The sequence below is a fragment of the Prochlorococcus marinus str. MIT 9302 genome, from assembly GCF_000759975.1.
Classification (GTDB): domain Bacteria; phylum Cyanobacteriota; class Cyanobacteriia; order PCC-6307; family Cyanobiaceae; genus Prochlorococcus_A; species Prochlorococcus_A marinus_M.
Genome location: NZ_JNAM01000011.1, coordinates 55,635 through 286,320, shown reverse-complemented (window position 1 = coordinate 286,320; position 230,686 = coordinate 55,635). Strand labels below are relative to the sequence as shown.

The following is a 230,686-nucleotide window of genomic DNA, read 5'->3' as shown; positions in this document are numbered from 1 at the left end:
TTTCCAAGATAATTATTATTAAATAGTTTTCTTTCATTTACTTTGATATCGAATTGAAAGTTATTTTCTGAGCCGCCAACTTTGAAGTTGGACTTCTCATAAAAAAATTCATGTATATTTGAAATAGTTTTTATTTTTTTATTTATTACATCAAATTTCTCATTTTCTAAATCATTATCAAACCATTCGTCATAGATAATAAAGTTGGGTTTAGCAAAATAAGACAAAATTCTCATACAAATAAGTTCATTAAAAAGATAAATTAAAATAAAAAAAGAAAGTTATTTTTGTTGGTAAATTTCATAAATCATGTTTGAAAATCATCATCAATTGTCAATATCTTATTTAATACAAATTTATAAAATTCTTAGATAATAATTTTTTATTAGGTTTTGCAATTTTGTTGGGTAGATAATTTATCATTATTAATTCCTTGCCTCACAGCAAAAATATTTATTATGCTTTGAAAGAATATTCCAATTTGTATGAATTATGTATTTAACCCAGTAATGAAGTTTATCTGACTTATGAAATAAATCACAATTTTTTATTCATTTGAACTTTTCCTAAAGAAATTTAGAATTTTAACTCATTTAATTATATAGATTCACGAATAAGTTCGGATGATGTCATTATGGTAGAAAACTCCACATCATCTTTCTCAAAGCAGTTGTTTTGTAGAGTGTAATTCTTTTAAATTGTCATTTAATAAATTTTTTAATTTCAACTTATCATAATCTTGAATTTTATATTTTTGAAAAATGGAAATTCTTTAAATATCCTTTTTTATAAAAAATTTCCAATTATACATTTATATCTGAACTTTAAAAAGAAACTCACAAATATTATTTAATTGTTTTTAATATAAAATTATATACATAAGAAACAATGAACATCTATTTATTTTGGATATTATTTTTAGCTCTATGGGCCATAGTCCCTTTAATGATTATCAAAGGGAAAAAAGACGAATCGCCTAAAATTAACACTTCTCAAGAAGTTAAAACCAAGAAAAAAGGCTGGTTTAGTTAAAGATTGTTTTGATTTTATTAATAATTACTTGCAAGATCAATATTAAGGCTGTTATTAATCCTAAAATCTCCTTATGTTTTCTAATAAAATATTTGAGATTAAAAGCAAGAAATATTATTTTTAAATAGTGAGAACAATTAGTAAAAAATATCTTTTTTTGGTTGTTCTTGGAGGAAGAGCAAAAATGGCTAATGTTGAATTACATGATGTTAGATGGGTCGTGGGATCAAGAATTGAGGATACATTTGATGAACTAAGAAGAGATTGGTTTGGAATCTTAGAGGGGTTACATGTTGATAGCTATAAAAAAATAAATTACGTAGATGGATATAAGATAAATCTAAAAAATATTGAAAATAAGCAATTAAAAAATAACAAAAATTTTAATGAAAATACTTCCAAAAAGAATTTATGGTTTGTCAATATTGGAGGCTATAATCCAAATTCTATGCAAGAAAAACATGAATTTGGTTTGGTTGTGGCTTCTGATAAATTAGAGGCAAAAAATATAGCAAAATCCAAATGGCTTGTAGGCTGTAAAAAAAAGCATAAAGACGATATTGCCTCACTAAAAATTTTAATTGGATGTGATGATTCTAAACTTATAAAATCAATAGGTAATTGGGAAATAATATTAACTAAAGAGAATAATTTAATTAAAGAAACTAGTAATCCTGATTGGTATGGTTATAAAAGAATTGATAAGATTTAAAAAAGTATGGAATTTTTTAATTCAAAAATAATTTTGCTAATTTTTTCACTAAATAAAAATAGTCTAAATTATCTAAAATAGATTATATTTAACTTGATTTTCTTAAGAAATAAAATCCCCCACCAATAGAAAATACTACTGGAAACCAAGCTGCAATTATTGGAGGAAGTAATCCCTTAACGCCAAAAGAACTGCATATAAATGACATCACATAATATATTAATATCAGAATTACACTCAATCCAAAACCCTGACTTTTTGAAGATCTTAAATTAGATTTAGATCCCAATATACTACCTATCAGTCCAAAAACTAAACACGCACAAGGTAAAGTAAATTTTTCTTGAATTCGCACTTGAATTTTCCTGATCTGCTTAAGATCTCCTATCTTTTTATAAATCTTTTCAGCCTCTAAAGCTTCTTTTAAAGACATATCGCTCGCATCTTTTGGGACTTTTGCAAGATCTAATGGCCCTTCAACGAAAGGATATAAATATTGCTTGAAGTTAATACTTGTTGTTTGACCAATAGAGTTAGTTGAAACAATACTTCCATCTGTGAATACCCAAGAAGAATTATCTTTATCAAAGACAGCACTTTTTGCAGTAAGAATTTGCTTTATATTTACTCTAGAAAAGTCTAAAACTGTAACTTCCCTCATAGTATTGTTTTCAAACCGAGAAGCGTAGAAAATATGAGTTAGGTATGTATTTGTTTTCGTTGGTTTATTGTCAGGATCTGTTCTTGATCCTTTTCTAGAAAAAATAATGTTATTTTTAGCTTTTTCTTTATTAAAAGAACTTCCTACTCCTGATCTTAATGTAAATTCAGCAAGCTTATTACTATTGGGAACTAAATTATCATTGAAATAAAAAGTTAATCCTGTCATGAATATTGAAACTGCAATCGCTGGAGCTATTATTCGAGAGGTTGTAATTCCTAATGACTTTAAAGCTAATAATTCAGAATTAGCTGATAGCTTCCCATAAGATAATAGTGTGGACAATAATACAGCCATTGGAAATGATAAAACTAAAAAGCTAGGAAGGCTATAAATTAAAGCCTGTATAGCTTTTAATAAAGGTAATCCATACTCAACTATCTTTCTTATCAAATCAAACATTACACCTACTGAGAGAGAAATCACAGTAAAAGCGGAAATGGCAAATAACATAGGAGGTATTATTTGACCTAATAACCACCTATCTATTAATTCTATTGAATACCAAGGAGTAATTATTTTATTAATGGTTTTTTTTATTAGTGATTGCGTGTAAAGTTTCAAAAGGATTTTATTTAATTTGTACTATCTTTTCTTGCATTATAAAATATCAATGATTTATAAACCAATATGAGATTTATAGTTAAAGAAGAATATGTTTTGTTATTTATCATTCAAATAAATAAAAATATAATTAATTAATACTTGCACTAAAAGATATAATCTGGCTTCTTTAAAAAAAGAAGAAATTAATGAAAAACAAAACTTTATTAAACCAATCTAAGTGCATACATTGCCAACAAAAATTAGAGCAAATTAATAATTCACGATCATATTGGAGCAACTTAATTTTAAGTAAAAGTCTAGCCTAGGTTTTTTGCAAACTTTCTATAATTAACAAGTAACTCAAAATAGAGAGCCTTACAATCTATTTTTAATAGCTAATCAATTTAGCTGTTCGACCCTGACCTTGAATACTCTGGTAAAAGTTAGGAATTACTTAGCTTTTTGATTCTTTTTGTAGATTCTATTTTCTCTATTTAAAAGAAATAAAATAATAAAAATACAAAAAGGAATTAGAATAAAATCTAAAGACATATGCTTTAAGTAGTATATTTTCTTTTTAGCAAAAAAATAAAATTTCTACAGTATCTAATGTTAATGAGCAGAGGACTTTATACTTAAGGAGATTAACTAGTTATTTTTTACTTTATTTATAATTAAAAGAGCTTGCAAGTATCCCACGGGCAAGCTCATGACGACCTAGTTAAATTCAGATTTTCTGATTTTAACCAGTTAAGCACTTCCTAAATGCAATTTTATTCTACTAAGTAAAATTACTTATTGTGAGTATAAATGCTTACATTAGTAATTTGCAGGCAAATTGATTTAAAAAATTAATTTTTTAAATTTTAAAATTCAATTTCTTTGAACAAAAATGACACATATTGGCCTATAAGCTCCAATCGCTAAGTGTTTTCGGCCGTTTGATTTACAAAAATTAATATTTATGTTACGTTTATTAATAATTATATTTTTTTAAATGTCTAATTCAGGAGTTACAACAGAATCAGGGGGAAGACAGAATATGTTTCCATCAGAAACAAGACCATATATTGATGAATCTGTATCTTACGATAGTTACCCACAAAATGCAGAAAAAGTAAATGGAAGATGGGCTATGGTTGGTTTCGTTGCGTTATTGGGTGCTTACGTATCAACAGGGCAAATTATACCAGGAATTTTTTAATAAATATTTCTATTAATTTCCTATCTATATAAAAAAAATTAATTTAATTTAATTTAATTTTGAGAACAAAAATAACCAAATAAACGTTATTGCATTAAGACTAAATATTACTCCGAGAAATATGTATGCAAATTTTTTACCAATAAATGCAGTATCAGGTTCAAGCTTTACTCTCATGAAATCTTCAAGTTATCTTGATTAGGATATCATTATTTACTAAGAAAATTTTTTTTGTATTAAACAAGAAGAAAAAATGAAATGAATAATTTAATATTTAGTCTGTTTTAATTTAATTAAGTCATTATAAAATTTCTGATCTTTTTTATTAGAATCTTTTTTAAAATTGTTGTTTAAAACCTTTCTTAGTTTGAACTAGTTTTGCGACTATGTAAATTAGTAAAATAAACCAAAAAACTATTTCTAATCCTAAGTTCATCATGTGATTTACCTCCATTCAATAATATGATTTTAATTCTATTTTTTTTATTGCGATAGAGTTTTTATACTGATTTTTTATATAAACTATATGAGAATATTCAAATATGAAAATTTAATATCTTAATAAAAACAAAAAAAGAACCAAATTTAATTTGAAATCGGTTCTTTAAATAAATTTGAAGTTTTTTTAGATAAAACCTGGAATGATTTGACCTGTTGATAGATAAGCCCCAATAAGTGCAATAAAACCCAACATGGCGAATCTACCATTGAGCTTTTCAGCAACTATTTTTTCTTTTTCTACAATTTTGTTTTTAGTGTTTTTCATTAGAACCAACCTGGGATAATTTGACCAGTTGTTACATAGGCACCAACTGCTGCAACAAAGCCTAACATTGCTGCCCAGCCATTAAAACGTTCTGCTTCAGGAGTCATTTTTTTTTAAATTAATTTGTAAACAAATATAACATATTTATTTAAGTATGTAAAGAATAATATGAGAATTTACCAATTTTCCTTGATATTTATCAGATATGCGACAAATATGTATCAGTTAATACCTTATTTTTGGTATTAATTTTGGCGATATTATAAAAATTCATCACAGAAAATGCAATCTAGAGCTTTTTATTTTCTGGAGTAAATTCTCATTTAGAAGTGATTTAAATTAATATATAATTAAGAGTCAGCTAGTAGGGATACAGGCTGACTCTTTTAAATTAGTATTTTAGTTTTCAGAAAAAGTAGTTTTTAGTATTCAAATAATTGCTATTAATAAATTAGATATATATAAATTAATGTCATTAGCAACCTATTACATGCATTTAATTTTTGCAATAATTCCATCTCTATTTAATTCTGATTTAATACTTTATATCTTGCCTGCACTGACAATTTCAATATTATTCTTTAGCCTTAAAATAATGTTTTTTAAGACCCCAAAATTGAGAAAAGTAAAGTAAAGAAGATCTCAGAATAAATTTTCCTACTGCATTTCCCAATTCTTTTAATTTTGGATAATAGACTTTTTTTTTCGGCTACGCAAAGAAATAGAGATTTTATTGGAGATGTATTATCCAGAATTATAAAAAAAAATGGTTTAATATTGGAAATTGGTAGTGGCAGTGGTGAGCATGCAGTAGTCTTTCAAAAACGCTTTCCTGAAATAATTTGGCAAACAAGTGATCCAGATTTAATGCATAGAAAAAGTATAATTTCTTGGATTGAGTATGAAGAATTAAATAAGAAAATGCCCCAACCTCTTGATCTTGATGTAGAAAAAGTTCCTTGGCAATTACCTCTTAAATTAGCAAATTCTTTACAAGGTATAGTTTGTATAAATATGATTCATGTTGCACATTGGAATTGTACGATAGAGCTCTTTAAAGGTGCAAGAAAATTACTTAAGGAGGGACAATTTTTGATATTGTATGGGCCATTTAAAATTGGTAATAAGCATATAAGTCAAAGTAATTATTTTTTTGATAATTCAATAAAAATGAAAAATGATCTTTGGGGTATTAGAAATCTTGAGGAAGTTAGTGATGAAGCTAAAAATAATGGTTTTTGTCAAGAAAATATTATTAGGATGCCGGCAAATAATTTTTCATTAATTTATAAAAAAGTTTCTTGTTAAATAATATTTAATATCAATTAATTATGAGAGACTATTTTACTGATTTATCAACCTGAGAGTTTTCTACTCCATTCTTTATGCTTTTTATCTAAATCTAAAATCTTTTCTCCTAAACTCAACTGTCTTTCTAGTAACTCCACTTTTGTAAGAGTTATTTTCTCTGAATAAAATTTAATAGGCTGCTTGCCATGTAAGTTGTCACCACTCATAAAAAATTTAGTTTCTAGAATAATATTTTTAAGATGGAAAATAAGTTGATGCTAATTCTTTTATATTCTTTTCAGATTTGCGTAAACTAATGTGATTAAAAAAAAATTTATGATGTTTTAAATCATCTTTTATTGTATGAAGATTGCCAGATATATCTTCCTTCTATGATATCTGACCTAACAGCAACACAATTGCAAGCAATATTCCAAAGTGCTTTAGGAATAGGATCAGGATTAAAAAGATATGCCTTTTTAAAGGCTTTTTTAATTAAGACGGTAGCCTTCTTAGCATGATAATGAGGAATAGTAGGACAGACATGATGAACTACATGGCTCGAACCAATATTATGATGAAGAAAATTAAGGATTTTACCGTAAGGCCTGTCAATAGAAAGGAATGCTCCTCTAATAAATGAAAAATCCTTGTTTGAAAAATGGGGCACATCTGAATCTGTATGATGAAGCCATGTATAAACTACTAACCAACTATTAACTACTAATAGAGGGCCAATATACATCGCTAATACTGGATATAATCCAAAATTAAAAATAAAATAAAAAACACTTAATAATGTTAAAGCCACACCAATATCTGATATCCAAACTTTCTTAGTCCATATTGATGGCCATAATGCCTTGGAAAATGGTTTGATTGGCCAGAAATGATTTGAAGTTCCATATTTAACTCCTCCAGTACTACCTGTAAGTAAGTAAGCAGGCCAGCCAAATATTAGATGTAAAACAAGTTGAAGAATCCCATAATTTTTCTTACCTATGGAATTGGAAAAATGTAATTCTTTTTCTCCTCCAAGCTTTTCAGTAATACCATTGCCCTTAATGACTAAAGGAACGTGAGTTTCACCATTGGTTATATTATTTGTGAATCGATGATGAACTGCATGAGAACGCTGCCAAGAGAAATAAGGAACTAGTAGTAAAGAATGTAGTAAATAGCCCGTGATAGTCTCCAAAGTTTTGTTTTTAGAAAATGCTCCATGTCCACATTCATGGGCAATTACCCAGAATCCCATCGCAGTGGTACCTGACAGTAACGAGTAAATGATCCAAACTGGGATCATGTTTGGAGTAAATGGAATAGATAAACCTATTGCAACTACTAATGATTGAATTAAAGCTGTTTGTAAAAGATACCTCAAAGAAATTATCGTATTGCTTTTAAAATATTGATCTGGAATAACATCCTTAAATTTTTTTATGCTTGGAATATCTTCTTTCTTTATTTCAAGCGCTTGGCCTTTAAGACCTGAAAATTTTATATTAATCAAATTTTTGTTAGGTAAGAATTTAGTTTAATAAAAATCAATTTATGTATTCTATTATCCATCACAGAATATCATTATGAAAATAATGTATCATTTATCTTTTTCAATAGAGTTTTAAAAAGCTAAATTTCATCTTCAATCAAATTAATTTGGATCTAATATTTTTGATTTTATTCTTTTAAAGAAATCTCTTAATTTATTAATTCAGTGCGTTTGTTGAACTGTCTTTCTTTATTTTTATTTGAAGCTCTTTATAAATTAAAGACCGCGTATATACCTCTTGGGTTGACCTGATTGTTTACGTGGTTGTACTAAAATAGGTAAAACAATTACTCCTACCGTAAAAAGACAGATTGGAGCTACTACCATCAATATTGATTCTAATGACATGAAATAATTTTGAATTTATTAATAAATAGCAGGAATTTTTTTTAAAGTCATGCGTATTTATATCTATTGAGTGATAATTCTTTTTAAATTTATATAAATTATTAAGCAAAAAAGAAAAAAATATTAAAAATCAACAACTTTCTTATAATTTATCCTAATTAATTATCCAGTAGTTTTCTTAAAGTAGAGGTTATTTCTCATGGATGAAGAAAAAAAATGGATGTTAATGACCTATTATTGTCCAACTCATGGCGATTCAGGGATGGTAAAACCGATTGAAATAACAAAAAAAGAAATAAGCAAAAAATTCTTAAAGAAGGACAGAAGCTCTAAAAATTAATTATTCAGAATATACTAAAAATTTCAAGGAAAGATTTCTAATCTTAACTGCAATTTTACAAAGTAAATTATCAATATCATATAAATATCCCGCTAGCAGCTTTTTAATAAGGAGTATTAATAAAGTCTTATTAAAAAGATTATTTAAATCTTATTTTTCTTCATGTTGTTAAAATTCAGCTTGATTCAAAGTATTGTTTTATTGTAAAAGTAATTATTTATTATAATTTTTAAAATTGATCAGACTCGCATGTCAATTCACATTGATTAAGATCAGTAGATGATATTTTCTCTAAAATTCTTAGCATATCAAGTTCAGAAAGCTCTCCATTAGGGTTCCACTTTAAAGTTGTTTTCCTTTGTGGTGTATTTTTTTTATTCATTTTGGTGCCCTCCCTTTAAATGAATTTCTACACAACGAGTAATACATTCTTGATGACCATCTACAATACTACATTCAGTAATACATTCAAAATATGAATTAATAGAATCTATTTCCGTATTATGGTTGTTAGAAAGATCTGAATCATTCATGAATTTGGTAGATTTATTTGGAATAGAGATATAGCACGAAATAAGTGCTGATAATTTAATTTATTAAGTGAATTAGAAAAAATAAGTATTATTTACTAAATTAATATTTCATCGGATTCATCTGAAGAAAGGTAGTAATAATATTCTTTTTAATAAGAAAAAAAATAACAATTTTGATTGTTTAATATTAATTTTTTTACAAAACAAGTTTATAAAAAAGGAAATCAGCATAAAGACTGATTTACTTTTCAAATATTTAGTTAGATGATAAATAAGTACACTTGTAGATTTTCAAATGAAATCAGTAATTAATTGGCTTTCGAAAATGTTTGAGAGTATGGCAAATGCTTTTATGCATCCTCTAAAGAATGATTTGCCTCCAACTATAGGTACTCATGCATATAGCAGTATTCCTATTAAAAGAAAATTAAGAAGAAGGTTTAATTAGGTATTAAGTTATTGGAATCAACTTTTCATTTTTATTATCCCAAATAATATATTTGAAACAGTTTGCGAAATCGCTCAATTTTAAGAATGTTGACTGATGAAGTAAATGAATATTTGCTTTATGACAAGCCCTTAAGTTGTAATTTGGTATTCTCTCAGAGAGATGATGAATGCTGTGGAACGATATGTCTGCTAAGAACCAATTTAGCCAATTAGGTATATCTAAATTGCTACTACCTAAAATCGCTCCTTCAACAATATTCCAATTTTTTGTATTTTTAGCATATGAATTTTTATAGTTATGTTGTACGAAAAAAACACTTATTAAAATTGCTGCTGATAGAGTTAATAAAAGGGAATAAAATGATAAGAAAAAAATTAACCCAAACCATTTGCACATAAAAATCCATCCTATTATTACCACGATGTTATTTATTATTAGTTCAAATAGTTCGCTAAAATTATCTCCATAATCAGAAAAAGGTGGTTTAACTTTTGAATTAATAGCTAAAAGTTTAGAAATTTCTCTGTTTTTTATCTTGATATAAGTCTCTTCTGATATATCTTTAATGAAATTAAAAATAATAATAATCAGCCCTAATCTAGGTTTTAAAACTAAGTAATAAAAGCCACCAGGGAAAAGCATTATCCAATTACGACTTAATTTATAAAATATTTTCTCTCTTTTTGATAGAGAATTATAATCTTCAAGACTTAAAACATCTATAGGACCTTTGTAAATTTCCCAATTTCCATTATTTCTATGATGAAATGCGTGATCAATTGACCAGGATTTCTGGGGAATACCATTTACTAAACCAAGTAAAAATCCAAAGAAGCGGTTTAATTTACTTTGTGTAAAAAGAGAATTATGACCGCAATCATGCATTAATGAGAATGTCCTAGAAGAAAATAGCGTTAGAAGACAAATAATAGGTATTAATAAAAAAATCTTTATCACTAATAAAAAAGGATGATTGATTATTTGGTAAACAACCAACCAAATAGAAATTATTGGAATTAAAGTTGTAAAAATTTGATAGAAAGCTCTAAAATTATTTCTTTTTAGAAATGGCTTTATTAAAAAATCACTTCTTTTTACTTCGACCATATTCCATAGCTTTTTTAATGAACATAACAAATATTAAAAGGTTTTGATTATTAATTAAAAAAATTTCTTTTCTTCTGTAAAGAACTAAAGTATGAATTCTTTAGACATAGTTCTTAATTGATCTATATTTAATCTCTCTAAGTAATTCTTAAAATCACAAAGATTCTTAGTTGATTCAGAATCTTTACTCTCGTAAACAAGGCTATTAGAAATTAACTCAATAAGATGATCTTTATCCATAACTCCTTATAAACCATAATTCCTGTTTAAAAATTTAAGGTCTTGAATTCGAGATCATTAAGTCATTTTTAAAGGGAGCTATTTTTAAGAAATTTTTATGATTTAAATTGTTAATTTTATAAATTTTTTAAATCTTGTTCTATTTTTTCTAATCTTTCATTTAATTTCTTTCGTTCCTTAATTAAGGCTTTTTTCTTTTGTCAAAGCTCTTTGTTTAAAGGTGAATTAAAATATTTTTGATACGCTACAAAAAAAACTGCTATTGCAACTAAAATACCAAGAGCACCAATAATTAAAATAGGAGATGCAGGAAAGTCATAAAATGGGATTGATAATGTTCTTTATTAAAATTTAAGTTTAGCTATTTCTTAGACTAAAAAATGAGTAATAAATGCTTACTCTTTGAGAAATTTTATAGTTAATCATTTATCTATATATTATGGAAACCTAAAAATTAAATATTATATTTAATTTTAAATATATAAATGAGTAATTTTACAGCTGTCAAAAAATGAAAAACTCATAATGATTAAATTAATAAAAAAACTTTTATGAGGAAAATTATAAATAAAAAATATAATAACAATGAACCATGGTTTCAATGGTTAACTAGAGAACTTAATTCTAATGAAGCTTTTCAAGATTTCACCTCTAGTAAAAATCCAGAAGATGTTGCAGAGGATTTCATCTCACATAATAGCATTGCTATTTCAGAAATTTTCAAGAATTTTGATGCGGAAGACAAAGACATACTAGATCAGTTTCTGAAATTAACTGAATGCGAATGGCATGTGTTTAGAATTCTTGAAAAGCAAATAGCGCTAAGAAACAAGATAAGATATGTAGATTTTAAAAAAAGAAAAAAATAAAGAATTGAGTTACATTGAATTAGTCTATGAATATTTTTTTAGAAAAGGTTTAAAGAACTTAATTTAAATGTTTTTTATTGGATTTTTAATAATAAAGAGAAATGAATAAATTAGTTAATCCAAATTTTTTTAACCTTAAAAAGACCATCATGAAAATTATAGAAAAAACAAATTTTTTCAATAATGTAAATCCAACCAATATATTTACAGAATAATATTCTCTTCAATAATCTTTTAATTTCTAGATGAATTTATTTTTGCCATTGCCAGACTTTCCAAATCCTAACCAAATAAACCACAAAATCCAACCTAATATTGGTACGAAATTTATAAAGATCCATTTCCAATCCTTACCAAAATCTCTTATTCTTCTTATATCGATAGCTATTTGAGGAATGATGCAAACTATTCCATAAACATTGAAACCAAAGCTTTTTAAAAATATTGGTAAAGTAAATAAAGTAATTATTAGATTCGCTAAATTAACAAACCACCAGTCTGATCTCGATGTAAAGCCTTTGAATTCTGTTGCTTTAATCCAAAACTCTTGATATGCATTGAAAAAGTCTTTAAGCATAAATTAAAATTTCAAGAATTCAACGATATCAATTTAATCTTCAATTTAAAAAATATTATTTTTTTACTAAATAGGATCAAATAAATTCGTATTATTTGTATCTTGTTTTGAAATCTCTTTTTGATTTGGTAATGAGCAGAATCCGTTTTTGCAAATTATTTTTTCTTTCGCAATATTTCTAGTTTCTGAGAATGTTTTTTCATTATGGTTATTTGAAGATTCTTTTAGCATTTATATAGAAAAATTAGAGCCAATATTAAATTAATAACTTAATTTATTTTGATAGGCAATAAAATTAATATTTATTGTTTATTTACTTTTTTTGATTTGGTAAGTCTCTCCAAAATAGCGCCATTATGTAAATGAAAAAAAATATAGAGCAAATATAAAGTAAAGAATTTAGATGCATGTTTATTTAATAAAGTAATTATGAAGAATGAGCCTATTTCAACAAAAGGAATAACTATAAATTAATTATTAATTAATTATTTAAACTAATTCTAATATTAATTTAAGTTTTTTATGATTTTGCCAATTTCATAATTTAATACCCTATTTATTAGAAATGTATATATTTAAGTTCCTAAAACTTATAAAGCTTATGGATAGTTAGTTAATACTAATCAAAACTTCTACATTTTTAAATTTTGTTTGAAATATTTAATTTGAATCCTTATTTATTTCTTTAAGGGCTTTTCTGCCTTCTTTAAGAGTTCTTAAAACTAGCCAGGAGAGAGAAGTGGTAATAACAAATGTAAGTGTAATTAGGGAAATAAGTGTTGTATCAATATCTTTAATCATTTAATTGATTTTATTTCGAGGTTAAATTATTGAAAATTCGAATTCAAATTTAAACGTTAGACCTTGAGTAAGCAGGTATTAACATTCCACCGTCTTGATCATCATTATTATCATCATCGAACCCTCCTCCTAAAAGTAACTCAATAATTACTAATATAGCAACTGGGTAAAAACACCATAGGATTGCTGTTAATGGACTTATTGAAGAAGAAGCTGTGTACAATTCAGTCATAAATTTATACTAATCAAAAGAAACTTCAATTGTGGATTCTTTGGTTCGTGGCTTTCTAGATTTCTATAAATATTCTTAAAAACTTTTTTCTGTCATTCGAATAAATATGAGATTTGTTAATGATATTTTTATTCTTAAATATGAATTCGAAAAATAATTTATTTGTATCTACTAAGAAACTAATAATGACATAATGAATTGTGCAATTGTTATTTTTTATACTTAACAAAAATTGTACAATATTGATTCAAAAACTATTATTTATTTTGATTTTATAAATTCTATGTTTTCGTTCACTTTTGATCCTTTGGCTGCGATATTTGGTATATCAGGAATTCTAGGCTTCTTTTTCTTCGTTTCTGCTTCTAAGGGAACTTCAATCATCAATACTAAGCCAAAAAAGGAATTAAATTAGAACTTCTTCCTTAAGGAAATTAACTTGAGAGTTTAATTAGACTATTCTTAAAGGGTTTGTTAATTATTACTGATTCCATTGTCTAGAAATAAATTCAAGAAAATTTTTTAGATCATCTTCAGGACAATTTGTTTGTTTTTGTAGATTAATGCAAATTTGCTTAATATTTTCATAAGCTTCTTTTACTGTTTTGTTTTTCTCGATAACTTCAAAATATTCTTGATCAGTAAAAGGCATAATATTAGTCCCCCTTTTGAAAATGATGTATTAAGTATATTTTATCTACATTGACTTAATAATAAAATAAGAAAAAATCTTTTTCTTACATTTAGCTGCCCAGCCGATAATGTTTTTTAATACTCTTGGTTACCTCCCACTCGCAGTAAAGCCCAGCAGGGAACTCAACTAAATCTCCAGCTTTAATTGCATAAATGTCACCTTTTTGGGTACTTATAGTCGCTTGGCCTTCAATAATTAAGCAAATTTCCTTATCATTGTAATTCCATTGGAATTTGCTTGGCTCACATTCCCAAATAGGCCAACTTTTTATTCCATACTGAATTATTACGCTTGCACTACAGGGAGAAGTGATTAGAACTTTCACGAAATAGCTCGGATATATTTTTCTTTTATTTTACAAATAAAAGAAATTTTTATTTTGATAATGTGTATTTGTTTACGGTCTTTTATTTTTTTTCGTTTATTATTAAAAAAATTTTAATTTATGGATGAGCTTTCTGTATTATCAATTTCTTTATCTATAGCTTCTCTTGGGATATTTTTTTTATTTTTCGCCTCAAATGATGATGATGACCAAGATGGAGGTAAGTTGATTAAATCAGCCCAAAGGATTAATTAATTTCACGTAAATAAAACGTTCAATAAAGATTTATAACCTATAAAGCCTGCATAAATACAGCTTATAAAAATAAAATAAACTTCAAGAGTACCAAGTTTTTTCTTCTTTAAAATTTTCATTATTCTAAGTATTTATAGGATAATTTTATTTAATGTTATTTCTATTAACATGAGTATTTATTACATTAACTCCGGCATTAAAGAATTATTAATGTCAAGCCAAAAAATAAAAAACAAGTAAAAAATATTATTTTTTTGGTAATTTCTCTTTCCTCATTCTTAGCAAAAAATAAAGAAATTACTGGAGTTGTACTTAATAAAGCCCATCCTATTGCTATTGGCAGAGTTTTGAATACAATTTGTTGTAGTAATATTCCTAAATTGGTTCCAAGAAATATTGAAAGCAAAAATCTTTTTTGTTGATTTCTTTCTAAATTTTTAAAGAAAAAATTAATCTTAAATCTTTTCAAAGTAATCAAAAAAATAATTGCACCTAATAATCTAATCTCAGTTGTAAGGAAAGGAGATAAATTACTTTGAATGAAAACCATCCTTGAAAAAAGACCTCCTAAAACAGCACATAAAACTGAAAAAAAAGGAAATGTATAAATCTCATAGTTATTTTTTTCTAAAAAATGGGAGTTTCCCTCCTTAAATTCATTCCCTTTGTTCAGAATTATGAGAAGCGAAATCGATACTATTATTATGCCAATCCATGATTTGGGAGTTAGATTTTCATTAATAAAAATTTTCCCCGCCAAAGAAGCGATTAAAGGCGAAAGAGTTTCTACAGATAGAGTTTTTCTTGTACCAATTGTTTGTAAAGACTTTAGGTAGAAGGTATCTCCGAGACCAATCCCTATTATGCCACTAATTAGTAGTATAAATATGTAATTTAATTCAGTTGCAGAACTTAGATTGATAAAAGCAGGTATAAAAATTAAAAAAGCTATTATATTTTTTATTAAATTAATATCTATTGATTTATATTTTTGAGTTTGCGAGCGCCAAATAAAGCATGCATAAGTCCAAGATATAGAAGCTCCAAAAGCAGCAAGGATGCCAATCAAAACGAATAATTTTTAGAGAATTTTATTTTATAAATTGAGTTAATGCTAAAAAGAATACATAAATAAGAATCAAGATCCCAGGTAAGTACTGTATTAGAGATTTTAAATTATTTTTTTTCATATTTACTTAAAGATAATTCCTTAATTTTAAACTTTTTTTTTACTACTAGGGTATAAACTTTCTAATTTCTTTCTTCTTTGAATTTTTGCATTAATTCTTTCTTCTTTTTCTTTGTTCTTGATCTCATCGTTTATCTTATTTTGCCTATATCCAAACCAAAGTAGAACCCAAATAACAGAAGTTATTAAAAGAAGAGCTGTGTATTGGCCAGTCATAGGAAAGCTGGCTTCAGAATATTTAACGTAAGAAAATATTAGAATCATTCAATTAAGTTAAAGCATAAAAATTACGACTGTGTTCATTTTTTTTTTAAATCAAAACATCTTTAAAATGGAGCTATTTATTATGCAGTTTCTTATGTGTTTTTTTTAATTTTAAAGTTTTTTGGAATAATATTTCTTGGTATCTCCTTGCTATTATCAGATTAAGGAATATTGAAGGATAAGTTTTTGGACCCTTTTGATTTAGCAGTTGTAGGAGGCGGTGCTGCTGGTTTTATGACAGCAATAACCGCTGCCGAAAATGGAGTAAAAAGAATAATAATTCTTGAAGGTACTTCAAAACTTATGGAGAAAATAAGGATTAGTGGAGGGGGAAGATGTAACGTCACTAATGCTACATGGATACCAAATGAACTAGTTGAGAATTATCCCAGAGGTGGTTTTAAGCTCTTGGAATCATTTAATCGTTTTGCTGCTGGAGATGTATTTGATTGGTTTGAGAAAAAAGGGTTAAAATTAAAAATCGAAGAAGATCTAAGAGTATTCCCTGTTTCTAATTCTTCTTCGGATGTTATTGATTGTTTGAGAAAAAGTGCTTTATCAAAAAACGTAGAGATATTAACAAAATTTTTTGTAAAGGAAATTATAAAAACTCCAGAAAATATGTTTAATATTTTTAGTCTTAAAAAAGAAAAGATAATTACAAAAAATATTATTCTTTCTACTGGTGGCCATCCAAGTGGATATAGATTGGCTCAAAATCTTGGACACAGCATTGTTAAACCTGTACCATCACTTTTCACTTTTTCTACAAAAGAACGAAATTTGGATGAATGTAGCGGCGTATCGATAAAGGGTATACATATAGAAATTAAATTAAACAATAAAACCTTTCAAAATAGAGGAGATTTACTAATTACTCATTGGGGTTTTAGTGGACCAGCTGTTTTAAAACTTTCATCAATGGCAGCAAGGGAACTTTTTAGCCAAAAATATAAATTTAATCTAATAATTAAATGGTCTGTTTTAAGTTATGAGGATTTAAAAGAAAAAATTAAATATTTAAGATTTAATAAAGGTAAGGTTAATTTAATAAACAGTAGACCTGTTCCATTATTAACAAAAAGATTATGGATTTTTTTATTAAACAAAATAGGTATTGATAAAGAGAAGAAGTGGGCTGATTTGCTTGCGGATGAAAGAGACAAAATGATAAATACTCTTATGAGGGATAAATATATAATTTCAGGCAAAGGACCATTTGGAGAGGAATTTGTTACTTCCGGAGGCGTAAAAATTAATGAAGTTAATTTTAAAAGTATGGAAAGCTTAATTTGTCCAGGATTATTTTTTTCTGGCGAAGTTTTAGATGTTGATGGAATCACAGGTGGATTTAATTTTCAACATTGTTGGACAAGTGGATGGATAGCTGGGATGGCAGTCTCAAAGTTAAATAGTAAAGTAACAAATTAATAAGTTTATCTTTTTTTTATTAAGTATTAGACGGAAAAAGTTTTTTGAATAAACTTTAATTTTAAAGTTTTAATTACATTGGTGAAGATTAATGGATAATCTTGTATCAAAAAAAGAAGATGAGGAAAGAAGATTAAAAGCTTTAGCAGAATATAGAATTTTGGGAACTAAGCCAGAATCATGTTATGACGATATTACAAAAATTGCGGCTGCAACTTGTAGTGTGCCTATTTCTTTAATGACTTTGGTTGACAAAGATAGACAATGGTTTAAGTCTAAAGTTGGACTTCAAATATCAGAAACTAGAAGAGATTGGTCTTTTTGTACCCATGCAATAAAAGAAAATACTCCACTAATTATTCATGATGCTTTCCAAGATGAAAGATTTATAAATAATCCATTGGTAACAGGAGACCCAAAGATTCGTTTTTATGCAGGTTTTCCCCTTAAAACTAGTGATGGTAATAAGCTTGGAACTCTTTGTGTAATAGACAGAAAGCCAGGAAATCTAACTACACAACAATTCAACATTATGGAATTATTATCCAAGCAAATAGTTTCATTCTTAGAGCTTAGAAAAAAGTCATTAAACTTGCTAGATGCATTGTCTAATTTGCATAAACAGGAAGGGATTTTATCTGTATGTTCATATTGCAGAGAAGTAAAGAATAAGGAGGGAGATTGGATGCATTTGGAAAAATATCTTTCGAAAATTAGTGATATTAGATTTAGTCATGGGGTTTGTGATAATTGCATGGAAAAACATTTCCCAGATGTAATCGAAGTATGGAATAAAAAGGATTTTTTTGAAGATGGTCAAAAAAGGTATTTAGAGTCTTAGATTCAATACCTTGCTTTTAAGTTGTTAATCTATTTCTAAACAAATTCTTTATTTGGTGGTTAGTATTGTATAAATTTTGACTAGAAAATGTTATTAGGAACTTTATTAACAGGCGAAATAGCTAAAAGTGCATTGGTAGCATATGTTCACTATTTAGGTATTATTTTGTGTTTTGGTTCTCTTTTGTTTGAAAGATTGACTCTCAAAGTAGGACTTAATAGAAATGAGACGATCTCAATGATAGTTGCAGATGTGGTTTATGGTTTGGCAGGAGTTGCAATATTAGTTACTGGTATATTGCGTGTTAAGTATTTTGGTCAAGGCGGTGATTTCTATACAGGTAATCCTGTGTTTTGGATAAAGGTTTCTCTTTACATTTTGGTAGGATTACTTTCTTTATACCCAACAACAACATATATTTTATGGGCAATTCCATTAACTAAGAATAAATTACCTGAAATTTCTGAGAACCTTGTTAAGAGGTTTAGACTAATCATCACGACCGAGTTGGTGGGCTTTTCAATAATACCTTTGTTTGCAACTCTTATGGCTAGAGGTGTAGGTTTAGGTTGAAAAATTTATTTTTAGAAAGAAATTGTTTAATAAGCGAGAACAAAGAATATAGATGGAGTTTAAGTTATAAGATTTCTAAATCTACAAAAGAAATTATTTTTATTGGTTTAAATCCTTCATTATCAGATGCAGATTTCTTGGATAATACAACAAAAAAGATAATCAAAATTTCGAAAAACAATAATTATGGCAAAGTAAAATTAATCAATCTATTTGCTCTAATTTCAAGTAATCCAGAAAGACTTTTTAATCACAAAAACCCTGTTGGTTATCTAAACAATAATCATATTGATAAAAACTTAAAACTCTGGTCTGAAAATAATAATTGTGATTTATGGTTAGGTTGGGGCAACAAAGGGAAATTTCTAAATAGAAATAAAAGAATATCAAAAAAAATAATGCAATATAACTCAATTAGGAAAAATAATTTTGATAATCCTCTTGGACCGCTTTTAATTAAGAAAACAATCAAAGATAATCCAATACATCCTCTATACTGTTCCGATAATTCCATTCTCGAAGTAGTAAAAACAATTTGATGCCAAGGTTTATGAGGCAATTAAATTAAAGTTATGTTAAGATTAATTCAGGCAATGTTAAATTATGAGTAACACAAAGCAACTGCAAAAACTTAAAAACTTAAATGTAAAAGCAGAAAAATGCCTTACAAGGGATGAAGCAAAAAAAATATTGATAAAGGCTAATAAAGCTCAGAGTAAAATAAATTTTTAAATTCGATATTTACTTTTTTTTAGGAATAATCTATAAAAGAAATTTACAAATATTTTTCTAATTATTTAGAATTTTTCTATTCTAATTAAATTTTGATGGTTTTTAATATTATCAAACTAAGAAAATCCGATGATAGATTTTTATCAAGAAGAGATTGGCTGCATTCAATGCATTCATTTTCTTTTGCGGAGCATAGGGATCCAAAATGGGATAATTTTGGGAAAATTAGAGTCATCAATGAAGATACTATTTCTCCAAATTCTGGTTTTAATATGCATTCTCATTCCGACATGGAGATAATTACTGTTGTAACAAAAGGTGCAATTACTCATCGGGACTCATTAAATAATTCAGGAAAAATTTATGAAAATGAAGTTCAAGTTATGTCTGCTGGTACTGGGATTACTCATAGTGAGAAAAATGAAGAGAATAAATCCTGTAAGTTATTTCAGATTTGGATTGATCCCAAAAAAAGTAATCTTAAACCTGATTATAAGCAAATATCATTTAAAAATGTCATAGGAGAGAATCTCATTATTGATTACTTAGATGGGAAAAATAAACTTTTAATAAACCAAGACATCTCTTTATGGCGTTGTAAATATAAACCTATTAAAGAAAAAAAATTGCCATTAAAAATCGATAAATATAATTGGATACAAATAATAGAAGGTAATCTTTTATTAAAAAGTAAAGAATCTAATTCAAATGTATGTCTCTCATCTGGAGATGGCTTGGGATTTGAAATTAATTATTATGATGATATCTCTATAGATACTAAAAAAGAACTAGATTTTCTTTTATTTTCAATGCCTTCCTTATAGTTTATCTATTTCTATTAATCATCAACTCCTTTATTAAATGCATTTAAGGCTTGCAAAGCCATGTTAAGGTGAACTTCCATAGCACCAAGCGCAATTAAAGAATTAGGTGATTTATCTTTTAGTAAATTCTTTTTTCTTTTTGATAACTCATTAACTACTTTCTTCGTGGAAGATTCCCAATTGTTTATTAACTCGTCAAATTCTCTTTTTTCGGGGCTTTCTATTTCTGCTAATTCATTAGAAAAATGAGAATCCTTTTGTGCCTTCAGCATCAAGTAACTTAATTTTTTATGACTTATTGCTTGAGGTAAATTGTTAGATTCACTCATTGTTAGTAGTAAATTTATAGTCAAAATCTAACTAATTAAGTGAATATTTGCTAGTGGGGAGTCGGTTGTGATGACCGACCTGAAAAGAACTTAATGATATTTAAATAAAACCTTTATTAATTAACCTTTAATTTTTTACTTACTAGTTTCTTGAAATGATCTCCTCGCTCTTCATAATTTTTAAATTGATCAAAACTCGAACAGGAAGGTGAGAATAATAATGTTCCACACTTATTATTTTGTAAATATTGAAAAACAAAATTTAAAAGCTCTTTGAGTTCTGAAAATTCAAAAATATCTTTATTAAATCCTTCATTTATAAGTGCCATTTTTAGGACTTTTGAGCTTTCTCCAAAAAGAAAAACACATTTAACTTTTTTCTTTAAAACTTTTATCCATTCAGTGTATTTATTTCCTTTTAATCTGCCTCCAGAAATTATTATTATTTGACCTTCAATTGAATTTATTCCTGCAATAGATGAATCAAAATTCGTAGCTTTACTATCATTAATTATTTCCAGATCATTATTTTTGTAAATTGTTTCCATCCTATGCTGTAATTGTTTGTAATTAGATAAAGAATCTTTAATCTTCTTTCCAGACAATCCAACTTTTCTTGCTGCTGCTATTACTAATAGAAGATTTTGAAGATTATGCGTTCCTTTTAAAGAGAAATGTTCAAGTTTGAATAGTCTCTTTCCTCTCTCAATAATGAATGCTTGATCATCTATCCAATAATCGCATTGAATGATATTTGATTTATCTAAACTAGTTGTTATCCAAATCCCTTTTGATAGCGAAATATAGTGATTTCTTAGATTTTCATCGTCATAATTATAAATTCTAAAATCTGATTTTTCTAGCAAGCTTTTTTTTATGTTGAAATAGTTTTCAAGTGTTTTGTGTCTTTCAAGATGATCTTCTGTGAAGGTTGTCCAGATTCCAATATTAGGTTTTACTTCTGGAGATATTTCTATTTGATAACTGCTTAATTCAGCTACAATCCAGTCAATTTGTTCGTGTTTTTTGGAGTAAGCATATTTACATAAGGGTGTGCCAATATTTCCAGCAAAAGGTGCACATAATTCATTCTGGCAGAGAATATGACTTAGTAAATGAGTAACAGTAGTCTTACCATTAGTGCCAGTAATACCTATCCAATTTGTGTCTTTTAAAATTTCCCATGCAACATTAATTTCTCCAATTACTTTTATTCCCTTTTTTTTTAATTTAATAATAGTTTCATGTTCATAAGGTACTGATGGACTTACAACAACAGATTCAATCTCTTTTACAAAGGGATCAATTTCTTTAAATACAAATTCTTTATTAAGAGAAACTAATATATTAAGTTCCTCCAATTCTGTTTTTTTTTCTAAGAATTCTTTCCCATCTTTACTTTCCCAAACAATTACTCTCTTATCGATGCTTCTCAAATACTTGGCAGCCCAAAATCCAGATTTCCCTAATCCAATTACAAGATTAATATTTTTTCTTTTACTTAAATGATTATTATCTATCATTAAATTTATAATTGCATTTATATTAAATGTCTTTGATGGTTAATTCAATCATGAGATCACTATTTACTATTTCAAGAATTCCCAATATAAAAGTTAATTAATGGAAGATAATACTGCAAAATATTGGTTCTCTTGGTTTTATGAAAGGTGGGAGAAAAATGCTCCAGGTGAATTAATAGAAAAGGGTTTGACCCCATCTCAGATTGCTGAGCGATTTGTTAATGAAAACCATGATAGTTTTATTCAATTATCAAAAAAAATTGATGAAAAAAATTATGATGCCTTAACAGAATTTATGAAGCTCTCAGAGAGTGAGTTACATATCTTGAAGTATTTTCTAAAGTTAGTAAAAATGAAAAATTTATAAGAAATTACTCAGTATTTCAAGGCTTTTTTTCCATAAATTTTTTCTTTCTTTTTTATTAATTGCAAAAGGAGAAGTAGGGGATAGTTTTGGATGACCTCTAAAATTAAATTTAGGACCATAATGATCCCCGCCTTTTGCATCTGGAGAAGTAGCTGCAAAAAGTTGAGGTAAAGCACCCATTTCTGCGGATTGAAAAATAGGGCTAAATAATTCCATGGAGAATGTTTCTATTGGACTAGGTTTAGGTTTTTGAGCAGTAAAAAGATTTGTTTTTGCTATTCCTGGGTGAGCAGCTAAAGAAAGTATATTTTTGTGTTTTAAGTTCTCATTTAGTTCCAAAGCGAACATTACATTTGCCAATTTGCTATTGGAGTAAGATTCCCATTTGTTGTAATAGTTCTCTGCTCTCAGATTCCCCCAACCAACTTTGCCAAAAAATTGTGCTCCAGAAGTAACCGTTACTATTCTCGATTCCTCCTTTTTTTCAATAATTGGAAGAAGCTTAAGGGTTAAAAGCATATGAGCTAAATGATTAACTGCAAATTGTATTTCATATCCTTGGGCACTAAGTGTTTTAGGCGGATGCATTATGCCAGCATTATTGATTAGTAAATCTAGATTTTCAAAATCATCAATAATTTTGGGTTGAACTTCAACAACATTATTTAAATCTGATAAATCTAATTCAAGTGGAGTAAATATTCCTTCAGGATTTGAAGCTCTAAGCTTTTTAATAGATTGATTAGCTTTATCTAGCGATCTGCAAGAAACTATTACATGGGCATTTTTTTCGGATAAGGCCTTTGCCGTGTAATATCCAAGGCCACTATTTGCGCCAGTAATAAGTGCAGTTTTTCCAGTAAGATTAGGGATATCAGATGTTTCCCAATTAGAAATTGTAGGTCTAGAAATAGTGGCAGTCATTTAGTAATCCTGCAAATTGTTTTGAAATTTAATGAAAACTTGTTTACTTAGTTACTGTAAATAATTGAATTCAGTATCGTGAGCTAAATTTAACCTCTAAATTTTTAAAATTTCTTTCAATCAATAAAAAATATTTTTATAGTTATCAAAAAAATGTCATTTTTATTAGAAGCTCAAAATCTTTGGGAAAACTTTGCAAAATACAAAATTAATGATTATGCAAAGTTAAGAAATTTTGATTTTGGACCAAATAATGAAGGTTCAGTTTCAAAATTATCACCATTTGTCACTCACAGAATATTATTGGAATATGACCTGATAAATGATATTAAAAGTAAATATAAAGTCAACAATCCAAGTAAGTTTATCGAAGAAATATTTTGGAGAGTTTACTGGAAAGGTTGGATGGAAAATAGACCGAAAGTTTGGAAAAATTTTATTTCAGAAAAAAATCTTGATTATGATCATGACCTATATGAAAGAGCAATTAATGGTCATACAGAATTAGATTTTTTTAACTCTTGGGTGCTTGAATTAAAGCACTATAACTATTTGCATAATCATACAAGGATGTGGTTTGCGAGTACTTGGATATTTAATTTAGGTCTTCCATGGCAATTAGGATCAAAGTTTTTCTTTAAATATCTGTTTGACGGTGATGCTGCATCTAATCTACTTAGTTGGAGATGGGTCGCAGGATTGCAAACTAAAGGAAAGCAGTATCTTTTCTCACCTTCAAACCTCAGAAAATTTTCAAATAATAGATTTAATGTAAAAAAAATAAATAACAAACAAATTTTTCTTGAGGAATCGAGTCAAATTCCATTACAAGATGAGATTTACAAAAATAATATGGATCCGAAATCGGATAATTTGATTTTGTTTGAAAATGATCTGCACATTGCAACTCTTAAAAATTTACTTCCAAGCTATAAAAAGGTCTACATTATTCTTTTAAAAAATGAACATAGACAAATTAAATTGTCTGAATCTGTTTTGAAATTTAAACAAAAATTGGTCTCTGAATTTGTAGAGCAATTTGATAATGTTGTACAGATTGATCCTCATTCACTAGAACTTACTTTTAAGATTATTAATCAAATAGACATTATTTATCCTGGAGTGGGAGAAAATTATGACTTTATAATTGAGTTTAAAAATTTACACAATAAAAAAATAGTTAATCTCGTAAGGGATGAAGATTTATGCGCGTGGAAGTTTGCTACAAAAGGCTTCTTTAACTTTAAAAAAAACATTCCCAAAATAAATCAAATGATATTCGAAAATTATTCAAAAAATAATTTTTAACTTAGGTAAATTCTTCACTAGAAAAAGAATTCTTTAGCAAATTAAGTATAAATACTTAATTAGTTATGACTTTTGCTGTTTAATCCACGATGGAATCTGTGACTAGTTATTTTTACTTAAGGATAATTTTTTTATAGTGCTTTCAACAATTCTCACAAAGTCGTTTAGCAAAGATACAGCTTTATTAATTCTTAGAGTTATTACTGGTACTGTGCTCATTCACCACGGTTATGAAAAATTAGCAAATATAGAAAATTTTGCTGATGCATTTGTGAGACCACTGCATCTTCCATTCCCGATTTTTTTATCATACATGGCAGCATTTTCGGAGATAGGTGGTAGTTGGTTATTAATAATCGGTTTGGCTACAAGATTCGGAGCCTTAGCTATTGTTGGAACAATTTCTGTCGCCATATATCATGCACTTGTTACTTCAGGGTTTAATATTTTCCTACTAGAGCTTTTACTTTTGTATTTTGCTTCAGCAACTTCAATTGCTTTATCAGGGCCTGGTAATTTTTCTTTGGATGAAGTTATTATTAGAATCCTTAAATCAGAAGATACAGTAGAGAGTATATCTACAACAAAAGTAAAACCCTCTTCTAAGGAGTCTGAAATAAAAGATGGAACTAATAAAGGTGGTTTGATCAAATATCTTCAGTCAAATATTCTTTCAGATATTTCAAACTAACTTTTTGGGATAAAGACTTTTAATTAGTTCTATTTTTTTACGATATAAGTTCCTCTTCTCTAGTTTTATCTTAATCGTAGCTTCAGTAAGACTTATAAAAAGACCTATGGCTGTGACCCAAGATAAAAAAATAAAAGGGTTATCTGTAATTCTTGAGAAATTCATATCAATAAAACTTCTTTTTTTAAACTGACTGATCACTAAATCTTTTTCAACCTAAATATACAATTTAGAAATATTCTATGGATTAATTTCTTTTTTTTCCCATTTATATTTCTTTTCCCATAGATATCTTTTATGAATAGGCTTTTCTAATTTAAGAAGATCTACTGAATCTATTTCAAAATTTAGAACTATAAAATTTTCTGACTTGGGTAGATTGGATGATATCTCATAAGCAGAGTCCAATTTTTGGTTGATTTTCTCTCCAGGAGATCCCCAGAACCAAGAAGATTTTGATTTTTCAGATAATGTATCCCAATAATTTTTATTATCACTTAACTCACTTATTTTTCCTTTTAATCTATATTGTGATTTGGTTTTAAAAAAAAACCATAATATTTCTGCATTAGGGTTGGATTTTAAATGCTCAATTTTCTCACTTCTTCTATCTGAAAAGATAATCATTGAACTATCTTTATTCCATCCTCTGAATACAACTGTTCTTAATCTAGGCTCATTTCTAACGCTAACTGTCGCAAGCTGAATCCATCTATTAGAAGGTAATTTACCCTCTTTTTTTCGAGAGGATTTTAAATCTTGTCTCCAACTTGGTAAGTTGTTTTCAAGCATTTAATTTAGGTAGAAGAAGACCAGTTTTTTTCTTGTAATCTTCAAATGAATCGTATTTTGTGAGCGATTTATCCTTTTTTATCATTCTTGGCAGAAAAACTATAAAGAAAAATATTGCAAGAATTGCAAATGGAATGAAATTCATTGAAAGGATGGCGAATGATAGATAAATTAGTATTTCTCCTAGATAATTGGTATTCCTTACATTTTTGAAAAATCCTTCTTTAATTAAATCTTTTTTTAATTTAAGAGAAAAATATTTTTGAGCATCACTAGCAAAGTGTAAAAACACACCAATTATATTTATAGATATAGATGTAGCTATTACGATATTTGGAATAGACTTCTGAGATGAGATTAGAATGAAAGGAGCAATCCAGTAACTTCCTAGAAAAATAAAACCAGTAATTGAAGTTAAAAAATTTATTTTTTCTTTAAAATAAGGATCCGGAAATATCTTTTCTTTAAGCAACCAAAGTAATCCATATGTCCCATGAAGAGCTAAATAAACGTAAGGACCGATTGTAAAATTATCATAAAATACCATAAGTCCTAATACTACAAATGCAGTTAGTCCCTTATGAAGATTAATTATTTGATTAAGTTTCATTTTTTTTAAATAATCTAAAAAATGAAATTATTTTCTGTGGATATAAACTAAGTCTTCAAAAAGTTTGATGGGCGATACTGGATTCGAACCAGTGGCCACTACCGTGTCGAGGTAGTGCTCTACCACTGAGCTAATCGCCCAATTTGAGGATTTTTTAATCCCCCTTATAAGAAAATAGCAGGTTGAGTTTCATTTTCTAAGTAATTTAACTTTCCATCTTTCTCTTTTGGTGACTTCTAAATTTAGAATCTCGATAAATCCTTTGTTTTCAAGTTGTAGTTTATCGCCAATTTTTAGATTAATAGTTGGCTTATTAATTTTACTACCATTTAATCTAAGCATTCCATTTTTTATTCTTTCAATAATTTTGCTTCTTGATATCCTAAAGCCTGCTGAAGCTATAGCGTCTAATCTTGTTGAAGCTTCTACTGTGTTAATAATTTTTTTTAATCTTCCAGTAGGTATTTGTAATTCATCTATACCCAACAAATTGATTTTTACTTTTACGTCTCTCAAATAAAAAGACTTTTCATTTAGAAACTCAATATCTAAATCGTCAATTATTCCTTGCGCCCCCCTATCGCCAATAGTCCATATATCTCCTATTTTTTTTTCAGTTACCCCATTTTCAATTAATAGGGATCTAAAGTCGTCTTGTTTAGCATTATCAAATAAAAAATTACCAATAATTTTTATTCCTTGTGCTGGAAAATTGCTTTCTAGCGCATCCTCTTCAAGAATGTTATCTCCTCTAGAGCAAGCTATTTTCGATCTTTGAGAAGAGGAGAATCCTCCATAAACAAAAAATTTGAAATCATTTAAATTTTCAAAATCTTTTAAAATCTCTTCGCAAATATAGGTTGAATTGAATCCAGTCCAATAAGTTTCCCAGTTTTTGTAAGCATAGTTGGCGATATTTATTAATTCCTCAGTTTCTTTTTTGTAGTTTGAATTTATTAAGATTTCTTTTAAGTCAATCATTTAGCCTTCCAAAAAAATTATATCTTTTGCTTCTGATTGTTTTATTAAAGCCCAAGGTAATTCAGTCCCAATTTGATTTTCAAGCAGAACAAGCCATTTACCCTCTTTATTTAAGTTGATAATTGATCTCAACTCTTTATTTCTATTAATGTTAATACTTGCAGAAGAAACCACGCTTCCTAAATATCCTGAACCCATTCCCAGAAGACCTCCAATTAAGGATTCCCCGATGTTATTTAAACCAAGAAAGCTGAAAGTAGCTAAATTTGTCATATTGGAAAAAGCTATTCCAGTTATAAAACCAAATGGCATTAGCCATCTACTCATATCTTTTTGTCTAATCTTTCTATCAAGTTTAGGATTTAAAATTCTTATATCTTCAAATTTTTGAGATTTGAATAAAATATTTGCTTTTGTATTTAGCAATTCGGTTTCATCCGCTGATATTTTCTCACTTTTTGGTGGGATCAAAATAGCTTCAGAGAGCATTACTGATTTTTCTTGGAAAACATTAAATAGCTGGATACATTTATCAATGTCTTCATATATAACAATACTTTTAGTCAAATTTTAATCCTCAATTGTTTGTGTGTTATTCAAATTAATAAAATAAGATACATACACTATAGATTAAGTTAAAGTAAAAGATTAAAGAACCAATCTTAAATGACAAAAGTTCTCATTACAGATCCAATTGATCAAACAGGAATAGATATTCTTTCACAAGTTGCTCAGGTTGATCAGAGGATAGGGATCTCAAACTCTGAGTTAACATCAATTATTAAAGAATATGATGCCCTAATGATACGATCTGGCACTCAAGTGACTGAAGAAATTATTAACTCTTCAAATAAACTGAGAATTATTGGAAGAGCAGGAGTAGGAGTTGATAATGTAGATGTTAAAGCTGCTACACAAAAAGGAGTTCTTGTTGTTAATTCCCCAGGGGGAAACACTATTGCTGCTGCTGAACACACCATAGCTATGATGTTGGCATTATCTAGACATATTCCAATTGCTAATAGTAGTACTTTGTTAGGTAAATGGGAGAGAAAGAAATTTGTTGGGAATGAGCTTTATAAGAAAAAATTAGGAGTGGTAGGTTTAGGGAAAATTGGTGCTCATGTAGCGAAAGTTGCTAATTCATTAGGAATGGATGTTTACGGATATGATCCTTTTGTTTCCACTGAAAGAGCTCAGCAAATACAAGTTAAACTATCTGAACTAGAGGACTTATTCCAACAATCTGATTATGTAACTTTGCATTTGCCTCGCACACGAGAGACAGAGAATTTAGTAAATATGGAAGTGCTTAAAAGTATGAAAAGTAGCGCAAAATTAATTAATTGTGCTCGAGGAGGTTTAATTGACGAAGAAGCTTTAGCAGAAGCTTTAAATAAATCCTTGATTGGAGGAGCAGCAATAGATGTTTTTTCTAAAGAACCTTTGGAATCTAATTCACCACTTCTGAAAGTTGAAAAGAATCTTATTCTTACTCCTCATTTAGGAGCATCTACTAGAGAAGCACAAGTAAATGTAGCTGTTGATGTTGCCGAACAAATCAGAGACGTTTTACTTGGTTTGTCAGCTCGAACCGCTGTAAATATTCCAGGTTTGAGCCCTGATATTATGGATAGCCTAAAACCTCATTTGCAGTTGGCTGAAACAATGGGTCTGCTTATAAGCCAGCTTTCAGGCGGACAGATACAGAAACTAGAGGTAAAGCTTCAAGGTGAATTTGTTCAACATCCTTCCCAGCCATTAATAATAGCTAGTTTAAAAGGCCTACTAAGTAAGGCTTTGGGAGATAGGATAAATTATGTGAATGCTTCGCTAGAAGCAGAATCTAGAGGCATTTCAGTGGTTGAGAGTAAAGATGAGGCAAGACCTGAATTTGCTAGTGGATCTCTTCAGTTATCTACTTATGGAGATAATGGTGACCATAGCGTAGCAGGAAGTATTTTTGCTGATGGAGAATTAAGAATTATTAGTATTGATCAATATCCAGTTAACGTATCACCAAGCAGATATATGTTGGTTACTAGGCATAGAGATATGCCTGGTATTATTGGTAAACTGGGGTCTTTATTAGGTAGTAATAATGTAAATATTGCCTCTATGCAAGTTGGGCGCAAAATTGTTAGAGGAGAAGCTGTAATGGTTCTAAGTATTGATGATCCAATACCTAATAAGTTGCTTGATACCATTATTGAAGTAGAGGGAATTACTAGCGCTAATCCAGTTACTTTATAAAAAGTCTTACTCTATATAAATAATGGCAATTAAAGATTGGTATAAACTAACCTTTCAGATAGAAAGTGATGCAGAAGAAATTATTATTTGGAAATTAAATGAGCTAGGAATTTTTAGTTTTTCATTTGAATATTTTATAAAAACTGAAAATAAAAAAGAAGTGAATATATGGCTTCCAATTGATGAATGGGACGAAAGTTCTAGAAGTGATTTTGAAAAAATAATTAACAAGCTTCTAAACATTAATGACTCTAAGGATCAATTTTTTTGCTGGAGTATTATAAAAGAGGAGGATTGGTTAACAAGTTGGAAGAAATATTGGGCCCCTGAATTTGTGGGAAATAATTTTTTAATATTGCCTTGTTGGATAAATCTGAATGAAAAATATAAGGATAAACAAATCATAAAAATCGATCCCGGAGCAGCCTTTGGTACTGGTAGTCACCCTTCGACGTATCTATGTTTAGAAAAAATGGAGAATATTTTATTTTCTGATAAAAAGGTATTAGATATTGGTAGTGGTAGCGGTATTTTGAGCATCGCAGCAAGATTACTAGGAGCTAAAGAGGTTTATGCAGTTGATAATGATTATTTAGCTATAAATTCTACTAACTCTAATTTTCAACTAAATTTCGGAAATTTAAATAACCTAAACACATATTTAGGATCTTTTAATGAAGTATTTTTTAAATATCAACTCAAAAAATTCGATTTTGTTTTATGCAATATTCTTGCTGAAGTAATTAAAGAAATGATTCCAAATATTTATAAGTGTTTGAGAAATAATGGGAAAGTCGTTTTCAGTGGAATTTTGAATTCACAAAAAGATGAAATTATAAAAATATTAATTCAAAATAATTTGAAATTGTTGGATGTATCATCTAAAAAAGATTGGGCTTGCATTTCCGCGCAAAAAGCCAGCAATCCAATCTAAGTATAAGTTTTTCTTATGCATACTCTTTAATACATTTTATTGTGTCATTTTTTACTTCAAAAACCCCCATATCGACTAAATCAATGTTAAAAATGTATTTGATAGGTATTAACTACCAACAATTTTTTTATTTAAATGGCTTCTTACAAAGTTACACTCATCAACGAAGGTGAGGGTCTAAATTCAACTATTGAAGTTCCCGATGATCAATACATCCTCGATGCTGCTGAGGAACAAGGTATCGATCTTCCTTATTCATGCAGAGCAGGAGCTTGCTCAACATGTGCTGGTAAAGTCACTTCAGGAAGTGTCGATCAATCAGATCAGAGTTTCTTGGATGATGATCAATTAGAAGCTGGTTTTGTACTTACTTGTGTTGCTTATCCAACATCTGATGTAACAATCACAACTCATGCTGAGGAAGAATTGTATTAATTATAAAAAATTAACTTATTTAAGTTGATAATTTATTACTTATCTGCCACCCTCTATTAAGGTGGCATTTTTTTTGTGAAAATGGATAACTTTGAATTTTTTAAAACTGGAAGTGTTCAATCAAGTTATGGCGGTCAGTACAGTTACAGGGTAATTGGACCATGTTGCAGGCTTTATGATAGGGAAGAGTTACCTTGGCCATGTTCAAGGATTGCTTGGAGAAGTAAAGAGCCTAGTTGGAGAAGAATAGGTTCTAGATTTGTTGCAGATATGGCTTCAAGAAAATGTCCTTCTTACTCAGTTCAGATTTTAGAGCCTGGATCAAAACCTCTTGAAACAGTAATTACTCTTTTTTCAAAGAAATTTTCTTCTGATATCCAAGAATGGTGGTATAGCAAAAAACCAGGTTCAAAAGAACCTGGTAATGTGTTGCCAGAAATTACTTAATTATTTATATTTTAGCCTTTAGGAGTTGGAGGCATGTAGCCCTTTAAACCAGTACATTCAAGACTATCTAGAGTATCTACACCAGTTTTTGGATTAGTTCCTGTTGCCCTTGCACATAATGCTTTTCTCTGGGATAGATCAAGATTTGAATCAGTAAAATCTGTTCCATCTATGTTTGCTCCATCAAAATAACTTTTCAATAGATCGGAATTAGTAAGGATTGCATTTGAAAGGTCAGCGTTATCAAAACGAGTTGCATATGCAATTAGGCTGTCCATATTGGCACCTTTGAAACTAGCATTTGCTGCAGTTGTAACACTCATATAGGCACCTTGAAGATTAGTCTCACCTAAGTCTTGACCAGATAAATCATATTTTACATATTCAGTATTCTGAAGATCTTGTCCATGAAGATTACCTTTCAATCCATCTACTGATGAAGGATCACTGGGATAAAGTGCATTTGCAGAGATTGGATTAAGAAGTAAACCAATAATCAATGGAAGAAAAATAAGAAGTCTTTTGAAAGACTTGTTTAGTGATGAAAAAATAGAAACCATTTCGATCGACATCAAATAGATAAACCTATGAATATTATTTCATGGGTTGGTCATTTACAACGCTCCTGCTAACGAACTGTTGCAGTTTATTTAATTTCTACAGTTAGAAAATCTTTTGCAAGCTGAGTATTTGGAAAAACTTTTTGTGCCTCTTTAAGCAAATCGCTTGGGGTAATTGAATTTTTATTAGTATATCTTGGACTTAAATGGGTAATAAGTAATTTTTTTGCATTAGATAATAATGCTGTTTTAGCAGCCATTATTGTTGTGGAATGTAATTTTTCGTAGGCCATGCTCTCATCCTCCTCTGAAAATGTCGATTCATGTACGAGTAAATCGGCATTTTTTGATAATGATACTGCTGATTTGCTAAAGACAGTATCTGTGCAATAAACAAAACTTTCACCCTTCCTAGGAGGTCCACAGAACTCTTTCCCATCAAATGACCTCCCATCTGCCAACATGACTTTTTTACCTTGTTGTAGTTCTGAATAGATTGGCCCAGGTTCTATATTCATAGATTCTGCCTTTTTGATGTCAAATATACCCGGCTTGTCTTTTTCGCTTACTCGATAACCATAAGCAGGTATTTTATGTTTAAGACAGGCGCAATTTACTTTTATTTTGTTGTTTTCAAATAAAATTTTATTTTCTGATGCGAAATTTTCAACTTCTACGAAATGCAATGGAAACGACAATTTACAAAAACTACTATTAAGTGCAGCATTTATAAAACCTCGCAATTCTGAAGGACCATAAATTTCAATACCATTACTATTACCTGATAAACCTAGGGTAGCCAAAAGGCCAGGTAAACCATAAACATGATCTCCATGCATATGAGTAATAAATATCTTCTTGATTTGTGAAGATTTAATATTACTCTTCATGATTTGATGCTGTGTTCCCTCTCCACAATCAAAAAGCCAAACTTCTGAAGATTGTGATAGTTTAAGAGCTAATGAAGAGACATTCCTCGTTAAGGTTGGAACTCCAGAACTTGTTCCTAGAAAGGTGATGTTCACTTATAATGATATTGTTGTTTTTTTATCTGGATTAAATCTAGACTTTTAGTGAAACTAAGGCAATTTCAAAATTTGTTTTTCAAACAAAGTGATATTAAAGATCATAAAAACTACTCATAAATTTTGTTTAATAAGCATATTAATTTTTTGTTTTCCCCAGACCCGAACTGAATCAGCGATAAGAGAACCTATCATTAATGTTTTAATTTTAAAAGACCAAAAAATTAGAATTAGATCAGATAGATCAATTCCATTATCAATCAGCGGTCAAAGATTTTCGAATAAAAAAATTAAAGGCTTAACTTTAAAAAAACAAAATAATAGAACTACTTTAATTTTTGATAAGAATAAACAGAAAATCTTTGACTTGAAAAATGAAGAAAAATTTGTAGTTAGGTCCTCAGATAGAAGAGGTATTTGGGTTGGTCAGAAAAGATACGCAGGTAAGTTGAATATTTTCATACGTGATAATGACATAATGGTAGTTAATGTTCTTGGGATTGAGAAGTATCTTGGTAGTGTTGTTGGTTCAGAAATGCCCGCTAAATGGCCTTTGGAAGCATTAAAGGCTCAAGCTATTGCATCAAGAACTTATGCTTTGAAGCAAAAAGGAAATCCTCTATACGATATTGATTCGACAAATAATAATCAGGTCTATATCGGACTAGAGGCTGGGACATATAAAACTAAAAGGGCAGTAGATAGCACAAGATCATTAGTTTTGACCTATAAAAATAAATTAATCAATTCTTTGTTTCATAGTAGTTCTGCTGGTATGACAGAAAATAGCCAAGATGTATGGAAAAATAAATATCCATATTTATCTAGTGTTAAAGACTTTGATAAAAATAATCCAAAACTTCGATGGAATAAAAAATTCTCAAACTCTCAATTGAAAAAACTATTCCCAAGGATTGGAGGAATTAAAAAAATTGAAATTTTAAATGTAACAAGTACGGGTCGAGTAAAAAATGTAAAAATTCATGGTGATTTTGGGACTGATCAAATTTCAGGAGTTGATATTCGAAAAAGAATGAACCTTAAAAGCACTTTAGTAAGGTTTAAATTTATCGAAGATAATGAAACTAAATCTAGTGATGAGATCCCTAAATTATTATCAACAAATTCATCAGGGAATGAATCTCTTACCCATATTGTTCGAGTGGGAGATACCTTGATAGTAATAGCTGATCAATATGATGTAAGTGTTGAGGAAATAGTTGCCTTAAATAAGATTAAAAATTCATCAATAATAAATATAGGTCAAAGATTATTAGTTCCAAGAAATTCTCTTACTTCATCATCTTCAGAGAAGATTTTAGTAGTTTCGGGATATGGATCTGGTCACGGTGTGGGGATGAGTCAATGGGGTGCTAAATATATGGCGAATAAGGGACAAAAAGCAAATGCCATCTTAAAACATTTTTATAAGGGAGTTGAAATAAAACCGTTTAAAAAATATTTTTTATAAAAATTATTTTGCATTAAGGACCAATTTTGGATTTATATAAGTTTGTTCTTTATTAAAAAAACCTATACCAAGAAGAGCTTTTCTTTGGTCTACTAACTTTATAGGTTTCTTAAAATTAAAAGTTTTACTTTTATTTAAGTAATTAATATCAACTTTAATCGCTCTTCCAGTTTGCCAAAAATTAATTTCTTCTTCTTTTTTTAATTCTAATGTTGAAATGTGATTAAGAGCAGAAATTGTTGGAATAATAAGATTTGAAGTTTTATTTTTTTCTTTTTCCATATCTGATATTTTTATGGAATGTTGTTCATTAAAGCCACAAGCTGAAATTCTTTTTAGTTGAAGAAGGCAACCCTCGGAATTGAGAATTTTTCCTAAATCTCTTGCAATTGACCTTATATATGTACCACTGGAACATTTGATTTTTATTTCTATGATTCCGTTTATTTGGTCCCATTTTATTAAAATAAGCTCATCTATTTTTACTTCTCTTGGCGCTAATTCAAAATTTTCATTATTAAAAAACTTTTTATAAGCTCTCTCACCATTGACATGTATGCTGGATACTTTTGGGGGGGTTTGTTTAATTATGCCTCTAAATTTATCTAAATATTGATCTAATTTATCATCACTGATTTTGGGCCAATTTTTCTGATTGATTATTTCTCCATGAATATCATCAGTGTTAGTTCTTATCCCTAATTTAATTTGTCCAATATAAGTTTTACCTTGAGGAAGATATTGAATAAATCTTGTTGCACTTCCTATTGCGATTGGTAATGTTCCTGTCACCTCTGGATCAAGAGTCCCTGTATGCCCAACTTTTTTTGTATTTAGTAACTTCCTTATTTGTTTAACACAATCATGAGAGGTAAAGCCTTTATCTTTATTAATTACTAAGAATCCATCTTTAGTTTTCATTTTTAATATTAAGAATACTTTGAGAAAGATTTATTCACATCCTATGATTTTTGTATTGGAAATTAAAATTAAGAAATTGAAAAAAGATAGTTTTATATTAAGTGAGTTTTTAGATAATGCTTTTAATTTGAAATCACATTTAATGGAATTCTTATCTATTAAAGAATGTGATTTAGATGGATTCCTCTCAAATGCGAAGATGAATTTAGCAAATTTACATCCCGGAGATGCTCTAAGTGATGTTTCAGATTTTTATACTGAGATTGTTGGAGATAGGCATTTAGCTGATTTAGCTGCTTGGCATATTACAAGTAAGGATTATATCGCTGATACTTTAAAACTTCAGCAGAGATTTTCTACAGATTTGGTTTTAGATTTTGGAGGAGGCATTGGAACGCATGCCTTAGCTAATGCTATGTCCTCAAACGTTGAGCATGTTTTTTTTGTGGATATTAATAAAACAAATAGACAATTTGTCGAATATAGGGCCAAGGAATTAGGAGTTGAAAAAAAGCTTACTTTTTGCAGGACAATTAAAGATGCACAAATATCTAAATTTGATACGATAATTTGTCTTGACGTTTTAGAGCATCTTGCAGATCCAGCTTCTCAAATTGAGATTTTCAATGAGACCATGGATTGTAATTCTATCGCTTTGTTCAATTGGTATTTTTTTAAAGGAGAAAAAAATGAATATCCATTCCACATCGACGATAGCCAAATTATAGACAATTTTTTTAAGACACTTCAATCAAATTTTTTAGAAGTTTTTCATCCTATTCTCATAACCACAAGAGCATATAAAAAAATCAGATAACTATATTAACTCTTTTTCTATTTCTTAAATTTCTTTTAATGCTTTCGAAACTTACGGTTCCTTCTTTGAGTGCAAAAAGGGTATCATCTTTGCCTTTGCCAACATTGATTCCGGGTAAAAAGGATGTACCTCTTTGGCGAATTAAAATTGATCCAGCGGTTACTTTTTCTCCACCATAAGCTTTTACACCAAGTCTTTTGGAATTTGAATCTCTACCGTTTCTTGTAGAACCTGTTCCTTTTTTATGTGCCATTAGAAATTTTTAATTTTAAGATTTTTCAGATTTTGGTTTAGTTTCCTTTTTAACAGTTGCCTTTTTTGAAGGAGACTTAGGAGCACTCTTACCTACTGATATAGATTTTACCATAACTCTAGTAAGTTCTTGTCTGTGACCCATCTTTCGTCTTGTCTTTTTTTTCGGACGCATTTTGTACACAATGATTTTCTTATCTCTTTTATGAGAAACGACTTCTAATTCAATTTTTGCATCTTTAATATATGGTTTACCTATAGTAATAGAGTTTTTATCCTTTAAAAGTAAAACTTTCTCTAGTGTTATTTTATCTTTCTCTTTCGCATTGAGCCTGTCTATGTCATAGTATCTGTTAACTTCAAACCAAAATTGTTGACCTGAAGTTTCTGCTATTGCATACAATTCATCACTTTTAGAAGAATTGTTTGAAGAGTTTTTTGAATTTGTCATACGTTAAGGACGCTATTAGGCTCAAATTTATAATTTGATTAAGCCAAATGAGCAATCATAATAGTTTGTTTATTTTCTTATTTTGTAGTGTAATAAGTCAAGGGTTGTATTAAATCTTTTATATCAATTTGAGGAAATTTGATTATGGTAGCAAGAAAAACATACATCTTAAAACTCTATGTTGCTGGGAATACTCCTAATTCAATGAGGGCTTTGAATACTTTAAGAGAAATTCTAGAAAATGAATTCAAAGGTGTTTATGCCTTGAAGGTTATCGATGTACTTAAGCAACCTCAACTTGCTGAGGAAGATAAGATTTTGGCAACCCCAACCTTAGCTAAAATTTTACCTCCACCGGTTAGAAGAATAATTGGTGATCTTTCAGATAGAGAAAAAGTTTTAATCGGTTTAGATCTACTTTTTGATGAATTAACTGAAACTGAATATAGTGGAGATAAATAATATATGTAAAACTCTTATAATTGAAAATAAATTTATTGTTTTTTTTTATTTAATTTTATTTGAACAGAACTATGAAAGATAAGAAATTTGGCAAATCAAATAAAATGCAAGTACAAAAATTACCTACCGGTATAGAAGGCTTTGATGATGTTTGTAGAGGTGGGTTGCCGGTATCTCGAAGTACTCTCGTTAGTGGGACATCCGGAACTGGTAAAACTGTTTTTTCTACCCAATACTTGTACCATGGAATTTGTAATTTTGATGAGCCAGGTATCTTCGTTACATTTGAAGAATCCCCTTTAGACATAATAAGAAATGCTGCTAGCTTCGGATGGGATTTACAAGAATTAATTGATCAAAATAAATTATTTATATTGGACGCCTCTCCTGATCCTGATGGTCAAGATGTGGTGGGCAATTTTGACTTGTCTGGCCTTATTGAGAGAATAAGTTATGCAATAAGAAAATATAAAGCTAAAAGAGTTGCAATAGATTCAATAACTGCGGTTTTCCAACAATATGACGCTATTTACGTTGTTAGAAGAGAAATATTTAGATTAATAGCAAGATTAAAAGAAATAGGAGTAACAACTGTTATGACTACAGAAAGGGTTGATGATTACGGACCCATTGCTAGATATGGAGTAGAAGAATTTGTCTCTGATAATGTTGTATTACTAAGAAATGTTCTAGAGTCAGAGAAAAGAAGAAGAACTTTAGAGGTTTTGAAGTTAAGAGGTACTGTACATATGAAAGGGGAATACCCATTCACTATGGGAGTAGACGGTATTAGTGTGTTTGCTCTAGGCGCAATGAGACTAACTCAAGGATCTTCGAATATTAGAATTAGTTCTGGAGTTAAAGATCTCGATGATATGTGTGGTGGAGGATATTTTCAAGATTCCATTATCCTCGCTACTGGAGCTACTGGTACAGGTAAGACTATGCTTGTATCAAAATTTGTAGAAGATGCTTATAACAATAGTGAAAGAGCAATACTTTTTGCATATGAGGAATCTAGGGCTCAATTACTTAGAAATGCCACTAGTTGGGGAATAGATTTTGAAAAGATGGAAAGTGATGGGTTATTAAAAATTATTTGTGCATATCCTGAATCAACAGGTTTGGAAGATCATTTGCAAATCATAAAAACCCAAATTAATCAATTTAAACCAAAGAGAATGGCAATAGATTCTCTCTCAGCACTAGCCCGAGGTGTCAGTTTAAATGCATTTAGACAGTTTGTAATTGCAGTCACTGGTTATACAAAACAAGAAGAGATAGCAGGCTTTTTTACTAATACTGCAGAAGAATTCATGGGAAGTCATTCTATTACTGATTCTCATATCTCAACAATTACCGATACTATATTATTGCTCCAATATGTTGAAATAAAAGGAGAGATGGCTAGAGCATTAAATGTTTTTAAAATGCGAGGATCATGGCATGATAAGCGAATAAGAGAATTTATAATCACTAATAAAGGTCCTGAAATTAAGGATTCTTTTTCTAACTTCGAACAGATATTTAGTGGTGCCCCTCATAGAGTTGTTCCTGATCAGAATGTTCAGAATATTTTTAAAGGATTAGATAATAATTAGATGATTTCACTGACTTTAGAGCTGGAAAAATTATCTGTATTATTAATAGTTTGAGTCAATAATTCATCTTTATCTGATTGTGCCAACGCTAAATCAAACCAGAAGGTTGTTCCAACTCCTAATTCACTAGCCATTCGAATTTCTCCACCATGTTTTTCAATAATTCCTCTCACTATAGATAACCCCAAACCTGTCCCTTGCTCAGTATGAACGGCATTCTCTACTCTATAAAAACGATCAAAAATTTTCTCTTGATCCGTTTGAGATATCCCAGAACCTGTATCAGTAATCTCAATTCTTACTTTTGGTAATGGTGAAACTAACTCACATTGAGGTGCTTCATCATTGTTATTACTTGGAGGAAAAGCTGGACAGGAATCTGGCCAAGTATAAGCTCTTATAATTAAGTTGCTATTTTTCGGACTAAATTTTAATCCATTACCAAGCAAATTATCAAAAACTTGTAAAAGTAAATCAAAATTTCCAAGAATTGGAGGAATAGTTTCTTCTATATCATGTGCTAATGAAACATTTTTTTCTATAGCGTTAAGTCTGTAATTTCTAAGAGTCTGTTCTATTGCGGGTTTTATATCCATTTCCTCTAGTTGAATTATTTTCCCTGACTCTAATCTTGATAAATCTAATACATCATTAACTAGTCTTGTTAACCTATCAGTCTCTGAATTTGCAATACCGAGGAATTCGAGTTGCTCTTCATTTGAGAGCTGATCTTTTAAATCATGTAAGGTCTCCACGTAACTTTTTATGTTAAATAGTGGTGTCCTTAATTCATGAGAAACATTACTAATAAATCTGTTTTGTGCCGCATTTAGTTCTACTTCTCTTGTTAGATCTTGAATTGTGACGGCGATGCCTTTTAATTCAACTTTGTTTGTATCTAAGACTGATTGCAAAACTATTCTTAAAGTTCTTGCCGGTTCACCTAAGCTAAACCTTAAATCATCTTTTTCTTTTTCTCTGTTTAAGATGGATTCTATATTTGTATGTAAGTCATTAGATAAAATTTCGGGGATCTCATTTAAAAAATATTTTCCTTCTAAGAATCTTCCCTCCCAACGGAATAATCTTTTTGCTGTTGGATTAGTAAGTACAATCTTTCCTTTGGAATCCAATAATATTGCACCATCAGCCATAGTAGCTATTAGAGATTGCTGCTTTATTTGAGCAGCTTTAAGTTCTTCAATGTTTGCCTCTTCATAATTTTCTAACTGAGTGGCCATTCGGTTAAATCCATTTAAAAGTTCTCCTAAATCTCCTGTCATAGGTAAAGAAATTCTTGATTTAAAGTTTCCTTTTGAAATTTCCCTAACACCTCTTACTAACTCTCTGACAGGTCTAGTAATTGTTAGTGCATTGAATACAGCTCCAAGTATTACTAAAACCCAAATAGAGATAAAAACTGCTATTGTCACTTCTCTTGTTAGTGCGGCACTGGCCAATGCTTTTTTATTAGGCGTCACTCCTAAAGCTAAAGTTCCAAGATATTTCCCTTTCCACAGCATTGGGACAAATACATCTGTTACTTGACCCTGAGGTGTTACATGCTGCCTAACTAAAGGAAATTGCGGTCTTTTTTTTAATTCTGAGGGGATTTTTAATCTTCTAGTGAGCTGGAACTGACTATCTGAACTTGTAGGAGTGGCACTAATTGGTATTCCAAGTTGAACTATGTCTTCAGCGTCAGTAAAAAAGATGTAACGTAGATTTCGACTTGATCTCCAAAACTTTTCAGCTACATTTGAGATTTCTTTTTTTTGATTATTAGCAACTAATTCTGTGACATTGCCTGACAACAATAATCCAAGATCTCGAGCATATCTAGTATCATTCATTCCTGCATCTCTTTGAATACTATTAAGTGCAAAAAATGTTATTCCTGTCATTAGAAGACTTACAACGAGAGTTGCTATTGCTAACAATTTTGTTCTTAAACTAAATCCACTCCACCAATCAATAAGTCTATTAGTCCAATATTTGTTATTAATATCTTCATTGTCGGGGATATTATATTCTCTGATTTCTCGATTATTGGTATCTACCATAAGCTAATTCTCCGAAGAAAAGTTTTTTCTAACTTGATGACCAATATCATTTCTAAAGTAAATGCCATCAAAATTTATTTCTTTAAGATTTTTATATGCTTTTTCAAAAACCAAATCGAAATCTTTATCTTGACAGACAATACTCAAGACTCTTCCTCCATCAGTTAATAATTCTCCATTTTTATTGAAACAAGTACCTGAGTCGAAAATTTGACAATCACTTGAGTCAATCTTCCCTATTTTTATTGGAAATCCAGTTTTATATTTATGAGGATAACCTTTTGAGGTTGCTATTACACAACCACTAACTTTATCAGGAGTATCAATTTTTTCATCACCAGTTAAATTTCCCATAGAGCACTTTTCTAAAAGAAAAACAAAATTTTGATCCATTAAGGGCATTATTGTTTGGCATTCTGGGTCTCCAAACCTACAATTGTATTCTATAACTTTTGGCCCAGAATTTGTGATCATTAATCCAAAATAGATTACGCCTTTATAATCAATATTTTTTTTATTTAGTTCATCAATTGTAGGTTTAATTATCTCTTTGATTATCCTGTCAAGATAATCTTTTGTTAATAGTGGAGCAGGAGAATAAGCTCCCATCCCTCCTGTATTAGGACCTTTATCTTTCTCATTTAGACGTTTGTGATCTTGTGCAGTTGGAAGTAATAGGTAACTCTTTCCATCACAAAGAGCAAAAACTGAAACTTCTGGACCCTGAATTTTTTCTTCTAGAACTACAACATCCCCAGAATTACCAAATTTACCATTAAAGATTGATTCTGCTGATTTAAAACATTCATCTTTTGACTCGGGAATAAAAACACCTTTACCTGAAGCTAGACCATCTGCCTTAACTACCAGTGGCATAGATGATGAAAGGATAATTTTTTTGGCTTCTTCGAGAGAATTGACTTTCCAAAATTTTGCAGTTGGAATATTTGCGTCTTGCATAAATTCCTTTGCCCAAGATTTGCTATATTCCAATCTTGCTCCATCTTTACCAGGGCCAAATACTTTATAGTCTTTTTCGCGAAGAAAATCGGCTAATCCATTCGCCAAAGGTACTTCCGGTCCTATTACAATTAAATTTATTTTTAAAAAATCAAGCTTTTCGACTAATTCATTTTTATTGTTTATATCAATTCTTATTCTTTCGCATTTATTTATTCTTTCTGAGCCAGCGTTACCAGGGATTAAATAAACTTTTTTGACTAATTCATTTTTTTGAATAGCCCAAGCCAAAGAATTTTCTCTTCCGCCATTGCCAATTATTAAAACATTTTCTAATCTACTGTAGCCCTTAGAACTTGATGAATTAATACTCATAAATTTGTTTTTTGAAGGTTATGAGGTTTAGATGAATAATCAGTTAAAATGAAATAAACTATTCAAAAAGTTGATCTCTATTAAATATGTTAATTAAAAATTTATCTTTTAGTAATCAAATTAGGTCATAAATTTAATGAATAATAAATATGAATTAATTTATGAAGGAAAAGCAAAAAAAGTATTTTCTCATGATGATGTAGATAAAGTATTAATCGAATTTAAAGATGATGCTACAGCTTTTAATGCTTTAAAAAAAGCTAAATTTGAAGGGAAGGGCAAACTTAATTGTCTTATAAGTGCAAGTATTTTTAAACTTCTTAAAAAGAATAATATTCCAACTCATTTTCTTGAACTTAAAAAAGAACATATAATGATAGCAAAAAGAATAAAAGTAATCCCCTTGGAAATTGTTCTTAGAAATACTGCTTATGGTTCTTTATGTAAACAAACGACTATCAAATCAGGTACTATCTTGGTAAAACCATTAATAGATATTTATCTGAAAAATGATGAACTTAATGATCCGCTAATTACAAAAGACAGAATTGAATTAATGAATATTTTAAGCACTAAAGATTTAGATTTAATAATAGATTTAACTTTAAAAATTAATGTAATACTGAAAAGTTTTTTTAAAAATATTCAGCTTCAACTTGTAGATTTCAAGTTGGAGTTTGGCTATGATTCTAAAAATAAAATACTACTTGGGGATGAAATAAGTCCTGACAATTGTAGATTGTGGGATCTAAATCAGAAAAATGATACAATTGTAAGCCTAGACAAAGATAGATTTAGAAATGATTTAGGTGGTCTAATTGAAGCTTATAGTGAAATAAACCGAAGAATAAACGATTTCATCTAACTCAATTCAAAAATTAATGTTTCACATTCCATAATCAAAATTACTATGCAAAAACATTTTTTAAAATTTAGAAGTATTTTCACAAATGTTGCTTGTTCTCCTTTGATTTTGATATCAAATAATGCAGAACTGGCGGCAAAGTATTTGCCAAATGAAGTTGAACAATTAACAACAAAGTTTGAAAAAATCAACATTCAAAATGATTTATTTCAAGGAGTTAATCTTAAACAAGAGAATAATTTCTTTATTGCAGAAAATAAAAAAAATATCAATCAAGAAAGTGTCCTAATATCAGAAATAATTATCGAAGGCTGGGAAGATCATCCAGAGGGCAGAAAGCTAGAATTGGCAGCTTATGACTCTATGAGTATAAAGCCAGGAAGTATTGTTGATAATCGAATTTTAAATCAAGACCTAAATTCAATATATGCTAGTGGTTGGTTTTCAGGAGTTAAAATAAAGTCTCAGGATGGGCCATTAGGAGTGCGACTAATTGTAAATGTAGTACCTAATCCAATTTTGAAGAAAGTTGAACTTAAACCAATTAACTCAGTAATCTCTAATGCGTATGTAGATAAAGTTTTTAATAATTTTTACGGAACAACTCTTAACCTAAATGAATTTCAAAATAAGATAGAAATAATAAAAAAAAGTTTTGAAGATAAGGGCTATTCTTTAATTAGAATAAATAGCCCAGATAGAATTTCTGATGACGGAATAATAATATTAAATGTTTCTGAAGGTATTATATCTGACATAAAATTGAGATTCCAAGGATCTGACGGTGAAACCATGGTTGATGGAAAACCGAGAAAAGGGAAAACAAAAGACTGGGTAATAAAAAGAGAGCTAAAAACGCAACCGGGTACCGTATTTAATAGAAAGATTTTAGAAGCAGATATCAAAAGACTGTATGCCACATCGCTGTTTGATGATGTCAAGGTGTCTCTGGGTCCTGATAACTCGAATCCAGGTCAAGTCATAATTTTTCTAGACTTAAGTGAGCAAAGAACAGGATCATTAACAGGTGGCCTAGGTTATAGCACTAGTTCAGGTATTTTTGCCACAGTTGGTTTACAGGAAACGAATGCACTTGGTAGAGCATGGAATACAAATATCAACTTAAATTTTGGAGAATATTCAACAACCTATAATTTTTCAATATCTGATCCATGGATTAAAGGAGATAAACATAGAACTTCTTTTAGAACAAATGTTTTTTTAGGTAGAAATTATCCACAAGAATTTAAAAGTCAAGATAACGGAAAGTTATTCGCTGTAAATGATAAAACACCATCTAACTCTGATACTTTTTCATCAGTAGTTTTAGAAAAAACAGGAGGTGGATTTTCTTTCTCAAGGCCTCTTAATGATGGAGATCCATTTAAAACTTCTAAATGGAGAGTTCTTGCAGGGATGAATTTTAAGGAAGTAAACATGATTGATGGTGCTGGTAACAAAAGACCTTTCGCTGATAGGACTCCAACTACAATAAGAGGAAATGTAACAGATATTATTTGTATTGGATTCTCTCCAAATGATGGGTCATGCCCTGCAACAAATACATTGGTTAGTTTTGTTGCAAGTACATCTAGAAATAATTTAAATAATTCTGTAAACCCAACTTCAGGAGATAAATTAAAATTTGGAACTGAACAGTTTGTTTCAGTGGCGGAAAGCTCTCCAACTTTCAATAGAATGAGAGCCTCATATTCATACTTTATACCAACAAAATTGATAAAATTTACTAAAGGATGTAAGTCTAGTAAAGCTGGTAGTGAAGATTGCCCACAAACTATTGCTTTACAACTTAAGGCTGGAACTATTATTGGCGAATTGCCTCCTTATGAGGCATTTTGTATGGGTGGAACATCATCTGTTAGAGGTTGGGGATCTTGTGAATTGGGTGTAAGTAAAAGTTATGTTGAAGGTACGATAGAGCATAGATTTCCTATATGGAGAATGATATCAGGAGCTTTATTCGTTGATGCAGGAAGTGATTTGGGCACTCAAAAGGATGTCCCAGGAGAACCTGGTAACTTATTACAAAAAACAGGCTCTGGATATTCACTTGGTGGGGGAGTTGGAGTAAAGACGCCAATTGGTCCATTAAGATTAGATATTGCTAGTCAGGACCTGAGTGGAGACTGGAGATATACACTTGGAGTTGGATGGAAGTTTTAAGTGTTTTCTTGGCCTACTAATTATGATTCTTGCTATACCTTGGCTGGTGTTATCTCCAGAGAAGGTATAGGCCTTCATAGTGGAGAAAAAACAAGAGTTAAAATTTCTTCTTATGAAAAAGAAGGATATTTTGTTTCTTTCAGGGATAAACCTGACGAGATTTTTAAGTTAAGTCAAGATTTAATTGGAAGTACGATGCTTTGTACAGCGGTTAAACTGGGTGGAAGAAATTTATATACTATTGAACATTTATTATCTTCAATGGCTGGGTGTGGGTTAAGTTATATACATATTGAAGTTGAGGGGAAAGAGATCCCGCTTTTAGATGGATCAGCAATTCAGTGGGTTAGAGATTTTGAAGAGGTAGGAATAAAAAAAGCACCTAAACCAGATAATTTTTTTCGAGTGATTAATGAATCAATAATAATGAATAAGGAAGACTCTGTTATAGCAGCAACCCCTTCTGATAAAACTACAATTATATCCACTATAAGTTTTCCCTATAAAGCAATTGGAATTCAAAGTTTTGAGATTGATTTGAATCCAAAAAGTTTTGTTGAAATGATTGCCCCAGCAAGAACATTTGGTTTTAAGGATCAATTTCAAGAGTTAAGTGAACTTGGATTAATAAAAGGAGGAAGTTTGGAAAATGCCCTTGTTTGTGATGGTGAAAAATGGGTTAATCCACCATTAAGATTTGATAATGAACCAATAAGACATAAAATTTTAGACCTAATTGGGGACTTGGCTTTGGTAGGGTTACCTAAGGCACAAATTTTAGTTTATAAAGGATCACATTCTTTAAATGCTTTATTGGCCTTATCCCTAAAAAATTAACTTTATCTTTAAGAGTCTTGGAAAAGAAATTATCCAGTGAAAATAGTCAACTCTCCTCTGAGAACATTCTAGGTTTATTACCTCATAGATATCCTTTTGCTCTTGTGGATAAAGTCATAGAGCATATCCCAGGGGAGAGAGCTGTTGCAGTAAAAAATGTAACTATAAATGAGCCTCAATTTCAAGGACACTTTCCTGAAAGGCCCTTAATGCCTGGAGTTCTTATTGTTGAATCAATGGCTCAAGTTGGGGGAATAATAGTGACGCAAATGCCCAATCTTCCTAAAGGCCTTTTCGTTTTTGCCGGAATCAATAATGTTAAATTTAGGAAACCTGTTGTACCTGGAGATCAATTGATAATTTCTTGTGAGTTATTAAGTATTAAAAGACAAAGATTTGGCAAGGTTAAAGGTGAGGCTCACGTTGATGGCAAGTTGGTTTGTGCTGGAGAATTAATGTTCTCATTAGTTGATTAGGTAAATGGAGAAAAAAAATACTGAATTAAAGTCAGATTTAATTGGTGCGAAAGTGCACCCAAATGCTTATGTTGATCCCAGTGCAGTATTGCATGATGAGGTCATTATCTCCCAAGGAGCTATTGTTGGTCCTAATGTGACTATCGGGAAAGGAACTCATATAGGATCGAATGCTGTTATTACTGGAAGAACTCAAATTGGTGTTAATAATAAAGTTTTCCCTAATGTTTTTATAGGCCTTGATCCTCAAGATCTAAAATATAAAGGTGCATCTACTGAAGTAATTATTGGAGATAATAATACTTTTAGAGAATGTGTAACAATTAATAAGGCAACTAATGAAGGAGAACAAACTGTTATTGGCAATAATAATTTGTTAATGGCTTACACGCACATAGGACATAATTGTGAACTTGGAAATAGGATAGTCTTATCAAATAGTGTTCAAGTTGCAGGCCATGTAAAGATTGAAGATAAAGCTATTATTGGCGGGTGTTTAGGTATTCATCAATTTGTTCATATTGGATATTTATCAATGATAGGAGGAATGACTAGGGTAGATAGAGATGTACCCCCTTTTTGTTTAGCTGAAGGACATCCAGGAAGACTGAGAGGTTTGAATAGAATCGGAATTAAAAGAAGTGGTTTAATGGAAAATAAGGATTTTGATTTAAAACTTTTGCAAAGTACTTGGAATTTACTTTTTAAGTCCAATAATGTAATTTCTGACGCATTAGATATTGCAATAAAAAGTAATTTGGATTTTTCTTCAACAAAATTATGTAATTTTTTAAAAGATTCAATATCAAAAGAAAGGCGCGGCCCAATGCCTTTAGTAAATGAATGAATAGAAAGATATTTATCAGTACCGGAGAAGTATCTGGAGATTTGCACGGAAGTTTGTTATCAAAAGCATTATTAGATGAAGCTAAAAAAAAATCTATAGATTTAGAAATTTGTGGATTAGGTGGGGAAAGGATGAAGGAAGAAGGGGTAAAAATTCTTCAAGATACTACATCCATTAGTGCAATAGGCATTTGGGAGGCTTTACCTCTACTTCTTCCAACGATAAGAATCCAAAAAAGATTTTATAAATTTTTAAAAAAATATCCTCCAGATTGCTTAATTTTGATTGACTATATGGGTCCCAATATAAAAATTGGAACTAAATTAAAAAAAACGAAGACTAAAATTCCAATTTTTTACTATATTGCTCCTCAAGAATGGGCCTGGAGGGTTGGAAATAATACTACGACAAATTTAATAAATTTTTCTGATAAAATTTTTGCGATTTTTAAGAAAGAAGCAGCGTTCTATAAAAAAAGAGGTGGAAATGTTTTATGGGTTGGACATCCAATGATTGACTTAACAAAAAAACTTCCTCTAAAGAAAGATGCTCGAACTATTCTAAGCCTTCGCCCAGATCAAAATATTCTACTTTTAATGCCCGCATCAAGACCTCAAGAATTGAAATATATATTACCTACTTTTATGCTTGTGGCTAAAAAATTACAACAAAAATATCCAAGTTTAGTTGTCTATATACCCTCCTGTAGGAAAGTTTTTGATGAAAAATTCAAAAAGGCTTTCAGAAAATATCAAGTTAAAGGACAAGTGATTTCTCAAAAAGATAATGCAAGATTAAAGCCTTATATATATTCACTTACAAAAATTGCTCTTTGCAAATCTGGCACAGTTAATATGGAATTAGCTTTATATGGAATACCACAGATTGTTGGTTATAGAGTAAGTAGAGTTACTGCTTTTATTGCCAAAAAAATTCTCAATTTCAAAGTAAGATTTATTTCTCCTGTAAATTTGTTAGTTAATAAATTAATAATCCCTGAATTTGTACAAAGAGAATTTGACGAAAAGAAAATCTTTTATAAATCTTGTAGAATTCTTGAAGGGAAGTCAGAAAAAATAAAAATAAAAAAAGGCTATACTTTTTTAAAAAAAGAATTAGGCGAGGAGGGTGTAGTTCAAAGAGCTGCTAAAGATATTATTAATTCTATTATTTGAACTTTATAATAAAAAAATGAAATACTTTTTACCTCTAATAATTACTCTTTCAATATTAATAAACCCTGTAAACACTTATGCAGAGGAATTGATTCTAGCAGGAGGTTGTTTTTGGTGTTTAGAACATGATTTAGAGTCATTAAAGGGGATAAATTTTGTACAAAGTGGCTATTCAGGAGGGAATTTACAAAAACCTACCTATGAAAATCATGAAGGACATCAGGAAGTGGTTTTGGTAGATTATGATTCCAAATTGGTAACTTTACCCGAGATACTTAGGCTCTATTTCAGAAATATTGATCCTCTGGACGGCAATGGTCAATTTTGTGATCGTGGGGATTCTTACAGGCCAGTGATCTTTTTCAAAGATGCAACTGAGGAAAGTGATGCAATAAATGCAATTGTTTCCGCTTCTAATGAATTGGGTGTGCCATTAAAAAAAATATCTGTTGAACTAAAATCAAAAGGTAAATTTTGGTTGGCTGAAGAATATCATCAGGATTTTGCAGAGAGAAATGAATTAAAATATAAGTTTTATAGATTCTCCTGTGGGAGAGATCAGAGGTTGGATAAATTATGGGGCGATAACGCTAGATCAACAAATCTTTGGTCTGAATGATTTTAAATATAATTATTTATTTTTAATCCATTGAACAAGAGTTTTAACTCCAAAGCCGGTCGCACCTGATGGATGAATCCCTTTATTTTTATCAGTCCAACAAGTACCAGCTATATCAATATGAGCCCATTTAATCTTTTCATCAAAGAATTCTTCTAAAAATAAAGCAGCAGTTATTGAGCCACCTGCTCTGGGCCCCGTATTTTTCATGTCAGCTATATGTGACTTTAATCCTTCTTTATAGGATTTTTGTAAAGGCATTTGCCATAATTCTTCTCCAGACTGGGCTGATGCAGCTTTTAGCTCATTTGCTAGAGCATCATTGTTGCTCCAGAATCCAGCTACATCATTCCCTAATGCAACAACAATAGCTCCTGTTAAAGTTGCGAGATCTATTATTGAATCCGGTTTTAAATTTGATGCGTAAGTTAAAGCATCAGCTAAAGTGAGTCTACCCTCTGCATCAGTGTTATTTATTTCAATTGTCTTGCCATTAGATGCTTGAACTACATCTCCAGGATGTACTGCAGATCCATTTATCATATTTTCGCAAGATGCCACAATAAAATGAATTTCTAATCCCTTTGGTTTGATTGCTCCAAGTGCTTTTGCTGCTCCTAAAACTGCAGCACTTCCGCCCATATCATATTTCATCATTTCAATTTGAGATGCTCCTACTTTCAGATTGTATCCTCCAGAATCAAAGGTTAAACCCTTCCCAATAAGCGCAATCTTTTCTTTTATAGGACCCTCTGACTTTAAAGTAAGATGTATAAATTTAGGATCTAGATCAGAACCTTTTGCTACAGCTAAATATGCACCCATTCCTAAATCTTCACAATCTTTTGCCTCTAAGATTTTTACTTCCAAACCATGATCTTTAGCTATTTGAGAAGCTTGTATAGACATTTCCTGAGGCGTAAGACTATTTGGAGGGGCCGCTACGAGTCTTCTAGCTAGTTCTACACCTTCACATATTTGTGCTGTCTCCTCAAAGCAAATATTCTCAAATTTTTTTAAATTCAAAAACTCTATTTCTTTAAGAACTTTCTTTTCATTTTTTTTCTTATTGAATCTATTGTCCTTATAGGCAGATAATCTGGCAGACTCTGCTAATTCATTTATTTCTAGTTGTGAATTTATAAATTCCCAAGGTAGCAAGATGCTGATTTTTTCATTTTTATCAACAGTTTTCCTAACTAGATTTCCTATAGAGTTTTCTATATCACTTTTATTTAAGTCTTTTGATTTGCCAAGACCAACTATGATTAATGTTCCTAATTTTTGATCTAAAAACTCAAAGCTTAAAGTTTTTCCTTTTTCTCCTTTAAATTTTTTTTGAGTAACTTTTTTTAGTAATAGTTTTGGGTCAATAACAAATTTTATGTCTTCAAGTTGGCTTGCAATTTCTTCTTCTAAAACTCCAAAAATTAATGAAGCCCCTTGCCAGTTTTCTAGATTTTTTTGGAATGTGGAAAATTGCATTTGTTAGATTAATTTAGTTAACTTTTAGTTGTTTGTGAAAGTAGTTGCCCACCTATCTCTAGTTTCTTTATTAAAAGGTGGTAACCATAAATATATCAGTTGCTGTTCTAATTTACGTCTTAATTTCACTTCTTTAGGTACATCTAAGAAGAAACGAATATCTTGGTGACTTGAGAGTTTGTTATGAGCTAGGGCTTCTTTATAGTTCATGAGGTAATTTTTACAGTCATGTTCTCCCTTCCATCTTTTATTTGCTGAATTTGTTTCTCCTATATAAAGGATTATTTTAGAATTCTCCATTGAGTCAATTACAAAATACATTGCTGGACCATTGTGTATATATTGATTGGTTCTCCAAAAGTTCAATGATAATGGCTGCAAGGAAAACGGATCAATTTTTCTTTCATTGGTAATTGTATTTATAGGAAGACTTGTTTGGTGCAAATTTTTATTGTTATTATCTTTTGAAATTTTGAATTGGTGATTATATATTCTATTTCTCCATTCAGTTAGGATTTCGCCTTTGATTTTTAGATTATTTGATTGTTGAAAATTAATTGATGTATTTACATTTGAACCAAATAATTCAAATTGTCTATTTTGGTTTGAAATATTATTTACGTTAAATTTTTCCAATATTTATAAAACATGTCTTCTTAATTTAATTCTGAAAAAATATAAATCAAAGAATTATTTATAAACTAAAATTTATTAATGTTCTAATAAATTTAAAAGATTCTTGTTATCTTGTAATTAAGACTTAACCTTGCGAAGTGAAAAATAGAAATGGGATTTTTTGAGTCAGACATCGTTCAAGAAGAAGCTAAAAAGCTTTTTACAGATTACCAAGAACTTATGAAACTTGGCTCTGATTATGGAAAATTTGACAGAGAAGGAAAAAAAATGTTTATAAAAAAAATGGAATCACTTATGGATCGTTATAAGGTTTTTATGAAGAGATTTGAATTGTCTGAAGATTTTCAAGCAAAAATGACAGTAGAACAATTAAAGACACAGTTAAGCCAATTTGGTATTACTCCTGATCAAATGTTTGATCAGATGAATAAAACATTAATAAGAATGAAGGATGAACTTGATAAAACTTCTTAAATTTAACGGTTAAAGCTGACATGTCCGATCAATTAATATTGCCATCATGGCTTTCAAGAGGAATAGAGGAATATTTCCCAATTAAGGGGACAGATCACACTTTTTCAGAGATAATTGATAATGCGAAAAAAAATAATAAAAAATTAAGGGTTAAACTCGGAATCGATCCAACTGGAACCGATATACACCTCGGGCATAGCATATTGTTTAAAAAACTTAGGGCATTCCAAGATAATGGACACATTGCAGTTTTAATTATTGGTGATTTTACTGCTCAAATAGGTGACCCAACAGGAAAAAATAAAACAAGAGTGCAGTTATCGGAAAAACAAGTCAAGGATAATGCAAAAACATACTTGACCCAACTAGGAATGGGTAAGCCAGCTAATGAATCTATTTTAGATTTTGATTCAAAAGATAGAATAGAAATTAGATATAACAGTGAATGGTTAAAAGATTTAAATCTTAATTCGATAATTAAATTAATGGGTAGTGCAACAGTTAGTCAAATGCTAGCTAAGGAGGAATTTAATAAAAGGTACACTTCACAAGTTCCAATTGCTTTGCATGAATTTTTATATCCACTATTACAAGGTTACGATTCGGTTGTTGTTCAATCAGATGTTGAGCTTGGAGGTACTGATCAGAAATTTAATATTGCAATAGGAAGAGATCTTCAAAGGCATTTTAAACAAGAACCTCAATTTGGTGTTCTGTTGCCAATTTTGACAGGTTTAGATGGGACTAAGAAGATGAGCAAATCTGAATCTAATACTGTAGGTTTGACCGAAGATCCTCTTTCAATGTATTCAAAATTAGAAAAAGTACCCGATAATTCAATACCTACTTATTTTGAATTACTTACTGAATTAGATTTAAGTCTTCTTAATGTATCTAATCCTAGAGAGTTGCAGAGACTAATGGCTTTAGAAGTTACTACTTTATTCCACGGGGCTGAAGAAGCATTAAAGGCGCAATCAAACTGCGAAAAATTATTCCTTGGACATAAAGAAAAAGTTGGAGAAATTCCAGAGATTTCTTTAAAAGAAATAGTTTTTCCAGTAAAGTTTTTTTACTTGTTAAGTGCTCTAAAACTTTTCAAATCTAGCAGTGAATCCAAAAGATCTATTAAAGGTGGGGGTGTAAAAATTGATAGTCAGAAAGTAATAAATCCTGATTTAGTTTTTAATTCAAAAAATGATTTGGAAGGGAAAATTTTGCAAATTGGTAAAAAAATAATTAAGAGGTTTGAAAACTGAAAGTTCATGAATAAAAGATTTAATTCAGAAGATAAAATAATATTGGCAATTGATGGATTAGATGTAAGTCAAGCAAAATTACTTCTGGAAAAATGTCCCAATATTAAGTGGGTGAAAGTTGGTTTAGAGCTTTTCGTTAGGGAAGGTCCAAGAGTTATAGAAATATTAAAAGGTTTAAATAAAAAAATTTTTTTAGACTTAAAATTTCATGATATTCCAAATACCATGCGTGCAGCATGTTTCCAAGTTTCAAAATTAGGAGTTGATATAATTTCTATTCATGCTTCAGCAGGTCTAAAAGCCCTTAAGGATTCGAAAAAAGCATCTTTAGAAGGAGCCACTTCAGTAAGTGTTAAACCTCCATTCGTTGTGGGCATAACTGTATTAACAAGCTTTTCTCTTAAAGATTTTCAAACTGATCTTGATAGAAATAATTCAATTGAAGAAAATGTATTGAGACTTGCAAAACTGTCTTTTGATGCTGGATTAGATGGATGTGTTTGTTCCCCTTGGGAGGTAAAAATGTTGAGATCTACTTATAAGAATAAGTTTGAACTTATTACACCAGGCATCAGATTAAATATTGACAGTAAAGATGATCAAAATAGAATTATGACTCCTCATGAAGCTATAGATAATGGCGCTTCTAAGTTAGTCATTGGTAGATCAATATCAAAAGCTATAGATCCTAATAAAGCTCTGATAGAGATATTTAAATCTATTGATTCTGATTAATTTTGGATTCTTCTCCCTTAAGCAATCTTGTTATGTTTGTTCTATGTTTCCAGATTACTAATAATGCCACAATTAAACTTATAAAAAAATAAGAGTGTATAAATTTACCTAAGTAAAAAAACATAAAAATAGGAAGTAAGATTGCAGCTGAAATACTGGATAAAGATACAAATTTAGTTTTTGCTAGTACTATTAAAAAAATACCAAGAGATGCGAGTCCAACTTTCCAAGAAAGAGCTAAAAACATACCTAATCCAGTCGCAACAGCTTTCCCTCCTTTACCTCTAAGCCATATTGGCCAAATATGTCCTGAGATAGCTGATATCCCTGCTATAACTTCTATTAATCCTTGATCTGTATAATATTGAGCAATTTTTACTGAAATAAGGCCTTTCCCAACGTCAATGATAAATACAAAAAGTGCTGGCCATTTCCCAACATTTCTTAAGACATTTGTGGCACCTGTAGATCCAGAACCTATAGTTCTTAGATCTATATCTTTGAGATATTTCCCAACTAAAAAACCTGTAGGTAGTGATCCTAAAAGATAGCTAACAAGGATTATTAAAATATTCATAAAGATTAGTTAAGTTCAAGATCTTCATAAATTTCATTATCTGAACCAGCGAATGCAAGCCATAATGGAAATTGAAGTATTGGAATTTCAACAGATGTCTCTGCTGCATCAATAATAATAAATGGTAATTCTTCATTAGCTTCTAATCTATCAGCTCTTTCGATAACACCTTCAGGCCTTTCAAAAAGAACAATCCCACTATTAGGTCCAAAGTCATCTCTTGTGAGTCCAAGTGAATCTTGAAGGATTCTTCTCCATTCTCCTAATCGTTCAGGCTGAGAAGCTAAAATAAGAGTCTGAAACTGATCTCCATATAATTCGCCAAGAATAGATATTAAGCCAGCTGATAGTAAGGCATTTTTTTGTCGAGATCCTTTACTTTCAAGAGAACCTCTCCCACCCATATTAAAGAACCAATCATCCATAATGTCTATATCTGATGAATCAAGACTTCGTCTTAATTTCCAAGGTTCAGCGTAAAAATCTGGTTGTTCTCTGAAAGTTGAAAAGCAATTTTTTATAATCTCTTGATCTGGCTTAAATGTTTCGGAAAGAGCAGGAACATTTACAACTTTATTGGTTATGGTGTCTTGTTTTTTCTCATCAAGGGGAGATGGCTTTACGATTATTGGTTGAGAAACTAATTCAAGTTTCTCTACGTTTTGTGAAAGATTCTGTAAAGCCCCAGTTAAGTAATCTTGAAAACCTTTTACTCTTTTAGCGATATTATCTGTCTGTCCTTTGAAATTTGTCTCAATATCTTTTTCTAATTCATGCTTTTTTGTTTCTAACTCTTTTATTTCTTTAGCTAAAGAGTCTTTTTTTGTAACTAGATCGCTAAAAATCTCATTAGAAATTTGCTCAATAGATTTATTTGATTTGTCGTTTTTTAGGGCAATCTTTTTATTTTGGGTTGTATTTTTCTTACTAATTGGTTTGGTTTTATCATCTGAAATCGACTTAGCTATTATTAATTCCTTCTCAGGATTACTGTTTGAAATTTCTTTATTGGTCATTTAAATAATTTTTTGATGATTAAGCAAAAACTCAATTTTAGGATTTTTTAATTTCCAGAGAGTCAACTTTTTTTAAAAGTTCATCTTTTAATTGTTTTGGATTAAATAATATTGGTAATAAATGAGGACTTGACTTTTCTCTAAAATAAAAAATACCTGGGATTATAGGGAAAAAGAATTTCCAAGATATCCAGTTCTTGAATGGAAAAGTTCTAATCTCTTTCCCTAATTGTAAAACGATAAAATCATCACTTGTTATTTTTATTCTTAATGTAAATGCTTGCAGTAATAAAAAAAAGCTAAAAGATGCAGAAACTATTGTTGGCCAAGAACCAATATTTAGAAATAACAGCATAAAACTTAAAACTATTACGATGATTGGCAATTGAAATGATGGTGATATTATTACGGATTCTTCCTTTTTTGATTTAGTGTTAAACATAGACTTATCCAAATAAAATTTGTGTTAGGAATACATCCATTAAAGATACAGTAACAAGAGTCATTACAACCGCTCCTGTTGTACTTGTTCCAACTTCTTTTGGACCACCTTTAGTTGTGAGTCCATATCCACAAGCAATAATTGAAATAAGTAATCCAAATACTACAGATTTTATTAACATTGAAGTTAAGTCTGAACTGGTTAAGCTTACATTCCCTGATCTTACAGATGTCCAAAAAACTATTGGAGGAACTTTATAAAAAATTGTGCTCCAAATTTGTCCACTCCACAAAGACACAGATAAAAATAAAAGACACTGTATCGGAGCCATTATTACCATTGATAGCAACCTTGGAACTACCAAATATTGGACTGGTTCTGTTCTTAACATTGTTATGGCTTCAATTTGTTCTGTAACTTTCATAGTACCTAGTTGAGCAGCATAAGCTGTGGCAACCTTCCCAGTCATTAAGGTAGCAGTTAGAAGAGGTGCCATTTCTCTTGCCATTCCTACTGCTAATAAACCTCCTATTTCACTTGAAACACCCATACTGGTCAGTTGTGATGCAACTTGAATATTAAATACTGTACCTGCAGCAATTCCCGTAATTAATACAATTAACAAACTTCCCGGACCTGACTCCATTAGTTGATCAAAGAGATCATTCTTGGAAATTTTACCTTTAAAGATAAAATTAATTGCTTGCCCGCCAATGATTAGGCTGCTTAGGAGTCTTTTGAAAAACCTAGAATAATACATATTTCTATATTAGTTCGTAATTAATTCTTGATCCCATTTTCTCATAATTAATAGACCCCAGTAGACAAGTATAGAAGGTATTAAACCCATGCAAATCCTTACTGTTATTAATGCAGAATCTGGTTGTGTGATATCAATTATTCCCTGACAGGCCCCTTGCTTGAACCCAGTAAGAGTGAGAAGATAACCAAATAATCCTACGCTTAAAGCAATACCTAATTTTTGGCATAAAACCATCCAAGCAGTATAAATTCCTGCTGCCTTCTCTGGGTCATGATCAATAGCGTCTGGCAATAAAGACCAGGGTATTAAATATGCTGTTGACGCTCCAAAACCAACAAATAAAATTGTTAGAAATAAAGCTAACATTTTTATAGAATCTATATTGAAATTAGTAATTTCAAAATTATTTGACAATGGAGGTAATACCATTGCAATCAAGCAACCACCAATCCATATAAGTCCACCTATTTTTAATGCTTTAACTCTTCCATATTTATTAGAATAAAAGCTCCAGATTTGCAATCCTAACAGAGCACTTATTTGGAAAGGAATGATAATCCAAAAGGATATCCCTCTTGGGACATTCATGACTTGTTGCAAATATATTAATGAAACTGTTTGCATTAACTGAAGTCCACACCAGAGAAGTAAATAAAGATATATCACTTTTAAAAAAATTTTATTTTTTAAAATACGCTTGAATTGATTTTTTATTGGCTGTATTTTATTTATAGGTTTTCTTGCGATCTTTGCATATGGAGCTAGGCCCCAAGTAGAAAGTAAAGTTATTAGTGTAACGATCGTGCCAGATATTCTTCCCATAGTTAGGTAACCAGTATCTCCCTTTGTTAGAAATATTGCACCTACAGTTAATCCTGTTAAAGAAGCCAATATTGAGCCTGTAAATCTGGCGGCGTTAAGTCTAGTTCTTATATTTTCATCTTCACTAATTTCTGTGGATAATGCTCCATAAGGAAGATTTACAGATGTATACGCTGTCATATACAAAATTGATGTGCATATGTAATAAAAAGTTTTTTCTCTGAGGCTGTAATCATTTGGTATCCACCACATTGCAGCTAAAAAAATTCCCAAAGGAAGTGATGCTCCAATCATCCAAGGTAGTCTTGGCCCCCATCTTGATTGGGTATGGTCGCTCATCCAGCCAATCAAAGGATCATTAATTGCATCCCAAAGCTTGATTATCATCAAGATAGAACTCGCTATCCAAGGGGGCAATCCAGCCGCACAAGTAAAGAATGGGAAGAGGTAAAAACCAAATTGAGCATTAGCAAGCCCTGTTCCAGCATCTCCAATCCCGTAAGAAAGCATTAATCTTGTTCTTGATCCCGATATATTTTTTGAGTGTGAATTTTCCAATCTTTTTAAGTTGTTGATTGTTTGATAATGTATTATTGCAATAGTAATTCTAATACTTTTTGCGGGCGTGGTTTAGTGGTAAAACCTCAGCCTTCCAAGCTGAAGATGCGGGTTCGATTCCCGCCGCCCGCTTTTAGAATATATTATTTTTTGCCCCAAATACTTCTTCTGAAATGATTAATAAAGAGCTTCTACTCTTTATTGAAACAGATTTTTCATTAATATTTAATGGTTCAAAAATCTCAGACATGCTAGTGTCAATAACTTTTAACCAATTATATTTACATTTTGGCAAGGGGAAATCGATACTTTTTGAATATGCATTTAAACCTATCCAGACCAGAGGATTGGTTTTACCTTTGTTTATGCTAAAAGCAACTGTGTGAGACCAACTACTCCAATCGGGACTATCTAACTTTGTTCCATGCCAATGATATATTGGAATGTTTTCATGGTTTTGATTGTTAGGTAAGAATGATGGATTGAAAATGTTTATAAGTTTTTTTCGAATTTTAATAACGTATTTAAAATATTCTAATAATTCAAAATCTTGTTGATCATGATCCCAATTCATCCAACCTAATAAATTATTTTGGCACCAAGAATTATTGTTTCCTCCTTGGGACCTTCCTATTTCATCACCCATAAGTATCATTGGAACACCTTTAGAGATAAGTAAACTAAGAATAAGATTTTTTTGTTGTCTTTTTCTTAAATCATTGATTAATAAGTTTGTAGTTGGTCCCTCCTTACCATGATTCCAAGAATTATTATGGTTATCACCATCTCTATTTTGTTCTCTATTAGCAAAATTATGTTTACTGTTGAATGTTACTAAATCTTTTAAAGTGAATCCATCATGTGAAGTAATAAAATTTATTGATTTTGGGAAAATATTATCTTCTTTATAAATAGATGGAGTTCCTTTTATTTTATCGCTCATATTCCAAGCTGTATCTTTATCTCCCTTCCAAAATCTCCGCAAGTCATCTCTAAAATGACCATTCCAAGTAAAAGTATTCTTAGATGGGAAATCACCTAATTTATATAAACCACCACAATCCCATGGTTCACTTATTAACTTGATATCAATAAGTTCTGGTTCACATTCTATATCCTCAAAAATTGGAGGATTATCTAGTGGGGAAAGATTTTCTCCTCTTGATAGGGCAATTCCTAAATCAAATCTAAAGCCATCAACTCCTAATTCACTTGCCCAACATTTTAATGATTCAATTATTAGTTTTCTAACTAAGCCTCTGTTTGCGGCAATGGTATTACCACAACCAGAGACGTCCTGATAATTTTTATCTTTTCCAATAAAGTAATAAAGATTTTCATCTATACCTTTCCAGGATATTACTGGTCCTTGAGAATCTCCTTCAGAAGTGTGATTGTATACAACATCTAAGATGACTTCAATGTTTGCTTTATGACATTCCTCTACTAATCTTCTAAACTCATCTCTATTCTTTTCGGCGGATTCATTCGAAAGATATTCAAAATGGGGAGTAAACCAATTGATTGGACTATAACCCCAAAAATTTTTTAAACCATTTGGTGCATCAGTTGGATCAAAACAAAAAATTGGAAGTAATTCAATTGTCGTTATACCCAGTTCTTTGAGATATGGAATTTTTTTTAAAAATTTCTTAAAACAACTTTCATCTTTATCAGTTGATTCAGTGAAGGCTTTAATATGAAGTTCATAAATAATTGTTTCTTCCCAAGGATGTTTCGGTCTTGGAAAATCCTTAAAATTAAATAATTTCCTATCGCAAACAACGCTTTTAAGACAAGAATTTGTATTTGCTTGCGTTTTTAACGCATTTTCTCTTTTATAAATTCCCCATCCAGTAATACCTCTTGAACATGGATCAAGTAATACTTTTTTTTCATAGTTATTATTAATTTCATTATTTTTTTGTTTTATTCTAAAAGCATAAATACAACCTTCATTTAGATTTTTTATTTCCACATGCCAGTAGGGACCAGTATTATGGTTCTGATCTAGTTTCAATATAGTTTTTGGGGAAATAGAGTCCTCTTTCTCAAACAATAAGATTTCTACAAATTCTGCATTTGTGGCTATTAGGGAAAAATTAACTCCTTGTGAAGTTATAGAACTTCCTAAAGGGAATGGTTTACCTTTATTGATATCAGTCACTTTCTATTTATCATTGATTAGTTAAATATTGAGATAATTTATTCAAAATACTGATATTTGAATAATAGATGCAAAATTAAAAAAAAAACTCAAATTTAATGTTTCACTAATCAACTTTATTAGTTCTTGGAGAGTTTTAATTTTCTAATTAATTACAATTTATCCCTCCATCTGCTCAGTACATAAAACGATTTAGAGAGAAAGTTTAATTAATGAGTAAAACAGATTTTTCTTGATTTCAAAATACAAATTATGCTTTTTCATGTGATGAGAAGGAAATATATCTGAAAATTAATAAAATATAATAAATAGTTCTAATGATTAACTTTATTACCCTTTAACATTTTTCCCTTTGACGAATGAAGTTGAATTTATCAGGTCTTAATACAGTGCTACCAATGGTTTTGCCTGTTTTCTAGTTAAAGAGCCTATTTTTCATATAAGAAAAAAGTACGGATATAAAATTAAATAATTTAGCTAAAAATGTCCCTAAGATTTGTATAAAGCTTTGCGCCGCCGCGATTTTCGGTTGCCGTATTTGTATTTGCTCCATATGATATGCAAGTTCGAGGTTTTACGGCTTGATTAAAACTCTTGTCTTTAAATCTCTGCTTTACAAACAATTCAATGAACAAAGCTGATTTAGTAAATCTTGTTGCTGCTCGTACAGAGCTCACAAAAACGGATGTTTCTTTAGTTGTTGATGCAGCTATTGAAACTATTGTAGATTCAGTAGTGGAAGGCAAAAAAGTCTCCATACTAGGATTTGGTTCTTTCGAGCCAAGAGATCGTTCTGCAAGACAGGGATTAAACCCTAAGACAGGCGAAAAAATAGCAATACCTGCTAAAAGAGTTCCAACATTCTCAGCAGGTAAACTTTTTAAAGATAGAGTTCAAGGGTAATCTTTTTAATCTATTTCTTCCTCTAATACCAAGGGTGCTCTTTTAGGGCATCTTTTTTTTTAATTGCAATACAATGCTATTAGCTAAATGACTAAAACTTTTAACAAGTTATTCCAAATTCTGAAGTCTTAATAAGGAATGAAATTTTTAACTATTTTATTTTTAAAATTTTTGTTCTTATCTAATTTTGTTATGGCAGAAACAATATCATCAAAATCAAAGATTTTAAAGCAATCTAGTGATTGTATTAAAGATTCTCAAGCCCAGGTTTGTAAAGAGTTAGTTTCTGAAATAGAAAAACTTCAATATGTCGTATTCGATCAAAATAGATTCAAGTGTCAATCAAGTTTATTGGGTTTGCAGTCGGAACTTATTGAAGCTTATTTTTTTAAAAAATTGTCCAAGAAAAGAATTTCATTTATGATTCCATATGTGATTAAAAATTGTTAATTATTAAAATAATTTCTCTTTTTGGAATATTATAAAATTGCTATTTAAGTTTTAATGTCAAAAGGTTTCTCTGATAATGAAGTTAATAATGATACTGAAATAAAAGATGTAAAAAAAGAAAATAAATTCTTACCTTCTTTTATTAGAGACAAAAAAATTACTTATACTTTGCCAAGTAAAAAACAACAAAATATTCTTTCATCAATAGTATTTGGCTTGAATGGAATTTTATTACTCATAGTTATCTTGTATCTAAATAATCAAAAATTCCATGACTTTGTTTTAAATATTGGAAGTTGACTATATTTTTAGATCGAAAAATTTTTTTAGATGATATATTTAAATTTTAGAAAATTTTATGAAGGTCGTTAATTTAGTGTTCCAAATATTTTTTTTGTTAGCACTTTTTTTATTATTTATATATTATTTAACAGGTATTGACTCTGCTTTTGAGGCAGATCAGCATTGTCATTCCGATCTATCAATTTACGATAACTTATCTGGTAATTATGGTTGTGATCATGATACTGAAACACATCAGTGGATACTTTACGAGTCAAATGAAAACAAAGAATCAGCTAAAATTATTAAGAAATTTAGGTATAAATTTTTATAATTCAAATTTTTTATAAAAAAACTTTGCACATATTATGGTAATTATCCCTGTAATTGTGAAAGTCAGATACTGATATATGCTTCCTTCTAAGTAAATTTTATTTTTATATAGAGGATAATCTATAAAAGAACCTAATGTTCCCCATATTATTACCCATACAGATATGTATAAGAATACTTTTATTGGATTGGATTTTTTTTCTTCCATTTTTAATTGATGCCAAAAATTGAAGAAGTCACAGGTCTGCCGCTAAAAACCAACTCAGTTAATATTAGCATTAAGAATCCGATCATAGCTGCTCTACCATTCACAAGTTCAGCGCTGCTATTAAATCCAAAAACATTCTTTACTTCATCCCCCTGATTGTCTACCCATTTTGAGTATTCATTATCAGTTGATGATTTATTCGTAAAATCATCATTTTGATTTTCCATTGGAGAGTCTTTTTCTTCCATAGAGTCTTTTTTGTTTATATTAATAATTTTTAAACTAATTTATTATTAAATTAAACTCGAAATCATAAAAAAAATTAAGATAAAAATTATTATCCATAAAAATTGTAATCTCAAAATTAATTGACAAATTAATTTAATTTTCTCTCCAGTGCAATTATCTCCAGCCGCATTGATTATTGGTTTTTCAATAATTTCATTTTTATATTTACTTTTTCCTCCCAATTTAATACCGGAAATATAAGCAAATATAGCTTCTGAAATCCCAGCATTAGGCGAATCATATTTTTTACCATCAAGATAACTTTTTTTTATGATTGGTATATATTCATTAACTTTGGAACCAACTAAAGGTAATGTGATTAAAACTAATCTTGAAGGAACAAACGTAAAAATATCTTCGATTTTTGCACTGAAAAAACCTAAATATCTAAAGTAATCATGTTTGTAACCTATCATTGAATCTAAAGTACTTATTGCTTTATAAGAAAAACCAAGTGACAAAGGTCCTGGTAGAAAAATTGAAAACTTCATAAAAACAATTCCAATAAAAATCCAAAATAATGGCCCAAATATTCCATCAACAGAATTTTCGGTAAGACTTTCGGTACTTGATCTTAAAAGATGTTCTATAGAAGATGAACTTACATCCCTACTTACTATTCTTTGAACCTTCTCTTTGATTATTCTATTATTTTGATCATTAATTTCCTCGCGTTCTATTAGCTCTGCAATCTCTTTCACACTTGAGATAAGTCCATTAGTAGCAATACAACTTGAAAGTCCAAAAAAAATTAACAATCCACTAAAATAATTATTTCTTATTTGCATATAATTTAGTTCTATCAATTTCCCTAAACTAAAACTAATTCCAATAGTGGATATAGCCACTAAGAAACCGCCCCAAAATAATATTCTTTTATTTTCTCTAAAATTGTTTATGAGGTAATCAGATATTTTTTTTATGTATAAGCCAATTATTTGAACAGGGTGGATAAGTAATCTTGGATCGCCTATCAATAAATCAAAAAAAATTGATCCAAGAAATATTAAAAATAAATTTATTTCAGCCAACTGAACATCGAGCGCAGACCTTTACCTACTTTTTCAATTTCATGTTTTGAGTTCTCTTCTCTTAATTTTGTCATTAAGGGTTTATTTTTATCGCATTCTTCCACGAAATTCTTAGCGAAAGTTCCATCTTGTATATCTTTTAGAATTTTCTGCATTTCTTTCTTTGTATCGCTATTGATAAGTCTTTTGCCACTTACATAATCTCCATATTCTGCAGTATTTGAAATGGAATCCCTCATTTGTGATAAGCCTCCTTTTACCATTAGATCAACAATAAGTTTAACTTCATGTAAGCATTCGAAGTAAGCAAGTTCGGGCTGATATCCTGCCTCTACAAGAGTTTCGAAGCCAGATTTGACGAGTTCTGATAAGCCTCCACATAAAACTGCTTGTTCACCAAATAAATCAGTTTCTGTTTCTTCTTTGAAGTTTGTTTCAAGAATACCAGCTCTTGTTCCGCCAATCCCTTTAGCGTAAGCCATCGCCAATGATCTTGCACTTCCAGAAGAATCCTGCTCTACTGCAAACAATGCTGGAACTCCTTGACCATTCTGATATTCCCAACGAACAGTGTGTCCAGGTCCTTTTGGGGCAATCATTACAACATCCACAAAAGTAGGAGGCTTGATAAGTCCGAATCTTATATTAAAGCCATGAGCAAAACTTAATATCTTTCCTTCTTTTAAGTTTGGTTCTATTTCCTTCAGGTAAACATCTTTCTGAAACTCATCTGGAAGGAGAATCATAATCCAGTCAGCTTTTTCGCAAGCTTCAGAAACACTAAACACTTGTAGACCATCGCTAGTAGCTTTACTTTCAGACTTACTTCCTTTATATAATCCTACAATCACATCCATACCGCTATCCTTAAGGTTTAGGGCATGTGCGTGACCTTGTGAACCATATCCTATTATCGCTATTGTTTTATTATTTAAAAGACTTAGATCTGCATCTGTGTCGTAAAAGAGTTGGGTCATTAGTTGTAGCTTCTTTGCATTTGATAATTAATATTTTAGACATTAAACGTGTAAATAAACCAATAAATTATTAATTTAAAAATTAAAATTAAAATATTTATTTAGAAAATTGAAAACTAATTTGCTTCGCTTGGATGAGTAATTACTCTATCAATCAGGCCATAGTTTTTTGCCTCTTCTGCACTTAGAAAATAATCTCTATCAGTATCTTTTTCGATTTTTTCAAATGATTGGCCTGTCATATCAGCCATAGACATATTTAACATATCTTTAATTCTTAAAATTTCCTTAGCCTCTATTTCAATATCACTTGCTTGACGTTGAGATGTTCCCCCAAGGGGTTGATGAATCATTATTCTGCTGTGGGGTAAAGCAACTCTTTTACCTTTGGTACCAGAGCCCAATAGGAACGCACCCATGGAGGCTGCGAGGCCTACGCATATGGTTACAACATCACTTTTTACGTATTTAATAGTGTCGTATATAGCCAAGCCAGCAGTTACTGAACCTCCTGGGCTGTTTATATATAGATAGATAGGTTTGGAATTGTCATCAGAATCAAGATAAAGCATTTGTGCAACAAGGCTATTAGCAATTCCATCATTAACTTCTTGGCCAAGAAAAAGAATTCTTTCAACACCTAGTCTTGTATATATGTCAACCCATCTTTCGTATTGACTTCCGGGAAGTCTGTAAGGCACGCTTGGAGTTCCTATTGGCATGATTTTAAAGTAGTTGTTTGTGAGAGTTAAATTTTATTTGGTAAATCTTTTTGACTTGTGAGTATTCTATCGATAACTCCATAATCTAAGGCTTCTTGAGGGTTGAGATAACTCATCCTGTCTGAGTCTTTAGAGAGTTCTTCAATAGTTTTCCCAGTATTACGAGATAGAATTTCCAGCATTGATTTTTTATTTTTCAAAACTTCCTCAGCTCTTATTTGGATATCAGTTGCTTGACCTCTTGCACCGCTTATAGGTTGATGTAAAACAATAGAAGCATGTGGAAGAGCTGCCCTTTGCCCCTTAGTGCCAGATGAAAGGATAACCGCAGCGGTCCCCATTGCTTGTCCGATACAGATTGTATGTACTGGAGGCTTTATGTAATTTATTGTATCGCAGATAGCAAAAGCTTCTGTTTCGAAACCAACTGCATCACCCGTGTACCAACTTGTTCCTGTTGAATTGATATAGAAAAAGATAGGTTTTTCTGGATCATCAAACTCTAGATAAAGAAGTTGAGCAATGATTAGCTCAGTAACATCCATTCCTAGTTGTCTTTTCGCATCATCATCTGAAAATAATGGCAAACCAAGATAGACGATTCTCTCTTTAAGTAAAAGAGAGGGTAGATCAGGGGGCGGGGTCCTCATAACGGTGTTTTCGCCGTAATAAGGAGCAGATACAGTCATTTGTATCAAAAAGTAAAAGTTGTTTAGATTCTAGCTATATTTAGCCTTGTGTCGCTGGTGATTTAAAAGATTTGTTTGACTCAGGATTATTTATTAGTTTTCCAAAGACCATTCTTCCAGTGGGAGTTTGTAATGCTCCTGTGATTACAATATCTAACCTGCTTCCCACAAAATTCTTTGCCTCATCAATTACAACCATTGTTCCGTCATCTAAATATCCAATACCTTGCATTTTTTCTTTGCCTTCCCTCACGATTTTTATATTAAGTGATTCTCCTGGCTGCACTTCTGGCCTTAAAGCAATAACTAAATCACTTAAATTCATAACTTTTAATTCTTTAACTTCAGCAATTTGAGAGAGATTATAATCAGCAGTAATTAAAGTTCCTGACATATCCTCAGTAATTTTCAAGAGTTTTTCATCTACCCCATTACCTTCATACTTTGTTGGGTTTATTACAAGTCTTCTACCGTATAAATCTCTTAATTCTTTTAATAATTTTAGACCTCTTCTGCCTTTAGACCTTTTTTCATTACTGCTTGAGTCAGCTAAAGTTTGTAATTCATCAATTACACTTTGAGCAACAATTAATTGCCCTTCCAATAAGCCGCAACTTAATAATCCATTGATTCTTCCATCAATAATTACACTTGTATCTAGAATTTTTGGAGTTGCAGCAGGAAGTATCCCTTCATTGACTAGATATGCATCAGTATTATTTGGATTGAAAAATCTCAATAATGTCCTTCCATGGGTATCTGCCAACTTATAACCAAGCACACCAAAGAAAATGTTACTTAATATGGCTGCTAAGGGTTTTGCAAAAAAAACTTCTCTAGGGAAGGGAATTAATAATATTGGAGCGAGTAAGAGATTTGCAACAAGTAATCCTAAAATTAATCCAACTGACCTACTTATTAATAAGTCCGTAGGCATTGTTCTTATTTGATCAAGAAACGTCTTTCTAAGTTGAAGGAATACAAAACCAGCTGCTAATCCTATAAAAAGACCTATTATCGCTAAAACAATTCTAAAACCTTCTACATTAGACACTTGTTTGAGTATGTCTACTGGCAATAAATCAACCCCAAGCCATCCTGAAGCCGCACCAGACAATACAAATAAAATTAATACTAAGATATCTGTCATATCTATAATCTACTAGGATTTATTAATTGAGTAAATAAGGATTTTGTTTTTTTCGATCCTTAATACTTTATTTGGAGCTTAAAAATGTATTTAGATTATGAATAAGTTTCCAAGAAGTGCTTATGTGCACATTCCTTTTTGTCATAGAAGATGCTTTTATTGTGATTTTGCAGTTATTCCACTAGGAAACAAAGTTGAAACTATACAAGGTTATGGAAGCAAAACTGTTAAAGAGTATTTGCACTTTTTACATAAAGAAATATTGTCAATTAAGCATAAATCACCTCTTTCGACAATTTATATAGGTGGTGGTACACCATCAATTTTGGATCCTAAACAAATCAAAGAATTAATTGATCTCTTTAAAAAAAATTTTGGAATTGACTATGGTGCTGAAATTACTATGGAGGTTGACCCAGCTAGTTTTAGTCAAGATGATCTTTATGGATTCATAAATTCTGGCATAAATAGATTTAGTCTTGGAGTACAAAGTTTTAATAGTCATATACTTCAAAAGTCGGGAAGGCGGCATTTGAGAGAAGATGCTGAAAAATCTTGTTTATGGTTAAAAAGAGAATATGATTATGGGTTTATAAAAAGCTGGAGTTTAGATTTAATTCAAAATTTACCACTTAGTGGCTTTAAAGAATGGCAAGATGACTTAAAAAAAGCAATATCATTTTCACCACCACATATATCCATTTACGATTTAAATATTGAAAATGGCACTGTTTTTAAAAAATTAGTTAATTTAGGAAAATTAAAACTTCCAAGTGATGAAGAGGCTTTTAGAAACAGTGAATCAACTCATTTAATTTTAAAAAACTCAGGGTATTCTAGATATGAAATCTCAAACTATTGTCTACCCAATCATCAATCGAGACATAATAGGGTTTATTGGAGTGGTTTAGGCTGGTGGGGTTTTGGTCAAGGTTCCACTAGCTCACCTTGGGGGGAAAAGTTAACAAGGCCAAGAGTTAGTAAAGAATATAAAGAATGGGTAATTAGGCAAAACGAACTTAATTTAGATTCATCCCTCATTAATAAGGATTTTGTCTATAAAGAACTTGATGAGAAAATAATGCTGGGATTGAGACTTAAAGAGGGTATAGATATCTATGAGGTTTTTAAAGAACAAAACTGGGAAAACAAAAAATTTGAGAGTAACTTTAGTAAATTGCTTGAAGAATGGGAAGGATTTCTTGAAAGTGGATTATTAGTAAGAAAGGGGAATAGGTTCTTTTTAAGTGATCCAAAAGGTATGGAGCTAAGCAATCAAATCCTTATTTCGATGTTTAAATGGTGGGATAAGATTAATTAAGTCTTTCAAATTCTACCCATTCTTTTAATTTATCCTTAAATAATTTCTTCCCTTGAATAATAGGTTGGCAAAATGGTGGTTGATCATCATTAAGGCCTAATAAATCTGCTGTAACTCTTACTTGACCATCGCAATAATTACCTGCACCAATTCCTATCGTGGGAATTGTAAGGTTATTTTGTATTTCTTTAGCAAGTAACTCAGGAATATGTTCAAGAACTATCGAAAAACATCCTAAATTTTCTAGTATAGAAGCCTCTCGTTTAATTTTTTCTTGGCTTTCTAAACTCTCTCCTTGTTTTTTTAATCCAAGATTTAAATAGCTTTGTGGTGTAAGACCTATATGACCCATAACAGGGATTCCCATTCTTATTAACCTTGAAATAACTTTTTGTATTTCCGGCTCAGCTCCTTCGACTTTTACAGCTTTTGCATAAGTGCTTTGAATGATTTTCCCTGCATACTCCACAGCTTTATCCTCACCACATTGATAAGTAAGAAAAGGCATGTCAGAAACTACCAAAGGTTGTTCTTCAATTTTTTTTGTGAACCCTCTCGAAACAGCATTGGTATGATAAATAATGTTTTCTAAAGTTAACGGTAATGTAGATTTGTGTCCTAAACAAACCATTGCTAAAGAATCTCCTACTAAGACGAGATCCACATTAGCTTGTTCTGCAAGGGATCCAGATATAGAGTCCCATGCAGTTAATGCAATAATTTTTTGAGATTTTTCTTTATATTTAGCGAGGTCTGAAGGTAACATAAGAATTTATATATCTTTTTTAATCAAGAATTGCTATTATGATGATGACTCGGCCTTTCGCGGTTTTAACGCCTAAACCTGGTCAGGACCGGAAGGTAGCAGCCACAAGGGATGCTTGAGGCAGGCGAGATAACCGAGTCACTTTATTTTACTTGTTAATCTATATCTTTTTTATTTTGCCTCAATCTTAAAAACTCAGGAATACTGGCTCCAACATCTTTGTTGTCAGACATATTATATAAGGGTTGATTAGATAATCTGTTTTTTATTCTTTGTTGTTTTAAAGGTTGATTTGTTTCAAAACCGGTAGCAATAACAGTAACTTGTATTTCCCCTTCCATTGCTTCATCAACAACTGCACCAACAATAATATTTGCTTCTTGATCAACAACATCATAGATAATTTCGGATGCTGAGGTCATATCTTCTAAAGTCATGTCTTTGCCACCAGTAATATTTATAACGCACCCTTTAGCTCCATCAATTCTAGCTGCTTCTAGTAAAGGACTATTCATTGCTGCTTGTGCTGCCTCTAATGCTCTTGATCTTCCTGAGCCAATACCTATACCAAGAAGAGCAGTTCCTGCTTCTGTCATAACTGATCTAACATCTGCGAAATCAACATTAACTAATCCTGGACAAGTAATTATGTCACTGATACCTTTAACTCCCATTCTTAAAACATCATCAGCATTTCTAAATGCTTCTTGAAGGGGTGCTCCTGCTATAACGTCTTTTAATCGGTCATTTGGAATAACTATAAGAGTATCTACATTTTCAGCTAATCTAGCGATCCCTTCTTCTGCTTGTCGCATCCTTCTTTTACCTTCAAAAGAAAATGGTTTAGTGACTATTCCTACTGTTAAAGCACCACTTTGTTTTGCTACTTCTGCGACCACTGGGGCCGCTCCTGTACCAGTTCCGCCACCCATACCAGCAGCTATAAAAACCAGATCTGATCCCTCTAAAGCTTGTTGAAGCTCGTCCCTAGATTCTTCTGCAGCTTTTTGACCAATACTTGGATTGCCTCCTGCACCTAGACCTCTGGTAAGGTTTTGTCCAAGTTGCACTCTACGTTCCGCAGACGATTGAAGTAGTGCTTGTGCATCAGTATTTAGGACTCGAAATGATACACCCTCTAAATCACTATTTATCATTCTATTAACTGCGTTACTTCCACCACCACCAACGCCAATAACTTCTATTTTGGCATTTTGGCTTGGAAGGATTTCTCTCGATTGATCAAAGTTTGGATTGTTACCGAAGCTCATCTCTAAATAGGGATCTAATACTAGTATTGGGTGCATTATGAACTTACTAAGCCCATCTGTAGGAATTTGTTGAGGAAAATCCTAAAAATATTTATTTATTAAATATTTTGTTTTAAATGCTAATCCCTTATCAACACTACAATAATTAAAAAATATTTTTTTAAATCCATTCCCAATTATTAGGGTTTGAACACTTTTATTTTTGGTTTTTTGGGATTGGTAAGATCAATATTATCTATTTTATTAGAAAAGTTATTTTTCTTGAATTGATTTTTTAGGTTATTAATTATTTCTAATTGATAGTTGATTAAATTTGGATTAAATCCTAGGAATATTGTTTTTAAATCTTTCTCCTCAACAGTTAGAAATCCATTTGATGAAAAAGTTATTTTAACTACGTCAAATTCATAATTATCTTGAGCAACTAAGATTTCAGATAATATTTTTTTATATTTTTCTTTCCAACCAAAAACTTGTATTTTTAATTTGCTTAAATTTTGTTCTTCTGCATTTTCTTTATTAATAAAAATTCCATCTTTATCAATAAAGCCTAATATCTTTTCTTCATTTAATATCCTTTCAGCATAAGCTATTGGAATTCTTGTATTGAAATGAACCTTCAAACCAAAAGGAAATATTTGTCTACTTACTGAGATATTCTTTAGCGATAAATTTTGTTTTAATTCTTTTTCTAATAAATTAGTTTTAATAAAAATTAAACGGATTGGAAATGTAAAAGATGAATTACTTACCACATCATTTTGAGAGAATAATTCACTTCCAGAAATTCTAATATCCTGAACATTAACCTTTTTTAAGATTTTAAGGCTAAAAAAACTTGTTAAAAATAAAAATAAAATTAGAAATAAAAAACTTCTAGTGTTTATTTTTTTTTGGTTTTCACAAATCACATCTAGCTTTTTCCATCAATTGGTCCATCCATTTTCTTGCTTGCTCTGCATCTGAAAATGGTACATCCATCTCTTTCCCATCACCTACAAGTCTCAATCTGCACTTTCCTTGAGATTCATTTGTTAGAGGAGCTTCTCCTGAAGTTAGTGCCATTAATTCAACTAATTCAAGTTTCTTGATTGTAAAACAATCTTTTTCTTCAAATTTACCAGCTTCAAATGTGCTCCATTTTAATTTCCCATCCTTTAAGGATGCTGCCGCTGAACTATCTAACTTACAAAGTTCAGAACCATTCGCCCAGCTCCTAAAAAGGTTTTGCCTTCTTCTTTCTAACCATCCTAAGGCAGTTAACAAAACGAAGATTAAAAGTAGTGGTAACCAAAGAAGTCCATGCAACATTTGATTTTAATTATAAATCTTGAGATATATCTACCAGTTTAGCCACAAGTTGTTCAATATTTAAACCAGAAGCTCTCCACAGCATTGGAAACATACTTTTTTTTGTAAAACCAGGAATTGTATTTATTTCATTTAACAAAATTTTATTTGAAGACTTTTCTAAAAAGAAATCTACCCTGGCGAAACCAAAAATATTTAATGCTCTACAACTTTGAATAGCGGTTTCTTTAATTTGTTGGGTGATTTTAGAATCTATTTTAGCTGGAATAGTTATCTTATTATTTAAGTTATATTTTGTATCGTAATCATACCAATCACTTTTGTAATTTACTTCGCCTATCACAGAGGTTAAGAGTTTTGAATTCCCAATTATTCCGCATTCAACCTCCCTTACATCTAAACCTTCCTCTATTAAAATTCTTGGATCTATCTCCCGAGCCTTTTCTAATGCTTGAAATATTTCTGATTCATTTATGACTTTGGAGATCCCAAGAGATGATCCAGAGTTCGACGGCTTAACAAAAACAGGAAAATTTAATTTTTTTAAAATTTCATTAACTATCTTATTTTTAACTTTCTCATCGTTTAAATCTTCATTTTCAAAAACTAGATATTTAACTTGTGGAAGTTTAAGATTTGAGAAAATTGTTTTCATCAATATTTTGTCCATTCCAAGTGCTGAGCCTAAAATTCCACATCCTACTAAGGGTTTCTTTGTAAATCTCAGTAGGCCATGAATTGATCCGTCTTCACCATTAAATCCATGTAAAAGAGGAAACCAAACATCAATATTTTGAAATTCAATTCCTTCAAGGAAGTTAATTTTTTTTTGATTAAAAATTTCTTGTTTTTTTGTTTTATTGTTTTCAATTTCACCAATTAGTATTTTTTCTGAACTATCACTATCAAGCCATTCTCCATATTTGTTTATATAAAAGGCTTTAACTGTAAAGCGTTCTTTATTTATTTCTGAATTAAATGCTTGATAAACTGTTTTCGCAGAGGATATCGATACTTCATGTTCATTGGAATTCCCGCCAAATATTAACCCAATAAATTTTTTCTTACCTCCGATCATTTAGAAAAAAATCATAAATAAAGTTCGCCTGTTAAAGAAAAAGGTCTTGCTTCATTTATTCTTACATCTATCTCATCTCCCAATGAAAAATTAAAGCTAATGTTTTTGGGAATCTCTACGAAAGTTAATCTATTTGTTCTAGTTCTACCCATAATTTGCGAGGAATTTTTTGGATTTAAACCCTCAATTAAAACACTTTCGATATTATTGATATATCTTTGATTTCTACTCCTAGCAGTTTTCTCGACCAAATCATTAATTTCCTGCAATCTGGCTTTTTTCACCTCTTCCGAAAGTTGATTCGCCCAAACTGCTGCAGGCGTGTTTGGTCTTGGAGAGTATGCTGCTGTATTCACCTGATCAAAGCCAATTTCTGAAATTAACTTTAATGTATCTTGATATTGTTCTTCGGTTTCTCCTGGGAAAGCAACTATTGCGTCAGCTGTGATTGATGCATCTGGCATTAATGATCTTATATTCTCGATAATATTTTTATACTTTTTGATAGTGTATCCTCTGGACATTTGCTTTAAAATTTCATCATTTCCACTTTGGAAGGGGATATGGAAATGTTCACAGACTTTATCAAGTTCATAACAAGCTTGAATCAACCTTTTTGAAAAATATCTTGGATGACTAGTAGCAAATCTTATTCTGCGAATTCCTTTAACATCATGAATATAATACAAAAGATCAGTTAGAGTATTCTCTTTTCTCCCCTCTTTTGTAGTGCCTGGAAGGTCTCTACCATAAGCATCAATGTTCTGACCCAAAAGAGTAATTTCTTTAAAATTATCATCCGCTAATTTTTGGATCTCACTTTTTATCGCATTTGGATATCTTGATTGCTCTTTCCCTCTGACAGAGGGAACTACACAATATGAACATCTTTCATTACATCCATAAATGATATTAACCCAGCCACAAATAGAGCTTTCTCTTCTAGCACTTGTTATGTCTTCTGAAATGAAGGTTTCTTCTGTAGCAGCAACTTGATTTCCTAAATCAACTTTACCCAGAAGATTCTCAAGATTATTTACGTGTTGAGGCCCCATAACCAGATCAAGTTCTGGGACTCTTCTTAGTAAGGACTCTCCCTCTTGCTGAGCAAGGCAACCTGCAACAACAAGTTTTAAGCTAGGTGTTTTGTGCTTTCTTTTTGCTTGTTTTCCTAGAAAGCTATAAACTTTTTGCTCTGCATTATCTCTAATAGTGCATGTATTGTATAAGACCAAATCGGCATTTAATTCATTATCTGCTCTGATGTATCCCATTTTCTCTAATGTCCCAGCCATTCTCTCAGAATCAGCCTTGTTCATTTGGCATCCAAATGTGGTTATCCAATAACTGCTAGTAGTTGAATTCTTTTTAAATTTTTTTCCGTCTGGTTTTGTTTTTGTTAGCACTTTGCTAGGAATTTTTTATGATTCTTTAATTCAAAATTACAAGTTAAATAATTTTGCTGCAATTTTTTTGAGGGCGAGCGAGGGGATTCGAACCCCCGAATAGCGGCGCCACAAGCCGCTGCCTTAACCACTTGGCGACGCCCGCCTCACATTTATAAATTTAACAACTCAAGGGTAATTTTTCATAGTTATTTTTATCTTTTAGCGAAATTTGAATTATTTTCTAATTTGGTAATGTTTTCTTATAATTTAAAATAAAAGAAAATTTAAAAATTTGAGTAATTCCGGCACAGCTGAGGTTCTTATTCCCAGAAGCCTTTGTTTAATAGAAGATATTGATAACCTCATTATTGATGTAGAGGATTTATGTTCAGTTTCCATTAGTTGGGAGGATGGATTTGTCTCTGAGTTAAAACCTTCAGAAAATAAAGTTACAAAACCAAAAAATATTTTATTCCCAAGATTTGTTGAAACTCATTCGCATTTTGATAAATCATTTACATGGGCAGACTTTCCTAATCTGGACGCAAACTATGGAGGAGCATTATCAGTAAATCTTGAAGAACATAAAACTAGAACTACAGATAAGGTTCTTGAAAGAGTTGAAAAATCATTAAAACTTGCCATAAAAAATGGATACCGAGCTATTAGAAGTCATATAGATACATACAAAAGTCAATCTATTGATATTTGGATTGAACTTTTTAAATTACAAAAAAAATTTTCCTCTGAGTTGACTTTACAATTCGTTGCTCTAGCTCCATTGGAATTTTGGGATACTTCTAATGGAGAAGAGTTGGCAAAAAAATTTTCCTCTAATGGCGGCATTTTAGGAGGTGTTATTGTACCCCCTTTCAACAAAAAAAATACAAGCAAATTTCTTGCAAAGATGCTTCTTCTTGCGAGTAAATATAAATTAGAAATTGATTTGCATATAGATGAGTCAATTATTGAGCCTGGAGCAGGAATAAAAGTTTTATTAGAAACAATCGAAAATTTAAAAATTAATAGTATTCCGATCACTTGTAGTCATTTGAGTAGTCTTATTTCTCTAAGTCATAGAGAGATTTTAAATTTAGGAGAAAAAATGGCTGAGAAAAATATTAAGGTTATTGCTTTACCCCTAACAAATTTTTGGCTGCTCAATCGAAGTAATAAAACTACATCATTAAAAAGACCAGTTGCGCCATTAAAGCAATTACAAAAATCACATGTGGATGTATCTCTTGGTAGTGATAATGTTCAAGACCCTTGGTACCCATTTGGTAATTTTGACCCTTTTTATATGTTGTCTTGCTCGATACCTATGCTTCAACTAAATCCCTGGGAGAGAATGACTCTATCTTCTATTTTTTTAGCTCCAAGCAGATTATTAAATTTAAAATGGGATGGTTTAATTAAAAAGGGTTGCCCTGCTGACTTTGTAATTTTAGATGCACAAAGATGGGCAGATGTTTTTTCGACTACTTTAAAGAGAAAAGTATATATAAAAGGCGATTTATATTGCTAATCGACTAATTTATATATAAAACACAAGAAATTTTATTAATGACATCAAATAGTCTTAAATTTTTAGACAAATTTCGGGAAGTCAAAAACTTAGATATTATTGAAAGCCAATCCGACGTAAAAAGACTTTCAAAAGATTTTTATAACTACTCTCCAATCCTTACTGAAAGATTAGACGAATGTATCGCTGATTTGGTGGTAAGACCTAGAGATCATAACGCGGTGAAGAAAGTAGCTAAAATTTGTTGGGAATTTTCTATCCCTCTTACTTTACGGGGTTCAGGAACAGGCAATTATGGACAAGCTGTTCCATTGTTTAAAGGAGTTGTAATGCAGATGAGTCACTTTAATAAGTTAGAAGAATTTGATCCAGATACAGGTTTTGTGAAAGCACAGTCTGGATGTGTCATGGGAGATTTGAATAAAGAATTAGAAAAATATGGAAGGGAATTAAGGTTGATTCCTAGTACTTGGAAAACCGCTACAATTGGAGGCTTTATTGCAGGCGGGTCAGGAGGTATTGGGTCAATCAGGTGGGGATTTTTAAGAGATCCAGGCAATCTTATTGGTTTAGAGGCAGTGACTATGAATGAAAAACCTGATTTATTAAAATTTGATGCTGAAGAATCCGAACCTCTTAATCATGCTTATGGGACTAATGGAATAATTACTTCTTTATTAATTGCTACTGATATCAAACGTAAGTGGTATTCAATAGTTATCGACTGTGTTGAATTTGAAAAAACAATAGAAATATTAAAAACACTTACAAGCGCCGCAATTGATCTGAAACTAGGAGCAATTCTTGAAGATGAAATTGTAGATCAAATGCCAAAATGGTTTAACAGTAATTCTAGAAGTCACAAGATATTAATTCAATCTACTCTTGGAGGAACAAAAACGATCGAGTTGATTTGTAAAAAATTCAAAGTTGAATTTACCCTCCTTGGGGAAGAAGAAAAACTCGTTAATGGAATTTCTGAAGTCGTATGGAATCATACAACTCTACATATGAGGTCTAGGGATAAAAATTGGACTTATCTACAGATGCTTTTGCCACTTAATACTGAACTAGAAATGATTAATTTTTTGAGAAAAAAATGGGGTAGAAAAGTTCTTTGGCATTTAGAGGCAGTTTCTCAACAAGGATCACCGCGATTAGCGGCGTTGCCTGTATTAAGGTGGAATGGGATAAATGAATTAAATGAAATAATGGAAGATTGTAAGAAACTTGGGGCGTTTATTTTTAATCCCCATGTTTTAACTGTCGAAGGCGGAGGCCTAGGAGTTGTTGACGCAGATCAAGTAAAAGCGAAATTAAGATTTGATCCTAAAGGGCTATTAAATCCTGGAAAATTGGAAGGTTGGGAAGTAAAGGAAAAATTTAATATTTAACATTTCTGTTTATTTGTGAATTTAATAAATTCAGCAACTAAAAAAATAGAACCTGTTAGAACAGGATGATTATGTGGCCATTTTTCTAGGGAAATTAAATACTCAATGGCAAGTTCAAATGTTTTAAATTCAATTGTTTTTTGAAGGTCAATTTCTTTAACATGATAGAGATCGTTTAATTGCCAACTAGGTTGGTTTGGGACTGGCACAAGTAATAAGTGATCATTTTTCTTTAGAAGTGTTTTTAATATTGCGTAAATATCCTTTTGTCTTTGCACACCTAAAATCCAATAAATTCCTTTATCTTCATTCTCCCACTTGCTTCGCTCATCAGAGAGTGCTTTTGCCGCAGGATAATTATGCGCACAATCTACAAGAATTTCTTTGTTCAAATAATTTATTATTTCTAATCTTCCTTTCCAAGATGTCTTTTTAAGACCTTCAGATATGTGTTTTTCTTTTATATTAAATCCCAAATTATTCAGCGCTTCAATTGCTCCAACAGCTACTGAAGCATTTTGCTTTTGAAAAATTCCTTTTAATCCAAGCTCATAGCTGTTTGTGATTGAATCTTTCCAGATAATTTCTGCTCCAGTCTCTTGAACTTTTTTGTTTATTAAATTTTTAACTTGACTATTTTGTTTGCATGAGATGACAATTGAGTTTTTTTCAATAACTGCTAATTTTTCTTCGGCAATTTTTTCAATCGTATCTCCAAGAAATTCTTTATGGTCTAAGCCAATATTCCCAATAGCAATTATTGGTCTAGATTTATGGGCTGTTGTCGCGTCTAATCTTCCCCCTAAGCCAGCTTCAAGAATGAGCAATTCAACTTTTTTATCATCAAAAAATTTCAGTGCGCAGCAAATGATTTTTTCAAAAGGAGTTAATTCAAATGTTGAAATTTTTTTTTCTATTAATCTATAGATTTTTTCAAAATCAGTTTTGTTAATATTTTTTTTATTAACTCTAATCCTCTCGCACACGTCCAAAAGATGGGGAGATGTCGTTACACCAAAATTCCTTTTAGCTTCAAAAAGTATACTTTCTAAATATGTCGCGATTGATCCTTTCCCATTGGTTCCAATAATTTGTATCGCAGGGACATTCTCGCAAGGATTATCAAGTTCTTGAAGTGCTTTTTTAATTCTTGATAAACCTAACTTGATGCTATCCCTTTCATATTTAGGTGATAACAATTTAAAAATTTTTAAATCTGCATTTTTCAAAATTTAAATTGCTATAACTCTTCAAAAATTGAATTTAGCTTATCCAAAAGAATATTAATTTCTCTTCTAGATATAACTAATGGTGGGACAATCCTTACAACGTTTCCTCCTGCAGGAACTACTAGTAATCCTTTATCAAAAGCTTTTAATGTAATATTTTTTGCATCAGCATAATCATCATTAATCACAAGACCTTGTATTAAACCTAAACCTCTTTTTACTGAAATGATATTAGGAAACTTTTTTGACAATTCTGCAAATCCAGCACTTAATTGTTCCCCTCTTAGATAAACATTATTGATAAGATTTCTTCTATTTATTTCTTCTAATACAGTTAGGGCAGCTTTACAGGCGAAAGGGTTTCCCCCAAAAGTGCTTGCATGATCTCCTGGAGAAAAAATGTTGGCTTTTTCTTTTACTAATAATGCTCCAATTGCATGACCTCCTCCTAATCCTTTAGCAAGGGTGAATCCATCAGGTTCAATTCCTAAATTCTCATAACCCCACATTTTCCCAGTTCGACCTACTCCACTTTGGACCTCATCTAAAATTAGAAGAGAATTATATTCATCACATATATCTCTCAAGCTTTTAAAAAATATTTTACTTCCAGGAATTACGCCACCTTCTCCTTGTATTGGTTCAACTAAAACGCCGGAAATTTTTTGATTATTATTTTCACACTCCTCAAATATTTTTTTTACCGAATCAAAATTGTTAAATTTAAAAAATTTGAACCCTTGAATCATTGGTTCGAAACCTTTTTGATATTTGGACTGTCCAGTAGCACTTAAGGCTGCCAGCGTCCTTCCATGAAAGCTAGATTCTGCTGCGAGAATAATGGATTCTTTACCTTTATTTGTTGTATTACCATATTTTTTAATTAATTTAATTGCTGATTCATTTGCTTCAGCACCACTGTTGCAGAAGAAGACGCTTTCGGCACAACTCATATTAGTTAAAGTTCTGCTTAATTGTTCTTGTTCTTCAATGTTGTAGAGATTGGAAATGTGCTGAATCTTTTTTAGTTGACTTGATAGCCTTCTTCTTAAAACTCTATCGCTATGACCAAGACTACAAGTTGCGATGCCAGCAACTGCATCAAGATACTTTTTACCCTTGTTGTCCCATAGCCAACAACCTTTTCCTTTTTTGAAAGATATATCGAATCGACTATAGGTATTCATCAAAGTGGGAGCGGTCGGACTTGAACCGACATACCCGAAGGTGCCGCATTTTGAGTGCGGTGCGTCTACCAATTCCACCACGCTCCCAAGGCTTTTGAAAAAATGAACTTTTTTATTATAACAAAATTCAACTTATTGACTATTGTTTTAGTCAAGGAACAGTGATCAAGATAACGTTTGTTAATAGTTAATCTTTTCTTTAAAAACATAAAATTATATTTATTGAATTAGCTGACAATAAATAAGATTAAAATACATTATTTTACATAAATGGTACAATAATGTAGCAAAATTCCAGTAAAAACCTTTTTTCAAGAAAACAGCTTCATATTCAGTAATATTATGTTATATTTTAAAGAAAAAATTAAATGACTAAAATTAAAGCAAAAAAATTATCTTTACAATTCGTACCCTATCTTTTCATTGTAGTCACTATTTTGACAGCATTTGGATCTAATAGCGGAACATGGGCATGAATGATCTCAAGATTAGTGGTTTAAATAAAATTTGGTCTAGTCGCTTCCTAGTGGTATTCATCATATTTTTAGGTTGTATTTCACTCGTCAATATTGCTTACGTTTAAACAATTTACTAATTTTCATGCTTTTTGCAAATTAGGCAGCTCTATATCGAGGAATATCTGCAGGGTCTGAATTAGTCTTTAGTTCCTTATTTGTCAAAGTTTTTTTGTTAAATTCTCTGGTTATTTTTATACCTAATATTTTTAATTTTGATTCAAAATTTTCATAACCTCTATCCAAATGCTCTAAACCATAAACTCTACTAGTGCCTTCAGCTATAATCCCAGCAATTATTAATGCAGCTGAAGACCTTAAATCAGATCCAACTAGATCCATCCCCTTAAATTTTTTAACACCTTTGATAGAGGCTATATTTTTATTTAATTTTATATTTGCCCCCATGTTGTTAAGTAAATGAACATGGTTCATTCTGTTTTCGAAAATTGTTTCAGTTATCTTTGATTCGCCATTTGCGATTGCCATTAAAGTTGTAAATGGTGCTTGCAAATCAGTTGGAAATCCTGGGAAAGGAGCCGTTTCAATATCTACCCCTTTGATCTTTTTACCCTTGATTGTAATTGAATTACCTTTAATCGTAATTTTACTTCCACTCTCTTGAAGCTTATTCGTGACAGCTTCAAGATGATTAGGAATTACAGGAGAAATTGTTATCGAAGAGGAAGTCGCAGCAGCAGCTATTAAAAAAGTGCCAGCTTCTATTCGATCTGGAATTACTTTATGAGTACAACCACGCAGCTTATTAACACCATCAATAATTATTTTTTCTTTGCCAGAGTCGTAAATTTTTGCCCCCATTTTATTTAGCATTTGGCATAAATCCTGAATTTCAGGTTCTCTTGCAGCATTCTCAATCGTAGTTCTTCCCTCCGCTAATGATGCCGCCATTATTAAAGTTTCAGTAGCTCCTACGCTTGGGCACTTTAATTTGATATGAGTACCACGCAGTTTATTAGTCTCGTCCTTTATTCTTGCTTTGACAATTCCTTCTTCAATAATAATTTCCGCTCCTAAGGCTTGAAGTCCATTTATGTGCTCATCTATGGGCCTTAAACCAATATTGCATCCTCCAGGTAAGGGGACTTTAGCCTCTCCATATTTACTTAATAATGCACCTATACAAAAGAAACTAGCTCTTAATCCATTAACAAGTTCATATGGAAGATCTTTAATAGAAATATTTTTTGGATCTACCTCTAAGCGATTGTTTTTTTGTATTAATTTAATACCTAAACTCTTTAGGATATTCCCCATTTTTTCTATATCGGTAAGACGAGGCACATTCTCAAGAATTATCCTTTCATTAGTTAGCAACGATGAGGCCAATAAAACTAAGGCAGAATTCTTGGCGCCACTTATTTTAACTTTTCCATGTAAGTTACCTTGGCCAAAAATCTTTAAATTTTGAGACTTAAGATATGACTTATTTTGCTTACGCAAATCATTAAGGGTTAATTTATTAGATTCATCATGACAAACTAATATTAGTAAGTCCACCCTATGTAACGTGCTGAATATTAATTAAAAATAAAATGCTTTATTCTCTTTATAGAAAATATGTTTAAAAAAAACATTGATCAAAACTTTTATGGAATTAAAATATAAATTACAACTAAATATTTAAATTTCTCATAGAAAATACTTTTTTAAAAATAACTAGTAAAAACAATAATCTAGTTAAAAGATTTAGATCATTTAAAAGCGGATCTTCTCGCAAAGACAAAGACTTTTTTTGCATAGAGGGTACTCATCTCATTGAAGAATTGTTGAAGTCTAAAAATGCTCCCTCCAAAATTATAGTTACTGAAAAATGGCTTAGAAAAAATCTGAATCTTAGCAAAAAGCTTGATCAATCATTGATAACTATTGTCTCAGAGGATGTTTTGGCTTCTGCGATTTCAACAATTAATCCTGATGGGATAGCAGCTTTAGTAGAGATTTCGGCAATACCTAATTATCAATTTAATATAAAAGATGATTTTGTTCTTGTTCTCGACAGGATTCAAGATCCTGGGAATATGGGTAATCTCTTTAGAACTGCTTTAGCTGCTGGTGTTGATGCAATTTTTTTAGCTGGAGGTGCGCACCCATTAGGCCAAAAGGTATTAAGGGCATCCTCTGGTTCAGTTTTTCATATGCCATTTTTAAGATTTGATGGAACTGAAGAAGAAATATTAAATTCTTTACTTAAGTCTTTGTCTGAATTATCAAATGTAGGATTTAAGATTTTCTCTACTAGTAGCTATAATAAAAGTTCAAAAAAACCTTCAAAACTTTACTGGGAAGTTGATTGGTCTAGGCGTACCGCATTAATTTTGGGTAATGAAGGTCAAGGTATTCATAAAAAAATTCAAGAAGCTTTTAATGAAACAATTACAATTCCGCATAGTGAGCTTGTAGAATCATTGAATGTGGCTTGTGTTGCAGTTCCGTTATTACTAGAACGAAAAAGAGTCGCATACACCTCTAATAAATAAATAAAAAGTGACTGATTCAAGTTTTGATTTTGATTTAATCGTAATAGGAGCAGGATATGGAGGTTTTGATGCCGCTAAACATGCTGCTGCTAAGGGACTGAAAGTCGCAATAGTAGAATCTTCTGATATGGGAGGTACTTGTGTTAACAAGGGTTGTGTTCCATCTAAAGCTCTTTTGGCGGCAAGTGGAAAAGTTAGAGAAATAGCTGATTATGAACATTTAGCTAAATTTGGCATTCATGCTTCCCCAGTAAGGTTCGAGAGATCAAAAATTGCAGATCATGCAAATAATTTAGTTTTAAATGTTAGAGAAAATTTAACAAAAACTCTTAAAAGGAGTGGAGTTGAAATTATTTTGGGCATTGGCAGAATTGAAGGAAATCAAAAAGTAGGTGTAAGAGATAAAAACGGAATTGATAAAATTTTCACATGTAAGAATATTGTTATAGCAACTGGTTCTTCTCCTTTTGTGCCCCGTGGAATAACTTTGGATAATAGGACTGTATTTACTAGTGATGATGCGGTTAAACTTGAATGGCTTCCAAGATGGATAGCAATTATTGGAAGCGGATATATAGGACTAGAATTTGCTGATGTTTATACCGCACTTGGTTGTGAAGTTACCATGATCGAGGCTTTGGAAAATATTATGCCGACATTTGATCCAGATATCACTAAGATTGCTAAGAAGAACCTTATTCAAGCAAGAGATATAGACACAAAATCAAATGTCTTTGCGACAAAAATAACACCTGGATGCCCTGTAAAAATAGAACTGACAGATGCAAAATCTAAGGAAGTTGTAGAAACTTTAGAAGTTGATGCTGTACTAGTTGCAACTGGCAGAAGTCCTAATAGTAATAACTTAAATCTTGAGTCGGTTGGTATCGAAACAGTAAAAGGTTTCATTCCTGTAGATGATCAAATGAGAGTTAAGAATGGTGATGAAATAATACCTAACATTTGGGCTGTTGGAGATGTAACAGGCAAACTAATGCTTGCCCATACAGCTGCAGCGCAGGGTACTATTGCTGTTGATAATATTTGCGGTGGTAATGTCGAAATTAACTATAAAAGTATCCCTGCAGCAACCTTTACTCACCCTGAGATAAGTTCAGTTGGTCTCTCTGAAGCTGAAGCTAAAGAGATATCGGCAAAAGAAAATTTTACTTTGGGAGTTGTCAAAAGTTTCTTTAAGGCCAATTCAAAAGCATTGGCTGAATTGGAGAGTGATGGATTGCTAAAGTTGATTTTCAATAAAGATAATGGGAAAGTATTAGGTGCTCATATTTTTGGGTTACATGCAGCTGATTTGATTCAAGAAATTTCCAACGCTATTTCAAGGAACCAAGATGTAATTCAATTATCAACAGAAGTACATACTCATCCCACTCTTAGTGAAGTAGTTGAGGTCGCATATAAACAAGCTGCTTCTCAAATTAAATAACATCTAAAATTAATGGAGATAAGACGTAGGCCACCAAATCCAACAGTAAGGGTAGAAAATTTAGAATATGCTGTACCTCACAGAGAGGCACAAGCAAAAAATATTCTTGAAGAAATTGTATGGCATAAGGACATTGAAATTAAAAATTTTAAAAAAATAGTTTCTTTGGAAGATTTACTAAAGAAGATTAGTACCCTGCCTGCTCCAAAAGATTTTTTTCAAAATATCTTGGAGTCAAAAATAAAACCAGGAGTAATTGCTGAAATAAAAAAAGCTAGTCCGAGTAAAGGAGTTATTAGAAAAGATTTTAACCCTGAAAAGATAGCTTCTTGTTATGAAAGATTAGGTGCATCATGTATCTCAGTACTTACCGATAAAAGGTTTTTCCAAGGTAGTTATGAAATACTCGAAACTGTAAGGAAATCCACTAATCTCCCTCTACTTTGCAAAGATTTTATTATTTCTGCTTATCAGATTTATAAAGCAAGGGTATCTGGTGCTGATGCAATATTATTAATCGCTGCGATTTTAAGTGATGACGATTTAATTTATCTAAAGAAAATAGCTGATAATTTAAATATGAGTGTGCTTGTTGAAGTTCATAACGATAATGAATTAGAAAGGATTATAAAGTTAAAATCTTTTAATTTGATTGGAATAAATAATAGGGACTTAAAGACTTTTAAAACGGATTTAAAAACATCAAAAGAATTGATGCATAAATATGGTGATATATTTTTAAAACAAAATATTCTTCCCATTAGTGAATCAGGAATTAATTGTGCCGAAGATTTAGAATCGCTTAGATCTATTGGAATCATGGGAGTATTAATTGGTGAAACTTTTATGAGAGAAACTGATATTGAACAATCGTTCAAGAAATTATTTAACTCAATCTAATATTGACTTCAAATCGTGCTATAAAATTGAATAAACAGAGTTGTACTGAATATATATGCAGGCTGTAATTTTAACAGGTATAATCGCAGGATTTGTGCATGTAGTTAGTGGCGCTGATCATCTAATTGCAATGGCACCAGCAGCGATTAACAATCCCCAAAAAGCTCTTAAAAATAGTTTCTCATGGGGCTTGGGACATTCTTCAGGAGTCCTCTTGTTAGCTTTTCTAGCGATTTTTATTAAGGATATTACGCCATTAAACAAATTTTCCAATATTGCTGAATTTCTTGTTGGAATTTCACTTCTAATTGTTGGAGTATTTGCTATAAAAAATTCTTTTCAATTAAGTATCCACTCGCATTCCCATAAGCATGAGAATGGAATTGCCCATCGTCACTTTCACTTTCATGTTAAGGAACAAAAAAATAATAATAAGCACTCACATGCTTTGACTGGTTTAGGCTTGCTACACGGTATAGCTGGAGGTTCACATTTTCTTGCAGTTCTTCCTGCCTTAGCACTACCTTTAACAAGCGCTTGCTTATATTTGATTTCATATTTGATTGGTTCACTCATAAGTATGAATCTTTTTACTTGTTTAATATCTTTTACTACCTTTAAAGCAAGTCAAAAATTTATTAAAAGATTAATAGCTGTAGCAGGAGGGCTTTCCTTTTCTTTGGGATTATTTTGGATTCAAAGAAGTGCTTCTGTTTTTTTGAATTAAAAAATTTTTTAATTTAGGAATAATTAATTTAGAGGTGACAATCCCAATTATTTTTTCGTTATTGATTAATCCAAATTTATTACTTTCTTCGCTAAATTCAATATTGTCGCCAATAACCTCAACGTTATTTTGATTTACAGAATTTATCCTTTTTATTAGGTTTTTATTTTTAAATGGATGATTAAAAATAACTATTTGTCTATTTTTAAGTATTGATTTATTCTTTTTATATTTTTTAAAAAATACAATATCACCTTCTTTTAGGTAAGGAAACATCGATTCACCACTAATAATCGCAGTTTTTCTTAAACCTAAAAAAAATAAAATAAAATCAAAAAAACTTTTGAAAATAACTCTGATTAACTAGCTTTTACAAAAGCGTCTGATCTTCCTTTTGAAGCCCAGAAAATATTATGAATTTTTTCTACATAACTCATGAGTTCTTCAGCTTGGGCTAAGTCAATATTAACTTTGCATGCACTGCATAATTTGGCCGCCTTCCAAATGGTTTCATGTAAGTCTGGATAAGTTTCTAAGTGAACTGGTTTAAAGTAATCTGTCCACAAAATTAGAATCTCTTTCTTTGTTTCTTTTGCTTGCTCTTCTTTAACTGCAACATATCTAGAAAATGTATTACTGTATGCAGCCCACTCTGCTGAATCAGTGCTAGAAGGAGCTTCTAATGCAATAAGTTTTTTTGTCATTGATAAAACTGCTTCAGCTGCAACTCTAGTAGATGCTGGGTCGTAAACACCACAAGGACCATCGCAGTGAGCATGGACTGTCATTGGAGATTTTTTATCTAGAAAAGAATTGATGAATTTACTTAACATTTCAAATATTTGGTGTTGTATATATATTACTTGGAGATTAACTAAATTGAAAAGTCTTAGATATTTTTCTTACTTAATTTAATTGACTTTTAATAATTCAACTTCAAATATTAAAGTCGCATTAGCAGGTATTACATTTCCAGCTCCTCTTGATCCGTATCCAAGTTCCGGAGGTATTGTTAATTTTCTTTTCCCTCCAACTTTCATGCCTGCTACACCTTCGTCCCAACCTTTTATTACTCGTCCAGCACCCAAGGGAAAGCTGAATGGAGCTCTGCCAATACTGGTATCAAATTGTGTCCCGTCTTCTAGAGTTCCTGTGTAATTTACAGTAACTGTTTGCCCAGCACTGGCCTCATCTCCTTCCCCGTTTACGATATCTGCAATAATTAGACCACTTTCTGTAGTCCTTGAATTGTTGTCTGATGGTGTTTCTTCTGCCATAGCGAAAAGTATAGGATTTGGATCTGTTGGGTCTAGTTCAAATAAATTATTATTTGAGATATTTGATGATTTTGCAACAGGTGTTCTTTGAACTGACTGAGTTTCTGATTCAGCAGCATTAACAACTTGTGGTGAATTAAATTGACTGAAAAGAGTTAATGAAACACAAAAAACAAAAACTGCAAAACTAATAAAGACTTCTTTCACTTAAATTTTGAAAGTTACTAAAACTTAGTCTACAGAATGAAGGTACAATAAATGGGTGATTATAAATTTAATTTCGTAATTTTAGATTGTTAATCCCAACTCAAATTAAAAGTTTAAGACAATATTTTTACCCTTGTTTAGGAGGGATTTTAGGAGGAATTTCAGTTTCAACTCATTTTTGGCTGATTTTTATGCCGATATCATTATTTATTTTATGGAAGGGAAGTGAAAGGAGAATAGCAAATTTTTGTTGGGGTTTTTTCTTTATCTTGATAAGTCATTCTTGGCTTTATGATCTTCATCCATTGACATGGCTTGGGTTTTCATGGCTTGCAAGTTTAATTATTACCATTTTAATATTATTATTTTGCGCTTTTTTGGGTGGGATATTAGTTTATTTATGGGGATTGTTAGTTGAAATTATTCTCTGGAGAGAGGATGTTTTCAAAATGAAAATATTATCTTTAACAGTAAAAGTATTTTTTTTATCTTTGACTTGGGGTATTGGTGAATTGATACTTTCTCAAACACCTTTTTTTTGGATAGGTATAGGAGAGAGTCTTATCCCAGGTGATATTTATCTTGCTGGTTTAGCAAGATGGATTGGTGCAAGTGGTTTATGCGTATTACAAATATTGATTGGATTTTGGATTTTTTATATTCAAGGTAGATGGGAAAGAAAATTTTACTTTAAAAAAATATTTCTTTTAGGACTTTTGGTTTTTATTTTCTTACATTTATTTGGAGGTTTAACAACTCCAATAAAAAGAAATTATGAATATCCAGTAGCTATTTGGCAAACTAATATACCAACAAGAGAAAAATTAAAAATAAATGATGAATTTATTGAAGAAAAGCTATCTATCGCTCAAAAATATGCTTTATCAAACAAAGCGAAACTTCTTGTTGCTCCTGAAGGAACTCTATCTAATAATTTTAATCTAACTGAAGGCATTAAGGTTAATATGTTAGCTGGAGGTTTCAGAAATTCAAATAATGAGTTAAGAAGTTCTTTACTCGGATTTCAAATTGGAGATAAATCTTTTACCTCATTTATAGATAAAAATAGACTTGTTCCAATAGGTGAAAAAATACCTAGATTTCTAGATAGTTTTTCAAGAGGATTATCCGCAGTAGGAGGAATTCAACCAGGCTCTGATTCAAGATTTTTTGATCCTAAATTTACACCCCCACTAGCAGTAGCTATATGTTACGAAATTAGTGATGGACTAGAAATAAGAAAGGCTATTAATAGTGGTGCAAAACTAATAATAACTGCAGCAAATTTAGATCCATATCCAGCTAAGCTTTATAATCAATTCCTATCTTTGGCTAGATTAAGAAGTATTGAAAATAAGAAAAATAATTTACTAGTATCAAATACCGGCCCTTCGGGTTTAGTTCAAGATGATGGAAAAATAATTAAACTTTTAGATTATGATGTTGAGCAAAATGAAATAGTGTTCCCTAATTTTTCATCCGAAAAGACTTTCTATACAAAATTTGGAGATAAACCTATTTTGTTTTTGTTTATATTATTTATGGGATTAAATATCTTTTGGAAAATTAACTAATTAATCCACCACCTAATAAAATTTCTCCTTTATAAAAAACTGCAGCTTGTCCGGGCGTTACCGAACTTTGACTTTCTTCAAAAATTAATTTAAATGTTGTAGTTGTATTATCTAAATTTTTCAAAGGTATTAATGTACCTTTTACTGGATTACTTCTATATCTGATTTGTGCTTCTACTTCTATCTCTTTCTCAGGTTCTTCGATTGAAACCCAGTTAACCTTAATAATTATTGCTTCCTTATTAAATAGATCACTTTTGTCTGCTACATAAACTATGTTTTTTACCCTGTCTAAACTTTTTACATATAGTGGTTCCGGCCAAGCAATGCCCAACCCTTTTCTCTGACCTACCGTAAAGTGCTGAATTCCATTGTGCGTCCCAAGGACTTTCCCATTTACATGCACAATTTCTCCTTCTTTGGGTTCTATGTGTTTGTCGATAAATATCTGCATTGATCCATAATGTTCAACTAAACATAAATCTTGACTTTCTGGTTTTTGAGCAGTTCTAAGGCCTAATCTGAGGGCTTCCTTTCTTGTTTCTTCTTTTTTCATTTCACCAAGAGGAAATTCTAATCTGCTTAGTACTTCTTGAGAAAGAGAATAAAGAAAATAACTTTGGTCTTTGTTTTCGTCAGCACCTCTAAGAAGAAGGAATTCCTTAAATACAAGGCTCTTGCAATCAAGTGTTTTAGCATAAGATGATTTTTTTATCCTTGCGTAATGTCCGGTAGAAATATGGGTAAAGTCTTTTTTGCTTATTGCGTAATTGAGCATCTCTTCAAACTTCACATTCTTGTTGCACATCGAACATGGAAGTGGAGTGAATCCTTTCTCATAGCTTTCAGTAGTTTTTTTAATTACCTCTCTTTCGAAAATTTCTCTTGAGTCTATTATTTTATGGTTAATTCCCAAATCTTCACAAAGGCCAGCAGCATCTACTAATCCTTCAGAACAACAGGAGCCTTGTCCTTTCATTAGCCAAAGAGTTAGTCCCTCAACATTCCAGCCTCTTTCTACGAGAAGAGCAGCTGAAAGGGAACTATCTACGCCACCAGAAAGACCTACAATAATATTTTTCTTCTTTTTAGTTTTATTATTAGAAGAAAAAAAGTTCTCTAATTTTTTATCCTTTTGTGTCTTTAACATGGAAGTTTAAATTTTTGAACAGTACTTCAATTGCTTTGTACTCATTATGAATGAAATTGTATGGCCAACAATTGACTCTGAACATTTAATTGTTGATTCAAAGCAAATGTTGATATTAGAGAAAGAAATGTTTTCTGATGGAATGCCACAAGAAGCATTGATGGAAAAAGCTGGTATCCAAATTAGTAGATGGCTCTTAAAAAAGAAACCTCTTCTCAAGCATGGAATAACTGTTTTTATAGGTCCTGGGCATAATGGTGGTGATGGTGCAGTAATAGCTAGAGAGCTTTTTTTGAAAGGTTTTTATGTTCAGGTATGGTGTCCATTCCCGATCAAAAAAACATTAACAAATAACCACCTTAATTATCTTACATCTATTGGTGTCACAAAATTAGTAGAGCCTCCTGATGCAAATGGAAAAGAGCTTTGGATTGATGCAGTTTTTGGTAATAATCAGACAAGAAAAGTTGATGAAAAATTAATTAAAGTGTTTAATCAAAAATTTCATAAAAAATCTGGAAAAGTAATAAGTATTGATATTCCAACAGGATTATGTCCTGATAAAGGAGAGCCTTTTTTAGATGACGCAGTAAAGGCAGACTATACCTTGGCTATTGGTCTTTATAAGATTGGGTTGACTCAAGATTCTGCTTTACCTTTTATTGGAGAATTGCACCATATAGATGTTGGGGTACCTATTAGTAAATTGTCCAATGTTGATAAAAAGATTTTTAAGGTTACTTACAAAGATATAAAAAATATTGATTTACCTTCTTTACCAAAAAATTCGAACAAATATCAAAGAGGTAGAACATTACTAATAGCCGGAAGTGAAAAATATCCTGGTGCTGCATACTTGGCATTAAAAGGGGCCATAGCAAGTGGAGCAGGATTTATCTCTGCGGTCCTCCCTGGAATAGTTGCTGAATCTATTTGGCAAGTTGCCCCAGAAATAGTTTTAAAAGGAACTATGCAATGTAATCAAAATGGAAATGCATCATTATTAAGTGCATTAAAGAATATTGATTTAAGTGCATTTGATTCATTAGTTGTAGGTCCAGGAATAGGCATTGACAGTGATGATTGGCAAAAATCAAAAGACTACCTTATTGATTTTGAAGGATTATTGATATTGGATGCGGATGCACTTAACAGAATTTCCGAATCTAAATTAGGATCAAAATTCTTTTTAGAGAGAGAGTCTAAAACATGGATTACACCTCATAGCAAAGAGTTTTTAAGGTTATTCCCCAATATTAAATCTGAAAGTAGTGTTGGACTAGCTCTTAATGCGGCAAAAGAATTTAATATTAGTGTTTTGTTAAAGGGAGCAAATAGCATAGTTGCTGACAATAAAAAAGCTTGGCAACTTTTTGGGACTGATTCCCAGACAGCTAGAGCTGGATTAGGTGATCTTTTATCTGGATTTGTAGCTGGCAGTGCTGCGATTGATTTGACCTTTTGTAAAAATATAACGACTGATTTTTTTGCTAAATACGTACTTTTACATTCATTTGCTGCATCAAAGTCTAAAACTGGGTCAAATGCTTCTGCTATTGGTGATGAATTATCAAAATTAATGAGAAATAGAAAAATGAGACAAATATCTTGAAAGAAACAATTTAAGAGAGTTATTTTTAGTTTTAAACACATAAATACACAAATGTTACCTGAAATCTGAAGCGGGCATTAAATATTTGGCTGTTTACAAAAAAATGTAGGAGAGTTTTAGTACCTAATCAGGTCATAAAAATGGTTTCATCAATACCAGTACAATCAAAACCCCAAAAAAGGAGAAGTAATGATCCTATAAGTTGGTATTTGCAAAATATTGGGAGAGTCCCTTTGTTAACACCTGCTGAAGAGATTGAATTGGGTAATCAAGTCCAAAAGATGATGCTTCTTACAGAAGATGGCCAATTAAATGAAAAAACTAAAGAATTTTCAAATCATCAAAAAAGGACAATAAAAGTTGGTAGAAGAGCAAAAGAGAGAATGATGAAAGCAAATTTAAGATTAGTTGTAAGTGTGGCAAAAAAATACCAGGGCAAAGGACTAGAACTTCTTGATTTAGTTCAAGAAGGTTCTCTTGGTTTGGAGAGGGCTGTTGAAAAATTTGATCCGACAAGAGGATATAAGTTCTCTACATATGCTTTTTGGTGGATTCGACAAAGTATGACAAGAGCAATTGCATGCCAATCACGAACGATCCGTTTACCAGTTCATTTGAGCGAAAGATTAGCCTCTATACGAAAAGTTAGTAGGGATTTGGCACATAAGCTTGGTGCGATGCCAAGCAGAATTGAAATTGCAGAAGAAATGCAAATTGATGTGGAAGAATTAGATTCTGTTTTAAGACAAGCTCTATCAACAAGTAGTTTAGATGCTCCAGTTAATGGAGATGATGGTCGCAGCTTTTTAGGTGATTTGATTGCAGATAGTAATAATGAAGAGCCTTTAGACCAAGTTGAGCAGAAAATGCATCAAGAACAACTTGGGAAGTGGTTAAGTCATTTAAGCGAGCAAGAGCAACATGTTCTTAAATTAAGGTTTGGACTAGACGGAAATGAGAGACATACACTTGCTGAAATAGGAAGATTACTAGAAGTTTCTAGAGAGAGAGTAAGACAAGTAGAACTTAAGGCATTGAGGAAATTAAGAAATTTAACTAGAAAATTACCTAGCGGTATTTAATCTAATCTTCGGCCCAAATATATTTTGTTAATTCCTCTGAAGGAGGTTCAGGTGCTTCTAAAGCATTTTTAACGGACTCTGATATCTCTGCATCTATTTTCTTTTCAATACTTTTTAATTCTTCTTCCGTTGCGAATTTCCTATCAATAATTTCTCTAGCTAATTTCTTAATAGGATCTCTTTTTCCCCAAAACTCTTTCTCTTTCTCTGACCTTAATTCATCAGGATCTGCGAGAGAATGTCCTCTGTATCTGTAAGTTAAACATTCTAGAAGAGTTGGTCCTTCTCCAGCTCTAGCTCTCTCAATTGCTCTTTCTGCTGCTCCTCTTACTGCTAAAACATCCATTCCATCAACTTCCTCACCATGCATCCCAAAAGCAGAGGCTTTTCTCCAGATTTCCGGATTGCTGGTTGCTCTATCGTGAGCCATACCTATCGCCCATTTATTATTCTCCACAACAAAAATTATGGGTAATTTCCATAATTGGGCCATATTTAAGCATTCAAAAAACTGTCCGTTATTGCAGGTTCCATCTCCAAAGAATGCTGCAGTTACTGCATCACTACTTTTATTACCAGCAACTTCCTTTTTATACTTACTTGAAAAGGCTGCCCCTAAAGCAACTGGAATTCCTTCTCCAATAAATGCATATCCTCCCAACAAATGATGCTCTTTTGAAAATAAGTGCATTGACCCTCCTCTACCTTTACTACAACCTGTAGCTTTACCAAAAAGTTCACTCATCACTTCAAAGGAGGGAACCCCTGCACTTAATGCATGGACATGATCACGATAGGTACTACAAAACCAATCATGTTTCTTTTTCATGGCACCAATTACTCCAGTGCTAATAGCTTCCTGTCCGTTATATAAATGAACGAAACCAAACATTTTTCCCCTATAGTACATTTCTGCACACTTATCTTCGAATCTTCGTCCAAGGGTCATATCTTCATAAAGAAATAATCCGGTTTCTCGATCTAATTTGGCTTGTTTTATGTCTTGAAGATTTGAGATTCTCTCTACGTGTGTTTCCAAGAAAAATACCTTAATGAAGTTTTGATTTGTTGACATTCTAAGGCGTTAAGGTCGATTTTCATGAATTTTTTTAATAAGTCTCTATGACCTTATGAAAAATTTTTTTAACTTGATAAAATTTATCTAAAGAATTTTTTAATAGGATATTTGTTTGGAACTTCCTTTAGATCATTTTCGTTTAATTGGCGTAACCCCCTCTGCATCATCTGAGGAAATATTAAGGGCTTTTCAATTACGTTTGGACAAAACGCCTGATGAAGGATTTACTTATGAAGTTTTAACTCAAAGATCCGAGTTGCTTCGCCTTACCGCTGATTTGCTTACAGATCCAGAAAGTAGGAGAGAATACGAAAATTTGTTAATAAATGGAGCATCTGGATTAGAGTTTTCCTCAAATAGAGAAGTAGCAGGGTTAATACTTCTTTGGGAATCAGGTTCCCCAAAAGAAGCTTTCAAAATTACAAGAAAAGCTTTACAGCCCCCGCAAACTCCAGCTTTAGGAAGTAGTAGAGAAGCCGATCTTACTTTATTAGCTGCTTTAACTGCTAGAGATTCTGCAATTCAAGAACAACAGTTTAGATCTTATTCAAACGCTGCAGACTTTTTACATGAAGGTATACAACTTCTTCAAAGAATGGGAAAGCTTGGTGAATTAAGGAAAGAACTTGAAGAAGACTTGGCTTCTCTTCTCCCTTACAGGATTTTAGATCTACTTAGTAGGGATATAAGTGATCAGGAGTCACATAAAAAAGGTTTAAATATGTTGGAAAATCTAATAATTAAAAGAGGAGGTTTGGAAGGTAATAATAAATCTGAATATGGAGATTATCTAAATCAGCAAGAATTTGAAGTCTTTTTTCAGCAAATTAAACCATATTTATCAGTGCAAGAACAGATAGATTTGTTTCTTGAATTACAAAAAAGGGGATCATTAGAAGCAGGATTTTTAGCTTTTCTAGCATTGTCAGCAATTGGTTTCTCGAGAAGAAAGCCTGAAAAATTATTTGAAGCAAGGAGAATTTTAAAGAAACTAAATTTATCAGGCCTTGATTCTATGCCTCTTATTGGTTGTTTAGATTTGCTCTTGGCAGATATTGATCAGGCTTCTGCAAGGTTCTCAAGCAGTTCTGATGAAAAATTAAGAGATTGGCTTAATAATTATCCAGGAAATAAGTTAGAAGCTATATGTATTTTTTGTAAAAATTGGTTAGAAAATGATGTTTTAGTTGGCTATAGAGATATTGACTCAAAAGACGTAGATTTAGATTCTTGGTTTGAAGATCGGGAAATTCAAGAATTTGTTGAAAAATTAGAAAAGAAAACAAATAAAACTACAAGCAAATTAAATCTTCAGAGTCAACAGATTAAAAAAGAATCTTCTACAAAAATTACTGAAGATTTTGATAGTAATACAGCCAATTCTGATGAAAGGAGATTGCCCTGGCCAGGTGGAATAAAACAAGAATATGAAAAGATTGATGTACAAGAAAATAAATTTAATGAGGAAATATTTAAGAATAAATCAATAGAGTTTTATAGATACTTAATTGAAAAAATTGCTGAATTAAAGTTTGGTTTTGGGGAATTTTTGAAGGATCAAGAGTTTAATGGTTTCTCACCTTATTCAATTTATCTCTATTCTTTTTTGATCTTATTTGCATTTGGTATTGGGATTGGATTTTTAAGAAATAATTTCAAAAATGCAGTTCAAGATAAAACTCTTGAGGATAAACCATTAATAGCTGCAGATAAAAATCAAAAGGTTATTGAGAAAGTTATTATTAAAGAAATCAAAAAAGACTCTGCAAATGAATTGAAGTCTAGCACTAAGAAACCTATTGCTATCAATAGCTTTCAAGTCAAAGAAGTCACTCAAGCCTCACCTTCTTTAGAAGAGATAAGAAATTTAATTAATTTTTGGCTTCTAAGTAAAAGTAATTATTTGGCTGGAAAGAATCAACTTAATCTTTCCAAGATTGTGAGTAGTGGTCTGATTGATAGAACAATCGAAGAAAGAAAAAATGATATCAAGAAAGGAATCTATAAAGAAATTAATTCCCAAATACGGAAGATAGATTTGGAATCACAAACTTCGTCTAGGATAGTTGTTTCAGTTGAATTAAATTATTTAGAAAGAATAATAAAGAACTCTGGAGAATTTGTTAATGAAACATCATTGAATCCTTTGAAAGTTAAATATATTTTTGGTTTTTCTAATAAATCATGGAAATTGGTTGATTTTGTAAGCGGCCTGTAAGTATAAATTTCTAGATCATCTATAATAATTAAAATTACTTTTAAATAATGTTTGATGAACTCTCATCACGCTTTGAAGACGCAGTAAAGGGTTTAAGAGGCGAAGCAAAAATTAGTGAAAATAATATCAACGATGCCTTGAAGCAGGTAAAAAGAGCACTCCTTGATGCAGATGTTAGTTTGTCTGTAGTCAAAGAGTTTATATCAGATGTCCAAGATAAAGCTATCGGAGAAGAGGTAGTTAGGGGTGTAAACCCAGGTCAAAAATTTATAGAAGTTGTAAATAAAGAATTGATTAACATTATGGGGAATGAAAATTCTCCATTAAACGAAAATGAAAATAGTCCAACAGTTATTTTAATGGCTGGACTTCAGGGAGCGGGTAAAACAACTGCTACAGGAAAATTAGGCCTTTATTTGAAGGAAAAAGATAAAAAAGTTCTTTTAGTAGCTGCAGATATTTATCGACCAGCAGCTGTAGAGCAGCTTCAAACATTGGGAAGTCAATATGACTTGGAAGTTTTTTCAGCTCAAGAAAAAAATAGCAAACCAGAAGAAATAGCAAAGGACGCATTGAATTTTGCTAGTGAAAATGATTTTAATTCGATAATTATTGACACCGCAGGAAGATTGCAAATTGATGATTCCATGATGAGTGAAATGGTACGAATAAAAGAAGTTTCTAATCCTGATGAAGTTTTGCTTGTTGTTGATTCTATGATTGGGCAAGAAGCTGCTGACTTAACAAAGTCATTTCATGAAAAAGTAGGAATTTCAGGAGCGATACTAACTAAGTTGGATGGAGACTCAAGAGGAGGGGCTGCATTATCAATAAGAAAAATAAGTGGTAAACCAATCAAATTTATAGGAGTAGGTGAAAAAATAGAGGCACTGCAACCATTTCATCCAGAGAGAATGGCTAGCAGAATTTTAGGCATGGGTGATGTATTGACACTTGTTGAAAAAGCTCAAAAAGAAGTTGAACTTGCTGATGCAGAAGCTATGCAAAAGAAACTTCAAGAAGCGACTTTTGATTTTAATGATTTTGTTAAGCAAATGAGATTAATTAAGAGGATGGGATCACTTGGAGGATTGATTAAATTGATTCCTGGAATGAATAAAATTGATGATGGGATGATTAAAGATGGAGAAGATCAACTAAAGAAAATAGAATCTATGATTTCTTCGATGACTATTCAGGAGAAACAGAAACCTGAAGTTCTTGCTGCTCAGCCCTCAAGAAGACAAAGAATTGCTCAGGGTAGTGGTTATGAAGCAAAAGATGTAGATAAAGTATTAGCTGATTTTCAAAGAATGAGAGGCTTCATGAAACAAATGTCCAACGGAGGAATGCCAGGAATGGGAGGAATGCCAGGAATGGGAGGAATGCCAGGAATGGGAGGTATTAGTGGTAATAAACCAATGAAAAAACAAAAAAATAATAAGAAGAAAAAAGGGTTTGCTGATTTATAGTTTCTAAATTTTTACCTTTCAATGATATTATTATAAAAAACGCATTGATTTAAGATGATTAAACTGCGCCTTAAGCGCTTTGGAAAGAAAAAAGAGGCAAGTTTCAGAATTGTTGCATGCAATAGTACTTCCAGAAGAGATGGTAGACCTCTACAAGAACTAGGTTTTTATAACCCTAGAACTAAGGAAACTAGGCTTGACACAGAAGCTTTAAGAACAAGACTTACTCAGGGTGCTCAGCCAACTGATGTTGTAAGGACATTATTAGAAAAGGGAGGGTTATTAGAAAAGATAGAAAGACCTTCTATCGCTATTGGTAAGGCAAAGTTAGAGAAGGAAAAATTAGCTAAAGCTAAAACCAAAGACGAAGAAAATGATAGTAATGAAGCTGAAAGCTAGTGGTTTGATAAATTTTTATTCTTATACAACAACTAGATGAAGGAAGTTTCCAAAACTGGTCACTTCACAATAGATTTGCCGAGCTCAGATGCTGCTACAGCATTATCTGGACCAGGGAATTCTTTCTTAAAAAAGTTTGAGTCTTTAACGGGAGTTTCTCTAACTATAAGAGGCTTACAACTTGAGATGAACGGAGTTATATCTAAGATTGAGAGGGCATCAGCATTAGTAGAGCTGACAAGACCAATTTGGGAGCAAGGTTTAGAAGTGCCAGAGGTAGATCTTAAAGCGGCTTTAAGTTCTTTAAATATGGGAGAGTCATCTTCGCATGCTGCACTTGGGAAAAAAGTTCTTGCGCGTTCCAAAGAAGGAAGATATTTAAGACCAAGAACTATAAGGCAAAAAGAATATGTTGAATCAATTGAAAATTTTGATCTTACCTTCGCAATTGGTCCTGCTGGAACTGGTAAGACATTTTTGGCAACTGTTTGCGCAGCAAGACTACTGAACGAGAAAAAAATTGAAAAAATTGTTCTAACCAGACCAGCCGTAGAAGCTGGTGAAAGTTTGGGATTTCTGCCTGGCGATTTGCAACAAAAAGTAGATCCATATTTAAGACCCCTATTTGATTCTTTACATAGTATCTTTGGGTTTGATAGAACAAATTCGTTAGTAGATAAAGGAATTATTGAAGTTGCACCTTTAGCATTTATGAGAGGCAGAACCTTAGATAACTCTTTGGTTATCTTAGATGAAGCACAAAATACAACTTGCTCTCAAATGAGAATGTTTTTAACTAGATTAGGTGAGAGATCAAAAATGGTAGTTAACGGAGATATTACACAAATTGATTTAAAAAAAAATCAGGAAAGCGGTCTTATAGAAGCATCAAGAATTTTCTATGAAACTGAAGGGATAAAATTTTGTTATTTAACTGTTGAAGATGTAGTTCGTCATCCTTTAGTTCAAAGAATTATTGAGGGTTATCAATAAATTTATAACTCTGGTGATCCGTACCCTGAAATTTTAAAAATCAAGTAGAATAAAATCATATTTAATTATAAAAATGCCAGCAAGTAGTAATTTTAATCAAGCTATTCGTGAAGCTCAAACCAGCTCGATTGTTGGACCTAATGTTGTTCAAAAAGCTCTACCTTACGTGGGTGGGGGTATGGTGCTAACTTCCTTAGGTGTTTTAGCAGGTGTCTCACTGATAGCAACAAATCCTGGACTTTTCCAGCCTCTCTCAATAGTAGCTTTAATTGCAGAATTGATTTTGTTTTTTATAGCCACAAGCGCTGCTAATAATGCAAATAATGCAAAGGCATTGCCTTTACTAACGGGATTTAGTTTGCTAACCGGATTTACATTAAGCGGAATAGTTGCTCTAGCAATAGGAACAATAGGTATTGGTTCTGTCGGAACAGCTGCATTAGCTACAGGTATAACTTTCGTTATTGCCTCTTACACTGGTCAAAGAATGAGCGATAGTGTTGGTCAAGCATTAAGTGGAGTTGTTGGCCTCGGTTTAATAGGTCTTCTCATAGCAATGTTTGTCCAAATAATTGGAGGTTTCTTTGCTCCAGGAGTTTTTGGAGGTTCAGGACTTGAATTGATAATTGCAGGATTTGGAACTGTCTTATTTGTTGCAATGTCTTTTGTAGATTTCTATGTAATGCCAAGAAGATATAATGATGATCAATATCTAGCAGGGGCTTTAGGTATGTATCTGACTTATATCAATCTTTTTGTTTTTATATTGAGATTAATGATTGCACTGCAAGGCGGTGGAAGAAGAGACTAAACAAATTATTTAAATGTCTAACTCAAAGCGTAGAATTGTTTCTACGCTTTTTTATTGGGCGATATCAAGAAATTGTTTTTTTATAAATTCCTTTTGCTCTGAATCATATTTTATTGAATTATCAAAACTATTACCCATATTATCTAGGTCTTCAAGGACTTGATTAATAGCCTTTGTAACTAAATTTGTTTCCAGTAGTCTCAAAATAGCTTTACATCTATCTGAGATATTTTCTGATGTTATCTCATATTCATGATTATTTTCTCTTCGATGAATAATAATTTGAGCGGTACTCATAATTAAATTTTTTACTATTATTTCTACTACAGCATTTCCACCTTCGTTAAGTTTGAAAATTAGTGAAAAAGGAAGTTTATCTAACAAAAAACAATCTTTATCTGATAACGCGTACGCAAAAAATCCTCTGAGTCCATTTCTTGTTTTAATTAGCTCTGCAATTCTATCTGCTAAAACCTCTTCGCTAAGTAAATCTTCTCCCCACTCTTTACACCATTGTGCGGATATGTTTATTGCTTGCATAAAAGAAGCTTCTTTTAAATTTATGGTTTTTTTTTTCATTTTTGATCAGAATTTTATTATTGATGCATTAAAAGTCTTTGAACAATTATAGATCTGGGTTTGTAACTTTACTAGGAAGGCCAAATGTTGGTAAATCTACTTTAATAAATAAATTGATTGGAGAAAAAATAACAATTACTTCTCCAATAGCGCAAACTACTAGAAATAAATTAAAAGGAATACTTACTACAAACAATGGACAAATAATTTTTGTCGACACACCAGGTGTTCATAAACCTCATCATCGCCTTGGAGAGATATTAGTAAAAAATGCCAAATCTGCAATTAATGGAGTTGATATGGTAATTTTTGTTATTGATTCAAGTGAAGAACCTGGTAGAGGTGATGAATATATATTAAACTTTTTAATCGCGAATAAAACTGAGTTTATTGTGGCATTAAATAAGTGGGATTTGGTTAATAAAGAATTTAGGAATTTACGATTAGATCAATATAAAAGATTTTTTGGAGTTAATAGAAATTTTCAAATTGTAAGTGCTTCTAAAGGAGAAGGATGTTCTGAACTAATCAATATGGCACTTAATTTTCTTCCAGAGGGACCAAAACTTTATGGCGAAGAGATGATATGCGACCAACCATTAGATAATTTATTATCTGATTTGGTAAGAGAGCAGGTATTAATAAATACAAGAGAAGAAGTACCTCATAGTGTTGCAGTAAAAATAGAAAAGATAGAGGAAATGAAAAGAAAAAATGGCAAAAGTTTTACAGCTATTTTGGCTACCATTATTGTTGAAAGATCAACTCAAAAAGGCATTCTTATTGGAAAGAAAGGTTCAATGTTAAAAATTATTGGTCAGTCAGCAAGATCAAATATGTCAAAATTGATTGATGGTCCAGTTCACCTGGAATTGTTTGTGAAAGTTGTTCCAAATTGGAGAAAAAAAGAATCAAGGTTAATTGAGTTTGGTTATGAGGAAGATTTCTAGATGAGTAGTTTTAATTTTGATGTAATTACATTGTTCCCTAAAGCTTTTGAATTAATAAATAATTTAGGGGTTATAACAAGAGCTCTAGATAAGAATTTGATCGATGTGAATTTACATGATTTGCGAGAATATGGAGAAGGTTCTTATAGACAAGTAGACGACAAGCCTTACGGAGGAGGTTCAGGTATGGTTTTAAAACCTGAACCTATTTATAAAGCATATGAATCAATTAGAAAATCACCTAAAAGTAAAACTTTGTTGATGACCCCACAGGGTAAAGTCTTAAAGCAAAAGGATCTTGCGAAATGGTCCACTTTGGATCAAATAATAATTATTTGTGGTCAATATGAAGGTTTTGATGAAAGGATTAGATGTTTAGCTGATGAAGAGATATCGATAGGCGATTATGTACTTTCTGGAGGAGAAATACCCGCCATATCAATAATTAACGGTTTGACAAGATTATTACCAGGAACTCTTGGTGATCCAGACTCCTTGGTGGATGAGAGTCATAATTCTTCTTTATTAGAATATCCTCAATACACGAGACCGTTAACTTTTAAGGATATGAAAGTGCCAGATATTTTAGTTAGCGGTAATCATGAAGAGATTAAATCATGGAGAAAACGAAAAAGTATTGAAAGAACATTGGAGAGAAGAAGTGACTTAATTTCAAATGAAAACTACAAAAAATCCCCACAAAGTAAGAGAATAATAAAAGAATATAATCAATTCATGAAATTTAGAATAGGTAATGGATACGATATTCACAGACTAGTAGAGGAAAGAGATTTAATTATTGGAGGTGTAAAATTACATCATCCCGATAAATTAGGATTGGATGGTCATAGTGATGCTGATGTGTTAAGTCACTCAATAATGGATGCATTATTGGGAGCACTTTCGCTGGGAGACATAGGAAAGTATTTCCCCCCATCTGATGAAAAATGGAAAAATGCTGATAGCTTGTTTTTGTTATCAAAAGTAATTGACTTGATAAGACAAGATGGTTGGGAAATAAATAATATTGATAGTGTTCTTGTCGCTGAAAGGCCAAAAATTATGCCACATATAAAACTAATGAAAAAAAACATTTCTGAGATCTTAAATATTGATGAAAATCTAATTGGGATTAAAGCAACTACAAATGAAAAATTGGGACCTGAAGGAAGAGAAGAAGGTATAAGTTGCCATTCAGTAGTGCTACTTGAGAAAAAATGAAATTAAATTTAAATTTGGAAAAAAATTTTCAAAGATTTTTTTTAGTATTAATTTGCTTGGTAGTTTTAATTTTTCAATCTGATATTCCCAATTTAAAAGCTCTTACTATGGATAATTATCAAGGTGAAATGGTCATAGAGGAATTAAGACTTAAAGTCCCTGCCGATGCAAAAGGAACATGGTTGAATGCTGAAAAAGAAATTTGGGAGCCATGGTTATCTTCTCAAGAGGGTTTTTTGGGGAGACAATTATTTTGGGATAAAGAAAAAGAAGAGGCTTTAATATTAGTAAATTGGAAAAGTAAAAAATTATGGAAAAGTATACCATTGTCAGAAGTAAATATAGTACAAGAAAAGTTTGAAGATAATGTTAAAGCTGCTTTAAATGTTAGGAAAAATCCTTTTGAATTAATTTATGAGGGAGAGTTAGATAAGCAAAGATGAATTTTGATATTAGGTTTGATTTCCAAAGAAGAGAGAGGCTTGGACTCATTGAAGCAATTTGGGGACAAGACAAGAGTATTGATCAATTAAAGAGATTATCTGAAAATGTATTAGGTAAAAATGAGGTTGTTTTTATTACTAGGATTAATAGTGAAAAAGCTAATTATCTTTTAGATTTGTATGATTATGGACGATTCTATGAAGAAGCAAAATGCCTAATAATTGGCGATAATTTGAATAAACTAAATACAAATAAAAAAGTTGCCATAATTTCAGGAGGGTCAAGTGATTTGGCCGTAACACTTGAAGCTCAATTAGCACTTGAAATTTATGGAGTGAATTGTCAATCTTTTATAGATGTTGGAGTGGCAGGACTTCATCGATTAATCAGTCAGTTAGAAGAAATTAATAAATATGATGTATTAATTGTTTGTGCTGGAATGGAAGGTGCTTTGGCAACTGTTGTGGGAGGATTGTTGGCTCAACCGATAATCGCTGTACCTGTTTCAGTCGGCTACGGAGTTAGCAAGAATGGAGAAACTGCTTTAAATAGTATGTTGTCAAGTTGTTCTCCAGGTATTGCAGTTATGAATATAGATAATGGATATGGAGCAGCAATGGCAGCACTAAGAATTATTAAAAGTATTTCTTAAATACTTACTTTTTTTCGATTTCTAATAGGTTTTCTATCCATAAATTGAGTTGTTTTGAAAGCATTCCTTCTTCTCGCATTTTGATTGCCTTAATCACGACCTCAGTGTTTACCCACTCTGGAAATCTTTTCGGCATTTATTTTTTTATTCAGTAACTATAATTTGGTACAGATTTTTATAAAAACAAGATCTAATTAACAAATTTAATCTTTTATGTTTGATTTTGTACCTAATCTAGACAACTCAGAAGAGGTATGTTCGCTTTCTACATTCTTTAATCTTTCAATTAGCTCAAATAAATCTTTATGGGCTAACTCCCCATTCTGTTCCCATTTTAAGGACCTTGAATTGTTATCAGCTTTTTCTTTCATCAATTTATTTTAGTAATAAGAATATAAAACGAAAAAAGAAAAAAATGGGTTATTGTTTCAAGCTTAAACTTAAAAAATTATGAAGATTTTTAATATTCAAAGATCTTTTCTTTTAACCACCACCAACTATTGAAACGATTTCTAAATTATCTCCTTCTTTAAGTTTCACTTTTTCCCATTTTATTGAATTAATAATTAAACTATTTAGTTCGACAACAATTGTGTTTGGTCTATATCCCATGGAATCGAGAGCTTTAGATAGTAGAGCATTTTCTTGATCAAGTTCTATTGTTTTTTCCTCTCCATTTACTTTAATTTTCATGAGACAACTCTTTCAAGATCATAATAGCGTCTTCTTTTGGATCTTTAGAATTCATTAATTGCGAAACCAAGGCAAATTTTTTAAACCCATTGCTTTTTAAATATGAAATATTATTAGTAGTAACACCTCCGATAGCAAACCAAGGAATATTTAAATCTTTTGTTAATGTTTTGATTTTTTCAATACCTAAAGGTTTTTTCTCCTTTTTTGTTGCAGTTTCAAATACTGGTCCTATTCCTATGTAATCACAACCCTCTTTGATAGCCTTAGAAATATCAATTTCATTATTTGCGCTTATACCAATTATTTTTGAATACCCCAATAATTTTCTCGCTGTTCTTAAGTCTAAATCATCTTGTCCGAGATGAATACCATCTGCATTTGATGCTAGAGCTATATCAACCCTATCGTTAATGATGAACAATGAATTATATCTTTTACATAGATTTTTAATCTGAATTGCTTCTTGCAGATGATCTTTATCAGTTCCCGTTTTAAATCTATGTTGAATGATTCTTACTCCCGCAATTAAAATCTCTTCTATTATTTCTATTAAATTATCCTTTTGATCTGTGATTACATATAAGTCATTTTCTTTTAGTATTTCCTCCGACTTCTTAAACTTGCTTAAACTTAATAGGGCGATTTCTATAGTATAAATTTCATATCTAATTGCCGAAGCGATTTTTGAAAGCTCATGATTATGTAGCCTTGAGAATTCTTCTATGACTCTTAATGCTTCTTGAACTCTGCCTGCATTAGAACTAATAATTTGCTCAGAGGTTTTTCTTTTGATTTGCTCTTGATGAGTCAATCCTTTGCATTTGTCCTCAATATGATTTCTAGATTGTTTATAAACTTCTAAATGATTTTTTCCTAAAATTTGTCTAAAATTTTTTATCCTTTTAACAGAATCATTTTCCCCTAACCCAAATCTAGCCCAATCTTCAAGAACTCTTAAGCCTTCTCTAGCTCTGTCTAGATTAGCGTCAATAATTTGATAAATTCTTAAATCTTCAGCGTTTTTAGTATTGAAATTATGCATTTGTAAATTATTTTTTGATGTTTTTAAAAATTCTTAGTGCATTATTTCTATCTTTTTTAATTTGATTAGAAAGTTGATCTATATTCTTGAACTGGATTTGAGATCTAAGCTTTTCAACTGGTTCTACAGATAAATTTAAACCATATAGATCGATATCTTTGTTTATTAAATGAACTTCAACTGCAGATGGCAATAAAGGACTTATTGTTGGTTGAGGGCCAAGATTCATAATAGATTCAATTTTTTGGTTGGAATTTTCTATAGTTGTCCAAGCTGCGTAGACTCCTTCTCCAGGTAAAAATTTCCTGCCATCTATTTCAAGATTTGCAGTTGGCCATCCTATACTTTTTCCAATCCCTTTACCTTTACCAACCTTTCCATTAAAACTATAAGGCCTTTTAAGAATTTTGAAAGCATTTTTCAGTTCACTTTTCTCTAATAAATCTCTTATTCTGCTGCTGCTAATTCTACCTTCTTTATCTTTTAGAATTGGAGTAATTTTTAGTTTTATATCCGTATCTTTAATCGTGTTTTTGATAGTATTTATGTCTCCACTTCTTTTGAAACCAAATTTAAAATTAGCACCTACAGAAATGTTTTTTGCTTGTAATTGATTTATCAAAATATCTCTTACAAATCTTTCTGCACTTAATTTAGATAGTTCCTTATCAAAAGGAATCAGAACTAATTGTTCAATCCCTAGATCTTCAAGAATAGGTAGTTTTTCATAAGGGAGATCAAGCCTAAGACGCGTCTCTTTGAATAGAACTTCTCTGGGATGAGGCCAGAAGCTCGCAATTGTTGGGGTATATTGATTTTCTTCAACTACACTTTTTATTAATTTTCTGTGGCCAGCATGAAGGCCATCAAAACTTCCAATAGCTATTGAAGTAGGATTCTTAACTTCAGATGGCGATATTAAAGAGATCAAAAGATTACGTGCAATTTTATGATTTTGATGGCAAATTTGAATAGATAATAGTTTATGCAATCAAATGAATGTCTGACAAAATTGATTTTCAGTCGCTTTCATTTGGAATGCGGCGCATTGGATGGATACGCTTTTGGACTCAATCCATTTTAGGTGTTGTTGTGACAGCTGTTTTGCTTTTCTCAAATGTTGTAAATAATAGCGAAGGACAGCTTAGCTTGGCACCTGGCCTATCACTTACAACAATATCCTTGATTTTACTACTTTTTAGTCTTTGGCAAGGTTGGTTAATAGTTAGAACAGGAAGAGCAATCGCAAGCAACGCAAGACCCTCAAGAGGACAAACGAGTAAATTAATAAAAAGAGGTTTAGTCGTTGATTTATTGGGGATTTTGTTTGGATTAATTGGATATCAAGCACTTATGGGTGCTCTTTTTATACAAGCATCCTCTCAAACAACTGGACAATTGATAACAGCGACATCTGATATCCCAATTACTGGACTTGAGATTTTATCGGTGCTAAGTAACACACAAGTTATTGCTGCTCACTTCTTTGGACTTTGCTTTTCCTTATGGCTTTTAAGAAGGATTTACAAATGAATTTTCTATTTTAGGCAATAACTCCAAACCACCTCTCCAAAACAAGTCTGGTTCAACTGGTGTAAGTGATATTTTATTCTCTTGTATTTGAGATACATCACTGGGCCAATTCTTTGGACCATAACCTTTTGATTTAAGATCTAAAACTACCTCCCCTGCCAACCAATAATAATCATCACCTCTTGGGTCTTCCCGTTTAGAAAATTGATTTTTATATTTTCTGATTGATAATCTTGTCCAGGATAATTCTTTTATTTTATTTTTCTCGCAGGGCGGGATATTTAGATTTAAAAGGAGTGAGGATGGCCAACTATCTTTAATTGCTTGTTCGGCAATATTCATTGCAATTTCTCCAGCAAATTCAAAATTCTTCCATTTAAAACTTGCAACACTTATTGCCATAGAGGGAACATTTTCTAAAGTACCTTCCATTGCTGCTGCAACAGTTCCTGAACAAAAAATATCTGTCCCTAAATTTGGCCCGTGATTTATTCCAGATAGAACTAGATCAGGTTTATTATCCAATAATTCAGATAGTGCTAATTTGACGCAATCAGCAGGTGTCCCTGAACATCCCCATGCTTTGATACCTTTTCCAAATAATTCGTCAGCTCTTTCCACTCTTAGTGGAGATTGTAAAGTGAGACCATGTCCAGTAGCCGATCTTTCTTGGTCAGGACATACTACTGTTACCTTATGGCCTCTTTTTTGTGCTGATTTTGCTAATGCTCTTATCCCTTCTGCAAAAACACCATCATCATTACTAATTAATATATTTAATGGTTCCATTAATCAACACATTTTATTTATGGACGATATTTAAGTAAGATAAAACAATACCTATTTTTACTATATCAGTGAGTCAAATTGAATCATTAAGTCAAATTGAGGAAAAACTAAATAATCTTTCTTTAATAGCAAAAAATAATATAGATAATGCTAATACTCATTTAGAACTGGATCAATTGAGAGTATCTCTTCTAGGAAAAAAAGGTGATTTGTCAATTATCTTGAAAACAATGGGTCAATTATCTGCTACTGATAGACCAATTGTTGGCCAAAAGGCAAATTTAATAAAGATAAATTTGCAAGAATTAATAACTGAAAGAAAAAATCTACTAAACAGTGAAGCCTTAGATAATAAGATTAAAAAAGAAAAAATTGATGTAACTATCCCTTCAATTGGAACCCCCCCTGGAAATAAACATCCTTTGATTTCAACTCAAGATGAAATAATAGATATTTTTTGTGGTTTAGGATACTCAGTCGAAAGTGGCCCTGAAATAGAAACTGATTTTTATAATTTTGAATCTCTCAATATACCCAAAAATCATCCCGCAAGAGATATGCAGGATACTTTCTACTTAGATGAAAATCGACTTTTAAGGACCCATACTTCTCCTGTTCAGATAAGATACTTAGAGAAAAATCCTCCTCCAGTAAGAATTATTGCCCCCGGGAGAGTATATAGGAGAGATGCTGTAGATGCTACTCATTCACCTGTATTTAATCAGGTTGAGGTTTTATGTATCGATCAAGATATTAATTTTAGTCATTTAAGAGGAACAGTTCTTACTTTTTTAAAGACCTTTTTTGGAGATATTCCTGTAAGATTTAGAGCTAGTTATTTCCCATTTACTGAACCTTCAGCAGAAGTAGACGTTAAATGGAAAGGTAAATGGCTAGAAGTAATGGGCTGCGGTATGGTTGATCCGAAAGTCTTAGAAAAGTTAGGAATAGATTCTGAGAAATGGACTGGATTTGCAGCTGGGTTAGGAGTTGAAAGATTTTGTATGGTAAGACATCAGATTGACGATATCAGGAAATTTTATACAAATGATCTTAGATTCTTAGAACAATTCTAATAAAATTGAATTTCTAAATTAGGATTGTCCATCAAACTAGTTTAAGATAATTATAGTTTTAATTTTTTGATTGGTACGTAAAGCAGGACTAATCGTTAATGATGGGAAAGAACTTGCTGTTCAAACTGCAAATTCTGTTCAGGATAAATTGGAAAAATCCAATTTTGAGGTTGTAAGAGTTAGTAGCTCTGGTGGAATGGTTGGGTTCGCCAATCCTGATCAACATGTTCGTCCTTTGGGATATATGAATTGTGTTCCCGAGGGGTTTGATTCATCAATGGAATTTGCAATTGTTCTTGGTGGAGATGGAACTGTGCTTTCTGCAGCAAGGCAAACTGCACCTGCAAAAATTCCGATTCTTACAATAAATACTGGTCATTTAGGATTTCTTGCAGAAGCCTATTTATCTAACCTAGATGATGCTATAGATAAAATCATTGCTGGAAGTTGGGATATTGAAGAAAGAACTTGCTTGATCATTAGTGTAATGAGGAATGATCAGAGAAGATGGGAGTCTCTCTGCCTTAATGAGATGGCTCTTCATAGAGAACCTCTGACAAGTATGTGTCATTTTGAGATTTCTATAGGGCGTCATGCTCCCGTGGATATTTCAGCTGATGGAGTAATTTTATCTACTCCAACTGGATCTACTGCATATTCTTTGAGTGCTGGAGGACCAGTCATTACTCCTGATTGCCCTGTAGTACAATTAACACCAATTGCTCCACATTCATTGGCATCAAGGGCACTAGTTTTTAATGATTCAGAGCCAGTAACAGTTTTCCCCGCAACTCCTGAAAGATTAGTAATGGTTGTTGATGGAAATGCTGGCTGTTATGTTTGGCCTGAAGATAGGGTTTTAATAAGAAAAAGTAAACACGCAGTCAAGTTTATTAGACTTGAAGATCATGAATTTTTCCAAGTTTTAAGAAATAAACTAGGTTGGGGATTACCTCATGTGGCTAAACCAAACAAATAACTATTATTTAAATTTATTTTTTACCTTTTAATAAAAAAACAGGATTGTTAGGGTCTAATCTCATTCCCTCTGCGATGGTTAGGCTTTTGTATGTCTGAATTAAATTTAAATTTGTTTTAAAGTTTTTATTTTCTAATTCCTCTTTCAATTCTTTAATAGTTTGAAAGTCAATTATTGGGATTACGATAATATCTCCAATACTCATACTCTGAGCCAGAGTATTAATAATTTCAAGTTTAGTCTTTTTATTACATCCTCCAATTACTAATCTATTAGGTTTTTCAAGAGAACTTAAATATCCCGTATTCAAGGTATTATTTATGTCTTCCTCAAAAATGGATTTTGGTTTAACTCCAAGCCTTTTTGAGTTTTCTAGTATTAATGCTTTTGAACCAATCCTTTTATCGATACAGAACAAATCTAAATTAGGTCTTAGTCTAATTGCCTCTAAACCAATTGACCCACAACCTGCTCCTATATCCCAGATGACACCATTTTTAGGGAGCTCTAGATCAGCTAAGATTTGAACGCGAACCTCCCTTTTAGTTAATAAATTTGGTCTATCATCAAAAGTTTTAAAAATATGGTCACTGATTCCGAAAAGAGGGAGATTATTATTTGAGTAATTTTTCTTTGTTTTTGTAAGAACAACAATGTTCAAACTTGATATATCAGAGGGCAATGACTCTTTAAGATTTAATTTTCTTATATTCTCATTGTCGAAGCCTATCTCTTCACAGAGCCAAAAATCATAAAAGTCAATCAGATTTAATTCTGATAAGTTTTTCTTGATTATTTCTAAACTTTTTTTATTTGAATCTGTAATAATAGACAAAGTTGAAGGCCTTGCTTTAAGAGCCTCAACCAACTTTGTCGAATCTCTGCCGTGAATACTTACATTAACAGTATCTTTCCATGGGATCTTTAACTTACTAAATGCTAATTGAATACAAGTATTTGAAGGGTAGAAACTTAATTCATCTTTTGAAAAATTTTCTAGTAGTATTCTTCCAATTCCAAACCAAAGTGGATCTCCTCTCGAAATTAAAATAACATCAGTTTTTTGAGATCTAAGCCATTTTATGAGCTCTTGATTACTTTGGCTTGCAAAGAATAATTTCTTTTGTCCTAAATTATTTTCACTCCATAATTTAATCTCTTCAAAATATGAATTGGGAACTGCAATATTCCCTGTATTTATAAATAGATCTTTTAATTTGGAAGGTAAATCTTCAAATTTAAAAGAATTTATCCCTACTACATTTATTTTTCTATTTATTTCAGTCATGAATGTTTAAGGAAAAGAACCTAATTTATTTGAATGTTTTATTAAATTATCTTATTATTGTTCGAGTTATCATAGTAAATTAATTGTCTGAAAGGAGAAAGAGATTACATGATTTATTGTTAACTCTAATTAATAAAGATATTGAATTTGAGTTTATTGAAGAAGATTCTAGCGATTTAACATCTAGCTATTCTGAAAAAGACACTTTGAATTTATCTCGAGTTATAGAAAAAAATCGTAAAATAATTAAAAGGTACCAAGCTATTGTAAGAACAGCTGTAACTTTAGATGCCCTTATGGATTCTGAAAATGAGGAAAATTACAAAATCAAATAAAAATATTTTTTTAAAAGGAATATTACCTTTACTTTTACTAGTAGCATTTATTTTTAAACCATTAAAAGTATCTGCAGAAGTTGCAGAAACAGAAATAAATGGGGCATTAATAAATGCTAGTAGCGAGTTTTTAAGAGATTTGGACTTTGAAACTTGGCAATTGGTAGCTTATAAATCACCTCTTTTTGCAGATAAATTGATCTTGAGAGTAATAGGATATCCGGGGAATCTTAGGATTGATCATCCCACTGACTTGAGGGTTGAATCAGGGAGAAAACAGTGGTTTTTAGATGATAAAACATTACTTAACGTGGAATTAGCAAATGATGGAAGACAAGCTGCTGCAGAATTTGATCTTGATGAATTAATTAAAAATTTAGATAAAAATAGACCATTAAGATTATCTTTGTCAGGAGTTTTTTCTGAGTTACCTGTTCCACCCTTTGTGGTTAAAGAGTGGAGATCAATAAACTGAATTTGATTTTTGAGATGTCTGAAAAAAATGTAAGCCATACAAAATGGATGAAAAGAGCAATTTTTTTAGCTTCTTTAGGTAAAAATACAACGAGTCCTAACCCTAGGGTAGGAGCAGTGATAATTGATAAGAATGGGAACCTTATTTCAGAAGGATTTCATTACAAGGCTGGTATGCCCCATGCTGAGGCAATGGCTTTTAATAATTTAAAAAAAGATGCTAAAGACGGATCAATGTATGTAAATCTTGAACCTTGCTGCCACCATGGCAAAACACCTCCATGTGTAGATAAGGTGATATCCTCGGGGATAAAAAAGGTATATATATCTATTGAAGATCCTGATAAAAGAGTCTCTGGTAAAGGTATTAAGCTGCTAAAAGAAGCTGGAATACAAGTTCATTTAGGGTTGTGTAAAAAAGAATCCTTAGATTTAAATAAGACTTTCATTCATAGGAATATTACTAAAAAGGCATTTGGTGTTCTTAAATGGGCAATGAGTATTGATGGAAGAATATCTTTGAAAAATGGAAAAAGTAAATGGATTACTAATGAAGAATCAAGGTCATTAGTTCACTCTTTTAGAGCAGAATTTGATGCAATAATAATTGGTGGGAATACATTAAGGAAAGATAATCCACTTTTGACTACTAGAGGTTCAAAAAATCCTGAGCCTTTGCGAGTTGTTTTCACAAAAAGTTTAGATCTGCCTTCAAAATCTAATCTTTGGGATTGTAATAAGGCAAAAACTTTAATTATTTATGATTCTTCTACAGCAAATGAAAATTACCTCACAAGGATTCCAAAATGTGTGGAGGTTGTAAAGGTATCATCAGATAATCCAGAGTTGATTTCAAAAATACTTGCTAAAAGAGGTTGTAATAAAGTTCTTTGGGAATGTGGTCCTAGATTGGCTACCGCCGCTATCCAATCTAATTGTATTCAGGAAATTATTACTTTTATTGCTCCGAAAATTTTAGGTGGAGAAAATAATATGAATCCCTTTGGTGATTTTGAATTTAAAGAAATGCATGAAATTATTAAATTAACTGATTTTCAGTTTAGTTTGATTGGCAACGATATATGCGTTAAGAGTTCATTTGAAAAATAAATTTTTATACTTAATTTATATGGGTCAAAGTACCGTACGGTTCTCACCCAAAAAAAACAAAACAGATACGGAAACTTTTAGTTTAGTTTATAATTAATACAAAATTGATAACAACCATGCCAATAAGACAAGACGATAATCAACCTAATAAAAGATTTGGAATAGTAAATATCATTTTAATAGGAGTAGGAGCCTTACTTCTATTTAGTAGTCTCTTCCCGAATCAAAATATGCAAATCCCTAGGGTTCCTTACTCTTTATTCATAGATCAGGTGAATGATGGGGAAGTTAAGAGAGCATACATAACACAAGAGCAAATAAGATATGAATTAAATGGAGCTGAAGAAGGCGCACCTTCAGTATTGGCAACAACCCCAATATTTGATATGGACCTCCCACAAAGGTTAGAAAGTAAAGGGGTTGAATTCGCTGCTGCTCCTCCAAAGAAGCCTAATATCTTTTCAACAATCTTAAGTTGGGTTGTGCCACCATTAATTTTTATACTTGTGTTACAATTTTTTGCTAGAAGAAGTATGGGGGGCGGAGGTGCTCAAGGAGCACTAAGCTTCACAAAAAGTAAAGCAAAAGTTTATGTACCCGATGATGAATCTAAAGTAACATTTGCCGATGTTGCTGGAGTTGACGAAGCCAAAGACGAATTAACAGAGATAGTCGATTTTTTAAAAAAACCAGAAAGATATACAGATATAGGAGCACGAATACCTAAAGGAGTACTTCTTGTAGGACCTCCAGGAACTGGAAAAACACTTCTTTCAAAGGCTGTTGCTGGTGAAGCAGAAGTTCCTTTCTTTATCATTTCAGGCTCTGAATTTGTTGAACTTTTTGTAGGTGCAGGTGCAGCAAGAGTTAGGGATTTATTTGAACAAGCCAAGAAAAAAGCTCCATGCATTATCTTTATTGATGAACTAGATGCTATTGGTAAAAGTCGTTCTGGTTCAATGGGAGTTGTTGGAGGTAACGATGAGAGAGAACAAACTCTAAACCAGCTTCTTACTGAGATGGATGGTTTTGCCTCCGCAGATAAACCAGTTATAGTATTAGCAGCCACAAACCAACCTGAAGTGCTTGACGCGGCACTTTTAAGACCAGGAAGATTTGACAGACAGGTCTTAGTAGATAGACCAGATTTATCAGGTAGAAAAACCATATTAGAGATCTACACAAAAAAAGTTAAACTTGCAGATTCAATAGATTTAGATTCTATCGCGCAAGCTACAAGTGGATTTGCTGGTGCTGATTTGGCTAATATGGTTAATGAAGCTGCCTTGCTAGCTGCTAGAGCTAAAAGAAAAAGTGTTGAACAACAAGATTTAAGTGAGGCCATAGAAAGAGTTGTGGCTGGGTTAGAGAAGAAAAGTCGAGTTCTTCAAGATGATGAGAAAAAAGTAGTTGCATACCATGAAGTTGGTCATGCAATAGTCGGACATCTAATGCCTGGAGGTTCCAAAGTGGCTAAGATTTCAATTGTACCTAGAGGTATGAGTGCACTTGGTTATACTCTCCAATTGCCAACTGAAGAAAGATTTCTGAATTCCAAAGAAGAATTAAAAGGACAAATAGCTACACTTCTTGGAGGAAGATCTGCAGAAGAGGTTGTTTTTGGAAAGATTACTACCGGAGCATCAAATGATTTACAAAGAGCAACTGATATCGCCGAACAAATGGTAGGGACATTTGGAATGAGTGATATTCTTGGTCCTCTTGCTTACGATAAACAAGGAGGAGGACAGTTCTTAGGAAATGGAAATAATCCTAGAAGATCTGTTAGTGACGCTACTGCTCAAGCTATTGATAAAGAGGTTAGAGATTTAGTTGATGATGCGCATGAAACTGCACTTAATATTTTGAGGAATAATTTACCTCTTCTTGAATCGATTTCTCAAAAAATTCTTCAAGAGGAAGTCATAGAAGGGGAGGATCTCAAGACTCTCTTGGCAGAAACTAAAATGCCTGCATAGTAGAATCTAGATCTAACTAGAAATATTTATGCTAAAACCAAATAAGCTTGCTAAAAATAATTTCCTATCAAGCTTGGATTTATCAACAGATGAGGTTTTTCATATACTAGAGCTTGCAAGTAATTTTAAAAATAAAAAAATAAATATTGACCTTAATAATAAAGTTTTAGGATTGATTTTTGATAAGTCATCAACTCGCACAAGAGTTAGTTTTCAAGTTGCGATGTCAAGGCTTGGTGGAACAACTATTGACCTCAATCCGACAACATCACAAATAGGGAGAGGAGAGCCAATTAAAGATACTGCAAGAGTTCTAAGTAGATATTGCGATGTTATTGCAATTAGAACGTTTGAGCATTCAGATTTGGAGGAATATTCTAAGTGGTCTACGAAGCCAGTTATTAATGCTCTTACAGATTTAGAACATCCGTGTCAGGCCCTAGCTGATTTTTTAACAATTCACGAGGAATTTCTTGATTTTAAAGATGTAGTTTTGACATTTATAGGTGATGGAAATAATGTGGCTCATTCTCTAATTTTATGCGGAGCATTATTAGGGGTTGAAGTAAGGATTGCATGTCCCAATAGTTATCGTCCAAATCCCCTCGTTATCAAAAAAGCTCGTGAAATTTATAAGAATGATAATTTGTTGAAAATCACTAATGATCCTTATAATGCTGTAAAAGGGGCAAACGTTTTGTATACGGATGTATGGTCATCTATGGGTGAAGAAAATCAAAAGAAAGAAAAGGATAGGGACTTTAATGGATTCACTATTGATAGTGATCTAGTAGAAAAGGCAGAAAAAGATGCAATCATTCTTCATTGCCTCCCTGCGTATAGAAATAAAGAAATAACTAATGCTGTAATGGAAAGTGAAAAAAGTAGAATTTTCCAACAGGCTGAAAATAGAATGCATGCTCAACAAGCTCTTTTATCATGCCTTCTTTGTTGAAAAGTTTGCAATGTACACTATAAAGAGGTACAAATGTATTAGTGTACATTGGTTTTATGGAAACTTCTTCAGGGGATGATCTTACCCAAGCTCAAAATGAGCTTTATGGATGGATAAAGAACTATATGAAAGACTTTCAACATAGTCCATCCATTAGGCAAATGATGCAAGCTATGGGATTAAAATCTCCCGCTCCAATTCAAAGTCGCTTGAAACATTTGCAAGAAAAGGGTTACATCTCATGGCAAGAAGGTAAAGCAAGAACATTGCAAATAGTTGATGAAATTATAGAAGGTGTACCAATTATGGGTTCAGTGGCAGCTGGAGGTTTAATTGAAACTTATTCAGATGTTCAAGAGAATTTAGATATTTCTGATGTTTTAAAAAAGAAAAATGTTTTTGCTCTTACAGTTAATGGAGATTCTATGATAGATGCGTGTATTGCTGATGGAGATATGGTTTTGATGGAACCGATAAAAGATTCATACTTTCTTAGAAATGGAACTATTGTTAGTGCAATGGTTCCAGGTTTAGGAACAACTTTAAAGTATTTTGTTAAGAAAGGAGGGAAAATATTTCTTGAAGCAGCTAATCCAGCTTATGAACCAATTGAATTAAATTTAGATGAAGTCGTTTTTCAAGGAAAATTATTAGCTGTATGGAGAAAAATTAATTAATATTTATTATTATTTCTCTAAATAAATCCATCCTGCAAATAACTCTTTGTTTAGATTCACATATCTGTTGATATTAATAATATCTTTTTTAGTTATTTTTCCTTCTTCTATAAATAAAAAAATATTTTTATTTTTTTTGTAGTCTATTTCATGACATAACTTGATATCTTCAATTTTGATAATATCTTTAAAGAATATTTTAAAAACATCATTTTTCATTAATTTCGAGCCTTTTAAAAAAACAGATTCATTATTTGAAGTTAATTTAGTTAAAAAACTATTGTTGAAATTGAATTCCTCTCTATCCAATATTTCTTTAAATTCAATATTGATGAGTTTTTTTAGTTCATTTAATTCGAATACAATATTTGATTTGCGTTCTTTAATAATTGAAACAAAATAAAAAAATAAAATAGAAATAAGAAATGAAATTGCTACATTCTTCTTTCTCTTTGGAGAAACTCTATATTTTTCAATTGTAGGATTTGAAATAATATCCCAAGTTTTTTTATCTTTTGCTCTTTCTATTTTAAGGTTGATAAGATTAGATTCAATTGAAGTATAAATATTTTCATTTCTGCTTAGTGTCTTTTGAAGTTCTTTATATTTTACAAGGATTTGATTCGGTCTTTTAAGAGAAGACTCAAGGGTATCAATTTGAAGCTTTAAATTTCGCAAGTACTCTGATTCTTCTGTCATTAAAGATGAGTATCTTGCGTATTTAGTCTCTAATGTTTCTAATAAATCAAATTGTTTAGTATATCTTTGACCTGCAGTTTCATTATTATTAACCTGATTCTGTAAATTTGTGGCATTATTTGGATTTAATTGATTTTGAGGATTAAATGAATTATTTATACTTTGCCCACCAAATGTATTATTTCTGCTTTGATCTCCTCCTATTAAAGTTAAACTCCCATTATTAGTTCCAGATCTTTTGCCTAATTTTACAAATCCGTCAATATCCCCTAATCCATTTTTAATTGAAAATTTATTGAATGTTTTTAAAGAATCGAGATATTTTCTTTCATAAATCTTCTCTTGTTTAGATAAGAATTTTATTTGGCGATCTAAATCTTGATTAAGTTTACTTATTGAATACTTTTTATATTTTTCGGTAATTTTTCCTAATACATTTAATATAAATTCTTTATTCTCATCTTCATATGAAACTTTTATAATGTTGGAATCTTTTGATGCCTCAACTGAAATAGGACCAGTTATCCATTCATTAAACGTGTAGTCATTATTCAGCTTTTTTGTTTTTTTTATGTATTCAAATACTGGTTGAAGAACAAATGGAGTTTTTAGTAGATATGCCTCATCGCTAATATTATTCTGATTTTGTAGAATATTAACTATAGGATTACTAGACAAAGTGGATTTACTCTCTTGATTCTTGACAAGAACTGTGAAATTTCCAGACCAAATTGGCTTTGCTATTAAGGTAAAAATAGCTGTGCCAAAAGATATCAATATGGCAGGGAAGATAATTAGTTTTTTATTTCTTAGGAAAATTCTTAATAGAAAATTCAAATCAATTTCATCATCAAATTGATTTATATCTTTCGAATCTTTCATATTATTTTCTTTCATTATTAAACTAGAGTCCTAAAAGTTTAATTAGACCAATTCCACTTAAGATTGGGTTAGATATTTCGGAAAATACTTCCGAAGTTGTTTTTAAGGCAGTATTTTTTACATTAATAACATCACCATCTTTTAAAGTGGGATTTTTATAACTATTTATCACTGCATTTTTATCGTATCTAAAAATTCTCATATCAGATGAGCCATCATAGTTAAAGCTTAAATATTCAATATTACCTGTCCAATACTTGGTACCACCTGCAGAAGCAATTGCTTGGATTAAAGTAACACCTTTTTTAAGTTTAGTAGCTCCGCTCTTAGGGATGTTACCAGTAATATAAACGTTAATTTCTCCTTCGCTTATATTTGTTCGATTGATAGCTTGAAGTTGTTCTTGAATTATATTTTCACTTTTGCTTATAATAATATAATCATCATCCATAATTTCAATATTGGTTGATTGAGCTCCTTCAGAAAATAACTTAAGAAAATTTAGTTCAGTAGATATCTTACCTCCTCCTTGTGATAATGAATTTTTTCTAATAATCTTAATATTTGAAAGATCTGCAAAGTTAGTAAAACCCCCTGCCTTTCTTATTGCATTATATAAATAATATTTTTGATGAGAATAAACAGTACCACTATTTATATTAGTCATTTGAACTTCATAATTTGATGTAGGGTTGAAATCGTAAAGACCTGGCGTCTTAACTTCTCCACTAATGAAGTATTTGATAACTCTTTTTTGATAAAGGCTAATCTCTAAATCAGGATCTTTTATAAATTTTGTATATTCGGCTTCTAGTTTCTTTTTTAATTCATTAACGGTAAAACCTCTAACTTTAAATTTACGAATTTCTGGCAACAGTAAATAACCTTCATCATCAATAGTATAAAAATTATTAAAAATTTCTAGGCCTTTAAAGAAAACATTTACTGAATCACCACTATCTAAGATATATTCGCTTTTTTGAATTATTTGATTTGATGTATTAGAAATCTTTTTATTTTCAATATTATTTTCGCTTTTAACAAACTCTTGAATTATTAAAGGAGAAAATGAGGTAAATGTTAAAAAACAAACTATTATTTTATTTATTGCTTTAATTTGGTATGACAATATATAATAAAATATTTAGACAATAATAACACGTCATTTATCAATTATTAAGAAAAAAAATTATAATAAAGAATGTATTTAACCAAAACAAAGTCTGAATCTAAAAAGGTTTTTATTATAAAAAATTCAAAATTTTAATTTATAAATATATGAAAAAATTGATATTCTCAACAGTCCTTTATAACACACCTATAAAAGATATTAAGAACCTTATGGATTCAATTGAATCATTGATACTGGCATTTAAAGAAAAAAAAATAAATATTAAAGTTACTAAATTATTGATAAGGGATAATTCAAAAAATCCAATATATTCTAAAGATAATTTAAATTTAGGGAAATATTCATATAAAGTTGATCTTATCAGATCTCATAGAAACCTTGGTTACGGTTTAGGTCACAATCATAATTTACTAGAACAAAATTCAAATAAAGATATTTGGTTTATAGCTATTAATCCAGACGTATACTTTCAAGGAAAAAAACTAGTAAGTTTCTTTGAATTTGTAACCTCTTCTAATCTAATTTCTTGTGCTGCTCCATTAATCTATCTTCCAAATGGTAATATCCAATATTCAGCTAAAAAAAATCCTACAATGTTTTCACTGCTTATAAGCAGATTCTCATTTTTTCAGAAATTACCAATCCTCAAAAAATACTTAAATCAAAATCAAAATAGATATCAAAATTATGAAAAAGAATTTATAAATTCTACTTTTTTGTCGGGTTGTTTTCTTGCTTTTCCATCTGAAACTTATAAAAAAATTAAAGGATTTTCAGAAAATTATTTTTTGCACTTTGAGGATGCAGATATCGTAAGAAGAAGTAGTTTTGAGGGTAAAACAATGCATTGTCCATTAGGACAAATAACTCATATTCGCGGAAGAGGATCCCATAAATCATTATTTCAGCAATATCATTTGATTATTTCTTATATGAGATATTCTAGGACATGGGGTTTCAGATTATTTTAAGAATGTTTTATATAATTGATTTTTGAGGTATTATTTTAAAATGTAGGCAAAAAAACTAATAATGTTAAATATCATAATATTTGGAATATTAACTTTTTATATTACTTATTCAATAATTCCAATTTTAAAAAAATATCTTTTAGTTGAGCCTAATAAAAGAAGTTCCCATAACATAGCTAAACCTACAGCAGGAGGAATAATTTTTGTATTTTTAATATCTTTAATTGCTTACTTTAATAATGATTTTATCCCTTTAATTTGTCTTCCTTTATCTATCGTTGGACTTATTGATGATAAGTATGACTTGCAACCTTTTATAAGGCTATCGGCACAAATTTTTACCATAATTTTACTATTTAATATTTCTCCTTTAAAAGATATTCTCCTAAATTCTTATAGCGGATTGCCTTTCTTTTTGATTTTATTATTAATCATATTTCTATCATCTGGATGCATAAACTTCATAAATTTTTCTGATGGTTTAGATGGTCTTTTGGCTGGCTGCATGATTATAATTTTTGGATCTATTTCTGTATATCTTGATCTAAATTATTGGCCATATGTTTCATGTCTACTAGGATTTATTGTTCTTAATTGGCATCCTTCAAAAATCTTTATGGGAGATGTGGGAAGTACTTTTTTGGGATCACTTTTTGTTGGTGTGATACTTCAGAGTGGTAGTTTTACTGAGGCTTTGAAAATTCTTTTATTAGCAAGCCCTTTATTGGGTGATTCACTTATATCAGTTTCAAAAAGATTTCTTTCAGGTGAATCAATAATAATTCCTCACAAGTCATTTTATTTCAAAAGATTAAATGAGGGAAAATTTTCTCATGATCAAGTTTCTATGATATATATGTTGGCAACTTTTTTAATTTGTATGTGCCTATTATTTGGAAATTTATATTGGATGATAGGAGTCATAATTTTAGAATTAATAACTTTACTCTACTTAGAGAAAAAGTTTGCAATCCAAATATAAAATATATTATTTATGCTTTAATTTAAAACTTAAAATTTCTTAGATTCAAATGAAAACGCTAACAGACTTGAGGAAAAATATAAATAATGGAAAACCTTCAATTGGAACATGGATGCAAATTCCATCCCCAGAAATAGCTGAGATTTTGTCTGCGACAAAATATTATGATTGGATAGTTATTGATATGGAACATGGGACCTTCTCAAGGAGTGATATCGCATCTATAATTAGAGCTATTGAGGTTAATGATAGTCTGCCATTTGTAAGATTGCAGAAAAGTAATAGGACTTCTGTTAAAAACATAATTGATTTTGGATTTAAGGGCTTTATATTGCCAATGATTGAATCTAAAAATCAATTGATAGAAATTAAAAATGAACTACTTTACCCACCCTTGGGTAAAAGGGGAGTTGGATTCTCGAGGTCTAATCAATATGGCATTAATTTTGAAAAGGCTATAAAAAATAAAGAAAGACCTTTTTTAGTGGGCATGATTGAAACTAAGGGTGGGCTAGATAATATTAATGAGATTTTAAATACTGATTTTCTTGATGCTATCATAATTGGCCCTTATGATCTTTCTGCCTCATTAGGTGTTTGCGGGGATTTTGAATCAATAATTTTTAAAGAGGCTTATGAATTTATAAAGAATAAATGTTTCAAGAAAAATATTAATTTTGGTATTCATATAGTTGAACCTTCCAATGCAAAATTAGAAAAATCAATAAAAGAGGGCTGTAAATTCATTGCTTATTCAATTGATTCAGTTATATTACATTCAGTAAAACCGACAATTAATTAGAGTTATTTTGTATTAGATTTTCAACTACTTTTACATCCCCAAGAATGTCTACCGGATGAAAATATCCATCTACTGAAACCATTTTGACATCTTTACCATTCTCAATCACCCTTAACATATCTATAGATTCATTAATTTCAAGGGGAGTTGGCTCTAAATTACTATAAGTTTTTAGGAAATGAGTTTGGAATGGTATGACACAAATTTGTTTACCTACATTTTTATTAACTATTGGTTCCCAGGGGATTGGACTCCTGGACATGTATATTGCATTACTATTTTTATCTTTTAATACCTTTATACAATTTTTGTTGGTTAGTTCCTCCTCCCTAATTTGTCCATAACCATTAGCGCAAAGTATATTCTTATCTTTAATTAAAGAATATGTAATTTTATCAATTACATTATGTTTAACCATTGGCTCGTCACCTTGAACCATAGTACAAATATTATAAAAAGATCTTTGTTTTTCTAGATTTAGAATTGCTTCATGACATCTATCTGATGCTCTTTTATGTTCGTTTGATGTAAGAATTGAGTCTGCATTTATATGATTACAGAAATCAATAATTTCTTTATCTGGAGTAGCTATTACAACTTTTTGAAAAATAGTTGATTTTATACAATTATCGTAGACATGTTTGACTAATTCTTTACCATTTATTTTAAATAACGGTTTTCCTGGAAATCTAGAACTCCCCATTCTTGCAGGGATAATACATATATTGTTCATTATTTAAAAAGATAATTTTTTTTATTATTTGAAAAGCTAATAAGGCTTTTAAAGTAATTTTAAGACAGAGGATGTTAAGATTTCAAAAATGTATATTTAGTTAAATGAGTTTATTGGGTCATGTTTAATAAAACTTTTAAATTAGGAAATAGAATTATCGGAGATGAAAACCCTACTTTTATAATTGCGGAAATAGGGATTAATCATGAGGGCAATCCTACAAAATGTATGGAAATGATCGAATCTGCTGCGAGAGCTGGAGCTGATTCAATTAAATTGCAAACTCTACCTGCAAATGAGAATTATTTACCTGGGACAGAATCTAATGATATTTTTTCAAAAGGGTGGATAGATATTGAGACAACTGCTAAAGCATTTGAACTTGCAAGAGAATTAGGTGTGGAGCCAATGACCACATGTGGAGATTTGATTACACTTTTTAAAGTTGATAAACTTAAACCAGTAGCTCATAAAATTTCATCAGGATTAATTACTCATGAGCCTCTAATTGATGAGGCATCGAAGTTGGGCAAGCCTTTAATAGTTTCAACTGGCATGACAAAAATAAATAGTGCTAAAAAAGCTGCAAAAATTATATTAGAAAACAAAAACTATGATGCATGTTTTTTAAAATGCACATCTCTTTATCCAGCACCTTTAAAAGATTTAAATTTAAAGGGGATATTAGAATTAAAAAAAATATTGAAAGCTCCAATTGGATTTTCTGATCATTCCATTGGTATTGATGCTTCTTATTTGTCAGTTGCTATGGGAGCAAATATAATCGAAAAACATTATAGTTATGATACTTCTAGGAAAGGATTTGATCATCAAATTTCTGTTAATGAGAAGGGACTCTCTGAATTGGTTCAAAATATAAGAAAAGCAGAAATAATACTTGGGAACAATACAATGGAAATATCAGAGGCACAAAGCTACATGTCTAAGTGCAATCTTAGAAAAATAGTAGCTCGAAAAGAAATTAAAAAAGGTGAATTTTTGAATTTAGATAATGTAGGATTTATGAGGACATTACCATCAGTAGAAGGATTAAGCCCCGCATACTGGAGAAAAATCAAAGGTTATGCAACCAAAAGAAATTTTTCTAAATATGAAATCATTACAGAATCTGATTTAAAAAAATGAAAGTAAACACAATCAATTCAATTAATATTTTAATAACTTGTTCTGGAGGCCAATTAGCTCCAAGTTTGTTAAGGTCAATTTCAAAAAGCAAAAATATTAAAATTAATACAATTTCAACTGATTTAAATTCTGATGCAATAGGACGTTCATTTTCGGATAAATTTTTTACAGTCCCCTCAGGTTATGATGAAAAATATATTAATCATATGCTTAATTTATGTAAAAAAGAAAAAATAGATGTAATTTTTCCTTGGTCTGATGAAGAATCGCTAAATTTCGCTCTTAATAGAAATGTTTTTGAAAATGAAGGAATTAAAGTTTCTTGTCCACCAGCGGAAATGGTGCCTTTTTTAGTTAATAAGGGAGATATGTATGATTATCTTGCTAATCTTGAGATACCCTTGCCAGAATATAAAAGGGTTACTTCTAAAGATGCCCTTAAAAATGCAGCATTTGAGCTTGGTTATCCAGAAAATGAATTAGTTGTAAAGCCTACCGTAAGTAGAGGTGGTAGAGGTGTATGGATTATAAAAGAAAAGGATCTTAAGATGGATGAATTAAATAAAGAGATCTCGCTTGATTCATTTAACTTAGATTCTTTTTTAAACACATCGAAAGATGAAGATTTTCAAGAACTTATAGTAATGAAGATGTTACCTGGGGCTATGTATGATGTAGATATATTAGCTAATAAAGAAGGAACTCCCTTTTATATTGTTCCAAGAAGAAGATTTCATCCTAGAACTACCCCCTTTAGAGGATGTTATTTGGATAAAAACGAATCAGTAATTGAGTTGGCTTCTAAACTTCAAAGTAAGTTAATGATGCCTAATTTATTTGATTATGACATTATTCTCGACGAAAAAAATAAACCTTGGATATTAGAAGTGAATCCCAGAATGAGTGGAAGTTTGGCTGTTTCTGAAATTAGTGGTATTAACTTCATTGAAATGGCCTGTATGATGCTCCTAGATCTTCCTTTCGAGAAAGTAGATATTCCATGGGGCAGAGGTGCTAAGCCTTTTTTTGAATTATCTCAGATGGTGGTATCCTCAAGTGAATAATTTAAATATTCTAGTTCTTGAAAGTATTCATCCTTCAGGAATTAAATTATTAGAAAAAGTTGGTAAGGTAAATGTTAAATTTAATCTTTCTAAAGAAGAGATTTATAATTTCCTCAAAACAACACACATAGTAATTTGTAAAAGTGTAATTAATGTAGATAAGGAATTTATATTAAATGCACCAAAACTTCTCCTTGTAGGGAGAGCAGGTACTGGGATAGATAATTTTGATGTAGACTTTCTGAAATTTAAAAAAATTCCTTTGTTAACAGTCCCAACTGGTAATTCAATCTCAGCTGCTGAATTCACAATAATGTGTATATTAAATAGTATTAAAAATACTACTAAAGCAATAAATAGAGTCCAAAAAAGAGATTTCAGAAGAGATCTACTGCAAGGAAGAGAACTTTCACAAATGACAGTCGGCGTAGTTGGGTTAGGAAATGTTGGGAAATTGGTAGTTGAAAGATTACATCCATTCGGTTGCAAAATCTTAGCCTTTGATAACAAAAAAAATGGGAATCAAAATAACTTCAATAAATTTAAAAATACTTTTCATGTAGAAAGTTTGGAAAAGCTTTTTAGAGATTCTGATATAGTAACTCTTCATGTAACAGCAAATAACCAGTCTATAGGAATGGTCAATAAAGATTTATTATCTAAGGCAAAAAAAGGTTTAATTTTGATAAATACTGCTCGGGGAAGGCTTCTTAATAATGAAGATATCCTTGAAGCTATTGAGAAGGGAATCATAAAAGAGGCTTTTATAGATACTCTTTATCCAGAGCCTTCTTATAGTGAATTGCCAGAATCTTGTGCTTATAAACATCCATTTTTAAATCATTCTAAAATTACAATCTTTCCTCATATGGCGGCATCAACTGAAGATGCCCAAAAAAGAATTTCTCTTGATCTTGCTCAACAAATAAAATTATTTTTAGAGAAAAAAAATTACTTAGAAACAAGCATATGAACTTCAGAACCACATAAATTCTTATCAATTATTTCTTGGATTTGATTAATAAGGTCATTAGTCATAAATTTATTCTGAAATGTTTTTATTGTAAAGTCGGAAGATTTATTTTTATCTAATTCAATTAATAGGCTTCTTTTTAAATCCATAGAATCAGTACCAAAATGCCATTGAGATAATTTTTTTAATTTATATTTTTTGCAAAAATAATTTATAGATTCAAATGTATATAAATGAGTATGCCCAGCACCTAATTGTCTAGGAAAAATATTTTGAAAAGCATTTTCAAAGAAAACAGATAATGAGAATAATGGAACACTGAAAAACATATATTTGGCTTTGGATTCTAAAAAAGCCTCAATTGCATTATTAGGATTAGATAAATGTTCTAAAACTCCAATAAAGGAACTAACGTCTTTTTTTTTTTCTTCAATCTTTTTATAAAGTTCCTCTTCTGAGAATACTACATTAAAACAATTACAAGCATCAGAATTATTTTTGTATTTCCAATAATCTTTTGCTAAATCTATCATTACATTTGAAATATCATATCCAGTTGAATCAACCTTTAACTTCTGAAGAGAGTTAACAAAATGTCCACCACCACAGCCAAAATCTGAAACAACAAAAACATCAATATTTTCTATTAATTTTAGAGAATCTTTTAAGTACTTTGCTTTTGCTAGATAAACCTTTTCAATTCTTTGTTCATAATCCTCAAATAATTTTTTGAGTAACTAGTTCCTTTGTACATATAGTCTGTAAACTCTTTAGAGTCTTCATGCAATCCATTAAGGTGATTACAATTGCGGCAAATTTTATATTCAACTCCATGATTCCTAAAATCGAAATCATAAGGTTCTAAGCTTTTTTGACAAACTTTGCAAAACTTTCTAATTTCTTGCTTATTATAAAAATTATTTGAACTGCGAGACCTCTTCAATAATTGATCATTTTCAGCAAAAAACTTTTTTTTATATCAGTTATATCACCAAGATTTTTACTAAATTTGTATTCCATATTAAAAGCTTATTTCTTTTTTGTTATCTTACATAATACATCTCGCTGCAATATATCTTTTATCTTTCCAAAATATATATATTATTTTTTTAAATTTTAAAGTAGCTCTTCAATAAAAAGAAATGGTAAATATTTCATGTTTTATTCAAAATTATCAAAAACCGAAGATTCATTTCTCCTCTAAAACTTTAAATAAGGTCTCTGCGAATTCAAAATCTTCAGGAGTATCAATGTCTTGACATAAAATTCTTGGTAAAATAAGCCCAACCCTATTTGATATATCAGGAAATTTTTGCAAATTGTAGAAATAGCATTGACCTGCATCATGGAATGTTTCTAATAAATCTTGAGATCTTTTACCTTTGAATTCATTCCAAAAGAAATCTAATGTTGAGTCATCATTTTTCCTTAATGCTCTTTGTGGAGGGTAAGGGAATGAAGTTATTGTTAAAGAACAAGCAGCTTTTTTTTCTAAAAGAAGAGAGTAACATTTTTTTAAAGTTTCTTTTGTTATGAATGGCGCAGTTGGATATAGATAACAAAGTGTATCTGGAACATTATTGATAGATATCTCATGATTAATGTAGTGTTGGATTACTTCAATGTCTTTAGTGAAGTCATCTGACAATTTTGAAGGTCTAATAAAAGGTATCTCTGCACCGCAATTTTTTGCGATTTCTGCAATTTCTAAATTATCAGTACTTACAACAATTTTTGAAAATAAATTAGAATTTTTAGCACAATCAATTGACCACTGAATAAGAGGTTTGCCATTAAATATCTTTATATTTTTTTTTGGGATTCTTTTTGAACCACCTCTTGCAGGAATAAGACATATAGGCTTCATATTTTTTTCCTTGAAATTACATTTACCTTAATCATCTTAGGATTCTTCTTTAAGTTCTGTCTGAAAAACCGTTCTTATTTTTAAGAATAAATAATATGTTATATTTTAAGATAACTAAAAAATATGACTATTTTAATTTATGGCAATTATGAATTTCATAGTTAGAAAATAAATTAATTACTTATTCTAAATTTAGAAATGGATAATAAAAAAAATCCTGAATCTTTCTTAGTAACTGGAGGTACTGGTAGTTTTGGTAAAGCTTTTATATCTCATCTTTTAAAGAGCAATAAAAATATTAAAAGATTGGTTGTTTTCAGCAGAGATGAATTAAAACAATGGGAAATGCAGCAAAAATTTAGTCAATCAGAATATCCAGTTATGAGATATTTCTTGGGGGACGTTAGGGATAAAAATAGGATTTCTCGAGCTCTAGAGGGAATTGATTGCGTGGTTCATGCTGCTGCATTGAAACAAGTTCCTGCAGCAGAATATAATCCAATGGAATTTATTAAAACCAATATTGATGGAGCTAATAATATCATAGAAGCTTGTCTTGATAATAATGTAAAAAGAGTAGTTGCTCTCAGTACAGATAAGGCAGCGGCTCCAATAAATTTATATGGAGCTACGAAATTATGTTCAGATAAACTTTTTATTGCGGCAAATAACATTGTAGGAAAAAGAGATCTGCGTTTCTCAGTTGTTAGATATGGAAATGTTATGGGATCAAGAGGATCAGTTATCCCTCTTTTTTTGGAACAAGCAAAAAAAGGATTTATTACTTTAACTGATCCAAATATGACTAGATTTAATATTGTTTTGGAGGAGGGAGTGAAAATGGTAATTTGGGCGATAGAAAATTCATTGGGCGAAGAAATTTTTGTTCCTAAAATACCAAGTTATAGGATTACTGACGTAATAAAGGCTATTGCTCCGAATATAAATCCTCAAGTTAAGGGAATTAGACCTGGAGAAAAAATTCATGAAGAAATGATAACCATTTCAGATGGTTATAGTACTGTAGATCGTGGACCTTACTATGCAATAACCCCCAATAGAGATTTATATATTAAAAGATGTTTAGAAGAAAATATTGCCTACAAAAAATCTCCAAATAACTTTTTTTATAGATCAGATCTAAATAAAGATTTTCTTTCTGTTCAGGAAATAAGAGATTTAATTAGAACACATGTTAATAAAGATTTTACTTTTTAATGTCTACCAAAAAAAAAGTTTTAATTTTAGGATCTACAGGAAGACTTGGAGGGTTAATTAAAAATAAATATGAAAATATCCATAACATTGATGTTATTGGAGTTTCAAGTAGATTACTAAATGATTTTTATCATTGTGAATCGACAATTTATAGTGAATTAAGAGAATTTCTTATACTTCAAGATCCTGACCTAATAATAAATTGTGCTGCCATGACAAATGTTGATAAATGCGAAACTGAAATTGAAAAAGCTTATGAGATAAATCAAAAAATACCAGAGAATATTTACGAGATTATTATTAAACATCATTTAAAATGCAAAGTTGTACAAATATCAACTGATCAGGTATATAAATCAAAAAGTTTTACAGATTTAGGTGAAGAAGAACCTATTAATATTTATGGAAAAACTAAATTAGGTGGTGATAAATTAATTTCTAAAATATCTAAGAGTTTAATTTTTAGAACTAATTTTTTGTGGGGGTTTGGTAAATATAATCAAGTTAGTTGGCTTATAGACAATTGTTCCTCAGAAAATAGATTCTATTTATTTAAAGATGTAATTTGTAATCCACTTCATATGGATTATTTGGCAAATTTTATAATAAATAATTCTTTTAAAGATATAAATGGAATCTTTAATTTAGGTAGTTCAGATGCTTTAAGTAAAGCAGAAATATTTAAGAAAATAGCAAATAAACTACATTTAGATTTATCAAATGCAGAAGAAGTTTATATTGATGAAGTTAATATGGTAGCTCCAAGACCTAAAATAATGTCAATGAATATTAATAGAACAGAGTTAGCTTTCAACTTAAGGCTTCCTAATATGGATGAAACTTTAGATTCTCTTTTAATTGATTATAAATGAGAAATGATTTTGAAAAATTACTTATAGTAGCGGCTCATCCAGACGATGAAGTTTTAGGATGTGGAGGATTAATTAGCTTACTTAATAAGAAAGATTATCAAGTTAAGATTGTTTTTTTAGCTGAGGGAAGTTCAGTTAGATTTGATGAAGATGGATTTGAAAGTGAAATTATTGATGCAATAAAAAAAAGAGAATATTGTGCATTAAGTGCCTTAAAAAAATTAGGAGTAAACAAAGAAAACATTCACTTTAGTATGAGAAAGTGCTGCAAGCTTGATACTTACCCAATTTTAGAATTAACAAAAGAAATTGAAAACCATATCGCCGAATTTCAACCAACATGCTTAATTACTCATAATCAATATGATGCAAATATTGATCATAGAAAATGTTATGAGGCAATCCTACCTGCTTTAAGACCAGTTAAAAAAAATTCAATATCCTTAGCTATGAGTTTTGAAATTATATCAAGTACTGAATGGAATTATCATAATCCCTTCTCCGCTAATTACTTTATTGATATTACTGATGTAATTGAAGATAAGATTAAAGCATGCCTTGAATATCGTGGTGAGATTCTTAAGGCTAATCATTCAAGGTCTATTAATACAATAAAAACTTTAGCCGCTTATCGAGGTCATCAAGCTGGATATAAATATGCAGAAGCTTTTAATTTGATTGTTAAAAGATAATTGAAAAAATATGATTTTCTTAAACTTTTAATTTGAATAAATGTATATAAATTCTTTTATTTTTTCGATACTTACAATTATTTCATCTTTTTTCTTTTTATATAAAAGATTTGCAAAATTTAATTTAAAAATTTACGCTATTCTTTATAGTCTTGCTGCTTTTCTGAGACCATATTCACTTGAGGCAATAGATAATGAAAATCTCGCAAAATATTTAACAAGTAAATCTTTTTGGGGAGGAACTGAAAATTATACTTACCAATTAGTTTATTATCTTGTTCGTCCCTTTGAAGATTATAAGATTAAATTCTTTGTGCTTATTTTTTTATCTTTAATTTTGATTGCGATTGGCACTTCTAGATTGATAAGTTTCTTTAGAAATTCTTCAGAGCATAAAAATAAATGGAATTTATATACTTTTCTTATCCTAATTTATCTTCCAAGTATTAGCTCTGTATTGTTTCAGATTCATCTCCGACAATTTTTCTCATTTTCTATAGTAATTTTTCTGATTTCATTTCTTATAAAACCTTCTAAATATAATATTTTTATAATTCCAATATGTGGAATTTTGGTTTCTTTAGCTCACCCTATTTATTTAATTTTAATTGTAAGTTTCATACCATTTTATTTAAATTACGTATTCTCAATAAAACAAATAAATAGTTTTTTCAGATTCATTTTTAGTATTTTGTATAGATACCGTTTTGTTATTTTATGGCCCTTTCTATTCGGACTATTTTTTTTAGGTAATCAGTTATATCTAAATATATTCAGTTTATTGCCTATTTTAAAAGCTTATTCATATTTTAGAGATATAGAAATACAGAGTAATAATACGTTTATTATACCCATTTTCTTATTACTAATAAACCACTTTATTTCAGTAACTTTTTATTATAAATATGCCTTAAGGAATGCTTACATACCTATAAAAAATTTTTCATTGAGGCCAGTTTATACTTATAGTTTAATTCTCATAACTTTTGTTTTAATAATAATATCTTTGGAGATATTTGCACCATCAATTTACTCTGTAGGGAGAATTAAAAGTGCTATTTATCCTTCTTTATTTATAACTATACCTTTATTAGGTTATGCAAAAAAAAGGTCAATATTATTTTTTTCTACATTTAGTTTAGTAATTTGCTCATTGTCTATTTTTTATAGCTTCTTAAATAGATTAAAAATAACATTTTAATGATTTAGATATTGTGAATATTGCATATTCTTTTAGTTCTTAAGCTATTTTTTAAATTAAAGTGTAGAAACAAAAAATAAAGATAGCTGGTTTTCTGAACCTGATTTCATTTTTAGAGTTAGGTTAAAATTAAGAGAATTATTGAGAGGAACTCAAAGAGGTTCAGAAGGTGCCAATTACCCCTTATTCTGTTCCCTTTGTTTTTAAATAATTAGAATTCCCTAATCTATAACTAGGGGGTTTATTGATTTCAATAATATGCATACTAGGCAGGTGCACCTCTCCTCAAAGTGCCTTGCTAAGTTATTTATCCTTTACTGAGAAAAGTTTTAAAAGGATAAAAAGTGTTATTTAGTACCCTCCCTTGAATAGAAATTTATTTTCTCTGCGCACCTTTATGGAAAGCATATTCTCCCCATTACCTAGGATAGAAAGTAGGGGTATTTCTTCTTTATTCCTTCAATACCTAACCCATTACTAGTTTGACTTTTTAAGTAGGTGCCGAATTGCTTTAGAACAGATCCAGAAAGCATGCTACAACTTGTAAATCTCTAGGTGCATTTTAAGGTGCAGATTTCAATAATCAAACGCTATAAAGTACTATAGGAATTACGTAAGTTACGAAAGAAATCTTTGGATTCATTGATATGACTGACGTTTTGAAGCTTGGGGCCATAGCTCAGCTGGTAGAGCACCTGCATGGCATGCAGGGGGTCAGGGGTTCAAATCCCCTTGGCTCCATTTAAATTTTTCTAAAAATCTTTATTAAAGCTGAGCTGATATATATCAATTATTAATAATTTAAATTATTAATAATTTAAATTATGTATTAACTTTTATAATTTACAAATGAAGGAAACTATAAAGATTATTAAGAAGAATCTGTTAAAAAACAAATTTTTAAAAATCTTACAGAATAAATATTTAAAAATTAAATTTAATTATATAAGGTTAAAAGACAAACTTAGAATTGAAAAATATTCGTACGTTTATCTTAAAAAAGAAAGAATATTTTCAATTTTAGATATGGGCCATGAAACAAGAATGAGAGCATTTTCATTTGAAACTAAGGAACCTGAAACAATTAATTGGATTAATAATTTTGATAAAGATGATTGTTTACTTGATATAGGGGCAAATGTTGGTCTTTATAGTTTATATGCTGCATATAGAAAGCACAGTGTAATTTCTATAGAGCCTGATGCCTTAAATTATGCACTTTTAAATTTGAACATAAGAGCAAATAATTTTAGCAATTTCATAACACCTTATTCAGTCGCAATCCATGATAAAACAAAATTTTCCAAATTTAACATTTCATCTTATGTATGGGGAGGCGCATTAAATTCATTTGATAATAATATTGATTTTGAAAACAAGAAGTTTATACCTATTCATTTTCAAGGTGTTTTGGGCATTTCCCTTGATAAATTTCTACAAATGATTAATGTTTTTCCTAATCATATAAAAATTGATGTAGATGGAAATGAGAGATTAATTCTAGAAGGTGCTAAAGACACCTTAAGTAATTTAAATGTTAAATCACTTTTAGTGGAGTTAAATGAAAAAAATTTAGATTATGAAAGTACTTTGGATTTTATTTTTACGAAAGGATTTACTTTAGTAGAAAAAGCACATGCAGAAAAATATAATGAAGGAAAATTCTCATCTCTTTTTAATCATATTTTCAAAAGGCTTCAATGATAAAAATATTTGTTTTGTTAATTATGGTAACTCTGCGAGCAGCCCTGCGAGCGAAATGCCGAAAACACCTGCAAAACCTAGTTATAGCTTAGTTGGTGATCTGCATGGCATGCAGGGGGTCAGCGGTTCGAGTCCGCTTGGCTCCATTGAATTTTTCTTGTTATATCAAGCTTTTTTAGAGATAGTTTCGTGATAACGTTACTTTTATCAGTGCTTGTCCAAGCTTGATTATGTAATTCTGCTCTCTAAAATGCTCTTAGAATATATTTCTTTAAAAATAGATCCTATAATCAATAACAATTGACACTTAAAAAATAAATTCTTCAAATGAACTAATAAAAGCTTTAAATTTCCTATCTCTCCATAAATCATAGATTTTTCCTGAAGTAATCATATTATGAAGCTTTTGAAATTCATCTAATTTATAAGCTACTCCGAATTCATATAATTTTTGATACCAACATTTTGAATTTTTGTGTAAGGGAAAATTATCAATATCGCAGAATAATAAAAATGGAATTTTCATTGAGACTGCATCAGCTAAAGTAGTTTCAGGATATGTGATTATTAAACAAGAAGAGTTTATTAGTGCCATATTATAGTTATTTATTATTTTGAATTTGTTGTAAAAAGCTAACTCGAAGATTTGATCTTTGCTGACGCCAGACCTAGCATTTTTTGAAGGTAAAAAACCTACTTTGAAATGGTTATTTGATAAAAGTTTAAAAAGAGAAAAATACGAATTGTTTAGATAATCTGTATTTAGCAAATATCTATAATTAATATTTCTTAAATCATTAAGAATTTGAGGTCCAACTATAACTGGAAATTTTTTAGTAAATGATATCTTTCTTAAGATTGATATGGTTAATGGTATTTTTTGAGTGGTGATTCCAATTTCATATGGATTATTTTTTTTAAGAGGATAATTTCTTCTATAAACTGTTACTGCATTAAAGATATCTTCATCAAAAGAATAAATATTATGTGAAGTTTTAAATAGAGAGGATCCGTGTTCTTTAAAAAGTTTGATCTTACATTCTTTTTGAGACCTATTTCTTAAATGGTTTAATAAAAGTCTTACTTTTAAACTTGAAAAATGTAAAGATGAAATTGTAATATTTTTCCAGATAAAAGATATGCCTGCAATTTGTTTATATAACTTAATTAATAAATCTTTTTTAATTTGAGGCATAATGATTTTAAGTAATGAAAACTCAATATCATTTATTTCTATAGATAAATCTTCCCTAAAAAAAATATTAGTATCTCTTCTAAAATAATTTATATATTTTATTTCTATAAAATTTAATTTCTTTAAGATTCTTTCAAAAAAAGATTTACTATTAACTAAGTTTAAATTTAATTTATTATTAAATACCTTAGAATGAAATTCATTTTCATTAATATCTAAAAACTTAAAAGTTTTGATTTTCTTAATTTTTTCAATTAAAACTTTTACATCAAATTTATTATGATTTTGATCAATTACAGATACTTTATCTTGGAAAAAAGTACAGGATAGAATAAAGAGTACGAGATTAGTAATAGATGGTTTATTAGAAATTAAAAATGCATCATTATTTAACGAATTGATTCTTCCATTTAGGAAACTATGAGCTTCTAGAATTTCTTCATATGAAAAAAATAATTCATTAATTTTATTTTTATCTATTAAATTACATAAATAATTGAATTGTAAACTAAGTCTTATAGCTACAAATCCATAAGAAAATAATGTAGTTCCATAAACTAGAAGAAGATTTTTTCTTTTATTTTTAAAATATCCTAGTAATGAATCAAATTCATTGAAATTTAACTTTTCTATTAAAGCATCAATATTACTCGAATTTATTTTTAATACATTATTTATGAGATCAGAACCCCCATATTCTGGTTTTAAAGAATTCCAATATCCAAAAAATGAAGTTTTATTATAGAATTCTTTTGTTATGTTGATATATTTATCTTTATTAAAAATAAAAATTTGTCCCATAAATAAATTTCTAAAATATAAATTTTTTTTATTATCACATATTATCTATCTTTTGATCTGTTTGAACTTCTGAATATATAAGTATATTTTTAATATTTTATAAATATATAGATTTAATTGAGTTTGAATATTTTGAAAATCTTGTAAGTGTCAGGCCAAGTCTATCTGTTAAGTTTTGGATTGTTTTATAAACTAAATTGTCTTCACCTTCCTCATATTTAACTTCTAGAACAGAATATTCTGAGGGTATAGGATATAAAACTTTTATTTCTTTGTAATTGTTTAAAACACTATAAAAATTAATTGAGCTATCATATGTTATTCTCAAATTATCTTTTAAATAGTAATTTCTTTTGTAAGAGATAAGAGTTTTAGGAAAATAAAATTTATCTATTTTTGTTGGGACAAAATAAGGATTAGGACTATTCATATTTGAATTTGCAAAAGAAATTTTACTAAGTTCTTTTTTATCAAAATCAGAAATTGCATAAAAAATTTTATCTCCTAGTTCTGCATTTTTAATTTTATATTCGACTCTAGATGAAATCAATTCATCGTTATACCATCTTATTCTTATTTTTTGGCGAGAAGATATTCCATCTTCAGAAGCATAAAATAATTTTAAATCATTGGTATCATAATATAAACTCGAAATTTTTCTTTTTGGGAAACACTCTACAAAACTATTACTTGATAATAAAATTTTGAGAGTTGAGAATTGTGATTGACTAATTATGAATTTTTTTTCATTTCTCATTATCTTTGAGTTTTTGTGCCGTAAAAGTTTCCGTAAAGTTTATCTTCAACTTCAGATGAAAGTAAATCTGAAGTAAGCTTCTTTCCAGAAATAATTGCCTTAACATCTTTGCCAATTAAATAGTTATTTCCCAAATTTGGCTTGATATTTTCTATAAAAAGTTCAGGTGATTGAAATTCTGGTTTTTTAACAAAAGAGGCTATTGGAAGTCTTATATTTGAAAACGCATAATTTTTAATATTTAATTTTGAATAGTCTTTACTTACAATGCCTATTTCGCCATCTTTTAAGTTTACATTTTTCGCTTTTAATATTGATGCCTCACCAAGACTAATTGACTTATCACCAGTTAAATAACTTTCGATTTGATTTATTTTTGCCAAAGAAAATGAAAAGTCAACACAATCATTACCAACATTCGAGCATTTAACTCTATTAATATTTAAATTTGAGAAGTCAGAATCTAAAGCATCGGATTGAGAATTTATAAACTCTAAATAATTAGCCTCTAAATTAGAATCTATAAAATTAATAGCATCTTCAGAATTTGAAGAGACTATTCTTAATTTATCAATATTAATTTCTGAATTAATAAAATTTGCCCCTCCATATAATATCCGAAGTCTTTTATTAGGAGCGTTTAAATTATTTAGGTTTAAGTTCGATATTTTAATATTAGAATCTTGAAAAATTAAACTGCCCCCATTTGCATACTCTTTCTTTATATTGCAAGCACTTATTTCGACAGGATTTTTCTCTGTGCCTCTTATATCAATATTTGAATTCTCTATATTGATATAAGAATCATTTTCTAAACAAATAGAACTTCCAGAATGGAAAATCACATTGCTATTAAAAATATTTATTGAGTTTGATAACTTATGATCTCCAGAGATAAATTCAAATGTCTTTTTTATTGGAAGATTTCTAATGGGATTTATCAATTCTTTATCAAATGAGAAATTAGTTAAATTTGACGACTTAAATTCTTTTGTATTTTTGAAATTATCCAAAGTATATAAGAGTTGATTTAAATTACAATTACCAAAATTATCTAATTTAAATTTTGTTATCCCGCCTTTTATTAAAATATTTTTCTCGCTTTTGTAATTGCCACATTTAAAGCCTATCAATTGAGGAAAACGAGAATAATTATTTTTTATATATATAATATTTTTTTGGGAATCATAAGAAAAATTTGGTTCTTTTGTTTCGGATTCGTATATCAAATTCTCTATTTCTATTAATCGTTTTTCTAAGGGTTTCCATGCGGATATGTGAGGTAGTAATCCTTTATTCCACATTGAATCTTTTCCTGAAAATTCTCTGTATATACTTCTTCTCTCATTGCTAAGCTCATTCCATTCATTTTTTAGATTCCCTCTATTATCTTTAGAAACAATTTCTTTTAGATATTCTTTATAAGATTCATAAAATTTTAAATTAGGATTTTCAGGGGTACCTGTGAATAATCTATAGAAATATTCATTAGTACATGTCCATCTGCAATCTGGTTTTGAACCATCCATCAATAGATAATCTGATAAGTGGAAATTATCAAAATAACCCATACCTAAATGGCCATCAAAAAATATTGGTTCAAATTTACCAGAAGAGGGATTCAGATAAAATTTTAGATTTCCTGGTCTTGTCGCATGAAAGAGTTTTAAAGAATCCACATATGCAAAATATTTGGCCCATTTATCTAAGTCAAAATGAGTTTTTATAATCTCAGGATTAGATCTAGAAGCCTCTAAAACAGATAATGACTCTGATAAAAGGTTGCTATTATTATTTATCCAGTAATTTTTATTTAAGGGTTTAAAAATAGTATTCTCATATACATCTCCGTATTCCTCGTCGATACTAAAAATTGGTCCAAAACGTTTTTTATTTGACTCAATTAATTCTCTCGCAAATCCTTCCTCAACATGTCTTATTCCAAGATATTCTCCATTTAAAAATAGCTTTACATAATGATTCCTAGGAGAAATAATACCTGCCTTTCTTAATAAATTTGATGCATATAATTCATAAGTATAATTTCTAATAATAGGCATCTGTATTGAAAACTCTTCCATACCTTTATATCTTTGCTCCCCTCTGATATCAATTTTATAACTCATACTTTTAAAGCTTTCTCTATGAAGTCTTCTATCGCCTTTTGATCTAATTTTTATTGGATAATTAATATCACCTTCCAATAAATTACCCTTTAGCCATGGATCGTTTTTGCAGCCTAATTCTTGCTTCCTTGTACAATCTAATCCAACAATATTTTCAAAATCTAGCTGTATATCAATTCTTTCAATTTTATTATTAAAATTAAATGAAAGAATAAGATCTTTAAAATATCCAATGTAATCTTGAATATAAAGGCTGTCAAAAGTGTTGTAGATAACTGGTTTTAGTTTCTTATTAATATGTCCTTTATTATGGAAATAAAATAGAGATACTAATAGAATTTGCACATAAAAGATAAATAATGCTGGTTTATATAATTTTTTCTGGGATTTTATTAAAAATGTAATGAAAGACATTACTATCACTTTTAAATTAAATCTATTATTAATAAATCTTTTCATTTATTAAATATTTGGAGAACTGAAAAAAGTAAATTCAGAATTTGGAAAACTTTTTTTGATTTTTTCTCTTAAATCTTCAAGGCTTTCTAAGCTGTAAAGCCTTAGTTTTAATGTAATGCTTATATTATCTTTTTGATTTTCTTGCAAAGACTGAACGGCAAAATACTCTGTATTCTCTTTTAATAATTCATATAGAAACTTGAGGGAATTATTAGTTGGTAAATTTATAATCATTGAATCAAAGTCTGCACTACCTTTTTTAAAAAATCTTTCTTTTTTACCTGAATTGTTATAACAATAAACTACTGCAAAAGAACCAATTATTAATACTAAAAGTGCGAAAATAAATTGTGAAGCCCCTAAAGAAATGCCTACACATATTGATAGAAGTATAAAAGCCAAATTAAAAGGTTCCTTAATGGCAGTTCTATATCTAATTACTGATAATGCCCCGACTAGTCCTAAAGATAAAGCTAAAGAGGATTTAACGACTGCAATTAAAGACGCCACACTTATTGTGATTATTAGTAAAGTATTACCAAATTCTGTTTTAGATGAAAAAGTCGTTGAGAAACGCTTAAAAACATATCTTAAAACTATACCCGAGAGTAAAGATGAAAATAGTATTTAAAGCCCATCTAAAATGGTTAATTGCACAGAATTTGTAATTAAATCCTTTACAATAAAATCTTCCATTTAAAATTAATATTTAAAATTATTTAATCTTAAACTATTCTTAAACTATAAAATACTTGCTAATTGCAAAATTAACAAAATTTATTTTTGTGAAAGGAATATTCCATATAAAAACTTAAATAAGGTAAATTTTTCTGGCTAATAAGACAATTTTTTATTTAACTAGCTAAAGTTTATTTGTATAAAAAACTTTTTTAAAAAATATATGACTAAAATCTTTATTAATAAAAATAATTTTAAAATCACTTTTTTATATGAATAGAAAAGAAATTGCAAGTCTTATAGTTAAAAGAATTGAGGAAATATCAATTAAACAATTGCAAAATCAATATAGAGATTCATCTAAGATTAATCATATAGTTATTGATGATTTACTACCTTCAGAGATTGCTTTAAAACTAGATGATCATTTCCCTGAAAAACAAAACCTTTCATTACTTTCAGGTCCTCAGGAAAGAAAATATGTTGCTGTAGATTGGGAATCTAAAAGTAAGTTAGTTGAAGAATGTTTGTATGCCTTTCAAGATGAAAGAATTATCACCATCATTTCAAAAGTTTGTCAAATAGATGATCTATATGGAGACCCTGAGCTTTATGCTGGTGGTTTATCTTATATGAATAAAGGATGTTTTCTAAACCCTCACATAGATAATTCTCATGATCGTTTGAGAGAAAAGTACAGGAGGTTAAATCTTTTATATTATGTAAGTACATCCTTGAGTAAGATTTCTGACGGAGGAGATTTATTACTTTTTCCAGATGGACTAAAATTTGATGAAATTAAAATCCCAGCTAAATTCAATAGACTCGTAATTATGAGGACAGATAATAAATCTATCCATGCAGTGAATCCTATACAATCCTCTATTGCTATTAGAAAGTGTATTAGCAACTATTATTTTTCTTTATCTTCCCCATTATCCCATGATTACTACCACTCAACTTCATTTAGGGGTTTTCGTGGGGAGAAATATAAGGATTTATATTTAAGATTGAATGCGAAGTTAAGAACTTCAATAAAGTCAATTTCTGGAAATCTTTTTGGTAGATTTATAAGCACAGGTCACCACAGAAAAATAAAGAAATAAATAAATTAACTAATTAATTAATCTTTTCAACAATGAAATTATTGCCCTTTATCTTGATAAGTTTAAATACTTTAAAATTACATGATTGATTATTCAACAGATATTACTAATGTACTTGTCATTGGCTGCGGGTGGCAGGATTAAGAGCTGCTATAGAAGTTAAAAAAAATAATTTAAATGTGAAAGTAATTGGTAAACGTCCTAAAAATGATTCACATACTGTATTAGCGGCTGGTGGAATTAATGCTTCATTTGGCAATTTAGATAAAGAGGATTCTTGGAAACAACATTATGCTGATACCTTCATTGAAGGATATGAAATAGGAGATCATAAAGCGATTGAAATTATGGCAAAAAATGCAAAAAATGCTGTTTTTGAAATTGATTCATGGGCGCAGATTTACAGAAATTAAGTAATGGTAAATTTGATCAGAGGTTTTTTGGGGCTCATACTTACAGAAGAACATGTTATTCAGGTGATTATACTGGTCAATCAATAATTAAGGCCTTATTACGCAAGGCTAATTTAATTGGAATAAAAATCAATGATGAAGAATATGTTACCGATTTGTTAGTGGATAATAAAAAATGTTTTGGGGCAATATCTTTTAACATTAATAATGGTGAAAAAACTATTCATTATGCCGATGCAGTAGTTTTGTGTACTGGCGGGCATACTAGATTATGGAGAAATAGCTCTTCAAGAAAATTCGAGAACTTTGGGGATGGTTATTTTTTAGGTTTGAAATCAGGATGTGAACTCTTGGATATGGAGATGGTGCAATTTCATCCTACAGGTATGGTTTTGCCAAAAGAATATTCTGGTACTTTGGTTACAGAAGCTGTTAGAGGGGAAGGAGGCATATTAGTTAATAATATTGGGGATCGATTTATGAAAAAATACGATCAAAAAAGGATGGAATTATCAACAAGAGATAGAGTTGCTATTGCTAACTATACAGAAATTGTTGAGGGAAGAGGGACAAGAAATGGGGCAGTTTATTTAGATATTAGCCATCAAAGTAAAGACTTTATCCTTTCAAAAATTCCTAAAATTTATCGACAATTTGTTGATCTACAGTTATTAGATATTTCAAAAGAACCAATGGAGGTTGCTCCCACAGCTTATTATTCTATGGGGGACTGGTTGTCAATGCTTCTACTCATCAAACTAATGTTGAAGGTTTATTTGCTGCTGGTGAGGTAGTAGGTGGATTACATGGAGCAAATAGGCTGGGAGGTAATTCACTGGCAGAAATTCTAATATTTGGTCGAATAGCAGGAGATTGCGCATCACAGTATTCAAAAACTATAAATTACCAACCTAGATCAAAGGAGGTTGTTGATAATGCACTTTCCAATATTGAAGAAAAAATCAAAAATGGGGATAATCTTGTAATTTATCTTCAAAATGAATTGAGAGATATAATGTGGACTCATTGTGGAGTTATTAAAGATCAATCAAATTTAAAAAATGGTTTAAGAAAAGTTCAGAATTTAAAAAATCAATCTTTAAATGCAGATGTCAGCATAAATGGAAATAATTTTACTGATCTTATTAATATTTTTGACTTAGAGTCTTCCTTAGTTACTGCTGAAGCCACTATAAGAAGTTCTATTTCTAGATTAGAAACTCGTGGAGCACACGTAAGAAAAGATTATCCTAATCTCGATAAAAATTTTAAATATAATTTTAGAATATTTTTAAAAAACAATGAATTACAAGTAAAAAAAACAAAAGTCATTGATCCAAGTAATGAATTATCTACTTGTATTGACGAAACAAAAGAAATTTCAAATTTTGAAGGCAAATTAATTGAGTAATATTTAATTCAGATCTTTCTTGATTTCTATTAAACGATTACAAATAGAAGCTGATTCTTTTCTATGAGTTATCATAATAATTGCACTGTCAGTACAATAATTTTTAACGTTTTTAAGTAATTTTTCTTCAATATTTTGATCTAGTGCACTAGTGGCCTCATCTAGAACAATCAAAGGTGATTTATTTATTATTGCCCTGGCAATACCTATTCTTTGAATTTGTCCCCCACTTAACAAACTGCCTCTTTCACCCACTTTTGTTTCTATCCCATTTGGAAGTTTATTAATAAATTCGTCTAAACATGCAACATTACAGACTTCCTTCAACCTTTTTTCGGAAAATTTATTGTACTTATCATTCAAAATTATGTTCTGCTTAATAGTTTTATCAAGCAAATAAACATTTTGAGGAACATGAGTAATTGATTGCTGCCATTCTTTTAAATTAAAAAACGTACTGTCTTTGTAAATAAACTTGCCATCTACTTTTATGAAACCACTCTCAGGCTTTATCAATCCCATAATAATATCAATTACTGTAGTCTTGCCTGCTCCGCTTGGCCCCATGATTGCGATAAAGTCACCTCTTTTTATAGTTAAATTGAAATCTTTGATTGAATAGGATTGGGAATTTTGATATTTGAAATATATTGAATTCAACTCTAATTTATCCTTAAAAAGTCTTTTGTAAGGTTTATTAGGATATCTATTATCAGGTTTTTTGTACTTTGAAGTATTTGATTTAAGGTTTTCTTCAAGTATCTCAAGTAAAGTTTCTGTTTTGCTTTCTGAATGCTTTATCGCAGTAACTGAAGCATAAATTTGTTGAATCGATGGTAAAAGTTTCTGACCACCAAAAGCGAAAATAGAAAGTTGAGATAAATTATTTATAGAATTTTCATCATTATTAAGAAAATAAATTATTAATAATAGCCCTACTATTAGAAGAGATTCAAAAAGATACTTAGGATAAGTGCTTGTAAATTTTGCATTAACAACTGTATTTTTTAGAATTTTATCTTTTGATTGGAAATATCTTATTTCTTCACTTCTTCTATCATTAATAATAACATCCTTAATACCTTCAAGAGATTCTTTAACTATCTTGAAAGTGTTTAAAGTTTCCCTTTTCATAGTCTCTGAATTTCTCCTAATATGATTTCTAACTAAAGAACTATTTGTTGAGTAAGAAAGAATTAAAAGTAAGATTAAAAAAATAGATATTCTCCCATTTACCTTTATCAATGATATAGATAAGGCTATTGAGATAAATAATGAATTTATGATAAATAAAAAATTGTTTATTGAACCGACTGCTGATTTGGAAAATTGAGTCAATGTAGCAATTAAAGTTCCAGAATTTGTATTTAAATGTCTTTCATATGGCCAATAAATTATTTTAAAAAATATATTTCTACTTACTTCGTTTCCTACTTTTGCAGCAGTTTTACCACTATACCAAAGTGTGAAAATTCTTAAACAAGAAGAAAAAGATACTATAAATATGAATATAAAAATTGGATTTAATTCATATCCAAATAGATTACTTAATGAAATTTTTCTATCTAGTAATTCAAATTCGTTTGTTGAATTTGATTGGAGTTGAGAAATTACGTTTGTTATAGATAGTACGCTTAAAGCTTCTGATATTGAAGAAATAATCATCAGAAAAAGATTAAAATAAACTCTTAATTTATTTTTTCTCGAAATACTCTTTAATATCCTAAAAGGAATAACTAAAGCTCTTAAAGTATTTGAATTTTTTAAAATCATATTATTTAGACTTCTACTTCTTTAATAATATTTTACTTTCTTTTCTGTGATATGTTATTTCTATTAATTGATGTTAATTTAAATGACTTGGAAAGTTTATTGCCCGCATTGTAATAAAAATAATTTAAAATTTAGGCAAGAACAAAAACTTGAAGGTTATGATTTCCTTGTCCCTGATTTAAAACAAAATAAAAGGGAATGGATAGATTGTTTAGACTGTAATTTGTCTTTTAGTACTCCAAGATTAACAAAAAGGCAGCTTGAGTTTATGTATGATAACTACAGGTCTGAATCATTCAGAGGGGAGAGTCCAGATGAATATTTTGATAGAATAACAAATTATCCACCTGAAGAGAGTGAAAATTATCAGAAAATGGTTTGGATTAAAGATAAAATAAATTCAAAATTTAATCCTAATAAAATACTTGATATTGGATCAGGAGGTGGAGTTCTATTACACACTTTAGGTAATATTTTTTTAAAAGCTGATTTATTTGGAGTAGAACCTACTTCAAACTTTGCAGAACTATCTAGGAAAAGAACAAGAGCTAATATAATTAATGGATTCTTTGATAATAAAACATTTAGTGACTACCAATTCGATTTAATTACTTGTTGCCAAGTTCTCGAACATATAGATAACTTAAATAATTTTGTTGCAAATGTTTCAAAGCGACTCAATAGAGGTGGATATTTATATATCGAAGTACCAGATATAAGTGATTTTAAAACTTTGGAAAAAACCCATTCTAGATTTTCAGAGCCATCTCATTTGTGGTATTTTAATGCTGACTTTTTATGCAATAACCTTTTTAAAAATGTTTTACTTTTGATTGATTATTCAGTGCTTAAAACAGTAAGGAATAGAAATAATTTGATGATCTTATTTCAAAAAGATTGAACTTCAAAAATACATAAACCTGATTTCTTATTTAATATCTTTCAAATAATTTTTAAATCCTAAAGAAATTTCCTTTTTGCCAACTAAATAATAGTTATATTTAGATTGATCATCTAAATTTAGAATTTTATTTGAAATATTAAAACATAAATAATTTTTATCCAAACTTTTATTGATTAGATTATCAAAATTATCAGAGAAAGTATATTTATGTTGTATCCCAGCATCATTGCTTTTATGTATATTAAATAAAATAAAGTCTGAGAAGAGTAGCATTTCCTTAATAATCTTTATTGGCGAATCAAAATGATCAATATAATTTACGCAAATAGTAAGTTGGGACTTATTTTTTTTTCTAATATATTTATTAATTAAATTTACATTAGGGTTTAATGTTAACAGCCATTTTAATGTACTCTGTCCGCAAATAATAGAACTAGTTCCCCAACCTACAGAGGTTGGAATATCACAAAATTCTATATTGTTAATTTTTTTATTTAAATCTTCAAAAATCTTTTTTTCAGAATTATGTACTTCACCTTTTTTTAATAATTTTTTTAATATATTTTTTACGTGACCTATAAATTGATAAATTCTAATTATAAATATAGTAAATGACTCCTGGAAAAGTAAAATTGACTCATTCAAATTTACTTTTCTTGTTATGGAAGAAATATTCTTAAGAAGTTTTGGATTTGCGTTTAAAAAACCTACTCCCATAAGAGGAGAACCAATTTCTATTACATTAATTTTTCTTCCTAGGAAATTTGAAAAATGGATCATTAATTTTGAAAAACTTATCAAATGTTTATTTTTAATTTCTCCTTTTAGAAATTGACAAAACAATTGATAAGACTTCCAGTGAAGTGAGTGTTTTGTATGAAATATTTTATCTATTTCTAAAGACAATTCTGAATGTCCTCTCCATCCAGTATTACAATCTAGGCAAAAATAAAGTGGTATTATGTTTTGTATTTTATCTATATTTGACCTATTTAATGATTTTACACTTCCCCAATAATTAATACCAGCTTTTCTTCTAGAGGAATAACCTTTAATGCTTATTTCTGTATTTTTAGAATTGCATATTGGACATCTTTCAATCATTTAAAATTCAATTATTATTTATTATATAAATAATATTTTATAGTGAAACAAAATAATTAAAAAGGAATACTAAACTATGAATCTTAAAATAAAAAAATTATCATTAGTTATTAAATTTCTTCTAAGGATTTAATGATATTGTCCGAAGGCAAATTCTTAAGCCTTAGGGTTTCATCAAGTTTTTCTAAAACATCAAAATTATCATCGATGTATTTCTTCCTTCCATTTTTGGTACTGATTTCCTTGATTTTTTCGAAGAATAATTCCTTTGGAGGATTAAGATTTATATTTATGTTCAACAGATTTCCTGACATATTCCCGTATTTTTCTGAAATGTCTATTGGATAGATTACGTGTCCCAAAGACCCAAGTTGATAAAGTACTGTAGACCTTACCCCAACAATTACTTTTGCTTTTAAGGCATTTTCAATAGTTGAATATTTTGTAAAACTTTTTGTGAAAGATATTTGGCTATGATTATAAATATCTACTTTAAAGTTATCTTTACAATAATTAGCTATTTGTCTTATGTTTGTTTTGCTTTTCGTAGCTAGAAATAGACTTAAATTTTTATTTGTCAAGATATAAGAAAGTGAAAGATTTAGAGCATACCTTATATCCTTTTCAAATTTTGTATTGCATATAAAACAAATATCATATTGAAATTTATTAATATCACATGCTATTTTAACGTTTTTAATCCAATTCTCTGTAGATAAAGATCCCACGACAAAAGCTCTTTTTGCAAAATGTTTTAAAGCATTTTTAGATTGAAATTCTGAAATAGATAAAAAAATGTCAATATATTTAAGGTTTAAATCCTCTTGTAATTTTTGATGTAAGGCACCGTTTTGGATTTGAACTATTTTAAGAAATTCGAATTTTTTACTTAAATCTTGTACCCTTTTAGATAAATATGAATAAGAAATTATTGTATTTTTTTTGCGTAAAATTAGATTTAGTAGAAGATAAATTTGATTATGATTCAAATTTAATAATGGATATAAAATATTAAAAAAGAAAAAAAAATATTTTTTAAATCCTTTTAAAGGTAAATAAATGTATCCAAAAGATTTCTTTTTTAAAAATAATCTTGATTCAAACTGAATTCTATGATTAGAAACTAAATATAAAAATCCTTTCATATATTTTTTTCCTAATTTCTAAGGATTATTTAACTTTATTATATTTTAATAACTAATAAATCTCATAAAAAAAATCTAAATACTTATAACTCTAAAGATTTAGATAATCAAAATTTGTTATCAAATAAAAAATTTTTAAGACTTAAAAACAAATTCTCTTAATTCTTCTGAATGTTTTGAAATATCAAAATTTTTCTTTATAAAGTTCCTATGTTTAATTAGTAATTCTATATATTTATCGTGATTTTTGTTTAAGTTGATAATTTTTTCAACGCATTGTGATACGTTAGGATAATAATTGTAACCAAAATCGTTATATTTAGGAAGAAATTGAATATTTGAGTTATCGCTTTTTTTATTTTTTTTCATATCTATTAATAAATAGTTGCAATCTATTGGGTAAAGTTCTCGCAGGCCATCAACTTTTGATGAAAAAGTCAATATATTTTGTATTGCCATCTCTCCAGGAATTAAACCTAATGGTTCTCTGATTGATGGGACAATACAATATTTCCATTTGGATAATCCTTCTCTTCTGTCTTTTACTCGTCCCCAAAAAATAGAATCAATATTTTTTTCTTTGCAAAGATTTTGCAAATTATTTCTTTCCGGACCGGAACCTACAAAGTGTAGCTCAACTTTTTCTTCATATTTTTCTTTTAGCTGTAATGCAAGTGCAATCAAAAAAGAGGGATTCTTGTGAAAAGCAAGCCTACCAATATAGCCAATTATTAATTTATCTTTTTTGGTCTTGTCGACTTTCCTATCAACTGAATTTTTTTTGTTATTTAAAATCTCCTCATAAATAAATATTGGACTTCTTAATACCTTTAAATTAGTATCTACCTTATAAAAATTATTTAAAAGATACTTAGTAGCGTCGCTGTTTACAATTATCTTTTTATATTTGATTATTCTTTTATTATATCTATCTTTATTTTTCTGAGGATTAGACCAAGCTGATCCATGTTCATGGTAAATAACCTCACAACCTTTAATTCTTAATAGAAAATAAATTAATATCCATTTTTTGGACAAAATAAGATTGTGAACTATAAAAATCTCTCTAGTTCTATTAAAAAAAAACTTGAAAGAAAATAATTTTTTGTATTCAATAGATTTATTTCTGTATATATCTAGCACTTCACTACCTGAATTATAAATACAATAATTTTCTGGGAATTTATTGCATAATCCGTATATGTAACTCTGAACCCCCCCCAGCGAGGAGAAATCGGCAAGATGATTTATTACTCTCATTAAGCACTTTAAATTTTAATTTACTTTAACAAGATTAAATATATATATAAATTTTTTACTTCAATAGAATTAATATTTTTAATTCAGTTCTCCTTTGGGAAATAATAATATAGGATGATGTTTTAATTAATGTATTATTAATTATGAAAGATAATTATTTAAATTATTATAGATATCTTAAAACAACTTCAATATTAGGGAAAATATATAGAAAATTTTTTCTTTACCCTCTTTTATCAAGGTTTGTAAAAGGCAACTTTATTGATGTTGGCTGTGGTTTGGGAGATTTTCTCTTTTTTGGATCAAAAGGAAGTTTAGGTTTAGATATCAATAAATTTAATGTTGATCATTGTAGATCAAGGGGGTTGCACGCTGAATTGATAAAAGATGGAAAATTTCCTGTTGATGATGATTCTTTCTCAACAATAAATCTTGATCAAGTTCTAGAACATATTATTGAACCAGATATCCTTTTAAAAGAAATAAATAGGTGCCTTAATATAGGAGGCAGATTGATCATCGGAGTACCTTGTGAGAGCGGATATAAAAGGGATCCCGATCATAAAATGTTTTATAACTTAGAAAAAATTAAAAAAGTTTTAAGTAAGTATAACTTTTCTATTTTGGTTACTTTTTATACACCCTTACCTTTAAAATTTTTTGGAAAAATTTTACCTCAACAGTCTCTTTATGTTATTTCTAAGTTAGAAAAAAAAATGTAACTTTCCTATTCCTTATCAAAGAATTATAATTTGAAAGAATTTATTAAAAAATTGAACAAACTTATATCAATAATAATAAGAACAAAAAATGAGGAGGAATGGATTACAAAATGTTTGCAAGCTGTTTTTGCCCAAAAAGATGTAAGAATTGAAGTGATTATTGTTGATAATAAGTCAAGTGATACAACATTATCTAGAGCAAAAGAGTTTGATGTAAAAATTATAGAGATAGATAAATACCTACCTGGTTTGGCGTTAAATTATGGGATTTCAAATTCCAATGGAGAAATTATTTGTTGTCTTTCAGGACATTGTGTACCTACTGATGAATATTGGTTAACCAATTTAATAAAACCTTTATCTAACAAAGAAATCGCTGGTACGTATGGACGACAAGTCCCTACTGAGAATAGCGATCCTCTAGATGTTAGGGATTTGGTTATGCTTTTTAGAAATGAAAGTTTTATTCAAAGTGTTGATTCCTTCTTCCATAATGCTAATAGTGCTTTTTTGAAGTCAACTTGGCTTGAATTTCCTTTCTGTGATGAATCTACCAATATTGAGGATAGGATTTGGGGGGAACAAATAATAAAAAGTGGATATAAAATAGCATATGTTTCTGAAGCATGTGTTTATCATTGGCATGGAGTTAATCATGGATTGGATCGATCAAGAGCTAAAAATATCGCAAGAATTTTAGATAAAATTTCGAATCTAAAACCAAAGGAAGATAATTCAAAAAATTTAAAATTCACAACCTGTTTAGCAATTATTCCTATAAAAGGAGAGACAGTAAGTTTTCAGGAAATATCTTTGCTGGAAAAAACAATTAATTCCCTTAAATCTACTAATTTGGTAAACGAAATTATTGTTACTACAGACAATGAAAAAACTGCAAAAAAAGCAGAAGATCTTGGAGTAAGATTTCTTATGAGGCCAGATAGTTTGTCAACATCTAATACTTCATTGGCAGATGTTCTTAAATTTACCCTAGAAGAATTAGAAAATAAGGGTGAATTTTATGATATTGTCGCTGTTGCTGAGGAGATTTACCCTTTTAGGAATAAAGAAATCGTCAAAAACATGATTGAACTCATGTTGTCAGGTAAATCAGACACAATTTATGCGGCTTGGGAAGAAAAGCGTATTACTTGGTATGGTACTAATGATGAATTGGAAGTATTAGGAGGAAATTCTTGGGTAATTAAAAAAAATAAAAATGAGGATAATGTATTGACTTCTTTAACAGGTTATTTATTACTTGTTAAACCCTCTCAAATAAGGAAAAAGTCACTTTTTTCATCTGTTACAGAAGCCTACGTAATAAAAGATCCCATTGCAGTTCTTGCAATACATAGCCAATCTGAGCTTGAAAGAGTAATTAATCATTTTAGAAAAACAATTAATCTTTAAAATTTTATTATGAAAATCGGTATTATTGGTCTTGGAAGAGTTTTTGATCATTATGTGAAAAATTTTCTTGATACAAAATTCTTAAACCAAAATGAACTATTTATTTGTGATAGCAATATTAAATTACTTCATAAATATTCTGAAAAATTAAATTGCAAACCTTGTGAAAAGATTGAAGAACTAATTAGCCAAAAGCCTAATTTTGTAATAGTTGCCTCACCTTCAGGACTACATTTTCAACATTCAAAAACTTGCCTCGAAAACAATATTAATGTTCTATCAGAAAAACCAGCGTGCATGAGCATAAAAGAACATCTTCATTTAATTGAGTTATCACAAGAAATGAATTTAAAGTGTGGAGTTATCTTTCAAAATAGATTTAATTCAGCGATGAAAGCGCTTAAACAAATAGTAAATGAAAATCATTTAGGTAAAATTAATATCTGCTCTATGAAATTACATTGGTGTCGTGATCAAAATTATTACTCGGATGATTGGCATGGTAAATGGGTTATGGATGGAGGGGTTATTAATCAGCAGGCAATACATCATATTGATGCTCTTCAATGGATAAATGGACCAATAAAACAGGTTTTCTCCATGGAGAGCAATTTAATAAATATTCTAGAGGCAGAGGACACTATGATGGCTTGTATTAAATATCAAAATGATAGTTTAGGTACTATAGAAGCTACTACAGCTTTTAGACCTAAAGATTATGAAGCGTCAATAACTATTTCAGGTGATAGAGGTTTTGTTAAGGTTGGAGGAGTTGCTATTAATGAGATAATTGATTACTCCATAGAAGATGTCGACAAAGATGTAATTAGCTTAATAAAAGATTCTTCTGAAGATTTCTCAACAGGCTATGGGAATAGTCATAAAAAAGTGGTAGAAAGCTTTATCGACTCATTAATACTTGATCAAAAATTTTCAATAGATATTTTGGATACCTTAAACACTACAAAACTTGTACATGCACTATACAGGAGTACTGAAAAAAGTATGCTTGTTGATGTAAATAATAATGAGTCAATCAGGCTTGGAAAATGATTGAAAACAAAGCACCAGGTAAAGATGTATCTCTAGAGGATATAAAAACCAAATTCCCTTTAGCTGCTAAAAAGGATCCGCTTCACTTCTCTGAATTTGATATTGCTGGAATAAAATTTGGACCTGATTCTGCTCCTATATTTGCGGGACCAAATATGGTAGAAAGTGAAGAATTAATAGATGATTGTGCGAAAAATCTTAAGTCCAAAGGAGCATCTTTTTTAAGAGGTGGAGCTTTTAAACCATTAACTTTCCCATACAGAAGCGACAAATATAATGAGACAAGGGAATTAGGGATTGAATGGCTTTATAAGGCAAAAAATAAATACGATATTCCAGTAATAACTGAGATAATGGAGGAAAAATTCCTCCCAATCATTTCTGAAGCAGCTGATATTTTGCAAATAGGGACAAGAAATATGCAAAATTACCCATTATTAACTGCCTGTGCAAGAAGTGGTAAACCAATAATGATTAAAAGAGGGTTTGGATGCTCATTAAGAGACTGGTTGGGGGCTGCTGAATATATACTGTTAGAAGGTAATACTAAAGTTATTTTATGTGAAAGAGGAGTTGTAGCTCCCCATACTCATAGAGAAACATCAAGGTTCTTACTTGATCTTCAAGTAATTCCTGCTGCAAAAGAAATAACACACCTCCCAGTTGTTACAGATCCTTCTCATGCCACTTTTTGGAGGCCATGGGTAAGGTCCATGGCTATGGCTTCTATTGCAGCAGGTGCTGATGGAGTCATGTTAGAGGTACATCCAGACCCACCTAATGCAGCAGTTGATCCTCTTCAATCCATTGATTTTGAAGAGTTTTCAAAACTAATTCATGATTTGTCTCGGATTGGTAAAATTGTAAATAGAAAAACAGTTGGAGAAAAAATTGTCTAAAAAATACGCAGCAATCATAGGACTTAACCCAAGCAAAGGTGCAAGGTCTCCTAAATTATGGAATAAAGCATTTTCATTTCTCAATCAAAAAACAAAAATGATTTGCATAGACATAGGGAGTGAAGAAGAAGTTGAAAGAACAATAAAAAATCTCGAAGAAGATAGCTCATTTATAGGTGGATGTATTGCTTTTCCATACAAAGAAACAATATTTAAGATTCTAGATTTTGAAATGATTGATAAAGTTTCTCAACCTATTGGCGCAGTGAATTGTTTATATAGATCAAACGATAATCGTTTGAGGGCAACAAATACTGATGGATTTGCGGCTTTAAAATCTTTCTTAAATTTAGTAAAAGAAAAAGATGTATTCCCAAAATCAATTTTGATTGGTGGTTTAGGTGGTGCTGGCAAGGCAGTAGCTTCCTATTTCTCGTCTCACTTCCTCCCAAAAGATACTCAAGTAATCTGTAGTTCAAGGAAAAATAATAGTCTTTTTTGTAAAAGTATTAATGCGAATTGGATCCCATGGCAAGATATAGAAAAAGAATTACTTAACTTTGATACTTTTGTCAATTGTACAACTTTTGGAACAGGAGAATTAATAAAAAAATCTCCTATCAGAAATTTATCCAATTCAAATTTAAAGTATATTTATGATATTGTTTATGACCCCTCACAAACTGAGCTTCTTAATCTAGCTGAAAAAAATAATATCTCATTTACAAATGGATTAGAAATGAATTTGCTTCAGGCTGCTAGAGCATTCAAATTGGCTAGTAATGTAAGTTATAGCGAAAATAAAATTGTTGAAATGATGTCATCTTAGATATTTTTTAAATCATGAAAATTGTCACATTTATTCCTGCAAGAGGAGGATCCAAAGGTCTAAAGAGAAAAAATTTGAAGCTATTAGCTGGAAAACCATTAATAGCATGGCCTGTACAACATGCATTAAGAAGTAAATATGTAAATGATGTTGTAGTTACTACAGATGATAAAGAAATAGCAGAAGTAGCAAAAGAATATGGAGCTAATATCCCATTCTTGAGACCAGAAAGTATCTCTGGTGATTTAGCAACTACTGAAGATACATTGAAACATGCTTTGGAAGAGTATGAAAAACTTCATAGTAAAGTAGACTTATGCGTGTTTTTAACTTGTACTGACATTTTTAGAAAGCCTGAATGGATTGATGAAGCAATAGAAATAATGGTTAACGATAATAAAATAGAAAGTGTTTTTTCGGGTCATAAAACTCATAAAAATTTCTGGCAAAAAAACGAAAATGGTAAATGGGAAAGACTGAAAGATTGGATGGCAAATTATTCATCAAGACAAATAAGAAGATACATTGTCCGCGAAGATACGGGTTTATGCTGTGTTTCTAGATCTCACATATGGAGAGAGGGAAGAAGAATAGGAAATAATGTTAAGGTGTTGGAAAATAATGATTTTTTAACAGCCGTTGATATTCATACAAAAGAAGATTTAAAAATAGCTGAATTACTATTAAATATGCGTTTAGCTGGAGATATCTAAATATAATTTACAAAAATTATCCTTTTTTAAATAATTCTCTTTAAAAGATTTTTTAATTGGAGATAGTTGCAATTTTTATTTAAAAATGTGTTTTCACCATAAGTCATAAAATCAAGTCTCGAAAAAAATAAATCTAGCTCTCTGAATTTCTTTTTGCATAAATTGTTTATTATGGAAATTTTTATTAATTTAAATTTTATCTTTTTACTAATTACTTTTTGTAGAGAAGTTTTGAGAATGAGCTGAATATTATTTTCATTAACTAAGTAAGAGTCAAATAATATTTTAATTTCTAAATTAACAATTGATTCAGAGTCAAAACTTATGAAGTAAATAGGACAATTATCAATATTATTTACTAGAAATCTTTCTTCATCATTTTTGCGAAGAATTTGTTCTAGAGAATTAATGTTCGTAAACTTATCTACCCAAAATCTAAGAAGAGAATGATCAAATTCTCTTATTCTTCTAAATTTTAATGGTAAGTTCAATCCATTTAATAAAATAACAATCCTTTTTGCTCCATATCCATCTATGAATATTCCTTTTTTTTTATTTAAACTAAAGTTTTTTACTTCATTCAGGATTTCGCAAGATATTTTTTTTTCATCTACTTTATCAAAATGTCCCAAGTAATTAACTTTGCCAAATTTTTTTAAAGAATTAGACAAATTAATTTGATGTTGACTCAAGCTAATTAATAAAGTAGGCAACTTCATACATTCTCTTTCCCAAGAATTTATACCTCCACCTCCTACGGCAAGATCTGCTTTAAGCATCAAATTAGTTAAAGTTTTAATTTGTATATGAAGTTTGAAATTCTTTCTTCCTTTTGAAATTTTTTTAATATCGTTCAATTTTTTATTTTTAATACCTACAACAATATCTACAGTAAGATTTTTAAATTTTTTGTCACATAATAAATTCGCTAATTTTAAAGTAAGGTTATTTTTATCTACTCCGCTAAAAAAGATTAAAACTCTTTTTAAAGAATTTTTGTTTTTTATAAAATTTTTTTTGTGAATATATTCTTTAGAAAGGATTGCAAAGTAAGGTCCAAATATAAAATTTGTTCTGGGGGATGTTTTTGATATATATGGGTTACTTTCTTCAATAATATTTTGATCTAATAATAAATCGCAAATATGATTACGATTATATAAATCATCTATGACTACTAATTTAAAGTCATTGTGTTTCGAGTATTTTTTAATTAAAAAGTTTTCCCATTCTTCGTCAATCCCGTAGTGATCAATAATCAAAAATGATGGATTGATATTGTTTTCTTCCAATATTCTTAATGTATCATTTGCATCTTCAATTTGACTACATCCTAACCAGTGCAAGTATGGATAATCCTCACTTTTTTTAATTTTCTTTTCTGCTAATGTTAAAACTTGGAACTCATTTTTAATTAAATCAATAAGATTTCCATTATGATTTCTGCAAACAAAAAAAATCTTTAAATTTGATGAGCTGAAGGATCTTGCAAGATTAAGGCATCTATATAAATGTCCAGTACCAATTTCTATTGAAGAATCAACTCTGAAAACCAAACTATTCATTAATCAACTTCTGTGAAGGAGAAGTCAACTTTAGTATTTGATTTGAAATTTCTAATAAAAGGTAATTTATAATCTTTTGCTAATTCTAAATTATCCTTACCAACTTTCAATAAAAAGGGAACCTTATTTGAAATTGCTGCTTTTACATCAATTTCGGAATCTCCTATAAAAATAAAGTCATTAATTTTATTTGATGAATTTGACAATACTTCTTTGACCACAGCATATTTATCCATTTCAGCTCCATATATTTTATGAAAATAATTTTTTAAAGAAATTTTGTTTAAAATTTTATCAATATCTTTTTCAGGCGTAGCAGTTACTAGAATATTAAGTGAATTTAATGATAAAAATTTTACCATTTCGAATGCTCCAGGAATGGGTTTGCAATCTATTACTAGATTTATCGAATTATTAGAAAATTCTTCTAAATAAAGACTTATCTTCTCTTTAGTAATTATCTCGTCTGTCCAACTTAAATATAATGGAATTTTTTTAAACCTTGATACTCCTCCATTATCTAAGTGGTGCATCATTATCTTATTTGTTGTATTAAAGCCAAATTTTTTAAAAGTTTTTTTATAAGCTTCGCCCTTTATCAAAACTGAATCTTTTATAACTCCATCAAAATCCCAAAAAATTGTTTTGTACTTAATTAAATAATTTTGAATATTATTCTCGTGTGTAATCATCTATTACATTTCTCTTAACGGACTCGGTTATTGTAGGACAAGTAAAATTTGCACCGTGAATTAATTGATAAAACAATGTCAATGTAAGTACTTCGCTTGTATGGTATTCGTCTACATCCAAAATGACAGTATTATACTCCCCTTCAATATGAGGTTTTTGGGCAGAAATAAGTGTCGCTTTACAACCTAAACTCAGAGCATGATCTAGAGCAAGACAAATATTCTTAGAGTAACCAGAGCTTGAAACACCTATAAGCATGGTTTGATTAAGATGAGATTGATCGAAACCTCTAGTCATAATTGATAGCCAATTTTTTACCCATGCATTATGAGAAACATCATTTATTAGACTACTTGCCAATATTCCACTACCAGGAGCAGTAGCAGATTTATTTGTTAACCTTGCAATGTCAATTGCACCATGATCACAAACCGCTAAATTACCTCCATTTCCAACTGCAAGTATTCTGTTAGAAGAATTAAAATCAAGTTGGCATTTCTCCCAAGTTTCTGTGTTTATAACAGTATTAAATTTTTCTTGAAAGTTAGCGAAACCAGGAATAGGTTTTATTTTAGTTTTGATTTTTTCCAAATTTTTTTATTTTATAATAATCTAAATAAAATTTTTTTTCAAATTTTTGGTAATTTATCTTTTAATTAATATTTAAACCTTAAAAAAATAACATAAAATAAAACAGTGAGATTTTTCTACGAAGATTTTAATTTATGGAGTTAGTAATAATAGTTCCCTCATTAGATTTAACTGGTCCTGTAAAAGGAGCTTTTGCAATTTGTAACTTATTGAAAAGCCATATGAATGTAACATTAATCTCTTTAAAAGGTAAAAAAAATGTCTCGAGTCTATTTGTTGATCAAATAAATATTATTAGTCTTTGGGATAAAAACTTTATAAATAAAATTCTCTTTATCAACAAGTATTGTGCTCGAAAGAAAAATGTTAAGGTATTGTCAATTTGTTTATCTGCTGACATAACTAACATTTTATTGAATTCTAAATTGAAGAAATTTTCAAGCATTAGAGGAAATTTCTTTATGAATTATAGGGAATATCCTATCGCTGGTAATTTAATAGCTCTTTTTCATTATTTAATTCAGAAATTATTCGATTATTCAATCGTTATGAACAGAAAAATGTATGGTCAAGTGGAGAGGTTTTCAAGAAAAAAACCCATCCTTATTTATAACTTTATAGATGAAGGTCATTTGGATAAATTTTTTAAACCAAAAATCATTAAATCCCAAAGAGCAACTTTTATATTTATAGGAAGACTTATAGAAAGGAAAGGAATAATGGAATTATTAGAAGCCTTTAGCAAAGTTTTATCCGTTAAAAATGCTTATTTACATATATTGGGAGATGGTCCTTTGAGCGCTAAAATAAAAAATTTTATATCTAAAATGGGCATTGAATCAAATATTTCAATGCATGGATTCATAGATTCGCCATACGAGATTCTAAGCAGTGCCGATGTATTTGTCCTTCCTTCGTATTCAGAAGGTACTCCAAGATCTTGCTTAGAAGCCTTATATCTTGGGATCCCTTCAATTTTAAGAGATGTTGATGGTAACAGAGAACTTAAATGTGGAGAAAACATAAGCCTTTTTAATGATGACTCTAAACTGCCCGAATTGATGTTGCAAAAAGCATCACAATCAAGATCAAGAGAATTTAGAAAGAACCTTTTGCCAAATAAATTTAGTAGGAAAAATAACTTAGCCTTATATTTGAAATTTTTTAAAAACTAAAAGATTTAATAGCTTAGAAACTAATTAAGACTTTTTCTTGAAATAAACTCTATTTTATTAGATATTTTTTCACTTTTTATAAATTTAATGTCTGCCAACTGCGAGAGATTTACTGAACCGGGAAGATCAATTATCTTTACATCAAAGTTTAGTAAAATTGCTTCATAACCAATTGACGTGTAGGTACAAAAAACACTATTACATTGTCTAAGAAGATTTATAAAGTGTTCATTTGTAGTTTCTAAGTTATCTAGTCCTTCTATGAGACTTTTGGTTTCATTGCTCAAGTTACTACGAGGGTGAGGTTTAAAAATAAACTTGATATTTGTAGACTTTATATATTCTTCAAGTTCAATAAGAATACTGTTTGAATCATGAAGTCCTCCAAAAATCAAATTATATTTATTTTCAATGGAACCTTTGAAATTAGATAAATAATCTAATCTTGGAATTTTCTTCATAATACTAATATTTTTATATTTAGATTCTTTATATATTTGCATAGAATAATAGTCTTCACTTAATATTTGACTTGGAAAATAGTCACTATTTTTATTACTTAATTTCGAATAATGGTAAAGCTTTCTGGTTGATGATGGACCATGTTGCATTCCTATAGTTTTTATAAATCCTGAATTATTAAAAAAGTAAGAAACAAGTCTTCCATATGGGTATTCGAATATAGTATATATTATATTTTTTGAAAATTTGTTTTTAGAAATTCTTTCTATTTTTGGAGATAAAAATAATAATCTTATATTTTTAGACAAAGAGTAAATTTGTTCGATATGAATTGAAAATGATAAATTTATATTCTTATAAGAGTAATTTTTATTTATTAAAAATATATAAGTTATAAAGATTAAAGGCATTTTCATGAATATTAAAATATAGTCGTAAAAATTTATAAATTTATCAAGCAAAATAAACTTTGAATTTAATTTTAAAAGTCTTTTTATTGATCTTAAACACTCAAACAAACTTAAATTTTGGTGCACACCATCTGAAATGATATCAATTAAATAAACATTATTATTACAATCTTGGTCAAACATAAAACTATACTTTTCTTCTTTATTTGAATTATTAAAATGCAAAGGAAATCTAGTAAGATATAAGTTAAGTTTATTATTATATCTAAAATTTTTATAAGGAATAAAATTTATTATAAGATTATAAATTATATTTTTAATTGAGAAAATTATAATTTTTATAATAACTTTATTTAATAAAAATAATTTCTTTAATGTAGATTTAAATGTCAAATGAATATTATTTAATAAATAATATTTCTTAATGAGATTATGATAAATTAATTTTTCATATTCTATTGGAAGGTTTATTAATTCAATTGAAGAAGGTTTGTATTCTTTTTTCAATATTTTTAAATATTTTATATTACATAATGCATTAAAGGTTTGATATATTTCATTACGCATAGAAGCTAAATCGCCTAATAAAAAAAGATCAAAATTAATTAAATCACTTACTTTTCTATAAATTGGCATATTTCCGATTGAATAAATCCAATTGATGTATGATTTTTTTTCATTTTCTGCAATCTCATCTAATTTTGAAGGATTATTTAATACCTTAAATCTATAACTACTTTTTATTTTTAATGAAGATAATTTATATATATAAGCTTCACCATATTTTGAGATATCTAATTCATTTTTACCATAAATAATTAAAAGAGGTTTCTTCATTTATTATTGAAAATTTTTACGTCTAAGTATCTTAACCCACAATTATTTGCAAATCCTTCATCAGCTTTTGAATCGCCAATCATTAGACTTTGATCACGATCAATTGTGAATTTTTTCTCTAAGAAGTTGAACATCCCAATTTCAGGTTTTCTGCATTCACAAGTAAATTTCAGGAAAGGAATCTCTTCTTTATAGCCAGCATGGGGGTGATGTGGGCAAATGAGAAATTGAAAAATTTTTTCAAGGTTTCTTGCTGTTAATAAGTCCTGAATTTTGCAGTGAATTCTATCTAAGGTGTTCAAACTTAATTTTCCATGAGCAATTTGAGGTTGATTAGTCACCACTACTGGGAGAAAACCTTCAGAGGTATATTTTTTATAAATGTCTAAAATCGCTTCATTTAAAAAAACTTCTTCGGGGGATGTTATATAGATCTTTTTATCATTTCTGATTAGAGTCCCATCTCGATCTAAAAAAAGAATTTTTTGAGCTCTTTCATAATTTCTGGAATAAATTTTTTTTGAAATTATCTCATTTGAAACCTTTTTGAATCTTTCTGGTGTTCCACAATCTCTAATATATTCACTTGTTACGTATCCAGATATATTAACTATTGATTTTTCTTGATTTTTCTCTATTGATTCAAAAAGGTCAATTTCATCTGAATCAAATTTCAAATTCATCGAATTTAAAAGATATTTTTTATTCATAATGTAGATTCCTGTAGCTCCAAAAAGATCATTCTTTTCATAAGTAATATTTTTAGATCTTGTAACTTTCGAAAATAAAGTTTTTACATTAAATAAAGGGCACAGCTTCACTGTATCTGAATCTTCAGGATGCTCAGTTCTTCTTACTACCAAAGTTACCAATGATTGAGATTTGAGATGTTGATGATAAATTTTTTCCAGATTACAATCCCATATCAAGTCAGGATAAACAACAATAAACTCTTCAGGTAAATTTATTGTATTTTCGAGAATTCCACCAAAATTTCCCTTTAACTTAACTTCAGTCAATACATTTAATTTTATATTCAATTTACTGCATACCTTCAAACAGTGATTTTCTATCTCTTTATTACCTTCATTAGAAATTATAAATATCTGTTTGATTCCATATTTCGCAAGTTTTTCAAATGTATAGTCAATTAGTGGTTTGCCATTTAATTTAATAAGTAATTTTGGGATTTTTGAAAATCCCCTCATTCTTGTCCCTTTACCTCCAACAGGCAATAATGCTGTATTAAGCACTTATAGGATCCTCAATCCATCTCTACATATCTTAGGCTTCAGCATTAATTTTTTGAGATTAGGTGGAATTTCATTAGGCTCTTTTTCAAATAGACAAAAAATAAATCCACCGCCACCTGCTCCTAATTGTTTTGTATAAATTGCACCTGCGTTATTTAGTGAAGTCTCTAATTCTTCAACTAGCCTAGTTCTCACCTTAGTCGCTTTTGAGATTTTGGATGATTCCACCAATAATTCAATTAGTTTTTGTTCATTAAATCTTGAATCCGTGATGTCTAATTCCTCTGCTAAATTTAGAATCTGTTCGTATACTTTTATATTTTTTTCTAATAAATGCGCTGCGATAAAATCACTACTAAGTCCTACTCTAGATTCAGTCTTAAGCAATAAACCTCTTCTTTCTATTAAATCTCTCATCCCTTTCTCCCATTCTTTTGAAGGGTATTCAACCTCTATTTCGCCAGGTTTGTATACCGTTGAGGCAAATGAACCCCATATTGATGAAATTTGATCTTGAAAGCCTATATTTTTATTCCCACTATTTCTTTCAATTGATGAAGCTAATTCAAGCAATTCCTCCTTTGAATAAACTTCATTTCGTAGATGTTTTGCTATACATTGAACCAAGCTTGAAGTAAAGGCAGCAGATGAACCTAATCCGTTCCCACTAGGAATAGAGGCAGTTGAAAATATTTCCAATCCTGGGTAATTATTTACATCGTAGTTAAAGTATCTTAAAACCTCTTTAAATATTGGGTGAATAATTGAATCAATATCATCAACAATTTCAGTTGTTGAATACTTTAATTTAATTCCTTTAAAAAAAGGTAATGAAGTACATCCAACTGTCACAAATAAATTTATTGAAGCAGATATAGTTTTGCCTTTATTTAGTTTATTTATAATATGGGGTATGTCTGTGCCTCCACCTAGCAAAGATAATCTTAAGGGTGAACTAACTATAGTTTGAGTATTCATAATATTAAGAAACCTCGTTAAGAATTGTTCTTTTATAATATTTATTAGAATCTGATGTTTCTTGATAATCGCTACTATTAATTATTTCTAGATAAAGTTTTTGTTTTATATAGTGAAAAATTATTAGTTGCATATCTTCGGCTACCTCCATATCCCTTGTGGGGATGTGTAGAAATTCATCCGTTAATTTGCTAATTTTCCCACCTTCAAAAGCTGTTATGCTCCAAGATTCAAATTCTTCAAGACAATTAAATATTTTCGAGTTGCAACATTTAATGAGATTGATCGAATTGCCCGAACCACTTAAGAAAATAACAATTGAACTCTTTTCAAGGACAGAATCTAAATATATTTTAAAAGACTCACTGTAATCAACATCATTACTAGCAGCTGTTAGAAAACACAAATTATCAAATGGTGTTGAAATTCTTGGTTTTAAACCAAGTAATGAAAAAGTTTTCATGTAGTCTCCAGCTATATGTATAGCATTTGCTGCACTTCCTCCATTTCCTAAAATAATTATTTTATTACTTTGCTTTAGAGCAATTAATATCTTATTTGCAAGATTATCAATTTTGAGAGAATCGATTGACTGTAAACTTTCAGTAACTTCTTGGGAATATTTTTTAAAAGTTTTTAAAGATTCTTTCATATAACTTTTTTAGTTAAATTCTTATTGTTTATAAGCTTTATTTATTTTGTTAATTTAACTCATTTTTGAAATCTTTTCAATTATGATAAATATGTTTTGTTTTTAGAAAATTGAATAGAGAATTAAAAATATTAGTTACTGGAGCAGCTGGTTTTATTGGTTCATCTTTATGTTTAAAATTACTAGAAAATGGACAAAATGTTATTGGGATAGATAATATTAATGATTATTATGATGTAAATCTAAAAAAGGATCGTTTAAAAAATATTGAAAAGTTATCTTTCTTGAAAGAAAAATCATGGCAATTCTTTTCAATTGCATTAGAAAACACTTCTAAATTAAATGAATTATTTGATAACTTTAAATTTGACCTTGTTGTAAATTTAGCGGCTCAAGCTGGAGTAAGATATTCACTTACAAATCCTGCGGCATATATAAGTTCTAACCTTGTGGGCTTTGCGAATATACTTGAGGCTTTAAGGAAAAATGAAATTGAGAATCTTATTTATGCTTCTAGTAGTTCAGTTTATGGACTATCAAAAAAAATACCATTTTCAGAAAATGATTGCGTTTCTCACCCAATTAGTTTATACGCTGCGACAAAATCTTCAAATGAATTAATGGCTCATTCATACAGTCACCTATATGGGATTCAATCAATAGGATTGAGATTCTTCACAGTGTATGGCCCATGGGGCAGGCCAGACATGGCACCAATGATCTTCGCAAAATCTATATTTGAAAGAAAACCAATAGATGTATTTAATTATGGAGAAATGGAAAGAGACTTTACTTACATTGATGACGTAGTTGAAAGTATTTATAGATGTTGTTTAAAACCAGCAAATAATGATCTCTCTTTCGATATGGAAAATTCTAAACCTGCGACTTCATTCGCGCCACATATGATTCTGAATGTTGGGAATAAGAATCCTGTTAATCTTAATTATTTTATAGAAATTCTTGAAAAAGAAATTGGCATAAAAGCTATAAAGAATTTTAAAGAAATTCAACCTGGAGACGTAGTGAAGACCTATGCAGATACTGATTTACTTGAAAAATGGATTAATTTTAAACCAATAACAACTTTTGAAAATGGTATAAAGAAATTTGTTAACTGGTATAGGAATTACTATATAGGTTAGATTTCAGATTGAACCATTGCCGACTTTCCAAAGATTTAAATCTGCAGCTAATACTTTTTTTTCATCAATGACAGATCGCGCATCAAATACCCAAGCAGGTTTTCTCATTTTTTTTGAAATTAAATCCCAATCGATCTTAGAGTACTCATCCCACTCAGTTAAAACGATTATTGCGTCAGCGTTAGAAGCCGCTATTTCTAAATTATCTTCAGAACACCAAGATCCTTCATAGTTAAACAAATTTTGCGACTCAATGCTTTTGAGTGTTTTATTTTCGTTAACAAGTAAATCTTTTGATATTTGTTCTGGGACAACTTTGGGATCATTAATAAATAAAATAGCTCCTTCCTCTAATAGATCTTTACAGATATTTATTGCGGCTGATTCTCTAGTATCATTTGTGTTAGCTTTGAATGCGAATCCTAAAATACAAATTTTCTTGCCCGTAACAGTTCCAAAAAGATTTTTTACAACAAGTCTTGAAATTCTATGTTGATGCCAGTTATTAAGTGATACTACAACTTCCCAAAAATTAGCAACTTCGACTAAACCAAAATGTTTTGATAGATAGACTAGATTGAGAATATCTTTTTTAAAGCAACTACCTCCAAAACCTGGGCCAGCATCAAGAAATCTGGAGCCAATCCTACTGTCAGTACCAATAGCTCTAGCAACCTCTTTTACGTCAGCGCCTGTAGCTTCACATAATGCTCCAATGGCATTAATAGAACTTACTCTTTGGGCTAAGAAGGCATTTGAGGTTAACTTAGCTAGTTCACTACTCCAAATATTAGTATGCAATATTTTGTTCTTTGGAACCCAATTGCTATAAATTTGACTAAGAGCATTAATTGCAAATTCATTTTGACCGCCAATTAATACTCTATCTGGATTCTCAAGATCGTTTATAGCTGTCCCTTCAGCTAAAAATTCTGGATTAGAAAGAACATCGAAGGTTGCTTTGGCATTATCATTTGTACTAAACATTTGATAATCTTCAAGTATTGTTTTTATTACCTCGGCGGTCTTAACTGGTAAAGTACTTTTTTCAATAACAATTGTGTGTCCCTTAGCATACTTTGCTACTTGTCTTGCGCAAGCCTCAACATACTTCAGGTCACTTGCTTGACCAGCCCCAACACCTTTAATCTTTGTTGGGGTATTAACGGATATAAAGACCATTTGAGCTTCTCTAATCTTTTCTTCAATATCACAAGAAAAATTTAAATTTTTGCATCTGGTTCTTTTTATGATTTCATCTAAACCAGGCTCAAAAACTGGCAATTTATTTAAATCATCTGAATTCCAGGCTTCTATTCTTTCTAAATTAATATCAACAACATTTACTTTAATATGTGGACACTTGTCTGCTATAACAGCCATTGTTGGACCCCCAACATACCCTGCCCCAATACAACATATATTTTTAATTTGAGTCCTCATTGTCTTATAATTTTTTCAATAATACAGGATTCTATATTTCTTTTACAATTTCTTAAAATCTATTTAGTTTTATTTAATTATTTTGGCAAATAATTATTCCTAATTCTAAAGCTTGTTTAATTAAAGAAAAAAATGAAAAATATCTTGGTTATTGGTGGGGCTGGCTTTATAGGGAGTCATACTTGTTTAGTCTTACTTGAAAAAGGTTATAAAGTATTTGTTTTCGACTCTTTTGTAAATAGTTCAACTAATGCTCTTAAAAGAGTTTTAGAAGTTAGTAAGCTCAAAAACAAAAAAAAAGACCCTTTTCTAAAAATATATAATGGTGATTTACTAAATAAGAAACTACTTCAAAATACTTTTAATGATATTTATAAAAAACATAAATTTTTAGATGGCGTAATACATTTTGGAGGATTAAAATCAGTAGCAGAATCAATTTATAGTCCTATTTCATACTGGAGAACAAATGTATTAGGTACAATAAATTTATTGGAAATAATGTCAAGATACGAAAGTAAACATTTGGTTTTTAGTAGTAGTGCAACAATTTATGGATCTTCTAAAAATTCACTTTTAAAAGAAGATTCTGAATTAAAACCTATAAATCCTTATGGTAATACAAAATTAACAGTTGAGACATTGTTAGATGATATTTTCAAATCTGGTAGAAAAGAATGGCACCTAGCATCTTTAAGGTACTTTAATCCCATCGGAGCACATTTTTCAGGTTTGATAGGTGAATGTCCTATTGGGATACCAAATAATATTTTCCCTCTGATTACAAATACTGCATTGGGGTTACAAAAAGAATTAAAAGTGTTTGGTAATGACTGGCCTACTAAAGATGGGACTACTATAAGAGACTATATTCATGTAATGGATCTTGCTACTATACATACAAGAGTTTTGGAGCATTTAATTTCTAATAAACCAAATTATCTAAAATTAAATGTTGGGACAGGTAAAGGTACCTCTGTATTGGAACTGATTAAAATCTTCGAAAGAGTAAATAAAGTAAAGGTGCCATACGTATATGTAAATAGAAGAATAGGAGATAAGTGTTCTTTAGTTGCTGATAATTCTTTGCTTATTTCTAAATTAAAAATTGTTCCCAAATCATCAATAGAAGATATGTGTCGAGACGGCTGGAAATGGAAAAAATTAAATCCTAATGGTTATTGATCTTTATTAAAGGTTCCCACCATGTAATATTTTCTAAATACCATTTGACTGTGATTTTTAGACCTTCAGCAAATTTAATTTCTGTCTTCCAGTTCAGTTCATTAGATAATTTAGATGAGTCTATAGCATATCTTTTGTCATGTCCAAGCCTATCGTCTACATAGCTTATTAGATCACTACTTTTAGATTTGTGTAATTGAATATTTAAACTTGGGGCTAAATCATCAATTAAATGGCAAATTTGCTTAACAACCTCTATATTCTTTAATTCTTGATTCCCCCCAATACAATAAGTTGAGCCAGGATTTGCTTTTTGTATAACGGTTTCAATAGCACTACAGTGATCTAAAACAAAAAGCCAATCCCGAATATTTAATCCATTCCCGTATATAGGAATTTTTTTGCCTCTGAGAATATTAGTTATGGTTAAAGGGATTAATTTTTCTGGGAATTGAAAAGGACCATAATTATTCGAGCAATTTGTGATTAATGTTGGAAGTGAATAAGTATCATGCCATGCCCTAACTAAATGATCACTAGATGCTTTGCTTGCAGAATATGGTGACCTAGGTTTGTAGGGTGAATCTTCATTAAATGGTTTTTCTTCTAAATTCAGGCTTCCAAAAACTTCGTCGGTACTTATATGTAGAAATCTCCAATGATTTGGTTTATCATTTTTTTCCCAATATTTTTTGAAACTTTCTAACAAAAAATATGTCCCCAATACATTTGTATTTAGAAATATAGAAGGAGAACTTATAGATCTATCTACATGAGTTTCGGCAGCAAAATTAATTACATGATTTATTTCAAAATTATCAAAAATCTCATCTAAAAGATCATGATCACAAATATCACCTTTATAAAAATGAATGCTTTGTTTATTGATTAAAGATTTAATTGAATTAATGTTAGAAGCATAACTTAGTATATCTAAGGCAATAATTTTATCTTCTGGATATCTTTTTACCCAATAATTTAAAAAATTACTGGCTATGAATCCGGCTGCCCCTGTAATTAAAATATTTTTAGTTTTATTTTTCATATAAGATATAGATTAGATATCCCAATATTTTATAAATTAATTACTACTATAAAATATTATTGTTTATCTTTTATTTTTGAAATAATATTTTCTAATTCATGACGCCAATATTTGCATACAATGTTATTTAAACCATTTGAACCTGAGCAGTCTAATAACGAAAACATAGGTCTTTTTGCCAAAGTATTATAGTCTTTAGTTTTGATTGGGGTAACTTCAGCTGGATTTTCAAGTATTCCATATTTTGTTGCAATATCACCAATTTCAACAGCAATATCAAACCAGCTTGATACTCCTTGACAAGTCCTATGAAAAATATGATGCTTTTTAGAAATTATATTCCAATTGATTATTATTTCCCAGCATATCTTTGCAAGATCAAAAGTTGAGGACATTACTCCAATTTGATCAGATACAACTTTTAATTTATTTTTAGTTTGATGTAAATTAAGCATTGTTTGGAGAAAATTTTTACCCTGATGTCCTAATAGCCAACTTGTCCTGAGAATTACCAATTGATTATTTGGCGTCAATATCTCTTCTGTAATTTCTTCGCATTTTGCTTTTGAATAACCGTAACTAGAGATAGGATTTCTAATATCCTTTGTTTCATAAGGAGAACTTTTGCGACCATCAAAAACGTAATCAGAACTTATTTGCAATAAATTCCCACCATATTCTTTTATTGCATTTGCAAAAATAAACGGTGCTTCAGCATTAATTGCAAAACATAAATCAGATTCTTTCTCTGCTAAATCAACATTAGTAAAAGCTCCAGCATTAATAATAAAATCAGGCTTATGAAAGTTTATATAATTTTGACAATTTAACTTATTCGATAAATCTAATTCATTTCTTTTCGGTAAAAGAAGTTCAAAAGATAATGGTCTTTGATCAATTATCTCTTTACCTAGTTGTCCAGAAGAGCCTGTTAGCAAAATTTTCATTAGAACAAATCTTTTGTAATTAATAATTCTTGCAGGGACTTTCCTTCTAAGTCTTTTTTTGAAACGATAGGTTTTTTTAATTTCAATTTATTTAATTTCCAATTGATCTTTAAATCTAAATCATTCCAAATAAGTGTTCTTTCTAATTCTTTATTCCAAAAGTTATTTGTTTTATAATTTACCTCTGTATGTTTAGTTAAAGATATAAATCCATGTGCAAATCCCTCGGGAATCCAAAGCTGTTTTCTATTACGCTTGTTTAGTAGAATGCCTGCCCATTCTTTAAAGGTTGTAGAATTTAATCTTAAATCAACAATTACATCTAATATTGCTCCATTTATAACTCTTATGAGTTTAGCCTGTTCAAATGGTTTTTTTTGAAAGTGCAGTCCTCTTATAACTCCATAAATAGATCTTGAGTGATTATCTTGAACGAAAGAGATATCTCTTTGAATAGTTCTATTAAAAATTTCTTTATTCCAACTCTCGTAGAAAAATCCTCTTTGATCCGAAAATTTGTCTGGAATTAAAATAATTGGACCATCTATAAATAAATTTTTTGATGATTTAATTTTTTCTATTTTCACAAAGTTTTCCTTTCTTAGAAATTAAAACATATTTTTGGACTGAATAAGATTTTTCAGGTAATTACCATATTCATTATTTTTATATTTAATTAATAAAGAATTTAATTGATCTGAATTTATCCAACCCATTCGCCAAGATATTTCTTCAGGGCAACCTATCTTAAATATTTGTTTATTTTCAATTGACTTAACTAATGCACCGGCCTCATAAAGAGAATCAAAGGTCCCAGTATCAAGCCAAATTATTGCTCTAGCAAATAAATTAACCTCTAGTTCTCCTTTTTTCAAATAAATCATATTAAGATCTGTAATTTCTAATTCACCTCTTTTTGATGGTTTCAATTTTTTACTATATTCAATAACATTATTGTCATAAAAATATAATCCAGTCACTGCAAAATTTGTTAATGGATTTTTTGGTTTTTCAATAATAGATTTTACTTTTAAATCTTTATCAAAATCTACAACTCCATATCTTTCTGGGTCCTTAACCTCACAAGCAAAAATTGTTGCTCCTTTATTTTTTTTTGAAGCCTTAAGTAAATCTTTAGAGAGAGAATTGCCATAAAAAAAATTGTCACCCAGTATTAATGCTACATTCGAATCACCTATGAATTTTTCACCGATAGTAAAAGCTTGGGCAATTCCGTCAGGGCTTGATTGTTCTGCATAGCTTATTTCTATACCAAATTGTTCTCCATTTCCTAATAAGGACTTGAAATTATTTAAATCTTTGGGATTAACTATTATAAGAAAATTTCTAATTCCACTTAACATTAATGTTGAAAGTGGGTAATAAATTGCTGGCTTATTGTAAAGAGGCAAAAGTTGTTTGCTAACTCCAAAAGTTACAGGTGATAATCTTGTTCCTTTCCCACCAGCTAAGATTATTCCTTTTCTACAATTATCTTCCATAAATTTTAAAAAACTATAAAACTTATATCACGACAATTTAAATATACTACAAAGATCAATAAAAAATTTTTTAAAAAATATCTCATTTAATCAAACACTAATTTCTGATTTTACCCATTTTAAAATCATTAACAAATGTTTTTATTGTATGATCAATTCCTTGTTCTAGCGATATTGAGGATTCCCATCCAAGATTTTTTAATCTTGATACATCTAGTAGTTTTCTAGGGGTGCCATCTGGTCTTGTGGAGTCCCAAATAATTTCGCCTTTGTAATCAATTTTCTTAGCTATTAAGTAAGCTAAATCCTTAATTTTAATATCTTTTCCAGTCCCTATATTCAATAATTCTGGCATGTCATTTTTAGGGGAAGCATTTTTATTTAAAGAATAGTTTTCCAAAATGAAGATGCTTGCATTAGCAAGATCATCAACATGTAAAAATTCTCTTTGAGGGTTACCAGATCCCCAACATTTTACCTTTTTTTCTCCTCTTATCTTTGCATTATGAAATCTATTTATAAAAGCTGGTAAAACATGACTAGTAGATAGGTTGTAATTATCTCCTGGACCATATAAGTTTGTGGGCATTAAACTTATTGCATTAAAGTTATGCTGTCTGGTTAATGCAGAACATAATTTTAAACCGGCAATTTTCGCTATCGCATATGGTTCATTTGTTTCTTCAAGGGCTCCACTTAATAAATATTCTTCTTTAATTGGTTGTGGAGATAATTTAGGATAGATACAACTACTTCCAAAAAAAAGAAATCTTTTAACATTATTTTCCCAAGAATTTTCTATGACGTTAGTCTGAATTTTAAGGTTTTGTAAAATGAAATCAGCTGGATATTTATAGTTAGCCTCAATTCCTCCAACTTTGGCTGCAGCCAAAATAACTACTTTGGGTTTTTTCTTATTGAACCACTCTTTTACTGATTCATGATTAAGTAAATTTAGTTCTTTTCGAGTTGGTAAGTAAAGTTTATTATATCCTTTTTTCAATAATTCTTTTACTAAAGCTTTCCCGACCATTCCGGTATGACCAGCGACAAAAATTGTATCTTTTTTATTAATTAATTGCATAAATTTTTAAATAATTAAAAACTTGGTGGATTTTCTTTTGGAGAATTTATTTCAAAACCTTTTTCTTTAATATAAAGTTCTTTTTTAGCTATTGATAGATCTTCTGATATCATTTCTTTAACTAACTGTTCTAAGGAGATTTTTGCTTCCCATCCTAGCTCTTTTGCAGCTTTTGATGGATCCCCAAGTAATGTTTCCACTTCAGATGGACGAAAATATCTAGGATCTATTCTTACAACTATTTCACCAGAATCTGCTCTAATTCCAACTTCTTTAAGACCTTCACCCTCCCAGATGATTCCTGCACCTCCATTTTTATTCCAACCTAATGCATTTGCAGATAAATCTACAAAAGTTCTAACCGATTCTTGTCTGCCTGTAGCAATGACATAATCAGAGGGAGATTCTTGCTGTAGCATCCTCCACTGCATCTCGACATAATCTTTGGCATGCCCCCAGTCTCTAAGAGCATTAAGATTTCCAAGATAAATACAATCTTCTATACCAGCATGGATTCTGGAAAGTCCTCTGGTTATTTTTCTAGTAACGAATGTTGCTCCTCTTCTAGGACTTTCATGATTGAAAAGAATTCCATTGCAAGCATAAATCCCATAAGATTCTCTGTAGTTTACTATAATCCAATATGCATATAATTTTGATACTGCATAAGGACTTCTTGGATAAAAAGGTGTTCTCTCAGATTGAGGAACTTCTTGAACTAAGCCATATAATTCGCTTGAACTAGCTTGATAAATTTTTGTTTTCTGGTTTAACCCTAAAAGTCTAACCGCTTCAAGAATTCTTAGAATTCCAAGAGCATCGCTATTGGCAGTATATTCGGGAGACTCAAAACTTACTGCAACGTGACTTTGAGCACCAAGATTATAAATTTCATCGGGCCTAATTTCTTGAATTAACTTGAAAATGTTTGTGCTATCAGTAAGATCTCCATAGTGCAACATAAAGTTTTTTTTATGCACGTGAGGATCTTGATAAAGATGGTCAATCCTTTGAGTATTAAAGTTGCTAGCCCTTCTTTTCATACCGTGAACTTCATATCCTTTACTTAAAAGAAGTTCAGCAAGATAGCTACCATCTTGTCCAGTAATACCAGTAATAAGAGCTTTTTTTGTTAGATTATTCATTTTCAACTTTTTAAATAAAGAATTTATTTTTTAAAATTTTTATCTATTTTATTACGATTCTCAGTAAATATCTTTAATTATAAGAATATCACCTTTCCTAACATAAGGAACACTCTATAATCCTATATTTATAATAAAAATTTTCTAGATAAATTTTATTTATGTTTTGATTAAATCGATTGCAATATAATTTTATTTAATTTTGGGATAATTAAATATAAAACCTTATTTATATTTATGCGATAAAAATATTTTAATTATTATCTTAACTATCAATCATAAATCCTCTTAAATTATTTAATTATTTTTAGCTTAAAAGTTTTTAATGGTATTTAAATTTATTTTTTTAAAAATTTATTTTATTTATTAATTTAATTTTTTTAAAATTATCAATTTATGGCGATAGAATAAAATATTATTATTTTCTAAATTAATTCAAAAATTTTTTTTCATAAAGGTTTACTTTGAAAAACTAATTTCTAAATTTTTTTATTATTGATCTTAAATCAAGTGATGATGAAAAAAATAATACCTATTATATTATGTGGAGGAAGCGGTTCTCGCTTGTGGCCTCTATCAAGAGCTAGTTTCCCAAAACAATTTCTAGAAATTAATAAAGAAGAGCCAATTTCATTCTTTCAAAGAACTATTAGTAGGTTTAAAAATTATGAAAGCATAGGGGATCCAATTGTTATTTGTAATGAAGAGCATAGATTTATAGTAGCTGAACAGCTTAGAAAAATTAATATTAAACCTGAAGCAATTTTATTAGAGCCTGTTGGCAAAAATACTGCACCTGCTATTACTGTAGGATGTCTTAAAGCTATTGAAAATCATTTAGACCCCTGTCTTTTGGTTTTACCTTCTGATCATATTATTGAGGACATTAACACTTTTATAAAAGTTATAGATAAAGCTTTAGATGAGGTTAAAAGAGGTAAAGTAATTACCTTCGGAATTACTCCTACTAAACCAGAAACAGGATATGGATATATTGAGTCTGAAAAAGAATTAGATACTAACAAATTAAAAGGAGAGAAAATTGTAAATTTTATAGAAAAACCAGACTTAGAATTAGCAAAAAAACTTTTTTGTGATAAAAGATATACATGGAATAGCGGTATCTTTTTTTTTAAAGCAGAGGTTTTTCTCAAAGAAATTATTAAATATAAAGCAAATATATATAAAATTTGTAAAGAGTCTTTATTAAACAATACTTTAGACCTTGATTTTCAAAGAATAGAAGTTAATTCTTTCTCTTTGTGCGAAGACATATCAGTTGATAAAGCAATTATGGAAAAAACTAATCTTGGAGTAGTTTACCCTCTCAAATGTGGGTGGAACGATATTGGAAGTTGGCAATCAATGTGGGAAATATCTCATAAAGATGAATTAGGAAATTCTATCATTGGTAAAGTAATTACTGATAACGTAAAAAATTCCTATTTTAGGAGTGAGAATAGATTAATTGTTGCTTTAGGAATAGAAGAAACAGTTGTTGTAGAGACAATTGATGCTGTTTTAATAGCCAAAAAAGATCAGATCCAATTTGTTAAAAATATTGTAAAGAAGTTGGAAATTGATAAAAACCCCGAGGCTAATATCCATAAAACGATATATAGGCCTTGGGGTAATTATAGCTCTATCTCAGAGGGTAAAAATTGGCAGGTTAAGAAAATAATTGTTAAAGAAGGAGAATCTTTATCCTTACAATTACATAATCATAGATCTGAACACTGGGTTGTAGTCAGTGGGAAGGCTTTGATCGAAATTGAAGGAAAAAAGAAATTATTGAATAAGAATGAAAGTGCTTATATTCCCTTAGGTTCGAAACATAGACTTTCTAATCCAGGGAACTCGCCTTTAATATTAATTGAAGTACAAAGTGGCGATTATTTTGGAGAGGACGATATTATTAGGTTTCAAGATAAATATGGGCGATAAAATTTTTACATTTGTTTTTTCATCATTACTTTAAAATAATGACATTATTTAATAAATTTTTTCTTTTGAGATTTTTTCAAATGAGATTCATTTCTTATAAATTAATTTCCAGGGATAGAATACTTTGTCTTCATTTAGTATTTGGTAATCTTTAAGTTTTGTATTTTTATCAAACCTTTTAGTTGTCCAGGCATAACTTTCACGGCTCAATTCACTTAAATTATCTAATCTTCTTTCTCCAATCTTAGGTGTTTTAACCATTATTTTTATTATTTTGGATATTACTTCATCATCATTAATTTCAGGTTTTATTATCTCAATTGGTATATTTGATAAATTTTCATTTCTAACTAAATCTTCAATTGCAATTCTTAATTCTTTTGATTTATCTGTTATTAGTCCTGATTGCACAAGACATGAAATCAAAAGATAAGGTCCTAGAATTGCGTAATTTAATTTTCTTTTTTTATTTTTTAAGAGATTATAAGTCATCCATACTAAACTAAATAATCCGCCCCCAGCAAAAATAAAAGGTTTAGTTTTATTATCAAGAGATATTATCTCTGAAAAATTTATAATTAAGATAAATGCAATAGTTAATATAGGAATGATAAGGAAGTTAATTTTCTCAAGATAAAAGAAAATATTTTTTTTATTATTTTCAATAAAGTATTTAATTCCAATATATGTGTTGATAGAAGTTAAAGATAGAATCTGTAGAGGATAATAAGGGGTTTTAGTCGAGAAAAAACTCAGCAAAACTAAAATAAAAATTGGGTAATAATATAAAAAATATCTTGAAATTATATTATCTCTTGATGCTTTAAAGAACCCAATAAAAGAAGGAATAGTCCAAGGGAAGATATTAATTGAGAAGTTCCACAAATAGTAATAGAAAGGATTTGTGAAATGATTATTTTTAGAGAGAAATATTAATTTTTCAAAAAGACCACTATAAGTTGAAAAACTGTAAAGTGAAATGTATTTATAACTCCATAAAGCAAAAGGTAAGAACCCTAAAATAGTACCAATCCAAAAATTGCGTTTGTAAATTAATTTTGATCTAATAAGAAAAGGAAATATTCCTAATAAAGGTATTGCTGTTAAATAAGTTTTCATCATAACAGCAATACCTATCCATGATCCTGAGAGTAATATTTGATTTTTATTATTAGTTTTATAGGCTTTTATTGTAGATATTAAACCTAATGATACTAATGAAGAAAAAACCATATCTTGAGTCGCCATGTGTGCATAATTTATCCATAAAAATGTTGTGGATAAAATTAATGATGAATAAATTTCATTTTTATCTTTTATGAATTCTTTATGTAATTGATATGTACAATAAATCATTAAAATAGCAGCAAATATAATTGGTATATAAATTACAAATAATGAATCTCCAAAAAATTTTTTTGATAGGGCAATTAAAAACTGTATTCCAATTGTCCTATCCGAAATCACTTCATCCCACCAAATAGGACCAATCCAATTCGATTTTTCAATTATCCACCTAGCCTGCAAAGCATAAAATCCTTCATCATAAGCAATGAGACTTCTTTTGCCAAAATAAAATAGTAGCGGAAGGAAAAGTAAAAATTTAGGATTTATTTTTGTGTTTTTTTTATTCAAATTAGTAATTAGGATTATTCTTGGAAAGAAATTTCATTAGTAAAAAATAAAGAAAATGAAAATCTGATATATTAATTTATTTTATTTTGGTTTTCCCACTCTTTAACTAATTCACTTAATATCTTCAAGGTTTGATCTTTGTTCCTTTCGTCAATATTTTTTTTTAAATTTTTTAATTTTGGAAAAATTTCATCCATGATTATAAAATTTTCTCTTGCTCTAAATATCAAAGGATGATCAGTTTTTTCTGCCTCTGCATCAATTAGTAATTCTTCATACAATTTTTCACCTGGTCTTAATCCAGTAGAAATAATTTCAATGTCACCTTCTAAATTATTTTTGTTTTTTATGGATAGGCCGCTAAGGTTGACCATTTGTTTCGCAAGATCATATATTTTTACTGGATCACCCATATCTAATAAAAAGATATCCCCGCCTTTAGAAAGGACTGATGATTGAATAACAAGTTGAGCGGCTTCTTTTATTGTCATGAAATATCTAATTATGTTGGGGTCAGTTAAGGTAATAGGACCACCAGATTTTATTTGTTCTTTAAATTTTAAGACTACAGATCCTGAAGATCCGAGCACATTCCCAAACCTAACCATTGAAAAAAATGTTTTTTTGTAATTACTATTTTTATTGAATTTAGTAGACTCTTTTTCTGCATAGGCTTGAACAACTAATTCTGCGACTCGTTTTGATGCTCCCATGATATTTGTAGGTCTAACAGATTTATCAGTTGATATTAAAATTAGTTTTTCAATATGGTTTTCAACTGATGCCTCGCATACTGCAACTGTTGAGAATATATTATTTTTAATACCTTCTATTGGATTTAACTCTACTATAGGGACATGCTTATAAGCAGCTGCATGAAAAATAATATCAATATTATTATCTTTAATAGTTTTACTAACCAATTTGTAATTAGAACTTGAACCTAAGACAGATATCATTTCTATTTTGTCTATATTTATTTGTAAAAGTTCTTCATTGATTTTGTAAAGATTTTCTTCGCTTATTTCCAAAAGTACAATTTTCTTAGGCATATGCTGAATTACCTGCCTACATAATTCACTGCCAATAGACCCACCAGCACCAGTTATTAAAATTGTTTTGTTTTTAATAGCTAATTTCATTAAATCACTTTGTGCTTCAATCACTTCTCTTCCTAAAAGTTCTTCAATTGGTATTGGCCTAAGTGCATCAATCTTAGTTTTTCCTTTTGTGATTTCATCTATTGAAGGCATATCCAAAATTGGTAATTCTAGATTCTGCAAAATTTTAATTATTGTTCTTTTTCTCGAAATTTTGATGGAGGGAATAGCTAAAAGTATTTGTTTTAAATTGTCTTTAAATTTGTAAATTTGATGTGGAGGATAAATCTTGACTTCGTTAATTTTTGTACCCCATAACTTAGGATTATCATCAAAAAAAGCAATTATATTTAATCTTGAGAGTTTTAGGGAAGCTAATAGCTGAGTTCCAGCAGCACCTGCACCGTATATTGCTATTGAATTATTAATATTTTTATTTTTTGAGTATTTCATTACTAAATCTCTTATAAAGATTCTTATACAAAAAATTAAGGATGTTGAAATTATGTAAAGTTTAAAAAAACTGAAAATATTTAGTAATCTAAAATTAAAAAATTTACTGATAAAATATATTAAAAAAATCACAATTAAATTTATTTTTGCAAATTTATAATATGTTTGACTACCAATAAATCGAGTAATGTTTAAATAAAATCCAGAAAAGAAATTAGTTAAAGTAGAAAAAAAACTTAAGCTTATAAAAAGCAATTTGATAAGGTTTGAATTATTATGATCAAAATTAAATGTAATATTAACAGAAAAATAAATTATTAAAATATCAATAGATATAAGTAATAAAATTCTTGAAAATCTTGGAAAACTATAGATCTTTTCAAGTAAATTATTTATTTTCATATTGATCTTAATATATACATACTTAAGGTTATTTTTTTTAATTTAAAAATATACTTTATATTCTAGTACTAGATAGTCTTTGTGATAATAATCATGTCTTTATATAAATTTTGGTAAATCATTTTACTTATAAGTAAGTCACATAAAAATCAAACTATTTTGATAAAAAAAAATAAATCTTTTTTTAATAACAAAAGTCCTATTAGAATTAAAATAATAAGTTAAAAAAAAAGATTAATGCTTGTTTGGATACTTCAAACTGGGGAACCTTTAAATTGTGATGGTAACCAATTAAGACCAATGCGAGCTATTAATTTAAGTAAAGCGTTAGTTTCAAGGGGCCATAAAGTAGAAATTATTTCAACGAGATTTTTTCATCAAGAAAAGAGATTTAGAAAAAATATTAAAAAAAATAATATAACTGGAATAAAAGAAACTCTTGTTGATTCTCCAGGATATAAATCTAATATTAGTGTTAGAAGATTATTTGATCACCATATTCTTTCTTTTAACTTACTAATTAACCTTTTAAGTAGGGACGAGAAACCAGATATTATGTTTGTGGGTTTTCCTCCAATAGAATGGTCTTTAATATCAATTTGCTATTCTTTTTTGAAATCAATACCAATTGTTATAGATGTGAAAGATCTTTGGCCAGATATTTTTTGGGATAAAGAAAATATTAATCCAGTAAAAAAGGAATTTATTAAGTTTTTATTTTTGCCTTATAGAATTTATTCTATTTTAATAGCATCTTTGACTGACTTTATTACTGGCCCAACAGAATTAATTGCTAAATATTTCAAAAATAATTATCAAAATAAATTTTTGTCAAAGATTCTCAAGAATCAAGATCCAAGGACTTTCCCTTCTCCTATTGTGCCTCCAAAAGAAGAGGAAAGGATAAAACTTGATCTAATTAAATCAGATCCCAAAGAATGTTTAAATATTTTGTTTATTGGTTCATTAATGTCTGTATATGATTTTGAAACAATTAAAAAAAGTATTCAAATTCTTAACAATAAGAAAATAAAGATCAAATTATTTATAGCGGGAAGAGGAGGAAGCGAAAATTACATAAAAGATATTTTTAATCATATTGAAAATGTTTATTTTCTAGGCTGGATAAATAGGAAAGAAGCAATAGACATTTCTTTAAATTGTCATCTAGCCTTAGCTCCCTACAAAAATATAAAAAACTATGAATTAAATTTAGTTAATAAATATATTGACTATATGTCGTTAGGTTTACCAATACTTTCTCCTTTAGAGGGATTTCCTTATGAATTGATTAATAAGTATGAAATAGGATGGAATTATCCTCCTAAAAGTTCATCAACTTTGGTTCGAATTATTATAGATATAATTGAATCTCCTAATAAAATAAAACTAAGGTCTGAAAATGCTTTGAGATTATTTAAAACAAAGTACAACTTTGAAATAGTTTATGATCAATTAGTAAATAAACTTGAACAGATAACTAATAATCAATAAATAAACTTATTAATATTTGTTTCCCAATTTTAAAAAAATTAATATGTTTAAATTATATATATAAATATCTTTACACTTAATTTTATTGAAAGGAGGTAAAAATTATTTCTATAAATAAAGATGTTGAGGAAAGAGTTCTTTACGATCCTAATTATATTTTTTCAAAACTGAATATATCTCAAATTGAACATTCTTTTTTGGAAGATTTCCTTATGTCAATGAGTGTTATAAGAGCAGCAGAAATAAAGATTGCAGAAGCAAAAAAAAATGGTTTAATCAAGGGGCCAGTTCATTTAGGTGTAGGCCAAGAAGCTATAGCAGTAGGTGTTTCTAAAAATTTAAGAAATACAGATCGTATTTTCGGTGCACATAGATCCCATTCTCATATTTTAGGAGTAGATAATGATTTACATAAGCTATTCGCTGAAGTTTTGGGGAGAAATACAGGATTTTCCGCTGGTATGGGAGGTTCGATGCATCTTGCCAGCAAATCAAAAGGTTTTTTGGGATCTGTCCCAATAGTTACAGGAACAGTACCCTTAGCTCTAGGTGCAGGATTAGCATCCAAATTACAAAAATCTGGAGATATTGCAATTTCTTATTTGGGAGATGGAGCTACTGAAGAAGGTGTATTTCATGAGTCACTAAATTTTGCAAGAGTTTCAAATATTCCTATTTTATTTGTTGTAGAAAATAATTTGTTTTCAAGCCATATGCATATGAGCTTAAGACAACCTTTAAATACTATTAATAGATTTGCTAAAGCTCATGAAATAGAAACTAAACTAGTTGATGGTAATGATGTTTTGGAAATTTATAGAACATCATCAGAATTCATAAGAAGGATGAGATTAAAACCTGAACCTTATTTAATAGAAGCAATTACCTATAGATGGTTCGGTCATGTTGATTGGAGGGAAGATATTGATGTAGGTGTTGCTAGGTCAAAAAAAGATTTATTAAATTGGAAAAAAAGAGATCCAATTAAGAGGTTGAGTGATGCAATGATTAATAATAAAATTTGGACAATAGAAAATCAGAATACTTTAGATTCAAAAGTTGATGAGTTGATCGATGAAAATTGGGAAAAAGCTTTAAAAGATGATTTCCCTGATAGAAAATCACTTTTAGATAATGTTTTTAAATATGATTAAGACAACATATTCTGACGCTATTTTAAGTGGCTTTGATTACTTATTAAGAAATTATCCAGAAGTCTTTGTTTTAGGTCAAGGTTTATGGAGCCCTTGGTACGTCGGAAATACTATGAAAAATTTAGATAAAAAATATGGCAAGGACAGAATAATTGATACCCCAGTATCCGAATCTGCCTGCACTGGTGCTGCGGTTGGAGCTTCTATTTGTGGGATGAAGCCAATAATAGTTCATCCTAGAATGGATTTCATGCTTTATGCCATGGATTCAATTGTAAATCAAGCCGCTAAATGGTCATATATGTTTGGTGGACAATTAAATGCACCAGTTACGATAAGGTCCATTATTAATAGAGGTGGGTCTCAAGGCGCACAACACTCGCAAGCTTTACATAGTTGGTTCGCTCATATTCCAGGAATTCGAGTAGTCATGCCTTCTACAGTCGAGGATGCAAGAGATCTACTCATAGCCTCAGTTTTATGCCCAGATCCTGTAATTTATATAGACGATAGATGGTTATATGAGCAGACGGCTAATTTAAAACCTATTAAAGAAACACCATTAAAGTTTATAACTCCTAAATGTTTGAAGAATGGAGATCAAATCACTATTGTTGGATCTGGTTATTCAACAAATCTTGCATTAAAGGCCTCGACAAAACTCGATTCTGATGGAATAGGCGCTGAAGTTTTCGATTTAAGAGTTTTAAATCCTTTTAAGTCAGAAAATATATTAAATTCTGTATTAAAAACAAAAAGATTACTAGTAATAGACTCAGGTTGGAAAACATGTGGAATGGCTTCTGAAGTAATAACTTCAATTGTTGAGCATATTCCAACAAATACTCTAATTGACCCTCCGAGAAGAATCACTCTCCCTGATTGTCCTGCTCCTTCAAGTGAGGTTCATGAGAAAGATTATTATCCTAATGAAGAAAATATTATTAAATTTATAAATGATTCATACCATTTTTGAATATTATGCATTGAACCTTTTATATTTAATTAACTAAATTTCCCTTGAATAGATAATATCTTTTAAACCTGGAGGAGCCATGGGGGTTAATTTATTATTCCTTCTTGCCATTTCAATAATTTCTTCTGGAGTTTCGTAACTTCTAAGTATTCTTATAATCAGACTTAGAGTTTTTCTTTTATTAATAAAAGCGAAAATTGTAAGGAGTATTATTTTTAAATCTAATATGATTGATTTATTTTTAATGTAAGTTAGTGCTAAGAAATTTTTTCTTGGTCTAATCAACTGATTATATGCAATATCCGGGTTTTGGTGATCTTTTAAAATTTCTGATTCATCAGAAAATACTATAGAAGCAAAATCTGTTATCCCAGGTTTAACTTTTAGGAGCTCTTTTTCTTTATTGCTATATAAATTTGTTTCTCTCTCAACATTAGGCCTGGGTCCTACAAATGACATTTCCCCTTTGAAAACATTAAAAAGCTGAGTTAATTCGTCTAATTTCAGTTTTCTTATAATCGCTCCAACTTTTGTTATTCTTGGATCATTTGCACTTGTAGAATCTACTTTTGATTTATCCGCTTTTACTATCATAGATCTAAGTTTTATTATTTTAAATTTCTTAAAATTTAAACCAACCCTATCAGCTATGTAAAAAGGGTTCTCAAAGTCTTGTAACCAAATTAAAAATATAAAGGGAATTATTAATGGTATTACAAGTACTAATCCTATAAAACTAAAAATAATATCAAATATACGTTTTTTGAATGAATGAGTAAAAATCATTTTCGATAAAAAGAAATAATTTTATCAGCTATGTAACTTACTTCTTCATCCATTAAATAATCCCATATTGGTATCATTATGCATTTTTTGAAGAAATCTTCTACTTTAGGCAATTTAACTGTAAATCCTAATGATTCCCATTGATGTATCCCTTTACCATTCCACTGAATTAAAGTTTTGATACCATTTTCTTCTAGATATTTCTTTAATTCATCTCTATTATCCGCCATAAATTCGTAGTTTTGAAAAATATCAAAATTATCTGCGTCCTCAAGTGGCGGTGGTGGAAGCTTAAGCTCGTTTAATTGAGATAATCTATTGTGATAATAGGCAGCGATTTCTCTTCTTCTTTGAATTACTGCAGGATATTTCTGCAGTTGATATGAAAGTATTGCAGCCTGAATATTATCTAATCTACTATTTCTACCCCATGACTTTAGATCTCCATTGACATCTCTTCCTTGATCATGAAGCTGATGAGATCTATTAAAAATATCATAATTATTTGTTACCAAGGCGCCTCCATCTCCAAAACATCCCATAACCTTAGCTGGATAAAAACTAATAGCACCAGCAATCCCAAATGTCCCTGCATGTTTCCCCTTGTATCTTGCGCCTAAAGCTTGAGCAGCGTCTTCCACAACAAATAATTTATGTTTATTAGCTATATTAATAATCTTATCCATATCACATATTCTCCCATTAAGTTGGGTTGGCATTATTCCGACTGTTCTCGAATTAATTGCATCCGAAATTGCTTCTGTACATATTAAATTATCATCCCCTATTTCAACAGGTTTGGGGACTCCTCCAGCCATGACTATAGATGATGCTGTAGCTATAAAAGTATGTGAAGAGCAAATTACTTCATCACCAGGCCTTAGTCCTATCGATTGCCAAATTATTTCTAGACCATCGGTGCAATTTCCTACTCCTATTGCATGATTACAACCTGTAAATTCCGATAGTTCCTTCTCAAAATCTTTTTTTGCTTGTTGCATGATAAATCCGCCATTGCTTGCAACTTCATCAATTATTTGTAAATAATTTTCTCTATGATTAAGGTAAAGTTTTTTGTAGTCGCAAAAAGGGATATTTTTCAAAACAAAAAAAAACTATTATTAATTATATATTGTAGGATTATTTTTTAAAAAAATCATTTTATTAATATAGATAATGTATTTATCTATATATCTTTTTTGCTTCAATAATAAATTTAAAGGACATCCATTTTGGTAGGTTTTTATCAAAAAGATCAGATAAAATCTTAGTTTTTTTATAACCGATTATTTTTGATAAGGGATAGAACATCCAAATTAATTTTCCTGAAAAGTTTATTTTTGTAATCCCAAATTTACGCTTATAATCTTCTAGTAATTTCATATCTGGCATTCTTTTTAAAGTACTTCTTGTTCTATTTCCCTTTAAATAATGAATGTATCTATTTAATTTATAAATAGGATTTTCATTTAGGGAATCAATACCTATAAAAATTCCATTTGGTTTTAAAACTCTATGGATTTCATTTAAAACTAATTTATTGTTTCCGTAACTTAGACCTCCTGCACATGCAACAATATCAAATATATCATTATCAAAGGGAAGGAATTCCATATTACATTCCTTAAAACTAATAGATTTTGTTGAAAAAGAACTACAGTTTTTTTTAATAACATCAAGTGAATTTTTTGATATATCTGCAAATGTTATATCTTGATAATTTTCTAAAATTGGTAAACTACTTTCACCTTCACCACAGCAAATTTCTAAAATTTTAAATCCTTTTTTTGAATTTCTAATAAGGGATTTAAAATAAATTTCAATATAGGGTGCATCTATTAAATTATTCTTTCTTTTTTTTAATTGGGAATTTTTTGAATTCTGTTTATTTATTTTCGCCCTTTTTGAATATCTTTCACGTTCAATTTCAAAATCCGATTTTTTTATCACTTATAAAATAAAGTTAGTTAATAATTTGTACTTTAAATTAGACTTTATAATATGAAATAGCTGGGATTAATGACTTAAAAGTTTTTAATATTCATTCGCAATTTTAGTTGAGATTGTGAATCTAGCTATATTTGCGGAAATTATACCAATAGATAATATAAGAGTATTAAAGCGTAAGAAGATAAAAGAAAATAATAATAAAGATGAAATTATTAACATTTCTATGAAAATTGCTTTATATCTTTTTGCCCAAAAAATTCTTTGTTCTTGGATTAAGGAAAGAGAATTCAGCACTATACTTAATCCTAAAATTATTAACGTAAATATACTTGTGAGATTATTGTATAATCCATCGGAAATGTTTAAAAAAGCATATCCCAAGCATACAAATGTGATTATAAAAAAAGAGAATAAAAATATCTTAGAATTTTTCAAAAGTTGTTTTAATGTCTTGTTTTTTATTATTTCAGCTTTTTTATTTGAAAGAATTTGAAAATCTATAATAAATGTTATTAATTGGAATATTGCAACTGCAATATACATCTTACTAGTTTCTTTTGACCCTGCTGTTAAAGATGCAATCCTTTCGCTATAGGTTGGTAAAAGCATTGACAATGAAATTAACCAAGCTTTGAGAAGTGGTGGATTTATTGGTAATTTGAAGCTTGAATTTTTAATTAACTTATAATAATAATTTAAAGATTTCCATATTTTAAATGGTTTTATTATTAACAAGAATGGACTTAGAGTGGAAATAGGTAACATCATTAAAATAAAATTAAAAATGTATTGCTCTGAATATTTACCTGAAATTATTAAGGTAAAAAAGATTATGTTGTTTACTGGATTTCTCCAAATGCCAATGATATTCCATGGAAAATACTTCTTAAAAGTAAGAGAATATCTATGAAACTCATCGAATATTTTTTCAGAAAATAAGTAAAAAAAGATTAATAAATTTAATAAAAAAGAAGTTTCAAATTGATCTAAAAAATTTCTAATTAATATGCAGACTATAAATGATGAAAATAATAAAATTAAGAAAAGGGGGTAAAAATAATTTATAAAAATTTCCCTGAAATTATAAACCTTATTTTTGACAGCTTTGATATATATTTCTTTATGTAGGGGAGGTAGAGCATTATTAAATAAAGTACTAGTTGTAAATAATAAAGCCAACGCTCCCGCTGTTTCCAAATAATTAAATTTGGTTAAAATGCCTACAGTTAATACGCGTCCAATTAATGAACTTAACATTACTATTCGATACCACATATCAATAAATAATTAAATTTCTTACTTTATTTAAAAAAATTATTAAAGATATCTTTTTTCTCCAAAAAACATAATTCATGTTTTTAATTTTATAACATCATTTATGATTTGAAAAAAAATTAATACTCAAAAGTTATGGAATTCCTTTTTGATGTTATAAAGTTTCGCCAATTATTTGTAATTAGAGCCTTATCCCTTTTTATTTGAAAACAACTTTATACAAATCTGTATTAATCCCAATAAAAATTTATCCAATATTTTTTAATCAAATTAATTATTTATTTTTAGTTAAATTATATTTCTTGATCAATCTCAATCCATAACGTATCTGAAAGCATCAATGTCTTTATTAAGTGAATCAATATCTATTTTACTTTTTGAAGGAACTATAAATAAACATTGTCTGCCGCATTGATTAATACGTGAAACATATTTTTCAATAAAATGATAATAGGGTCGGTTTACATAATCATCAAAGATTATTTTTGTACCAGCTTCTGCAAATTTTAATGAAGTAAGAAAACAACAGACCCTAAATCTTCCATCAATTAATACTATCTTTGGCTTTTCTGGCTGTTTCCAAATATAGTCTGTATAATCTGAAAATTTATAGCTCTTTTCATAGCTTATTGGCCTTCCCCAACTACCAACTCTTCCTAAATCAACATGATTTATCAACAGTCTGGACTGATGCTTTTTATTTTCTTTTTTTACTTTTTTCACCCATTCTTTAGAAGAATCAACTGATATAACTTTAGAAGAAGTATTGCTAAGCACCCATTTTGAAGATAGTCCACAACCATACTCTCCATAAATTTTTATACCCTCTATTGATTTTTTAAAAAGAAAATCATCTCCATCGAAAAGCGAATGTTTTTTACTTGAAAAAATCTTTAAATTTAAATAATGAATAATAGGGGGTATAAATGATTTGATAATTTTTTTAAACATTGAGCAAAATTAATAATCTACTTTACTATAAATATCAAATTTGTTTATAAAAGATAATAATATGATTTCCTTCTGAATTTTTTTATAAATCACCTTTAAAGTAAATATTATTTGATATTTAAGAATTTTGATTAATCTAATTTTTATATTTAAATTGATTATCTTTGTAAATTTTATTTTTTATGGAGCATAACAAATTATTATTTCATTAACTTATTCCTTAATTATGTTTTATAGTTTGAATACGTTTTCATTATTTGGAAAGAGTTAATTTACCCAAAATAATTAAGAAATTAATTAATTTATTAATATTAATTTGGAGAATGAAGTTTAAAATTAAATTCAAATTACTTGTAAATTCAAAAAATATATTTGATGATCTTATATTATTGATAAATTAAATATTTTTTAAATGAGACTTAAGAGAACTAAAAGTAAATATAATATACCTTGGAAAATTAAATCTTTAATCTTTATTTTTATTGATTATCTGTGTCTACAAAAATTACTTTATTTTTTACAAAAATATATAACGAAGCGCTCAAGAATAAATTCATTACTATATTCTTCAGACTGGGAAATGCATAAAGATGCATTAAATAAATATAAAACTAAAAATGTTGTTTTTGAATTTGGGGCAGGAAAATCTTTAGCCCAGAATCTATATTTAAGTAATTTTGTTAAAAGGCAATTTGTTGTTGATTTATATCCAATGCTTGACTTCGAATTGGTTGATTATGAACGTCAAAAACTATTAGAAACGAAAAAGTTAAGATCAAGCATTAAGATAAAAAATCAAAATGATTTAGAGGCATATGGTATTTATTATATAGCTCCATATGATGCAACTAAAATACATTTATCTGATAGGTCCATAGACGCATGCATTTCTACAAATACTCTTGAGCATATACCTAAGTTTGATATTATTTTGATCTTTTCTGAACTTTATAAGAAATTAAAAGATGAAGGTATAGTTTCTTTAATAATTGATTACTCAGATCATTATGCTCATACAGACAATAATATTTCATTATTGAATTTCTTAAAGTTTTCGCACCATCAATGGAAAAGATATAATCATAAAATCCACTTTCAAAATCGTTTAAGACATTATGAATATATAGATATTTTTAAAAAGATAGGATTTAGAACAATTAAGGATGATTTGTTTTTTGCCGAAAAAAATATTCCAACCCAGATCTTGGATTCTTACAAAAATCTTAATTCATCTTGGAAAGCTACTTCCGCCCATATTATTTTAAAAAAATCAAATTAAACTTTTCATAATTAATTTATTTTTTAATATATAAATAAAAAATATTAATATAAATTTTCTTTTATTATGTTTAAGATAAAAAAAAATAGAAGGTATTTACTAAATATTCATAATTTCAATATCTTTTTAATTAAAGAAATATTTATAAATATTCTAAATTTCTTGTAAATTCTTAGCTTTTTTAACAGGTTCTTGAATCTTAACTATTAATCCGGATATAAATATCCAAAAAATAATATTTAGTCTCAGGTCGTAATACTGTATATCAAATAATTGACTGAAAAAGAAAGTAAAGGATGATGTCCACCATGCTTTTTCAAACTTGTTTAAGTTTATTTCTTCAAGATTCTTATCTTTTCTTTTGAAGAGGAAAATTTTCTTAAAAGATTTATAAAAAACAAAAATTAATATTGTATTTATTAATAATGAAAAAGGTAGACCATAATTTAAAGCCATTTCAAGTTGAATATTGTGCGTATGACCATACCATTGAAGATATGATTTATAACAGCATATATCATGTTGTGTTTCATATAGAATAGGAAAACTTGCTGCTCCCCAGCCTAGGAAAGGTCTTTCTTTTATAAACTCCAACGCGCTTAGCCAAATTGAGAATCTTGCATTAGAAGTGAAAACCTCAAGATTTTCGAATATTGAAAATCTTCCTATTACCTCTGAGGGTAAAATACTTATTGCAAATTCTTTAAGACTTATAGGAAAAATATTTGTTACGGCAGCTATTAATAAAGTTATCAATAAAATTAAAAAAAGAAATATCCAAATTGATAAAGAAGCTTTTAAGAATATGAAAGAAGATAAAAATAGATTAATTAATCCATTTCGAGAAAATGTCAAATAAATAGAAGAAATTATTAAAATACTAAAAATATAAATGTAAAATTTTGATCCATTTTTTCGTTGAGACAATATAGCCAAACAAATAGGCCACAATATTGTGAACCATAAACTTGCGTAATTTCTATTATTGAATAGTCCAGTAAGACCAGGTTCACCTTCTCTTTGGAACCATATTATTAATCCATTAAAAATATTGAAGGGCCCATGCATATCAAAAAAGACCTGAAGAAAACCTGAAATTATGAGAGGAACCGAGCCACTGAGTAAAAGTAACAAAATTATTTTTCTTGATTTTGAAGAACATAAGTAAGGTTTGAATGCCCATATGCAAAAAAACAATGGAAGCCAATTAAAAAGACTTACCCAGTTTAAATAATTGCTCCAGCCTTCAATTTTATTAGAGAAAGGATCTAAACTTGATATGGATACTGAAATTATTAGAAAAAGACTTGCTAAAAAGAATGGATAGTTCCATTTATCAAGTAAGAAATTTTTGTAATTTTTATAAGAGGATATAAATATCGAAAAAAGGAATAGAAATGAAGAAAATATAGGAGCAGAAACTAATAAAAAGATACCTGTTCGAAAAAGAAAATTTCCAGTTTTGAAATTTAATATAGTTTTCAAAAAAAATATTTATCTACTGAATAATAACAATAATGTTCATGATGAGAATTTCATTGAGTCATTTTGAGGATTGTTCATGTTAGAGCTGTTTTAAAAAAAGTTCAATTTACGCTTCCTGCAGGATTCGAACCTGCGGCCCACTGCTTAGAAGGCAGTTGCTCTATCCAGCTGAGCTAAGGAAGCTAGAAGTTCTTTGGTTTTATCTTTGAGAGCAGTTCCCATAGATGAAATTCCACCTTTTTTGACCGGCCTCTGTATAAATAAACTAAATAACCTTTTTATTTTAAAACAGCCCAGCACTCTCAACAAGTAAATTATCAAAAAGAAATACTATATATTTATAAAATCATTTTTATAATGATATCTATTTTTTTCTCTGAATTATTGTAAAATTGGGATTGAATATAACAATTAAATTTGGCTAAAAGACTTACAGAAAAACAAAAAAGTGAAATAGCCGAATATTTTAAAAATGGTAAAACTATTGAAGCTTTATCGGAAGAATTTCATTGTTCAATATTAACAATAACTAGAAACTTGAAGAAAAATCTTGGGGAAATAATATATAAGGAATTACTCGAAAAGAATAAAGATTTTCATGAGTTAAATACTTTATTAGAAAAGGGTAAAAATAAAAAAAATAATCTTGAATTGACAAAGAAAATTTCTAAAAATGAATTTAGCGATGAAAAAACTTTTGATGCTAATCAATCTGAAGATAATAATTTCTCAAATACAGAATTTGTTGAAATTTCTCCTTTGCATTTCGAAATAGAAAATGTTCCTCGCAAAGAATTGTCATCCATACCTATACAGGAAATTGATTTTCCTAATACTGTTTATATGATTGTTCATAAAAATATTGAATTAGAAATTAAATTATTGAAAGATTATCCAGAATGGGAATTCCTTCCCAATGAGGACTTACAGAGAAAAACAATAGAAATATATTTCGATTTAAAATTAGCAAAAAGAGCTTGTAGTAAGGAACAAAAAGTTATTAAGGTTCCTAATACAGATGTATTTAGAATTGTCTCTCCTATACTAATTTCAAGAGGGATATCCAGGATTGTAAGTGATGAGAAACTTATAGCTCTTTAAACTATTAATTTTTCTTGTTTAAATTAAGGTTAAAAAAACTTCCTATTAAAGAACCGCTGATAAAACTTGCTCCAACAATAAAACTTATTGGTAATTTAACCGTCTCGTTTATTAAAAAGTTAACCTTACTTTTATTAGAGCTATTTTGAATCCCAACTATTAACAATAGGAATAAGCAAGAATTGAAAGTAGTTGCAAGAATTATTTTTTTTATTATCAATGACATATATTTAATTTTTGTGAAATCTAATTTAAATTATAAATTATGCTTTTTTTGATGCCATATTTTTTTGCTAAATACTTTGAAGCTGCCGATAAACTTAAACCTGCCTTAACTAATTCATTTAGATCCTTTTTTAAATCTGACTTATTAATCTCTTCATTCTTATCTTTTTTAATACCTCTTATTACTATAGTTATTTCACCAATTACCTCTTTGTTTTTAAAAAAATCTATTGTACTTTCAATCCTGTTACCAACATGTTCCTCAAATTTTTTAGTTAATTCTCTTGCTACAAGAATTTCTCTTTCACCTCCACAGAAATATAATAATTCTCTCAACAATTTCATAAGACGATGGGGAGATTCATAAACTATAGTTGTTTTTTCATTTTTACTAATTTCCAAAAGAATTTTTTCTCTATCAACTTTTTTCTTGGGAAGGAAACCTTCGAATATAAATTTAGAAGATGGCATTCCACTTGATACGAGAGCTGTTATTGCAGCACAGGCACCTGGTATACAAATAACATCATATCCCTGAGATTTGACTTGACTGACTATTCTTTCCCCAGGGTCACAGATTCCTGGCATTCCTGCATCACTAACAAGCGCGATTGACTTGCCCGCTTTTAGATCATTAATTAATTTCGGAATTTTTTTTAAAGAATTTTCTTTATTAAAACTTACTAAATTATTAGAAATACTAAATTTATTCATTATTTTTCTGGTTTGTCTTGTATCTTCGCAAGCAATTAGAGAGACCTTTGCAAGAATATTAATTGCTCTAGGGGAAATATCATTTAAATTCCCAATTGGTGTGCCAACCAAATATAAAATTCCTTCCTCAGGTTCTTCTTTTCTATGAGATAATAGGGAAATATTTTTCATTAAGTGATTAAATTACCTTCCGGAGTAGAAATTAATAATCTAATAGATAATCTGAGAATTTTTAGTTGGGAAGCTGCAGATATCTTGTTGTACTATGCCAATAGTATTAAAAATTTAGATCAAAAAAATGAAATTCTTAAAAATAAAAATAATAATGACCCAGTAACATTAGCTGATTTAGAAGTAAACGAATTAATTATTAACAGAATAAACCAAAAATATCAAGATACAAATTGGGATATCTTGAGCGAAGAAAATTTCAAAATAGAATCTAATTTTTCCAATAACGTTGACTGGCTTTGGGTTCTTGATCCTCTAGACGGAACTAAAGATTTTATTCAAGGAACGCAAAATTATGCAATGCATTTAGCCTTGAACTATAAACGAAAGCCATATATTGGTGTTGTGCTTATCCCCGAAAAAGATGAATTATGGATTTCTTTTGCAGAAAAACTTTGGTGTGAGAACAGAGACGGAAATATTCGAAAGCAAAATTTGTCTGATACAAATATACTCAAAGAAATGACTATAGTTACAAGTAAAAACCACAAGAATGAAAAATTAAAGGATTTAATTGAAAAGATTAATTTTAAGAAAACTATTGTAATGGGTAGTATTGGTTGCAAAGTCGCTTCAATTATTAGAGGAGATAGTGATATTTATATTGCATTGAGTTTGCCAGGCAAAACTGCTCCAAAAGATTGGGATTTTGCTGCACCAGAAGCTATTTTAAAAGCGGCTGGGGGATCAATAACTAATGTTGATAATGAAGATTTGGTTTATGGTAGAACTGATCTAAAACATTCAGGAATAATAATTGCCTCTAATAATAAGGAGAATCATAAAAGAATCTGCTCTGAAGTAAAAGCAATTATTGAAGAATATAATATTTATCCTTAGAGTATTAGTTTAAAGGTGCTACTGGGGTAGGCGTTGGCTCGGGATATGGCATGCCAGCATTTTGTGAAACTCCCCTCAAAGTAAGATTGATCCTTCCTCTACTGTCAATTTCGCGAACCCTTACAGTTACATCATCACCTTGCCTTACAACATCTTCAACCCTCTCTACTCTAGCTTCAGATAGTTGGGATATGTGAACCATTCCCTCTTTACCAGGGAGAATTTCAACAAATGCGCCAATCGGAATTATTCGAGTTACAACTCCTGTGAAGATTTCACCTTCGTGGACTTTTCTAGTTAATCCTTCTATTATCTTCTGAGCTTCTTCAGCAGCAGCGCCATCATGTGATGCGATGGTAACAATCCCTCCATCTTCAATATCGATTTTTGTATTTGTTCTTTCGGTAATTCCTTTAATGGTTCTTCCGCCTGGTCCAATGACTGTCCCTATTAGCTCTGGATCAATCCTAAAGCTTAAGAGTCTTGGCGCATGAGGAGATAATGATTCTTGGGGTTTATCTATTGCCTCTTGCATTTTTTCTAAGATATGTAGTCTTGCAGGGCGAGCTTTTTTGATTGCATCAGAAATAACAGAAACGGACAGACCTGTAATTTTCATATCCATTTGTAATGCTGTTATTCCCTTTTCAGTACCAGCAACTTTAAAGTCCATATCCCCAAGGAAGTCCTCGATGCCTTGAATATCTGTAAGAATTCGTACCTCTTTACCTTCTTTGATTAACCCCATGGCGGTACCACTGACAAGGGCTTTTAAAGGAACTCCTGCATCTAATAAAGAAAGTGTACTTCCACATACAGAACCCATAGAAGTTGATCCGTTCGAACTTAAAACTTCGCTAACAACCCTTAACACATATGGAAATGTTTCTTTTCCTGGAAGTACAGGAATTATTGCTCTCTCAGCTAAAGCTCCATGGCCAATTTCTCTTCTGCCAGGGGTTCTCATGGGTCTAGTTTCCCCAACTGAATATGGTGGGAAATTATAGTGATGCAGATAAGTTTTTTCAGTACTTGGATTAAGGTCATCCATTTCCTGAGCGTCACTTGGAGTTCCTAAAGTTGTTGTTGATAAGACTTGAGTCAAACCTCTTTGAAATAATGCAGAACCATGAACTCTTTTTGGAAGTATTCCTGCAGATGCTGAAATCTTTCTGACTTCATCTAATTCGCGGCCATCGACTCTTTTCCCGTCATTAATAATTTGTGACCTCATTAGTTTTTTTGTTAATTTCTTAAAGTCAGAACCCATTAACTTGTCGTTTTCTGATAATAAGATTTTTAATTGGTTATCATCTTTCAAAGATCCAATTTTGTCTTGAACTTCAAGTTTTATCTTTTCAAGTTCAAGATCCCTTTCTTCTTTTGATTGATCAAATTTCTTTAGAACAAGGTCTATAGCTTTTGAACAATTTTTTTCTAAGTATGAGGTTAATGTTTTGTCTTCTTCAGGAGTAGATGGTTTAATCTGCTTTATTCCTAATTCTTTTAGCAAATCTTCTTGAGATTTAATAAGCTCGGTAACCGCCTCATATCCAAAATCTATAGCTTCAATAGTATCTTGCTCTGATAATTGGTTAGCACCTGCTTCAATCATGACAATTCCGTCAGGAGATCCTGCGATAACAATGTCTAAATCTCCTTTCTCTATCTCTCTATAACTTGGGTTTAAGATGAAATCATCTCCTATGAGCCCAACTCTAACTGCAGCCATTGGCCCATGAAATGGTATCTCTCCGAGTAGTGTGGCTATTGAAGCTCCAGTAACAGCAAGAACATCTGCTGGAACTCTTTCATCTAGAGAAAGGCAAGAAGCAACTATTTGTATCTCATCTCTCATCCATGAAGGGAAAAGTGGCCTCATTGGCCTATCAATCAATCTTGAAATTAAAGTCGCTCTTTCTGGAGGGCGGCCTTCTCTCCTCATGAAACCACCTGGAATTCTCCCTGCAGCATATAGTTTTTCCTCATAGTCACATATTAGAGGCAGAAAGTCCGAAACTTCTTTTTTCGTAGTTTTTGTAGCTGTAACTAATAGAGAAGTGTCTCCACACTCAATCATTACTGATCCATTTGCCTGAGGAGCATATAGTCCTGTAGTTAGTCGTATCTCTCGTCCGTCAAACGTGATCGACTTATTTTGTCCTTCCACTTTTTAAATTATAAATCTATACATAATTTATTCTTACACTTTATAGGGACATATTGAGTAAATTATTTAGATAAGCTGTAAAAATTTTTATTTTAAAAAAGAACTTTTACTACCAACTTGATTTAACTACTCCTGGAAGTTCTCCATTATGAGCTCTTTGTCTTAACTGATTCCTACAAAGACCAAAATCTCTGTACACTCCTCTTGGCTTGCCAGTTGCCCAACATCTATTTCTAACTCTATTTGGAGCAGAGTTTCTTGGCAGACCTTGAATCTTTCTATGTATTTCTAACCTTTCCATAGGATCTTTAGCAGCCTTAAATTCATCTAATAATGATTTCCTTTTTGTAGCATATTTCTTTACTAGTTTTTTGCGTTTGACCTCTCTCGCAATCATGGACTTTTTAGCCATTTAAGAAAATTTTTTAAAATATTATTTTTATAATAACAGCTCAGCCAACAATTCTTGAAATTAATTTATTGGTTTAATAATTTTTGAACGATTAAAAGTTGACTAGTATCTCTAATAATTAATAGAACACTTAGCCCAACTAAAAGAAAAAAACTGGATTGAGTAACAACCATTTGCAACTTTACTGGGACAGGTTTTCCTCTAAAACCCTCAATTAATGTGAAAATAAGTTGCCCTCCATCAAGTAATGGTAAAGGCAAGGAATTTAGTACTGCTAAATTAATAGAAATTAAAGCTGCAAATAATAATATACCTGTCCCTCCTTGTTGGGATAATTGAGCTCCAATTTCAACTATTTTTACTGGCCCGCTTAATTGTTGAGCTGTTGATGAGAAATTTGTTATTAATCCTTTATAACCTTGAATTGTTTTTACCAAAAGTGATGAAAACTCATTATTAACGTATTTAAAAAGTACAAAAATGTTTTTTGTTTTTTTTGTTTCTTTTCTTACATTAGGCTGTAATTGAGCACCAATTGTCCCTTTCCCTTTAACGTTTTTTGGGATCAAAGTTAAATCTTTAAAATCTCCATTCCTCTCAATTGTTATTGAAATTGGGTTCTCAGATGAATTTTGAATCTCTTTTACCAAAGTGGAAACAGCTTGATCACCAATTCCTAAGGAACTTTCTTCTATTTTTAAAATTTTATCTCCTGGTTCTAAGCCAGCTATATAAGCAGCCTTTTCAGGCTGTGTTGCTAAAACTAAAATTCCCGGTTCAGGATCATAAGGAATTCCTGTAGTAGTTACATTTATGATTAAAATAGAATAAGCAAGAATTAAGTTAGCAAATACTCCAGCAGAGATTACAATAACCCTTTGAATTATTGGTCTATTTTTTAAGAGGTTTGGATCTTTAGGGTCAATATTATTTAGTTCTTCATCAGGGAATGAAACAAAACCTCCTAAAGGAAAGGCTCTAAATGAATAAGTAATATCTTTATATTTTTTCTTAATTATTGAGGGTCCAAAACCAATTGAAAATCCATCAACATAAATACCTTGCAAAATTGCTGCAAGAAAATGCCCCATCTCATGAAAAAAAATGAGAAATCCCAGAACTGTTATTGAAGTTAAAACATTCATTTTTTTATATTAGACAGTTTTTATAAAATTTGATCCAAAATATGGTACTAGAGAGTCTGGAATCCTAACACTTCCATCTTTTTGTTGGCCATTTTCAATAATCGCAGCCATTGTTCTTCCAATAGCAAGGCCACTACCGTTTAAGGTGTGTACAAATGTATTTTTCTTATCAATTTTTGTTCTTATTGATGATCTGCGTGCTTGAAAGTCCAAACAATTGCTACAACTAGAAATTTCTCTATAACATTTACTACTAGGTAGCCAGACTTCAAGATCAAAAGTTCTACTAGAAGAAAAGCCCAAGTCACCAGTACAGATATCTACTAATCTGTAGGGTAGGTTTAGTTTTTTTAAAATGCTTTCGGCATCAGAAGTAATCTTTTTATGAGCTTCTAAAGATTTACTCGGATCACAAAACCAATATAGTTCAACCTTATTAAATTGATGAAGTCTTATTAAACCTTTAGTATCCTTTCCATAACTTCCAGCTTCTCTCCTAAAACATGGGCTATATGCAACATACTTAAGAGGTAACTGCTTGGAATCAATAATCTCATTTCTATGAAATGCAGTTAGTGGAACTTCAGCTGTTGGAGAAAGCCACAAATCATCATTAGAACACTTAAAACTTTCATTTGAAAATTTAGGTAATTGTCCAGACCCCTTAAGACTTTCAGAATTTACTAAAGCAGGAGGCATTAACTCTAAATAACCATTTTTAGTATGCATATCGAGCATGAAATTTATTAATGCCCTTTCTAGTCTGGCCCCATTACCAATAAGTGTGATAAAACGACTTTTTGATATTTTTGTTGAATTAATAGAGTCAAACAGATTAAGATTTTCTCCTATTTCCCAATGGGATTTAAGATTTTCTCGTATCAAAGGCTCTCCCCAAGTTTTTACTTGGACATTATTACTTTCATCTTTTCCAATAGGTGCATCGTTACTTGGGAAATTAGGTAAATTTGAAATCTGACTATTTATTTCTTTACCTAATATTCTTTGTTGCTCTTCCAATTCGGAAATTTTGATTCTTTGTTCGTTTCCCTTCTTCTTTAGATTTATTAGTTCTAGAGAATTATTACTTTGGGTTTTGCTAATTTCTTGACCAATTAATTTACTTAATTTTTTACTCTCAGATTGAAGACCGGATATTTCTATATCAATTTCTTTTTTTTTAATAGTTAATTCGTGTATGTTGGATATTTCATATAACTTTCCTCTTAAGGACAAATTCTCTTCAACAGATGTTGGATTTTCTCTTATTAATTTTTGATCTAACACTCTTTTTTTTTTTATACCTTAATTAAGATAGTTAATCTCAATTCATTATTTGGGATTTTTGATGAAAAATTAACTAAATTAATGATTCCTAACTTATTTTATTTTTTAAATCAATAAAAATTTATTTAAGAGGCGGAGCGAGCCCGCCCTGTAGATGACCATTTTTTTAGCAAATCAATTTGCTCTTTAGCTGTTCTGGATAAGGGAACTAATTCAGAGACAGCCTTTATTAAATCTTTCTCCATAAGTTCTCTATTTTCAGAGAATGAAATGTGCATCCCCTCTATCACTGCTTGTTCAAGTTCTGCGCCTGAGTATCCTTCTGTTCTGTCAATAATTGTTGAGAGAGGAAAACTGTAACTTGGCCTTCTTTTTTTTAAATGCAAATCAAGAATGCTTAATCTTTCTTCTGGATTTGGTAAATCAAGAAAAAATATCTCATCAAACCTCCCTTTCCTTAATAATTCAGCAGGAAGCTTATCTATAGCATTAGCGGTGGCAATTACAAATACGGCAGATTCTTTTTCAGCCATCCAAGTTAGCAAACTTGCTAAAACCCTTTGACTTGTCCCTCCATCACTTCTTGCATCCCCACCAAAGCCTTTATCTATTTCATCGATCCAAAGGATACAAGGCGACATGGCTTCAGCTCTCGATATCGTTTCTCTCGTTCTTGCCTCGCTTGAACCAACAAGGCTAGAAAATAGTCTTCCCACATCTAACCTGAGAAGTGGCATCGACCAACTTTTGGAAATTGATTTTGCAGTAAGTGATTTGCCTGTTCCTTGCGCTCCTACCAGTAAGACTCCTTTTGGAATAGGTAGTCCATAGTCTCTAGCCTCTTTAGAAAAGGCCCTATATCTTTGATTAAGCCAAATTTTTAAAACATTTAAACCTCCAATATCATCTTGACTTGATTTGGCTTCAAAAAATTCTAAAATTTCACTTCTAGCTATAACTTGTTTTTTCTCTTCCAGAATATCTTTGATATCTTCTTTACTTATTTTTCCTCTTTGAGCAAGAGCTTTTGCAGTAACTTGCTTTACTTTTATTTCTGTTAATCCACTTGAAGCTATAGAAAGTTCATTGAGACCTTTTTCATCAAGATTTGAATTGGTATTAATAGCAATTTTTTTTATTAGATTTTTCAATTCTTTTTGATCAGGTAAAGGTAAGTTTATTATTGTCATTAATTCATCTAGCTCTTCTGATGATGGAAATAGATGAGAACTAATTATTAAATTATGACTGGTTTGCTTAAGAGCTGAAGATAGTTCTTTAATAGTTCTATTAATAGATGGATCATCATAAAATTTATGAAAATCTTTTACTAATAAAACCGTTGAAACTTCAGAACTTTGTTCCTTAAGCCAATTAAGCACTCCTAAAGGATTATTAGAAAATTTGCCTTCTTCATTTATTAATCCTTTAATACCGCTAACACAATCCCAGCAAACGAATCTTTTAATATTTAATCTTTCACAAGAAAAATTAATTAGCTTTTCTAATCTTTCCTCTTCTTTAGTTCTTATCCAAATTAATGAGGTTCTTGACTTTATAAGTAATTCTAAATTTCTACACCAAGAATTCATTACTTAAGATTTAGACTATTTTTTATTGTTAGGTTCAAAAGGCAGTCTTTTCTCTGAGATAGTTGAAGCAGTTGTTGTTATTACTTCATCTTTTGCCAATAATTGTTGATCCAAAATTTTCTGTAGATTCTCAGGGAGAGCTTCTTTATTAAGTAGAAAGGTCTGAAATGCTTGAAATATATTGGCAACAACCATATATAGTAATACTCCTGCTGGTAGTGGGAAAAACAGAAACATCCCAGTAATCATGACTGGTGTAATTTTGTTAGCTGTTGATTGCTGTGGATTCGCAGGCATCCCCTGACCAGATAAAACTTGCGAAAGAAGAAGAGTTAATCCAAAGGCACCAACTAGAGTAGCAATATCCCAATTAATAGCACCATCGACATAAAAACCAACTTGACCAAGAGCTTTAATAAAAAGAAAACCACTTTTTGCCGCTAGGCCTGGGATTTTTGCTTCAATTGTTGCATCACCTGGTTTAATTGCAGTTACTGTACCATCTTGAGAAACTTTTAGATTTTCTGATCCTTTTGATACCTTCCAAGTAGGGAGAAATTTTGATCCATTATCATATTTAGATAAAACTTCTGAGTAGCTATTACCGTTAGTTGTTTGCAAATTTATTTTTATTGATTCTTCTGTTCCTAATTTCGTTCCATTTGGAATAGTAGCTATTACTGGAAAATGTGATTTTTCTGTAATAAAAATAGAGTGTCTTGGTGATTTATAAGGTTTTGGATCAATAGCAGCAATTTGATCTTGAGGAACTACTTTAAGATTTATGTTGTAAGGAACGTCAGCAAATGGTGAGCCTCTAAGGGTCGCAAACAATGCAAATAGAACAGGCATTTGAACTATCAGTGGAAGACAACCTGCAAGAGGACTCCCAAACTCATTCATTAGTTTTCCTAATTCTTCTTGCTGTTTCTTTGGATCACCTGAGAACTTAGATTTTATTTCTGCTTGCTTTTTTTGCATTACTGGTTGTGCAATCTTCATCCGTCTTGCGCTTCTAATGGACCCTGCGCTTAAAGGGAAAAGTGCAATCCTGATTACAACTGTTAATGCAACAATCGCTAAACCATAACTAGGAACTAAGCCGTAGAAAAAATCTAGAATCGGGATAAGTAGTTTTTCAGAAATGAACCCTATCACGATATTAAAGAGAGTGTAATTTTAATAGACATTTCATTTTACAGGAAAAAAAGGTTTTTGTAATTAATTTATTTATGATTTAGTAGCAAATCCTTCTACTTCGTTGAGATTTGGGATTTGTGTTCTTTTATTCATATTTTCCTCTATAAATTTTTGCTTTTCTCTGAATAGAGGTAATGATTTCATTTCAACCTTTGATCCGTCATTAAGAATAAGAACCATATCACCATATGAACCGAACCCCCTTGGGATAGATCTTATTTCTTCAATATTACTTAATGAAACTTGTGTTTTGTTTTTACCAAACCATCCACCGTCAATTGAAATTCTTCTATTTGTAATTTTATATCTCAACCACAATGCCCTCACAATTGCGGCAAAGGTAAATGGCAAACCAAGAAGAGTTATACCTGCTAGTAGATTTATTATTAAATCACTTTTTGCAGGACCTCCTTCGTAAAAGGTTTCTTCATTCATGTTAATCATTTGATTAGTTGAGATTTGAACATTAAGTTTTGAAATTCCTCCAAAAGTTTATTTTTATCATTGTAGAAATCCCCGATTTTAAGGTTAACAAGTAACCAATAAGGTTTGTGGCTGTTAATTTTCTGGATATTTGTTAATAACCACTCTTGCAGTATTCTCCTTATCTTATTTCTATCGACAGCTTTCTTAGAAACTTTTTTACTAATGGCTATTGCTACCCTCAAATTGTTTGAGGTATATCTACTTTTATGGGACAAGATGATTTCTGGATTTGATCTTGCCACTTTAAAGGTCATTAATTTCCCATGATATTTTATGGAATTTTTATGAATATAATTAAAAGTCCTATGACCTTTTAAACGCATATTCTTAGGTAAGGCCATTTGAATTTAAATTTAGACGGCTATTTTTTCTCTACCTTTTTGTCTTCTACTTTTAATAACTCTTCTACCAGTATGAGAACGCATTCTTACTCTAAAACCAGATACACGTTTTCTTTTTCTTGAAGTTCCGCCAAAAGTTCTTTTAGTCATTTTTTTTATTATTCATAATTAATTTATCATTTAATCGATCCTTATAGTCCAGCTTCCTAAATAACTTGATACCGTTTTTCCTTTAGGTTGTCCATATGAATGGAATTGATAAAGCCCTGATCTCTTAGGATTGAATATTTTTTTGAAGACAATTGCATAACTATCTTTATTGGAAGGAATTGGGCTATAAGGGTAAAAGGTTATTGAACGTAAGGATGATTCTTCAGTATTAATTTCAATATCAGCAGGAATATCTTTAAGACATTTAGTTCTATCTTCAAAACCACCTATTCTTACCTTGCAAAGACTGATTTTTTCTTTTTTCAGAGTCGATTTAAATGTTTTTGGGATGGCTAAATTAATTTTTATGAGTTCATTATTTCTATCGGAAGGCCTAAAGAAAAAATAAATAGTGTTTCTAAATTTGTTTTTATTTTCTTTTTGAAACCATTTTAATCTTCTAAAACCAGAGTTTTGGTCCCATTGGAATTCCAACCCTGCTTTAGCATTTTGTATGTTATTTAAGAATGTAGTTGAAACTAAAATTGAAGGGATAAGAAAAAATTTTAAAATTTTAAAATTTAAAGCAAACTTCTTTGTGTTTTTTAACATTGAGGGAAATTTTTTTAGGCTTAATTAAGGCTTTACAATTTAAATTAGGAAAATTGTTTTAATAAGATTAACATCTATCTGTCCTTAATTTTGAAGCACCTCTTAAATAAGGATGTTTTACGGGATTATTTGGCGGCAATAAAACTTGAGCCATTATTCTTATACAAAAATTTATATCATTTGATACATACATTTGTTGGCAGTCTAAAAATGCTACTGAATCGAGTCCATTACATTTCCTCGCAATTGAAGCAGGGAAACATGCATCCAAATCTTTTGTTGCGGTGAATGTAATAGACAATAAGTTCGACTTAATCAGACTATTGCGTGAAATCAATTCATCTATTAACTCCACTACTGCATCTTCTATTTCCTCTACAGAATTCCCAGATGCTGTTGTAGCTCCTCGAATAAATTTAATTTTATAATCATCTTTCATTTTTTCATACCTATTTAATTTAGGGCTTATACAACCAAAGTATTTTATTAGATGAATCAATCTCAAATAAAATATTATTGATAACTCTTTCAATAACTTTACTCCCAGGAATTAGTCCTAATATCTTCTTTTTTTTCTTGCCAAATGTTAAAGGCTCAATTTTAGGATCAATATTGACCATTTTTGCAGCAAGCTCCCTCGCAACAAATTCATCTCCAACTTCATCAACAAGTCCTAATTCTTTTGCTTGGGTTCCAGTAAAAATTCTTCCATCGGCAAATTTTCTTACTTCTTCAACAGGTAAATTTCTTCCTTCAGCAACAGCCTCAGTAAATTGTTTGTAGCTTTCATCTATAAGACCTTGAAGCAGTCTTCTCCCTTCCTCACTTAAAGGTTTATCTGGAGAAAGTATATCTTTAAATACACCGCTTTTAACAGTCTCGAATTTTATGCCAACTTTATCTAATAATTCAGATAAATTATTGCCTCTTATAATCACACCAATAGATCCTGTAATTGTGCCTGGGTTAGCAACAATTTTGTCAGATGCAACACCAATGTAAACACCTCCAGATGCTGATATGTTCCCAAAACTAGCGATGACTTTACAACCTTTATCTTTTAGTCTTTTAATAGCAGAGTATATTTCTTGGCTATCTCCAACAGTACCCCCTGGCGAATCAATTCTCACGATTAAAGCAGGAAATTCTCTATCCTCAATTTGTTTAAGAGCTTTAAGGACAGAAACTCTTGTTGAACTAGTAATAGGCTCATCAATTACAATACGAGCCATTCTTTTTTTTGACTTTCGTCTAAAAGGCCAAATCATTCTTTTAAGGTAAATACATAAAACTACTTTAAAAAGACTATCAGCAGACCTAATGAATTCAATCCTAAATTGGTTTTTAATGATACTCCCTTTTGCACTTTGGGGAACTTCAATGGCAGCTATGACTCCCTTAGTATCTAGTGCTGGGCCTGAGTTTGTAGCTTCTTTAAGATTACTTCCTGCAGGAATTCTTGTTCTAATTACAACATATTTGTTAAAAAGAGATCTGAAAATTTATAGATGTGATTTGAAGTGGTTTTTTGTTTTTACAATTGTCGATGCCACTTTTTTTCAATTGTTTTTAACTTATGGCATTGAAAAAACTGGAGCAGGTTTAGGTTCTGTTTTGATTGATTCTCAGCCCCTTTTAGTAGCTATTTTAGCAAGGGTGATTTTTGGAAATTTAATTAATCCTATAGGTTGGTTAGGCTTACTTTTTGGCTTGGGAGGAATAATATTTTTAGGAGTTCCTGAAGAATTTCTAGGGAATTGGTGGTTAATGTCTAATAAGACCATGACTGATGTGGCTTTTAACTTTGGAGAGCTCTGGATGCTTGCAGCTTCGCTAGCTATGGCGTTAGGAACAATTTTAATAAGATTCACCTGTACTAAAAGCGATCCAGTTGCAGTTACAGGATGGCATATGGTTTTAGGGAGTTTGCCCTTAATTATTAGGCATTGCTTTCAATCAAATTTTCAAGTAATCCCAAATTGGTCAATATTTGATTGGGGGCTAATGTCATTTGCAAGTATTTTCGGAGGAGCAATAGCGTATGGATTGTTTTTCTACTTTGCTAATAATAAAGAGATAACTGGATTTAGTACTCTAGCATTTTTAACTCCTGTATTTGCTCTTCTTAGTGGAGGTGTTTGGTTAGATGAAAGACTTACTATTGTTCAGTGGATAGGAGTGGTTTTTGTGCTTTTCTCGGTATTTTTTGTTAGCCAGAGAAGGAATTTATGGGAAAAAAAATTTACAGACACTACTATTTAATTAGGTTCTTGGTGTAAAAAGTCTAATAATGAGAATAGTTTTGATTAGTACCCCAATAGGTTTCATAGGAAGTGGAAAAGGTGGAGGAGTTGAATTGACTTTAAATTCTTTAGTATCAGGATTGCTTTCTTTAGGTCATTCTGTAGATGTTATAGCGCCTAAAAATTCTAAATTAAATGAAATTAATGAAAAAGCAAAATTATATTTTGTAGATGGTAAAGATCAAATTAGTTGGCAGCATCAAAATTATAATTCTCCTGTAAGTATCCCAGAAAATTCACTTCTAGCAGGAATGCTCGAAAAAGGATTAGAAATCGCAAAAAAAGCAGATATATTATTGAACATGTCTTATGATTGGCTGCCTATTTGGATGACTCTAAATGCAGAGATGCCTATAGCACACATAATTAGTATGGGCTCTGAAAGTTCGGTAATAAGTAATCTGATCTCAAAAGTATATGCTAAACGTCCACATAATTTTGCTTTTCATTCAAAAATACAAGCTAATGATTATCCATTTATTAAAAAACCAACAATTATTGGGAATGGTTTTAAATTGGATAACTATACTTTTCAAGATTCAGCGAATGGACCCTTGGCGTGGGTCGGGAGAGTTGCGCCTGAGAAAGGTTTAGAGGATGCTGTTTATGTTGCAAATGAACTTGGTGAAAAACTAAAAGTTTGGGGAGTTACAGAAGATAAGACCTATGCGTCAAAGATAGAGCAATCTTTTCCTCAAGGAACTATAGATTGGATGGGTTTTGTATCAACCAATGAATTACAAAAAGAACTTGGTAAATGCAGGGTTTTGCTAAATACTCCGAAATGGAATGAGGCATATGGGAACGTTGTTGTTGAAGCTTTAGCTTGTGGGGTGCCAGTCATAGCTTATAAAAGGGGAGGACCTAGTGAAATTATTCAGCATGGGCAAACAGGGTATCTTTCTGTTCCTGATGATAAAAAAAATATGCTTTCCTATGTCGAGATTATTGAAAAAATAAAGCGTAAGAAATGTAGAGAATGGGTAGAAAAAAATGCCTCAACAGATATATTTGCTAACAAGGTTGTGAACTGGCTTAATAAGGTAATACACGAATATAAATAAATAATATAAATAATATTAAATGATTCTTCTCAACTCAAAAAAAAGGCTCATAACCTTATTGATAGTATTAATTTGTGGGATTATTATATTTATCTTAGGTTTAGGCACTACAGGACTTGTGGATGAAACTCCCCCTTTATTTGCTTCTGCTGCACGCGCAATGAGTGAATCTGGTGATTGGTTAACTCCAAAAGTCAATGGAATCTTCCGTTTTGATAAGCCTCCACTAATATATTGGCTAATGGGTTTTTTTTACTCATTACCAAAAAACGAGATTTGGGATAGTTTCGGAACACTCTCAGCAAGACTCCCTTCAGCTTTAGGATCATTATTTTTAATGTTGATGATTGGAGATACCTTGTTTTGTTGGCCACAGAAGGGTGATAAGCAATTCCTCACTCCAATAGTTGCATCATTAGGCTTTGCTCTGTCTCCATTAATAATCATTTGGAGTAGAACTGCAGTCAGTGATGCTCTTTTAACTGGAACCTTAGGGATTAGCCTTTTGTTGTTTTGGAGAAGAATGGCATCCGAAAATAATGATCAATGCATTTCAGCGTGGGTATTTTTAGGGTTTGCAATTTTAACTAAAGGACCTGTTGCATTTGTTTTGGCAACATTGACTATTACATCTTTCTTATTTAGTCAGAAGGATGGGAAAACGTTGCTGTACAAGATAAACCCTAAGAAAGGTTTTTTAATAACAATACTAATAAGTCTTCCATGGTACATTTTAGAACTCATGAAAGAGGGAAAGCCTTTTTGGGACAATTTTTTTGGATATCATAATTTTCAAAGATTTACCTCAGTTGTAAATAATCATGCAGAACCATTCTGGTTTTTTCTCTACATAATGATATTGGCGTCATTACCATTCACCCCTTTTTTGTATTATGGAATATTTAAAGCCTTTAAGGATTTTTTGAAAAGTTCAAAAGAAAGTTGCAATGTCACTGAAACCCTTTATACATATTCTCTTTGTTGGTTAACATCAGTTTTAATCTTCTTTAGTATTTCTGCTACAAAATTACCAAGCTATTGGTTGCCAGCAATTCCTGCAGCGGCAATCTTAATTAGTAATAGCTTTATAAACTTAAAAAATTCAAATAAAAGTTTTTTATTTTTATGGATTTTTAATATTTTAATTTTGTTTGGAGTCTCAATAGCATTCTTTTTCTCAAATATTTGGTTAAGTTCAATAAATGATCCTGAAATGCCTAATCTCGTATCTGAATTAATAAGCTCTGGGATAATATTCAAAGCTAAATTGTTTTTCTCTTCATTTACACTTCTTGCAATAATTTTATTTTCTTTAAATTCCAAAAATATATTTCTTTATCTTCAAATTTTACTTTTAATAGGGCAACCTTTTTTAATGACGCCAATTAGAAAATTAGCAGATACTTCTAGGCAATTACCTTTGAGGAATATCTCAAAATTAATTTTAGGTGTGCGTGAGGGGAGAGAAACTCTAGCAATGATTGGTATAAGAAAACCATCTTTACATTATTATTCGAGACAAATAGTTTTTTATGAACCTAATACTAAAGAAGGATTAATTAATCTTTCAGATAGGCTAAATACTGATAGGAGAGAGAATCATGAGGACCAACCTGATTATGAATACAAATCTTTATTGGTCGTGATAGATGAAAACTCCTCGCTTCAAAAGCATTGGTCAAACATTAATCATCAAAAATTGGGCGAATATGGGATTTATAATTTATGGCGAATTAATAAAAGTGATTTGAATAAGTATTCGGAATTTTTAATTAATAGAGGTTATAAATCTGACTGGAATAATAGAAAAGTTGAGAAATTTTAACAAAGCTTTTTTTTAAGAAGAGCGTTTTTAAGATCATCAAGACTGCACTTGTTTGGGATTTCAATTTCATTCAAATCTTCAAGTAATTCTAGATCGATGACAGAATCTTCGGCTAAAAAACTAAAAACTTCATTAATGCTTATTCCCATATCTTGAGCCATCTCTGAAATTAGCCTTAGAGTATCCCTTCTCACAGAAATCCTGAGGTCTATAGGGATATATTCATTTTCAGGTTTTGCTGACTTCATAACCTAAATCTTAAGACATTATGTAGTTATCAGGATATTATCTTTACAATATTCATTATCCATGCATTTTTTACCTTACAAAGGTTCTATTTGAATGTATTTAGAAGAATTTTTAAGAGAGGAATTGTAACTATTGAAATTAAAGTTGTAGTAAAAAGAATTTTTGAAGCGATTTTTTGTTTCACGTCATAAGCCTCTGCCATTAAAATTGTGGATATTGCCGTTGGGGTTCCTGCCTGAAGCACTATTGCTGATGATTGATAGAAGTCAAAATTTAAAAATTTGCTTATTAAAAAAACAATAAAAGGAAGAATAAATAACTTTAATAAAATTGAGAATTTAATTTCTTTATTAAGATCAAAAATTGTACCCTTTTGATTTGTTATTATTCCTAGTCTTGTCCCCACAATTATTATTGCTAAAGCGATAACTATTTTTGCAGGTATCCAAAGGTAATTTCCTAATATCTCATCTAGATGGAAAAGGTATGCCAAAAGTACACCAATGATCCCCCTTGATGCAGGACTATTTATCAATGCCTTTAATAAGGCCTCGATATTTGGGATTTTTTTGTTTTGGGATTTTTCTTGAAGAAAAAAAGGTCCAAATATCCAAGCGAATAGTGTTGTTCCTAAGTCAAACCCAATTGTGAAGTTAATAGTTGTTGAAGGTAGAAGAGCTATTGCAATTGGTATTCCAAGAAATGATGTATTACCTATTAGACCTGCTAGCTGCAAAGTATAATTTGAAAGCCTATTTTTAAATATTGAGAATATATTTATTAAACTTATTAAAAATCCAATTAGGAAGAATGCTAAAAATGCGCTTTTAATAAGGTTTATATCTATACCCTCTTTTAATAAAAGACCCATAACACTTAATGGAATGCCAAATTTTATTAGAGGTATTGCAATATATTTAGAAATCTTTGGATTCTTTTTACCAAGAAAAAAACCAAAAATTAAGAAAGGGATAATATTTATAAAGAGAGAGTAGATGGTATTAATTAAATATTTAATAAAGCAATATTAACTTGCCGTCGCACAGTCAAAAAGTTTTTTTTTATGCATGGATAAATTAAATTATTTTCCATATTGCTTTATCAGGAATTAAAGGAGATTTATATAAATCATCTGGTTCTTTAGTCAAAACTCTCCAAGTTGGAACTCTACAAGTGACGTAAGCAGGACTCTCTATTAAAACCCCTGGCTGCTCGTCAAAAGTACAAGTAAAACCCTCCTTCCAAAAACCCCCATTGTTAAGGCTCCCTTTAAACCAAACCCAGCATTTTGAAGTTTTCAAGATCAGTAAAGATTTAGTTCTATGATAAATAAAAATTATGTAATATCTTGATAATTTAATACTATTAAGATAATTAATACTGACTTGAGGCTTTTGAAAAATATAATTTTGAGATTAATATCAAAAGATTTAAAATTAAGGTAATTAAATTTGCAATCAATATTGGTGTAGAAGAAATTTTATAACCGTAAATAATCCAAGATAAGACTCCAATAATAAACATTATTAAAGTCGACAAAGAAACATCATCTGCTTTTTTTGTTTTTAGAGTCTTTATTAATTGAGGTAGAAATGCAGCTGTTGTTAAAATCGCCGCAAAATACCCAAATATGTCTATATTCATAAAAGTTTTAAAAACTATTCTTTAATTAAATCAGATAAAAATCCTAAAGGATTTCTCATGTTTGATGAATATCCAAGTACATCACTTGAAAAAAAATTATAAATAATTTGATTTTTATCATTTAATAAAAAAGAAGCTCCTCTTTGAGGAAGATATTTTTCATGAAGAATATAATCACCCCAATTTTGGATTATTTCATTCATATTATTTAATCTAAATGTTGCTAATTCAAATGGTCTCAGATAACCATCTCCGAAAACCTGCTTAAAAGAATTACCCGAAAAGTTTAGAAATTTCAAAATGTCAATCTTGTCAAATTCTGAATAGATTTGCCTTGCTTTACGGTCTCCTGTGTAACCTCTGATAACTTCTTTGATTGTTTTGTAAGAATTTATTCCAGATAGCATTAAAAGCATATTGATCCAACCTCCTAAACCTATATCTAATCCTCTAGAGACTTTTAGATTATTATGTATTTGGTTATCTGAAACAACTATTAAATTTTCTTTATGAAAGCCAGTAAATTTACAGAATTTTTCTTTTCCATTTTGATTGCCAATAGCGATGGCGAATATATCTAAATTCTTTTCTTGAAAATTATCGCTAAATTTTTTCAAATTTATTGCATATTCAAAGCTATCAAAATCTCCCAATAAACCAAATAAAACAATTAATTTAAAATCCCCCTCTCCTGTAAAGTTGAATTCTTCAACAAGATTATTGATATTTTTCTGAAAGTTGTCAGTCACGATTTTTTAAATGTTTTTTAAATCAATCTAAAAAAATTTTTCTTACTTTAATTAGTATAAAATTTTACATGAAAAAGTTTTTAAAGAAATTAATTTAACGTTTTTAGATTTTATTATTTTAATGTAATCATTTTGAAGTTATGACCGTAGGAATTTATTACGCAACTACAACTGGAAAGACTGAAGACGTAGCTGATCGTCTTCACAACTTTATTTCTTCAGCAGAAGCACCTAAAGATGTATCTGATGTGGATGATCTTTCAGAATTTGAAGATCTTGATGGAATTATCTGTGGGATACCTACTTGGAACACTGGTGCAGATGAAGAAAGATCAGGAACTGCATGGGATTCAATCCTAGAGGATATTGGCGAACTAAGTTTATCAGGAAAAAAAGTTGCAATTTTTGGTTTAGGAGATTCTTCCACATATACCGAAAATTATTGCGATGCCATGGAAGAACTTCATAGCTACTTCACCAAAGCAGGTGCCGAAATGGTCGGTTACGTAGATAAATCTTCTTATACATTTGATGAGTCTAAAAGTGTTATTGGTGAAAGCTTTTGCGGATTACCTCTTGATGAGGATAGTGAATCTGATTTAACTGATTCACGTCTTGAAACGTGGGCTTCTCAGTTAAAGAGGGAAATCCCTTCATTGGCTTAAGCTTTCAAAGATATTACGTTTCTAATTTGTAACATTTGTTATTTCAAAATATGTTTTTTTTACATAAGTAATTAAATCTGTAAAGAACCTGTAAAAAACCACACTGATTAGCAATAAGCTCAACTTGCTGTTTACTTAAATCAAGTGTTACAAACTTACGGAAAATCTGATGTCACCTATGACTGGTACGCAGGAAACTCTGGTGTTGTTGGCCGTTCAGGTAAATTCATAGCTTCTCACGCTGCTCATGCCGGACTTATGATGTTCTGGGCAGGAGCTTTTGGATTATTTGAGTTGGCTCGATACGACGCCAGTATTCCAATGGGTGCACAAAAATTAATTTGTTTACCTCACCTCGCAGGCCTTGGGATTGGTGGTATTGAAAATGGTGTTATTACTGATCCATATGGAATTATTGTAATTAGCACATTACATCTAATTTTCTCAGCGGTATTAGGCGCTGGAGGATTATTACATTCAAATAAATTTGCAGGCGACCTTGGAGACTATCCAGAGAATAGTAAGCCACAAAAATTCGATTTTGAATGGGATGATCCAGATAAATTAACTTTCATTCTTGGTCATCATCTAATATTCTTAGGGATAGGCGCTATTTGGTTCGTAGAATGGGCTAGAGTTCATGGTATCTATGACCCTGCTATTGGTGCAGTTAGACAAGTTGAATATGATTTGAATTTGTCACATATATGGAATCATCAATTTGATTTTCTAAAAATAGATAGTCTAGAAGATGTTATGGGAGGTCATGCTTTTCTAGCCTTTTTAGAAATTATTGGCGGAATCTTCCACATTTTTACTAAGCAAGTTGGAGAGTATACAGAATTTAAAGGTAAAGGTTTACTAGGTGCTGAGGCAATTTTGTCTTACTCAGTAGTAGGAGTTTCTTATATGGCTTTTGTAGCCGCATTCTGGTGTTCTTCAAACACAACAATATACCCAGTTGATCTTTATGGGGAACCTTTAAAGCTTCAATTTGAGTTTGCTCCTTATTTTACTGATACGGTTGATTTAGGTTCTGGAGTATATAGTTCAAGAGCTTGGCTTGCGAATGCTCATTTCTATTTGGGATTCTTTTTCTTACAAGGTCATCTTTGGCACGCCCTAAGAGCTATGGGATTTGACTTTAAGAAAATTGGTCAAGCATTTGACAATATGGAAAACGCAAAAATTACACAAAACTAGTTTCATCTAGAAAAAACCTCTCTTTTGTAAAGAGAGGTTTTTTTGTAGAATTATTTTTATGAGTTTAAGAATTAATGGAGAATATAAAAGAAATTAATTGTAAGGAGATTTTCCGAAACGCTTATGAAAATAGGTATACCTGGAAGAATGATTTTAATGGTTACCAAGGTAAATGTATTTTTTTGATTAATAATAAGATTATTCAAAAAGGTAACTTTTTATTAGGTAAAGACTTTAAACCAAATATTCAAGAAATAGAAGATGAGAAAATTGTTAAAAGTATTGCCTCTCAGTTATTTGAAGTATGTATACATAGGGTTAAGAGAGAATTCCAATCTGTTCATTCAGAAAATAATTTTAATTTACTCAAAAATTCTGAAAGTGGGATTGAAATGAGTGTATCAGGTAAGAATCAAGGCGATAAATATAGAGTTAAAAATGACTCTATTAATATGGTCTATAGAAAAATTCATGGAACTATAATTGAGATTTTTGTTGCAGAATTCTTAGATACAGGAATAGGCAGCCTTAGTAAAAAATACAGTAGTCAAAGAATTGATCCAAATACACTTGAGGCAAATTCTCAAAAATTGGAATACGAGGATGAATTTGTAAATATAGGTAAAGAGGATTATTGGATATTAAATTCGAGGAAAATAAAATACTTAAATCAAAATCAAGAAGAAGAAACACAAAAGTTTGTTTTTGAGGATCTATGTTTATTAAATTAGTTTTTTTTATTCAACCAGTCTAAATCCTTTATCAAGTAGTTTTTGGTATAGGAGTCTTGCTCTAAAAGCTAAAATTTGTTCTTCATTTTCATTACTAATTACATGAAAATAATTATTATCTAATTTATTCTTGCTAAAGCATACATTTGCTTCTCCTAATCTTAAAGTCCAGTTCTCTTCTTTGGCTAAATTTTGATTAGGTCCGAGATCCCAAGGACATTTTTCAGGATATTTTTCTCTTTTAGAACCCATATGATTAATTTTGAACTACCCAATATTAGTAAAAATTTAAAAGTATGGCTATGAATTATAGTTGGTAACTTTTTAATAGAATTCTTGTCTAGTGTAATAAAATTAATAATTTACTCTTTAGTCGCAATTAAACAATAGAAGGGGTCTTTACTTAAAAAATTAAAGATATTAAGTGCAGGTTCATTAAACTTTTTAATAATTTTGGGTTCATTAAATCCGTTCGTAATTAATACTTTTCTAACATATTTTACTCTCTCTTCTTCAGTAGATTTAGTCCATATATTTGGAGATTTATGCCAAAATGCTCTATTCGAAAAGGAGATTATAAACTTGCCCTGATCACTTAAAATCCTTGCAATCTCTTTAGTTAAATTCTCTGGATATTGTAAATATTGCCATGCTGCGACCATTAAACAATAATCTACAGTTTCACTATCAAGAGGAATTTCTTGATTTAAATTGAAATTTTGTATCCAATAAGTATTAAATATTTTGTTTTTTTCAAGTTCTTGTTTGTTTAATCCATGTCCAATAACCTTTTTATATTTTCTGCCTTCAGGTAAATAACTGTCCCAACTCGACATTAAATCAAGGACAGTTGAATTATCTGTGATTTCATTTTTATAAAGATCTGATAGATATTTTCTGAAGTTTGCATCAAGATGATAAACAAACTTCGGGTCAGAATAAAATTCTGCATCATTACTTTCATCAAGTTTTTTTCTCTGATAATTATTTAAAACTTCCAAAACAATATATTATATGTACCTTAAATTTAATAAATAGATCCACATATTGTGTTCTAGAAATGTATTTGCATTTAATTAAAGATTTTTAAAAAACCTAGACATCTATTTAAAAAAAGTTAAATTATTAATTAATAATTTAATTGAAAATGATTGAATTTAAAAGGAGCAAAAAAAGAAGATCTAGAAATACCCTTTTCAATCCCTATAAAAACGGAATAAGTTCATACGATATGGCTTATCTTTCATCAAAAAAAGTTTTAAAAACTAAAACTTTTTATCTACAAAATGATTTCCAAAAAGATAATTTAGCTGCATAAAAATATGCCTTACATTAATGTTTCTACTTCAGTAAAAATAGATGATAAGAAAAAATTACTTGAAGAAATCTCAACATTGGTTTCATCTTTAACAAATAAATCAAAAAGATTTGTTATGGCTAAATTAAATGATAATTCTGAAATGTATTTCGAAGATGAAAGCCCTTGTTGTTTTTTAGAAATTAAGTCAATAGGCTCTTTAAATCCTTCAGAAATAGCAAAGCCAATATCTAATTTTGTATATGAGAAAATGGGAATTCCAATAGATAAGATTTATATTTCTTTCGAGGATGTGCCCGCTTCAATGTGGGCTTGGAATGGAAAAACCTTTGGTTAATTATTACTTTAGGTATTAATTAAATGGAAATAAATAAGTTAGTCGATTTAAACGTTCTTAGAACTGCTCCTCAATTAAGTAATAGTCAAGTAAAAAAAATATTAGAAGAACTAGAAGCAAATATTTTTAATGCTGATTGGATAACAATAGGAATAATGGCACCTAGTGATACTAAAGCTATTGAAGCATTGCAATCAATTACTGAAAGATATTCCTCAATTAAATTTGTGAATTTAGAATCTCTTCATGCTGATGGAAGTGTTTTTTTAAAAGGTAATCAAAAAACTGGTAATGTTTTCATTAGATCTGAAAATGGTCTTGGTGAAGGAATTTTATTAACTTGTCAGTATGACAATCAATCTAAAGAATCTAGTACTTTTGGACCATTACCACTAGATTTTTTTCATAATTAATTAATTTCTAATTTATGTATTTATTCCGGTTTTAATTATAGCTTTTTACCAGATAATACTTTTCAGAATTTAGAGTTGAAGATATTTTTGTTTTTAAGCTTTGTTATTATATGTAATGGAATTGAGCTAAATTTTTCACTTTTTAAAATTTGATGTTTTTTCAGGATATAATTCAAAATCTAAATAATTTTTGGTCCAAAGAAGGTTGTTTGATTATGCAGCCCTACGATACTGAAAAGGGTGCTGGCACAATGAATCCTCATACCTTTTTGAGGGCTATTGGACCGGAACCTTGGTCGGTTGCATATTCCGAGCCATGCAGAAGACCCACAGACGGAAGATTTGGAGATAATCCTAATCGTGCTCAACATTACTTTCAATATCAAGTAATAATTAAACCTTCACCAGAGGGAATACAAGAAAAATATTTAACATCTTTGAAATCTCTTGGAATTAATCCTAAGAACCATGACATAAGATTCGTAGAAGATAATTGGGAGTCACCAACACTGGGAGCTTGGGGAGTAGGTTGGGAAGTATGGTTGGATGGAATGGAAGTTACTCAATTTACTTATTTCCAACAATGCGGGGGAGTTGATTGTAATCCTATCCCAATTGAAATCACGTATGGATTAGAGAGAATTGCAATGTTTTTACAGGATAAGGAAAGTATCTGGGACTTAAATTGGAATAAAAACTTGAAATATAGTGATATTTGGCTTCAATTTGAAAAAAGTCAATGCAAATATAATTTCACTGAATCTAGTCCTGATAATCTGAGAAAATTATTTGAAATTTATCAAGATGAGGCAAATTCTTTAATAGAAAAGAAATTAACTTACCCTGCGCTTGATTACGTCTTGAAATGTAGTCATACATTTAATCTGCTTGATGCTAGGGGAGTTATTTCAGTCACAGATCGTGCACAATATATTGAGAAGATAAGAAAATTAGCAAGAGAAGTTGCATCAACTTGGAGAGAGGAAAGAGAATTCCTTAAATACCCATTAATAAAAAAATAATCTAGATAATTTCTATTTAAAAAAAATTAATTGTATAAAAAGTTACAGTGCTTTGAAACTTTTAATTCTTTCTTTTATTTTTACTCTCGATACAGTATAGATACCCATTTTTATGGGCATTTTTCGTGTGAGGTAAAATGAAACTCTTCCAACAAATGTTGGTCGCAGGGGCATCTGTGAGTTTATTAGCTCCAATTGCTGCTCAGGCATCCGACGTTGTCAATTTAGAAGAAATGAATAGCTACTCCCGTAGCACTAAGAAAAAATCTTCAAGATTAGACAGCAATACATTCATTAACAAGGTTAGTGAAGATGTTGCAAACCTTGATGGCCTTGAGGCTAGACAAAATGAATTTGAAGCAGGAACTTTCTCTTCTACAACATCCATGGATGGTAAAGCCATCTTTTGGGTTGGTGGTATAGACGGTATTTCTGCTATCGATGATGATGAAGATAATTCTCTCGCCGATGAAGGTAGTGATTCATTCCAGACAGGTTATACCTATACAATGAACTTAAATACAAGTTTCACAGGTGATGATAATCTTTATGTCCGTCTAAAAGCTGGAGAAACTGGTGAAGCTTGGAAATCTAAACCCGCTGGTTACCATATTGACACCAAAGATACAAATGATCAATTTAGGGTTGATAAGATTTGGTATTCATGGCCTATAGGGGATAATATTACTGCTTTTGTTGGTGGAAGGATTGAGAACTACTACATGTACGTTACTCCATCTATTTATAAGCCAGGTGCTTTAAAAGCCTTTAAATTAGGAGGAAATAGTAACTTTGGAGCTAGTACTGACGTAGGTGCTGGCCTAAAATATGAAGCTGATAACGGTTTTGCTGTAGCAACAAACGTTGTTGATAAGAACTCTGATGCCAACGGTATTTTCCAAGCCGATGGAGTCAGCAAATGGGATACTCAAATCGCATATACCCAAGACAGGTATCACTTATCCTTAACTTATTCAAATGCTCAGAACTGGACATCTCAGAGTTATAACGCAACAGCATTAGGTGAAAACACTGCAACTGATTCAAACGGATATGCCGCAAGAGCATATTGGATGCCAGCAGATTCAGGTACAGCTGTTCCAGAAATAACTATTGGTTATGATGTAAAGCATTTTGAAGATGCTGCCAACGGAGCTGTTGATGAGGCAGAAAGCTGGATGGTTGGTTTTACTTGGAAAGATATTGCTCAGGCAGATGACAGAATTGGAATCGCACTTACTCAACCATTGAAGGCTACTTCTCTTGCTGGTGGAAACGTTCCTAATGAAGTTGATGATCCTCTTTTGTGGGAAGTTTATTATTCATGGAAAGTAAACGATTCTATGTCAGTAACTCCTGCGATTTTTGGTGGTCGTGATTCTGTCCAAGAAGGAGAGGACACTACTGGAGCAGTAGTAACAACAGCCTTCAAGTTCTAAAATCAACTTTGAGCTAAACTAAAAAACACCCTAACGGGTGTTTTTTTTTGATTATAATTTTTGGCTAACTTACCAGCAATTTTCTCCTTCCCCAATAGGTATACAAACATCTGACTTTTTTGCCTTATCTGCAATTTCTTGTGCTTTATCATCTAATATGAAATCTGCATTAACATCCATTTCTGTATTCCATTCTTTAAGACCACCCATATCATTCTCCCCACTATTAACTGATGATGATATGGATAATGCGCTTGTGGCAGCAATGAATAATGCTATCGAACTTTTTTTTTGCATTTCAAATTTTAAATTCATGTTTATTTTAAATATTTTTTAAACAATTTTCTACTTAGTGTATAAAATGATTCTTTAATTACCAAGTAGCCTAAGAAGATTCGAATAAGACTTGAAAATAAGATCCAATTCATCTGATCTCCCATTTTTAGCTAGCAATCCTTTTGCCCCTGCATCAAGATCAAATAAATATTCTCTTTCTTCGATTGATTTTACATAACTTTCAATCCAACCTACGCATACTATTCTTTCTCCATTTTTAATCTCTTTAACTGAATGTAAGTAAGTACTAGGATAAATAATTATCTCACCAGAATGTAATTTGAATTCTTTTTCTGAATTCATCTCTTCAATAATGAGCTCTCCCCCGTCATATGAACTTTTATCAGTTAAAGAAATGGTAAAAGACAAATCAGCTCGTCCTGATGACATAAAAGGATTGTCAATATGCCTACCATATTGCATATGATTTAATGATTTCGTAAACATTATTCCATGAATTATTTTTGGTAAGGCAAAGCTTTTTATTAGAGGACTAGAAAGAATTTTCTTTTTGATTAAATGGGAAAGTTTTTTAGATATTTCGGATTCTCTATCTAATTGCAAATTATTTTTTACCATTGAGGCATGACTTCCTGCAGTTCTTTTCCCATCTTCCCAAAGAGTATTTTCTTTCTTTAGACTTTTAATAAATGCTTCAATTTCTTCTTGAATGAGAAGCTGGCTAGTTAAAAAATTCATTTTGATTATAAAAAATGATACAAGGTGGTGTATAGAAAATATCTTTTAGGATTCTTGTGCTTTTAATATATATAAAGTAACCATAGATACTATTTGAAAAAATTGCAAAACCTAAAGAAAATATTTTATTCGGCTTTGACTTGTACCTTTTTATTTAGTTTAAATATAGCTGTAAATTCTACTGAAAAAGAAGTTAAAGTTTATTCAGGGAGACATTACAATACAGATAGAAGTGTTTTTAAAAAATTTGCAGAAGAAACTGGTATAAAAGTCAGACTAATCGAAGCTGCTGGTATCTCTTTAATCGAAAGGTTAAAAAGAGAGGGAAAAAATTCCCAGGCTGATCTAATTTTGCTTGTTGACGCAGCAAGAATTACTAATGCTGCAAAATCAGGATTGCTTCAAAAAATCGACTCTACCACTTTAGAAAATTATGTTCCTATTGGATTAAAAGATCCTAATAAGGAATGGTATGCATTAACGAGAAGAGTTAGAGTTATGGTCGCAAATCCAAAAGTGGTAGATGTAAGCAAGATTAAAGATTACACTGATTTAGCTGATCCTGCTTTAAAAGGAAAAGTATGTTTGAGGAATAGAAAAAGTCCCTATAATCAATCTTTGGTAGCGAATCAAATAATTAATAAGGGGGAAGAAGTCACAAAAAATTGGCTTAATGGGATGATTTCAAATGTATCACAACCATTTTTTCCAGGAGATATTTCTATTGTAAGAGCAGTTTCTAAAAGAAAGTGCGGTGTGGGTATCGTAAATCATTACTATGTTGCAAGAATGTTGGCTGGTGTAAATGGAAGAAGAGATGCTTTATATGCGAAAAAAACAACAGTTCTTACACCTAATCCTGCACATGTAAACATAAGTGCTGGTGGCGTCGCTAAATATGCCACAAACAAAAGTGAAGCTATTGAGCTTCTTGAATATTTGGCATCTCCAAAGGGAAGTAAAGGCCTTGCTGCTCCAACTTTTGAACATCCATTAAAAGAGGTTAATCAAAATCCAATTGTCCAGGAATTTGGAGAATTTATTCCTGATAAGGTAACTGTAGAAGACCTGGGGGTAAATAATTCTATTGCAATAAAATTAATGAAAGATGCAGGTTGGGATTGAAAATTAAGATAATTAAACAGATCTTATTTTATATTCAATTATGTTCATACTAATATGAAAGCGGAGAGGTGGCTGAGTGGTCGAAAGCGAACGACTCGAAATCGTTTAATAGGAAACTATTCGTGGGTTCGAATCCCACCCTCTCCGTTAAATATTTTTTAGCTGAAAATTTTAACTTAGGCATTAGTCATAGACTTGAAGATTTTCTAGAAATTTGGTCTTAACTTTTCAATTTCTTATTTTGTGTTGTGGGATTATTAACTATGAGTTGGTTTAACCTTCCCTATCTTTCCCATATAAGCACATAGGGTCTGAACCCAACTTCTAGACTCTCCGTTTCTATCTTTTTATGGTTGCCCTATTTTATTTTTTCATAGATAATAAATCAGATATAAATTTTTAAATATATTTAATTAATGAGAAATTATTTTTCTATTAAAAAAAATATATTTAATCAAAATGAATCTGGTTTTTCCTTAATAGAAATTATTTTCGTTCTTGCAATTTCAAGTACTCTTCTTGTAATAGCAGTACCAAAACTTGAAATTCCAGTTAGAAAATCGATTGAGAGGATTAAAAATTATTCCAAGGTTGGCTTTGATTCATTAAGAAGGTCCGCAGATGTTTCGAAAGAATTTAGGTTATTGCAAGAAAGATTAAACATCAGGTCATATCTTTATGCAGCTAAAAATCTTTATATGTCTGATTCAATTTATCCAAAGTCAGCAGGAGATTTGCAAAGATTTACAAAGGTATCAGGGTGTTATTTAACGCAAAAACAAATAAAAAATGATAATCTTAGAAACTGTAGAAAATTAGGAAATAATTCAACTGCTACTAGTTGGCGATCTGAAAATCGCAACTATTGGGTAAGGATCTACAGCGAGGATTTAATTTTAAATATACAATCAATTCCTTTTATTGATGATGAGAAAGGTATTTTAGGTTGTTTTAATAGTACAACAGGTATCGTAGACACTAAAATTTTTAAGAAAGAAAAGGCAAAAATAAAAACTTTAAAATGTTGAGTTTAATACTAAAGAGAATTTTCAAAAAATTTAGTTGATGATACATTACAGTAAATCTTTACCAGCCCCTAAACTAATCTTTCTAATAGATAATCTCTTGTTTTATTAAAGAGAACCTTTAAATTTACTGTAATTACTTATTATTTGAACGATTCTAAAAGCATAGTTAAATAATAATATTTGTTGTGTTATTTAGACTATTAGTTGGTTTACCTTACCCTATCTTTCCCATATGGGCACATACGGTATGAACTTAAATTCTAGACTCTCCCTTTATTAATTTAAATAGTGTTATGTCAAAGAAAGAAAAATAATTTAGGAACTGGAATTTAATTAAATTTTTTATTTTAAATAAACAGATAATTTATTCTTCCCAGAACGGGTCCGTAGTGAGAGAAACTTTTAATGGAGATTTTTTTTTACTTTGAATATTGCTAATGCATGCTCTTATAGTTTCTCCATTAACATCTATCTCACATGCTCCACAACTTCCTGTTAAGCAGCCAGTTGGGATTTCTAAACCTACTTTTTCTGCATTAGAGAACCAATCTTCTCCTTCGGAAACATATGTTTCAATATTATTTGGCCAGATAATTTTAATTTTTGAGTTTGTCAATTTAATAATGATGAGATATTTAAATGCTTATTAAATTCATTTGCGAGATTTTCAATTATTGATTCTCTCTTAACTTTATAAGAACTTGTTCTTTTCTTTAATGCGGGCAATCCTTTTCTCTTTCTTATCAAATTTATATATTGATCTCTCCAAATATCATTTTCAAAGATCCCATGAATGTATGTACCTGCAATAGTTCCACCTTCTATATTTTCTTTGTACCAACCTAGATTTAAGTCTTTGAATATATGGTTAATATTTAATGAGTTTTGTGTATTATCTAATTCAGTCTGGCCATTGTGAATTTCAAAACCATTAATTTTGGATTGGCATGGCCATAAGGATTCGGAACTGATTTGACGGGTTAATTTTTTCTCAAAGAAAGTGGTTTTTAATGGTAGTAATCCAATACCTCTAATTTTTTGTTCTGAGAAATTTTCCGAGCCTTCTTTTAAAAAAGGATCTTCAAGAAATGTTCCTAACATTTGTAAACCTCCACAGATCCCAATAATGTTCCCTTTATTATTTGAATATTCTCTTATATCTTGAGATAAACCTGACTTTTCAAGAAATTTTTGATCTTTAATAGTTTGTTTACTCCCCGGAAGAATAATAAAATCATAATTCTTCAAGTTTTGCGATTCTTTGATCCATTCAATGAATATTGATTCTTCATTTTCCAATGGATCAAAATCTGAAAAGTTACTTATAGAAGGTAATTTTATAATTCCAACTTTTATTTCTGGATATGTTAAACGCGATTTTTTTTCTAATAAATCTAGAGAATCTTCTGGAGGAAATGTATCGTTTAACCACGGAATAATCCCAATAACAGGTACCTTCGTTTTACTCTCTATCCATTTTTTACCTTCTTCAAACAATGAAAGGTCTCCCCTGAATCTATTTATAATTATCCCTTTAATAAGTTTTTTTTCTTCAGGTTTCATGAGTTCAAGGGTACCTATTATTTGCGCAAATACCCCCCCCCTCTCAATATCAGTAACCAAAATGCAATTTGCATTTAAATACTTTGCAACTCTTAAATTGGTGAGATCTCTATGAATTAAATTCATTTCTACTGGGCTCCCAGCTCCTTCGACAATTAAACGGCAATTTGGGTTTTTTTTATAAATAGAACCAAGACTTTTTATTATTATTTCCCAACCTGGAATAAACCAATCTTTATAGTAATTTTTGGCAGTTGTTATTCCTATACTTTTCCCAAGGTGAATCACCTCACTCGTCGAATTGCCTTGCGGTTTTAATAAAACGGGATTCATCTCTGAAGAAGGAGTTATACCACAAGCAAAAGCTTGCAGGGCCTGTGAATATGCCATCTCTCCCCCATTCCAATCAACCCAAGCATTGTTACTCATATTTTGCCCTTTAAAAGGTATTGGCTCCTCTCCTAAATTTTTAAGAATCCTGCAAATAGCCGTAACAGTTAATGATTTACCTGCTCCACTGGAAGTGCCCAGGACCATTATCGGTCTCTTTATTGTATGTAATTTAGCTTCTAATTTCATTAGTAATTTATATTAATTTTGAAATTTATTAATTAGTAAATTGAATTATAATTTGAAAAAAAATTTGTGTTAATTCTAGCCTCTGCTTCACAATCTCGAAAGAAATTACTTGAAAACTGTCAAATTGAATTTATTCAAAAATCAAGTAACTTTGATGAAACTGCAATAAAAGAAAAAAATATATTTAATTTAGCTTTGGAATTATCTTTTCAAAAGGCTAATAGTATATCTGAAAATATTCAAAAAAAATTATTGCCTGAAGAATTTAATTTTGGACCTTCGGCAATTCTAGGATGTGATTCAATCTTTGAATTTAAGGGGGAAGCATATGGAAAACCATCTAACAAAGAAGAAGCCATTTACAGATGGAAAAAAATGTCAGGAGAATCTGGGAGTTTGCATACTGGACACACTCTTTTAATTGGAATAATTGATTCGACTTCTAAGATGTTCAAAATCACTGAAACTATAAAACAAACAGTAAGTTCGAGAGTTTATTTTTCGAAGTTGGAGGATTGGGAAATCAAGAGTTATGTAGATACTCTTGAACCTTTATATTGTGCTGGAGGATTTGCGTTGGAGGGTATTGGAGGTAAATATATAGAAAAAATAGAAGGTTGTTTCAGTAATGTAATGGGGTTAAGTTTGCCATGGCTCAGAGAAAATTTACCTAAATAAAAAAAAATTAACAAAAAAAAACCCTATCAAAAGATAGGGCTTTTTTTTATGAAGTAGAAATTAATCTAAATCAGGCATTTCTAGAGCTGGTTCAGTCTTTCTGTCGATTCCTTTTTCGAAACCAGCAGCGGCTGCTCTAGCACGACCAGCATGCCAAAGGTGACCGATGAATGTAAACCATCCTAAGAAGAATTGAGCTGCGGCTAACCATTGTCTTAAATTAACAAAATTAACAGCATTAGGCTCTGTAATAATTCCACCAACAGAGTTGATAGAAGCGTTAGGAGCATGAGTCATATATTCAGCAGCTCTTCTAACTTGCCAAGGCTGAATATCATTTTGGATTTTCTCAAGGCTCAATCCGTTAGGACCTCTTAAAGGCTCTAACCATGGACCTCTGAAATCCCAAAATCTCATTGTTTCACCACCAAATATAATTTCACCTGTAGGAGATCTCATGAGATACTTACCTAGACCTGTTGGTCCCATCGTTGTGCCTACGTTGGCTCCAATTCTTTGATCTCTCACAAGGAAAGTAAAGCTTTGGGCCTGTGAAGCTTCAGCGTTTGTAGGGCCATAAAATTCAGATGGGTAAGCAGTATTGTTAAACCAGATGAATGTAGATGCAATAAAACTTGCTACACAAATTCCACCTAGTGCATAACTTAATAGTCCTTCACCATTCCAGATAAATGCTCTTCTTGCCCATCCAAATGGTTTGGTAAAGATGTGGAATAATCCTCCAATAATTGCAGTTACACCCACATAGACATGTCCACCAACTATATCTTCGATTGAGTTAACACCGATTATTGAACCAGCGCCTCCCCATGGAGATCTAAATAGATAACCAAGAATAACCCTTGGATCTAAAGTTGGATTGACAAGTCTGACTTCTCCACCTCCAGGTGCCCAAGTATCATATGCACCGCCAATAAAACACCAGTTAACTGACCATGCTAATGCACCTACACCTAGAACAATCAAATGATATCCAAGGATATTTGTCATTTGATTCTTATCTCTCCAATCAGTAGAGAAAAATGGGAAATCTTCTTCAAGTTTTTCTGGACCTGCTAATGAATGGTAAATACCACCAAAACCAAGAACAGCAGAGGCTATCAAATGAACCACACCTGCTTGGAAGAAAGGCATGATATCAGTGACTTCACCACCAGGGCCTATTCCGTAACCAAACATAGCTACATGTGGCATACAGATTAAACCTTGCTCCCACATTGGTTTATCAAAAGTAAAATGATTAACCTCAAAGAGCATCATTGCGCCTGCCCAAAAGACTATAAGTCCAGCATGAGCAATGTGAGCTCCTAATAAACGTCCAGATAAATTGATTAGTCTTGCGTTGCCTACATACCAGGCATAACCAGTCTCTTCAATACTTTGGTTTGGAGCTCTTAATAAATTATTAAAGGGCGTTTCCACGTGGAAGAACCTCCTCAGGGAATACAAAATTTTCGTGTGGTTGATCCACAGAAGACATCCATGCTCGCATACCTTCGTTCAAAAGTATATTTTTTGTATAGAAAGTTTCAAATTCAGGATCTTCTGCTGCACGGATCTCTTGGCTTACGAAATCATAAGCTCTTAAGTTTAATGCTAAGCCGACGATACCAATCGAAGATGTCCACATACCCATAACAGGTACAAATAGCATCAAGAAGTGAAGGAAACGCTTGTTTGAGAAAGCAATACCGAAGATTTGACTCCAGAATCTATTCGCTGTGATCATTGAATAAGTTTCTTCTTCTTGTGTTGGGTCAAAAGCTCTAAATGTTGAACTTTGAACCTTACCATCTGAATAAATACTTGTATCTTCATACAAAGTGTTTTGTACTGTAGCTCCATGAATAGCGCAAAGTAGAGCACCACCAAGAATTCCAGCTACACCCATCATGTGGAATGGGTTTAAAGTTATATTGTGAAAACCTTGAATGAACAGGATGTAACGGAAAATCGCCGCAACACCAAATGAAGGTGCGAAGAACCAACTATGCTGTCCTAAAGGGTAAATAAGGAAAATACTTGTGAAAACTGCAATTACGGCTGAGAAAGCTAATGCGTTGTATGGTCTAATTCCAACAAGGCCAGCAATTTCAAACTGACGAAGCATAAAACCAATAAGGCCAAATACTCCATGTAATGCAACAAAGTTCCAAAGACCACCAAGTTGTAGCCATCTAACGAAACTACCTTGGGCCTCAGGACCCCATAAAAATAGAAGACTGTGTCCCATGGCATCTCCAGGGGTACTTACAGCTGCTGTTAAAAAGTTACAACCTTCAAGGTATGAGCTTGCAACTCCGTGTGTGTACCATGAGGTAACAAATGTTGTTCCGACGAACCAACCACCTATAGCAAGATATGCACAAGGAAGTAGAAGTAGTCCGGACCAACCAATAAATACAAAGCGGTCGCGCTTCAACCAATCATCGAGGACATCAAACCATCCTCTTTGTGGGGCGCTACCAACTGCGATCGTCATGAGAAATCGTTTTTAGCTTCGGGATACGGTGTGACTGTAACAAAGATTGAGAGTAATGTGGGGAAAAATTTGTATATCTGAAATGCCTTGTAAAGCTTTCCTGACTTTTTTATTAAAAATTAGGTAAGAATACTCCCTTAGTTTGTTAAATTATCTGAATTAGGATCTAAAAAAAGATAAAAATGAATTCAGACCTCACGTCTTTCGATAAAATCGAACAAAAAATTGGTGGATCAAGAAAAATTTCTAATTATATTATTGGTGGAATGCTGACGATAGGGGGGCTTGGCTTTCTTTTGGCATCTTTATCAAGTTATACAGGAAAGGATCTATTACCTCTGGGGAATCCATCAACTTTATTGTTTATCCCGCAAGGAATCATAATGGGTGCATATGGCGTTTTAGCAAATTTATTAAATTTTTATTTATGGTATTTGGTTTATATTAACTTTGGTTCAGGAACTAATTATTTTGATAAATCATCAAAATCTGTAGAAATAAAAAGAAAAGGTTTATTTAAAGAAATTGAAGTTAAATTAAATTTCGATGAAATTAAATCAGTTAAGTTGGATATAAGTGAGGGATTTAATCCTAGAAGAAGAATTGTATTAGTACTTAAAGGTAGAAAAAAACCTCTCCCTCTAAGCGGAGCAAGTGAACTTAAACCACTTCTTCAAGTGGAAGAAGAAGGAGCTCGGCTGGCTAAATTTTTGAATGTTAATTTGGAGGGTTTAAAATAAAAAAAAATTTTTTATTTAAATCATTATCTTTCATCCAGGGTTTGTTTTTTGTGACAGCTTGTAGTGTTAAAAATGAGATTGATTCAAATTATTACTGTCAAAAACTTAATTTTAAATGTACAAAAGATAATAAAATAGCCTACTTTAAAACTTCAAAAGGTGATTTTGAGGTTAAATTATTTGGAAAAGATAACCCTGTTACCGTATCCAACTTCCTAGAAAATATAGATAATAATATTTATAAAAATAAAAAATTTTATAAGATAATTAATTATCCCCAACTAAAATTTATACATGGAGGTGTAAATCCAGAAAATAAATTTAATATTGAACAAAATCAAACCCTTTATAAGACAAGTCCCTCAATACCTTTAGAAATAAAGTTTAAAGAAGAAATTAAACCAAGATACAATTATCAAATAAAAAACCCTTATGAAAATCAAAATTTAGTTAATACTTTTGAGAGTGGTTCAATCGCTATGGTTAAGAGAGGGGAAAATAACTCTTCCTCTACTGAATTTTTTTTTGTAACTAATAAGATTCCAGAACTAGACGGAAGATATTCCGTTTTTGGAAAAATTATTAAAGGATTAGATGTACTTGAAAAAATCAATAAAGAAGACTATATCAAGGAAGTCAAGATATCTAATTAAATTTCTAGAGAATATTTATTAATTTTCAACATTTCTGTATTAACTCCTGAAGAGCGCTTAAGAGCTACTTTGCCAGTTCTTGCGATTTCAAGTATTCCATAGGGTTCGAGTAATTTCTCTAAAGCAACTAACTTCCCAGGATCTCCAACCACTTCAAGCGTTAAGGCTATATCTGAAACGTCTACAACTTTTGCACGGAATATTTGAACTATATCTAAGATATTACTTCTGGTATCTTCTTTTGATGAAACTTTTAGTAACATCAATTCCCTTTCGACGGCTGCGAGATTGGTAAAGTCTACAACTCCCAAAACATTAAATAACTTATTAAGTTGCTTAGTCATTTGTTGAAGAGTTTCATCGTCACCTTCTACAACCATTGTTAATCTTGAAATCCCTTTGGATTCAGCAGGGCCTACTGCAAGGCTATCTATGTTGAATCCCCTTCTAGCAAAGAGACCTGAGATCCTGCTCAAAGCTCCAGATTCGTCTTCTACAAGAACTGATAATGTATGTTTCATATTTTAAAAGGTTTTTAAATCTTTAATCCACTCATAAGAGATGCTATTGAATACTGAAGGATCTTCATCATGGATACAATGCCCTGAATTGGATACTATTTTTAATTTTACCCATCTATGGAAATTTGCAATCTTTTTACCAAGAAACAAAGGTATGAAATTATCTTTATCTCCCCAAATTAATAAAAAAGGAACTTTTTTTGAGGTGCTAAGTTTTCTTAAAAGGTAAGAGGCTTGAAATTCTTCATCTCTTGAAGACATTCCAATACACATTGCTCTTAATGATCTGGCTGCAGTTCTCTTTAAAACCGGCTTTGTTATTAAATCTATTAGTTCACAATCAATATTATCTTTTTTGAAATAGGCAGAATTTAGCCCCAGTTTTATGATTCCTAATTTAATTATTAAAAATAAAATAATCTCTAAAGGGAAAAATATAAAAAATATTCTTATGAATCTATCTTTAAATTTTTTGAATAATGGTTTATTTGTTATATTTTTTTTGTTTCCCTGAATTTGATCTGGTAGGGGCGATGCAATAACTGTTGCGATTTCATCCTCTAATGAAACAGCACATGTTAAGGCCACTAGTGAGCCTAGGGAATTGCCAATAAGAATGACTTTTTCAGAATTTCTTGGTCTTATAACCTGTGCAATAAAGTCTTTCACTTGATTACACCAAATCTCATTATTTAATTTTCCAATTTGTCTTATTCCAGGTTGATCTGAATCTCCAAATCCTATTAAATCCAAAGAATAAGAGGCACAATTCCTTTTTGCAAAATATTCTAAATTTTTTCTCCAATGTTTTCGACTAGCACCAAATCCGTGGAGAAATATAATTGGAATTTTATTATCTTCTCCTTTAACACTCCAACAAATTTTAAAACCATTCCAATTCCAGTAATTAGGATAGTTAATATTTTTTTCTTTAAAGTGGGGAAACATATATTCAAAAATTTTCAAGATATTTGCATTATCTACTTTTTTAACAAATAAATGTATATTGAATGTAAATTATATTAATGATTTTATTTTACTATGGCTAAAGAAATTTTTAGTATTGCAGCAGTTTTTTGGATACTGATACCAATAGGATTGGTTGGTGGTGCATTATTATTAAAGTTTCAGGGAGATTGATTCTCACGAATACATAACAAAGTGAGTTATGGTCTACAGGTTAAGTAAATCTTAAATATGAAGATTCTTTTAGTAGGAGCGACAGGGACTCTTGGAAGGCAAATAGCAAAGCAAGCTATAGAAGATGGACATGAAGTAAGATGCTTTGTTAGAAACCCAAAAAAAGCTTCTTTTCTTCAGGAGTGGGGTTGTGAACTAACAAGAGGAAATTTATTAATTTCTTCAGATATTGAGTATGCATTGCAAGATATTGAAGTCGTTATTGATGCCGCAACTAGTAGACCTGATGATCCTAAAAGTATTTACGAAATAGATTGGGATGGAAAACTTAACTTATTCAATGCATGTGAATCATTAAATGTAAAAAGGGTAATATTTCTTTCAATACTACTTACTGAGAAATTTAGGAATGTTCCATTAATGGACATTAAATATTGTACTGAAAGACTTCTTGAGAATTCAGATCTAGATTATACAATCTTCAAATGTGCTGCATTTATGCAGGGACTTATAGGTCAATTTGCAATTCCAGTCCTAGATAGTCAGGCAGTATGGATGAGTGGTACTCCAACGAAAGTTGCTTATATGAATACTCAAGATATGGCGAAATTTATAGTTGCAGCAGTAAATAATCCAAAAACTCAAAGAACTTCATTGCCATTAGTTGGTCCCAAAGCATGGGATTCAAACGAAGTTATATCTCTATGTGAAAAATTTAGCGAAAAAAAGGCTAAAATTTTTAGAGTTTCCCCTTTCATTATTAATGTTACTCAAAAAGTAGTTTCTTTTTTTCAAGATTCTTTAAATGTTGCTGAAAGGCTGGCTTTTGCTGAAGTAACAAGTAGTGGAGAATCTTTAGATGCTGATATGAGCAAAACCTACGAAATATTTGATCTAAAAAAAGAAGATATGACATCTTTAGAGAGTTATATTAAAGAGTACTACCAACAAATTCTTAAAAGATTAAGGGAAATGGAAGCCGATCTAAATATTGAAGAAAAAAAGAGATTGCCTTTTTAATATTGCAATCCAAGACTAATATAGTATATTTGTACTATCCTTTATTAGTTATTATGTCTGTCTCTAAATCTAAAAATCTTGAACGAAAGCTAGAAAATTTTGCAAAAGAAGCAAAAAATGAATTGAATAATGTTTGCGGATCTTCATTATGGGAAACCCTTGGCTTTGTTTTTTTTGATCAATTAGAAGATTCTGAAAAAATTGCGAAAGCAAATTTTTACTATGGTCAACTTCAAATAATTAATGAAATTAAATTTTCAATTTAATTTGAATTATATATTTTTTAGTTGGTAATTTTTCTTAAATCAATTTTGGCCAATCTTTTTCTGATAATATAAATTTAGTACATAATTATTTAATGATTGAAACTTCAGGAGTAATAGAAAAAGAGCAGGGGAATGGATTTTATTTGGTTACTTTAGAACAACCTGAAGGGCATCAATGTTTGTGTAGAGCTGCAGGGAAATTGACTAAATTTAGAATTAAATTATTAGCTGGAGATAAAGTATTAGTTGAAATTAGCCCCTATGATCTTTCTAGAGGTAGGATAACTTATCGAGAGAGAAATACAGGCGCTAAACCTTCAACTAATAAAAATAATCCTAAGAGGAATAATAAATAAGCAATTACTTTAGATAATATTTTTTATAGCGTCTTTAAACTCACTTCTTTGTTTAACACCTTGCCATTGTTGTTTTAATAATTTTTCTTTAAAAAGTTGAACTGTTGGTGTGCCGTTAATACCTGCTTGT

245 protein-coding genes, 7 tRNA genes, 1 other RNA gene and 3 pseudogenes (2 of these 256 only partly in view) are annotated in these 230,686 nt (G+C 30.1%); 119 read left to right on the top strand and 137 right to left on the bottom strand.

Features of this window, described 5'->3' with window-relative positions:
- Positions 1 to 227: the 5' portion of a hypothetical protein gene (locus EU96_RS01330; protein ID WP_193741364.1), read on the bottom strand. It extends 220 nt beyond the left edge of the window; 227 of the gene's 447 nt are visible here — the first part of the coding sequence; it begins with the start codon at positions 225 to 227; the stop codon falls past the left edge of the window.
- Between the two features lie 932 nt (positions 228 to 1,159).
- On the opposite strand from EU96_RS01330, the gene EU96_RS01335 reads away from it, so the two are divergent.
- Positions 1,160 to 1,744, top strand: coding sequence for a DUF1543 domain-containing protein (locus EU96_RS01335; protein ID WP_342666116.1), 585 nt, complete (start codon positions 1,160 to 1,162; stop codon positions 1,742 to 1,744).
- 88 nt (positions 1,745 to 1,832) lie between these two features.
- On the opposite strand, the gene EU96_RS01340 is transcribed toward EU96_RS01335, so the two are convergent.
- A complete protein-coding gene (locus tag EU96_RS01340) occupies positions 1,833 to 3,029 on the bottom strand; it encodes an LptF/LptG family permease (protein WP_032527317.1) in 1,197 nt (398 codons plus the stop codon).
- A 979-nt stretch (positions 3,030 to 4,008) separates the two neighbouring features.
- On the opposite strand from EU96_RS01340, the gene EU96_RS01345 reads away from it, so the two are divergent.
- The gene (locus EU96_RS01345; RefSeq protein WP_032527316.1) at positions 4,009 to 4,215 is read left to right on the top strand and encodes a high light inducible protein; all 207 of its coding nucleotides are present in this window, start codon (positions 4,009 to 4,011) and stop codon (positions 4,213 to 4,215) included.
- Positions 4,216 to 4,840: 625 nt separating this feature from the next.
- On the opposite strand, the gene EU96_RS01350 is transcribed toward EU96_RS01345, so the two are convergent.
- Positions 4,841 to 4,981, bottom strand: coding sequence for a high light inducible protein (locus tag EU96_RS01350; protein ID WP_032527315.1), 141 nt, complete (start codon positions 4,979 to 4,981; stop codon positions 4,841 to 4,843).
- Positions 4,981 to 5,088 (bottom strand): high light inducible protein, encoded by a 108-nt coding sequence (locus EU96_RS0109425; protein ID WP_011132751.1) that lies wholly within the window; start codon positions 5,086 to 5,088, stop codon positions 4,981 to 4,983. The genes EU96_RS01350 and EU96_RS0109425 overlap by 1 nt, the downstream gene beginning before the upstream one ends.
- 577 nt (positions 5,089 to 5,665) lie before the next feature.
- On the opposite strand from EU96_RS0109425, the gene EU96_RS01355 reads away from it, so the two are divergent.
- Entirely contained in the window at positions 5,666 to 6,289 is a 624-nt protein-coding gene (locus EU96_RS01355) for a DUF938 domain-containing protein (protein ID WP_080735251.1), read from the top strand.
- 47 nt (positions 6,290 to 6,336) lie between these two features.
- On the opposite strand, the gene EU96_RS10435 is transcribed toward EU96_RS01355, so the two are convergent.
- Together EU96_RS10435 and EU96_RS01360 are read right to left on the bottom strand one after the other, a co-directional pair.
- Positions 6,337 to 6,498, bottom strand: a complete 162-nt coding sequence (locus EU96_RS10435; protein WP_193741363.1) for a hypothetical protein — start codon at positions 6,496 to 6,498, stop codon at positions 6,337 to 6,339.
- A 122-nt stretch (positions 6,499 to 6,620) separates the two neighbouring features.
- Complete coding sequence (locus EU96_RS01360; RefSeq protein ID WP_032527313.1) at positions 6,621 to 7,784, bottom strand: fatty acid desaturase; 1,164 nt, start codon at positions 7,782 to 7,784, stop codon at positions 6,621 to 6,623.
- A 586-nt stretch (positions 7,785 to 8,370) separates the two neighbouring features.
- On the opposite strand from EU96_RS01360, the gene EU96_RS10430 reads away from it, so the two are divergent.
- On the top strand, positions 8,371 to 8,511 hold the full coding sequence (locus tag EU96_RS10430) for a hypothetical protein (protein WP_193741362.1): 141 nt from the start codon (positions 8,371 to 8,373) through the stop codon (positions 8,509 to 8,511).
- A gap of 229 nt (positions 8,512 to 8,740) precedes the next feature.
- On the opposite strand, the gene EU96_RS10425 is transcribed toward EU96_RS10430, so the two are convergent.
- A complete protein-coding gene (locus EU96_RS10425; protein ID WP_193741361.1) occupies positions 8,741 to 8,893 on the bottom strand; it encodes a hypothetical protein in 153 nt (50 codons plus the stop codon).
- Positions 8,886 to 9,044, bottom strand: a complete 159-nt coding sequence (locus tag EU96_RS10420; protein ID WP_193741360.1) for a hypothetical protein — start codon at positions 9,042 to 9,044, stop codon at positions 8,886 to 8,888. Before EU96_RS10420 ends, EU96_RS10425 begins: the two co-directional genes overlap by 8 nt.
- A gap of 295 nt (positions 9,045 to 9,339) precedes the next feature.
- Here EU96_RS10420 and EU96_RS10415 point away from each other — a divergent pair, with 295 nt between their 5' ends.
- Complete coding sequence (locus tag EU96_RS10415; protein ID WP_193741359.1) at positions 9,340 to 9,492, top strand: hypothetical protein; 153 nt, start codon at positions 9,340 to 9,342, stop codon at positions 9,490 to 9,492.
- A gap of 3 nt (positions 9,493 to 9,495) precedes the next feature.
- Here EU96_RS10415 and EU96_RS01365 read toward each other — a convergent pair whose 3' ends face one another.
- The 3 genes and pseudogenes from EU96_RS01365 to EU96_RS10705 all read right to left on the bottom strand — a co-directional run bounded on the left by EU96_RS01365 (position 9,496) and on the right by EU96_RS10705 (position 11,171).
- Positions 9,496 to 10,602, bottom strand: coding sequence for a fatty acid desaturase (locus tag EU96_RS01365; protein WP_032527312.1), 1,107 nt, complete (start codon positions 10,600 to 10,602; stop codon positions 9,496 to 9,498).
- A gap of 84 nt (positions 10,603 to 10,686) precedes the next feature.
- Positions 10,687 to 10,842 (bottom strand): hypothetical protein, encoded by a 156-nt coding sequence (locus EU96_RS10410; protein ID WP_193741358.1) that lies wholly within the window; start codon positions 10,840 to 10,842, stop codon positions 10,687 to 10,689.
- A 116-nt stretch (positions 10,843 to 10,958) separates the two neighbouring features.
- Positions 10,959 to 11,171: pseudogene (locus tag EU96_RS10705) on the bottom strand (M protein).
- Between the two features lie 222 nt (positions 11,172 to 11,393).
- On the opposite strand from EU96_RS10705, the gene EU96_RS01370 reads away from it, so the two are divergent.
- The gene (locus tag EU96_RS01370) at positions 11,394 to 11,711 is read left to right on the top strand and encodes a hypothetical protein (RefSeq protein WP_032527311.1); all 318 of its coding nucleotides are present in this window, start codon (positions 11,394 to 11,396) and stop codon (positions 11,709 to 11,711) included.
- 241 nt (positions 11,712 to 11,952) lie between these two features.
- Here the strand turns inward: EU96_RS01370 and EU96_RS01375 are convergent, their stop codons facing one another.
- From EU96_RS01375 to EU96_RS01385, 6 genes are all read right to left on the bottom strand, one after another.
- Positions 11,953 to 12,288, bottom strand: coding sequence for a DUF805 domain-containing protein (locus EU96_RS01375; protein ID WP_032527310.1), 336 nt, complete (start codon positions 12,286 to 12,288; stop codon positions 11,953 to 11,955).
- Between the two features lie 66 nt (positions 12,289 to 12,354).
- Complete coding sequence (locus EU96_RS10405) at positions 12,355 to 12,519, bottom strand: hypothetical protein (protein WP_193741357.1); 165 nt, start codon at positions 12,517 to 12,519, stop codon at positions 12,355 to 12,357.
- Positions 12,520 to 12,948: 429 nt separating this feature from the next.
- Complete coding sequence (locus tag EU96_RS10400) at positions 12,949 to 13,089, bottom strand: hypothetical protein (RefSeq protein ID WP_193741356.1); 141 nt, start codon at positions 13,087 to 13,089, stop codon at positions 12,949 to 12,951.
- A gap of 49 nt (positions 13,090 to 13,138) precedes the next feature.
- On the bottom strand, positions 13,139 to 13,321 hold the full coding sequence (locus tag EU96_RS01380; RefSeq protein ID WP_032527309.1) for a hypothetical protein: 183 nt from the start codon (positions 13,319 to 13,321) through the stop codon (positions 13,139 to 13,141).
- A 481-nt stretch (positions 13,322 to 13,802) separates the two neighbouring features.
- On the bottom strand, positions 13,803 to 13,973 hold the full coding sequence (locus EU96_RS10395; protein ID WP_193741355.1) for a hypothetical protein: 171 nt from the start codon (positions 13,971 to 13,973) through the stop codon (positions 13,803 to 13,805).
- A 91-nt stretch (positions 13,974 to 14,064) separates the two neighbouring features.
- Positions 14,065 to 14,340, bottom strand: a complete 276-nt coding sequence (locus EU96_RS01385) for a cupin domain-containing protein (RefSeq protein WP_032527308.1) — start codon at positions 14,338 to 14,340, stop codon at positions 14,065 to 14,067.
- A 120-nt stretch (positions 14,341 to 14,460) separates the two neighbouring features.
- Between EU96_RS01385 and EU96_RS10670 the strand changes: the two genes are divergently transcribed.
- Entirely contained in the window at positions 14,461 to 14,595 is a 135-nt protein-coding gene (locus tag EU96_RS10670; RefSeq protein ID WP_275040773.1) for a hypothetical protein, read from the top strand.
- Between the two features lie 196 nt (positions 14,596 to 14,791).
- Here EU96_RS10670 and EU96_RS01390 read toward each other — a convergent pair whose 3' ends face one another.
- A complete protein-coding gene (locus EU96_RS01390) occupies positions 14,792 to 15,664 on the bottom strand; it encodes an EamA family transporter (RefSeq protein ID WP_032527307.1) in 873 nt (290 codons plus the stop codon).
- 147 nt (positions 15,665 to 15,811) lie between these two features.
- Entirely contained in the window at positions 15,812 to 16,048 is a 237-nt protein-coding gene (locus tag EU96_RS01395) for a hypothetical protein (RefSeq protein WP_032527306.1), read from the bottom strand.
- A 186-nt stretch (positions 16,049 to 16,234) separates the two neighbouring features.
- On the opposite strand from EU96_RS01395, the gene EU96_RS01400 reads away from it, so the two are divergent.
- The 5 genes from EU96_RS01400 (at position 16,235) to EU96_RS01420 (ending at position 20,449) form a co-directional block, all read left to right on the top strand.
- The gene (locus EU96_RS01400) at positions 16,235 to 17,479 is read left to right on the top strand and encodes an NAD(P)/FAD-dependent oxidoreductase (protein WP_032527304.1); all 1,245 of its coding nucleotides are present in this window, start codon (positions 16,235 to 16,237) and stop codon (positions 17,477 to 17,479) included.
- Positions 17,480 to 17,570: 91 nt separating this feature from the next.
- Entirely contained in the window at positions 17,571 to 18,320 is a 750-nt protein-coding gene (locus EU96_RS01405; RefSeq protein ID WP_032527303.1) for a GAF domain-containing protein, read from the top strand.
- An 87-nt stretch (positions 18,321 to 18,407) separates the two neighbouring features.
- The gene (locus tag EU96_RS01410) at positions 18,408 to 18,893 is read left to right on the top strand and encodes a DUF2214 family protein (protein WP_032527302.1); all 486 of its coding nucleotides are present in this window, start codon (positions 18,408 to 18,410) and stop codon (positions 18,891 to 18,893) included.
- On the top strand, positions 18,890 to 19,432 hold the full coding sequence (locus EU96_RS01415) for a DUF1643 domain-containing protein (RefSeq protein WP_032527301.1): 543 nt from the start codon (positions 18,890 to 18,892) through the stop codon (positions 19,430 to 19,432). Before EU96_RS01410 ends, EU96_RS01415 begins: the two co-directional genes overlap by 4 nt.
- 288 nt (positions 19,433 to 19,720) lie before the next feature.
- A complete protein-coding gene (locus EU96_RS01420; protein ID WP_072014705.1) occupies positions 19,721 to 20,449 on the top strand; it encodes a pirin family protein in 729 nt (242 codons plus the stop codon).
- 14 nt (positions 20,450 to 20,463) lie between these two features.
- Here the strand turns inward: EU96_RS01420 and EU96_RS01425 are convergent, their stop codons facing one another.
- Both EU96_RS01425 and murD read right to left on the bottom strand, forming a co-directional pair.
- Positions 20,464 to 20,778 (bottom strand): hypothetical protein, encoded by a 315-nt coding sequence (locus tag EU96_RS01425; RefSeq protein WP_032527299.1) that lies wholly within the window; start codon positions 20,776 to 20,778, stop codon positions 20,464 to 20,466.
- Positions 20,779 to 20,894: 116 nt separating this feature from the next.
- Positions 20,895 to 22,301, bottom strand: coding sequence for a UDP-N-acetylmuramoyl-L-alanine--D-glutamate ligase (gene murD, locus EU96_RS01430; protein WP_032527298.1), 1,407 nt, complete (start codon positions 22,299 to 22,301; stop codon positions 20,895 to 20,897).
- Between the two features lie 100 nt (positions 22,302 to 22,401).
- Here murD and EU96_RS01435 point away from each other — a divergent pair, with 100 nt between their 5' ends.
- Positions 22,402 to 22,668 carry a hypothetical protein gene (locus EU96_RS01435; RefSeq protein ID WP_032527297.1) on the top strand — a complete coding sequence of 89 codons (267 nt, stop codon included), beginning with the start codon at positions 22,402 to 22,404 and terminating at the stop codon, positions 22,666 to 22,668.
- Here the strand turns inward: EU96_RS01435 and EU96_RS01440 are convergent.
- Complete coding sequence (locus tag EU96_RS01440; protein WP_032527296.1) at positions 22,663 to 23,592, bottom strand: oxidoreductase; 930 nt, start codon at positions 23,590 to 23,592, stop codon at positions 22,663 to 22,665. The two genes, EU96_RS01435 and EU96_RS01440, sit on opposite strands and share 6 nt — an antisense overlap.
- A gap of 153 nt (positions 23,593 to 23,745) precedes the next feature.
- Here EU96_RS01440 and EU96_RS01445 point away from each other — a divergent pair, with 153 nt between their 5' ends.
- Both EU96_RS01445 and EU96_RS01450 read left to right on the top strand, forming a co-directional pair.
- Positions 23,746 to 24,900, top strand: a complete 1,155-nt coding sequence (locus tag EU96_RS01445; RefSeq protein WP_032527295.1) for an FAD-binding domain-containing protein — start codon at positions 23,746 to 23,748, stop codon at positions 24,898 to 24,900.
- A gap of 136 nt (positions 24,901 to 25,036) precedes the next feature.
- Positions 25,037 to 25,591, top strand: coding sequence for a DoxX family protein (locus EU96_RS01450; protein WP_032527294.1), 555 nt, complete (start codon positions 25,037 to 25,039; stop codon positions 25,589 to 25,591).
- Between the two features lie 240 nt (positions 25,592 to 25,831).
- Here EU96_RS01450 and EU96_RS01460 read toward each other — a convergent pair whose 3' ends face one another.
- From EU96_RS01460 to EU96_RS01480, 5 genes are all read right to left on the bottom strand, one after another.
- Positions 25,832 to 26,383 (bottom strand): pyridoxamine 5'-phosphate oxidase family protein, encoded by a 552-nt coding sequence (locus EU96_RS01460; RefSeq protein ID WP_032527292.1) that lies wholly within the window; start codon positions 26,381 to 26,383, stop codon positions 25,832 to 25,834.
- Positions 26,376 to 26,993 carry a methyltransferase family protein gene (locus EU96_RS01465; protein WP_032527291.1) on the bottom strand — a complete coding sequence of 206 codons (618 nt, stop codon included), beginning with the start codon at positions 26,991 to 26,993 and terminating at the stop codon, positions 26,376 to 26,378. Before EU96_RS01465 ends, EU96_RS01460 begins: the two co-directional genes overlap by 8 nt.
- Before the next feature lie 68 nt (positions 26,994 to 27,061).
- Positions 27,062 to 27,133 (bottom strand) — tRNA-Val (locus EU96_RS01470).
- 49 nt (positions 27,134 to 27,182) lie between these two features.
- On the bottom strand, positions 27,183 to 27,974 hold the full coding sequence (locus tag EU96_RS01475) for a photosystem II S4 domain protein (RefSeq protein ID WP_032527289.1): 792 nt from the start codon (positions 27,972 to 27,974) through the stop codon (positions 27,183 to 27,185).
- Complete coding sequence (locus tag EU96_RS01480) at positions 27,975 to 28,541, bottom strand: hypothetical protein (RefSeq protein WP_032527288.1); 567 nt, start codon at positions 28,539 to 28,541, stop codon at positions 27,975 to 27,977.
- A 99-nt stretch (positions 28,542 to 28,640) separates the two neighbouring features.
- Between EU96_RS01480 and serA the strand changes: the two genes are divergently transcribed.
- The 4 genes from serA (at position 28,641) to EU96_RS01500 (ending at position 32,043) form a co-directional block, all read left to right on the top strand.
- A complete protein-coding gene (serA, locus tag EU96_RS01485; protein ID WP_032527287.1) occupies positions 28,641 to 30,227 on the top strand; it encodes a phosphoglycerate dehydrogenase in 1,587 nt (528 codons plus the stop codon).
- Between the two features lie 22 nt (positions 30,228 to 30,249).
- Positions 30,250 to 31,161 (top strand): 50S ribosomal protein L11 methyltransferase, encoded by a 912-nt coding sequence (prmA, locus tag EU96_RS01490; protein ID WP_032527286.1) that lies wholly within the window; start codon positions 30,250 to 30,252, stop codon positions 31,159 to 31,161.
- A 135-nt stretch (positions 31,162 to 31,296) separates the two neighbouring features.
- Positions 31,297 to 31,596: a ferredoxin gene (locus EU96_RS01495; protein WP_032520210.1), complete on the top strand. Its 300-nt coding sequence runs from the start codon at positions 31,297 to 31,299 to the stop codon at positions 31,594 to 31,596.
- An 81-nt stretch (positions 31,597 to 31,677) separates the two neighbouring features.
- A complete protein-coding gene (locus EU96_RS01500) occupies positions 31,678 to 32,043 on the top strand; it encodes a hypothetical protein (protein WP_032527284.1) in 366 nt (121 codons plus the stop codon).
- 11 nt (positions 32,044 to 32,054) lie between these two features.
- On the opposite strand, the gene EU96_RS01505 is transcribed toward EU96_RS01500, so the two are convergent.
- Positions 32,055 to 32,603, bottom strand: a complete 549-nt coding sequence (locus tag EU96_RS01505) for a pentapeptide repeat-containing protein (RefSeq protein WP_032527283.1) — start codon at positions 32,601 to 32,603, stop codon at positions 32,055 to 32,057.
- Between the two features lie 86 nt (positions 32,604 to 32,689).
- Entirely contained in the window at positions 32,690 to 33,628 is a 939-nt protein-coding gene (rnz, locus tag EU96_RS01510; protein ID WP_032527282.1) for a ribonuclease Z, read from the bottom strand.
- An 88-nt stretch (positions 33,629 to 33,716) separates the two neighbouring features.
- Between rnz and EU96_RS01515 the strand changes: the two genes are divergently transcribed.
- Entirely contained in the window at positions 33,717 to 35,099 is a 1,383-nt protein-coding gene (locus tag EU96_RS01515; RefSeq protein WP_052044281.1) for a SpoIID/LytB domain-containing protein, read from the top strand.
- Positions 35,100 to 35,102: 3 nt separating this feature from the next.
- On the opposite strand, the gene truB is transcribed toward EU96_RS01515, so the two are convergent.
- On the bottom strand, positions 35,103 to 36,020 hold the full coding sequence (gene truB / locus EU96_RS01520) for a tRNA pseudouridine(55) synthase TruB (protein WP_032527281.1): 918 nt from the start codon (positions 36,018 to 36,020) through the stop codon (positions 35,103 to 35,105).
- Between the two features lie 142 nt (positions 36,021 to 36,162).
- Between truB and EU96_RS01525 the strand changes: the two genes are divergently transcribed.
- Positions 36,163 to 36,837, top strand: coding sequence for a class I SAM-dependent methyltransferase (locus EU96_RS01525; RefSeq protein WP_080735254.1), 675 nt, complete (start codon positions 36,163 to 36,165; stop codon positions 36,835 to 36,837).
- Here the strand turns inward: EU96_RS01525 and rpmA are convergent.
- Both rpmA and rplU read right to left on the bottom strand, forming a co-directional pair.
- Positions 36,830 to 37,090, bottom strand: a complete 261-nt coding sequence (rpmA, locus tag EU96_RS01530) for a 50S ribosomal protein L27 (RefSeq protein WP_011863458.1) — start codon at positions 37,088 to 37,090, stop codon at positions 36,830 to 36,832. The genes EU96_RS01525 and rpmA overlap by 8 nt on opposite strands.
- 15 nt (positions 37,091 to 37,105) lie before the next feature.
- Positions 37,106 to 37,540 carry a 50S ribosomal protein L21 gene (rplU, locus tag EU96_RS0109420; protein ID WP_032527280.1) on the bottom strand — a complete coding sequence of 145 codons (435 nt, stop codon included), beginning with the start codon at positions 37,538 to 37,540 and terminating at the stop codon, positions 37,106 to 37,108.
- A gap of 144 nt (positions 37,541 to 37,684) precedes the next feature.
- Here rplU and kaiB point away from each other — a divergent pair, with 144 nt between their 5' ends.
- Both kaiB and kaiC read left to right on the top strand, forming a co-directional pair.
- Positions 37,685 to 38,002, top strand: coding sequence for a circadian clock protein KaiB (gene kaiB / locus EU96_RS01535; RefSeq protein ID WP_032527279.1), 318 nt, complete (start codon positions 37,685 to 37,687; stop codon positions 38,000 to 38,002).
- Positions 38,003 to 38,073: 71 nt separating this feature from the next.
- Positions 38,074 to 39,603 carry a circadian clock protein KaiC gene (kaiC, locus tag EU96_RS01540; protein ID WP_032527278.1) on the top strand — a complete coding sequence of 510 codons (1,530 nt, stop codon included), beginning with the start codon at positions 38,074 to 38,076 and terminating at the stop codon, positions 39,601 to 39,603.
- Here the strand turns inward: kaiC and EU96_RS01545 are convergent.
- The gene (locus EU96_RS01545) at positions 39,600 to 41,666 is read right to left on the bottom strand and encodes a HAMP domain-containing sensor histidine kinase (protein WP_032527276.1); all 2,067 of its coding nucleotides are present in this window, start codon (positions 41,664 to 41,666) and stop codon (positions 39,600 to 39,602) included. The two genes, kaiC and EU96_RS01545, sit on opposite strands and share 4 nt — an antisense overlap.
- A gap of 3 nt (positions 41,667 to 41,669) precedes the next feature.
- Positions 41,670 to 43,001 carry a phosphoribosylamine--glycine ligase gene (purD, locus tag EU96_RS01550; RefSeq protein ID WP_032527275.1) on the bottom strand — a complete coding sequence of 444 codons (1,332 nt, stop codon included), beginning with the start codon at positions 42,999 to 43,001 and terminating at the stop codon, positions 41,670 to 41,672.
- 136 nt (positions 43,002 to 43,137) lie between these two features.
- Between purD and purC the strand changes: the two genes are divergently transcribed.
- From purC to msrA, 7 genes are read left to right on the top strand one after another with little or no spacing between them, the layout of a single operon-like run.
- Positions 43,138 to 43,866, top strand: a complete 729-nt coding sequence (gene purC / locus EU96_RS01555; protein WP_032527274.1) for a phosphoribosylaminoimidazolesuccinocarboxamide synthase — start codon at positions 43,138 to 43,140, stop codon at positions 43,864 to 43,866.
- Between the two features lie 45 nt (positions 43,867 to 43,911).
- Positions 43,912 to 46,050: a BamA/TamA family outer membrane protein gene (locus EU96_RS01560; RefSeq protein ID WP_032527272.1), complete on the top strand. Its 2,139-nt coding sequence runs from the start codon at positions 43,912 to 43,914 to the stop codon at positions 46,048 to 46,050.
- Positions 46,051 to 46,887, top strand: coding sequence for a UDP-3-O-acyl-N-acetylglucosamine deacetylase (lpxC, locus tag EU96_RS01565; protein WP_032527271.1), 837 nt, complete (start codon positions 46,051 to 46,053; stop codon positions 46,885 to 46,887).
- Positions 46,888 to 46,904: 17 nt separating this feature from the next.
- Positions 46,905 to 47,363 carry a 3-hydroxyacyl-ACP dehydratase FabZ gene (gene fabZ, locus EU96_RS01570; protein ID WP_032527270.1) on the top strand — a complete coding sequence of 153 codons (459 nt, stop codon included), beginning with the start codon at positions 46,905 to 46,907 and terminating at the stop codon, positions 47,361 to 47,363.
- A 4-nt stretch (positions 47,364 to 47,367) separates the two neighbouring features.
- Positions 47,368 to 48,210: an acyl-ACP--UDP-N-acetylglucosamine O-acyltransferase gene (lpxA, locus tag EU96_RS01575; RefSeq protein WP_032527269.1), complete on the top strand. Its 843-nt coding sequence runs from the start codon at positions 47,368 to 47,370 to the stop codon at positions 48,208 to 48,210.
- A complete protein-coding gene (gene lpxB, locus EU96_RS01580; protein WP_032527268.1) occupies positions 48,207 to 49,385 on the top strand; it encodes a lipid-A-disaccharide synthase in 1,179 nt (392 codons plus the stop codon). The genes lpxA and lpxB overlap by 4 nt, the downstream gene beginning before the upstream one ends.
- A 16-nt stretch (positions 49,386 to 49,401) precedes the next feature.
- Positions 49,402 to 50,004: a peptide-methionine (S)-S-oxide reductase MsrA gene (msrA, locus tag EU96_RS01585; protein ID WP_032527267.1), complete on the top strand. Its 603-nt coding sequence runs from the start codon at positions 49,402 to 49,404 to the stop codon at positions 50,002 to 50,004.
- A 12-nt stretch (positions 50,005 to 50,016) separates the two neighbouring features.
- Here the strand turns inward: msrA and EU96_RS01590 are convergent, their stop codons facing one another.
- A complete protein-coding gene (locus EU96_RS01590) occupies positions 50,017 to 51,489 on the bottom strand; it encodes a leucyl aminopeptidase (RefSeq protein WP_032527266.1) in 1,473 nt (490 codons plus the stop codon).
- Between the two features lie 24 nt (positions 51,490 to 51,513).
- The gene (locus tag EU96_RS01595) at positions 51,514 to 52,125 is read right to left on the bottom strand and encodes a hypothetical protein (protein ID WP_032527265.1); all 612 of its coding nucleotides are present in this window, start codon (positions 52,123 to 52,125) and stop codon (positions 51,514 to 51,516) included.
- 150 nt (positions 52,126 to 52,275) lie between these two features.
- Here EU96_RS01595 and EU96_RS01600 point away from each other — a divergent pair, with 150 nt between their 5' ends.
- From EU96_RS01600 to pyrF, 3 genes are read left to right on the top strand one after another with little or no spacing between them, the layout of a single operon-like run.
- Positions 52,276 to 52,599: a DUF1825 family protein gene (locus EU96_RS01600; RefSeq protein WP_002807348.1), complete on the top strand. Its 324-nt coding sequence runs from the start codon at positions 52,276 to 52,278 to the stop codon at positions 52,597 to 52,599.
- 20 nt (positions 52,600 to 52,619) lie between these two features.
- Positions 52,620 to 53,858, top strand: coding sequence for a tyrosine--tRNA ligase (gene tyrS, locus EU96_RS01605; RefSeq protein ID WP_032527264.1), 1,239 nt, complete (start codon positions 52,620 to 52,622; stop codon positions 53,856 to 53,858).
- Between the two features lie 6 nt (positions 53,859 to 53,864).
- Complete coding sequence (pyrF, locus tag EU96_RS01610) at positions 53,865 to 54,593, top strand: orotidine-5'-phosphate decarboxylase (RefSeq protein WP_032527263.1); 729 nt, start codon at positions 53,865 to 53,867, stop codon at positions 54,591 to 54,593.
- On the opposite strand, the gene plsY is transcribed toward pyrF, so the two are convergent.
- The 5 genes from plsY to EU96_RS01630 are packed head-to-tail and all read right to left on the bottom strand — an operon-like array spanning position 54,577 to position 58,723.
- Positions 54,577 to 55,170: a glycerol-3-phosphate 1-O-acyltransferase PlsY gene (gene plsY, locus EU96_RS01615; protein ID WP_032527262.1), complete on the bottom strand. Its 594-nt coding sequence runs from the start codon at positions 55,168 to 55,170 to the stop codon at positions 54,577 to 54,579. The two genes, pyrF and plsY, sit on opposite strands and share 17 nt — an antisense overlap.
- Before the next feature lie 5 nt (positions 55,171 to 55,175).
- Positions 55,176 to 56,186 carry a DUF3086 domain-containing protein gene (locus tag EU96_RS01620; protein WP_032527260.1) on the bottom strand — a complete coding sequence of 337 codons (1,011 nt, stop codon included), beginning with the start codon at positions 56,184 to 56,186 and terminating at the stop codon, positions 55,176 to 55,178.
- Positions 56,187 to 56,223: 37 nt separating this feature from the next.
- Entirely contained in the window at positions 56,224 to 56,628 is a 405-nt protein-coding gene (locus tag EU96_RS0109415; protein WP_032527443.1) for a DUF3119 family protein, read from the bottom strand.
- A 4-nt stretch (positions 56,629 to 56,632) separates the two neighbouring features.
- Positions 56,633 to 57,388: an MlaE family ABC transporter permease gene (locus tag EU96_RS01625; protein ID WP_032527259.1), complete on the bottom strand. Its 756-nt coding sequence runs from the start codon at positions 57,386 to 57,388 to the stop codon at positions 56,633 to 56,635.
- A 9-nt stretch (positions 57,389 to 57,397) separates the two neighbouring features.
- Positions 57,398 to 58,723 carry an MFS transporter gene (locus EU96_RS01630; RefSeq protein ID WP_032527442.1) on the bottom strand — a complete coding sequence of 442 codons (1,326 nt, stop codon included), beginning with the start codon at positions 58,721 to 58,723 and terminating at the stop codon, positions 57,398 to 57,400.
- A gap of 109 nt (positions 58,724 to 58,832) precedes the next feature.
- On the opposite strand from EU96_RS01630, the gene EU96_RS01635 reads away from it, so the two are divergent.
- Positions 58,833 to 58,903 (top strand) — tRNA-Gly (locus tag EU96_RS01635).
- A 1-nt stretch (position 58,904) separates the two neighbouring features.
- Here EU96_RS01635 and EU96_RS01640 read toward each other — a convergent pair.
- Positions 58,905 to 60,938 carry a glycogen debranching protein gene (locus tag EU96_RS01640; RefSeq protein WP_032527258.1) on the bottom strand — a complete coding sequence of 678 codons (2,034 nt, stop codon included), beginning with the start codon at positions 60,936 to 60,938 and terminating at the stop codon, positions 58,905 to 58,907.
- 627 nt (positions 60,939 to 61,565) lie between these two features.
- Here EU96_RS01640 and EU96_RS01645 point away from each other — a divergent pair.
- From EU96_RS01645 to EU96_RS01660, 4 genes are all read left to right on the top strand, one after another.
- Positions 61,566 to 61,841 carry an HU family DNA-binding protein gene (locus EU96_RS01645; RefSeq protein WP_011132955.1) on the top strand — a complete coding sequence of 92 codons (276 nt, stop codon included), beginning with the start codon at positions 61,566 to 61,568 and terminating at the stop codon, positions 61,839 to 61,841.
- 192 nt (positions 61,842 to 62,033) lie between these two features.
- Positions 62,034 to 62,291: a hypothetical protein gene (locus EU96_RS01650; RefSeq protein WP_241434581.1), complete on the top strand. Its 258-nt coding sequence runs from the start codon at positions 62,034 to 62,036 to the stop codon at positions 62,289 to 62,291.
- A 54-nt stretch (positions 62,292 to 62,345) separates the two neighbouring features.
- Positions 62,346 to 62,591, top strand: a complete 246-nt coding sequence (locus EU96_RS01655; RefSeq protein WP_032527254.1) for a hypothetical protein — start codon at positions 62,346 to 62,348, stop codon at positions 62,589 to 62,591.
- A 58-nt stretch (positions 62,592 to 62,649) separates the two neighbouring features.
- Positions 62,650 to 62,907, top strand: coding sequence for a hypothetical protein (locus EU96_RS01660; protein ID WP_052044279.1), 258 nt, complete (start codon positions 62,650 to 62,652; stop codon positions 62,905 to 62,907).
- Positions 62,908 to 63,116: 209 nt separating this feature from the next.
- Here EU96_RS01660 and EU96_RS01665 read toward each other — a convergent pair whose 3' ends face one another.
- The 6 genes from EU96_RS01665 to EU96_RS01690 all read right to left on the bottom strand — a co-directional run bounded on the left by EU96_RS01665 (position 63,117) and on the right by EU96_RS01690 (position 67,971).
- A complete protein-coding gene (locus tag EU96_RS01665) occupies positions 63,117 to 63,362 on the bottom strand; it encodes a chlorophyll a/b-binding protein (RefSeq protein WP_032527252.1) in 246 nt (81 codons plus the stop codon).
- Between the two features lie 45 nt (positions 63,363 to 63,407).
- On the bottom strand, positions 63,408 to 64,433 hold the full coding sequence (gene cbiB, locus EU96_RS01670) for an adenosylcobinamide-phosphate synthase CbiB (protein WP_032527251.1): 1,026 nt from the start codon (positions 64,431 to 64,433) through the stop codon (positions 63,408 to 63,410).
- A complete protein-coding gene (ilvC, locus tag EU96_RS01675; RefSeq protein WP_032527250.1) occupies positions 64,421 to 65,410 on the bottom strand; it encodes a ketol-acid reductoisomerase in 990 nt (329 codons plus the stop codon). The genes cbiB and ilvC overlap by 13 nt, the downstream gene beginning before the upstream one ends.
- Before the next feature lie 116 nt (positions 65,411 to 65,526).
- Positions 65,527 to 66,132, bottom strand: coding sequence for an ATP-dependent Clp protease proteolytic subunit (locus tag EU96_RS01680; protein ID WP_032527247.1), 606 nt, complete (start codon positions 66,130 to 66,132; stop codon positions 65,527 to 65,529).
- 26 nt (positions 66,133 to 66,158) lie between these two features.
- Positions 66,159 to 66,821, bottom strand: a complete 663-nt coding sequence (locus EU96_RS01685; protein WP_032527245.1) for an ATP-dependent Clp protease proteolytic subunit — start codon at positions 66,819 to 66,821, stop codon at positions 66,159 to 66,161.
- A 40-nt stretch (positions 66,822 to 66,861) separates the two neighbouring features.
- The gene (locus EU96_RS01690) at positions 66,862 to 67,971 is read right to left on the bottom strand and encodes a PIN/TRAM domain-containing protein (protein ID WP_032527243.1); all 1,110 of its coding nucleotides are present in this window, start codon (positions 67,969 to 67,971) and stop codon (positions 66,862 to 66,864) included.
- Between the two features lie 97 nt (positions 67,972 to 68,068).
- Here EU96_RS01690 and hemW point away from each other — a divergent pair, with 97 nt between their 5' ends.
- On the top strand, positions 68,069 to 69,292 hold the full coding sequence (gene hemW, locus EU96_RS01695; RefSeq protein ID WP_032527242.1) for a radical SAM family heme chaperone HemW: 1,224 nt from the start codon (positions 68,069 to 68,071) through the stop codon (positions 69,290 to 69,292).
- Here hemW and panB read toward each other — a convergent pair.
- Entirely contained in the window at positions 69,285 to 70,058 is a 774-nt protein-coding gene (gene panB, locus EU96_RS01700; RefSeq protein WP_032527241.1) for a 3-methyl-2-oxobutanoate hydroxymethyltransferase, read from the bottom strand. The two genes, hemW and panB, sit on opposite strands and share 8 nt — an antisense overlap.
- A 46-nt stretch (positions 70,059 to 70,104) precedes the next feature.
- Between panB and ffs the strand changes: the two genes are divergently transcribed.
- Positions 70,105 to 70,201: signal recognition particle sRNA small type (gene ffs / locus EU96_RS09875), an RNA gene on the top strand.
- A gap of 12 nt (positions 70,202 to 70,213) precedes the next feature.
- Here ffs and ftsZ read toward each other — a convergent pair.
- From ftsZ to EU96_RS01730, 6 genes are all read right to left on the bottom strand, one after another.
- Positions 70,214 to 71,329, bottom strand: a complete 1,116-nt coding sequence (gene ftsZ / locus EU96_RS01705) for a cell division protein FtsZ (protein ID WP_032527440.1) — start codon at positions 71,327 to 71,329, stop codon at positions 70,214 to 70,216.
- Between the two features lie 179 nt (positions 71,330 to 71,508).
- Positions 71,509 to 72,240 carry an FtsQ-type POTRA domain-containing protein gene (locus EU96_RS01710; RefSeq protein WP_158465676.1) on the bottom strand — a complete coding sequence of 244 codons (732 nt, stop codon included), beginning with the start codon at positions 72,238 to 72,240 and terminating at the stop codon, positions 71,509 to 71,511.
- Positions 72,230 to 72,640: a hypothetical protein gene (locus tag EU96_RS01715; RefSeq protein WP_032527239.1), complete on the bottom strand. Its 411-nt coding sequence runs from the start codon at positions 72,638 to 72,640 to the stop codon at positions 72,230 to 72,232. The genes EU96_RS01710 and EU96_RS01715 overlap by 11 nt, the downstream gene beginning before the upstream one ends.
- Before the next feature lie 10 nt (positions 72,641 to 72,650).
- On the bottom strand, positions 72,651 to 73,718 hold the full coding sequence (locus EU96_RS01720) for a D-alanine--D-alanine ligase family protein (protein ID WP_032527237.1): 1,068 nt from the start codon (positions 73,716 to 73,718) through the stop codon (positions 72,651 to 72,653).
- Between the two features lie 11 nt (positions 73,719 to 73,729).
- A complete protein-coding gene (miaB, locus tag EU96_RS01725) occupies positions 73,730 to 75,124 on the bottom strand; it encodes a tRNA (N6-isopentenyl adenosine(37)-C2)-methylthiotransferase MiaB (RefSeq protein WP_032527236.1) in 1,395 nt (464 codons plus the stop codon).
- A 72-nt stretch (positions 75,125 to 75,196) separates the two neighbouring features.
- A tRNA-His gene (locus tag EU96_RS01730) sits at positions 75,197 to 75,269 on the bottom strand.
- Between the two features lie 129 nt (positions 75,270 to 75,398).
- Between EU96_RS01730 and EU96_RS01735 the strand changes: the two genes are divergently transcribed.
- Positions 75,399 to 76,634 (top strand): amidohydrolase family protein, encoded by a 1,236-nt coding sequence (locus EU96_RS01735; RefSeq protein WP_032527235.1) that lies wholly within the window; start codon positions 75,399 to 75,401, stop codon positions 76,632 to 76,634.
- A 38-nt stretch (positions 76,635 to 76,672) separates the two neighbouring features.
- Positions 76,673 to 78,028, top strand: a complete 1,356-nt coding sequence (locus EU96_RS01740) for an FAD-binding oxidoreductase (RefSeq protein ID WP_032527233.1) — start codon at positions 76,673 to 76,675, stop codon at positions 78,026 to 78,028.
- On the opposite strand, the gene EU96_RS01745 is transcribed toward EU96_RS01740, so the two are convergent.
- From EU96_RS01745 to murA, 4 genes and pseudogenes are all read right to left on the bottom strand, one after another.
- Positions 78,025 to 79,257 (bottom strand): bifunctional folylpolyglutamate synthase/dihydrofolate synthase, encoded by a 1,233-nt coding sequence (locus EU96_RS01745; protein ID WP_032527232.1) that lies wholly within the window; start codon positions 79,255 to 79,257, stop codon positions 78,025 to 78,027. The two genes, EU96_RS01740 and EU96_RS01745, sit on opposite strands and share 4 nt — an antisense overlap.
- 11 nt (positions 79,258 to 79,268) lie before the next feature.
- Positions 79,269 to 80,444: an aspartate aminotransferase family protein gene (locus EU96_RS01750; RefSeq protein WP_032527231.1), complete on the bottom strand. Its 1,176-nt coding sequence runs from the start codon at positions 80,442 to 80,444 to the stop codon at positions 79,269 to 79,271.
- A 5-nt stretch (positions 80,445 to 80,449) separates the two neighbouring features.
- Positions 80,450 to 80,531, bottom strand: a tRNA-Leu gene (locus tag EU96_RS01755).
- 527 nt (positions 80,532 to 81,058) lie between these two features.
- A pseudogene (gene murA / locus EU96_RS01760) lies at positions 81,059 to 82,428 on the bottom strand (UDP-N-acetylglucosamine 1-carboxyvinyltransferase).
- Positions 82,429 to 82,599: 171 nt separating this feature from the next.
- On the opposite strand from murA, the gene EU96_RS01765 reads away from it, so the two are divergent.
- Genes EU96_RS01765 through EU96_RS01780 form a run of 4 tightly spaced genes read left to right on the top strand, consistent with a single transcriptional unit; the run spans position 82,600 to position 86,534 of the window.
- Positions 82,600 to 83,460 carry a TrmH family RNA methyltransferase gene (locus EU96_RS01765; protein WP_342666119.1) on the top strand — a complete coding sequence of 287 codons (861 nt, stop codon included), beginning with the start codon at positions 82,600 to 82,602 and terminating at the stop codon, positions 83,458 to 83,460.
- 7 nt (positions 83,461 to 83,467) lie between these two features.
- Positions 83,468 to 84,907, top strand: coding sequence for a dihydrolipoyl dehydrogenase (lpdA, locus tag EU96_RS01770; RefSeq protein WP_032527229.1), 1,440 nt, complete (start codon positions 83,468 to 83,470; stop codon positions 84,905 to 84,907).
- Positions 84,908 to 84,919: 12 nt separating this feature from the next.
- Positions 84,920 to 85,807 carry an indole-3-glycerol phosphate synthase TrpC gene (gene trpC / locus EU96_RS01775; protein ID WP_032527228.1) on the top strand — a complete coding sequence of 296 codons (888 nt, stop codon included), beginning with the start codon at positions 84,920 to 84,922 and terminating at the stop codon, positions 85,805 to 85,807.
- 55 nt (positions 85,808 to 85,862) lie between these two features.
- Positions 85,863 to 86,534 (top strand): hydantoin utilization protein A, encoded by a 672-nt coding sequence (locus EU96_RS01780; RefSeq protein ID WP_032527227.1) that lies wholly within the window; start codon positions 85,863 to 85,865, stop codon positions 86,532 to 86,534.
- Here EU96_RS01780 and sodX read toward each other — a convergent pair.
- The 3 genes from sodX to EU96_RS01795 form a co-directional block, all read right to left on the bottom strand.
- Entirely contained in the window at positions 86,493 to 86,885 is a 393-nt protein-coding gene (gene sodX, locus EU96_RS01785; protein WP_072014703.1) for a nickel-type superoxide dismutase maturation protease, read from the bottom strand. The genes EU96_RS01780 and sodX overlap by 42 nt on opposite strands.
- 8 nt (positions 86,886 to 86,893) lie before the next feature.
- The gene (sodN, locus tag EU96_RS01790; RefSeq protein ID WP_025894879.1) at positions 86,894 to 87,367 is read right to left on the bottom strand and encodes a superoxide dismutase, Ni; all 474 of its coding nucleotides are present in this window, start codon (positions 87,365 to 87,367) and stop codon (positions 86,894 to 86,896) included.
- A gap of 78 nt (positions 87,368 to 87,445) precedes the next feature.
- Complete coding sequence (locus EU96_RS01795; protein WP_032527225.1) at positions 87,446 to 88,018, bottom strand: FKBP-type peptidyl-prolyl cis-trans isomerase; 573 nt, start codon at positions 88,016 to 88,018, stop codon at positions 87,446 to 87,448.
- Positions 88,019 to 88,104: 86 nt separating this feature from the next.
- On the opposite strand from EU96_RS01795, the gene EU96_RS01800 reads away from it, so the two are divergent.
- The gene (locus tag EU96_RS01800; RefSeq protein ID WP_032527223.1) at positions 88,105 to 89,592 is read left to right on the top strand and encodes an acyltransferase; all 1,488 of its coding nucleotides are present in this window, start codon (positions 88,105 to 88,107) and stop codon (positions 89,590 to 89,592) included.
- On the opposite strand, the gene mnmA is transcribed toward EU96_RS01800, so the two are convergent.
- Positions 89,585 to 90,742 carry a tRNA 2-thiouridine(34) synthase MnmA gene (gene mnmA / locus EU96_RS01805; RefSeq protein WP_032527222.1) on the bottom strand — a complete coding sequence of 386 codons (1,158 nt, stop codon included), beginning with the start codon at positions 90,740 to 90,742 and terminating at the stop codon, positions 89,585 to 89,587. The two genes, EU96_RS01800 and mnmA, sit on opposite strands and share 8 nt — an antisense overlap.
- A 46-nt stretch (positions 90,743 to 90,788) precedes the next feature.
- Here mnmA and EU96_RS01810 point away from each other — a divergent pair, with 46 nt between their 5' ends.
- Positions 90,789 to 92,354: a bifunctional ADP-dependent NAD(P)H-hydrate dehydratase/NAD(P)H-hydrate epimerase gene (locus EU96_RS01810; protein ID WP_032527221.1), complete on the top strand. Its 1,566-nt coding sequence runs from the start codon at positions 90,789 to 90,791 to the stop codon at positions 92,352 to 92,354.
- Between the two features lie 140 nt (positions 92,355 to 92,494).
- Positions 92,495 to 93,436, top strand: coding sequence for an RpoD/SigA family RNA polymerase sigma factor (locus EU96_RS01815; RefSeq protein ID WP_032527220.1), 942 nt, complete (start codon positions 92,495 to 92,497; stop codon positions 93,434 to 93,436).
- 1 nt (position 93,437) lies between these two features.
- On the opposite strand, the gene pdhA is transcribed toward EU96_RS01815, so the two are convergent.
- A complete protein-coding gene (gene pdhA, locus EU96_RS01820) occupies positions 93,438 to 94,511 on the bottom strand; it encodes a pyruvate dehydrogenase (acetyl-transferring) E1 component subunit alpha (RefSeq protein WP_032527218.1) in 1,074 nt (357 codons plus the stop codon).
- 115 nt (positions 94,512 to 94,626) lie between these two features.
- Here pdhA and EU96_RS01825 point away from each other — a divergent pair, with 115 nt between their 5' ends.
- The 5 genes from EU96_RS01825 to EU96_RS01845 all read left to right on the top strand — a co-directional run bounded on the left by EU96_RS01825 (position 94,627) and on the right by EU96_RS01845 (position 100,407).
- Positions 94,627 to 96,732: an IMS domain-containing protein gene (locus EU96_RS01825; RefSeq protein WP_032527217.1), complete on the top strand. Its 2,106-nt coding sequence runs from the start codon at positions 94,627 to 94,629 to the stop codon at positions 96,730 to 96,732.
- A 47-nt stretch (positions 96,733 to 96,779) separates the two neighbouring features.
- The gene (gene ffh, locus EU96_RS01830) at positions 96,780 to 98,204 is read left to right on the top strand and encodes a signal recognition particle protein (protein WP_032527216.1); all 1,425 of its coding nucleotides are present in this window, start codon (positions 96,780 to 96,782) and stop codon (positions 98,202 to 98,204) included.
- Positions 98,205 to 98,258: 54 nt separating this feature from the next.
- A complete protein-coding gene (gene rpsP, locus EU96_RS01835) occupies positions 98,259 to 98,603 on the top strand; it encodes a 30S ribosomal protein S16 (protein ID WP_032527215.1) in 345 nt (114 codons plus the stop codon).
- A 36-nt stretch (positions 98,604 to 98,639) separates the two neighbouring features.
- On the top strand, positions 98,640 to 99,596 hold the full coding sequence (locus EU96_RS01840) for a PhoH family protein (protein ID WP_032527214.1): 957 nt from the start codon (positions 98,640 to 98,642) through the stop codon (positions 99,594 to 99,596).
- A gap of 73 nt (positions 99,597 to 99,669) precedes the next feature.
- Complete coding sequence (locus EU96_RS01845) at positions 99,670 to 100,407, top strand: Bax inhibitor-1/YccA family protein (protein WP_032527213.1); 738 nt, start codon at positions 99,670 to 99,672, stop codon at positions 100,405 to 100,407.
- Positions 100,408 to 100,458: 51 nt separating this feature from the next.
- Here the strand turns inward: EU96_RS01845 and EU96_RS01850 are convergent, their stop codons facing one another.
- Positions 100,459 to 100,986, bottom strand: a complete 528-nt coding sequence (locus tag EU96_RS01850; protein ID WP_032527212.1) for a hypothetical protein — start codon at positions 100,984 to 100,986, stop codon at positions 100,459 to 100,461.
- A gap of 38 nt (positions 100,987 to 101,024) precedes the next feature.
- Between EU96_RS01850 and era the strand changes: the two genes are divergently transcribed.
- From era to larB, 4 genes are read left to right on the top strand one after another with little or no spacing between them, the layout of a single operon-like run.
- A complete protein-coding gene (gene era, locus EU96_RS01855) occupies positions 101,025 to 101,936 on the top strand; it encodes a GTPase Era (RefSeq protein ID WP_032527211.1) in 912 nt (303 codons plus the stop codon).
- On the top strand, positions 101,937 to 103,157 hold the full coding sequence (gene trmD, locus EU96_RS09870) for a tRNA (guanosine(37)-N1)-methyltransferase TrmD (protein ID WP_072014702.1): 1,221 nt from the start codon (positions 101,937 to 101,939) through the stop codon (positions 103,155 to 103,157).
- Positions 103,154 to 103,600 carry a TIGR03792 family protein gene (locus EU96_RS01860; RefSeq protein ID WP_032527210.1) on the top strand — a complete coding sequence of 149 codons (447 nt, stop codon included), beginning with the start codon at positions 103,154 to 103,156 and terminating at the stop codon, positions 103,598 to 103,600. The genes trmD and EU96_RS01860 overlap by 4 nt, the downstream gene beginning before the upstream one ends.
- A complete protein-coding gene (larB, locus tag EU96_RS01865; protein ID WP_032527209.1) occupies positions 103,597 to 104,253 on the top strand; it encodes a nickel pincer cofactor biosynthesis protein LarB in 657 nt (218 codons plus the stop codon). The genes EU96_RS01860 and larB overlap by 4 nt, the downstream gene beginning before the upstream one ends.
- A gap of 4 nt (positions 104,254 to 104,257) precedes the next feature.
- On the opposite strand, the gene EU96_RS10665 is transcribed toward larB, so the two are convergent.
- From EU96_RS10665 to EU96_RS01880, 5 genes are all read right to left on the bottom strand, one after another.
- A complete protein-coding gene (locus tag EU96_RS10665; RefSeq protein ID WP_011376917.1) occupies positions 104,258 to 104,389 on the bottom strand; it encodes a hypothetical protein in 132 nt (43 codons plus the stop codon).
- Between the two features lie 67 nt (positions 104,390 to 104,456).
- Positions 104,457 to 104,624, bottom strand: a complete 168-nt coding sequence (locus tag EU96_RS10390; protein ID WP_193741353.1) for a hypothetical protein — start codon at positions 104,622 to 104,624, stop codon at positions 104,457 to 104,459.
- 112 nt (positions 104,625 to 104,736) lie between these two features.
- The gene (gene thiS, locus EU96_RS01870) at positions 104,737 to 104,946 is read right to left on the bottom strand and encodes a sulfur carrier protein ThiS (RefSeq protein ID WP_032527208.1); all 210 of its coding nucleotides are present in this window, start codon (positions 104,944 to 104,946) and stop codon (positions 104,737 to 104,739) included.
- Positions 104,936 to 105,991, bottom strand: a complete 1,056-nt coding sequence (locus tag EU96_RS01875) for a thiamine phosphate synthase (protein ID WP_032527206.1) — start codon at positions 105,989 to 105,991, stop codon at positions 104,936 to 104,938. The genes thiS and EU96_RS01875 overlap by 11 nt, the downstream gene beginning before the upstream one ends.
- 7 nt (positions 105,992 to 105,998) lie before the next feature.
- A complete protein-coding gene (locus tag EU96_RS01880) occupies positions 105,999 to 106,922 on the bottom strand; it encodes a bifunctional riboflavin kinase/FAD synthetase (RefSeq protein WP_032527435.1) in 924 nt (307 codons plus the stop codon).
- Positions 106,923 to 106,990: 68 nt separating this feature from the next.
- Here EU96_RS01880 and EU96_RS01885 point away from each other — a divergent pair, with 68 nt between their 5' ends.
- Positions 106,991 to 107,524, top strand: coding sequence for a DUF3611 family protein (locus tag EU96_RS01885; RefSeq protein WP_032527205.1), 534 nt, complete (start codon positions 106,991 to 106,993; stop codon positions 107,522 to 107,524).
- Here the strand turns inward: EU96_RS01885 and surE are convergent.
- A complete protein-coding gene (gene surE / locus EU96_RS01890) occupies positions 107,504 to 108,313 on the bottom strand; it encodes a 5'/3'-nucleotidase SurE (protein ID WP_032527204.1) in 810 nt (269 codons plus the stop codon). The two genes, EU96_RS01885 and surE, sit on opposite strands and share 21 nt — an antisense overlap.
- A gap of 68 nt (positions 108,314 to 108,381) precedes the next feature.
- Between surE and pheS the strand changes: the two genes are divergently transcribed.
- Together pheS and EU96_RS01900 are read left to right on the top strand one after the other, a co-directional pair.
- The gene (pheS, locus tag EU96_RS01895) at positions 108,382 to 109,389 is read left to right on the top strand and encodes a phenylalanine--tRNA ligase subunit alpha (RefSeq protein WP_032527202.1); all 1,008 of its coding nucleotides are present in this window, start codon (positions 108,382 to 108,384) and stop codon (positions 109,387 to 109,389) included.
- 70 nt (positions 109,390 to 109,459) lie between these two features.
- Positions 109,460 to 110,368 carry an NAD(+) kinase gene (locus tag EU96_RS01900; protein WP_032527201.1) on the top strand — a complete coding sequence of 303 codons (909 nt, stop codon included), beginning with the start codon at positions 109,460 to 109,462 and terminating at the stop codon, positions 110,366 to 110,368.
- A gap of 13 nt (positions 110,369 to 110,381) precedes the next feature.
- On the opposite strand, the gene EU96_RS01905 is transcribed toward EU96_RS01900, so the two are convergent.
- Entirely contained in the window at positions 110,382 to 111,656 is a 1,275-nt protein-coding gene (locus tag EU96_RS01905; protein ID WP_032527200.1) for a bifunctional cobalt-precorrin-7 (C(5))-methyltransferase/cobalt-precorrin-6B (C(15))-methyltransferase, read from the bottom strand.
- 83 nt (positions 111,657 to 111,739) lie between these two features.
- Between EU96_RS01905 and EU96_RS0109395 the strand changes: the two genes are divergently transcribed.
- From EU96_RS0109395 to lexA, 6 genes are all read left to right on the top strand, one after another.
- The gene (locus EU96_RS0109395) at positions 111,740 to 111,991 is read left to right on the top strand and encodes a hypothetical protein (RefSeq protein ID WP_032527199.1); all 252 of its coding nucleotides are present in this window, start codon (positions 111,740 to 111,742) and stop codon (positions 111,989 to 111,991) included.
- Positions 111,966 to 112,466, top strand: a complete 501-nt coding sequence (locus tag EU96_RS01910; protein ID WP_032527198.1) for a DUF3122 domain-containing protein — start codon at positions 111,966 to 111,968, stop codon at positions 112,464 to 112,466. The genes EU96_RS0109395 and EU96_RS01910 overlap by 26 nt, the downstream gene beginning before the upstream one ends.
- Before the next feature lie 14 nt (positions 112,467 to 112,480).
- Positions 112,481 to 113,575, top strand: a complete 1,095-nt coding sequence (gene ribD, locus EU96_RS01915; protein WP_032527434.1) for a bifunctional diaminohydroxyphosphoribosylaminopyrimidine deaminase/5-amino-6-(5-phosphoribosylamino)uracil reductase RibD — start codon at positions 112,481 to 112,483, stop codon at positions 113,573 to 113,575.
- 116 nt (positions 113,576 to 113,691) lie between these two features.
- Positions 113,692 to 115,554: an ATP-dependent zinc metalloprotease FtsH gene (ftsH, locus tag EU96_RS01920; RefSeq protein WP_032527197.1), complete on the top strand. Its 1,863-nt coding sequence runs from the start codon at positions 113,692 to 113,694 to the stop codon at positions 115,552 to 115,554.
- A 28-nt stretch (positions 115,555 to 115,582) separates the two neighbouring features.
- Positions 115,583 to 116,509 (top strand): ornithine carbamoyltransferase, encoded by a 927-nt coding sequence (gene argF, locus EU96_RS01925; protein WP_032527196.1) that lies wholly within the window; start codon positions 115,583 to 115,585, stop codon positions 116,507 to 116,509.
- Between the two features lie 56 nt (positions 116,510 to 116,565).
- A complete protein-coding gene (gene lexA / locus EU96_RS01930; protein WP_032527195.1) occupies positions 116,566 to 117,186 on the top strand; it encodes a transcriptional repressor LexA in 621 nt (206 codons plus the stop codon).
- A gap of 9 nt (positions 117,187 to 117,195) precedes the next feature.
- Here the strand turns inward: lexA and EU96_RS01935 are convergent, their stop codons facing one another.
- Entirely contained in the window at positions 117,196 to 118,767 is a 1,572-nt protein-coding gene (locus tag EU96_RS01935) for a GumC family protein (RefSeq protein WP_193741352.1), read from the bottom strand.
- Between the two features lie 22 nt (positions 118,768 to 118,789).
- Positions 118,790 to 119,896, bottom strand: coding sequence for a polysaccharide biosynthesis/export family protein (locus EU96_RS01940; RefSeq protein WP_032527193.1), 1,107 nt, complete (start codon positions 119,894 to 119,896; stop codon positions 118,790 to 118,792).
- 149 nt (positions 119,897 to 120,045) lie between these two features.
- Here EU96_RS01940 and EU96_RS01945 point away from each other — a divergent pair, with 149 nt between their 5' ends.
- The 3 genes from EU96_RS01945 (at position 120,046) to EU96_RS01955 (ending at position 122,654) form a co-directional block, all read left to right on the top strand.
- Complete coding sequence (locus EU96_RS01945; protein ID WP_032527191.1) at positions 120,046 to 120,870, top strand: glycosyltransferase family 2 protein; 825 nt, start codon at positions 120,046 to 120,048, stop codon at positions 120,868 to 120,870.
- 61 nt (positions 120,871 to 120,931) lie between these two features.
- Positions 120,932 to 121,852, top strand: a complete 921-nt coding sequence (locus EU96_RS01950) for a hypothetical protein (protein ID WP_032527190.1) — start codon at positions 120,932 to 120,934, stop codon at positions 121,850 to 121,852.
- A gap of 49 nt (positions 121,853 to 121,901) precedes the next feature.
- Positions 121,902 to 122,654 (top strand): HpcH/HpaI aldolase family protein, encoded by a 753-nt coding sequence (locus EU96_RS01955; RefSeq protein ID WP_032527189.1) that lies wholly within the window; start codon positions 121,902 to 121,904, stop codon positions 122,652 to 122,654.
- Here the strand turns inward: EU96_RS01955 and EU96_RS01960 are convergent.
- A complete protein-coding gene (locus EU96_RS01960; RefSeq protein ID WP_032527188.1) occupies positions 122,647 to 123,387 on the bottom strand; it encodes a 3-deoxy-manno-octulosonate cytidylyltransferase in 741 nt (246 codons plus the stop codon). The two genes, EU96_RS01955 and EU96_RS01960, sit on opposite strands and share 8 nt — an antisense overlap.
- A 120-nt stretch (positions 123,388 to 123,507) precedes the next feature.
- On the opposite strand from EU96_RS01960, the gene EU96_RS01965 reads away from it, so the two are divergent.
- Genes EU96_RS01965 through EU96_RS01975 form a run of 3 tightly spaced genes read left to right on the top strand, consistent with a single transcriptional unit; the run spans position 123,508 to position 126,570 of the window.
- The gene (locus tag EU96_RS01965) at positions 123,508 to 124,533 is read left to right on the top strand and encodes an N-acetylneuraminate synthase family protein (protein ID WP_032527187.1); all 1,026 of its coding nucleotides are present in this window, start codon (positions 123,508 to 123,510) and stop codon (positions 124,531 to 124,533) included.
- A complete protein-coding gene (locus tag EU96_RS01970; RefSeq protein WP_032527186.1) occupies positions 124,530 to 125,597 on the top strand; it encodes an ATP-grasp domain-containing protein in 1,068 nt (355 codons plus the stop codon). The genes EU96_RS01965 and EU96_RS01970 overlap by 4 nt, the downstream gene beginning before the upstream one ends.
- Entirely contained in the window at positions 125,590 to 126,570 is a 981-nt protein-coding gene (locus tag EU96_RS01975) for an NAD(P)-dependent oxidoreductase (protein ID WP_032527185.1), read from the top strand. The genes EU96_RS01970 and EU96_RS01975 overlap by 8 nt, the downstream gene beginning before the upstream one ends.
- Here EU96_RS01975 and EU96_RS01980 read toward each other — a convergent pair.
- Together EU96_RS01980 and pseF are read right to left on the bottom strand one after the other, a co-directional pair.
- Positions 126,549 to 127,208: a methyltransferase domain-containing protein gene (locus EU96_RS01980; protein WP_241434584.1), complete on the bottom strand. Its 660-nt coding sequence runs from the start codon at positions 127,206 to 127,208 to the stop codon at positions 126,549 to 126,551. The two genes, EU96_RS01975 and EU96_RS01980, sit on opposite strands and share 22 nt — an antisense overlap.
- A 551-nt stretch (positions 127,209 to 127,759) precedes the next feature.
- A complete protein-coding gene (pseF, locus tag EU96_RS01985; RefSeq protein WP_032527183.1) occupies positions 127,760 to 128,437 on the bottom strand; it encodes a pseudaminic acid cytidylyltransferase in 678 nt (225 codons plus the stop codon).
- A 198-nt stretch (positions 128,438 to 128,635) separates the two neighbouring features.
- Here pseF and pseB point away from each other — a divergent pair, with 198 nt between their 5' ends.
- The 5 genes from pseB to EU96_RS0109390 all read left to right on the top strand — a co-directional run bounded on the left by pseB (position 128,636) and on the right by EU96_RS0109390 (position 134,124).
- Positions 128,636 to 129,655 (top strand): UDP-N-acetylglucosamine 4,6-dehydratase (inverting), encoded by a 1,020-nt coding sequence (gene pseB / locus EU96_RS01990; protein ID WP_032527181.1) that lies wholly within the window; start codon positions 128,636 to 128,638, stop codon positions 129,653 to 129,655.
- Positions 129,655 to 130,527 (top strand): SDR family oxidoreductase, encoded by an 873-nt coding sequence (locus tag EU96_RS01995; protein ID WP_032527180.1) that lies wholly within the window; start codon positions 129,655 to 129,657, stop codon positions 130,525 to 130,527. The genes pseB and EU96_RS01995 overlap by 1 nt, the downstream gene beginning before the upstream one ends.
- Entirely contained in the window at positions 130,524 to 131,219 is a 696-nt protein-coding gene (locus tag EU96_RS02000) for a PIG-L deacetylase family protein (RefSeq protein WP_032527179.1), read from the top strand. The genes EU96_RS01995 and EU96_RS02000 overlap by 4 nt, the downstream gene beginning before the upstream one ends.
- A 1,869-nt stretch (positions 131,220 to 133,088) precedes the next feature.
- Positions 133,089 to 133,161, top strand: a tRNA-Ala gene (locus EU96_RS02010).
- Positions 133,162 to 133,269: 108 nt separating this feature from the next.
- Positions 133,270 to 134,124 carry an FkbM family methyltransferase gene (locus EU96_RS0109390; RefSeq protein ID WP_032527177.1) on the top strand — a complete coding sequence of 285 codons (855 nt, stop codon included), beginning with the start codon at positions 133,270 to 133,272 and terminating at the stop codon, positions 134,122 to 134,124.
- Between the two features lie 307 nt (positions 134,125 to 134,431).
- On the opposite strand, the gene EU96_RS10385 is transcribed toward EU96_RS0109390, so the two are convergent.
- The 4 genes from EU96_RS10385 to EU96_RS02030 form a co-directional block, all read right to left on the bottom strand.
- Entirely contained in the window at positions 134,432 to 136,120 is a 1,689-nt protein-coding gene (locus tag EU96_RS10385) for a hypothetical protein (protein WP_032527175.1), read from the bottom strand.
- Between the two features lie 97 nt (positions 136,121 to 136,217).
- A complete protein-coding gene (locus EU96_RS02020; RefSeq protein WP_032527174.1) occupies positions 136,218 to 136,877 on the bottom strand; it encodes a VTC domain-containing protein in 660 nt (219 codons plus the stop codon).
- A complete protein-coding gene (locus EU96_RS02025) occupies positions 136,877 to 139,348 on the bottom strand; it encodes a CotH kinase family protein (protein WP_158465675.1) in 2,472 nt (823 codons plus the stop codon). Before EU96_RS02025 ends, EU96_RS02020 begins: the two co-directional genes overlap by 1 nt.
- 117 nt (positions 139,349 to 139,465) lie before the next feature.
- Entirely contained in the window at positions 139,466 to 140,062 is a 597-nt protein-coding gene (locus tag EU96_RS02030; RefSeq protein ID WP_275040777.1) for a DUF4956 domain-containing protein, read from the bottom strand.
- A gap of 350 nt (positions 140,063 to 140,412) precedes the next feature.
- Here EU96_RS02030 and EU96_RS02040 point away from each other — a divergent pair, with 350 nt between their 5' ends.
- The 3 genes and pseudogenes from EU96_RS02040 (at position 140,413) to EU96_RS10715 (ending at position 143,070) form a co-directional block, all read left to right on the top strand.
- Positions 140,413 to 141,246, top strand: a complete 834-nt coding sequence (locus EU96_RS02040) for a 2OG-Fe(II) oxygenase (RefSeq protein WP_052044278.1) — start codon at positions 140,413 to 140,415, stop codon at positions 141,244 to 141,246.
- 131 nt (positions 141,247 to 141,377) lie between these two features.
- Positions 141,378 to 142,437: pseudogene (locus EU96_RS10590) on the top strand (FAD-binding protein); the annotation flags it as partial.
- A gap of 225 nt (positions 142,438 to 142,662) precedes the next feature.
- Positions 142,663 to 143,070 carry a hypothetical protein gene (locus EU96_RS10715; RefSeq protein WP_369323944.1) on the top strand — a complete coding sequence of 136 codons (408 nt, stop codon included), beginning with the start codon at positions 142,663 to 142,665 and terminating at the stop codon, positions 143,068 to 143,070.
- A gap of 3 nt (positions 143,071 to 143,073) precedes the next feature.
- On the opposite strand, the gene EU96_RS02045 is transcribed toward EU96_RS10715, so the two are convergent.
- Complete coding sequence (locus EU96_RS02045) at positions 143,074 to 144,843, bottom strand: ATP-binding cassette domain-containing protein (protein WP_032527170.1); 1,770 nt, start codon at positions 144,841 to 144,843, stop codon at positions 143,074 to 143,076.
- Positions 144,844 to 144,925: 82 nt separating this feature from the next.
- Here EU96_RS02045 and EU96_RS02050 point away from each other — a divergent pair, with 82 nt between their 5' ends.
- Positions 144,926 to 145,744, top strand: coding sequence for a class I SAM-dependent methyltransferase (locus tag EU96_RS02050; protein ID WP_032527169.1), 819 nt, complete (start codon positions 144,926 to 144,928; stop codon positions 145,742 to 145,744).
- 27 nt (positions 145,745 to 145,771) lie between these two features.
- Here EU96_RS02050 and EU96_RS02055 read toward each other — a convergent pair whose 3' ends face one another.
- The 3 genes from EU96_RS02055 to EU96_RS02065 form a co-directional block, all read right to left on the bottom strand.
- A complete protein-coding gene (locus EU96_RS02055) occupies positions 145,772 to 146,851 on the bottom strand; it encodes a hypothetical protein (RefSeq protein WP_032527167.1) in 1,080 nt (359 codons plus the stop codon).
- 110 nt (positions 146,852 to 146,961) lie between these two features.
- Positions 146,962 to 147,996 (bottom strand): hypothetical protein, encoded by a 1,035-nt coding sequence (locus tag EU96_RS02060; RefSeq protein WP_032527166.1) that lies wholly within the window; start codon positions 147,994 to 147,996, stop codon positions 146,962 to 146,964.
- 135 nt (positions 147,997 to 148,131) lie between these two features.
- The gene (locus EU96_RS02065; protein ID WP_032527165.1) at positions 148,132 to 149,256 is read right to left on the bottom strand and encodes a glycosyltransferase; all 1,125 of its coding nucleotides are present in this window, start codon (positions 149,254 to 149,256) and stop codon (positions 148,132 to 148,134) included.
- A 143-nt stretch (positions 149,257 to 149,399) separates the two neighbouring features.
- On the opposite strand from EU96_RS02065, the gene EU96_RS0109375 reads away from it, so the two are divergent.
- Genes EU96_RS0109375 through EU96_RS09675 form a run of 6 tightly spaced genes read left to right on the top strand, consistent with a single transcriptional unit; the run spans position 149,400 to position 154,885 of the window.
- Positions 149,400 to 149,978 carry a class I SAM-dependent methyltransferase gene (locus EU96_RS0109375; protein WP_052044277.1) on the top strand — a complete coding sequence of 193 codons (579 nt, stop codon included), beginning with the start codon at positions 149,400 to 149,402 and terminating at the stop codon, positions 149,976 to 149,978.
- Between the two features lie 51 nt (positions 149,979 to 150,029).
- Positions 150,030 to 151,391, top strand: coding sequence for a glycosyltransferase family 2 protein (locus EU96_RS0109370; RefSeq protein ID WP_193741351.1), 1,362 nt, complete (start codon positions 150,030 to 150,032; stop codon positions 151,389 to 151,391).
- Between the two features lie 9 nt (positions 151,392 to 151,400).
- Positions 151,401 to 152,444 carry a Gfo/Idh/MocA family protein gene (locus tag EU96_RS02070; RefSeq protein ID WP_032527164.1) on the top strand — a complete coding sequence of 348 codons (1,044 nt, stop codon included), beginning with the start codon at positions 151,401 to 151,403 and terminating at the stop codon, positions 152,442 to 152,444.
- Complete coding sequence (aroF, locus tag EU96_RS02075) at positions 152,441 to 153,343, top strand: 3-deoxy-7-phosphoheptulonate synthase (RefSeq protein ID WP_032527163.1); 903 nt, start codon at positions 152,441 to 152,443, stop codon at positions 153,341 to 153,343. Before EU96_RS02070 ends, aroF begins: the two co-directional genes overlap by 4 nt.
- Positions 153,336 to 154,172: a shikimate dehydrogenase family protein gene (locus tag EU96_RS02080; RefSeq protein ID WP_193741350.1), complete on the top strand. Its 837-nt coding sequence runs from the start codon at positions 153,336 to 153,338 to the stop codon at positions 154,170 to 154,172. The genes aroF and EU96_RS02080 overlap by 8 nt, the downstream gene beginning before the upstream one ends.
- Positions 154,173 to 154,186: 14 nt before the next feature.
- Positions 154,187 to 154,885: an acylneuraminate cytidylyltransferase family protein gene (locus EU96_RS09675; protein ID WP_052044275.1), complete on the top strand. Its 699-nt coding sequence runs from the start codon at positions 154,187 to 154,189 to the stop codon at positions 154,883 to 154,885.
- 26 nt (positions 154,886 to 154,911) lie between these two features.
- Here the strand turns inward: EU96_RS09675 and pseG are convergent, their stop codons facing one another.
- The 3 genes from pseG to EU96_RS02090 are packed head-to-tail and all read right to left on the bottom strand — an operon-like array spanning position 154,912 to position 157,734.
- Positions 154,912 to 156,450 (bottom strand): UDP-2,4-diacetamido-2,4,6-trideoxy-beta-L-altropyranose hydrolase, encoded by a 1,539-nt coding sequence (gene pseG, locus EU96_RS09670; RefSeq protein ID WP_052044274.1) that lies wholly within the window; start codon positions 156,448 to 156,450, stop codon positions 154,912 to 154,914.
- Positions 156,450 to 157,142 (bottom strand): HAD family hydrolase, encoded by a 693-nt coding sequence (locus EU96_RS02085; protein WP_032527161.1) that lies wholly within the window; start codon positions 157,140 to 157,142, stop codon positions 156,450 to 156,452. Before EU96_RS02085 ends, pseG begins: the two co-directional genes overlap by 1 nt.
- Positions 157,123 to 157,734: a hypothetical protein gene (locus EU96_RS02090; protein WP_032527160.1), complete on the bottom strand. Its 612-nt coding sequence runs from the start codon at positions 157,732 to 157,734 to the stop codon at positions 157,123 to 157,125. The genes EU96_RS02085 and EU96_RS02090 overlap by 20 nt, the downstream gene beginning before the upstream one ends.
- Before the next feature lie 134 nt (positions 157,735 to 157,868).
- Here EU96_RS02090 and EU96_RS02095 point away from each other — a divergent pair, with 134 nt between their 5' ends.
- A complete protein-coding gene (locus EU96_RS02095; protein ID WP_032527159.1) occupies positions 157,869 to 158,909 on the top strand; it encodes a glycosyltransferase in 1,041 nt (346 codons plus the stop codon).
- 20 nt (positions 158,910 to 158,929) lie between these two features.
- Here the strand turns inward: EU96_RS02095 and EU96_RS02100 are convergent, their stop codons facing one another.
- From EU96_RS02100 to EU96_RS02115, 4 genes are read right to left on the bottom strand one after another with little or no spacing between them, the layout of a single operon-like run.
- Positions 158,930 to 160,618 carry a hypothetical protein gene (locus EU96_RS02100; protein WP_032527158.1) on the bottom strand — a complete coding sequence of 563 codons (1,689 nt, stop codon included), beginning with the start codon at positions 160,616 to 160,618 and terminating at the stop codon, positions 158,930 to 158,932.
- A complete protein-coding gene (locus tag EU96_RS02105) occupies positions 160,615 to 161,871 on the bottom strand; it encodes an HAD-IIIA family hydrolase (RefSeq protein ID WP_032527157.1) in 1,257 nt (418 codons plus the stop codon). The genes EU96_RS02100 and EU96_RS02105 overlap by 4 nt, the downstream gene beginning before the upstream one ends.
- Complete coding sequence (locus tag EU96_RS02110) at positions 161,872 to 162,849, bottom strand: GHMP family kinase ATP-binding protein (RefSeq protein ID WP_032527156.1); 978 nt, start codon at positions 162,847 to 162,849, stop codon at positions 161,872 to 161,874.
- Between the two features lie 4 nt (positions 162,850 to 162,853).
- Complete coding sequence (locus EU96_RS02115; RefSeq protein ID WP_032527155.1) at positions 162,854 to 163,501, bottom strand: SIS domain-containing protein; 648 nt, start codon at positions 163,499 to 163,501, stop codon at positions 162,854 to 162,856.
- 110 nt (positions 163,502 to 163,611) lie between these two features.
- Here EU96_RS02115 and EU96_RS02120 point away from each other — a divergent pair, with 110 nt between their 5' ends.
- Positions 163,612 to 164,646 carry an NAD-dependent epimerase/dehydratase family protein gene (locus tag EU96_RS02120; protein ID WP_032527154.1) on the top strand — a complete coding sequence of 345 codons (1,035 nt, stop codon included), beginning with the start codon at positions 163,612 to 163,614 and terminating at the stop codon, positions 164,644 to 164,646.
- A gap of 3 nt (positions 164,647 to 164,649) precedes the next feature.
- Here the strand turns inward: EU96_RS02120 and EU96_RS02125 are convergent, their stop codons facing one another.
- Entirely contained in the window at positions 164,650 to 166,089 is a 1,440-nt protein-coding gene (locus EU96_RS02125; protein ID WP_032527153.1) for a nucleotide sugar dehydrogenase, read from the bottom strand.
- A 132-nt stretch (positions 166,090 to 166,221) separates the two neighbouring features.
- On the opposite strand from EU96_RS02125, the gene galE reads away from it, so the two are divergent.
- Positions 166,222 to 167,274 carry a UDP-glucose 4-epimerase GalE gene (gene galE, locus EU96_RS02130; protein WP_032527152.1) on the top strand — a complete coding sequence of 351 codons (1,053 nt, stop codon included), beginning with the start codon at positions 166,222 to 166,224 and terminating at the stop codon, positions 167,272 to 167,274.
- Here galE and rfbB read toward each other — a convergent pair.
- The 6 genes from rfbB to gmd all read right to left on the bottom strand — a co-directional run bounded on the left by rfbB (position 167,261) and on the right by gmd (position 172,997).
- Positions 167,261 to 168,319 carry a dTDP-glucose 4,6-dehydratase gene (gene rfbB, locus EU96_RS02135; RefSeq protein WP_032527151.1) on the bottom strand — a complete coding sequence of 353 codons (1,059 nt, stop codon included), beginning with the start codon at positions 168,317 to 168,319 and terminating at the stop codon, positions 167,261 to 167,263. The two genes, galE and rfbB, sit on opposite strands and share 14 nt — an antisense overlap.
- A gap of 56 nt (positions 168,320 to 168,375) precedes the next feature.
- Complete coding sequence (rfbD, locus tag EU96_RS02140) at positions 168,376 to 169,266, bottom strand: dTDP-4-dehydrorhamnose reductase (RefSeq protein WP_032527150.1); 891 nt, start codon at positions 169,264 to 169,266, stop codon at positions 168,376 to 168,378.
- On the bottom strand, positions 169,266 to 169,853 hold the full coding sequence (gene rfbC, locus EU96_RS02145; protein ID WP_032527149.1) for a dTDP-4-dehydrorhamnose 3,5-epimerase: 588 nt from the start codon (positions 169,851 to 169,853) through the stop codon (positions 169,266 to 169,268). Before rfbC ends, rfbD begins: the two co-directional genes overlap by 1 nt.
- A gap of 21 nt (positions 169,854 to 169,874) precedes the next feature.
- The gene (gene rfbA, locus EU96_RS02150; protein WP_032527148.1) at positions 169,875 to 170,768 is read right to left on the bottom strand and encodes a glucose-1-phosphate thymidylyltransferase RfbA; all 894 of its coding nucleotides are present in this window, start codon (positions 170,766 to 170,768) and stop codon (positions 169,875 to 169,877) included.
- Between the two features lie 97 nt (positions 170,769 to 170,865).
- The gene (locus EU96_RS02155) at positions 170,866 to 171,852 is read right to left on the bottom strand and encodes a GDP-L-fucose synthase family protein (RefSeq protein WP_032527147.1); all 987 of its coding nucleotides are present in this window, start codon (positions 171,850 to 171,852) and stop codon (positions 170,866 to 170,868) included.
- A gap of 14 nt (positions 171,853 to 171,866) precedes the next feature.
- Complete coding sequence (gene gmd, locus EU96_RS02160; protein ID WP_032527146.1) at positions 171,867 to 172,997, bottom strand: GDP-mannose 4,6-dehydratase; 1,131 nt, start codon at positions 172,995 to 172,997, stop codon at positions 171,867 to 171,869.
- 513 nt (positions 172,998 to 173,510) lie between these two features.
- On the opposite strand from gmd, the gene EU96_RS0109355 reads away from it, so the two are divergent.
- Positions 173,511 to 174,941 (top strand): mannose-1-phosphate guanylyltransferase/mannose-6-phosphate isomerase, encoded by a 1,431-nt coding sequence (locus tag EU96_RS0109355; protein ID WP_032527145.1) that lies wholly within the window; start codon positions 173,511 to 173,513, stop codon positions 174,939 to 174,941.
- An 87-nt stretch (positions 174,942 to 175,028) separates the two neighbouring features.
- Here EU96_RS0109355 and EU96_RS02165 read toward each other — a convergent pair whose 3' ends face one another.
- Together EU96_RS02165 and EU96_RS02170 are read right to left on the bottom strand one after the other, a co-directional pair.
- Entirely contained in the window at positions 175,029 to 176,576 is a 1,548-nt protein-coding gene (locus tag EU96_RS02165) for an ArnT family glycosyltransferase (protein ID WP_032527143.1), read from the bottom strand.
- A gap of 71 nt (positions 176,577 to 176,647) precedes the next feature.
- Positions 176,648 to 178,129 (bottom strand): polysaccharide biosynthesis protein, encoded by a 1,482-nt coding sequence (locus tag EU96_RS02170; protein WP_241434579.1) that lies wholly within the window; start codon positions 178,127 to 178,129, stop codon positions 176,648 to 176,650.
- A gap of 639 nt (positions 178,130 to 178,768) precedes the next feature.
- Here EU96_RS02170 and EU96_RS02175 point away from each other — a divergent pair.
- From EU96_RS02175 to EU96_RS02185, 3 genes are all read left to right on the top strand, one after another.
- Positions 178,769 to 180,025 (top strand): glycosyltransferase family 4 protein, encoded by a 1,257-nt coding sequence (locus EU96_RS02175; RefSeq protein ID WP_032527141.1) that lies wholly within the window; start codon positions 178,769 to 178,771, stop codon positions 180,023 to 180,025.
- A 197-nt stretch (positions 180,026 to 180,222) separates the two neighbouring features.
- Positions 180,223 to 181,179, top strand: coding sequence for a thiamine pyrophosphate-dependent dehydrogenase E1 component subunit alpha (locus EU96_RS02180; protein ID WP_158465674.1), 957 nt, complete (start codon positions 180,223 to 180,225; stop codon positions 181,177 to 181,179).
- Positions 181,172 to 182,155 (top strand): alpha-ketoacid dehydrogenase subunit beta, encoded by a 984-nt coding sequence (locus EU96_RS02185; protein WP_032527427.1) that lies wholly within the window; start codon positions 181,172 to 181,174, stop codon positions 182,153 to 182,155. The genes EU96_RS02180 and EU96_RS02185 overlap by 8 nt, the downstream gene beginning before the upstream one ends.
- 33 nt (positions 182,156 to 182,188) lie before the next feature.
- Here EU96_RS02185 and EU96_RS02190 read toward each other — a convergent pair whose 3' ends face one another.
- The 5 genes from EU96_RS02190 to EU96_RS02210 all read right to left on the bottom strand — a co-directional run bounded on the left by EU96_RS02190 (position 182,189) and on the right by EU96_RS02210 (position 187,117).
- Positions 182,189 to 182,941: a sugar transferase gene (locus EU96_RS02190; protein WP_032527139.1), complete on the bottom strand. Its 753-nt coding sequence runs from the start codon at positions 182,939 to 182,941 to the stop codon at positions 182,189 to 182,191.
- A complete protein-coding gene (locus EU96_RS02195) occupies positions 182,938 to 184,044 on the bottom strand; it encodes a DegT/DnrJ/EryC1/StrS family aminotransferase (protein ID WP_032527138.1) in 1,107 nt (368 codons plus the stop codon). Before EU96_RS02195 ends, EU96_RS02190 begins: the two co-directional genes overlap by 4 nt.
- Positions 184,045 to 184,123: 79 nt before the next feature.
- Positions 184,124 to 184,891: a class I SAM-dependent methyltransferase gene (locus EU96_RS02200; protein WP_032527137.1), complete on the bottom strand. Its 768-nt coding sequence runs from the start codon at positions 184,889 to 184,891 to the stop codon at positions 184,124 to 184,126.
- An 84-nt stretch (positions 184,892 to 184,975) separates the two neighbouring features.
- The gene (locus tag EU96_RS02205) at positions 184,976 to 186,148 is read right to left on the bottom strand and encodes a hypothetical protein (RefSeq protein WP_032527136.1); all 1,173 of its coding nucleotides are present in this window, start codon (positions 186,146 to 186,148) and stop codon (positions 184,976 to 184,978) included.
- Positions 186,149 to 186,478: 330 nt separating this feature from the next.
- Positions 186,479 to 187,117, bottom strand: coding sequence for a hypothetical protein (locus tag EU96_RS02210; RefSeq protein WP_052044271.1), 639 nt, complete (start codon positions 187,115 to 187,117; stop codon positions 186,479 to 186,481).
- 580 nt (positions 187,118 to 187,697) lie between these two features.
- On the opposite strand from EU96_RS02210, the gene EU96_RS02215 reads away from it, so the two are divergent.
- Positions 187,698 to 188,396: a methyltransferase domain-containing protein gene (locus EU96_RS02215; RefSeq protein WP_193741349.1), complete on the top strand. Its 699-nt coding sequence runs from the start codon at positions 187,698 to 187,700 to the stop codon at positions 188,394 to 188,396.
- Between the two features lie 153 nt (positions 188,397 to 188,549).
- On the opposite strand, the gene EU96_RS02220 is transcribed toward EU96_RS02215, so the two are convergent.
- Together EU96_RS02220 and EU96_RS02225 are read right to left on the bottom strand one after the other, a co-directional pair.
- A complete protein-coding gene (locus tag EU96_RS02220) occupies positions 188,550 to 189,881 on the bottom strand; it encodes an O-antigen ligase family protein (RefSeq protein WP_032527134.1) in 1,332 nt (443 codons plus the stop codon).
- A 109-nt stretch (positions 189,882 to 189,990) separates the two neighbouring features.
- A tRNA-Arg gene (locus tag EU96_RS02225) sits at positions 189,991 to 190,064 on the bottom strand.
- A 234-nt stretch (positions 190,065 to 190,298) separates the two neighbouring features.
- Between EU96_RS02225 and EU96_RS02230 the strand changes: the two genes are divergently transcribed.
- Entirely contained in the window at positions 190,299 to 190,982 is a 684-nt protein-coding gene (locus EU96_RS02230) for a hypothetical protein (protein WP_032527133.1), read from the top strand.
- A 246-nt stretch (positions 190,983 to 191,228) separates the two neighbouring features.
- On the opposite strand, the gene rsmI is transcribed toward EU96_RS02230, so the two are convergent.
- A complete protein-coding gene (gene rsmI / locus EU96_RS02240) occupies positions 191,229 to 192,092 on the bottom strand; it encodes a 16S rRNA (cytidine(1402)-2'-O)-methyltransferase (RefSeq protein ID WP_032527131.1) in 864 nt (287 codons plus the stop codon).
- A 3-nt stretch (positions 192,093 to 192,095) separates the two neighbouring features.
- Between rsmI and EU96_RS02245 the strand changes: the two genes are divergently transcribed.
- The gene (locus tag EU96_RS02245; protein WP_032527130.1) at positions 192,096 to 192,992 is read left to right on the top strand and encodes a 3'(2'),5'-bisphosphate nucleotidase CysQ; all 897 of its coding nucleotides are present in this window, start codon (positions 192,096 to 192,098) and stop codon (positions 192,990 to 192,992) included.
- Between the two features lie 4 nt (positions 192,993 to 192,996).
- On the opposite strand, the gene EU96_RS02250 is transcribed toward EU96_RS02245, so the two are convergent.
- The 12 genes from EU96_RS02250 to sppA all read right to left on the bottom strand — a co-directional run bounded on the left by EU96_RS02250 (position 192,997) and on the right by sppA (position 203,655).
- A complete protein-coding gene (locus EU96_RS02250; protein WP_032527129.1) occupies positions 192,997 to 195,162 on the bottom strand; it encodes a polyribonucleotide nucleotidyltransferase in 2,166 nt (721 codons plus the stop codon).
- A gap of 109 nt (positions 195,163 to 195,271) precedes the next feature.
- A complete protein-coding gene (gene rpsN / locus EU96_RS02255; RefSeq protein ID WP_032527128.1) occupies positions 195,272 to 195,574 on the bottom strand; it encodes a 30S ribosomal protein S14 in 303 nt (100 codons plus the stop codon).
- 65 nt (positions 195,575 to 195,639) lie between these two features.
- The gene (rseP, locus tag EU96_RS02260) at positions 195,640 to 196,719 is read right to left on the bottom strand and encodes an RIP metalloprotease RseP (RefSeq protein WP_032527127.1); all 1,080 of its coding nucleotides are present in this window, start codon (positions 196,717 to 196,719) and stop codon (positions 195,640 to 195,642) included.
- Between the two features lie 9 nt (positions 196,720 to 196,728).
- Positions 196,729 to 198,006: a serine--tRNA ligase gene (serS, locus tag EU96_RS02265; protein ID WP_032527126.1), complete on the bottom strand. Its 1,278-nt coding sequence runs from the start codon at positions 198,004 to 198,006 to the stop codon at positions 196,729 to 196,731.
- A gap of 125 nt (positions 198,007 to 198,131) precedes the next feature.
- Positions 198,132 to 199,598 carry an AAA family ATPase gene (locus EU96_RS02270; protein ID WP_032527125.1) on the bottom strand — a complete coding sequence of 489 codons (1,467 nt, stop codon included), beginning with the start codon at positions 199,596 to 199,598 and terminating at the stop codon, positions 198,132 to 198,134.
- Positions 199,599 to 199,613: 15 nt separating this feature from the next.
- Positions 199,614 to 200,756: a membrane protein insertase YidC gene (yidC, locus tag EU96_RS02275; RefSeq protein WP_032527124.1), complete on the bottom strand. Its 1,143-nt coding sequence runs from the start codon at positions 200,754 to 200,756 to the stop codon at positions 199,614 to 199,616.
- A 72-nt stretch (positions 200,757 to 200,828) separates the two neighbouring features.
- Positions 200,829 to 201,242, bottom strand: coding sequence for a PH domain-containing protein (locus tag EU96_RS02280; protein WP_032527123.1), 414 nt, complete (start codon positions 201,240 to 201,242; stop codon positions 200,829 to 200,831).
- Positions 201,239 to 201,625, bottom strand: coding sequence for a ribonuclease P protein component (gene rnpA / locus EU96_RS02285; protein WP_032527122.1), 387 nt, complete (start codon positions 201,623 to 201,625; stop codon positions 201,239 to 201,241). The genes EU96_RS02280 and rnpA overlap by 4 nt, the downstream gene beginning before the upstream one ends.
- A 12-nt stretch (positions 201,626 to 201,637) precedes the next feature.
- Positions 201,638 to 201,775, bottom strand: a complete 138-nt coding sequence (rpmH, locus tag EU96_RS02290; protein ID WP_025973407.1) for a 50S ribosomal protein L34 — start codon at positions 201,773 to 201,775, stop codon at positions 201,638 to 201,640.
- Between the two features lie 30 nt (positions 201,776 to 201,805).
- Positions 201,806 to 202,387 (bottom strand): DUF2808 domain-containing protein, encoded by a 582-nt coding sequence (locus EU96_RS0109350; RefSeq protein WP_032527121.1) that lies wholly within the window; start codon positions 202,385 to 202,387, stop codon positions 201,806 to 201,808.
- Between the two features lie 67 nt (positions 202,388 to 202,454).
- Positions 202,455 to 202,826, bottom strand: a complete 372-nt coding sequence (aroH, locus tag EU96_RS02295) for a chorismate mutase (RefSeq protein ID WP_032527120.1) — start codon at positions 202,824 to 202,826, stop codon at positions 202,455 to 202,457.
- A 19-nt stretch (positions 202,827 to 202,845) separates the two neighbouring features.
- Entirely contained in the window at positions 202,846 to 203,655 is an 810-nt protein-coding gene (sppA, locus tag EU96_RS02300) for a signal peptide peptidase SppA (RefSeq protein ID WP_032527119.1), read from the bottom strand.
- Between the two features lie 52 nt (positions 203,656 to 203,707).
- Here sppA and EU96_RS02305 point away from each other — a divergent pair, with 52 nt between their 5' ends.
- From EU96_RS02305 to EU96_RS02315, 3 genes are read left to right on the top strand one after another with little or no spacing between them, the layout of a single operon-like run.
- Positions 203,708 to 204,649 carry a DMT family transporter gene (locus tag EU96_RS02305; protein WP_032527118.1) on the top strand — a complete coding sequence of 314 codons (942 nt, stop codon included), beginning with the start codon at positions 203,708 to 203,710 and terminating at the stop codon, positions 204,647 to 204,649.
- A 28-nt stretch (positions 204,650 to 204,677) separates the two neighbouring features.
- Positions 204,678 to 205,754 (top strand): glycosyltransferase family 4 protein, encoded by a 1,077-nt coding sequence (locus EU96_RS02310; protein ID WP_032527117.1) that lies wholly within the window; start codon positions 204,678 to 204,680, stop codon positions 205,752 to 205,754.
- 19 nt (positions 205,755 to 205,773) lie between these two features.
- On the top strand, positions 205,774 to 207,579 hold the full coding sequence (locus EU96_RS02315) for an ArnT family glycosyltransferase (RefSeq protein ID WP_032527116.1): 1,806 nt from the start codon (positions 205,774 to 205,776) through the stop codon (positions 207,577 to 207,579).
- Here the strand turns inward: EU96_RS02315 and EU96_RS02320 are convergent.
- The 5 genes from EU96_RS02320 to EU96_RS02340 form a co-directional block, all read right to left on the bottom strand.
- Positions 207,576 to 207,827, bottom strand: coding sequence for a hypothetical protein (locus tag EU96_RS02320; protein WP_032527115.1), 252 nt, complete (start codon positions 207,825 to 207,827; stop codon positions 207,576 to 207,578). The genes EU96_RS02315 and EU96_RS02320 overlap by 4 nt on opposite strands.
- Before the next feature lie 86 nt (positions 207,828 to 207,913).
- Entirely contained in the window at positions 207,914 to 208,699 is a 786-nt protein-coding gene (locus tag EU96_RS02325) for an AEC family transporter (RefSeq protein WP_032527114.1), read from the bottom strand.
- 205 nt (positions 208,700 to 208,904) lie between these two features.
- Positions 208,905 to 209,129 (bottom strand): hypothetical protein, encoded by a 225-nt coding sequence (locus EU96_RS02330; RefSeq protein WP_032527113.1) that lies wholly within the window; start codon positions 209,127 to 209,129, stop codon positions 208,905 to 208,907.
- A gap of 73 nt (positions 209,130 to 209,202) precedes the next feature.
- Positions 209,203 to 209,472, bottom strand: a complete 270-nt coding sequence (locus EU96_RS02335; protein WP_032527112.1) for a SemiSWEET family sugar transporter — start codon at positions 209,470 to 209,472, stop codon at positions 209,203 to 209,205.
- Between the two features lie 14 nt (positions 209,473 to 209,486).
- The gene (locus EU96_RS02340; protein WP_032527111.1) at positions 209,487 to 210,221 is read right to left on the bottom strand and encodes an AhpC/TSA family protein; all 735 of its coding nucleotides are present in this window, start codon (positions 210,219 to 210,221) and stop codon (positions 209,487 to 209,489) included.
- 140 nt (positions 210,222 to 210,361) lie between these two features.
- Between EU96_RS02340 and fldA the strand changes: the two genes are divergently transcribed.
- The 3 genes from fldA (at position 210,362) to EU96_RS02355 (ending at position 212,820) form a co-directional block, all read left to right on the top strand.
- A complete protein-coding gene (gene fldA / locus EU96_RS02345) occupies positions 210,362 to 210,886 on the top strand; it encodes a flavodoxin FldA (protein WP_032527110.1) in 525 nt (174 codons plus the stop codon).
- A 144-nt stretch (positions 210,887 to 211,030) separates the two neighbouring features.
- Positions 211,031 to 212,089, top strand: coding sequence for a chlorophyll a/b binding light-harvesting protein (locus tag EU96_RS02350; protein ID WP_032527109.1), 1,059 nt, complete (start codon positions 211,031 to 211,033; stop codon positions 212,087 to 212,089).
- Between the two features lie 74 nt (positions 212,090 to 212,163).
- Positions 212,164 to 212,820 (top strand): DUF3386 domain-containing protein, encoded by a 657-nt coding sequence (locus tag EU96_RS02355; protein ID WP_032527108.1) that lies wholly within the window; start codon positions 212,164 to 212,166, stop codon positions 212,818 to 212,820.
- Between the two features lie 6 nt (positions 212,821 to 212,826).
- On the opposite strand, the gene EU96_RS02360 is transcribed toward EU96_RS02355, so the two are convergent.
- Positions 212,827 to 213,072, bottom strand: a complete 246-nt coding sequence (locus tag EU96_RS02360; protein WP_025947897.1) for a hypothetical protein — start codon at positions 213,070 to 213,072, stop codon at positions 212,827 to 212,829.
- A 110-nt stretch (positions 213,073 to 213,182) separates the two neighbouring features.
- Positions 213,183 to 213,821 carry a methyltransferase domain-containing protein gene (locus EU96_RS02365; RefSeq protein WP_032527107.1) on the bottom strand — a complete coding sequence of 213 codons (639 nt, stop codon included), beginning with the start codon at positions 213,819 to 213,821 and terminating at the stop codon, positions 213,183 to 213,185.
- A 146-nt stretch (positions 213,822 to 213,967) separates the two neighbouring features.
- Here EU96_RS02365 and EU96_RS10380 point away from each other — a divergent pair, with 146 nt between their 5' ends.
- The 5 genes from EU96_RS10380 to EU96_RS02385 all read left to right on the top strand — a co-directional run bounded on the left by EU96_RS10380 (position 213,968) and on the right by EU96_RS02385 (position 217,349).
- Positions 213,968 to 214,138 carry a hypothetical protein gene (locus EU96_RS10380; RefSeq protein ID WP_193741348.1) on the top strand — a complete coding sequence of 57 codons (171 nt, stop codon included), beginning with the start codon at positions 213,968 to 213,970 and terminating at the stop codon, positions 214,136 to 214,138.
- A 4-nt stretch (positions 214,139 to 214,142) separates the two neighbouring features.
- Positions 214,143 to 214,475, top strand: coding sequence for a phenylpyruvate tautomerase MIF-related protein (locus tag EU96_RS02370; RefSeq protein ID WP_032527106.1), 333 nt, complete (start codon positions 214,143 to 214,145; stop codon positions 214,473 to 214,475).
- A 23-nt stretch (positions 214,476 to 214,498) separates the two neighbouring features.
- Positions 214,499 to 214,888 carry a DUF1824 family protein gene (locus EU96_RS02375; RefSeq protein ID WP_032527105.1) on the top strand — a complete coding sequence of 130 codons (390 nt, stop codon included), beginning with the start codon at positions 214,499 to 214,501 and terminating at the stop codon, positions 214,886 to 214,888.
- Positions 214,889 to 215,040: 152 nt separating this feature from the next.
- Positions 215,041 to 215,910, top strand: a complete 870-nt coding sequence (gene glyQ, locus EU96_RS02380; RefSeq protein ID WP_032527104.1) for a glycine--tRNA ligase subunit alpha — start codon at positions 215,041 to 215,043, stop codon at positions 215,908 to 215,910.
- A 137-nt stretch (positions 215,911 to 216,047) separates the two neighbouring features.
- Complete coding sequence (locus tag EU96_RS02385) at positions 216,048 to 217,349, top strand: carbohydrate porin (RefSeq protein WP_032527103.1); 1,302 nt, start codon at positions 216,048 to 216,050, stop codon at positions 217,347 to 217,349.
- Positions 217,350 to 217,418: 69 nt separating this feature from the next.
- On the opposite strand, the gene EU96_RS02390 is transcribed toward EU96_RS02385, so the two are convergent.
- Positions 217,419 to 217,646 carry a hypothetical protein gene (locus EU96_RS02390; protein ID WP_032527423.1) on the bottom strand — a complete coding sequence of 76 codons (228 nt, stop codon included), beginning with the start codon at positions 217,644 to 217,646 and terminating at the stop codon, positions 217,419 to 217,421.
- Positions 217,647 to 217,718: 72 nt separating this feature from the next.
- Complete coding sequence (locus EU96_RS02395) at positions 217,719 to 218,384, bottom strand: Fe2+-dependent dioxygenase (protein WP_032527102.1); 666 nt, start codon at positions 218,382 to 218,384, stop codon at positions 217,719 to 217,721.
- Positions 218,385 to 218,486: 102 nt separating this feature from the next.
- Between EU96_RS02395 and EU96_RS02400 the strand changes: the two genes are divergently transcribed.
- The 3 genes from EU96_RS02400 to EU96_RS02410 all read left to right on the top strand — a co-directional run bounded on the left by EU96_RS02400 (position 218,487) and on the right by EU96_RS02410 (position 220,537).
- Positions 218,487 to 219,509, top strand: coding sequence for an extracellular solute-binding protein (locus EU96_RS02400; protein ID WP_032527422.1), 1,023 nt, complete (start codon positions 218,487 to 218,489; stop codon positions 219,507 to 219,509).
- 62 nt (positions 219,510 to 219,571) lie between these two features.
- A tRNA-Ser gene (locus EU96_RS02405) sits at positions 219,572 to 219,656 on the top strand.
- A 269-nt stretch (positions 219,657 to 219,925) separates the two neighbouring features.
- A complete protein-coding gene (locus EU96_RS02410) occupies positions 219,926 to 220,537 on the top strand; it encodes a type II secretion system protein (protein ID WP_032527101.1) in 612 nt (203 codons plus the stop codon).
- Between the two features lie 364 nt (positions 220,538 to 220,901).
- Here EU96_RS02410 and EU96_RS02415 read toward each other — a convergent pair whose 3' ends face one another.
- Positions 220,902 to 221,153, bottom strand: coding sequence for a 2Fe-2S iron-sulfur cluster binding domain-containing protein (locus EU96_RS02415; RefSeq protein WP_032527100.1), 252 nt, complete (start codon positions 221,151 to 221,153; stop codon positions 220,902 to 220,904).
- On the bottom strand, positions 221,150 to 222,679 hold the full coding sequence (locus EU96_RS02420; RefSeq protein ID WP_032527099.1) for a cobyric acid synthase: 1,530 nt from the start codon (positions 222,677 to 222,679) through the stop codon (positions 221,150 to 221,152). Before EU96_RS02420 ends, EU96_RS02415 begins: the two co-directional genes overlap by 4 nt.
- A gap of 66 nt (positions 222,680 to 222,745) precedes the next feature.
- On the opposite strand from EU96_RS02420, the gene EU96_RS02425 reads away from it, so the two are divergent.
- Complete coding sequence (locus EU96_RS02425) at positions 222,746 to 223,357, top strand: nucleoside triphosphate pyrophosphatase (protein ID WP_032527098.1); 612 nt, start codon at positions 222,746 to 222,748, stop codon at positions 223,355 to 223,357.
- A gap of 60 nt (positions 223,358 to 223,417) precedes the next feature.
- Here the strand turns inward: EU96_RS02425 and psbC are convergent, their stop codons facing one another.
- Entirely contained in the window at positions 223,418 to 224,800 is a 1,383-nt protein-coding gene (gene psbC / locus EU96_RS02430; RefSeq protein ID WP_032527097.1) for a photosystem II reaction center protein CP43, read from the bottom strand.
- Positions 224,784 to 225,860 (bottom strand): photosystem II D2 protein (photosystem q(a) protein), encoded by a 1,077-nt coding sequence (gene psbD / locus EU96_RS02435; RefSeq protein WP_032527096.1) that lies wholly within the window; start codon positions 225,858 to 225,860, stop codon positions 224,784 to 224,786. The genes psbC and psbD overlap by 17 nt, the downstream gene beginning before the upstream one ends.
- Positions 225,861 to 226,042: 182 nt before the next feature.
- Between psbD and EU96_RS02440 the strand changes: the two genes are divergently transcribed.
- Together EU96_RS02440 and EU96_RS02445 are read left to right on the top strand one after the other, a co-directional pair.
- Positions 226,043 to 226,600 (top strand): photosystem I assembly protein Ycf4, encoded by a 558-nt coding sequence (locus EU96_RS02440; RefSeq protein ID WP_032527095.1) that lies wholly within the window; start codon positions 226,043 to 226,045, stop codon positions 226,598 to 226,600.
- 50 nt (positions 226,601 to 226,650) lie between these two features.
- Positions 226,651 to 227,253, top strand: coding sequence for a peptidylprolyl isomerase (locus EU96_RS02445; RefSeq protein ID WP_342666115.1), 603 nt, complete (start codon positions 226,651 to 226,653; stop codon positions 227,251 to 227,253).
- On the opposite strand, the gene ilvN is transcribed toward EU96_RS02445, so the two are convergent.
- Complete coding sequence (gene ilvN / locus EU96_RS02450) at positions 227,250 to 227,774, bottom strand: acetolactate synthase small subunit (protein ID WP_012008031.1); 525 nt, start codon at positions 227,772 to 227,774, stop codon at positions 227,250 to 227,252. The two genes, EU96_RS02445 and ilvN, sit on opposite strands and share 4 nt — an antisense overlap.
- A gap of 3 nt (positions 227,775 to 227,777) precedes the next feature.
- On the bottom strand, positions 227,778 to 228,722 hold the full coding sequence (locus EU96_RS02455; RefSeq protein WP_032527093.1) for an alpha/beta fold hydrolase: 945 nt from the start codon (positions 228,720 to 228,722) through the stop codon (positions 227,778 to 227,780).
- A gap of 93 nt (positions 228,723 to 228,815) precedes the next feature.
- Here EU96_RS02455 and petM point away from each other — a divergent pair, with 93 nt between their 5' ends.
- The 4 genes from petM to infA all read left to right on the top strand — a co-directional run bounded on the left by petM (position 228,816) and on the right by infA (position 230,556).
- Entirely contained in the window at positions 228,816 to 228,914 is a 99-nt protein-coding gene (petM, locus tag EU96_RS0109345; protein ID WP_011132786.1) for a cytochrome b6-f complex subunit PetM, read from the top strand.
- Between the two features lie 57 nt (positions 228,915 to 228,971).
- On the top strand, positions 228,972 to 229,934 hold the full coding sequence (locus tag EU96_RS02460; RefSeq protein WP_032527092.1) for an NAD(P)H-binding protein: 963 nt from the start codon (positions 228,972 to 228,974) through the stop codon (positions 229,932 to 229,934).
- A 53-nt stretch (positions 229,935 to 229,987) separates the two neighbouring features.
- On the top strand, positions 229,988 to 230,200 hold the full coding sequence (locus EU96_RS02465; RefSeq protein ID WP_032527091.1) for a hypothetical protein: 213 nt from the start codon (positions 229,988 to 229,990) through the stop codon (positions 230,198 to 230,200).
- Positions 230,201 to 230,292: 92 nt separating this feature from the next.
- The gene (gene infA, locus EU96_RS02470) at positions 230,293 to 230,556 is read left to right on the top strand and encodes a translation initiation factor IF-1 (protein ID WP_032527090.1); all 264 of its coding nucleotides are present in this window, start codon (positions 230,293 to 230,295) and stop codon (positions 230,554 to 230,556) included.
- Between the two features lie 9 nt (positions 230,557 to 230,565).
- Here infA and trxB read toward each other — a convergent pair whose 3' ends face one another.
- Positions 230,566 to 230,686, bottom strand: partial view of a thioredoxin-disulfide reductase gene (trxB, locus tag EU96_RS02475; RefSeq protein ID WP_032527089.1) — the 3' end only. The gene runs 1,256 nt beyond the window's last position; the window shows 121 of its 1,377 coding nt (coding positions 1,257–1,377); its start codon lies off the right edge, out of view — the gene reads right to left on this strand; it ends in the stop codon at positions 230,566 to 230,568.

Excerpts from the sequence above, each read along its gene's own strand:
- EU96_RS01405 (WP_032527303.1), top strand. The coding sequence starts at position 17,571 with ATGGATAATCTTGTATCAAAAAAAGAAGATGAGGAAAGAAGATTAAAA.
- EU96_RS02420 (WP_032527099.1), bottom strand. The coding sequence starts at position 222,679 with ATGAAATTAGAAGCTAAATTACATACAATAAAGAGACCGATAATGGTC.
- EU96_RS02110 (WP_032527156.1), bottom strand. The coding sequence starts at position 162,849 with ATGAATACTCAAACTATAGTTAGTTCACCCTTAAGATTATCTTTGCTA.
- rfbA (WP_032527148.1), bottom strand. The coding sequence starts at position 170,768 with ATGGAAGATAATTGTAGAAAAGGAATAATCTTAGCTGGTGGGAAAGGA.
- pseB (WP_032527181.1), top strand. The coding sequence starts at position 128,636 with ATGGATAATAAAAAAAATCCTGAATCTTTCTTAGTAACTGGAGGTACT.
- EU96_RS01875 (WP_032527206.1), bottom strand. The coding sequence starts at position 105,991 with ATGCATAATTTCAATACTAAAAACGCTGAAGATTTAAGAATTTATCAA.
- EU96_RS01815 (WP_032527220.1), top strand. The coding sequence starts at position 92,495 with ATGGTTTCATCAATACCAGTACAATCAAAACCCCAAAAAAGGAGAAGT.
- EU96_RS01410 (WP_032527302.1), top strand. The coding sequence starts at position 18,408 with ATGTTATTAGGAACTTTATTAACAGGCGAAATAGCTAAAAGTGCATTG.
- EU96_RS10410 (WP_193741358.1), bottom strand. The coding sequence starts at position 10,842 with ATGGATAAAGATCATCTTATTGAGTTAATTTCTAATAGCCTTGTTTAC.
- serA (WP_032527287.1), top strand. The coding sequence starts at position 28,641 with ATGACAAAAGTTCTCATTACAGATCCAATTGATCAAACAGGAATAGAT.
- EU96_RS02050 (WP_032527169.1), top strand. The coding sequence starts at position 144,926 with ATGACTTGGAAAGTTTATTGCCCGCATTGTAATAAAAATAATTTAAAA.
- EU96_RS02305 (WP_032527118.1), top strand. The coding sequence starts at position 203,708 with ATGAATTCAATCCTAAATTGGTTTTTAATGATACTCCCTTTTGCACTT.
- EU96_RS02280 (WP_032527123.1), bottom strand. The coding sequence starts at position 201,242 with ATGATTAACATGAATGAAGAAACCTTTTACGAAGGAGGTCCTGCAAAA.
- EU96_RS01645 (WP_011132955.1), top strand. The coding sequence starts at position 61,566 with ATGAACAAAGCTGATTTAGTAAATCTTGTTGCTGCTCGTACAGAGCTC.
- EU96_RS02190 (WP_032527139.1), bottom strand. The coding sequence starts at position 182,941 with ATGATTTTTACTCATTCATTCAAAAAACGTATATTTGATATTATTTTT.
- EU96_RS01905 (WP_032527200.1), bottom strand. The coding sequence starts at position 111,656 with ATGACTGAAATAAATAGAAAAATAAATGTAGTAGGGATAAATTCTTTT.
- trmD (WP_072014702.1), top strand. The coding sequence starts at position 101,937 with ATGAGTAGTTTTAATTTTGATGTAATTACATTGTTCCCTAAAGCTTTT.
- EU96_RS10665 (WP_011376917.1), bottom strand. The coding sequence starts at position 104,389 with ATGCCGAAAAGATTTCCAGAGTGGGTAAACACTGAGGTCGTGATTAAG.
- sppA (WP_032527119.1), bottom strand. The coding sequence starts at position 203,655 with ATGATTTGGCCTTTTAGACGAAAGTCAAAAAAAAGAATGGCTCGTATT.
- EU96_RS01665 (WP_032527252.1), bottom strand. The coding sequence starts at position 63,362 with ATGGAAGAAAAAGACTCTCCAATGGAAAATCAAAATGATGATTTTACG.
- ffh (WP_032527216.1), top strand. The coding sequence starts at position 96,780 with ATGTTTGATGAACTCTCATCACGCTTTGAAGACGCAGTAAAGGGTTTA.
- ribD (WP_032527434.1), top strand. The coding sequence starts at position 112,481 with ATGTCTGAAAAAAATGTAAGCCATACAAAATGGATGAAAAGAGCAATT.
- murD (WP_032527298.1), bottom strand. The coding sequence starts at position 22,301 with ATGATAGATAATAATCATTTAAGTAAAAGAAAAAATATTAATCTTGTA.
- EU96_RS02395 (WP_032527102.1), bottom strand. The coding sequence starts at position 218,384 with ATGAATTTTTTAACTAGCCAGCTTCTCATTCAAGAAGAAATTGAAGCA.
- EU96_RS02360 (WP_025947897.1), bottom strand. The coding sequence starts at position 213,072 with ATGGGTTCTAAAAGAGAAAAATATCCTGAAAAATGTCCTTGGGATCTC.
- EU96_RS01840 (WP_032527214.1), top strand. The coding sequence starts at position 98,640 with ATGAAGGAAGTTTCCAAAACTGGTCACTTCACAATAGATTTGCCGAGC.
- EU96_RS01625 (WP_032527259.1), bottom strand. The coding sequence starts at position 57,388 with ATGTATTATTCTAGGTTTTTCAAAAGACTCCTAAGCAGCCTAATCATT.
- EU96_RS01505 (WP_032527283.1), bottom strand. The coding sequence starts at position 32,603 with ATGGTTTCTATTTTTTCATCACTAAACAAGTCTTTCAAAAGACTTCTT.
- aroF (WP_032527163.1), top strand. The coding sequence starts at position 152,441 with ATGATTGAAAACAAAGCACCAGGTAAAGATGTATCTCTAGAGGATATA.
- EU96_RS01375 (WP_032527310.1), bottom strand. The coding sequence starts at position 12,288 with ATGCTTAAAGACTTTTTCAATGCATATCAAGAGTTTTGGATTAAAGCA.
- pdhA (WP_032527218.1), bottom strand. The coding sequence starts at position 94,511 with ATGTCAACAAATCAAAACTTCATTAAGGTATTTTTCTTGGAAACACAC.
- EU96_RS02455 (WP_032527093.1), bottom strand. The coding sequence starts at position 228,722 with ATGTTTCCCCACTTTAAAGAAAAAAATATTAACTATCCTAATTACTGG.
- EU96_RS0109390 (WP_032527177.1), top strand. The coding sequence starts at position 133,270 with ATGAAGGAAACTATAAAGATTATTAAGAAGAATCTGTTAAAAAACAAA.
- argF (WP_032527196.1), top strand. The coding sequence starts at position 115,583 with ATGCTAAAACCAAATAAGCTTGCTAAAAATAATTTCCTATCAAGCTTG.
- rpmH (WP_025973407.1), bottom strand. The coding sequence starts at position 201,775 with ATGACTAAAAGAACTTTTGGCGGAACTTCAAGAAAAAGAAAACGTGTA.
- truB (WP_032527281.1), bottom strand. The coding sequence starts at position 36,020 with ATGAAAACTAAAGATGGATTCTTAGTAATTAATAAAGATAAAGGCTTT.
- glyQ (WP_032527104.1), top strand. The coding sequence starts at position 215,041 with ATGTTTTTTCAGGATATAATTCAAAATCTAAATAATTTTTGGTCCAAA.
- gmd (WP_032527146.1), bottom strand. The coding sequence starts at position 172,997 with ATGAATAATCTAACAAAAAAAGCTCTTATTACTGGTATTACTGGACAA.
- EU96_RS01885 (WP_032527205.1), top strand. The coding sequence starts at position 106,991 with ATGTCTGACAAAATTGATTTTCAGTCGCTTTCATTTGGAATGCGGCGC.
- EU96_RS10380 (WP_193741348.1), top strand. The coding sequence starts at position 213,968 with ATGATTGAATTTAAAAGGAGCAAAAAAAGAAGATCTAGAAATACCCTT.
- EU96_RS09675 (WP_052044275.1), top strand. The coding sequence starts at position 154,187 with ATGAAAATTGTCACATTTATTCCTGCAAGAGGAGGATCCAAAGGTCTA.
- rpsP (WP_032527215.1), top strand. The coding sequence starts at position 98,259 with ATGATTAAACTGCGCCTTAAGCGCTTTGGAAAGAAAAAAGAGGCAAGT.
- EU96_RS02385 (WP_032527103.1), top strand. The coding sequence starts at position 216,048 with ATGAAACTCTTCCAACAAATGTTGGTCGCAGGGGCATCTGTGAGTTTA.
- EU96_RS02065 (WP_032527165.1), bottom strand. The coding sequence starts at position 149,256 with ATGAGAGTAATAAATCATCTTGCCGATTTCTCCTCGCTGGGGGGGGTT.
- EU96_RS01475 (WP_032527289.1), bottom strand. The coding sequence starts at position 27,974 with ATGATTGACTTAAAAGAAATCTTAATAAATTCAAACTACAAAAAAGAA.
- EU96_RS01500 (WP_032527284.1), top strand. The coding sequence starts at position 31,678 with ATGGATAACTTTGAATTTTTTAAAACTGGAAGTGTTCAATCAAGTTAT.
- EU96_RS01780 (WP_032527227.1), top strand. The coding sequence starts at position 85,863 with ATGCAGGCTGTAATTTTAACAGGTATAATCGCAGGATTTGTGCATGTA.
- trpC (WP_032527228.1), top strand. The coding sequence starts at position 84,920 with ATGGAGATAAGACGTAGGCCACCAAATCCAACAGTAAGGGTAGAAAAT.
- rfbD (WP_032527150.1), bottom strand. The coding sequence starts at position 169,266 with ATGAAAATTTTGCTAACAGGCTCTTCTGGACAACTAGGTAAAGAGATA.
- ftsH (WP_032527197.1), top strand. The coding sequence starts at position 113,692 with ATGCCAATAAGACAAGACGATAATCAACCTAATAAAAGATTTGGAATA.
- EU96_RS01720 (WP_032527237.1), bottom strand. The coding sequence starts at position 73,718 with ATGATCGGAGGTAAGAAAAAATTTATTGGGTTAATATTTGGCGGGAAT.
- EU96_RS02175 (WP_032527141.1), top strand. The coding sequence starts at position 178,769 with ATGCTTGTTTGGATACTTCAAACTGGGGAACCTTTAAATTGTGATGGT.
- EU96_RS02440 (WP_032527095.1), top strand. The coding sequence starts at position 226,043 with ATGAATTCAGACCTCACGTCTTTCGATAAAATCGAACAAAAAATTGGT.
- larB (WP_032527209.1), top strand. The coding sequence starts at position 103,597 with ATGAATTTTGATATTAGGTTTGATTTCCAAAGAAGAGAGAGGCTTGGA.
- EU96_RS02115 (WP_032527155.1), bottom strand. The coding sequence starts at position 163,501 with ATGAAAGAATCTTTAAAAACTTTTAAAAAATATTCCCAAGAAGTTACT.
- rfbB (WP_032527151.1), bottom strand. The coding sequence starts at position 168,319 with ATGAAAAATAAAACTAAAAATATTTTAATTACAGGGGCAGCCGGATTC.
- EU96_RS02155 (WP_032527147.1), bottom strand. The coding sequence starts at position 171,852 with ATGCAATTAATTAATAAAAAAGATACAATTTTTGTCGCTGGTCATACC.
- EU96_RS02335 (WP_032527112.1), bottom strand. The coding sequence starts at position 209,472 with ATGAATATAGACATATTTGGGTATTTTGCGGCGATTTTAACAACAGCT.
- EU96_RS01950 (WP_032527190.1), top strand. The coding sequence starts at position 120,932 with ATGTTAAATATCATAATATTTGGAATATTAACTTTTTATATTACTTAT.
- psbD (WP_032527096.1), bottom strand. The coding sequence starts at position 225,860 with ATGACGATCGCAGTTGGTAGCGCCCCACAAAGAGGATGGTTTGATGTC.
- EU96_RS02370 (WP_032527106.1), top strand. The coding sequence starts at position 214,143 with ATGCCTTACATTAATGTTTCTACTTCAGTAAAAATAGATGATAAGAAA.
- rnpA (WP_032527122.1), bottom strand. The coding sequence starts at position 201,625 with ATGGCCTTACCTAAGAATATGCGTTTAAAAGGTCATAGGACTTTTAAT.
- EU96_RS01365 (WP_032527312.1), bottom strand. The coding sequence starts at position 10,602 with ATGGTCGAAGTAAAAAGAAGTGATTTTTTAATAAAGCCATTTCTAAAA.
- EU96_RS01590 (WP_032527266.1), bottom strand. The coding sequence starts at position 51,489 with ATGCAATTTTCCACATTCCAAAAAAATCTAGAAAACTGGCAAGGGGCT.
- EU96_RS01395 (WP_032527306.1), bottom strand. The coding sequence starts at position 16,048 with ATGATTCTAATATTTTCTTACGTTAAATATTCTGAAGCCAGCTTTCCT.
- aroH (WP_032527120.1), bottom strand. The coding sequence starts at position 202,826 with ATGAAAGATGATTATAAAATTAAATTTATTCGAGGAGCTACAACAGCA.
- EU96_RS10400 (WP_193741356.1), bottom strand. The coding sequence starts at position 13,089 with ATGATTAAAGATATTGATACAACACTTATTTCCCTAATTACACTTACA.
- EU96_RS01960 (WP_032527188.1), bottom strand. The coding sequence starts at position 123,387 with ATGAACAATATATGTATTATCCCTGCAAGAATGGGGAGTTCTAGATTT.
- lpxB (WP_032527268.1), top strand. The coding sequence starts at position 48,207 with ATGAATAGAAAGATATTTATCAGTACCGGAGAAGTATCTGGAGATTTG.
- EU96_RS01750 (WP_032527231.1), bottom strand. The coding sequence starts at position 80,444 with ATGAATACCTATAGTCGATTCGATATATCTTTCAAAAAAGGAAAAGGT.
- EU96_RS01655 (WP_032527254.1), top strand. The coding sequence starts at position 62,346 with ATGTCAAAAGGTTTCTCTGATAATGAAGTTAATAATGATACTGAAATA.
- EU96_RS02055 (WP_032527167.1), bottom strand. The coding sequence starts at position 146,851 with ATGATTGAAAGATGTCCAATATGCAATTCTAAAAATACAGAAATAAGC.
- EU96_RS01345 (WP_032527316.1), top strand. The coding sequence starts at position 4,009 with ATGTCTAATTCAGGAGTTACAACAGAATCAGGGGGAAGACAGAATATG.
- EU96_RS02185 (WP_032527427.1), top strand. The coding sequence starts at position 181,172 with ATGATTAAGACAACATATTCTGACGCTATTTTAAGTGGCTTTGATTAC.
- EU96_RS10420 (WP_193741360.1), bottom strand. The coding sequence starts at position 9,044 with ATGAATGATTCAGATCTTTCTAACAACCATAATACGGAAATAGATTCT.
- pseG (WP_052044274.1), bottom strand. The coding sequence starts at position 156,450 with ATGAATAGTTTGGTTTTCAGAGTTGATTCTTCAATAGAAATTGGTACT.
- EU96_RS01660 (WP_052044279.1), top strand. The coding sequence starts at position 62,650 with ATGAAGGTCGTTAATTTAGTGTTCCAAATATTTTTTTTGTTAGCACTT.
- kaiC (WP_032527278.1), top strand. The coding sequence starts at position 38,074 with ATGAAAGATAAGAAATTTGGCAAATCAAATAAAATGCAAGTACAAAAA.
- EU96_RS02315 (WP_032527116.1), top strand. The coding sequence starts at position 205,774 with ATGATTCTTCTCAACTCAAAAAAAAGGCTCATAACCTTATTGATAGTA.
- EU96_RS01955 (WP_032527189.1), top strand. The coding sequence starts at position 121,902 with ATGAAAACGCTAACAGACTTGAGGAAAAATATAAATAATGGAAAACCT.
- ftsZ (WP_032527440.1), bottom strand. The coding sequence starts at position 71,329 with ATGAGCTTCGGTAACAATCCAAACTTTGATCAATCGAGAGAAATCCTT.
- purD (WP_032527275.1), bottom strand. The coding sequence starts at position 43,001 with ATGAGTATTAATTCATCAAGTTCTAAGGGCTACAGTAGATTAGAAAAT.
- EU96_RS10435 (WP_193741363.1), bottom strand. The coding sequence starts at position 6,498 with ATGAGTGGTGACAACTTACATGGCAAGCAGCCTATTAAATTTTATTCA.
- EU96_RS01935 (WP_193741352.1), bottom strand. The coding sequence starts at position 118,767 with ATGAAAGATTCGAAAGATATAAATCAATTTGATGATGAAATTGATTTG.
- EU96_RS10425 (WP_193741361.1), bottom strand. The coding sequence starts at position 8,893 with ATGAATAAAAAAAATACACCACAAAGGAAAACAACTTTAAAGTGGAAC.
- EU96_RS01650 (WP_241434581.1), top strand. The coding sequence starts at position 62,034 with ATGGCAGAAACAATATCATCAAAATCAAAGATTTTAAAGCAATCTAGT.
- EU96_RS02085 (WP_032527161.1), bottom strand. The coding sequence starts at position 157,142 with ATGATTACACACGAGAATAATATTCAAAATTATTTAATTAAGTACAAA.
- lpxA (WP_032527269.1), top strand. The coding sequence starts at position 47,368 with ATGGAGAAAAAAAATACTGAATTAAAGTCAGATTTAATTGGTGCGAAA.
- EU96_RS01945 (WP_032527191.1), top strand. The coding sequence starts at position 120,046 with ATGAAAAAATTGATATTCTCAACAGTCCTTTATAACACACCTATAAAA.
- rpmA (WP_011863458.1), bottom strand. The coding sequence starts at position 37,090 with ATGGCACATAAAAAAGGAACAGGTTCTACAAGAAACGGTAGAGATTCA.
- EU96_RS02060 (WP_032527166.1), bottom strand. The coding sequence starts at position 147,996 with ATGAAAGGATTTTTATATTTAGTTTCTAATCATAGAATTCAGTTTGAA.
- EU96_RS10390 (WP_193741353.1), bottom strand. The coding sequence starts at position 104,624 with ATGAAAGAAAAAGCTGATAACAATTCAAGGTCCTTAAAATGGGAACAG.
- sodN (WP_025894879.1), bottom strand. The coding sequence starts at position 87,367 with ATGTTAAGTAAATTCATCAATTCTTTTCTAGATAAAAAATCTCCAATG.
- EU96_RS02210 (WP_052044271.1), bottom strand. The coding sequence starts at position 187,117 with ATGTTTAAAAAAATTATCAAATCATTTATACCCCCTATTATTCATTAT.
- infA (WP_032527090.1), top strand. The coding sequence starts at position 230,293 with ATGATTGAAACTTCAGGAGTAATAGAAAAAGAGCAGGGGAATGGATTT.
- EU96_RS10670 (WP_275040773.1), top strand. The coding sequence starts at position 14,461 with ATGGATGAGCTTTCTGTATTATCAATTTCTTTATCTATAGCTTCTCTT.
- EU96_RS02320 (WP_032527115.1), bottom strand. The coding sequence starts at position 207,827 with ATGAAGTCAGCAAAACCTGAAAATGAATATATCCCTATAGACCTCAGG.
- EU96_RS0109415 (WP_032527443.1), bottom strand. The coding sequence starts at position 56,628 with ATGTTTAACACTAAATCAAAAAAGGAAGAATCCGTAATAATATCACCA.
- EU96_RS02390 (WP_032527423.1), bottom strand. The coding sequence starts at position 217,646 with ATGCAAAAAAAAAGTTCGATAGCATTATTCATTGCTGCCACAAGCGCA.
- EU96_RS02020 (WP_032527174.1), bottom strand. The coding sequence starts at position 136,877 with ATGAGAAATGAAAAAAAATTCATAATTAGTCAATCACAATTCTCAACT.
- EU96_RS01690 (WP_032527243.1), bottom strand. The coding sequence starts at position 67,971 with ATGACAGATATCTTAGTATTAATTTTATTTGTATTGTCTGGTGCGGCT.
- EU96_RS01370 (WP_032527311.1), top strand. The coding sequence starts at position 11,394 with ATGAGGAAAATTATAAATAAAAAATATAATAACAATGAACCATGGTTT.
- lexA (WP_032527195.1), top strand. The coding sequence starts at position 116,566 with ATGGAAACTTCTTCAGGGGATGATCTTACCCAAGCTCAAAATGAGCTT.
- kaiB (WP_032527279.1), top strand. The coding sequence starts at position 37,685 with ATGGTAGCAAGAAAAACATACATCTTAAAACTCTATGTTGCTGGGAAT.
- ilvN (WP_012008031.1), bottom strand. The coding sequence starts at position 227,774 with ATGAAACATACATTATCAGTTCTTGTAGAAGACGAATCTGGAGCTTTG.
- plsY (WP_032527262.1), bottom strand. The coding sequence starts at position 55,170 with ATGAATATTTTAATAATCCTTGTTAGCTATCTTTTAGGATCACTACCT.
- EU96_RS02310 (WP_032527117.1), top strand. The coding sequence starts at position 204,678 with ATGAGAATAGTTTTGATTAGTACCCCAATAGGTTTCATAGGAAGTGGA.
- EU96_RS02215 (WP_193741349.1), top strand. The coding sequence starts at position 187,698 with ATGCATAAAGATGCATTAAATAAATATAAAACTAAAAATGTTGTTTTT.
- EU96_RS01970 (WP_032527186.1), top strand. The coding sequence starts at position 124,530 with ATGAAAGTAAACACAATCAATTCAATTAATATTTTAATAACTTGTTCT.
- rpsN (WP_032527128.1), bottom strand. The coding sequence starts at position 195,574 with ATGGCTAAAAAGTCCATGATTGCGAGAGAGGTCAAACGCAAAAAACTA.
- EU96_RS01545 (WP_032527276.1), bottom strand. The coding sequence starts at position 41,666 with ATGGTAGATACCAATAATCGAGAAATCAGAGAATATAATATCCCCGAC.
- EU96_RS01425 (WP_032527299.1), bottom strand. The coding sequence starts at position 20,778 with ATGAGTGAATCTAACAATTTACCTCAAGCAATAAGTCATAAAAAATTA.
- EU96_RS10385 (WP_032527175.1), bottom strand. The coding sequence starts at position 136,120 with ATGGGACAAATTTTTATTTTTAATAAAGATAAATATATCAACATAACA.
- EU96_RS02100 (WP_032527158.1), bottom strand. The coding sequence starts at position 160,618 with ATGAAGAAACCTCTTTTAATTATTTATGGTAAAAATGAATTAGATATC.
- EU96_RS02000 (WP_032527179.1), top strand. The coding sequence starts at position 130,524 with ATGAGAAATGATTTTGAAAAATTACTTATAGTAGCGGCTCATCCAGAC.
- EU96_RS02045 (WP_032527170.1), bottom strand. The coding sequence starts at position 144,843 with ATGATTTTAAAAAATTCAAATACTTTAAGAGCTTTAGTTATTCCTTTT.
- EU96_RS02460 (WP_032527092.1), top strand. The coding sequence starts at position 228,972 with ATGAAGATTCTTTTAGTAGGAGCGACAGGGACTCTTGGAAGGCAAATA.
- surE (WP_032527204.1), bottom strand. The coding sequence starts at position 108,313 with ATGGAACCATTAAATATATTAATTAGTAATGATGATGGTGTTTTTGCA.
- EU96_RS0109425 (WP_011132751.1), bottom strand. The coding sequence starts at position 5,088 with ATGACTCCTGAAGCAGAACGTTTTAATGGCTGGGCAGCAATGTTAGGC.
- EU96_RS01495 (WP_032520210.1), top strand. The coding sequence starts at position 31,297 with ATGGCTTCTTACAAAGTTACACTCATCAACGAAGGTGAGGGTCTAAAT.
- EU96_RS01965 (WP_032527187.1), top strand. The coding sequence starts at position 123,508 with ATGTTTAATAAAACTTTTAAATTAGGAAATAGAATTATCGGAGATGAA.
- EU96_RS02410 (WP_032527101.1), top strand. The coding sequence starts at position 219,926 with ATGAGAAATTATTTTTCTATTAAAAAAAATATATTTAATCAAAATGAA.
- EU96_RS01685 (WP_032527245.1), bottom strand. The coding sequence starts at position 66,821 with ATGACTGTATCTGCTCCTTATTACGGCGAAAACACCGTTATGAGGACC.
- EU96_RS02375 (WP_032527105.1), top strand. The coding sequence starts at position 214,499 with ATGGAAATAAATAAGTTAGTCGATTTAAACGTTCTTAGAACTGCTCCT.
- EU96_RS01525 (WP_080735254.1), top strand. The coding sequence starts at position 36,163 with ATGGAATTCTTATCTATTAAAGAATGTGATTTAGATGGATTCCTCTCA.
- purC (WP_032527274.1), top strand. The coding sequence starts at position 43,138 with ATGAATAATAAATATGAATTAATTTATGAAGGAAAAGCAAAAAAAGTA.
- EU96_RS02095 (WP_032527159.1), top strand. The coding sequence starts at position 157,869 with ATGGAGTTAGTAATAATAGTTCCCTCATTAGATTTAACTGGTCCTGTA.
- EU96_RS01350 (WP_032527315.1), bottom strand. The coding sequence starts at position 4,981 with ATGAAAAACACTAAAAACAAAATTGTAGAAAAAGAAAAAATAGTTGCT.
- prmA (WP_032527286.1), top strand. The coding sequence starts at position 30,250 with ATGGCAATTAAAGATTGGTATAAACTAACCTTTCAGATAGAAAGTGAT.
- EU96_RS01440 (WP_032527296.1), bottom strand. The coding sequence starts at position 23,592 with ATGACTGCCACTATTTCTAGACCTACAATTTCTAATTGGGAAACATCT.
- EU96_RS02170 (WP_241434579.1), bottom strand. The coding sequence starts at position 178,129 with ATGAAATACTCAAAAAATAAAAATATTAATAATTCAATAGCAATATAC.
- EU96_RS02040 (WP_052044278.1), top strand. The coding sequence starts at position 140,413 with ATGAATAGAAAAGAAATTGCAAGTCTTATAGTTAAAAGAATTGAGGAA.
- EU96_RS0109375 (WP_052044277.1), top strand. The coding sequence starts at position 149,400 with ATGAAAGATAATTATTTAAATTATTATAGATATCTTAAAACAACTTCA.
- EU96_RS01740 (WP_032527233.1), top strand. The coding sequence starts at position 76,673 with ATGACATCAAATAGTCTTAAATTTTTAGACAAATTTCGGGAAGTCAAA.
- EU96_RS01460 (WP_032527292.1), bottom strand. The coding sequence starts at position 26,383 with ATGCTTGAAAACAACTTACCAAGTTGGAGACAAGATTTAAAATCCTCT.
- rplU (WP_032527280.1), bottom strand. The coding sequence starts at position 37,540 with ATGACAAATTCAAAAAACTCTTCAAACAATTCTTCTAAAAGTGATGAA.
- EU96_RS01435 (WP_032527297.1), top strand. The coding sequence starts at position 22,402 with ATGGAAGATAATACTGCAAAATATTGGTTCTCTTGGTTTTATGAAAGG.
- ilvC (WP_032527250.1), bottom strand. The coding sequence starts at position 65,410 with ATGACCCAACTCTTTTACGACACAGATGCAGATCTAAGTCTTTTAAAT.
- thiS (WP_032527208.1), bottom strand. The coding sequence starts at position 104,946 with ATGAAAATTAAAGTAAATGGAGAGGAAAAAACAATAGAACTTGATCAA.
- EU96_RS01860 (WP_032527210.1), top strand. The coding sequence starts at position 103,154 with ATGAAATTAAATTTAAATTTGGAAAAAAATTTTCAAAGATTTTTTTTA.
- EU96_RS02355 (WP_032527108.1), top strand. The coding sequence starts at position 212,164 with ATGGAGAATATAAAAGAAATTAATTGTAAGGAGATTTTCCGAAACGCT.
- EU96_RS01810 (WP_032527221.1), top strand. The coding sequence starts at position 90,789 with ATGAATGAAATTGTATGGCCAACAATTGACTCTGAACATTTAATTGTT.
- EU96_RS10430 (WP_193741362.1), top strand. The coding sequence starts at position 8,371 with ATGGATGAAGAAAAAAAATGGATGTTAATGACCTATTATTGTCCAACT.
- EU96_RS01465 (WP_032527291.1), bottom strand. The coding sequence starts at position 26,993 with ATGAAACTTAATCAAATAATTAATCTTCATAAGGGACTAACTGCATTT.
- EU96_RS02125 (WP_032527153.1), bottom strand. The coding sequence starts at position 166,089 with ATGAGGACTCAAATTAAAAATATATGTTGTATTGGGGCAGGGTATGTT.
- EU96_RS01620 (WP_032527260.1), bottom strand. The coding sequence starts at position 56,186 with ATGACCAATAAAGAAATTTCAAACAGTAATCCTGAGAAGGAATTAATA.
- galE (WP_032527152.1), top strand. The coding sequence starts at position 166,222 with ATGAAAAATATCTTGGTTATTGGTGGGGCTGGCTTTATAGGGAGTCAT.
- EU96_RS10415 (WP_193741359.1), top strand. The coding sequence starts at position 9,340 with ATGAAATCAGTAATTAATTGGCTTTCGAAAATGTTTGAGAGTATGGCA.
- EU96_RS01680 (WP_032527247.1), bottom strand. The coding sequence starts at position 66,132 with ATGCCAATAGGAACTCCAAGCGTGCCTTACAGACTTCCCGGAAGTCAA.
- petM (WP_011132786.1), top strand. The coding sequence starts at position 228,816 with ATGGCTAAAGAAATTTTTAGTATTGCAGCAGTTTTTTGGATACTGATA.
- EU96_RS02465 (WP_032527091.1), top strand. The coding sequence starts at position 229,988 with ATGTCTGTCTCTAAATCTAAAAATCTTGAACGAAAGCTAGAAAATTTT.
- EU96_RS01850 (WP_032527212.1), bottom strand. The coding sequence starts at position 100,986 with ATGAAAAAAAAAACCATAAATTTAAAAGAAGCTTCTTTTATGCAAGCA.
- EU96_RS0109350 (WP_032527121.1), bottom strand. The coding sequence starts at position 202,387 with ATGTTAAAAAACACAAAGAAGTTTGCTTTAAATTTTAAAATTTTAAAA.
- EU96_RS0109355 (WP_032527145.1), top strand. The coding sequence starts at position 173,511 with ATGATGAAAAAAATAATACCTATTATATTATGTGGAGGAAGCGGTTCT.
- mnmA (WP_032527222.1), bottom strand. The coding sequence starts at position 90,742 with ATGTTAAAGACACAAAAGGATAAAAAATTAGAGAACTTTTTTTCTTCT.
- EU96_RS02205 (WP_032527136.1), bottom strand. The coding sequence starts at position 186,148 with ATGTTAAGTTCATTAATTGGACGCGTATTAACTGTAGGCATTTTAACC.
- EU96_RS01630 (WP_032527442.1), bottom strand. The coding sequence starts at position 58,723 with ATGCTTTCTTACGGGATTGGAGATGCTGGAACAGGGCTTGCTAATGCT.
- EU96_RS01420 (WP_072014705.1), top strand. The coding sequence starts at position 19,721 with ATGGTTTTTAATATTATCAAACTAAGAAAATCCGATGATAGATTTTTA.
- panB (WP_032527241.1), bottom strand. The coding sequence starts at position 70,058 with ATGTTACCTTCAGACCTCGCTAAATATAAAGAAAAATCTCAAAAAATT.
- EU96_RS02070 (WP_032527164.1), top strand. The coding sequence starts at position 151,401 with ATGAAAATCGGTATTATTGGTCTTGGAAGAGTTTTTGATCATTATGTG.
- EU96_RS10395 (WP_193741355.1), bottom strand. The coding sequence starts at position 13,973 with ATGCCTTTTACTGATCAAGAATATTTTGAAGTTATCGAGAAAAACAAA.
- EU96_RS01560 (WP_032527272.1), top strand. The coding sequence starts at position 43,912 with ATGCAAAAACATTTTTTAAAATTTAGAAGTATTTTCACAAATGTTGCT.
- pyrF (WP_032527263.1), top strand. The coding sequence starts at position 53,865 with ATGAATAAAAGATTTAATTCAGAAGATAAAATAATATTGGCAATTGAT.
- EU96_RS01715 (WP_032527239.1), bottom strand. The coding sequence starts at position 72,640 with ATGTTGCATGGACTTCTTTGGTTACCACTACTTTTAATCTTCGTTTTG.
- rsmI (WP_032527131.1), bottom strand. The coding sequence starts at position 192,092 with ATGAAAAATATTTCCCTATTATCTCATAGAAAAGAAGAACCTGAGGAA.
- EU96_RS01445 (WP_032527295.1), top strand. The coding sequence starts at position 23,746 with ATGTCATTTTTATTAGAAGCTCAAAATCTTTGGGAAAACTTTGCAAAA.
- msrA (WP_032527267.1), top strand. The coding sequence starts at position 49,402 with ATGAAATACTTTTTACCTCTAATAATTACTCTTTCAATATTAATAAAC.
- fldA (WP_032527110.1), top strand. The coding sequence starts at position 210,362 with ATGACCGTAGGAATTTATTACGCAACTACAACTGGAAAGACTGAAGAC.
- EU96_RS01600 (WP_002807348.1), top strand. The coding sequence starts at position 52,276 with ATGGGATTTTTTGAGTCAGACATCGTTCAAGAAGAAGCTAAAAAGCTT.
- EU96_RS01995 (WP_032527180.1), top strand. The coding sequence starts at position 129,655 with ATGTCTACCAAAAAAAAAGTTTTAATTTTAGGATCTACAGGAAGACTT.
- EU96_RS02325 (WP_032527114.1), bottom strand. The coding sequence starts at position 208,699 with ATGGGTCTTTTATTAAAAGAGGGTATAGATATAAACCTTATTAAAAGC.
- tyrS (WP_032527264.1), top strand. The coding sequence starts at position 52,620 with ATGTCCGATCAATTAATATTGCCATCATGGCTTTCAAGAGGAATAGAG.
- EU96_RS01845 (WP_032527213.1), top strand. The coding sequence starts at position 99,670 with ATGCCAGCAAGTAGTAATTTTAATCAAGCTATTCGTGAAGCTCAAACC.
- hemW (WP_032527242.1), top strand. The coding sequence starts at position 68,069 with ATGAATAAGTTTCCAAGAAGTGCTTATGTGCACATTCCTTTTTGTCAT.
- rseP (WP_032527127.1), bottom strand. The coding sequence starts at position 196,719 with ATGAATGTTTTAACTTCAATAACAGTTCTGGGATTTCTCATTTTTTTT.
- EU96_RS02270 (WP_032527125.1), bottom strand. The coding sequence starts at position 199,598 with ATGAATTCTTGGTGTAGAAATTTAGAATTACTTATAAAGTCAAGAACC.
- EU96_RS01380 (WP_032527309.1), bottom strand. The coding sequence starts at position 13,321 with ATGACTGAATTGTACACAGCTTCTTCTTCAATAAGTCCATTAACAGCA.
- pseF (WP_032527183.1), bottom strand. The coding sequence starts at position 128,437 with ATGAAGCCTATATGTCTTATTCCTGCAAGAGGTGGTTCAAAAAGAATC.
- EU96_RS01910 (WP_032527198.1), top strand. The coding sequence starts at position 111,966 with ATGAGGAAAATTACAAAATCAAATAAAAATATTTTTTTAAAAGGAATA.
- EU96_RS10405 (WP_193741357.1), bottom strand. The coding sequence starts at position 12,519 with ATGCTAAAAGAATCTTCAAATAACCATAATGAAAAAACATTCTCAGAA.